Below are 230686 nucleotides of genomic sequence, written 5' to 3'. Positions count from 1 at the left end.
GTGGTCGCCTTCCTGTTCACGCTGTCGATGCTGGCCACGGTCGGCTTCATCGCCTCGTACGTGGCGGTGCCGCACGACAAGTCGATCTTCGTCTTCCCGATCGGTCACATCAACGCGCTGAACTTCGCGCTCGGTCTGACCCTCGGTGTGGCGCTCTTCGCGATCGGCGCGGGCGCGGTCCACTGGGCCCGCACGCTGATGTCCGACGAGGAGATGGTCGACGAGCGGCACGAGATCTCGGCCCCCGCCGAGGTGCGCGAGAAGGTCTTCGAGGACTGGAAGGCGGGCACCAAGGAGTCCGCGATCGGCCGTCGCAAGCTGATCCGCAACACGATGATCGGCGCGCTCACCCTGGTGCCGCTGTCCGGAGTCGTGCTGCTGCGTGACCTCGGCCCGCTGCCCGGGACCAAGCTCCGCCACACCATGTGGCGCAAGGGGCTGCTGCTCGTCAACATGAACACGAACGAGCCGCTGCGTCCCTCGGACGTCGCCGTCGGTTCGCTCACCTTCGCCAAGCCCGAGGGCCTGGAGGAGCACGACCACGAGTTCCAGACGGAGATCGCCAAGGCGGCCCTGATGATCGTCCGGCTCCAGCCCGACGACATCAAGGACAAGCGCGAGCTCGAGTGGTCGCACGAAGGCATCGTCGCGTACTCGAAGATCTGCACCCACGTCGGTTGCCCGATCTCCCTGTACGAGCAGCAGACGCACCACGTGCTCTGCCCCTGCCACCAGTCCACCTTCGACCTCTCCGACGGTGCCCGAGTGATCTTCGGCCCCGCCGGTCACGCCCTGCCGCAGCTGCGCATCGCCGTGAACGACGAGGGCTACCTCGAAGCGCAGGGCGACTTCGAAGAGCCTGTCGGTCCTGCCTTCTGGGAGCGCGGATGAGCACCAACGAGAACAACGAGCCCGCCCGCGACCGCGGGAAGGCACCGGCCGGCGAGAAGCTCGCCGACTGGGCCGACGGGCGGCTGGGGATCTACTCCCTGGCCAAGTCCAACATGCGCAAGATCTTCCCCGACCACTGGTCGTTCATGCTGGGTGAGATCTGCCTGTACAGCTTCATCATCATCATCCTCACGGGTGTGTATCTGACGCTGTTCTTCCACCCGTCGATGAACGAGGTGGAGTACCACGGCAGCTACGTCCCGCTGCAGGGACAGCTGATGTCCGAGGCGTTCAACTCGACCATGCACATCTCCTTCGATGTGCGCGGTGGTCTGCTGATCCGGCAGATCCACCACTGGGCGGCGCTGATCTTCCTCGCCGGCATGTTCGTGCACATGATGCGCGTGTTCTTCACGGGCGCGTTCCGCAAGCCGCGTGAGGTCAACTGGCTGTTCGGCTTCCTGCTGTTCGTCCTGGGCATGTTCACCGGCTTCACCGGTTACTCGCTCCCGGACGACCTGCTCTCCGGCACCGGTGTCCGCTTCATGGAGGGCGCGGTCCTGTCCGTGCCGATCGTCGGCACGTACCTGTCGTTCTTCCTCTTCGGCGGCGAGTTCCCGGGCGGCGACTTCGTGGCCCGCTTCTACTCGGTCCACATCCTGCTGCTGCCGGGCATCATGCTCGGCCTGCTGGTGGCGCACCTGATCCTGGTGTTCGTCCACAAGCACACGCAGTACGCGGGCCCGGGCAAGACCAACAAGAACGTGGTCGGCATGCCGCTGTTCCCGGTCTACACGGCCAAGGCCGGAGGCTTCTTCTTCCTGGTCTTCGGCGTCATCGCGGTCATCTCGGCGATCGCCACGATCAACCCGATCTGGACCATGGGCCCCTACCGCCCGGACCAGGTGTCGACCGGCGCCCAGCCCGACTGGTACATGGGCTTCTCCGAGGGCCTGATCCGTGTCATGCCGGGCTGGGAGATCGACTTCTGGGGTCACACGCTCGTCCTGGGTGTGTTCGTCCCGCTGATGATCTTCCCGCTGGTCCTGGTCGCGATCGCGGTCTACCCGTTCATCGAGGCCTGGGTCACCGGCGACAAGCGCGAGCACCACATCCTGGACCGCCCGCGCAACGCCCCGACGCGTACGGCCTTCGGTGTCGCGTGGATCACCTGGTACATGGTGCTGCTCATCGGTGGTGGAAACGACCTCTGGGCCACGCACTTCCACCTGTCGATCAACTCGATCACCTGGTTCGTCCGGATCGCGTTCTTCGTCGCGCCGGTGCTCGCGTTCATCGTCACCAAGCGGATCTGCCTCGGCCTTCAGCGCCGCGACAAGGACAAGGTGCTGCACGGCCGCGAGTCCGGCATCATCAAGCGCCTGCCGCACGGTGAGTTCATCGAGGTGCACGAGCCGCTCAGCCAGGACGCGCTGCACACGCTCACCGCGCACGAGCAGTACGTGCCGGCCGAGATCGGCCCGACGGTCGACGAGAACGGCGTCGAGCGCAAGGTGAAGGGCTCCGAGAAGCTCCGGGTCAAGCTGAGCAAGGCCTACTTCGGCGAGGAGTCCCAGATCCCCAAGCCGACCGCTGAGGAGTACAAGGAGATCACGAGCGGCCACGGCCACCACTGATCGCTGCGCTCGCCACGCGCACCGAAGGGCCCCGTCCGAACACCGGACGGGGCCCTTTGCCGTGCCCTGCGGCTGGATAGGGTGGGGGCACACTCTTCTACGACATCCTGGAGCGGCCTTATGAGCGCTGTGACCCCCGCTGGAGGCGACATCGCGGCGGGCCGTTCCTGGCCCGAGGTACTGAGCGCCCTGCTCGGCGGGCAGGACCTGAGCTCCGGCGACACGGCGTGGGCCATGGACCGCTTCATGAGCGGCGAGGCCACGGACGCCCAGATCGCGGGGTTCATGGTGGCGCTGCGGGCCAAGGGGGAGACGGTCGAGGAGATCACCGGTCTCGTCGAGGCGATGTACGCGCACGCGCAGCCGCTGGACATCCCCGGACCGGCCGTCGACATCGTCGGCACCGGCGGCGACCGGGCGAAGACGGTCAACATCTCGACGATGTCCGCCATCGTGATCGCGGGCACCGGGGCGAAGGTCGTCAAGCACGGCAACCGGGCCTCGTCCTCGGCGAGCGGCTCCTCCGACGTACTGGAGAAGCTCGGGATCAACCTGGACCTGTCGCCCGCACGGGTGGCCCAGGTGGTGGACGAGGCCGGCATCACCTTCTGTTTCGCGGCCAAGTTCCACCCGTCGATGCGGTTCGTCGGCGGGGTCCGCCGGGACCTCGGGATCCCGACCTCGTTCAATCTGCTCGGCCCGCTGACCAACCCCGCCCGGGTCACCGCCTCGGCGGTCGGCTGCTTCGACACCCGGATGGCGGGGCTCATCGCCGGAGTGCTGGCCGAACGCGGCTCCTCCGCGCTGGTCTTCCGCGGTGACGACGGTCTCGACGAGCTGACGACCACGGCCACCTCACGGGTGTGGATCGTCCGCGACGGCAAGGTGCGCGAGGAGACCTTCGACCCGCGGGACGTCGGTATCGAACTGGTTCCGGTGGAGGCGCTGCGGGGCGCGGACGCCTCGTTCAACGCCGAGGTCGCGCGGCGTCTGCTGGACGGCGAGCGAGGAGCGGTACGGGACGCCGTACTGCTCAACTCGGCTGCCGCGCTGGTGGCGTTGACGCCGACGGAGGCACCGCTCGTGGACCAGATCCGGGCCGGTATGGCGAAGGCGGCCGAGTCGATCGACTCCGCCGCGGCCAAGCGGACGCTGGAGCGCTGGGTGGCGGCCAGCAACGCCTGAGATCCACCGGCTGTCGTCCCGCGATCCGGACACGGGTTGCGGGACGACGATCACATCGCGTACGTTCTTTGACCAGGTCATGAGTGACAGTCATGAGGCCCCGGCCGACTGTCCGGCAACCCTCCGTCCGTGGCGGGGTGCCCCGGGTGAAGACCAGGCCGTAGGCAGCGAGGTCTACGGCAAGCGCGGGCCCCTCTCGAATCCAGGGGTCCTGGTCGTTCGAGGGAGTCTTCCGTGAGCAAGCGAATGCGATAGGGCCGCCGAGCCCCGCCTCCGCGCACCCTTCTTCTCATCTCCGCATGGCCGTCTTCGGCATGCTCTCTCACGGGAGTTCCCCATGTCTGTCTCCACCGCTGCCGCCGTCCAGACCATTTGTGCCCCGCTGCCCGTTCTGGGTCGGGATGTCACCGTCCCGCTCGTCACGGGCGGCGAAGTCACCTACGCGGCCCTCGACTACGCGGCCAGCGCCCCCGCCCTCCAGCGCGTGTGGGACGACGTGGCGGCCTACGCCCCGTACTACGGCAGTGTCCACCGCGGCGCCGGCTACCTCTCCCAGCTGTCGACGGACCTGTTCGAGAACGCCCGGAAGACCGTCCGCGAGTTCCTGGACTGCCGCGCCGACGACCAGCTGATCTTCACCCGCTCGACCACGGACTCCCTGAACCTCCTCGCCGCCGCCCTCCCCGCCGACTGCCAGGTCTTCGTCTTCGAGACCGAGCACCACGCGAGCCTGCTGCCCTGGCAGGACGCCCGGGTCACCTACCTCAACGCCCCGCGCACCCCGGCCCAGGCCGTCGAGACCCTGGAGCGGGCCCTCGCCCAGCGCGACCCCCACGGCCCGGCCCTGGTCTGCGTGACCGGTGCCTCCAACGTCACCGGCGAGCTGTGGCCGGTGCGTGAGCTGGCCGCCGCCGCCCACGCGCACGGCGCCCGGATCGTCCTGGACGCCGCCCAGCTGGCCCCCCACCACCCGGTCTCCGTGCGGGACCTGGACGTCGACTGGATCGCCTTCTCCGGCCACAAGCTCTACGCCCCCTTCGGCTCCGGTGTCCTCGCGGGCCGCGCCGACTGGCTCCGGGCCGCCGACCCCTACCTCGCGGGCGGCGGCGCCAGCCGCAAGGTCACCCGTCGTGAGGACGGCGGCGTGGACGTCGAGTGGCACGAGACCGCGGCCCGCCACGAGGCAGGGTCCCCGAACGTGATCGGCGCCTACTCCATCGCCTCGGCCTGCAAGGCGCTCACCGAGGCCGGCTTCGACACCCTGGTCGCCCGTGAGCAGCACCTGATCGAGAAGGTGAAGGCGGGCCTCGCCGAGGTCCCGGAGGTCCGGATCCTCTCCCTCTTCGGCGACGACGCCCCGCGCGTCGGCGTGATCTCCTTCGTCGTCCAGGGCTGGAACAGCTCCCACTTCGCCGCCGCCCTCTCCGCCGAGTACGGCATCGGGGTGCGCGACGGCCTCTTCTGCGCCCACCCCCTCGTGCGTACCCTCCTCGGCAGCGACCCCCAGACCCAGGGCGAGTGCGGGGCCCCGGAGGCGGCGCCCGGCGAGAAGTCCCTCAACGCGATCCGGGTGAGCTTCGGCGCGGGGACGCCGGACGAGCACGTCGAGCGCTTCGTGACCGCCGTCAAGGAGCTCGTCCAGGACGGTGCGAAGTGGAAGTACCGTACGGAGGACGGCCGTTGCGTCCCGGCTGTCTGACCTGCTGACAGGCCTGCTATACCCTGCCTCCTCGACAGGTTCACGCCGGACGGGGGAGCAGGAAGTGCAGGTGCTGCGCGCGACGGACCCACGCAGGATCGGCCCGTACGAGGTACGGGGCCGGCTCGGCTCGGGCGGCATGGGTGAGGTCTATCTCGCCGAGTCACGGGCGGGGCTGCGCCTCGCGGTGAAGGTCGTGCGCTCCGAGTACGCCCAGGACCGCACCTTCCGCGCCCGGTTCCGGCAGGAGGTGCGGGCCGCGCAGACGGTCGGCGGGACGGGGACGTACACCGCGCGCGTGGTCGACGCCGACCCCGAGGGCGAACGCCCGTGGATGGCGACGGAGTTCGTGGAGGGCCCGAACCTCAGGGACGCGGTGCTGGACGGCGGGGCGCTGCCGGAGCCGGCCGTACGGGTGCTGGCGGCGGCGCTGGGCGAGGCGCTGGGCGCGATCCACGCCAAGGGCATGGTCCACCGGGACCTCAAGCCCTCCAACATCCTGCTCGCCCCTGACGGCCCCCGGGTCATCGACTTCGGGATCGTCCGGGCGCTGGAGGCCACGGCGATGACCCGCACGGGCGCGATCGTCGGCTCGGTCGGCTATGTCTCGCCCGAGCAGATCCGCAACGGCGGCCAGGTCGGCCCGCCCAGCGACGTCTTCGCCCTGGGCGCGGTCCTGGCGTACGCGGCGAGCGGCCGCGAGCCCTTCGGTGAGGGCCAGGACTCGGTGATCCTGCTGCGCGTGCTGACCCGTGACTTCGACCTGATGGGCGTCCCGGACGGGCTGCTGCCGCTGGTGGAGTCCTGTCTGCGGAACGAGCCGGGGGAGCGGCCGACCCCGGAGGCGGTGGTCGCGGCCGTGGGCCATACGGCGGGATCGCTGCGCGAGAGCGTACGACCGGGCTGGTTCCGGTCCGCCTCGCCGGAGTCCGTGGCCGCCCGGGGTGACGAACGGTGGCTTCCGCAGGGGGAGTCGGGGGAGCGGGAGAGCCGGGTCGAGTACGTGGCGCCGGTGACGGTGACGGACACGCCGGTGCCGGGTGTGGTCGTGCCGGAGGTCCCGGCGACGGCCGTGGTCCCCGGTTCCGCGCCCACGCCTTCGCGGCGCCGGCTGTTGCGGGCCGTGGCGGGTGGGGCCGTGGTCGCCGCCGCCGGGGGAGCGGGCGGCTGGTGGTGGCTCGGGAGGCCGGACGCCGATGCCGAGGCCGAGGCGAAGGGCGGGAGCGCGAACAAGCCGGGGGCCGTCGCGCGGAAGGCGGCCGTGAGCTGGACGTACGAGGCCGGTGGCGCGCCGAGCGCGGACGGCGGTCCGTGCGGGGCGCTCTCCGCCGACGGCCGGACGCTGTACGTCGCCCTGGCCGACGGGACCCTGCGGGCTGTGGGCAGCGACGGCTCGGAACGCTGGAAGGTGCCCATCATCGAGGGGGAGGCCTTCGTCACCAGGCCGGTCGTCACCGCCGACGGGATCTTCGTCGCCCTGGTCACCGACACCGTGAGCGCGGACGGGGAACCGGCCGAACCGGGCCGGCTCATCGCGGTGAGCGCCGACGGCGAGCAGATGTGGAAGCGGGATCTGCCCAGTCCGTACTTCCGGCAGCCCGCGGTGCTCGGGGGCGCCGTCGTCGTCGGCTCCGCTGTGCGCGCCTTCGACGGTGAGGGTGTCGTGCAGGCGTACGACAGCCGGGGCGAGGTGCGCTGGGACGCCTCGGTGGGCGGTGCGCCGACCGAGGAGCTCGTCGTGGCCGATGACGTCCTCTACGTGCCCTGCTACGACAACCACCTCTACGGGATCACCGACGAAGGCGCCGCCAAGCCGTTCGACGCCCTGCTGGACGGTGATGCCGGCCGCCCCGCCGTGAGCGGCGACAGAGTGGTCGTGAGCAGCGGGAACCAGGCGAACGAACTGTTCGGGCTGGACCTGGCGGGCCGCCTGAAGTGGAGGGAGCAGGGCATCGCCGGTTCCTACGTCCCGGCGAAGGCGGCCACCTTCGACTTCCTGGGGGTGACCGCCGCGGAGGCGACGCTCCGGGCGATCACGAAGGACGGCGAGGTGGCCTGGACGTACGGCGGAGGCGGGGCCTTCTCGGACCCGGTGCTGGTGGACTCCATCGTCTATGTGCGCACGGACACCGAGATCCACGCCCTCGACATCCGGGGCAAGCGGCTCTGGAAGGCCGAGGTGGGTGCCGATCCGGGCGTCCTGCTGAGCCCCGTCGTCCGCGGCCGCCGTGTCTACGCCGGCACGGCCAAGGGCATCATGGCCCTCGACGTGACCGTCTAGCTGTCCAGCCCGATCGCGAACGCCGCCTCCAGGTCGTGCTGGGAGTACGTGCGGAAGGCGACGTGGGTGTCGGTGCCCTCGACGCCCGGGATCTTGCTGATGCTGCCGGGGATGACCTCGGCGAGGTCCTCGTGCTGCTTGACCCGGACCATGGCGATCAGGTCGTAGGTGCCGGTGACGGAGAAGACCTCGCTCACGGAGTCCAGGGCCGCGATCGACTCGGCGATCTCGGGGATCCGGTCCACGCTGGTCTTGATGAGGACGATCGCGGTGATCACGGCTGGTTCTCTCCCTCGGGGGCCGGAGCTGGGGCGGCCTTCACTCTAGTCGTACGACCGAATCGCACCCATGCGAAGAGGAACCCCAGGCCGAAGCCCACCAGATGTGCCAGATACGCCACCCCCGGCCCGTGCGAGGCCCGTCCCGCCGCCAGCCACTGGAGGGCCGCCCAGAAGGGCAGCACGACCCAGGCCGGGAAGCGCAGGGGGAGGAAGAAGAGGAACGGGAGCAGGCTTGTCACCCGGGCCCCGGGGAACAGGTAGAGAAACGCTCCGAGGACCGCGGAGATCGCCCCGGAGGCGCCGACCAGGGACTGCTCGGAGTCGGCGTTGGCGGCCGCGTAGCCCAGCAGCGCGAGATAGCCGCAGCCCAGGTAGAAGAGGGTGAACTGGACGCGGCCCATCCGTTCCTCGGTCAGCACGCCGAAGACGTAGAGAAAGAGCATGTTGCCGAGGAGATGGACCCAGCTGCCGTGGACGAAGAGCGCCGTCGCCGGGGTGAGCACCGCTCTGGCCGAACCTTCGAACAGTTCTGCGGGGACCACTCCCCAGCGGTGGAAGTAGGCGCGCTGGGCGGCCAGCAGCGCGTCGCCGGAGCCGTACGCCGGATTGAGGCCCGCCGCCGGGCCGATCACGAAGAGCGCGCAGCACAGGGCGATGAGGCCATAGGTCATCGGTGCCGACCGCCACAGCGATCTGCTCGCCCGGCCGGCCACCACGCTCCAGTTGCTGATCATGAACACAGAGCATGACGTAACGGGACGCAAGCCGACAGACCGCCTCGCCGCCGTGGACGGACCAGCGGCGAGTCCCCGCCAGGCCGTAGGGTTACGGCCACACGCGCCGGGAGACCGGCGCGTCACGGACAATAGAGACCTAGAAGGAATGAGCACAGTCACGATGACGGTTCCCCTGCCGACCGCCTCGACGCGGTGGCGCTGCACCCTCTGTGGCAACCTCACGCGCTTCGACGTGACCCGCTCGTCGAAGGTCGTCGAGTACGTCCACCTCGACCTCGCCGGTGAGCCGAAGGTCGAGGAGCGCGAGGTGGTCAGTGAGACCATCGAGTCGGTGCGCTGCCGCTGGTGCAATGCCGTGGATCAGGTGGAACTCGTGGACAGGCCGGGCGCCGGCTCCTGAGGGAGCAGGCCCCGCGGAACGGTTGGGGTGTTGACGGATGGTGGAGAGCGCAGGCGGGGGGCCGGGCGACGGCGCCGCTGAGGTGCTCGACCGTCCGCTGCCCGACGGCGTGCGCCGCCGGGTCGTGCAGATCGTGTCCGACGGCTTCGGCGGGCTGACCGTCGGCGAACTGCCCGCACAGCTCAGACAGTACGCGCGGTTCGCGCCCAACCGGCGGGCCAAGTTCGCCGGCAACGCGATGGCCGCGGCACTGGAGACCGACCCGCTGTTCCGGCAGCGGATCGGGGAGAAGTTCAGAGAGGCGCAGCCGGAGCTCTCCGGCGCCCTCGACTCCGGCTCGCCGCCCCCGGCCGCGGATCCGCTCGACGTGGCGGCCGCGGCCTATGTACTGCGCCCCACCGGCTGGGTGAAGCTCGTGACGGCGGCCGGCGAGGAGGCCCAGCGGGCCGACGCCGAGCGCGCCGACGAGGAGAGCCGCGCCGAGCTGGAGCGGCTGCGCGAGGAGCTCGCGCACGCGCGCGAGCACACCCGCGCGGAGACCGAGCGGCTGCGCAGCGAGCTGGAGTCGGCCAAGAAGGAAGCCGAATCGCTTCACCGCAAGCTGCGCGCCGCCCACAGCGACGTCAAGCGCGGCGAGGCCGCCCTGCGCAAGATCCAGGGCGAGATGGAGACCGTGCGCGCCGAGGGGCAGACGCAGGTGTCCGCCGCCGAGGTCGAGTCCCGGCGGCTCAAGGCCCGCCTGGGCGAGGTGGAGGCCGCGCTGGAGGCCACCCGTCGTGCGGCCCGGGAGGGGCGCAGCGTCGAGGACATGCGGGTACGGCTGCTGCTCGACACCGTGCTCGACGCGGCCCAAGGGCTGCGCCGGGAGCTGGCGTTGCCGCCGGTGTCCGTACGGCCCGCCGAGACCGTCGACGCGGTCGAACCGGGACGAATGACCCCGAAGGACATCGCGGCGCGGGCCCTGTCCGAGAACGACCCGGCGATCCTGGACCAGCTTCTCGCCCTGCCGCAGGCGCACTTGGTGGTCGACGGCTACAACGTCACCAAGACCGGCTATCCCCAGATGCCCCTGGAGAAGCAGCGGCTCAGGCTGCTCGGTCAGCTCTCACAGCTCGCCGCCCAAACCGGGGCAGAAGTGACGTGTGTCTTCGACGGGGCCGAGCTGGCCGCGCCGGTGCTGCTCGCGCCGCCGCGCGGGGTGCGGGTGCTGTTCTCCAAGCCCGGTGTGACCGCTGACGAGTTGATCCGCCAGCTGGTGCGCGCCGAGCCGCCGGGGCGGCCGGTCATCGTCGCCTCCACCGACCGCGAGGTCGCCGACGGGGTGGCCAAGGCGGGGGCGCGGCCTGTCGCTTCGGCGATGCTTTTGAAGCGCCTGTCCTGATCGTTTAACTTCCAGGCCTAATGACCGAATTGGCTGGATCGTCACGCAACGTAGCGTCAATCAAGCATCACCGCATGTGAGTTGTGTGTAAAGAATGCAGCCTGTGACGGGTTTTTTCGCGTGAGGATTTGAACTGATCACAAGAAGGTCACTAGGGTCTGGGCTCGAACCTCCGAACGGGTGATCACTCACAAGAAGGAGCTCACCTCCGTGGCGTCCCACCGTCGACCCAAGCAGCCGAGCCGCACGCGCGTGACCGTGCTGACCACAGCTGCTGCCGCTGCAGTCGCTCTGAGCGCCAACGCCGCCAACGCGGCCCCGAGCGAGAAGCCCAGCAAGGACGAGGTCAAGTCCAAGGTCGACAAGCTCTACGAGGAGGCCGAGCAGGCCACCGAGAAGCTCAACGGCGCCAAGGAGAAGCAGGAGAAGCTCCAGAAGGAGATCTCCACGATCCAGGACAACGTCGCCCGCGGCCAGGAGGAGCTCAACGACCTCCGGGACTCCATGGGCCTGGCGGCCGCCGCCCAGTACCGCACGGGCAGCATCGACTCCTCCCTCCAGCTCTTCCTGTCGTCGAACCCGGACGACTACCTGGACAAGGCGTCCACCGCCGACCAGCTCAGCGCCCAGCAGGTCGAGGCGCTGAAGAAGATCCAGGAGAAGCAGCGCGAGCTCGCCCAGGAGCGCTCCGAGGCCTCCGAGAAGCTCAAGGACCTCTCCAGCACCCGCACCGAGCTGGCCAAGAAGAAGAAGGAAGTCCAGGGCAAGCTCGCCGAGGCCCAGAAGCTCCTCAACACGCTGACGGCCGCCGAGAAGGCCGCCATCGCCGCCGAGGACGCCCGCGCCAGCCGCTCCGCCAGCGAGCGCGTCGACCTCGGCAGCACCGCCCCCGCCTCCGGCCGCGCCCTCGCCGCCTTCCAGGCCGCCCAGAGCAAGATCGGCTCGCCGTACGTCTACGGCGCCTCCGGCCCCTCCTCCTTCGACTGCTCGGGCCTGACCTCCTGGGCCTTCGCCCAGGCCGGCGTCGGCATACCCCGCACCTCGCAGGCGCAGGCCAGCTACGGCACGAGGATCTACAGCCAGTCCGACCTCAAGGTCGGCGACCTGGTCATCTTCTACGGCGACCTGCACCACGTCGGCTTCTACGCCGGCAACGGCCAGGTCCTGCACGCCCCGCGCACCGGCACGGTCGTCCGCTACGAGTCGATCAACAACATGCCGTTCCAGTTCGGCGTCCGGATCTGAGCACCTCAAGATCACGACACCGCACCGCCCGAACGGGCGAATCGTGACACCGTGAACTGACCCCGCACCCCGCCCATGACCTGCGTCAGGGGCGGGGTGTCACGTTCCGTGCCCGCGGAGGTCGTTGGTGGGCGACCGGTCACAGGGTTACTGTCGGCCGCGTTTCCTTGTCCGCCAGCGGAAGGAGTGCGGCTTCCCGTGGGGTCCCATCGCCGCCTTGCACCGTCCGGGTTCGACCGGGGCGCGTCCGCCGCGCTCTGCGTCCTGTCAGCCACCGCCGCGGCCCTCGGAGCCGTACCGGCGTCGGCCGCGCCGCACGACGACACCCGTGCCGAGGTGGACCGTCTCTACGAGGAGGCCGAGAAGGCCACCGAGGCCTACAACAAGGCCGACGAACGCGCCGACACCCTGCGCGGGCAGGTCTCCACCGCCCAGGACCGGATCGCCCGCCAGCAGGAGCGCATCAACTCCATGCGGGAGGCGCTCGGTTCGCTCGCCGGCGCCCAGTACCGCGCCGGCGGCCTCGATCCCTCCCTCGCCCTGCTCTTCTCCGACGACCCGGACGACTACCTCGACAAGGCCGCCGCCCTGGACCGGATCACCGCCCACCAGGCCGGTGAGCTCAAGGACCTCCAGGAGGCGATGCGCGAGCTCACCCAGGAGCGGGTGGAGGCGGCCGGGCAGCTCGCCGAACTGGAGAAGAGCCGCAAGGCGGTGGCGACCCACAAGCGGACCGTCGAGAAGAAGCTCGCCAAAGCCCGTGAGCTCCTCAACTCCCTGCCGTCCGCGGAGCGCGCCGCCTACGACCGGGCCTCGCGGTCGGGCCGCGAGGACATGCCCGACCTCGGCGGCGCGGTCCCGCCCAACGCCCGGGCCGGTGCCGCGGTCGCCGCCGCCCGTGCCGCGCTCGGCAAGCCGTACGTCTGGGGCTCCACCGGCCCCTCCGGATTCGACTGCTCGGGCCTGATGGTGTGGTCGTACCGCCAGGCCGGTGTCTCCCTGCCGCGCACCTCGCAGGCGCAGCGCCACGCGGGCCGGCAGGTCCCGCTCTCCCAGGCCCAGCCCGGTGATCTGGTCACCTACCGGTCGGACGCCAGCCATGTCGGGATGTACGTGGGCAACGGCCAGGTCATCCACGCGCCCTACCCCGGCGCGCCCGTGCGCTACGACCCGGTGGGCATGATGCCGGGGGCGACGGTCACGAGGGTCTGACCAACGCCTCGTCTGCGCCGTACGATCGGGAAATGGCTGGTCGAAGGCGGGCGTCGAAGCACGGTGTCGTGGTGCTGTGCCTGCTGCTCGTCTCCTTGGTGGGATGCGGCGGCGGGCCCGGCGCCGACACCGCCACGGCCGATGTCCAGCGGCTCCTGGACCGGCGGTCGGCCGCCGTCCTGGACCGGGACCGGGCGGCCTTCCAAAAGACGGGCGACCTGGGCTGGTTCGAGAACGCCCGCGGTGTGCCGTTCGCGGCCTGGGCCTACCGGCTGACCGCCCTGCACCGCGACGGTGCCACGGCCACCGCCGACGTCGAACTCAGCTACCGGATACAGGGATACGACAACGCGCCGGTCGACGTCGGCCGCTCCCTCACCCTGAGCCTGGACGCGAGCGGCCGGTGGTACGTGGACGCGGAGAAGCCCGCCGAGAAGGCCGCCGAGCAGCTCTGGGACCAGGGCGAGGTGGCCGTCGTACGCGGCGAGCACAGTCTCGTCCTGGGCGCCGAGCAGTCGACCGAGATCCTGCACTCCTACGCCGACCTGGCGGACCACGCCGTGCCGGCCGTCTCGGCTGCCTGGGGCACCGACTGGTCCCGGCATGTCGTCGTCCTCGTACCGAACTCCCTGGACGGCATGGCGGGACTGCTCGGCTCGCCCGCCTCCTCCTACCGCGGGATCGCGGCCGTCACCACGGGCGAGACCGGCGCCCCGGCGAGCGCGCCCGCGGACCGGATCATCGTCAACCCCGACGCGTACGGCGTCCTCGGCGATGTCGGCAAACAGGTCGTGCTCACCCACGAGACCACCCATGTCGCCACCCGCGCCCACACCAGCGCGGCCACACCCCTGTGGCTGTCCGAGGGGTACGCCGACTTCGTGGGCTACCTCGACTCCGGCCGCTCACCCGTGCAGGCCGCCCCCGAACTCTGGCGGGCGGTGACCGACGGGCGGGCGCCGGCGGAGCTGCCCGAGGACGCGGACTTCGGCTTCAGCGGCAACGCGACCGAGCTCGCGCAGGCCTACGAGAGCGGCTGGATGGCGTGCCGGATGGTCGCGGAGCAGTGGGGCGAGCCGAAGCTGCGGGAGTTCTACCAGGCCGTGGGTGCCCACAAGCAGCGGGCCGGGGCGGTCGAGGACGCGCTGGAGCGGGTGCTCGACACGAACCTGGAGGACTTCACGGCCCGGTGGCGGGACTATCTGCGGGCTCAGCTCGGCTGAGTCGCGCTATGGCCTCTTCGAGCCAGGTGCGTTCGGCTGCCCCGGTCGCCCGCGCGACCCGCAGCATGCCCTCCCGGAACAGGTCGCCGCTCTCCTCCGCGCGGACGGGCTTTCCACCGTCGTAGAAGAAGCTCGTCGGTGTGTCGAGGAACTCCAGGCGGCGGCGCAGGACTTCGGCCTGTTCCCGCGGGTCCGGCAGGTGTCGTAGGAACGTGAGCACCGTGTTGAAGCGGACCTGGTCGGTGATCTCGACCGGCTTGGGACGGCGCAGCCGCTCCAGCAGGTCCTCGCGGCCCTGATCGGTGAGGGAGAGCGTGCGGCGCGGGGCCGCGCTCGCGCCCGGCTCCTCGTGCTGGTCGAGCTTGCCGGCCTTGATCAGGCGGGTGATCGCCGGATAGAGGGCGCCGTCGCTGACCGGGCGGACATGGCCGCTGAGCGCCTTGATGCGCTCCTTCAACTCGTAGCCGTGCAGGGGCTCTTCGGCCAGGAAGCCCAGGATCGACAGCTCCAGCACCGTGATTCCTCCTTGCGGGTGTCGTCCTGCCATGCTACCTCTTATCGAGCTACCTCGTTTCGAGGTAGCTCGATAAGAGGGGGTCCCTGCGTGAACAGTCACCGGAAACAGCTCATCGCCCTCGCCCACCCCGTCTACTTCTCGCTCCTCGCCTCCGTCGCCGCCGGGATCATCAACACCGTCTGGGTCTCCCGGCTCGGCGGCCCGGCCGTGGCCGCCGTCGCGGTGGCGACGAACACCGAGAACGTGCTGCTGGGCGTCGCCCTGGTCTTCGGCTCCGGTACGACCGTGCTGGTCGCGCACGCCCGGGGCGCGCGGGATCCGGGGGCCGTGCGGGCGGCCGTGCGCGGGGGCTGGGCGGTGTTCGCGGTGATCACACCGCTGGTGGTGGCGGGCGGGTTCCTGCTGCGGGAGCCGCTCGCCCGCCTGGTCCTCGGCGGGGGCGAGGCGCTGCCGCTGGCGGTCGGGTACTTCGCGATATCGATGCCGGGCATCGCCGTGTTCTTCGCCCAGCAGCTGGTCGACGGCATCCTCAAGGGCACGGGGGACACGAGGACCCCGATGCGGCTGGCGCTGCTCGCCAACGGGCTGATCCTGGTCTGCGACCCGTTCCTCATCCACCTCTACGGCGTCCAGGGCGCCGCCGCCTCGACGGTGCTGTGCCGGGGCGTGGCCCTCGGCGTGGGGCTGCTGGCGGTGCGCCGGAACCCGTTGCTGCGCACCGCCACCGGACCCGGGACCGCCTTCTGGCGGACGCTGCGCACCGGGCTGCCCATGGCCGCCGACTTCACCGTGCGGCAGGGCGGAGCGCTGGTGCTGGTCGCGATCGTGGCGCGGCTGGGGGTGACGGCGGTGGCCGGGTACGCGATCGCGTACAAGGTCATGTACGTGGCCACGATGGGCTTCTACGCCGTACGGCAGGCCGCCTCCATCCACACCGCGCATCTGCTGGGCGCCGGGCGGGACTCACGGCGGGCGGTCGGGCGGCAGGCCGTGCTGGTCTCGGGAGGGTTCGCGCTGGGGGCCGCCCTTGTGCTGGCCCTGACCGCTCCCTGGATCATGGCCGCCTTCGGTGCCGGACCCGGCGTCGCCCACGACGGAGCGCTCTTCCTGCGCTGTGCCGGGCCCTACCTGCTGCTGATGGGCTGCTTCATCGCGCTCGGCGGGGTCTTCGAGGGCAGCGGAGGGGCGCCGGTGCTGCTGCGGGTGACGCTGCTCGGGACCGCGGTGCAGCTGCCGCTGGCGTACGGGCTGTCGGGGCTGGGGCTGCCCGGTGTGTGTCTGGCGCTCGCGCTGTCCATGGCGATGCAGTGCGCGGCGGCCGTCCTGCTCGCGGCCCTGCGTCAGGAGGTGACCGAGGTCTCTGTCGTCCGGGCGGCCTGAGTGGGCACCGGGGTCTCGGCCTCGGGCGGCACCGTCGAGCGCCACAGCTCCAGGGCCGCGAGGACGGTCGCCGCGACCAGCAGGCCGTTGCGGAGGAACAGCAGGGTCACGCCGAGGCCGTCGCTGGCGACGACATTGCCGAAGTAGATCGGGAACTCCAGGACCGTCACGAAGGACGCCACCAGCACGATCAGGGCGGGCACCCCCATCCGGCTCGCCCGGAAGCACAGGCAGACGGCCGCGAGACCGATCAGCCACACCATGTACTGCGGGCTGATCACCCGGCTGGTCGTGGTGAACAGCAGCACCGCCACGAAGGCCGCGTCGGCCGCGGTGTGCGCCTCGAACCGGGTCGCCCTCAGCCGCCACAGCAGCAGCCAGCCGAAGGCGAGGCCGGTCAGGGCGAGGGCGGCCGTGCTGACGACGTTGACCCAGGGGCCGAGGAACTCCACCGAGCCGTAGTTGAGCAGCACCTGGCCGTCCCAGCCGTACTGCCGGGCCACATGGAAGACGAGCGAGCCCAGCGACTCCACCTCGGTGCCCCGGTCGGCCTGGAAGGTCAGGAAGGCGAACGCGCCGGGCATGGTGACGGAGAACAGGGCGGCGAGGCCGGCCGCGGTGACCGCCGTCGCCATCCAGGTGCTCCGCCTGCGGACGGCGACCAGCAGCAGCGCCGGCCACACCTTGAGCATCGCCCCGAAGCCCACGAGAACGCCCATCACCCGGGGGTGCCGGGCGCCCGCGAGCAGCGCGGCCACCGCGACCGCGGTGACCATCACGTCGTAGCGGGCGTAGACGGTCGGCCCGAGCAGCGGTACGCCCACCACCCACACCCAGGCGCCGCGCAGCGAGCGGCCGGGGCGCAGGCCCGCGTACAGCAGCAGGGAGAAGGCGACCAGGTCGCCGAGGAAGGCGAGGACGAAGAACGCCGTCGCGTACGGCAGGAAGGGCAGCAGGGCGGGGGAGAGGATCGCGAGGGCGGCGGCCGGCGGGTACTGCCAGGTGACGTCGTCCAGCGGGAACGTTCCGGTGCGCAGGACCTCGTACCAGCCCTGGTAGATCACGGAGACATCGCTGGTGACGTCCGGGCCGGGGAAGACGAACACCTTGAGCACGAACAGGAGCAGCAGCAGCCGGGTCAGGCCCCAGACCACCAGCAGTCCGGCCGGAGACCGCCTCGCACCCGCAATGTCCACCGGAGCCCCTGTTCGCCCGTCGCCGTTCCCGAGGTTGCCACTCTTGAGATGGCCATGATGTCCCGGCCACCTGTGTGCTTGCCATAAACGCGGCCGTGCCGAGCTGTGGGCGGGCCTTCGACCAGGGTAGGCGGACGTTTGGATAGGGTCGGCGGCGATGCACAAGACCCTGATCGTGACGAACGACTTCCCGCCCAGGCCGGGCGGTATCCAGGCCTTCCTGCACAACATGGCGCTGCGGCTCGACCCGGAGCGGCTCGTCGTGTACGCGTCCACCTGGAAGCGCGGCCGCGAGGGCGCCGAGGCTACGGCCGCCTTCGACGCCGAGCAGCCCTTCACCGTCGTACGCGACCGTACGACGATGCTCCTGCCGACGCCCGCGGCCACGCGTACGGCCGTCGGACTGCTGCGGGAGCACGGCTGTACGTCGGTGTGGTTCGGGGCGGCCGCGCCGCTCGGGCTGATGGCGCCCGCGCTCAGGAAGGCCGGGGCCGAGCGGCTGGTGGCCACGACCCACGGGCACGAGGCGGGGTGGGCCCAGCTGCCCGCCGCGCGGCAGCTGCTGCGCCGGATCGGGGAGGGCACGGACACGATCACCTACCTCGGCGAGTACACGCGCTCGCGGATCGCCGGTGCGCTGACGCCCCGGGCGGCCTCGCGGATGGTGCAGCTGCCGCCGGGGGTGGACGAGAAGACCTTCCATCCGGGGTCGGGGGGCGATGCCGTGCGGGCCCGGCTGGGGCTGACGGACCGGCCGGTGGTCGTGTGTGTCTCGCGGCTCGTGCCGCGCAAGGGGCAGGACACGCTGATCCTGGCCATGCCGCGGATCCTGGCGGCCCAGCCGGACGCCGTGCTGCTGATCGTCGGCGGCGGGCCGTACGAGAAGGAGCTGCGCAAGCTCGCCGCGGAGACCCGGGTCGCCGACTCCGTCCGCTTCACCGGTGCCGTGCCCTGGTCCGAGCTGCCCGCGCACTTCGGTGCCGGGGACGTCTTCGCCATGCCCTGCCGGACCCGGCGGGGCGGGCTGGACGTCGAGGGGCTCGGGATCGTGTACCTGGAGGCGTCGGCGACGGGGCTGCCGGTGGTGGCGGGGGACTCGGGCGGTGCCCCGGACGCCGTGCTGGACGGTGAGACCGGCTGGGTGGTGCGGGGCGGCTCGGTGGAGGAGGCGGCCGAGCGCATCGTCGTCCTCCTCGGGGACGCGGAACTGCGGAGCCGGATGGGGGAGCGGGGGCGGGAGTGGGTCGAGGAGAGGTGGCGCTGGGATCTGTTGGCGGAAAAGTTGAAGACGTTGCTATAGCCAGAAGCGGATAATCCGCCGATGCTGCGCGCATGACAGCAAAACTGATGCAGCGTCAGCTGACGAGACGTCACATACTGGGCATGGCCGCCCTCCAGACGGCCGCCGCCGCAGGTCTCACCCGCATCGGTCTCCAGTCGGCACAGGCCGTCGAACCGGCCGCCGTCGACAACGCCCCCGCCATCGTGGTCGGTTCGGGCTACGGCGCCGCCGTGGCCGCCCTCCGCCTCGGTCAGGCGGGCATCCGCACGATCATGATCGAGATGGGCCGGCTCTGGAACACCCCCGGCTCCGACGGCAAGGTCTTCTGCTCCACGGCCAACCCGGACCAGCGCTCCATGTGGTTCCGCACCCGCACCGAGGCGCCGCTGGCCACCTTCCTGTGGCTGGACGTCGTCAACAAGGACATCAGCCCCTACCCGGGTGTCCTGGACCGGGTGCGCTTCGCCAACATGTCCGTGTTCGTGGGGCGGGGCGTCGGCGGCGGCTCCCTGGTGAACGGCTGCATGGCGGTGACCCCGCTGAAGTCGTACTTCGCCGAGCAGTTCCCCACCGTCGACGCCGACGAGATGTACGGCACCTACTTCCCGCGCGCCAACTCCATGCTCGGCGTCAACACCGTCGACCCCGCCTGGTTCGAGTCGACGGAGTGGTACCGGTTCTCGCGCATTTCCCGCAAGCACGCCCAGAACACCGGTCTGAGGACCACCTTCGTGCCCAGCACCTACGACTTCGCCTACATGCGGAAGGAGGCCGCCGGCACGGCGACCAAGTCGGCTCTCGCGCAGGAGGTCATCTACGGCAACAACCACGGCAAGAAGAGCCTCGACAAGACGTATCTCGCCGCCGCGCTCGGCACCGGCAACGTCACCATCAACACCATGGAGCGGGTCAGGGCCGTCAGCCGGGCGAGCGACGGGACGTACGTGCTGACCGCCGACCGCGTCAACGACGCCGGCACGGTCGTCGAGACCAAGCAGTACGGCTGCACCTACCTGTTCCTCGGCGGCGGCAGCCTCGGCACCACCGAACTCCTGGTGCGGGCCCGGGAGACGGGCACCCTGCCCGCCCTGGACGCGAGCGTCGGCGCCGGGTGGGGACCCAACGGCAACACGATGCTCGGCCGGGCCAACCACCTGTGGGACACGGTCGGGGCGAACCAGTCGACCATGCCGGTCATGGGCATCGACGACTGGGCGAACACCGCCAACCCCGTCTTCGCGGAGATCGCTCCTTTACCCACGGGCCTGGAGCACTGGGTCAGCCTCTATCTGGCGATCACCAAGAACCCGCAGCGCGCGACGTTCACGTACAACAGCGCCACGGGCGGCGTGAACCTCGGCTGGACCGCCGCGCAGAGCGCCGTGTCCTCGGGCATGGCCAAGAAGCTGTTCGACCGGATCAACTCGGCGAACTCCACCATCTACCGGTACGACCTGTTCGGCTCGTCCAACAAGGTCTTCGCCGACGACTTCACCTACCACCCGCTGGGCGGCTGCGTGTTGGGGAAGGCGACCGACAACTACGGGAGGGTGAAGGGGTATTCGAAGCTGTACGTCACCGACGGCTCGCTCGTGCCCGGATCGATCGGGGTGAACCCGTTCGTGACGATCACGGCGCTCGCCGAACGGACGATGGCGCGGGTCCTCGTGGAGGACACCGCGCCATGACGCTCTCTCAGCGGGCCTGCTACTTCTGGTAGATCGCCTCGACCTCGTCCGCGTAGTCCTTCGCCACCACGTTGCGCTTGAGCTTCAGGGACGGCGTCAGGTGGCCCGAGTCCTCCGTGAACTGGGAGGAGAGAATGCGGAACTTCCGCACCGATTCCGCCTTCGACACCGCGGCGTTGCCGTCGTCGATCGCGGCCTGGATCGCAGCGTTCAGGTCCGGGTCGTCGACCAGCGACGCCGCGGTGACACCCGCCGGCTTGCCGTGCTCGGCCGCCCAGCGGCCCAGGAACTCCTCGTCGATGGTGACCAGCGCGCCCACGAACGGCCGCCCGTCGCCCACCACCATGCACTCCGCGACCAGCGCGTGGGCGCGGATACGGTCCTCGATCACGGCCGGGGCGACGTTCTTGCCGCCCGCGGTGACGATGATCTCCTTCTTGCGGCCGGTGATCCGGAGGTAGCCGTCCTCGTCGAGGGTGCCGATGTCACCGGTGTGGAACCAGCCGTCGGCCAGCGCCTCCTCGGTCGCGCCCGGGTTGTTCCAGTAGCCCGTGAACAGGTGCTCGCCGTGCAGCAGCACCTCGCCGTCGTCCGCGATCCGGACCACCGAGCCGGGCAGCGGCTGCCCGACCGTGCCGATCTTCTGGCGGTCCCAGGGGTTGAAGGCAGTGGCCGCGCAGGACTCGGTCAGGCCGTAGCCCTCCAGGACCGTGAAGCCGATGCCGCGGAAGAAGTGACCGAGGCGCTCGCCGAGCGGGGCGCCGCCGGAGATGGCGTACTCGCCCTTGCCGCCGAGGACCGCGCGCAGCTTGCTGTAGACCAGCTTGTCGAAGGTCTTGTGTTTGATCTTCAGACCGAGGGACGGGCCCGACGGGGTGTCCAGCGCCTTGCTGTAGGCGATCGCGGTGTCGGCGGCCTTGTCGAAGATCTTGCCCTTGCCGTCCGCCTGCGCCTTGGCGCGCGCCGAGTTGTAGACCTTCTCGAAGACGCGCGGGACGCCCAGGATCAGGGTCGGCCGGAAGGCGGCCAGCTCGTTGGTGAGGTCCTTGATGTCCGGGACGGTGCCCAGCTTGATCGGCGCCATCATCGGGGCGATCTGCACGAGCCGGCCGAAGACATGCGCGAGCGGGAGGAAGAGCAGGACGGAGCATTCGCCGGTGCGGAACAGCGGGCGCAGCCGCTCCACGATGTTCCCGCACTCCGCGAAGAAGCTGCGGTGGGTCAGCACACAGCCCTTGGGGCGGCCGGTGGTGCCGGACGTGTAGACGATGGTCGCCGGGTCGTCGGCCTTGGCGAGCGAGCTGCGCTCCTCGACGGTGGCGTCGCTGATGTCCTTGCCGAGCCGGCCCAGCTCCTCCACGCCCCCGGCGTCGATCTGCCAGACGTGCTTGAGGGCGGGCAGCCCGTCGCGCACCGACTCGACGGCGGCCACGTGGTTGTCCAGCTCGACGACGATGGCGGTGGCGCCCGAGTCGGAGAGGATCCACTGGACCTGCTCCGGCGAGCTGGTCTCGTACACCGGCACGGTGATCGCGCCCGCGCACCAGATCGCGAAGTCGAGCAGCGTCCACTCGTAGCGGGTGCGCGACATCAGACCGACACGGTCGCCGGGCCGGACACCGGAGGCGATGAGCCCCTTGGCGGCGGCGTGCACCTCGGCCAGGAAGGTCGTGGCGGTCACGTCCTGCCAGACACCGCCCACCTTGCGGGCGATCACGGCGACGTCGGGATGCTGCGCGGCGTTTCTACGGACGATGTCCGTGAGATTGCCGTCCGCAGGGACCTCGTACAAAGCCGGAAGGCTGAACTCGCGCAAGACTGCTGCTCCTCATAGGGCGCCGGCGCCACGACGTTGTGCGATGCGACGGTGCGGTCCAAGGCTCGGGCAGGTGCTCGGGATCCTGAGTGGTTGCGCCACTTGTTGAAATCCTGAGCACGACTGGACTGCCCGGACGTTACCCGCCGGTATGGCGTCTCCGACAGGGGGGCCCGGCGAGATGTTCGCTGCGTCACACAGATTGGTGCTTCTTTCCGCGCACAGTAGTCGACCCATTTGATGACTAGCCAGTAACCGCAGGTCCCATCGCCACTGTTCACGTATGCCGCACACGCCTACTCTTGATCGCCATGGCACCCACACCGGCCGGTAACCGGAGGACACGCGTACATGTGGTCAGCGACGTGCACGGCAACGCCCGTGACCTGGCCAGAGCCGGCGAGGGCGCGGACGCCCTGATCTGTCTGGGGGACCTGGTCCTCTTCCTCGACTACGCCGACCACTCGCGCGGCATCTTCCCCGACCTGTTCGGAGTGGAGAACGCCGACCGCATCGTCGAACTGCGCACCGCCCGCCGCTTCGAGGAGGCCCGCGAGTTCGGCGCCCGGCTGTGGGCCGGCATCGGCACCGACCGCGCGTCCGCGATCGAGAAGGCGGTACGCAAGCAGTACGCCGAGATGTTCGCGGCCTTCCCGACACCGACGTACGCCACCTACGGCAATGTCGACATGCCACCGCTGTGGCCCGAGTACGCCGGACCCGGCACCACCGTGCTGGACGGCGAGCGGGTGGAGATCGGCGGGCGGGTGTTCGGATTCGTGGGCGGCGGGCTCAGGACGCCGATGCGCACGCCGTACGAGATCAGCGACGAGGAGTACGCGGCGAAGATCGAGGCGGTCGGCGAGGTCGACGTGCTGTGCACCCACATCCCGCCGGAGGTGCCGGAGCTGGTCTACGACACCGTCGCGCGCCGCTTCGAGCGCGGGAGCCGGGCCCTGCTGGACGCGATCCGGCGCACCCGGCCCCGGTACGCCCTGTTCGGGCACGTCCATCAGCCGCTGGTGCGGCGGATGCGGATCGGGGCGACCGAGTGCGTCAACGTGGGGCACTTCGCGGGGAGCGGCAGACCCTGGGCCCTGGAATGGTGACCGGTCGGTGAAGTCGGGCGCTCACGTGCGCGGTAGCCTTCACGCTGCACACACGTGCGCAGCAGGACATGCCCTACCGGCCCGCATCTGGAGGAGCCACAGCGATGGCGGAACACACCAGCTCGAGCATCACGATCGAGGCGGCACCGGCCGATGTCATGGGGGTGATCGCCGACTTCGCCCGCTACCCGGACTGGACCGGCGAGGTGAAGGAGGCGGAGGTCCTCGCGACCGACGCCCAGGGGCGCGCCGAGCAGGTGCGGCTCGTCATGGACGCGGGCGCGATCAAGGACGACCAGGTCCTCGGGTACACCTGGACCGGTGACAACGAGGTCTCCTGGACCCTCGTCAAGTCCCAGATGCTGCGGTCGCTCGACGGGTCGTACATCCTCAAGGCGACGGGCACGGGGTCGACCGAGGTCACCTATCTGCTGACCGTCGACGTCAAGATCCCGATGCTGGGGATGATCAAGCGCAAGGCCGAGAAGGTCATCATCGACCGGGCGCTGGCCGGTCTGAAGAAGCGGGTGGAGTCGGGGGCGAAGTAGGGGGACTACCGTTCAGCCCCATGCGCACCCTTCTGATCACCGGGCCAGGTGGCAGCGGTCGTACGACCGTTGCGGCCGCCACCGCTCTCGCCGCCGCCCGTGAAGGCGTCCGCACGCTCGTGCTGAGCGCCGACCGCACCGACACCCTCGGTTCCGTACTCGGCGTCACCACGGGATCGGCGCCCGTGGAGGTCCGAGAGGGGCTCACCGCCTGGCGGCCCGACGCCACCGCCGGGTTCCGGGACGACCTCGGGGCCTTCCAGGAGCGGGCCGCCAACGTCCTCGATCTGCTCGGCGCCTCGCGGCTGGACGCCGAGGAGGTCACGCCGCTGCCCGGTGCCGAAGAGCTCACGCTGCTGCGCGCCCTGCGCGACGCGGTGCTCTCCGAGCGGCACGAGCTGCTCGTCGTGGACCTTCCGCCCACGCCGCAGGCGCTCGCGCTGCTCGCCCTGCCCGAGGAACTCCGCCGCTATCTGCGCCGCCTCCTGCCGCCCGAGCGGCAGGCGGCCCGTGCCCTGCGGCCCATGCTCGGACGGCTGGCCGGGGTGCCGATGCCCTCGGAGTGGCTGTACGAGACCGCCGCGCGGTGGGACCTGGAGCTGGCCGCGGTCGAGGCGGTCGTCGCGGACCGCAACACCGTCGTACGGCTGGTCGCCGAGCCCGGTCCGGCCGGCGCCGACGCGGTGCGCTCCGCCGGCCTCGCCCTCGCCCTGCGCGGTCTGCGCCCCGACGTCCTGGTGGCCAACCGGGTCCTGCCCGAGCAGGCGCAGGACACCTGGCTCGCCGCTCTCGCCGCCCAGCAGCGCAAGGCACGGGAGGAGTGGCAGGAGACGTACGACGTACGACCGGTCCGCCACCTCGGTCACGACCCGCGCGGCACCGACGACCTCGACGCGCTCACGGTCCCCGGTGTCGACGACGCCACGTCCGCCGTCGAGTGGCCCGTCGCCGACCGGCTCGCCGACGACGGTGTGCTCGTCTGGCACATCCCCCTTCCGGGTGCGATACGCGACGAGCTCGACCTCATCCGGCGCGGCGACGAACTCGTGGTCACCGCCGGGCAGTTCCGCCGTGTCGTGGCCCTTCCCTCCGCCCTGCGGCGCTGCACCGTCGCCGGTGCCGCCCTGCGCGACGGGGAGCTGTGCATCCGGTTCGCGCCGGACCCCGGTCTCTGGCCGGGGACACGGTGAACGTGGTAGGCCCATTCGGGTAACGTCGTAGGGACGAACCGCAGTCAGGAGTCCGTCATGAGCGAAGAGCTCCCCCCGTCAGACGCCGCCGGTCGTGAGGCTGTCGACGAGGTGCGGGCGACCGACGCCGACGCCTGGGCGACGGCGTGCGCCGAGGACCTCGCGGCGGAGAAGGCCCGCCGCCGCGCCGAGTACGGCCAGCCCCCGGGCTCGGCCGCCGAGGAACTGCGCAAGCTCGTCGACGCCGTCACCGACAAGCTGTCCTCGATCCAGTCACCCCTCTTCGGGGCGGTCGCCGGACCCGCCGCCCAGCAGGTGGTGCACCAGGTCGTCCAGCAGGCCAAGGCCGCCGTCGAGCCCGTCATCGAGCGCAACCCGGACGTCTTCGACCACCTGGCGGCAGCGGGCAACGAACTGCTCGCCGCCTACCGCTCCGCCGTCCAGGCCCAGGAGCAGCGCTGGACCCAGCGGACCACCGATCAGAAGGGCCCGGAAAAGCCCGGCCAGGACCGGGGCGACGACTCCGGGCCCGGTGAGCGCATCGACCTGGACTAGAGCGCACCTCGGGCGGACGACGGGAGTCTGGCGGCAGGCCCTCGGGTACGGTGGGCCGTAGCGGGGCTCGACCGAAACTGAGGGATTCATGGGACTCACCATCGGCGTCGACATCGGCGGCACGAAGATCGCGGCCGGCGTGGTCGATGAGGAAGGCAACATCCTCTCGACCCACAAGGTGCCGACCCCGGGCACGCCCGAGGGCATCGTGGACGCCATCGCCTCCGCGGTGGACGGCGCGCGCGCCGGGCACGAGATCGTGGGTGTGGGTATCGGTGCGGCCGGTTACGTCAACCGGCAGCGCTCGGAGGTCTACTTCGCCCCCAACATCGACTGGCGCAACGAGCCGTTGAAGGAGAAGGTCGAGGCCCGCGTGGGCCTCCCCGTCGTCGTCGAGAACGACGCCAACGCGGCCGCGTGGGGCGAGTACAAGTTCGGCGCCGGCAAGGGCCACCGCAACGTCATCTGCATCACGCTCGGCACCGGCCTCGGTGGCGGCATCATCATCGGAAACAAGCTGCGCCGCGGTCACTTCGGGGTCGCCGCCGAGTTCGGCCACATCCGGATGGTCCCGGACGGCCTGCTGTGCGGCTGCGGCTCGCAGGGCTGCTGGGAGCAGTACGCGTCGGGGCGCGCCCTGGTGCGGTACGCCAAGCAGCGCGCCAACGCCACCCCGGAGAACGCCGAGCTCCTCCTCGGCCTCGGTGACGGCAGCCCCGACGGCATCGAGGGCAAGCACATCTCCATGGCCGCCCGTCAGGGTGACCCGGTCGCCGTGGACTCCTACCGTGAGCTCGCCCGCTGGGCCGGCGCCGGCCTCGCCGACCTCGCCTCTCTCTTCGACCCCTCCGCCTTCATCGTCGGCGGCGGCCTCTCCGACGAGGGCGAACTGGTCCTGGACCCGATCCGCAAGTCCTACAAGCGCTGGCTGGTCGGCGGCAACTGGCGCCCGGTGGCCGATGTGATCGCGGCCCAGCTGGGCAACAAGGCGGGCCTGGTAGGCGCGGCGGACCTGGCGAGGGAACCCGACCCGATCATGTGATCGGGGGGGCGGGTGACCCACCTGGGGGCGCGGGGAACTGCGCGACGAGCCACGACGATCCGGCAGTCGCCCATTTACCTCGCGCCCCGAGTCATCGGGCGTAAATTGCTCCGCATGGCGTCCGACGAAACAGCCCTCGTCCGAGTCCTGAGCTACAACATCCGCTCGATGCGAGACGACACAGACGCGCTGGCCAGGATCATCCGCGCCTGCGCCCCGGACCTCGTGCTCGTCCAAGAAGCCCCCCGCTTCTTCCGCTGGCGCAAGAAACTCGCCCGGCTGGCGCGCGCGGCGGACCTCGTCATCCTCACCGGCGGCGCCACCGCCGCCGGACCGGCGATCCTGTGCAACCTCCGCACCACGGTCGAGCGCACGGAGGACGTCCTGCTCCCGCTCACGCCAGGACAGCACCGGCGCGGTTTCGCCACCGCCGTCGTCCGCATCGGCGGCGCCCGCCTCGGCGTCCTCAGCTGCCACCTCTCCCTGCGGAAGGACGAGCGCTACGAGCAGGGCGGCATGCTCCTCGACCGCCTGGCAGGACTGGGTGTGGAGCACGCGATCGCGGGCGGCGACCTCAACGAACGCCCCGGCGGCCGCACGTTCACCCGTCTCTCCGACACCCTCCAGGACTGCTGGGCCACGGCCCCCGACGGCGCCGAACACACCTGGACCCGCACCGAACCCCACCGGCGCATCGACGCGATCTTCGCCACGAAGGGCATCGAGGTGCTCGGCTGCGGGGTCCCGCTCGACCTCCCCGGCATCACCGAGCCAGATCTGAGGGCGGCCACGGATCACTTGCCCGTGCTGGCGGCATTGCGCGTACCGGCAGCCTGAGCCCGGTCAGCCGGACGGAGTCCGGCGCAGCTGTCCGAAGCCTGCGAGGCCCCTCGGGGCCGAGCAGTGCGAGGGCAGCATCGAGAGGTTCTGCCCATCTTCCGGTCCTGGCCGCCCTCAGAGTCCCCGCGAACTAGACGACCGCTCCCCGTCCGGGGTCGTCGTCCTCGTCCTCGTCCGTCCGCATCCGCATCACCAGCGTCGCGAAGCCGCCCAGGAAACCGCCTATGCCGATGGTGGCGAGCCACCAGGTCATGTCCCAGCGGAGCAGTATGGCCAGCAGAAGCAGCAGCGGTCCGCCCAGGACGGCCAGCCACGCGAACTTCGCGGTGGTGTCCGCGGCGGGCAGCGGCGGCGGCTCCGGCGGGACGAAGTGGCCCTCGTCGTCCTCGTCGAAGTCCTCCTCCGCCGGCTCGGGCGCCGTGTAGTCACGCGGGCCGACCCCGGGCGCGAAGGCGACGGAGCTGCCCAGCGGCTTGGCCGAGGCGGGCTTCTCGTCCTCCTTCGGCTCCTCCGAGTTGGTCTCCGGCTCCAGCAGCGCCAGGTCCTCCACCGACTTGAACGGCTTGGCGCCCGGCGGATCCTTCGGCTCCTCGCCGTACCCGGCGACGATCGCCTCCCAGGCGGCCGCCTCGTCGAAGGGCACGCCCTGCTCGTCCGGCTCGCGGTCCTCGCGGTCGGAGTCGTGCTCAGCCACGTGCGGCCGTCCCTTCCTTGCCGATACCGGTCGCGAGCCGGCCGATGAACGCGAAGCTCTCCTCGAAGATCCGCTCCGCGTCATGGTCCAACGTCGCCACGTGGTAGCTCTGTTCCAGCACGATCTCCGATACGTCCCTGGAGGACACCCGGCTCAGCACGCGCGCGGAGTCGGCCGACGGCACCACATGGTCCACGGCACTGCGCAGGACCAGCAGCGGCTGGGTGACCTGCGGGAGCTCACCGTCGACCAGCCGGAAGAACTGCCGCAGGGAGTGCGCGGAGTGCAGCGGCACCCGGGTGTACCCCAGCTCGTGCGCACCCTCCTTCGCGATGTCGTCGGCGATCCCCGGCGTCGACCGCAGCAGATGGCGCACCACCGGAAGGGCGTAAGGGGCGAGGCCGTGCATACGGTTCGCCGGGTTGACGACCACCACGCCGCTGACCGCGTCGCCGTGCTTGGCGGCCAGCCGCAGGGCGAGGGCGCCGCCCATGGACAGACCCGCCACGAACACCTGGGCGCAGCGCTCGCGCAGGGCCCGCAGCTCGCGGTCCACCTCGGCGTACCAGTCCGGCCAGCCGGTGAGTGCCATGTCCTCCCAGCGGGTGCCGTGCCCCGGAAGGAGAGGCAGCGACACGGTCAGACCGCGCTCGGCGAGGTACTCCGCCCAGGGGCGGAGCGACTGCGGGGAACCGGTGAAGCCGTGGCAGAGGAGGACGCCTGTCTCCCCGCCCTCGTGGCGGAACGGCTCGGCTCCAGGGAGGACCGGCACCTTCGGTCTCCTGTTCATGAGAAGGATGTGAACGAGTCCAGGTGTGGTTCACCGTACGCGACCGCACTGACACCGACCAGGGCCGTCGGGCCCTTTGGCAGCGCTCCGGGTTAAGGTCTGACCGACAGACACAGGAGGCACGGGGTTGTTGTACGGAACGATGAAGGTCGCCATCGGCGGGCCGCTGAAGGTCGCCTTCAGGCCCTGGGTGGAAGGCCTCGAGAACATCCCCGCAGAGGGCCCCGCGATCCTGGCGAGCAACCACCTGTCCTTCTCGGACTCCTTCTTCCTGCCCGCGGTCCTCGACCGCAAGGTCACCTTCATCGCCAAGGCGGAGTACTTCACCACGCCAGGGCTGAAGGGCCGGCTCACGGCCGCGTTCTTCAAGGGCGCGGGGCAGCTCCCCGTGGACCGCTCCGGGGCGCGCGGCGCGGGCGAGGCGGCGATCAAGGCCGGCATAGAGGTGCTGGAGCGCGGTGAGCTGTTCGGGATCTACCCGGAGGGCACGCGCTCGCCCGACGGACGCCTGTACCGGGGCAAGCCGGGCGGCCTCGCGCGCGTGGCGCTCGCCACCGGCGCGCCCGTCATTCCGGTCGCCATGATCGACACCGAGAAGATCCAGCCGCCCGGGCAGGTGATGCCCAAGCTGATGCGGCCGGGCATCCGCATCGGCGAGCCGCTGGACTTCTCCCGGTACCAGGGCATGGAGCACGACCGTTTCGTGCTGCGCGCCGTGACCGACGAGGTCATGTACGAAATCATGAAGCTCTCCGGCCAGGAGTACGTCGACATGTACGCGACCGCCGCCAAGCGGCAGATCGCGGACGCGGCGAAGGCCGAGAAGGAAGCGGAGAAGGCGGCCAAGGCCGCCCTCGCGAAGGCCGAGAAGGAACGCTCCGAGTCCTAGACGGGGCTTCGGGGGCAGGGGTGGGGACATGGCCAGGCGTGAGCGTGTGATGAGGATGTCGGTGGAGCTGCCGCTGTGGCGTGCGCTCACCGGCTACCGGGTGCTGACCATGCTGTACGCGGTCGGGCTGTTCGCCACCAACTACGAGAACTACGACCGTCCGGGCATCGCCTACGGCTACTTCGCCGTCCTGGTCGTCTGGACGCTCGCCACCCTGCCCCGGGTCCAGAACGAGGCCGCCTGCACCAAGCGCTTCCTGGCCGTCGACCTGGCCGTCGCGATCACCGGCATCCTCCTGACCCCGCTGGCCGTCAACGACCACCACATCGACACCGGGGGTCCCACCCTGCCGTCGATATGGACCGCCGGCTCGGTCCTCGCGTACGCCATCAAGGGCGGCTGGCGCTGGGCCGCGTTCGCCTCCACACCGGTCGCCGCCGCCAACCTGATCGAGCGCGGCCACCCGGCCCGGGACACCGTCCACAACGTCATCCTCGTCTGGGTCGCCTCCATCGCCATCGGCTACGTCGTCGAGGTCGCCCGCGCCTCCGAGCGCACCCTCGCGCGTGCCCTGGAGATCGAGGCCGCGACCAGGGAGCGGGAGCGGCTCGCGCGGGACATCCACGACAGTGTGCTCCAGGTGCTGGCCATGGTGCAGCGGCGTGGTGCCGTCATCGGCGGCGAGGCGGCCGAGCTGGGCCGGATGGCCGGTGAGCAGGAGGTGGCGCTGCGCACCCTGGTCTCCGGAGGGCTCAGGCCCGTCTCGTGGGCGTCCGAGGACGCGGCCCAGGGGGCGGTCGTACGAGCCGTCGACGAGCCGGATCCCGACGGTCCCGTCGATCTGCGCGCGCTGCTCGCCCCGTTCGCCGCGGCCAAGGTCAGCTTCGCCGAGCCAGGCGCCCCGGTGGAGCTGCCCCCGCCCGCCGCGAAGGAGCTGGCCGCCGCGGTGGGGGCCGCCCTGGACAACGTACGCAGGCATGCGGGGGAGGACGCGCGGGCGTGGATCCTCGTCGAGGACGAGCCCGACGAGGTCGTGGTGACCGTGCGGGACGACGGGCCCGGCATCCCCGAGGGGCGGCTCGCGCAGGCCGAGGGGGAGGGGCGGATGGGGGTCGCCCTGTCGATCCGGGGGCGGCTGCGCGAACTCGGCGGCAGCGCCGAACTGATCTCGGTGCCCGGACAGGGCACGGAGGTCGAGCTGAAGGTACCGAAGGTCTCACGGGGGAAGGCAGGGCAGCGATGAGTGACCAGGGCCCGATCAAGGTGATGGTGGTCGACGACCACCCGATGTGGCGCGACGCGGTCGCCCGTGACCTGGACGCGTCCGGGTTCGACGTGGTGGCCACCGCGGGCGACGGCGACCAGGCCGTACGCCGCGCCAAGGCCGCCGGTCCCGATGTGCTCGTCCTCGACCTGAACCTGCCGCTCAAGCCCGGCGTCCAGGTCTGCAAGGAACTCGTCGGGCACAACCCGGCGCTGCGGGTCCTGGTGCTGTCGGCGAGCGGTGAGCACGCGGACGTCCTGGAGGCCGTGAAGTCGGGCGCGACCGGCTATCTGCTGAAGTCGGCGTCCACCGAGGAACTCCTGGACGCGGTACGCCGTACCGCCGTCGGCGACCCCGTCTTCACGCCCGGCCTCGCCGGACTCGTCCTCGGCGAGTACCGCCGGCTGGCCTCCGAGCCCGCCCCCGCCCCGGACACCGACCAGCCCAAGGCGCCGCAGCTCACCGACCGCGAGACCGAGGTGCTGCGGCTGGTCGCCAAGGGCCTGAGCTACAAGCAGATCGCCGAGCGGCTGGTCATCTCGCACCGCACGGTCCAGAACCACGTCCAGAACACCCTGGGCAAGCTGCAGCTTCACAACCGGGTCGAACTCGTCCGCTACGCCATAGAACGCGGGCTCGACGACGAGTAGCAGCGCGGGCTTGACGCCGCGTAAACCAAAGACCCTTCGATTCACCGGAATTGCCCTTCCCGCCCATCGCTGTGTGACCTGGATCACCATTAGCGTGACCCTCACAGGCAACCGCGGCGAAGGGACATTTCCATGCGGGTCGGAGTACTGACCGGAGGCGGCGACTGCCCCGGGCTCAACGCCGTCATCCGGGGCGTCGTCCGCAAGGGCGTGCAGGAGTACGGCTATGACTTCGTCGGCTTCCGGGACGGCTGGCGAGGACCACTGGAGAACGACACCGTCCGCCTCGACATCCCCGCCGTGCGCGGCATCCTGCCCCGCGGCGGCACCATTCTCGGCTCCTCGCGGACCAACCCGCTGAAGCTGGAGGGCGGGATCCGCCGTATCAAGGAGAACCTCGCCAAGCAGGAGGTCGAGGCGCTCATCGCCATCGGCGGCGAGGACACCCTGGGGGTGGCCGCGCGGCTCACCGACGAGTACGGCGTCCCCGTCGTCGGCGTACCGAAGACCATCGACAACGACCTGTCGGCCACCGACTACACCTTCGGCTTCGACACCGCGGTCGGCATCGCCACGGAGGCCATCGACCGGCTGCACACCACCGCCGAGTCCCACATGCGCGTCCTGGTCTGCGAGGTCATGGGCCGCCACGCCGGCTGGATCGCCCTCCACTCCGGGCTCGCCGGCGGCGCCAACGTCATCCTCATCCCCGAGCAGCGCTTCGACCTTGAACAGGTGTGCGCCTGGATCACCTCCCGCTTCAAGGCCTCGTACGCCCCGATCGTGGTCGTCGCCGAGGGCGCCATGCCGAGGGACGGCGACGTGGTCCTCAAGGACGAGTCGCTCGACTCGTTCGGACACGTCCGGCTGTCCGGCATCGGCGAATGGCTCGCCAAGGAGATCGAGAAGCGCACGGGCAAGGAGGCCCGGACGACCGTCCTCGGGCACATCCAGCGCGGCGGCACCCCCAGTGCCTTCGACCGCTGGCTCGCCACCCGTTTCGGCCTGCACGCCATCGAGGCCGTACGGGACGGCGACTTCGGCAAGATGGTCGCGCTGCGGGGCACGGACATCGTGCGGGTGCCGATCGCGGAGGCGACGGCGAAGCTGAAGACGGTGGACCCGAAGCTGTACGAGGAGGTCGGGGTGTTCTTCGGCTGAGGCCAACTGCCGTGCCGGGGACATGACGTGTGGCAACGTCCGGGCGCCGCCGCGGTTACCGTGGCGGCGTTCGGTGTATGTGGCAGGGGACATGTCGCCGGGAGGGTGAATGGTCGGGTGGTTCAGCGGGCGGGAGCTGCGGGGGCTGCTGGAGCGGCACGAGGAGCAACTCGCCGCGGTCTGGCCCGCCGTACGGGACGGCAAGCCGCCGCCGACGCCCTCGCCACGGCAGGCGGCCGGCCTGGTCGAGCTGTTCCGGGCCGCCGGGCGCTCCGTCGACGCCCGGGGCGGGCGGGGCACCCACCCGCCCGAGAACGCGGCCGTCCTGCTGGCCCTCGCCCTGCTGCACCGCACACAGCCCGCGGCCACCCCCGCCGGGCTGCGACCCCTGGTCGACCCGACCGCGTACCTCGACGCCGAGACGGTGAACGCCGCGGCGAACATGACCGCCGGGTTCTTCGACCACGCCCGGGACGAGGGGACGCCCGCACATCTGCGCCGCTGGTGTCTGGACGGCGCCCTGCTCTGCGGCACCCGCGCGCTGAGCGGCTCCGCGCCCGCCGACCCCCGCCGCGCCACGATGCACGCACTCCTCTCGCACATCGCGGAAGCGCGCTTCAAGGACACGGGCGACTCCGCCGACGAGGAAACCGCGATTGGGCACGTCCGCACGGCCTACGAGCTCCGCCCGCCCGGGACACCGGGCGCTGACGCGGCCACCCGGCTCGCCCGGCTGCTCGGGATCCGCTGCTCCCGACTGCGGGACGCCTCGCCCATGGCGGACACGCCCGCCCTCGTCAGGACCGCCCTCGCCGCGACGGATCCCGCGAGCGTCGAGTGGCTGGGGTACGCCATGACGGCCGCGGGCGCCTACGTCACCGCCACCGCCCACGAACCCAAGAGCGTCCAACTGCTCGACGACGCCCTGGAGTTGCAGCGCGCGATCCGCGGACACCCGCACTACGGCCGGATCAGGGACAGCGCGGAGCCGATCGCCGCGGGTCTGCTCGCCCAGCGCTTCGCCCGGCGGCGCGACATGGACGTCCTCGCGGAGGCGATCGAGGCCTACGAGGAGCTGTACGCCGCCCAGCCGCCGAAGTTCGCCGCCGACCTCGGCCGGCACCTTCAGTACCGCTACCAGCTGCGCGGCGACATCGCCGACCGGCGGCGCGCGCTGGACCTCATGGGCGAGGGCCTGTCGGGGCCGGACACCTCGCACGAGGCGGTGGGCTCGTACGGCGCCGCCGCCATGCACGAGTACCGCGAGACCGGCGACCCCGCGGCGGTCGTCCGCGCGCTGGCCGTCGTGACACCGCTGACCGGTCCGGGCGGCGCCCACGCCGGCGACTCCCCGGCCCTGCGCGCGCTCTGCAATCTGCGCCTCGCCCGCTCGGAGAGCGAGGCCGTGCCCGACCACGGTCCCGCCGAGGAGGCCGCCCGTCGCGCCCTCGCCCATGCCCGCTCCGCCGTCGAGCGGGCCCTGGCGCTGTCCGTGCTCGCCACGGTGCTCGTGCACCGCTACCGGTTCGGCCATGACCTCGCGGTGCTCGACGAGGCGGTGGCCAGCTGCCGCGAGGGCTTCGCCGGACTGCCCGAGGACGAGGACGCGGAGGTGCTCGACTCGCTGCGCGGCAGCCTGATCATGGCCCTCGCCGAACGGCACACCCGCACCGGGCACCTCGCCTCGCTGCGGGAGGCGGTCGCCGTGGGGGAGGAACTGGCCGCCCACATACCGAAGTTCGAGGCCGAGACCCCGGTGATCCTCGGCAACGTGACCACCCTGCTCGTCGAGTACGCCCGCCGGACCGGGGACAGCGCCGAACTCGACCGGGCGCAACGACTGGTCGAGCGCGCCCTGGCCACCACCGCACCCGGCCACCACATGCGGCACCACCTGGTCAGCGCGCTCGGCAGCGTCCTCCTCGCCCGCTTCCGACTGCCCGGAGCCGGCATCGAGGAGGCCGAGACCGCCGTACGCCACTACGAGACGGCCCTTGAGGACCCGCCCGCCGACCCACTGCGCCGCGCCGGTCTCTACGGCAACCTGTCCCACGCCCTGCGCGAGCGGTACCGGGCGGGCGGTGACCGGGAGGACCTCGACATCGCGCTCGCGGCCGCCCGCAAGTGCGTGCGCCTGGTGCCGGGCGGGCATCCGCTGCGCGGCGGCGGTCTGGGTGCCGTGTCCTGGGCCCTGATGGACATCGCCGACGCGGACGGGGGCTACGACGCGATCCGTGACCAGGCGCTCGCCGTCAACGCCGAGCTGGCCGCCGACGCGGCACAGCCCCCGTCGTACCGCGTCGCGGCCTCGGTGCGGCTTGCGGGCGTGGCCCATGCCGTCGGCGACGAGAAGCGGGCGCTGGCGGCGCTGCGGGCGGCGATCGAGAAACTGCCGCTGGTGGTGTGGCGCGGTGTCGACCGATCCGACCAGGAACAGGCGCTCAGCGACGAGGAGTTGGGGTCGCTCGCCGCGAAGGTCGCGGTGGCCGCCGGGAAACCGCGGGACGCGCTGGAGCTGCTGGAGGCGGGGCGCGGCATCCTCGCCGCGCAGGCCCTCGAACTGCGCACGGACGCGGAGGACTTGGCGGTCGCGGCGCCCGAACTGGCCGCCCGCTTCGCGGAGATGCGCCAGGAACTGGAGAGCGCGGCCGACGACCTCTCCGCGTCCGGCGCCGACCGCCGGCACCGGCTGGCCCGCGAATGGCAGGAGACCCTCGACGCGATCCGTGCCCGCGACGGCTTCCGGGACTTCCTGCGGCCGCCCGGGGCGGGGCGGTTGCTGTCGGCGGGTGCCCACGGCCCGGTCGTGGTCGTCAGCGTCGCCAAGGAGGGCACCGGCCACGCCCTGCTGCTCGACGGCACCGGCGTACGGGTCTGTCCGCTGCCCGGCCTCACCCATGCCGAGGCCCGGGAGCGCGGTGAACTGCTCTTCCAGGCGGTCGCCGCGGCGGGGCGCTCGGGGCTGGCCCGGGCCTTCGCCGAGCAGTCCGTCGGTGACCTCCTGGAGTGGCTGTGGAGCACGGTCGCCGAGCCGGTCCTCGACGCCCTCGACATCACCGGCCCGCCCCCGCCCGGCCAGGAGCCGCCCCGCCTGTGGTGGTGCCCGTCCGGACCGCTGACCTTCCTGCCGCTGCACGCCGCCGGCGCGGTGCCCGACCGGGTCGTCTCCTCGTACACCCCGAGCCTCGCGGCCCTGCTGCGAGCCCGGGGCCGTGCCGTGCCCGGGGAGCGGGAGCCGCTCGTCGTCGCCGTACCGCAGACACCGGGCCGGGCCCCGCTGCCGGGCGCCCTGCGCGAGGCCGAGCTCGCGCACCGCAGCGTCGGCGGCACGCTGCTGTCCGGGGCCGCCGCGCACGCCGACACGGTACGGGCCGCGCTCGCCGGGCACTCCTGGGTGCACTTCGCCTGCCACGGCGTCCAGGATCCCGAACGGCCCTCCGAGGGACGGCTGTTGCTGCCCGGCGGCACGCTGTCCGTGCGGGACGTGACCCGACTGCACCTGCCCGCCGCCGAGTTCGCGTATCTCTCGGCGTGCGAGACGGCGGTGGGCGGAACCCGGCTGCCCGATGAGGCGCTGCACCTGGCCGGGTCCCTCCAACTCGCCGGGTTCTCCCAGGTGATCGGCACGTTGTGGCGGGCCGACGACGACACGTCGGCCGAGATCGCGGAGGGTGTCTACGGCGAGCTGGCGGCGGCGGGTCCGGGGGCGCCGCCCGCGGCACGCGCGCTGCATCACGCCGTGCGGCGGCTTCGAGTGCGGTGGCCGGAGCGGCCGTTGAGCTGGGCGGCGCATGTGCATTCGGGGGCGTGAGGGGGTGTGAGGGGGTGTGGGGTCGGGTGTGGCGTCCTACGATCGAGACATGGCCCTTCCGGAGGATCCCGCCGCGCTGAGCACTCTGCACGCCGAGTTCTGCCGGGAGTTGGCGGTGCTGCGGATGCTGAGCGGGCCTCGGCGGGCGGCGTTCGAACAGGCCGTACGACGGTTGCGTGAAGGCGCGGACTTCGCCGAGGTGCTCGCCTCGCTCGACCCCGCGATCACCGACCCGATGTTCGTACGCCACGACCCACCCCCGGTCGCCCGGCCGGGGCCGCCTGTCCCCGGCCGCTACCTCTGCCCGGTCGGCGTCTGCCATCGGACCGAGCAGCGCTTCGCCGGCGAGGGACCGCCCGAGTGCCTGCTCCATGAGCGGGTGCTGACCTTCGTACCGGACGCGTGAGGGCCGGCCGGTGACGGGGCTCCTCGCCGAGCTGGGGCGGAAGCTGGCCGAGCGGTGGTTCACCCTGCTCGTTCTGCCGGGCCTCGTCTATCTGCTGGTCGCGGCGGCCGCGGTACGGCTCGGGCAGGGCGACTGGCACGACTGGCGGGCCCTGTGGGACGGCTTCACCGACCTCACCGAGGGCGACCCCGGCCGACAGGAGGGCGGCCTGGTCGCCCGTGCCGTCCTGCTGATCCTCGCCGCGATCCCCGTCTCGGCTGCCGTCGGCGCCCTCGCCCAGGCCCTCGCCGGCCCGGTCGAACAAGCCCTGTGCGGCCCGTGGCCCCGCCCCTTCGCCAACTTCTCGGCCCACCTGACGACCCGCCGCGAGAGCGCGTGGAACGCCGCGGACGCCGCCTACCGCAGCGAGAGCGCCCTGGCTGAGGAGGCCACCCGCAGACAGCTCATGTCGACCCAGGCGGCCCGCCGCGACGAGCGACAAGCCGCCCAGGCCGGGGCGGCGGGGACCCCGCCCGCAGATCCGGAGGGCACCCACCCCGACACGGCCCACGCCGACATCGCCGCCCACCACACCCGTAACGCCGCCACCCACGCCGCCCGGCGCAACGCCCTCTCCCTGATCCGCCCCGAACACCCCACCCGCCTGGGCGACCGCCTGCACGCCCCCGCCGTGCGCCTCGGTGCCGAGTACGGCATCGACCTCGCCGTGGTCTGGCCCCGCCTCTGGCTCCTGCTCCCCGCCTCCACCCGCGAGACCCTCACCGCGACCCGGACCCGCCTCGACGCCGCGTTCGCGCTGGGTGGCTGGGCGCTGCTGTATCTGCCGCTCGCCCTGCTCTGGTGGCCGGCCGGACTGGTCGCCCTGGGCGCCGCGCTGGTGTCGCGTCGGCGGGCCGCCCTCGCCGCCGAGGCCTACGCGGAGCTCGTCGAGGCCACCGTCGACCTGCACCTCGACCGCCTCCACAGCCGCCTCGCCGAACCCCGCCCGTCCCCGCAGCAGGGTCGCGCGCTGACGGAGCGGCTCCGTAGGGGTCTGTGAGATATTCGCCAGTACCAGACATTTCCGGCGCACCCCCGGAGGGCCGTGTGGAGATCCTCGCCTTCGGCGTCCAGGCGGACGAGAAGCCCCTGATCCAGCGGGCCTTCCGGGGCCACCACGAGGTCCGCTGCCTGCACGTCTTCCTCAACGAGGACACCGCCCCCATCGCGGCCGGCTACGAGGTGATCTCCACCAGCGTCAACGCCGAGCTCGGCGCCCGTGTCCTGGAGATCCTCGCGGCCGGCGGCACCCGGATGATCGCCCAGCGGTCCACCGGGTTCAACAACATCGACCTCAAGGTCGCCGAACGGCTCGGCATGACCGTGGCCAGGGTGTCGTACTACTCGCCGTACTCGGTGGCCGAGTTCGCCTGGACCCTCGCCATGGCCGTCAACCGCCGTATCGTCCGCGCCTCCACCCGCACTCGCGACTTCGACTTCCGTCTCGACGGCCTGATGGGCCGCGACCTGCGCGGCCGCACCGCCGGTGTCCTCGGCACCGGCAAGATCGGCGAGGCCTTCACCCGGATCGCCCACGGCTTCGGCATGCGGCTGCTCGGCTGGGACGTCGCCGAGAACCCCGTCTGCATGGAACTCGGCATGACGTACGTCCCCAAGGAACAGCTCCTCGCCGAGTCCGACCTGGTCACCCTGCACGTCCCGCTGATGCCGGAGACCACGCACCTCATCGACGCCGACGCCCTCAAGACCATGAAGGACGACGCGATCCTGGTGAACTCCAGCCGCGGCGGCCTGATCGACACCGCCGCCCTCGTCACCGAACTGCGCGCCGGCCGCTTCGCGGGCGTCGGCCTCGACGTGTACGAGGCCGAGGCGGGCCTGTTCTTCCTCGACAAGTCCCTGGAGGCCATCGAGGACGACACCCTGGCCCGCCTGGTCACCTTCCCGAACGTCCTGGTCACGTCCCACCAGGCGTACTACACCGAGGACGCCGTCGGCCAGATCGTCGACGCCACGGTGCACAACGTCCTCGACTACAGGGCCGGCCGCCGCTCGGAGAACGTGCTCGTCCCGCGCAGCTGACCCACCAACTCCCGTACGACCGCGGCACCGTTCAGCGTGAGCACCGACTCCGGATGGAACTGCACCCCGGCGAAGCCAGGCCCGCGCAGGGCATGCACCTCACCCGAGGCGCTCCGGCTGACCTCGACCCCGTGCGCGGCCAGCTCCGCCGCCGTCTCGTCGTCGCAGTGCGCCACGAAGCTGTTGTAGAAGCCCACGGTCTCCGGCCGCCCGAACAGGTCGACCGTCGTCTGCGCGCCCTGATAGGGCACTTCCTTCCGTACGATCTCCAGCCCCAGCTCGGCCGCCAGCAGCTCGTGCCCGAGGCAGACGCCGAGCACACCGTGCCGGTTCTCGCGGACGACATGGGCGGTCAGGTCGCGCAGAAAGCTCATCTTCGGGTCGGTCAGGTCCGAGGGGTCACCGGGGCCGGGGCCCAGGACGACCGGACCCTCGTGAGCGAGGACCGCCTCGCGCAGACCGGGTTCGTCGTAGCGCCGAACGGTCACCTCCAGCCCGCTCGACCGCAGCACGTGCGCCAGCATCGCCGTGAACGTGTCCTCACCGTCGACGACCAGGGCATGCCCGCTCAGTTCCTCCGACCGCTCCTGCATCCGCAGCCAGAAGGGCGCGAGTGACGACCGCCGACCGTCGAGAGCGGCCCGCACCCGCGGGTCGTCGGCGAGCCGGGGCCGTACGCCCTCCTCGCGCGGCCGCTGCTCACGCACGCCCAGCGCCGCCAGCACCCCCGCCGCCTTCGCGTGCGTCTCGGCCACCTCGCCCGCCGGGTCCGAGCCCCGGACGAGGGTCGCGCCGACCGGGACGCGGAGCTGTCCGTCGTAGGAGATGTCGGCGGTCCGGATCAGGATGGGTGAGTCGAGGGTCTGGGCCCCGCCGGAATCCTTCCCCAGCAGCGCCAGCGCCCCCGCGTAGTAGCCGCGCCCCCCGACCTCGTGCCGCTCGATGACCCGGCAGGCGTTCTGTACCGGCGAGCCGGTGACGGTCGCCGCGAACATGGTCTCCTTCAGCACCTCCCGCACATCCAGCGAGGACTTCCCGCGCAGCTCGTACTCCGTGTGCGCGAGATGCGCCATCTCCTTCAGCCGCGGCCCGATGACGACCCCGCCCATGTCACCGACGGTGCACATCATCTTGAGCTCCTCGTCGACGACCATCGACAGCTCCTCGATCTCCTTGCCGTCGGCGAGGAAGCCGAGCAAGTGCTCGGGGGTGGGGCCCTCGGCCGGGTAGCGGTACGTCCCGCTGATCGGGTTCATCACGACCGTGCCGCCGGACATGCGCACATGCACCTCGGGGCTGGCGCCGACCAGGGTCCGGTCGCCGGTGTGGACGACGAAGGTCCAGTACGCGCCCCGTTCGCCTTCGAGGAGCCGCCGGAACAGGGCCAGGGCGTCCTTGCGGGAGAACCCCGGGATCTCCCCCTCGTACGTCCGCCGGATCACGAAGTTCGCGCCCTCGCCCTGTCCGATCTCCTCCCGCAGCACGCGTCCGACGATCTCGGCGTACTCCTCGTCACCGACGTCGAAGCCACCGCGCTCGACACGCACGTCGTGCGCCGGGAGCTGGTCCAGGACCTCCTCCAGAGCCAGCGTGTGGGTCTCCTCGGGCGTCAGCACCGCGAGCGGTGTCCCGTCGTCGCGCACGTCGAAGCCGCGCTCACGGATCTGGCGGAAGGGGACCAGGGCGAGGCCCTCGTCGGGGAGGTCGGCGAGGCGGTCGTAGGTGGTGACCGGGCCGAGCAGCAGCTCCACGGACCGCTCGTCATGGCCCGGCGTGCGGCGGCGCAGCAGGGCGAACGGGCGGGGATCGTCGAGCAGGTCGATCAGATGCATGGGTCCGTTGTCCTTCTCGGTGGGAATTCATGGGAATTCACTGGGAGGAACGGACCCCGGAAACGCCGAAGGCCGCCCCTCGGGCGGCCTTCGCGAAGTCTTGCGTACGCGCAGTCAGTGGGCCGCCGGATGAGCGGTCCACCACCAGTTCTGGGTCGAAAGCGCGAACATGCGAGGCACCCTACCCCATGCGCACCTGAGCGCCGGTGCGTCTCACCTGTCGAGCCGTGCGAAAACGACGCGACACGACCCCGTAATGTTGAGGGCGTGACCGTGAACGCTAAGACCGGCCTCGGCGCCGGCAACACCTGGCGAGACCTGCCCGCGGCGCAGCAGCCCGAGTACCCCGACACCGAGGCTCTGCGCGCAGTCGTTGCGGACCTCGAGTCGTATCCGCCGCTCGTCTTCGCGGGCGAGTGCGATCAGCTGCGCGCCCGGTTGGCGGCCGTCGCCAAGGGAGAGGCGTTCCTCCTCCAGGGCGGCGACTGCGCCGAGGCCTTCGACGCGGTGTCGGCCGACCACATCCGCAACAAGCTCAAGACCCTGCTCCAGATGGGCGCCGTGCTGACGTACGCCGCCTCGGTGCCGGTCGTGAAGGTCGGCCGGATCGCCGGCCAGTACTCCAAGCCGCGCTCCAAGGGCACCGAGACCCGCGACGGCGTGACCCTGCCGACGTACCGCGGCGACTCCGTCAACGGCTTCGAGTTCAACGAGAAGGCCCGTGTCCCGGACCCCGAGCGCCTGAAGCGGATGTACAACGCCTCCGCCTCCACGCTCAACCTGGTGCGCGCCTTCACCACCGGCGGCTACGCGGACCTGCGCCAGGTGCACGCCTGGAACCAGGACTTCGTGAAGTCGTCCCCGTCCGGGCAGCGCTACGAGCAGCTCGCGCGGGAGATCGACAACGCGCTGAACTTCATGCGGGCCTGCGGCACGGACCCGGAGGAGTTCAAGACGGTCGAGTTCTACGCCTCCCACGAGGCGCTGCTCCTCGACTACGAGTCGGCGCTGACCAGGGTCGACTCGCGTACGGGCCAGCTGTACGACGTCTCGGGCCACATGGTCTGGATCGGTGAGCGCACCCGTCAGCTGGACGGCGCGCACATCGAGTTCGCCTCGAAGATCAGCAACCCGATCGGGATCAAGCTGGGCCCGACGACCACGGCCGAGGACGCGCTCCAGTACATCGAGCGTCTCGACCCGGACCGCGAGCCGGGCCGCCTCACCTTCATCGTGCGGATGGGCGCGGACAAGGTCCGCGACAAGCTGCCCGAGCTGGTCGAGAAGGTCACCGCCTCCGGCGCGACCGTGGCCTGGGTGACCGACCCGATGCACGGCAACACCTTCGAGGCGGCCTCGGGTCACAAGACCCGTCGCTTCGACGACGTGCTGGACGAGGTCAAGGGATTCTTCGAGGTCCACAAGGGCCTGGGCACCCACCCGGGCGGCATCCACGTGGAGCTCACCGGCGACGACGTCACCGAGTGCGTGGGCGGCGGCGACGAGATCTTCGTCGACGACCTGCACCAGCGCTACGAGACGGCCTGCGACCCGAGGCTCAACCGCAGCCAGTCGCTTGACCTGGCGTTCCTCGTCGCGGAGCTGTACCGGGACTAGTAGTAGATCAGCAGGGGCTGCGCCTGTTACAGGAGCATGAGGTGGGGCGCGGATCACATACGATCCGCGCCCCACTCCACTTTTGCGGTCCCTGTCCGCCGGGTAAGGTTAGGTTAGCCTCACCGATCAATCGGGACGGCACCACCTATCGATCCCGGCGGGAGGTGAACCGCGTGTACGTCTGCAGTTGCTTCGGTGTCACCGAGCAGCAGGTCAAGAAGCACGCGGCGGACGGCGCCTGCACCCCGCGCCAGATAGCCTCCGCCTGCAAGGCGGGCACCGACTGCGGTTCCTGTGTGCGGCGCATCCAGGCGCTGCTGGGCCGGGGCGCCTGCCCCACACGTGAGCTCGCCGAGCAGAGCCAGCCGGTCCTTGCCGAGCTCAACGAGGCCGCTTAGCTCTCCGGCTGCTCGATCAGCTGCGCGATGTAGAGTGCCTCGCCGAGCTTCTCCACCAGCTCCAGCTGGGTGTCGAGGTAGTCGATGTGGTGCTCCTCGTCCTCGAGGATCGACTCGAAGATGTTCGCGGACGTGATGTCGCCCTTGGCGCGCATCACCTCGATACCGCGCTTGAGACGGTCGATCGCCTCCACCTCGACCTGCCGGTCGGCCTCGAACATCTCCTTGACCGTCTGTCCGACCCGGACGTGGAACAGGCGCTGGTAGTTCGGCAGCCCGTCCAGGAAGAGGATCCGGTCGGTGAGCACCTCGGCGTGCTTCATCTCGTCGAACGACTCGTGGCGCGTGTACTTGGCGAGCTTCGTCCAGCCGAAGTTCTCCTGCATCTTCGCGTGCAGGAAGTACTGGTTGATCGCGGTGAGCTCGCCGGTGAGCTGCTCGTTGAGGAATTCGATGACCTCGGGGTCGCCCTGCATCGCAGAGGCTCCTTCCAACCGGGGGGAACTGGCAGGTTGCGCCGCATCCTCGCACCGGTCTCGAAGATCGTCCAGTAAGTCTTCACTTAGTAAGTAAGGGCATGCTTAGTCCGATTTGAGGCGAATCAGGGAAGCCTTGGTCAGGTGCACTGCCCCGGGTCTGTCAGGATGGAGTCATGGGTCAGCCGGTGGAACGCGAGTCAGGAGAAGCGGCACGATCCCAGCTTCCGCCGGGACAGCGAATGCAACGCGGCTGGCCGGTCACGCACTACGGACCCGTCCCCAAGTTCCGCCCCGAACGCTGGGAGTTCCGCGTCTTCGGCGCCACCGCCGACGGTGAGAAGCAGTGCTGGAACCACGAGGAGTTCACGGCTCTGCCGCACACCACCGTCGTGGCCGATCTGCACTGCGTCACGAAGTTCAGCATGCTCGGCGCCGAGTGGGGCGGAGTCCCCGCCCGGACCATCCTGGACATCGCCCCGCCCGCCCCGGCCGTCACCCATGTGATGGTGTGGGCCGAGTACGGCTTCAGCTCCAACCTGCGCCTCGCGGACTTCGCCGCCGACCGCACGATCTTCGCCACCCACAAGGACGGCGAACTGCTCACCGCCGAGCACGGCTTCCCGCTCCGGCTGGTCGTCCCCCATCTGTACGCCTGGAAGGGACCCAAATGGGTCCGCGGCGTCGAGTACATGACCGCCGACCGCCGTGGCTTCTGGGAGGAGCGCGGCTACCACAACATCGGCGACCCCTGGCGGGAGCAGCGCTACTCCTACCAGGAGGTGCCCGGCGACGGGCCCGAGCTCTAGCGGCTCGGATCAGTGGTGGTACTGGTGCACCACCGCGTGGCCCTTGCCGCGGCCGATCATCCACTTGTTGACCGGTGTGGTGAGGACGAAGGCGACGGCCAGCGCGATCGCCAGCGCTCCCCAGAACAGCGGGTCGGCGAGTTCGGCGTCCATGGCCCCCGGCCACAGCACGATCACTCCGTTGTCGACCAGTTCCATCACGGCGATGGACAGGGTGTCCGCGGCCAGCGCCACCTTCAGCGCGGCGCGCAGGCCGAGGCCCGCCTTCATGACGCCGCGCAGGGTGAGCGCGTAGCCGAAGAAGAAGGCGAGGACGATCGCCAGGATCAGGGTCGGGGTGTTGCCCCAGCCGAGCGCGGTGCCGATGACCATGCCGAGCACCTCGCCGATGGCACACCCCGTGAGGCAGTGGAGGGTGGCGCGGACGGCCGTGGCCCAGCTGCCGTCCGGCTGGTGGTGAGCGTGTTCCGCGTGCGCCTGGTGCTGCATGAGTGCCCCCAATGTCAGGTTACGGTTCCTGCACCGAGCAAGAACCGTATACCCCCTAGGGGTATTCCGTAACGGGCTACGCGTCGCGCAGTTTCTTCAGCCGCTCCACGTCCGCCGCGTGCCCCTCCTTGCCACCGGGCGTCTCGATGATCAGCGGTACGCCCTCGGTGGCGGGGTGGGTCATCAGCGCCCGGAACGGGTCCTCGCCGATATGGCCGGCGCCGATGTTCGCGTGCCGGTCCTTGTGGGCGCCGACCACGTCCTTGGAGTCGTTGGCGTGGATCAGCTTCAGACGGCCCTCGCCGACGGTGTCCACCAGCAGGTCCAGGGTCTGGTGCATACCGGAGGGGCCGGTCAGGTCGTGGCCGGCCGCGAAGATGTGGCAGGTGTCGAGGCAGACGCCCAGCTTGGGATGGGCGTCCAGCGCCTCGAAGTACGGACCGAAGTCCCAGGTCCGCGAGCAGAGCGAGGCACCCTGACCGGCGGTCGACTCCAGCAGCAGAAACGGGTCGTCGTCGTGGGTCAGCTCGTCGAGCAGCGGCAGCATGTGCTCCCGGACCTGCTTGAGGGCGACGGACCGGTCCCGTCCGCCGGTCGCGCTGCCCGTGTGCACGACGACGCCGAGCGCCCCGATCTCCCGCCCGCGCCGCAGCGAGTGCCGCAGGCTCTCCACCGACTTCTCCACCGTCGCCTCGGTGTGCGAGCCGAAGTTGATCAGATACGGGGCATGGACGTACGCCGGGATCGACTCCGCCGCGCACGCCGCACGGAACTCCTCGTCCTGGCGCGGGTTGCCGACGGGCGTGGCCCAGCCGCGCGGGTTGGCGACGAAGACCTGCACGGTCTCGGCCGCGAGATCACGGGCGTAGGACAGGCCGACGGAGTTCAGACCGCCGGCCACGGGGACATGGCCGCCGACGGGGTTGCGCTGAGTCATCACCCGTCCAGGGTGTCACGCGGCGCGCGGCACCCGTGATGGAGCCCCTCAGCGGATCTCGATGGTGATCGTCGACCCCTTGGGAGCGGTCTGGCCGCCCTCCACCGACTGGCTCTTGACCGTGTCCCCGAACAGCCCGAGGAGCCCGCGGTCCTCGTCGACCTTGAAGCCGGCCCCCTCCAGCTCGGCCTTCGCGTCGTCGACACTGTCACCGACGACGTCCGGGACCTCGACCATCTCCGGGCCCTTGGAGATCGTCAGCGTCACGGTGTCGCCCTCGGCGGCCTCGCTGCCGTCCCGCGGGGTCTGCGCGGCGACCAGACCCTTGTCGTACTCGGAGTTGACCTGCTCGGAGGCGACCTTCACCTTCAGACCCGCGTCCTCCAGGTCCGCCTTCGCGTCCTCCAGGCTCTCGCCGGTGACGTCCGGGACGTCCACCGGGCTGCCCTTGCTGACGACCAGGGCGACCGCGGCGCCCGAGCGGAGCGTGGTGCCCGCCTCCGGGTCGGTGCTGATCACGAAGCCCTTGATGACGTCGTCGCTGAACTCCCGGGTCACCATGCCCGGTTCGAGGCCGTCGCCCTTGAGCCGGTCCCTCGCCTTGTCGAGCCGGAGGCCCGTGAGGTCGCCCAGCTTCACCGTCTCGGGACCCTTGGAGACGGTCAGCGTCACCGAGTCGTTGTTGCGGATCCGGGTGCCGACGGACGGGTCCGAGCCGATGACCCGGCCGCGCTTGACGGTGTCGCTGTACTCCTGCTTCACCTTGCCGACTTCCAGTCCGGCCTCGCCCAACCGGTCCCGGGCCTGCGCCTCGGTCTTGTCGATCAGCGCCGGGACCTTGGTGAACTGCCCGGAGTTGATGTACCAGACGCCGGCGCCGACACCGAGGATCAGCAGCAGGGCGACCACGATCGCGAGGGGGCCGCGCGGGGGTCCCGAACGGCGCCGGGGCGGTGGAGGCGGCGGGCTCTCGAAACGGCTCGTGCGGTTGACCGCTGTCCGCGGCTCGTCCCCGTCGACCGGCAGCGGCCTCGGCACCGTCAGTGAGCGCGGGATCACGCTCGTACGGTCCTCGGCGCCGCTGTGCGCGACGGACAGGGCCTGCGGCGGGACCAGGTCCAGCTGGTCCTCGCTGAGCGCGCCGCGCGCCGCGCGGGCCTGTGCGAGCAGGGCCACCGCGTCGTACGGGCGGATGTCCGGGGTGCGGGCGGTCGCCGACGCGACCAGCTCGTCCAGCTCGTACGCCAGCCCCGGCACGATGCCCGAGGGCGGCGGGACGTCCTCGTGGAGGTGCTTGTAGAGCACCACCGCGGGGGAGTCCCCGTCGTGCGGCTTCTCGCCGGTCAGCATCTCGTAGAGCACGACACCGCACGCGTACACGTCGACGCGGGGATCGGCGGTGCCGCTCTCGATCTGCTCCGGCGCCAGATAGGAGACCGTGCCGAGCACGGTGCCCGTGGTGTTGGTGACGGTGTCGACGGACCGGACGAGCCCGAAGTCGGCCACCTTGACCCGGCCGTCGTCGCCGATCAGCACGTTCTCGGGCTTCATGTCCCGGTGCACGAACCCCGCGCGGTGCGCGGCGCCGAGCGCGGCGAGGACCGGCTCCAGGATGTCGAGCGCGGCCCGCGGCTGGAGCGCGCCACGGTCGCGCAGCACGTCACGCAGGGTGCAGCCCGCCACGTACTCCATGGCGAGATAGACGTACGACCCGTCGGTGCCCTGGTCGAAGACCTGCACCACATTGGGGTGGGCGAGCCGGGCGACGGACTTGGCCTCGCGGATGAACCGGTCCACGAAGGTGGCGTCGGCGGCGAGGCCCGGGTGCATCACCTTCAGCGCGAGCACGCGGTCGAGGCGGGTGTCCACGGCCCGGTAGACCGTGGCCATCCCGCCGACCGCGATCCGCGCGTCCACGCGATAGCGGCCGTCGAGCACCTGCCCGACCAGAGGGTCCTGAAGGGTCGTATCCACGCAGGTGAGTGTACGAGCCGCGACTGACAGGGCCGCCGGTTCGGGCGAGATCGGGGCGGGACTGAAGCCGTCCTGTGACGGACGTCGCAACGACTTTCGGCCTGCCTCGAACGTACGTTCAGAACGCGGGGCGTTCGGGATCCAGCCGCGCCAACCCCTCCGTGGGGGACGAGGCTTCGGCGAAGTGCCGCTTGGGGATGCGCCCCGCCCGGTACGCCAGCCGGCCCGCCTCCACCGCGTGCCGCATCGCGTGCGCCATCAGCTCCGGCTCCCGGGCCCGGGTCACCGCCGAGGCGAGCATCACACCCGCGCACCCCAACTCCATCGCCAGCGCCGCGTCCGACGCCGTACCGGCCCCCGCGTCCAGGATCACCGGCACGCGCGCGTGCTCGACGATCAGCTGGAAGTTGTGCGGGTTGCGGATCCCGAGCCCGGAGCCGATGGGCGAGCCCAGAGGCATGATCGCCGCGCAGCCCACGTCCTCCAGCTTCCGCGCGAGGACGGGGTCGTCATTGGTGTACGGCAGCACCGTGAAACCGTCGTCGACCAGCGTCTCCGCGGCGTCCAGGAGCTCGATGGGGTCCGGCAGCAGGGTGCGTTCGTCGGCGATGACCTCCAGCTTGACCAGGTCGGTGCCGAGGGCCTCGCGCGCGAGGCGGGCCGTCAGCACGGCCTCGCCCGCGGTGAAACAGCCCGCGGTGTTGGGCAGCACCTCGATGCCGAGCCCGGTCAGCACGGAGAGGACCGAGCCGTGCACCGTCGGATCCACCCGCCGCATCGCGACTGTGGTCAGCTCGGTGCCGGAGGCGTTCAGCGCCCGCTCCAGCACATCCGGGCTGGGCGCGCCGCCGGTGCCCATGATCAGACGGGACGAGAAGGTCCTGCCGCCGAGGACGAAGGGATCGTCGGCCATGGGTCAGCCTCCTTGGACGGCGGTGAGGACCTCGACGCGGTCGCCCTCGCACAGGGACGTCGACGGCCACTGTCCGCGCGGGACGACGGTTTCGTTGAGGGCCGCGGCCACTCCGGCAGGGGCCGGGGCGAGGGCCCGCACGACGGTGTCGAGAGCCGTGCCGGGAGCGATCTCCCGCGGCTCTCCGTTGACGGAGATGTTCATGCGGGCAGCTCCGTGAAGGTGAAACGCCGGGGGGTGAAGGGGCGGACCTCGTCCGGGAGTTCACCCGTGGTCAGCACATGGGCCATCGCGTCGCCGGTGACCGGCGTGAGCAGCACACCGTTGCGGTAGTGACCGGTCGCCAGGAGCAGCCCCGGCAGCTCGGTCGGTCCGAGCAGCGGAGCGTTGTCGGGGGAACCGGGACGCAGCCCCGCGCGGGTCTCCGTCAGCGGCAGTTCCGTGATGCCCGGCACCAGTTCATGGGCGTCGCGCAGCAGCTCGTACACCCCGCCCGCGGTCACCGTGGTGTCCCAGCCCTGCTCCTCGCTGGTCGCCCCGATCACCAGCTCGCCGTTCTCGCGCGGCACCAGATAGACCTGGCTGCCACGGACCACGGCCCGCACGGTCCGGTTCAGGAAGGGCGCGTACCGCTGCGGCACGGTCAGCCGCAGCACCTGCCCCTTCACGGGCCGAACCGGCGGCAGGACGTCGTCGGGGACACCGGCGAGCCGTCCGCTGAGGCTGCCCCCGGCGAGCACCACCTGGGCCGCGCCCAGCCGGGTGCCGTCGGTGGCCGTGATGCCGGCGGCCCGGTCCCCCACGAGGTCCAGACGCTCGGCCCAGAGGCGGTGGAAGACCACGCCCGCGTGCTCGCACGCCGCCAACAGCGCCTTGATCAGCCGCCGGGGGTCGATCTGATGGTCGCCGTCGACCCGCAGCCCGCCGCGCACGCCCGGTGCGAGCATCGGCTCCAGACGCCGGCACTCCCGCCCGGACAGCCACTCCGACTCCAGGCCCGACTCCCGTTGCAGGGCGTGCAGTTCGCGCAGATGGGCGCGGTCGTCGGCGTCCAGCGCGACGGCGAGCGTGCCGCAGCGGCGGTAGCCGAGGTCGTGGCCGGTCAGCTCGGTGAGCTCGGCCGCGAACTGCGGATAACGGCGGGCCGAGGCCAGGTTCAGGCCCAGCAGGGTCTGCTCGCCGTAGTGCAGTTCCGTGACGGCGGCCAGCATCCCGGCGGCCACCTGGGCGGCCCCGCCGCCCGGTTCGGGATCGACGACGGCCGTGGCGAAACCGCGCTGCGCGGCCCGCCAGGCCGTGACGAGGCCGATGATTCCGCCCCCGACGACGAGGACGTCTGACGTACGTGAGGACATGGGCGTCCAGCCCCTCCCTTCGCCGGCATGACCCGGATCAGGTTCGTACGGTCGGAGGCCGGCCAGCCTCCCTCTCAGCCCGGTGCGTCCGGGCTCCCGCGAGTGCTCTACGTTGGCCACCCTAGCTCTTGGTTTTGCGCTTGTGTAAGGGAGCCCGCTGCCATGCCCCGCTCGCTGGACGGCCTCGTCCTCGCCCCCGTCGCCGACCAGGCCCCAGGTCAGGTGGGTACCCGCACCCGGTTCACGTACCACGAGAAGGACGGCGAGATCTGGGCCGAGTACACGGGCGGCGACGTCGTACGCGGGCATCTGGTGGGTACCCGGGAGGGCGACCGGCTCGACTTCCGCTACGTCCAGCTCAAGCACGACGGGACGACCTCCTCGGGGCACTGCGTGTCCACGGTCGTCGAACTGCCGGACGGGCGGGTGCGGCTGGAGGAGAGCTGGGAGTGGGAGTCGCAGTCGGGCAGCGGGACGAGCGTTGTGGAGCAGGTCACGGTGCATGACCGCTGACTGACAAATTGTCAGTTGTCTATGGTGATCCGGTGAGCGAGCAGACGGAGCAGTCTCAGCGGCGCGTGGTCGTGGTCGGCGCGGGCATGGCCGGCGTACAGACCGCGGTGGCCCTGCGCGAACAGGGTTTCACCGGCACCGTGACCCTCATCGGCGCGGAACCGCATCAGCCCTACGACCGGCCGCCGCTGTCGAAGGCCGTCCTGCTCGGCAAGGCCGAGGGCTCCGCCTTCGACGTCGACTTCGAGGCGCTCGGCATCGACCTGGAACTGGGCCGCGAGGTGCTGGGCGTCCGCCCCGCCGAGCACGAACTGGACACCGAGTCCGGGCCCGTGCCGTACGACGTCCTGGTCCTCGCCACCGGAGCCGAACCGATCCGGCTGCCCGGCGCCGAGGGCGTCCCCGGCGTCCATCTGCTGCGCACCCTCGACGACGCCGAGCGGCTGCGGCCCGTGCTCGCCCGCCAGCACGACATCGTGGTGGTCGGCGCGGGCTGGATCGGCGCCGAGTTCGCCACCGCCGCACGCGAGGCGGGCTGCGCGGTGACCGTCGTGGAGGCCGCCGAACGGCCGCTCGCGGGAGCACTGCCCGCGGAGGTGGCCGCGCCGATGTCGTCCTGGTACGCCGACGCCGGTGCCGCGCTGCGCACCCACGCGCGCGTGGAGCGGGTGCGGCCCGGCGAGGTCCTCCTGGACGACGGCACACGGCTGCCCGCGGACGCCGTCGTGGTCGGCATCGGCGCCCGCCCCGCCACGCTCTGGCTGACCGGCTCGGGCATCGAGCTCGGCACGCACGGCGAGGTGGTGGCCGACGACCGGCTGCGCACCTCCGCGCCGGACGTCTACGCGGTCGGCGATTGCGCGTCCTTCCCCTCGGGAAGGTATGGCGAGCGGCTGCTCGTCCACCACTGGGACAACGCCCTCCAGGGCCCGCGCACGGTGGCGGCCAACATCATCGGCGAGACGCCCGCGGTCTACGACCCCGTGCCGTACTTCTGGTCCGAGCAGTTCGGCCGCTTCGTCCAGTACGTCGGCCATCACACGTCCGCCGACACGGTCCTGTGGCGCGGCGAGCCGTCCGGACCGGCCTGGACGGTCTGCTGGCTGCGCGAGAACCGCCTCGTCGCCCTGCTGGCGGTGGGCCGGCCCCGGGACCTGGCGCAGGGGCGGCGGCTGATCGAGGCGGGGACGGAGCTGGACCCGGAGCTGCTGAGGGACCCGGCGCGGCCGTTGAAGGCGGCGACAGTGTAGTCCGAAAGCCCAGGTCGCAGGGGTCTGGCTTCCGACTGTCAGTGCGGGATGGCAGGCTTGATGTCGTGACCGAGATTGACGCAAAGATCGATGCTCTCGTCCCCGACTGGCTCACCCTCCCCGACATCGCGGAAATCCTCGATGTCGAGGTGACGCGTGTGCGCCAGCTGGTCAAGGAGGGCCAGCTCATCGCTGTACGCCGTGGTGAGAACCGCGCGCTGCACGTCCCCGCCGCCTTCATCGACGGGGTCGAGCAGAAGGTCGTCAAGGGCCTCACCGGGACCCTGACGCTCCTGAGGGACGACGGCTTCTCCGACGAGGAGATGCTGGAGTGGCTCTTCACCCCCGACGACAGCCTCCCCGGCACCCCCGCCCAGGCGCTGAGCGAGAACCGGGGCACGGAGGTGAAGCGCAGGGCGCAGGCGTTGGCGGTCTGACCCGAGCACGCTGAACCGCCCCGGCGCCCACCGTCCGGGGCGGCACCGTCCGGGGCGGGTCACCCGGCACCCGCGCCCCACCGCCCGGGTCGCGGCCGGCTGGGATGGGGTGCCACGGCGGTGATTGGCGGATGTTTCCCACGCCTGGCTGCGGTGACCTGCGGGTTTGCCGGCAGCGAGCGGGACAGATCCGCCAATCGCCGCTGGGGGCGCAGCCTCGGCCCGCCGCCCTGCTGTGATTCACTACCGGCCGCCGAGGGTGACCGCACTCGCCCGCGGCCCTACGCCACCGACACCGGGGGACACCGACATGCCCGACACCGCACGCGCCCGCCTCGCCGATGCCCGTGTCTACCTCTGCACCGACGCCCGCAAGCGGCAGGGGGATCTTCCGGAGTTCCTGGACGCCGTGCTGGCCGGCGGTGTCGACATCGTGCAGTTGCGTGACAAGGGCATGGAGGCGGCCGAGGAACTGGAGCACCTGAAGGTCTTCGCCGACGCCTGCGCCCGGCACGGCAAGCTCCTCGCGGTCAACGACCGGGCCGATGTCGCGCACGCGGCCGGCGCCGATGTGCTTCACCTCGGCCAGGGCGACCTCCCGGTCCCCGCCGCCCGCGCGATCCTCGGCGACGACATCCTCGTCGGCCGCTCCACGCACTCCGAGGCGGAGGCCGCCGCGGCCGCCGTCCAGGAGGGTGTGGACTACTTCTGCACCGGCCCGTGCTGGCCGACTCCGACCAAGCCCGGCCGCCACGCACCCGGCCTCGACCTGGTCCGGTACACCGCTTCCCTCGCCACCGACCGCCCCTGGTTCGCCATCGGCGGCATCGATCTCGGCAACCTCGACCAGGTGCTGGAGGCGGGCGCCCGCCGGGTCGTCGTCGTACGGGCCATCACGGACGCGGACGACCCGGGCGCGGCGGCGGCGGAGTTCGCGAAGCGGCTTCGGCACACGGTGTGACCGGTTCGGGTGTCCGAGGGGTGGACAACAAGTCGACAAATCGGGCAAATATCCCTGATCTGGTTGGGTGACCCCCGCCCCCTGGCTAACCTGCGGGTATGGCCCTCGGAACCGCATCCACCAGGACGGACCGCGCACGCACCGTGCGCGACATGCTCGCCACGGGCAAGACGACGTACTCGTTCGAGTTCTCGGCACCGAAGACCCCCAAGGGCGAGCGGAACCTGTGGAGCGCGCTCCGGAGGGTCGAGGCGGTCGCCCCGGACTTCGTCTCCGTGACGTACGGTGCCGGCGGTTCCACCCGCGCGGGCACCGTCAAGGAGACCCAGCAGATCGTCGCGGACACCACGCTCACCCCCGTCGCCCACCTCACCGCGGTCAACCACTCCATCGCCGAACTGCGCAACATCATCGGCCAGTACGCCGACGCCGGGATCCGCAACATCCTGGCCGTGCGCGGCGATCCGCCCGGCGACCCCATGGGCGACTGGGTGGCCCACCCGCAGGGTCTGACCTATGCCGCCGAACTCGTCCGGCTCATCAAGGAATCGGGCGACTTCTGCGTGGGCGTCGCCGCCTTCCCGGAGATGCACCCGCGGTCCGGGGACTGGGACGCGGACGTCGCGCACTTCGTCGACAAGTGCCGGGCCGGCGCCGACTACGCCATCACGCAGATGTTCTTCCAACCGGAGTCCTATCTGCGGCTGCGTGACCGAGTCGTCAAAGCCGCCTGCGAGACCCCCGTCATCCCCGAGATCATGCCGGTGACCAGTGTGCGGATGCTGGAGCGCCTGCCGCAGCTCAGCAACGCGGCCATCCCCTCCGTCCTGAAAGAGCGGATCCTCACAGCAAAAGACGATCCGGCCGCTGTACGCTCCATTGGGATCGAATTCGCCACGGAGTTCTGCGCGCGGCTGCTGGCCGAGGGAGTGCCAGGACTGCACTTCATCACGCTCAACAACTCCACGGCGTCGCTGGAAATCTACGAGAACCTGGGCCTGCACCACCCACCGCAGGCCTAGACCGGCCGCACGGATATACGACACACTGCGTAGCGGTCACTGGGAGAGGGGCGTACATGGGCTGGACGGTCCTCTACATCGCGTTCGGAATCGTCGCGCTGTGGTTGCTCGGCGAGGTGCTGCTTCAGTACAAGGCACGGCTGCGCTGGCGACTGCTCGCCTTCGCCGGCTTCCTGGGCGTCGTACTCGGTGTGCTCATGCCCTCGGTGGTCGTCATCGGACTGGGCGCCATCGCCTTCGCGGTCGGCCAGACCTACGTCACCCTCTCCTTCCGCCGCGGCTTCGAACAGGGCTGGGCGGTCAATCCGCCGGAGGCCCTGGGCGGCCTGGTCGGCGGCAAGCGCGGCGGTCGCCGCGAACGCGGCCGCGAGGAGCCGACGCTGGAGGTCTCCGACCTCGAGGCGACGGACACGGCCTACGGCGACGAGGGCAACTACGCCTCGAACACCGCCGGTTACGGCCACGACGACTACGACCGCGACGACGTCTTCACGCCCGCCCGCCCCACGGCCGCCGAGACCACCGCGGTCTACGAGCCGCAGCCGATGCCCGACGACACCGGCTCCTACGGCATATACAACGACGGCACGTACGCCGGCCAGGGCCAGACCCAGGACCAGTACGCGACGGCCGCCCAGGGCGCCGACCAGACCTACGGCTACGACGGCTACACGGGCTACGACCAGCAGCAGTACGGCTACGACATGGCCGGACAGCAGCAGTACGCCGCCTACTCCGACCCGTACATCGGCACCCAGACGTACGGCGGCTACGACACCTCCTACGGCGGTCAGCAGCAGTACGGCCAGCAGGCCTACGGCCAGGACCAGTACGGCAACCCCACCTACGGCGGCGAGACCCCGGCCGGCGGTGTGTGGGTCCCGCAGCAGCGCACCGACGAGACGTACGGCGGCGAACTCCCGCAGGAGCAGCAGTACCCCTACCAGGGCAACGGCCAGCAGGGGAACGGCTACGACGAGCAGTACCGCTTCTGACCAGCGGTCACTGAGAGCCCCGGAACTCCGGCCCCTCCACGATCAGTCCGGCCACCAGCGCACCCGACATGCCGGCGTGCGGCAGGCCTCCGCCGGGGTGGGACCAGCCGCCGACGGTGAACAGACCAGGCAGCCCGGTGGTGTTCGACGGGTGCAGCAGGCGTCCTTCGGCCGCGGCGAGAGCAGGGGCGGGGACCGCGCCGCCCTCCGCACCGGTCGCTTCCGCGATGTCGGCCGGAACGCGGACCTCGTGCCACAGGAGGCGCTCGCGGATGTCCGGTACGGCACGCTCGGCCGCGGTGATCAGCTTGTCCGCGTGATCGTCGAAGACCTCGGACGCCGGCCGGTCCCGGTCGGCGTGGGCGGGCACCGTGGCGGTGAGAGTGATCGCCTCATGGTCCGGGTCCGGCACCACACCGGGGTCGTCGGGGCGCAGGACGGTGAGCGTGGGGCGTGCGTCGAGCCCCCGGGACGAGCCGAACAGCAGGTCCAGCTCGCGCTCCCGGTCCTCCGCGTGCACCACCGTCCGATGCGCCGCTCCCCGGGGGCGCCCGCCGCGCAGCGCCACCAGCACCGTCATACGGCTCGGCAGCCCGCTCGGCGGAGGAACGTCACCGTCCTCCCGCACGGCGGTGCCCCGCACACAGCGGCTCAGCACGTCGGGTGCGACACCTGCGACGACGAAATCCGCCTCCGCCACCGCGCCGTCGGCCAGTTCGAGCCCCGCCGCCCGGCCGTCCTTCTCCAGCACCCCGGTCACCTCGGCGCCGAAGTGGAACTCCACCCTGCGCGCCACACACCGCTCGTACACCGCGCGCGCCAACTCCCGCATGCCGCCGCGGACGTACCAGGTGCCGAAGGCGTGCTCCATGTACGGAAGCACCGCCGCGCTCGCCGGGGCGACCCTCGGGTCCAGGCCGTGTGCGAGGGCGTGGCTCTCCAGGAGGGCGACGAGTCTCGGGTCGCGCAGCTCCCAGGCGCCGACCTCGGCGAGGGTGCCGGCCCGACGGGTGCGGAGCAGCTTCTTGTGGGGGACCGAGGGATAGGGCTCGCGGTCGGCCAGCACCGACCAGTTCGGCCAGAGGGGTTCCTCCAGGAGTGGCCTGCGCGTGCGGTCCCAGGCCTCGCGGGCCCGGACCAGGAAGTCGCCCCAGCGGGTGCCCGCGTCGGAGCCGAGTGCCGCGTCCAGCGCCGAGACGACACCCGCGCGGGAGGCGTTCGGCAGGCTGACCTCCGTGCCGTCCGCGAAGAGGTGCCGCGTCGACGGGTCGACCTGGACCAGCTCGACGACCGACTCCAGCGGCTCCTTGCCGGTCTTGACGAACAGATCGCGGTAGACCGCGGGCAGCGTGAGCAGCCCCGGTCCGGTGTCGAAGGCGAAGCCGTCACGCTCGTGACGGCGCACCGCACCGCCGTACGTCTCCGTACGCTCGTACACCGCCACCCGGTGGCCCGCGACGGCCAGCCGGGCAGCGGCCGCCATCGCGCCCATCCCGGCGCCGATCACCGCAATCCGTGCCATGCCTGCGACTTTATCGGCCACCACTGACAGCCCCGGCCGCGGGCGTCCTCGCAGGACTGCCGGGGGTCACCAACCCGGTGGATGCCCCGTGCGCCCCGCGAGCCGTCTTTCCTCCCGCCGTTGCGCCCGGCGGCGCAGGAACCGTCGGATCCGGGAGATCAAGAAGACGAGTATCACCAGTCCGCCGACCAGCAGCACGGCCGCGATGATCGCCGCCGCCTGCGGATTGAACATGGCGAAGGTGACGATCCCGGCGACCCCGAGATCCTCGGCCAGACTCACGATCACGTTGCTCAACGGCTCCGGCGAGCTGTTCACCGCCATCCGCGTCCCGGCCTTGACGGCATGGCTGGCCAGCGCCGTCGAACCGCCGACCAGACCCGCGACCGCGTCGTTGAGCGAACCGCTCTGGCCGGCGAGCACCGCCCCGACCCAGGCGCCCGCGGCAGGCCGGATCACCGTGTGGACCGAGTCCCACGCCGAGTCGACGTACGGGATCTTGTCCGCGACCGCCTCGCACAGGAACAGCACGCCGGCCGTGATGAGGACCTCAGGGCGCTGGAGCGTCTCGGGGACGTCGTCGCTCAGTCCGGTCGCGCCGAAGACGCCGAGCAGCAGCACGACGGCGTACGCGTTGATTCCGCTGGCCCAGCCGCTGGTGAAGACGAGAGGGAGTACCGACACGGAGGCGATCGTAACCACTGGGCAACGGGGCGTCCTGGGCCTGAGTGCGCAGGTCTGAGTATCCGTACCTAGTGGGCGAGATGAGTACGCGCGCGGATGGGCGCCGACCTGCGTGAACGAGAGAGTGGAGCCACGGAGAAGGGGAACGGCTCCGGCACCGGCGACACGGGGCGCCGGAGTGGAGCCGCCCCGGATCCGCTCCTTCCGCCGGCGGAAGTCGGCGGGAGCGAGGCACGGGGGGCCCGGGGGAACGACCGAACGGGGGTCCAACGGGGGAAACGGGGGAAAACGGGGGAGCACGAGAAGGCGCCGGTTCGAGGTGGCCCGCGGGGGACGCGGCCACAGCGGACCGGCGCTTTCGTGTGTCTACGCGCGCGTACCGCCGGTTCAGCCCCGGCCGCTCACCCGTCCCTGCAACAGCCGTGACAGCGCCGAGTGCACATCGTCCAGGGAGCGCTCCGCCTGGAACGCCTTCCAGTCCAGGGCCGCCACCAGCACCATGCCGACCAGGGCGGACGCGGTCAGGGAGACATCGATCGCCTCGTGGAACTCGCCGTTCTCGATGCCCTCGCGCAGCACGCCCTCGACGACCGCCACCGCCTGCTGCCGGACCACCAGCAGCGTGGACTGCCAGGCCCGGTTGGTGCGCCAGAGCTCGGCCACGTACAGCTGGGTGAAGGCCGGATAGCGGTCGATGAAGACCAGGCCCGCCCGGATCATCGCGTCCAGGGCGTCTGTCTTGCTGCCGCCCTCCGTCTCGGTCCGCTCCGCCGCTTCCTTCAGTGAGGCGGTCAGGAGTCCCACGCCGTGCCGCAGCAGCTCCTCGAAGAGGACGGACTTGCTCGCGAAGTTGTAGTAGACCGTGCCCTTCGCCACCCCGGCCCGCTCGGCGATCTCGTCGACCGTCGTGGCGGAGAAGCCCTGCTCCGCGATGAGCGTGACGGCCGCCTCGTAGAGCTTCTGCCGGGTGGCCTCGCGGCGCGTGCTGCCGCTGCTGCTTTCCATGGTCCCGATTCTCACAGCAACCGGGGACCCGGCGGTCGTCGAGGTCACAGGCTCAGCTCCGGGTGCAGCCGGTCGAGCGTCCACACCTGGCGGCGGCGGGCCGACAGCGCGGTGAGCGCGAGCGCGCCCGCGGTGAAGGCGACGAGCACCACGCACGCGTGCCAGACCGGACCGAGACCCCCGCCCGTGATGAGCCTGCGGAGCGCCTCGACGACATAGCTCATCGGCAGGAAGGGGTGGAGCGCGTTGAAGAAACCAGGACTGGTCTGCACGGGGTACGTGCCGCCCGCGGACGTCAACTGGAGCATCAGGAAGGCGAGGACGAGGATCCGGCCCGCCGCCCCGAAGCGTGCGTTCAGCCATTGCACGATCGCCGCGAAGCACGCCGTCACCAGGAACAGGAAGCCCACCGTGCCGGCCGCCCGCACCATCTGGAGGCCGATCGCCCAGTGCAGCACCGACATCAGGGCCACCGTCTGGAGCACCCCGACCGCCACCACCGGCAGCCAGCCCGCCAGCGCGATCCGCCAGGCGGGGGCGCCCGCGGCGAGTGCGCGCCGGTTCATCGGGGCGACCAGCATGTACGCCACCATCGCCCCCACCCACAGGGACAGCGGGATGAAGTACGGGGCGAACCCGGTGCCGTAGTTGGGCGCCTTGTGCAGGTCTTTGGAGACCAGCTGGACGGGGTCGGCCATGACCTCGGTCCGCTCGTCACGGTCCTGCTTGTCGTAGTCGGGGATCTGGTCGGCGCCGTCGTGCAGTCCGTCCGAGAGCTTCCCGGAGCCGTCGACGAGCTTGTACATGCCGCCGTTGAGATCGTCGGCGCCGGTCTTGAGCTTGCCGACCCCCTCGTCCAGGTCTCCGGCTCCCGTCTTGGCGGTACCGAGCCCCGTGTGCAGCTTCTCGGCGCCCGCGGCGACCTTTCCCGCGCCCTTGTTCAACTCGTTGACCTTGGAGACGGCGTCGGCGAGGTCCTCGGAGAGGTGCGGTGCCCGGTCGGCGAGTGCCTGGGCCTGCTTCTGGAGGGTCGCCAGGTTCTTGTCGAGCTTCTTCAGGTCGCCGTCCTGGTCGCCCACGAGGGTGTTGAGGTCGTCGGCGATGGTCGCCACGTCGGCGGCCGCGTCCTTGGCCTTCTCCAGGTCGGCGCAGGCCGCGTCGGGCAACAGGGCCTTCTCGCAGCGCGCCCTGTAGACGCTGTCCAGCGTGTCGGAGGCCGTGCGGGCGCCCTCGGCGGCGACGGGGGCCGTCGTCACCAGGGTGTCCAGGTGCTTGCGGATCGCCTTGCTGGAGTCCGCGACGAGCTGGGCGGTGTCACCGATCGTCTTCTCGTTGTCCGCCAGGAACGGACCCGCCTTCTCCGCGACCCCGTTGACCTTGTCGGCGAGCGTCTGGGTGCCCTCCGCGACCTGCTGCGAGCCGTCCTCCAGGTCGCCCGCGCCCTTGGCGAGCTTCTTCAGCCCCTTGGCCAGGTCGCCGCTGCCGCTCTTGGCGTCCTTCAGCCCGTCGGCGAGGTCCTTGGACCCCTTCTCGGCCTTCCCGAGCCCGCCTTCGAGCTTGTCGGCGCCCTTGGCGGCCTTGACCGTCTCACCGTGGATGTCGGAGAACGAGATGAAGATCCGGTCCAGGAAGGACCGCGACGCCTTCGTGGACGCGGCCTGGCGCACCTCGCTGAAGACCGTGCGCGAGATCTGCCCGACGATGTAGTTGTTCGCGTCGTTGGTCCGCACCTGGAGCGCGCCCGTCTCGGGGGAGTCGCCCGCGCTGGACGCGATCCGCGTGCTGAAGTCTCGCGGCACGGTCAGCGACAGGTAGTACGTGCCGTCCTCCACGCCCGCGCGTGCCTCGTCGGCGCTCACCTCGTGCCACTCGAAGACGTCGCTGTCGTGCAGCCCCCGGGTGATGTCGTCGCCCGCCGCGAGCTTCTTCCCGTCGGCGGTCGCCCCCTTGTCGTCGTTCACGAGCGCCACGGGGATGCGGTCCAGGCGGCCGTACGGATCCCAGAACGACCACAGGTACAGGGCGCCGTACAGCAGGGGCAGCACCAGCAGCGCGACCAGTGCGGCCCGCGGCAGCTTCCCCCGTCCGAAGCGCCGGAGCTCAAGCGCGGCCAGTCGCGGCGAGCGCATCGGCGTCCTCCTTCTCCTCGTCGGCGCCCTGCGTGGACACCTTCACGGCGTCCTCGGGGGCCTCGCTGCACACCGCGACGACGGTCGTCCCCGCCTCGGCGATCGACCTCAACAGCGCCCAGATCTCGGCTCGTTCCGCGTCGGACAGCTTCAGATCGGTGTCGTCGACGCCGAGCAGCCGCGGCCGCCCGATCAGGGCGAGCGCGATGGACAGCCGCAGCGCCTCCATGCGCTCCAGATCGCGTACGGCGGTCCGCGAGCCCTTGGGCAGGGCCTCCCGGTCGAGCCCGGCGGCGGTCAGGGCGGTGTCGATCCGCAGCCTCGCCTCGTTCACGCGCTCGGCACGCGGCCGCAGCAGCCCGCGCAGCGAGTCGCCGAACCGGTGCTGCAACAGCGCCCGTTCGCGCAGGTGCTCCCCGACGGTCAGGGCCGGGTCGAGGTCGGTGAGACCGGCGACGTTGGCCACGGCACTGACGCGCCGCACCGCCCCGAGCTGCTTGGGCAGCCGGGCCCGGCCCACGGCCGCCGTCCCCTCGGACGCCTTCATCCGCCCGGTGAGCGCGAGCAGCAGACACGTGCGGCCCGACCCCGACGCCCCCTCGACGGCGATCAGCGCACCGGGCTCCGCGTCGAGTCCGATCCCGCGGAAAGCCCAGCCGCGCGGCCCCTTGAGCCCGAAGCCCTCGGCTGTGACGGCGACTCCGCCCACAGCCCACCCCCTGATGTCCAGAACTGCCGGAGTTTTTGAACTGACTGGTCAGTGCAAAAAGTAACCCGAACCTTCGATCGAAGCAAAAGCGCAGGTCAGAACGGATTGTCAGTGGCATACCTCACGATGGGCACATACGGCATCCCGTATCGGGACGTGCCGTCACACAGACGACAGGAGGTTCGTCATGGCCACCTACCACGCAGCAGCCGCCCGTCGGCGCCGCGCCACCGGCCCTGCCCCCTCACTGACCGGTCCGGCGAGCGACGTCCACCCCGTGCTCCGCAGGACCACGGCCCCGCCCGCCGCCCTCGACCTGCTCGCCCAGGCCCGTGCCGGACTCGACGAGGCCGCCGTCCTGGAGACACCGAACGAGCGCTATGCCACGGCCCACCTCGCCGCCCTGCGCACCGCCGCCGCCGTGCTCGCCGCGCGCGGTCGCCCGGAGCCCTCGCCCCGACGCCGGGCCAAGATCCGGAGCGCCTGGGAAGTGCTCCCCGAGATAGCGCCCGAGCTCGCCGAGTGGAGCGCGCTCTTCGCCGCCGGCGCCCGGCGCCGCGCCCGTGCCGAGGCCGGCATCCAGGGCGCGGCCAGCCGCCGGGACGCCGACGACCTCATACGCGACGTGGCGATGTTCCTGCGCCTCGTCGAACGCATGCTGGTCCTCCAGCCGGTCCTGCCCCAGCCCCGCCAGGACACGGACCAGCCGGAGCCCGACGACCACGACAGGAGCCGGGACATGCCGGACGCGGGCTGACCGCCGAGGCACGGCCCGCGTCGGCTCCGCCCGGGGTCCGCCGTGTGAGACGCGGAGCCGGGCAGCACCCCGTCATGACGGGGTGAGGCATCCGAGGCAATAGGGTGGAGGGCGCCTGAAGCCTTCCTGCTCCGGTACCCCGGGAGGGGAGGGCAGCCCGTTCGCTCCGCCGTGCAAGAGGCGGTGCCGCGTCGAGGAGTCAACTGCCGTGTCGGACCCGCTGCGACCCCGCGCCTCTCTCCGTACCGCCGTGGTCTGGGACGTCCTCCAGGACGCCCTCGAACGGCGGGTCAAGGCCACGGGCCGGGACGCCCTGGACGTCCTCGACACCGGTGGCGGCAGCGGCAACTTCGCCGTGCCCGTCGCCCGTCTCGGCCACCGGGTCACCGTCGTCGACCCCAGCCCCAACGCGCTGTTCGCCCTGGAGCGCCGCGCCGCCGAGGCCGGCGTCGCCGACCGGGTGCGTGGTGTCCAGGGCGACGCCCACGGCCTCTTCGACGTGGTCGAGCGCGGCGCCTACGACGCGGTGCTGTGCCACGGCGTCCTGGAGTACGTGGACGACGCGGCCGAGGGCGTCCGCAACGTGGTGGCCGCCCTGCGCTCCGAGGGCGTCCTCAGCCTGCTCGCCGCGGGCCTCGGCGGCGCCGTGCTCGCCCGTGCGCTCGCCGGCCACTTCAAGGAGGCCAAGCAGGCCCTTGAGGACCCGAACGGACGCTGGGGCGCCGGCGACCCCGTCCCGCGGCGCTTCACCGCCGAGCAGCTCACCGGACTGGTCGAGGGCGCGGGCCTCGCGGTCGGTGCCGTGCACGGTGTGCGGGTCTTCGCGGACCTGGTCCCCGGTGTGCTGGTCGACACCGAGCCCGGAGCCCTGGAAGCCCTGCTCAAGCTGGAGGAGGCGGCGGCCGAACTCCCCGCCTTCCACTCCGTGGCCACACAGCTTCACGTGCTCGGTGAGACGCGAGGGACCGTCGAGGCCTGAGGCAGCTCGCCTGGTGCAGCGCTGATCAGGGACTTGGGTGCAGATGGAGTACGCCACAGGCCCCCCGATCGGGCGCCCAGCGCCGTATGATCGAGGGAGACCGTCCGGCATGACGGGTCGGCCGCTGGGGAATGCAAGATCTAGCGGGCCGGGACGTTCATGGCGGAATCCCGGTTGGCCAATTGGCGTAGAGGGGCGGGTTTCACGGGGGCGATTCCCTGCCTATCCTGAAGGGACCCCCCGGGTCGCCCCGGCGACTGCACGATGAGGAGGACTCCGTGCCGCTCTCGGAGCACGAGCAGCGAATGCTCGAGCAAATGGAGCGAGCGCTGTACGCCGAAGATCCCAAGTTCGCGACAGCGCTTGAGGGAAGCGGGCTGCGCACGTACACCCGGCGACGGGTCTACCAGGCGGTCGCGGGCTTCCTCGTGGGTATCGCGCTCCTCATGGCAGGAATGGTCGCCAAGCAGGTCTGGCTCAGCGTGGTGGGCTTCCTCGTCATGCTGGGCTGTGCGGTACTCGCCGTGACCGGCTGGCGCAAGGCTCCCAAGCCGGGCGAACAGCCTGCGGCCGGTGCCCCGCACGCGCGCCGTCAGGCCAGGCAGAAGCGCTCCATGATGGACCGTATCGAGCAGCGCTGGCAGAAGCGCCGCGACGAGCAGGGCGGTCATTAGCTCGACCCATAGCTGATGCGTGAGGGGGTGACCGCCCGGGAGGCGGTCACCCCCTCACGCACGCCCTTTTGGCGGCGCCGATCTTCCCTTCGATGACCGCCCGACCAATGGCTGAGGCCCCGACCCGCTCGCACGGGTCGGGGCCTCAGCCGTCGGTCCGAGGACTCAGCCCTCCTGGCCCGACGGCTGCTTGCGCAGCGTCGGCCTGGCCGCCGCCGCACGGGCCGTCACACCGGTCCACCACTCCGAGGCCGCCCACACCACTCGTACGGTGGAACGCGGGGCGAACATCGCCCGCAGCTCCGTACGCCGGGTCACCGGCACGGCCAGTCCGGCGATCACCCGTCGGACGTCCTCCGCGAGCCCCGCCGTCGGGCGCGGCCGTGGCGCGTAGAGCACCTGCTCCACCGCGTCCGCCACCCGATGCACCGCGGCCGCGGCCGTCGGGTCGAGATGCCCCAGTCTGACGATCCGCGCCGCCGCCTTGCGCGGGGTCTGCGAGTCGTCCGGCAGGATCCCGAAGTCCCACGCCGTGTCGGTCAGTTCCAGCCAGACCGCCAGGGTGTGCAGCGCCGCGTCCGCCTCGCTGCGGCCGTGCGCCCCCAGCCGTAGCGCCCGGACGCGCCGGCGCCACAGCATCGGAGCCAGCGGGATCGCCACCGCGGCGAGCCCGCCGAGGACCCAGGCGAGCACGACGGTCCACTTCGGACCACCGCCGTCCGTGACCGGCAGGGCCGCGGCGGACTCGCTCGGGCACGCCTCCAGCTTCTTCTGCTCCGCCGAGCAGCTCTCGCTCGCCGAGGGGGCGGTGGAGGGCGCGGCGCTCGCCGACCGGGACGGGATGCCCGGGTCGGGCAGGCTGCTGTCCGGGCTGTCCGTCTGCGTGTACTCGGGCTGGGTGCCCCGGGTCGGAGTCGGCTCGAAGCGGGTCCAGCCCACGCCCTCGAAGTACAGCTCGGGCCAGGCGTGGGCGTCCCGCAGCCCCACCGTCACCGTGCCGTCGGCCTGCGGTGTACCCGGTGCGAAGCCCACCGCCACCCGGGCCGGGATGCCCAGGGTGCGGGCCATCGCCGCCATCGCGAAGGAGAAGTGGACGCAGAAGCCCTGCTTGTCCTTCAGGAACCGGGCGATCGCCTGGGAGCCGGAGCCGACCTGCACCTGGGTGTCGTACTGGAAACCGCCCGTCAGGGAGAAGTACTCCTGGAGCTTGACCGCCTGCTCGTAGTGGTTCGCCGAGCCCTGGGTGACCTCACGAGCCGTCTTGGCGACGACCGCCGGCAGCGAGTCCGGTACCTCGGTGTACTCACGCCTCAGGGCGGCCGGCGGCGCCGGAGCCGCCGCCAGCTGTTCCGCCGTCGGCTGCACGACAAGGCTCTTGACCTCGTACGACGCCCCGCCCGTGGTCTGGTCGTGGTCGCCGACGAGGGTCATGCCCTCGGGTTCGTAGCGCCAGTCCCCGTCGACCCGCACCGCGCTGGGCGGGTACGGCATCGGCAGCCAGTCCTGGCGGTAGTCCTTGGCGGCCGTGACACTGGTCGTGATCTCGGCGCGCCGGATGTCGGGGCCGAGGCCGATCGGGGTGGGCAACTGGTCCGGCACCTTCTCGATGCTGCGCCGGGACGGCTTCCAGGTCCGGCCGTCGAAGTCGTCCAGCGACACGATCCGCAGATAGAGGCTGCCCTGGTCCTCGGGATCGGTGCGCAGGGACAGGACCTGGCGGTCCTCGTCCACGTTGAGATTGTCGCGCAGGGACACCAGCGGGTTCACCGCGGAGATCGTGCCGCCGCTCCCGCTGCCGCCGCCCACACCCGCGCCGGTGCCGTCCAGGAGGCCGCCGTCCATCGCGGGCAGCGCGACCGGCACCACCAGGGCGAGCCCCAGCGCGACCGCACCGATGCGCCGGCCGGTGCGGACCGGCGCCACCACGCCGGGCTCCCCGCCCGGGGTGCGTGGCGCGCCGCCGAAGACCCGGCCCCACTGGGAGAGCCGGTCACGTCCCTCGGCCAGCAGCAGCATCAGATAGCCGGCCGCCGCGACCAGGAACCACAGCCAGTCGGCGCCGCCCTCGGACAGCCCCGCGGCGACGGAGTACAGCGCCAGCAGCGGCAGCCCGGCCGGGGCCGCGCTGCGGAAGGTCACCGCGAGGGTGTCCACCGCGAGACCGATGACCAGCACACCGCCGATGATCATCAGCCGGATGCCGTCGGATTCCAGCGGTGCCGGGATCGCGTACCGCTGGATGTCGTCGCCGCCCTGCTGGAGCAGATCGGCGAACCGCTGGAACGCCTCCGGACCCGGGACCAGCCCGGCGACCGCCTGCTCCCGGGTGAAGACCAGGGTCAGCATCATCAGCGTGACCAGGGCCTGTGCGGCCACGGTCAGCGGCCGGGCCAGCGGCACCCGCCGGGTCGCCGCGCCCACCAGCGCCTGGATGCCGAGCAGCAGGGCCGCCTGGAGGATCCACGAGGCCGGTTCCACCAGGGGCAGCAGGGCGCAGGACGCCATCAGGGTGGCCGCCCAGGCGCACAGCGCCAGTCGTGCCCGCCCGCTCATGCGCGTGCCCCCTCACTGCCCGGTCCGTTCGCCGCACCGATGCCGGTGCGCTCGCGGTCCGCCTGGCGCCACAACTCGGTCAAGGAGGCGCCGCGCGGCACGCTCAGCGCCGTCCAGCCCGCCTCACGCAGCATCCGCAACCGCTCCTCGCTCCTGTCCAACGGCCCGGCCACACCGGTCGGTTCCCGCCCCCAGCCGCCGCTGTCCAGCAGGAAGGCGACCGCGCCGCCACTGCGCTGACGCATCTTGGCGGCGACCGCGGCCTGCTCCTCGTCGAGGTCGCCGAAGAAGGCGATCAGCAGCCCCTCGTTGCCCCCGCGCAGCAGGTCGTACGCCCGGGACAGACCCGTGCCGTCGGAGTGGTCGATCACCGCGAGGGTGTCCATCATCAGCCCGGCCGCGTCCGCCGACTCCTGGTTCGCCCCGGCGAAGCCGTCCGCGCCCTCGCCGGGCACCGAACTTCCGGTGTCCGTCAACAGCCGCACGGAGAAGCCCCGTTCGAGCATGTGCACCAGCGCCGACGCGGTGCCCGACACAGCCCACTCGAAGGCCGAGTCGGGGCCCGCGCCACGGAAGGCGAGACCCCGGGTGTCCAGCAGCACCGTGCAGCGGGAGCGCTGCGGCTGCTCCTCGCGGCGCACCATCAGCTCGCCGTAGCGCGCGGTGGAACGCCAGTGCACCCGGCGCAGGTCGTCGCCGTAGCGGTACCCGCGCGGGATGACGTCGTCCTCGCCGGCCAGGGCGAGCGAACGCTGCCGCCCGTCGCCGTACCCCTTCGCCTCACCGGCGAAGCGCACCGGGGGCAGCGGCTCCACGCGCGGGATCACCGTCAGGGTGTCGTACGAGGAGAAGGACCGGGTCAGCTCGCACATGCCGAACGGGTCGGTCAGGCGCAGCTGGAGCGGACCCAGCGGATAGCGGCCGCGCAGGTCGGAGCGGACGCGGTAGGACACCTCGCGACGGCCGCCCGCCTCCACCCGGTCCAGCACGAAGCGGGGACGCGGGCCGAGCACGTACGGCACCCGGTCCTGGAGCATCAGCAGACCGGTGGGCAGCCGCGAGACGTTGTCCATCCGCAGATGGACCCGGGCCTCGCTGCCCGAGGGCACGCGCGCGGGGGAGAGCCGGCGGCTGCCGGCCACCCGGTAGCGGGTGCGGTAGAGCACGGTCGCGCAGACCAGCGGCAGCAGCGCGAGGAGCAGGCCGACCCGGAGCAGATCGCTCTGCCCCAGGACGTACGCGCAGATGGCGGCGGCGATCCCGGCGGCCAGGAACGAGCGGCCGCGGGTCGTCAGACCGGCCAGCGCGGTGCGCACCCCACCCTTGTCGCCCCGGTCGGCCTCGCTGTGGCCCGGCCCGGCGGCGGTGGTCATCACAGCCTCCGCGGCGGCTGCTGGCCGTACGCCTGCGTGCCGTGCCCGAGCCCGACGCCGCCCTGCTGCTGGGGCACCGGGGTGCGCTGCAGGATCTCCTGCACGACCTGCTCCGCCGTACGCCGGTTGAGCTGGGCCTGGGCGGTGGGCAGCAGCCGGTGGGCCAGGACGGCCACGGCGAGCGCCTGGATGTCGTCCGGCAGCGCGTACTCCCGGCCGCTCAGGGCCGCGGACGCCTTCGCCGCGCGCAGCAGATGCAGCGTCGCGCGCGGGGAGGCGCCGAGTCTGAGGTCGGGGTGGGTGCGCGTGGCGGCGACCAGCTCCACCGCGTACCGCCGGACGGTGTCGGCCACGTGGACGCCGCGGACGGCGTCCACCAGCTTCACGATGTCGTGCGCGTGCGCCACCGGCTGGAGGTCGTCCAGGGGGTTCACCCCGCCGTGGATGTCGAGCATCTGGAGCTCGGCCTCCGCGCTGGGGTAGCCGATGGAGACACGCGCCATGAAGCGGTCGCGCTGGGCCTCCGGCAGCGGGTAGGTGCCCTCCATCTCGACCGGGTTCTGCGTCGCCACCACCATGAAGGGGCTCGGCAGCTCGTACGTCTGCCCGTCGATGGTGACCTGCCGCTCCTCCATGGACTCCAGGAGCGCGGACTGGGTCTTCGGCGAGGCGCGGTTGATCTCGTCGCCGATCACGATCTGCGCGAAGATCGCACCCGGCTTGAACTCGAAGTCCCGGCGCTGCTGATCCCAGATGGACACACCCGTGATGTCCGAGGGCAGCAGGTCGGGCGTGAACTGGATTCGCCGCACCGAGCAGTCGATGGACCGCGCCAGTGCCTTCGCGAGCATGGTCTTGCCGACGCCCGGCACATCCTCGATCAGAAGATGCCCCTCGGCGAGCAGTACGGTCAGCGAAAGCCGTACGACCTCGGGCTTGCCCTCGATCACACCCTCTACCGAACTGCGGACACGCTCCACAGTGGCAGTCAGATCTGTGAGGCTCGCTCGATCGTCATAGGTCGTCACCCGGCCCTCCTCGGCCCGTTCTTTCTCCGGGCCGACGCTCTGCGTTGCGGACCGGCCCACCCCGAATCACGGACACCGCCCGGAAAAGGTTCCGCGCGACGTCCATCCCCGCATTCTTGCTGCCGTTACCGATTCGTGTCACTCGCCTGTGGACAACTGCCTGCGATATGTCAGGGCTTGCGGCCTTTTGGGCACCCCTGAGCCGGAAATCAACAGGAGAACGACAGCTTCGGAGCGGGTCAGGAGGGGTCGATCTCGCGCAGCAGGCCCGTCTTCACGTCGAAGACGAAGCCACGGATGTCGTCGGTGTGCAGCAGGAACGGCGAGGTGCGCACCCGCTGCATGGACTGCCGTACGTCCTGGTCGACGTCCCGGAAGGACTCCACGGCCCAGGCCGGGCGCTGGCCGACCTCCATCTCCAGGTCGGTGCGGAAGTCCTCGGTGATCTGCTCCAGGCCGCAGCCGGTGTGGTGGATGAGGACGACGCTGCGGGTGCCGAGCTTGCGCTGGCTGATGGTGAGCGAGCGGATCACGTCGTCGGTGACCACGCCGCCCGCGTTGCGGATGGTGTGGCAGTCGCCGAGCTCCAGACCGAGCGCCTTGTGCAGGTCGAGGCGGGCGTCCATGCAGGCCACCACGGCCACGTGCAGGACGGGACGGGCGTCCATGCCGGGGTCGGTGAAGGCGGAGGCATACCGTTCGTTCGCCTCGACGAGACGGTCGGTGACGGTGTCGCCCGGTATGGCGCCTTCGGTTGCGGTGGCAGCGGATGCAGAAGTCGTCATAGCCACGACGGTACTGGTCACAGCCGTTCCGGTCCTGTCGTGAGATGGGAAAAAGAGCGCCATCACGTCCTTCGTGTGAGGTAACCCACAGTGCGCGGTATGCGGCCGAGCGGGTGATTTCCGATGGTCCGCCGCTCCGTCCGGAGCCGGGCCGCGACGCGCAGGCCGGTTGATTGACCGCGAGTCACCGTGGACTAAAGTGACGCGAAGCGGGAGGCGAGGTCTCCCTGCTGGACTGAATTCCCCCGGAGAAACCGGCCAGGTCGCCGGATCTCCCCACGTGCGCGGCGCGCACGTACGGCTCGGCCTCCTCCCGCTCCCGGCCGGCTGACGCTTCCGGCGCCGGCAGGCCTCCCCTTCACGAGCGGGCGGGGACCCGGCGGTGCGTACCGCCCCGCCGGATCTGAGAGGGCCCCTTGAGCCAGAGTCGACACGTCCCGGTGATGCTCCAGCGGTGCCTGGACATGTTGGCCCCCGCCCTCCAGGCCCCCGGAGCGGTCGTCGTCGACTGCACACTCGGCCTCGGAGGCCACAGCGAGGCCCTCCTCCAGCAGTTCCCCGAGGCCCGGCTCGTCGCCCTCGACCGCGACAAGGAGGCCCTGCGCCTGTCCGGTGAGCGCCTCGCGCCGTACGGGGAGCGCGCCACCCTCGTCCACGCGGTCTACGACGAACTCCCGGAGGTCCTCCAAAGGCTCGGCACGCCGCGCGTGCAGGGCGTCCTCTTCGACCTCGGCGTCTCCTCCATGCAGCTCGACGAGGCCGACCGCGGCTTCGCCTACGCCCAGGACGCCCCGCTCGACATGCGCATGGACCAGACGACCGGCGTCAGCGCCGCCGAGGTCCTCAACACCTACCCGGCCGGCGAACTCGTCCGGATCCTGCGGGCGTACGGCGAGGAGAAGCAGGCCAAGCGGATCGTGTCCGCGATCGTGCGCGAGCGCGACAAGGAGCCGTTCTCCCACAGCGCGCGCCTCGTCGAGCTGATCCGGGACTCCCTGCCGCAGGCCGCCAAGCGCACCGGCGGCAACCCGGCCAAGCGCACCTTCCAGGCGCTGCGCATCGAGGTCAACGGTGAACTGGCCGTCCTGGAGCGGGCGATCCCGGCCGCCGTGCAGGCCCTCGCGGTCGGCGGGCGGATCGCCGTCCTGTCGTACCACTCGCTCGAGGACCGCCTGGTCAAGCAGGTGTTCGCGGCCGGTGCCGCCACCACCGCGCCCCCCGGGCTGCCGGTCGTGCCCGAGCAGTACCAGCCGCGGCTCAAGCTGCTCACGCGCGGTGCCGAACTTCCCACGGAGGAAGAGGTCGCCGAGAACCGGCGGGCGGCTCCCGCGCGGTTGCGTGGCGCCGAGCGCATCAGGGAGGCGCTGGAATGACGGACACGAGGGGGCTGGGGCGCGTGAGCGAGTGGGAAAACCGGACTCACTGGAGGCGCAGTGAGTAGGAAACCCGAACTCAAGGGCCGGGCCGCCCGTCTGGCGCGGCTCTTCCCGACCACGGGGGGCCGGGGACAGGCCGCCCGCGCCCCGTTCGTACTCCTCGTCGTCCTGCTGCTCGGCGGCGGTCTCATCGGGCTCCTGGTGCTGAACTCCGCGCTCTCCGAAGGGTCGTTCAAACTCGACGACCTTCAGAAGGAGACCAAGAGCCTCACCGACCAGGAGCAGGCCCTCCAGCGGGACATCGACTCCTACTCCGCCCCGGACGCCCTCCAGCGCCGCGCCCGTGAGCTGGGCATGGTCCCCGGCGGCGACCCCGCCTTCCTGGGCCCGGACGGCACCGTCAAGGGCGTCCCGGGCGCCGCGCCCGAGCAGTCCTCGGCCCAGGTCGTACAGCCGCCCGAGGCGATCGTCCCGCCGGCCGTCATGTCGGCGCCCCCTTCGCCGCAGGCCACCCCCGTGCCCACCCCCTCCACCACCCCGTCCTCCCCGACCCCGACCCCCGGCAGGTGACGGAAGTGTCCGACAGGGAACCGCCGCGCCGCCGCGTGCCCGGACCCGCCAGGCCCGCCCCCGACGCCCGACGGCGCCCCGCGGGCCCCGGTGCCCGCCCGGCCCGCCGCCCGACGCCCCGTCCCGCGGCAGCGCGTCCCGCGGGCCCCCGCGTCATCCGGCTCGGCAGCCCCCGGCCCCGGCTCCGCATGGTCAGCCTCGCCCTGACCCTCGTCCTCATCGCCTTCGCCGTACGGCTGCTCCAGGTCCAGGCCGTCGACGCGAGCACCTACGCCGCCAAGGCCGAGCAGAACCGGTACGTCGGCTACACCCTGGCCGCCGAGCGCGGCCAGATCACCGACCGCTCCGGTGTGGCCCTGGCGACCAGCGTGGACGCGTACGACATCACGGCCGACCCCACGCTCTTCAGCCGCAAGCAGCTCAAGATCGACGACGGGCCCGAGCAGGCCGCCGCCCTGCTCGCCCCGATCCTCGGCGAGGACCAGGCCGAGCTGACCGAGAAGCTGCGGACCAAGGGGCAGTACGTCAAGCTCGCCGGCCGGCAGACGCCACAGGTCTGGAAGCAGATCAAGGACCTCAAGAGCGCACTGGCCGTCAAGGCCGAGGACGACCCCGCCACCGTCAACGTCCTCGCCGGTGTCTTCGCGGTCGCCACCAGCAAGCGCGTGTACCCGAACAGCGACCTGGCCGCCGGGATACTGGGCTGGGTCAACGCCGACGGCAAGGGCGGCGGCGGGGTCGAGCAGAAGCTGAACACCCTGCTGTCCGGCAAGGACGGCAAGATCCGCTATGCCCAGTCCGGCGGCCGCCAGGTCCCGACCGCTGGGTCCACGGAGACCCCGGCGGTGCCCGGCAGCGACGTCGAGCTCACCATCGACCGCGACATCCAGTGGGCCGCGCAGGACGCCATCACCCAGCAGGTGAAGAAGTCCAAGGCGGACCGCGGGTACGTGATAGTGCAGGACACCCAGACCGGCGAGATCCTCGCCATGGCCAACTCGCCCGGCTTCGACCCGGGCGACCTGTCCCAGGCCGACCCCGGCACCCTGCACAACTGGGCCCTGGAGGACGCCTACGAGCCCGGCTCCACCGCCAAGGTCCTGTCGATGGCCGCCGTGCTGGAGGAGAACGTCGCGACGCCGCTGACGCATGTCGTCGTGCCCAACCGGCTGCACCGCGGCGACCGGCTCTTCAAGGACGACATCGACCACGAGACCTGGTACCTCACGCTCAACGGCGTGCTCGCCAAGTCCAGCAACATCGGCACCATCCTGGCGACCGGCCAGCTCGGCAAGACGCAGGCGCAGGCCAACAAGGTCCTCTACTCGTATCTGCGCAAGTTCGGTCTCGGCAGCTACAGCGGTCTCGGCTTCCCCGGCGAGACCAAGGGCATCCTCGCGGCGCCGCAGGACTGGTCGACCTCGCAGCAGTACACGATTCCTTTCGGCCAGGGCGTCTCCCTCACCGCGATGCAGGCCGCGTCCGTCTACTCGACGATCGCCAACGGCGGCGTACGTATCGAACCCACGCTCGTCCGCGGCACCCAGGGGCCCGACGGCCGCTTCACGCCCGCCGCCGAGCCCGAGAAGACCCGGGTGGTCAGCGAGAAGACGGCGAAGACCCTCGCCCGGATGCTGGAGTCGGTCGTGGACGACCGGGAGGGCACCGGCACCAAGGCGCGCATCCCCGGCTACCGGGTCGCGGGCAAGACGGGTACGGCCAACCGCGTGGATCCGGCCACCGGCAAGTACCACGGCTACACCTCCTCCTTCGCCGGTTTCGCGCCCGCCGACAAGCCCCGTGTCACCGTCTACTGCGCCATCCAGAACGCCACCAAGGGCAGCTACTTCGGCGGCCAGATCTGCGGACCCGTCTACAAGCAGGTCATGGAGTTCGCCCTGAAGACCCTCCAGGTCCCGCCCACCGGGGCCAAGCCCGCCAGCCTCCCCGTCACCTTCAAACCCTGACCTGCACCGCCCGGCACGGAACCACCCAGGAACCAGCTCGTGACAACGATCACTCCCGATCCCGGGAACCAGGGCGCGCCCCTGCCCTCACTTCGCTCCGAACGGGGTGTGCCCGGTACGCTCACCGCCGTGCCACACGCTGATCAGTCCCAAACCACCCAGAAGGGCCATCCCGTGACATATCCCGGGCCGCCCAGGCCGGTTCAGGTCTCCGCCACACCCCTCGCGGAGCTCGCCGATCAGCTGGGTGCCGAACGGCCGGGGACCTCGAGCACGGCGGAGGTCACGGGCATCACCCATGACTCGCGCGCCGTCCGCCCCGGCGACCTGTACGCCGCCCTCCCGGGCGCCCGTCTGCACGGCGCCGACTTCGTCACCCAGGCCGCCGGCCTCGGCGCGGTCGCCGTGCTGACCGACCCGACCGGGGCCGAGCGTGCCGCGGCAACGGGGCTCGCGGTGCTGGTCGTCGACGACCCGCGCGCGCGGATGGGCGAACTCGCGGCCACCATCTACGGCCGTCCGGGCCGCGATCTGCTCCAGATCGGCATCACCGGCACCTCCGGCAAGACCACCACCGCCTACCTGGTCGAGGGCGGTCTGAAGGCCGTCCGCAGCACCGGACTCATCGGCACCGTCGAGATGCGGATCGGCGACGAGCGCATCAAGTCCGAGCGCACCACCCCCGAAGCCACCGATCTCCAGGCCCTGTTCGCGGTCATGCGCGAGCGCGGAGTCGAGGCGGTCGCGATGGAGGTCTCCAGCCACGCGCTGGTCCTCGGCCGGGTCGACGGCTGTGTCTTCGACATCGGCGTCTTCACCAACCTCAGCCCGGAACACATGGAGTTCCACTCCGACATGGAGGACTACTTCCGGGCCAAGGCACAGCTCTTCACGCCCGAACGCAGCAGGCTCGGCGTGGTCAACGTCGACGACGAGTACGGCCGCAGGCTCGCGAACGAGGCCACGGTCCCGGTCGTCACCTTCTCCGCCGAGGGCCACCCCGACGCCGACTGGCGCGCCGAGGACGTCCAGATCGGCCCGATGGACTCGACGTTCACCGTGGTCGGTCCCAAGGGCGAGCGGATCGCCGCCAGGTCGCCGATCGCCGGGCCCTTCAACGTGGCCAACACCCTCGCCGCGATCACCGCCCTCGCCGCCGCGGGCCTCGACCCGCAGACCGCCGCCGACGGCATCGCCGCGGTGCCGGGCGTGCCGGGGCGCCTGGAGCGCGTGGACGCCGGTCAGCCCTACCTCGCGGTCGTGGACTACGCCCACAAGACGGACGCCGTCGAGTCCGTGCTCAAAGCGCTCCGCAAGGTCACCGAGGGCAAGCTGCACATCGTGCTCGGCTGCGGCGGGGACCGCGACACGACCAAGCGCGCACCGATGGGCGCCGCCGCGGCCCGGCTCGCCGACACCGCCGTACTGACCTCCGACAACCCCCGCTCGGAGGACCCGCTCGCGATCCTTGCAACCATGCTCCAGGGCGCGGCGTCCGTACCGGCACACGAACGCGGCGAGGTCCAGGTCTTCGAGGACCGGGCCGCCGCGATCGCCGCCGCCGTCTCCCGCGCACAGCCGGGTGACACCGTGCTGGTCGCCGGCAAGGGCCACGAGCAGGGCCAGGACATCGCCGGAGTGGTCCGTCCCTTCGACGACCGCCAGGTGCTTCGAGAAGCCATCCAGAAGACCCAGGGATGAACTTGTGATCGCCCTCTCTCTCGCCGAGATCGCCTCAGTCGTCGGCGGGCAGACCCACGACATACCGGATCCGTCCGTCCAGGTCACCGGATCCGTGGTCCGGGACTCCCGCGAGGTGGAGCCCGGCAGTCTCTTCGTCGCCTTCGTCGGCGAACGCGTCGACGGCCACGACTTCGCCGAACAGGTCGTCGCATCGGGCGCGGTCGCCGTACTGGCCTCGCGTCCCGTCGGCGTGCCCGCGATCGTCGTGGACGACGTCCAGACGGCCATCGGTGCCCTCGCCCGTCATGTCGTACGACGTCTCGGCGCGACCCTCGTCGCCCTGACCGGCTCGGCGGGCAAGACCAGCACCAAGGACCTGATCGCCCAGGTGCTCCAGCGCAAGGCGCCGACGGTGTGGACCCCCGGCTCCTTCAACAACGAGATCGGGCTGCCGCTGACCGCCCTCAGCGCCACCGACGAGACGAGGTTCCTCGTCCTGGAGATGGGCGCCCGCGGCATCGGCCACATCCGCTACCTCACGGATCTGACGCCTCCGAAGATCGGGCTCGTCCTCAACGTCGGCACCGCCCACATCGGCGAGTTCGGCGGCCGGGAGCAGATCGCGCAGGCCAAGGGAGAGATCGTCGAGGGTCTGCCGGAGGACGGCACGGCGGTTCTCAACGCCGACGATCCGCTCGTACGGGCCATGGCGTCCCGTACGAAGGCGAAGGTGATCCTTTTCGGAGAGTCCGACGAAGCGGACGTACGCGCCGAGAACGTGAGACTCACGGACACCGGACAGCCTTCCTTCAGGCTTCGCACACCCTCCGGTGCAAGCGACGTGACCATGCGCCTGTACGGTGAGCACCACGTGTCGAACGCGCTCGCAGCGGCCGCCGTCGCCCATGAGCTGGGCATGTCCGCGGAAGAGATCGCCACCGCGCTCTCCGAGGCGGGCTCCCTCTCCCGCTGGCGGATGGAGGTCACCGAGCGCCCGGACGGCGTGACCGTCGTCAACGACGCCTACAACGCCAACCCAGAGTCCATGCGGGCCGCCCTGCGCGCCCTGGCAGCCATGGGCCGGGGGCGGCGGACCTGGGCGGTGCTCGGCAAGATGGCCGAGCTCGGGGACGAGGCGCTCGCCGAGCACGACGCGGTCGGACGGCTCGCCGTCCGGCTCAACGTCAGCAAGCTCGTCGCGGTCGGGGGCAGGGAAGCGTCCTGGCTGCAACTGGGCGCATATAACGAGGGTTCGTGGGGTGAGGAGTCGGTGCACGTGTCCGACGCACAGGCGGCGATCGACCTGTTGCGCAGTCAGCTGCGCCCGGGAGACGTCGTACTCGTGAAGGCGTCCCGTTCGGTCGGCCTGGAGAGCGTCGCCACGGCGCTGCTCGGCGCCGAGGGTGAGGTTGCCGCCCGATGATGAAGCAGATCCTGTTCGCAGGAGTCATTGGTCTGTTCCTGACCCTGGTCGGCACTCCGCTGCTGATCAAGCTGCTCGCGCGCAAGGGGTACGGGCAGTACATCCGCGACGACGGCCCGCGTGAGCACGCCAGCAAGCGCGGGACGCCGACCATGGGCGGTATCGCCTTCATCTTCGCGACGGTGGCCGCCTACTTCCTGTCCAAGGTCATCACCGGCTACCCGCCGACCTATTCGGGTCTGCTGGTGCTCGGTCTGATGGTCGGCATGGGTCTGGTCGGCTTCCTCGACGACTACATCAAGATCGTCAAGCGGCGCTCGCTGGGTCTGCGGGCCAAGGCCAAGATGGCCGGTCAGCTGATCGTCGGCATCAGCTTCGCGGTGCTCGCGCTGATGTTCCCGGACGCCCGCAACAACACCCCGGCCTCCGACAAGCTGTCGTTCATCACGGACTTCGGCTGGAAGATCGGCCCGGTGCTGTTCGTGGTCTGGGCGCTGTTCATGATCCTCGCGATGTCGAACGGCGTGAACCTGACGGACGGTCTGGACGGCCTGGCCACCGGCGCCTCCGTGCTCGTCTTCGGTGCCTACACCTTCATCGGTGTCTGGCAGTTCCAGGAGTCCTGCGCCAACGCGGGCACCCTGACCAACCCGGGGGCCTGCTACGAGGTACGAGACCCCCTCGACCTCGCGGTCATCGCCTCGGCGCTGATGGGCGCCTGCCTCGGCTTCCTGTGGTGGAACACCTCGCCGGCGAAGATCTTCATGGGCGACACCGGTTCGCTCGCCCTCGGCGGTGTCCTCACGGGCCTGGCGATCTGCTCCCGCACCGAGCTCCTCGTGGCCATCATGGGCGGTCTGTTCGTCCTCATCACGATGTCGGTCGTCATCCAGGTCGGCTCGTTCAAGCTCACCGGCAAGCGCGTCTTCCGGATGGCACCGCTCCAGCACCACTTCGAACTCAAAGGCTGGTCCGAAGTCCTCGTCGTGGTCCGTTTCTGGATCATCCAGGGCATCTGTGTGATCGTCGGCCTGGGTCTCTTCTACGCGGGATGGGCAGCAGAAAAGTGACCTCCTCGGAGCCTCTCGACTGGCAGGGAAAGCACGTCACCGTCGCCGGACTCGGCGTCTCCGGCATCCCGGCGGCCAAGGTGCTGCACGCGCGTGGCGCGATCGTCACGGTCGTCAACGACGGCGACGACGCACGCGCGCGTGAGCAGGCCGCCGAACTGGAGGCGCTCGGCGTCACCGTCCGCCTCGGCGACGGCGCGACCCTGCCCGAGGGCACCGAACTCATCGTCACCGCACCCGGCTGGAAGCCCGACAAGCCTTTGTTCACGGCGGCCCGGGAAGCCGGGGTGGAGATCTGGGGCGACGTGGAGCTCGCCTGGCGGCTGCGGGGCCCCGACGCCGCCCCCTGGCTCGCGATCACGGGCACCAACGGCAAGACCACGACCACCCAGATGCTGGCGTCGATCCTGAAGGCGGCCGGTCTGCGCACCGCCGCCGTCGGCAACATCGGCGTCTCCCTGCTGGACGCGGTGCTCGGCGAGGAGCAGTACGACGTCCTCGCCGTGGAGTTGTCGAGCTACCAGCTCCACTGGGCGCCCTCCCTGCGCGCCCACTCCGCCGCCGTCCTGAACCTGGCGCCGGACCACCTCGACTGGCACGGCTCCATGGAGGCGTACGCCGCCGACAAGGGCCGCGTCTACGAGGGCAATCGCATCGCCTGTGTCTACAACGTGGCCGACAAGGCCACCGAGGACCTGGTGCGTGAGGCGGAGGTCGAGGAGGGCTGCCGGGCCATCGGCTTCACCCTCGGCGCCCCCGGTCCCTCCCAACTCGGCGTCGTGGACGGCATCCTGGTCGACCGCGCCTTCGTCGAGAACCGGCAGAAGAACGCCCAGGAGCTCGCCGAGATCTCCGACGTGAACCCGCCGGCCCCGCACAACATCGCCAACGCCCTTGCCGCGGCGGCCCTCGCCCGCGCCTTCGGGGTGCCCCCCAAGGCCGTACGGGACGGTCTGCGGGCCTTCACGCCGGACGCGCACCGCATCGCGCACGTGGCCGACGTGGACGGTGTCGCCTACGTCGACGACTCCAAGGCCACCAACACCCACGCGGCGGAAGCCTCGTTGGCGGCGTACGAGTCCATCGTGTGGATCGCGGGCGGGCTCGCCAAGGGCGCCTCCTTCGACGAGCTGGTCGCCAAGTCGGCAAAGCGACTTCGCGGTGCGGTTCTGATCGGCGCCGACCGGGCCCTGATCCGCGAAGCCCTCGCGCGACACGCGCCGGAAGTACCCGTGGTCGACCTCGACCGGACCGACACTGGGGCGATGCTCCAGGCGGTGACGGAGGCGAAGCGGCTGGCTCAGCCCGGCGACACGGTGCTGCTGGCCCCGGCCTGTGCCTCCATGGACATGTTCACCAACTACAACAAGCGCGGTGACGCGTTCGCGGAGGCGGTTCGCGAACTCGGCTCCTGACCGACGTAGCGGAGGCTCTGATGCCCAGCAGCCGTACCGGCCGACCGCCCGTGCAGCGGGCCGTCAGACGTCCCGCCGCTTCCCGGACAGCGCGCCAGAATCCCGTCCTACGGCTCTACACGCGCGCGCGTAAGGCCTGGGACCGGCCGCTGACGGCGTACTACCTGATCCTCGGCGGCAGTCTGCTGATCACCGTGCTCGGTCTGGTGATGGTCTACTCGGCCTCCCAGATCAAGGCGTTGCAGATGTCGCTGCCGGGTTCGTACTTCTTCCGCAAGCAGCTCCTCGCCGCCGTGATCGGCGCCGTACTGCTGCTCGTCGCCTCGCGGATGCCGGTGAAGCTGCACCGGGCGCTGGCCTACCCGATCCTCGCGGGTGCCGTGTTCCTCATGGCGCTGGTCCAGGTGCCGGGGATAGGGATGGCGGTCAACGGCAACCAGAACTGGATCGCGCTCGGCGGCTCCTTCCAGATCCAGCCCAGCGAGTTCGGCAAGCTCGCCCTGGTGCTGTGGGGCGCCGACCTGCTGGCCCGCAAGCAGGACAAGAAGCTGCTGACCCAGTGGAAGCACATGCTGGTGCCGCTCGTCCCGGTCGCCTTCATGCTGCTCGGGCTGATCATGCTCGGCGGCGACATGGGCACCGCGATCATCCTCACGGCGATCCTTTTCGGCCTTCTGTGGCTCGCGGGGGCACCGACGCGGCTGTTCGTCGGGGTCCTGTCGGTCGCCGCCGCGATCGGCATGATCCTCATCAAGACCAGCCCCAACCGGATGGCCCGGCTCCAGTGCATCGGCGCCACCGACCCGGGCCCGGGCGACGCCTGCTGGCAGGCCGTGCACGGAATCTACGCCCTCGCATCCGGCGGAATCTTCGGCTCCGGGCTCGGCGCCAGTGTGGAAAAATGGGGCCAACTCCCGGAAGCGCACACGGACTTCATCTTCGCCGTCACCGGTGAGGAGCTGGGCCTGGCGGGGACGCTGTCGGTGCTCGCCCTCTTCGCGGCTCTAGGCTATGCGGGTATCCGCGTGGCCGGCCGCACGGAGGACCCCTTCGTCAGGTATGCCGCGGGAGGCGTGACCACCTGGATCACCGCACAGGCGGTGATCAACATCGGTGCGGTGCTCGGCCTGCTGCCGATCGCCGGCGTCCCGCTCCCGCTGTTCTCCTACGGAGGATCCGCCCTGCTGCCGACCATGTTCGCCATCGGGCTGCTGATCGCCTTCGCACGTGACGAGCCCGCTGCACGGGCAGCGCTTTCGCTGCGGCAGCCCCGCTTTGGTAGAAAGCGGGGTGGCGGGGGACCCACGGGGCCTCGGAGATGGAACACGATGCGACGGCGTGCCTCGGCGCGTTCGTCCGGAGAGCGGTGAATTTCGGTGCATGTCGTACTCGCCGGTGGGGGGACCGCCGGCCACATCGAGCCAGCGCTCGCCCTCGCGGACGCCCTGCGCAGGCAGGACCCGACCGTGGGGATCACGGCCCTCGGCACGGAGCGCGGCCTGGAGACCACGCTCGTTCCCCAGCGGGGCTATGAGCTCGCGCTGATCCCGGCCGTGCCGCTGCCACGCAAGCCCACCCCTGAGCTGATCACCGTCCCGGGCCGGCTGCGCGGCACGATCAAGGCCGCCGAGCAGATCCTGGAGCGCACCAAGGCGGACGCGGTCGTCGGCTTCGGCGGATACGTGGCCCTGCCCGGCTATCTCGCCGCCAAGCGCCTCGGTGTGCCGATCATCATCCACGAGGCCAACGCCCGCCCCGGCCTCGCCAACAAGATCGGCTCGCGCTACGCCGCCCAGGTCGCCGTCTCCACCCCGGACAGCAAGCTCCGGGGCGCCCGCTACATCGGCATCCCGCTGCGCCGCACCATCGCCACCCTCGACCGGGCCGCCGCCCGCCCCGAGGCCCGCGCGATGTTCGGCCTGGACCCCAACCTGCCGACCCTCCTGGTCTCCGGCGGCTCCCAGGGCGCCCGCCGCCTCAACGAGGTCGTCCAGCAGGTCGCCCCCTGGCTCCAGCAGGCCGGCATCCAGGTCCTGCACGCGGTCGGCCCGAAGAACGAACTGCCGCAGGTGCACCAGATGCCGGGAATGCCCCCGTACATCCCGGTACCGTACGTGGACCGGATGGATCTCGCGTACGCCGCGGCCGACATGATGCTCTGCCGCGCGGGCGCGATGACCGTCGCCGAACTCTCCGCCGTCGGACTCCCGGCCGCCTATGTCCCGCTGCCCATCGGCAACGGCGAACAGCGGCTCAACGCCCAGCCGGTGGTCAAGGCCGGCGGCGGTCTGCTGGTCGACGACGCGGAGCTGACCCCCGAGTGGGTCCAGCAGAACGTCCTGCCCGTGCTCGCCGACCCGCACCGGCTCTACCAGATGTCCCGCGCCGCCGCCGAGTTCGGCCGCCGGGACGCCGACGACCTGCTCGTCGGCATGGTGTACGAGGCGATCGCCGCCAACCGTGCACACCACTAGGCACATGTGACGAAGGGCAGGCAGCGTGGCCGGAACGACGACCGCCGAGCGCGGTGAACGCCAGCAGGAGTCGTCCGGCCCGCCCCCTGTCCGACGGTTGAGGATGCCTCAGCCTCGTACGATCATCATTCTCGCCGTCGCGCTGGTCCTGTTGACCGCGGGCGGCGTCTGGGCGCTGTACGGCTCGCAGTGGCTGCGCGTGGAGCGGGTGTCGGCCTCCGGCACCGACGTTCTGACGCCCGGCCAGGTGCGCGAGGCGGCCGACGTACCGGTCGGATCGCCGCTGATTTCCGTCGACACCGATGCGATTGAGGCACGGTTGCTCCGGAAATTGCCCCGAATTGACTCGGTTGATGTGGTCCGCTCCTGGCCCCACGGAATCGACCTGAAAGTGGTTGAGCGCACTCCGGTTCTGATTGTCGAAAAGGGCGGAAAGTTTGTCGAAGTGGACGACGGTGGCGTCCGTTTTGCCACGGTTTCCCAGGCTCCGAAAGGCGTTCCCGTACTGGAATTGACGCTCTCCGAGTCGGGTTCCGCGGCCGCGAGCCTGCGCCGCTTCGGCGAGGACCGGCTCGTGCGCGAAGCCGTCCGGGTCGCCGGTGACATTCCGGCCGCCGTCGCGAAGAGCACCCGGACCGTCAAGGTGCGTTCGTACGACGACATCTCGCTGGAGTTGAGCGACGGCCGCACCGTCGCGTGGGGGAGTGGCGAGAAGGGTGCCGCCAAGGCCCGCACGCTCACCGCTCTGCTGAAAGCGGCGCCCGGTGCGCGGTACTTCGACGTCTCGGTTCCCACCGCCCCTGCGTCATCAGGGAGTTGACGTACATCCGCGCAGGCCAGCACCCTGGTTGGCTACCGCTACGGCTGATCACATAGGGTGAAAAGAAAAACGGGAGGTTCGGCGTGTTCGTTGAACGTGCGCCACTTGTCGACTTAGTGTCCTGTTCAGAAGACTCCAGGGAACAGACACACTGGTAACCCTAAACTTCAACGTTAGGGTTCGGGTCGGCGCTATGGACCGTCCCATTCGGCATCCGTCGCGTATCGCAGCACCCGCGAGACGACGACACGTAACTCGAGGCGAGAGGCCTTCGACGTGGCAGCACCGCAGAACTACCTCGCAGTCATCAAAGTCATCGGTGTCGGCGGCGGTGGTGTCAATGCCATCAACCGGATGATCGAGGTCGGTCTCAAGGGCGTCGAGTTCATCGCCATCAACACCGACGCTCAGGCGCTGTTGATGAGCGATGCCGACGTCAAGCTCGACGTCGGCCGTGAACTCACCCGCGGACTCGGCGCCGGAGCCAACCCGGCCGTCGGCCGCAAGGCCGCCGAGGACCACCGCGAGGAGATCGAGGAGGTCCTCAAGGGGGCCGACATGGTCTTCGTGACGGCCGGCGAGGGCGGCGGCACCGGCACCGGCGGCGCACCCGTCGTGGCCAACATCGCCCGCAACCTCGGCGCCCTCACCATCGGCGTGGTCACCCGCCCCTTCACCTTCGAAGGACGGCGCCGCGCCAACCAGGCCGAGGACGGCATCGCGGAACTCCGCGAAGAGGTCGACACCCTCATCGTCATCCCCAACGACCGGCTGCTGTCCATCTCGGACCGCCAGGTCTCGGTCCTCGACGCCTTCAAGTCGGCCGACCAGGTCCTGCTCTCCGGTGTCCAGGGCATCACCGACCTCATCACCACGCCGGGTCTGATCAACCTCGACTTCGCCGACGTCAAGTCGGTCATGTCCGAGGCCGGTTCGGCCCTCATGGGCATCGGCTCGGCCCGCGGCGACGACCGCGCTGTGGCCGCCGCCGAGATGGCGATCTCCTCGCCGCTCCTGGAGGCCTCCATCGACGGCGCCCGCGGCGTCCTGCTCTCCATCTCCGGTGGCTCGGACCTCGGCCTGTTCGAGATCAACGAGGCCGCCCAGCTGGTCTCCGAGGCCGCCCACCCCGAGGCCAACATCATCTTCGGCGCGGTCATCGACGACGCCCTCGGCGACGAGGTCCGGGTCACGGTCATCGCGGCCGGCTTCGACGGCGGCCAGCCGCCGGCCCGCCGGGACAACGTCCTCGGTTCGGCCTCGTCCTCGGCCCGCCGTGAGGAGCCCACTCCGGCACGGCAGACCGAGAGCCGTCCGTCCTTCGGCTCGCTCGGCAGTGTCACGCCGAAGGAGGACCCGGAGCCCGCGCCCGAGCCGGTGGCCGACCTTCCGGTCGCCCCGCCGGTGCCGCCGTCGCGGACCTACTCGGACAGCGCGGCCGAGGAGCTGGACGTGCCGGACTTCCTGAAGTGATAGGACAGCGCGACACCGTGAGCGGCGCGCACTTCGCCTTCACCGACAGGTGGGGCGGGGTGAGCGCCGTTCCGTACGAGGAGCTCAACCTCGGCGGGGCGGTCGGCGACGACGCCGACGCCGTCCGCGCGAATCGTGAACTGGCCGCCAAGTCGCTGGGGATCGACCCCGGCCGGGTGGTCTGGATGAACCAGGTGCACGGGGCGGAGGTGGCCGTGGTCTCCGAGGCGTGGGGCGACCGTCCGGTGCCGGAGGTCGACGCGGTCGTCACCGCCGAGCGCGGCCTCGCCCTCGCCGTCCTCACCGCCGACTGCACGCCCGTTCTGCTCGCCGACCCCGTCGCCGGAGTCGTGGGCGCGGCCCACGCGGGGCGGCCCGGCATGATCGCCGGGGTCGTCCCCGCCGCCGTACGGGCCATGACCGAACTCGGCGCCGAGCCCGCCCGGATCGTCGCCCGCACCGGACCCGCCGTCTGCGGCCGGTGCTACGAGGTGCCGGACGCGATGCGCGCCGACGTGAGCGCCGTCGAGCGGACGGCGTACGCCGAGACGAGCTGGGGCACACCCGCCGTGGACGTGACCGCCGGAGTGCACGCGCAGCTCGAACGGCTCGGGGTGCACGACCGGGAGCAGTCGCCGGTGTGCACGCGGGAATCGGGCGACCACTTCTCGTACCGACGCGATCGCACCACAGGGCGACTCGCGGGATATGTCTGGCTGGACTGAGAGAGCATGACGGACCGTAAGGGCGAACTCGCCGCAAACCTGGCGCGGGTGGAGGACCGTATCGCCGCCGCGTGCGCGGCCGCGGGTCGCAAGCGCGAGGAGGTGACCCTGATCGTGGTCACCAAGACCTACCCCGCGAGCGATGTGCGGATCCTGTCGGAACTCGGTGTCCGCGATGTCGCAGAGAACAAGGACCAGGACGCGGCGCCAAAGGCCGCCGAATGCTCGGATCTGTCCCTTAATTGGCATTTCGTCGGTCAGCTTCAGACCAACAAGGTGCGATCCGTGGTGGGTTACGCGGATCTCGTGCAGTCCGTCGATCGTTCGAAGCTGGTGACGGCCCTGTCCAAGGAAGCCGTGCGAGCCGAGCGTGAGGTGGGGTGTCTGATCCAGGTCGCGCTGGACGCGGGGGCGAGCGAGCGGGGGGAGCGGGGTGGCGTAGCGCCTGGCGGAATCGAAGAGTTGGCCGATCTCGTGGCAGAGGCTCCGGGTCTGCGGCTGGCGGGTCTGATGACCGTCGCACCGCTCACCGGTGTTTACGCGGGACGCGAACTCGCGGCGTTCGAGCGGATGATGGATTTGTCGACCGACCTGCGCCGAGCCCATCCGGCTGCGAACATGGTGTCGGCAGGGATGAGTGCGGATCTCGAGAAGGCCGTGGCGGCCGGAGCGACACATGTGCGCGTCGGTACGGCGGTACTCGGAGTCCGTGCGAGGCTCGGGTAACGTCGCCAGGAAGTCGGACCACAGCAGAAAATATGGTCATTACCGCTGATAGGCGGGTGTAACGACCACGTGGATCGCGGGCACTTGGCAGTTCGTCAGCCGATCCACCACAGAGCGGAGGACTCAGAGCATGGCCGGCGCGATGCGCAAGATGGCGGTCTACCTCGGCCTCGTGGAGGACGATGGTTACGACGGCCGCGGTTTCGACCCCGACGACGACTTCGAACCCGAACTGGACCCGGAGCCCGAGCGTGACCACCGGCGGCATGAGCCGGTGCACCAGGCGCACAGCGCACATCAGTCCCAAAGGGACGAAGAGGTGCGAATCGTACAGCCGTCGGTGTCGCGCGAACCGGTAGCCCGTTCCGCTTCGCTGGCCGCTGAATCCGGACGTCCCGCGCGGATCGCGCCCGTGGCGTCCATCACACAAGAACGTCAAAGCCTGGAGAAGAACGCACCGGTGATCATGCCCAAGGTCGTGTCGGAACGAGAGCCTTACCGGATCACCACGCTTCACCCACGGACCTACAACGAGGCCCGTACCATCGGGGAACACTTCCGTGAGGGCACCCCGGTGATCATGAATCTGACTGAGATGGATGACACAGACGCCAAGCGACTTGTCGACTTTGCGGCCGGTTTGGTGTTTGGTCTTCACGGCAGCATCGAGCGGGTGACGCAGAAGGTGTTCCTGTTGTCGCCTGCTAACGTCGATGTCACGGCGGAGGACAAGGCCCGTATCGCAGAGGGCGGGTTCTTCAATCAGAGCTGAGACAGCCGACCGGTAAGCAGTACGGAACAGGGGAGAGGGAAAGACAGGCCATGGGCGTGTTCGCGCAGGTGATCTACATCGCGCTGATGGTGTTCCTCATCGTGCTCATCTTCCGGTTGGTCATGGACTACGTCTTCCAGTTCGCCCGCTCGTGGCAACCTGGCAAGGCGATGGTGGTCGTTCTGGAGGCCACCTACACTGTCACCGATCCACCGCTGAAGCTTCTGCGGCGGTTCATCCCGCCGCTGCGTCTCGGGGGCGTGGCGCTCGACCTGTCCTTCTTCGTACTGATGATCATCGTCTACATCTTGATCTCTATCGTGGGCAATCTCGCGAGGTGACAGTGGACGATACGGTCTTGCCGACTGCCGATGACTACGTTGAGGTGAAGAGATGCCGTTGACCCCCGAGGACGTGCGGAACAAGCAGTTCACGACCGTCCGCCTCCGAGAAGGCTATGACGAGGACGAGGTCGATGCCTTCCTCGATGAGGTCGAAGCCGAACTGACGCGCCTGCTGCGCGAGAACGAGGACCTGCGCGCCAAACTGGCCGCGGCGACGCGTGCTGCTGCCCAGAACCAGCAGAACATGCGCAAGCCCCCGGAGGGCCCCGGCGGCCCCCAGGACCAGCAGGGTATGCCCCAGCAGGGCGGGATGCCGCAGCAGGGCATGCCGCAGCAGGGTGGAATGCCGCAGCAGGGCATGCGTGGGCCCGGCGGCCCCGTGCCGGCCGGCATATCGGGCCCGCCGCAGCAGCAGATGGGTGGCCCCATGGGCGGTCCGCCCCAGCTGCCGAGCGGTGCGCCGCAGCTGCCCGCCGGCCCCAGCGGCGGCCAGGGTGGCCCGCAGGGCCCCGGTATGGGTCAGGGTCCCGGTCCGATGGGCCAGGGTCCGATGGGTGGCCAGCCCCCCATGCAGCAGCAGATGGGCGGCCCCATGGGCGGTCCGATGGGTGGCCCGATGGGCGGTGGCCCCATGGGCGGCCCCGGTCAGGGTCCCGGTGGCGACAGCGCCGCCCGTGTCCTCTCGCTGGCCCAGCAGACCGCCGACCAGGCGATCGCCGAGGCCCGTTCCGAGGCCAACAAGATCGTCGGCGAGGCGCGTTCGCGTGCCGAGGGTCTCGAGCGTGACGCCCGTGCCAAGGCCGACGCCCTGGAGCGGGACGCGCAGGAGAAGCACCGCGTCGCGATGGGCTCCCTGGAGTCCGCCCGCGCCACGCTGGAGCGCAAGGTCGAGGATCTGCGCGGCTTCGAGCGCGAGTACCGCACGCGGCTGAAGTCCTACCTGGAGTCGCAGCTGCGTCAGCTGGAGACCCAGGCCGACGACTCGCTGGCCCCGCCGCGCACCCCCGCGGCCGCGTCGCTTCCGCCGTCCCCGGCGCCCTCCATGGCCCCGGCCGGCGCGAGCGCCCCGTCGTACGGCGGCAACCCCGGCGGCATGGGCGGTGGCCCGGCTCCGGCGGCGCCGTCCTACGGTGGCCAGCAGCAGATGTCGCCCGCGATGACCCAGCCGATGGCTCCGGTCCGCCCGCAGGGCCCCGGCCCGATGGGTCAGGCTCCGTCGCCGATGCGCGGGTTCCTCATCGACGAGGACGACAACTGACGAGTTGTAGTACGCCTTAGGCGTCGGCAGCGTTCAAAGGGGCGAGCCCTGGACTCCGGTCCGGGGCTCGCCCCTTTTACGCGTGTTGATCGCCGTGGTGACGAGGGAAGCAGAAGGGCCCGGCCCCCCGCGTGGGGAGGCCGGGCCCTCGGTCGGCTCGCGGTTACGCCTTGCGCAGGCGGAACGTCAGCGACAGACCCTCGTCGGTGAAGGCGTCGCCGTATGTGGCGTCCGCCTCACCCTGGTTGAAGTCGGTCGCCAGAACCTCGTCGGCGATCAGGCCCGCGTGCTCGGTCAGGGCCGCGATCACCGCCGGGTCCGTGGAGGTCCAGCGCAGCGCGATGCGGTCGGCCACGTCGAGGCCGCTGTTCTTGCGGGCCTCCTGGATCAGCCGGATCGCGTCACGGGCGAGGCCCGCCTGCCGCAGCTCCTCGGTGATCTCCAGGTCGAGAGCGACCGTCGCACCCGAGTCGGACGCCACCGACCAGCCCTCGCGCGGGGTCTCTGTGATGATCACCTCATCCGGGGCCAGGGTGATCGTCTCGCCGTCGACCTCGACCGACGCCGTGCCCTCGCGCAGGGCGAGGGACAGGGCGGCCGCGTCGGCGTTCGCCACGGCCTTCGCCACGTCCTGGACGCGCTTGCCGAAACGCTTGCCCAGGGCGCGGAAGTTGGCCTTGGCGGTGGTGTCCACCAGACTGCCGCCGACCTCGCTCAGCGACGCCAGGGACTCGACGTTCAGCTCCTCCGTGATCTGCGCGTGCAGTTCACCGTCGAGGGCGTCGAAGCCGGTCGCGGCGATGAGCGCCCGGGACAGCGGCTGACGGGTCTTCACACCCGACTCCGCGCGCGTGGCCCGGCCCAGCTCCACGAGCCGGCGTACCAGGACCATCTGCCGGGACAGCTCCGGGTCGATGGCGCCGAGGTCCGCCTCGGGCCAGGACGCCAGGTGCACCGACTCCGGGGCGCCCGGGGAGACCGGAACCACCAGGTCCTGCCAGACCCGCTCGGTGATGAACGGGGTCAGCGGGGCCATCAGCTTCGTCACCGTCTCGACGACCTCGTGCAGCGTGCGCAGCGCGGCCTTGTCGCCCTGCCAGAAGCGGCGACGGGAGCGGCGGACGTACCAGTTGGACAGGTCGTCGACGAACGCGGACAGGAGCTTTCCGGCGCGCTGGGTGTCGTACGCCTCCAGAGCCTGCGTCACCTGGTCGGTGAGCGCGTGGAGTTCGGACAGCAGCCAGCGGTCCAGGACCGGGCGGTCGGCCGGGGCCGGGTCGGCCGCGGACGGCGCCCAGTTCGACGTACGCGCGTACAGGGCCTGGAAGGCGACCGTGTTCCAGTACGTCAGGAGCGTCTTGCGGACGACCTCCTGGATCGTGCCGTGGCCCACGCGGCGGGCCGCCCACGGGGAGCCGCCGGCCGCCATGAACCAGCGGACCGCGTCGGCGCCGTGCTGGTCCATGAGCGGGATGGGCTGGAGGATGTTGCCGAGGTGCTTGGACATCTTGCGGCCGTCCTCGGCGAGGATGTGGCCGAGGCACACGACGTTCTCGTACGAGGACTTGTCGAAGACCAGGGTGCCGACGGCCATGAGGGTGTAGAACCAGCCGCGCGTCTGGTCGATGGCCTCGGAGATGAACTGCGCCGGGTACCGGCTCTCGAACAGCTCCTTGTTCTTGTACGGGTAGCCCCACTGCGCGAACGGCATCGAACCCGAGTCGTACCAGGCGTCGATGACCTCCGGCACGCGCGTGGCCGTCTTCGCGCACTGCGGGCAGTCGAAGGTGACGTCGTCGATGAACGGGCGGTGCGGGTCCAGGCCCGACTGGTCCGTGCCGGTCAGCTCGGTGAGCTCCGTGCGGGAGCCGACCACGGTCAGGTGGTCGTCCTCGCAGCGCCAGATCGGCAGCGGGGTGCCCCAGTAGCGGTTGCGGGACAGCGCCCAGTCGATGTTGTTGTTCAGCCAGTCGCCGTACCGGCCGTGCTTGACCGTGTCCGGGAACCAGTTGGTGTTCTCGTTCTCCTGGAGGAGGCGGTCCTTGATGGCCGTGGTGCGGATGTACCAGGACGGCTGCGCGTAGTAGAGGAGCGCGGTGTGGCAGCGCCAGCAGTGCGGGTAGCTGTGCTCGTACGGGATGTGCTTGAAGAGGAGGCCGCGCTGCTGGAGGTCCTCGGTGAGCCGTTCGTCCGCCTTCTTGAAGAAGACGCCGCCGACCAGGGGGACGTCCTCCTCGAAGGTGCCGTCGGGGCGGACGGGGTTCACCACGGGCAGGCCGTACGCGCGGCAGACCTTGAGGTCGTCCTCACCGAAGGCGGGGGACTGGTGGACCAGGCCCGTACCGTCCTCGGTCGTGACGTATTCGGCGTTGACGACGAAATGTGCCGGTTCCGGGAACTCCACGAGCTCGAACGGACGTTGATAGGTCCAGCGCTCCATCTCGGCGCCGGTGAAGGACTGGCCGGTGGTCTCCCAGCCCTCGCCGAGCGACTTGGCGACGAGCGGCTCGGCGACGACCAGCTTCTCCCGGCCGTCGGTCGCCACGACGTAGGTGACGTCGGGGTGGGCGGCGACCGCGGTGTTGGAGACCAGCGTCCAGGGCGTGGTCGTCCACACCAGGAGCGCGGCCTCACCGGCGAGCGGACCGGAGGTGAGCGGGAAACGGACGTACACGGACGGGTCGACGACCGTCTCGTAGCCCTGCGCCAGCTCGTGGTCGGACAGGCCGGTGCCGCAGCGGGGGCACCAGGGGGCGACGCGGTGGTCCTGGACCAGCAGGCCCTTGTTGAAGATCTCCTTGAGCGACCACCAGACCGACTCGATGTACTCGGGGTCCATCGTGACGTAGGCGTCGTCGAGGTCGACCCAGTAACCCATGCGGGTCGTCAGCTCGGAGAAGGCGTCGGTGTGGCGCAGCACGGAGTCGCGGCACCTGGCGTTGAACTCCGCGATGCCGTACGCCTCGATGTCCTGCTTGCCGGAGAAGCCGAGCTCCTTCTCCACCGCGAGCTCCACCGGGAGGCCGTGGCAGTCCCAGCCGGCCTTGCGGGCCACGTGGTAGCCGCGCATGGTGCGGAAGCGGGGGAAGACGTCCTTGAAGACGCGCGCCTCGATGTGGTGGGCGCCGGGCATGCCGTTGGCGGTGGGCGGGCCCTCGTAGAACACCCACTCGGGGCGTCCCTCGGACTGCTCCAGGCTCTTGGCGAAGATCTTCTGCTCGCGCCAGAACTCGAGCACGGCGTGCTCAAGGGCGGGCAGGTCGACCTGGGCGGGCACCTGGCGGTACGTAGGCGATGTCATCAGCGAGCTTCCTCCGGCGGACTTGCTGCCTTCCGTCCGGAGGGACGAGAGCTGTCTTGTGTACGCCGGTCTCGGCGCGCTCCCGCGGTACCACCCTCCTTGGCTCCCCGGTGCGCCTTCCACACCGATGAGCCCCCTCATTGGGGTCGCGATGCCGGGTCTACCACCCCCTGCGGGGCTTCTTCCGGCGGCTCCGGGGTGATCTTCACGTCGCGCTCGCCCCCGGGCTTCCACCGTCCCCGGGTCGCTCTGGGCTGCGTACGCCGCTACTCGTCCCCATCCATGCTGTTCGCTCCGCCCAGTGTACGGCGCCGCACGGACAGCGGCCGACCGGTTTTCCGGGCCCGGGGGACGCGGGCGTCGGACGGCGGGGAGTGACCCGAATGGAGCGGTACGCGTGTTCGGATTCTGGGACGCACGGCACGGCGGATTACCCGGCGGGGAGCTGGGCACAACGCATGCAGGTTCGGCGCGCCCCATGCGCGAGCCGGGCGAATCGGGCGGTGCGCCCCGTTGCCGCGGGACTCAAGTCGATTTATCGTCCCAGCACGATTCGCGTGCAAGATCACAATATGTGAAGGGGCCGCGGCCATGGTGGCGAAGAAGACCGCCGTACAGCAGTCGGCGTCGGGCAGTTCGGGGACTGCCAAGGCCTCCGGGGGTGCGGCCAAGGACGTGGGTGGGAAGAAGAGCGCACAGGGAGACGGTGAGGGGCGTGCCGCCAAGGCCGGCAAGGCCGTGAAGACGGTGGGCGGCGCCGCGAGGAAGGCGGCGGCCAAGAGCCCCGCGAAGAAGACCGCGGCCAAGAAGGCCACGGCGTCCAAGGCGGCTCCCGCGCGGAAGGCCGTCGAGGAGGACGGGCCCGAAAGACCGGCGGCCAAGAAGGCCGCCGCGAAGAAGACGGCGGCCAAGAAGGCGGCGGCGAAGAAAACGGCGACGAAGGCGGCGGCGACGAAGACGGCAGCCAAGAAGACCGCTGCCGCGAACAGCACCTCCACGAAGAGCGCGGCCGGCAAGAGCACGGCCAAGAAGGCGGGCGCGGCGCAGGCCGCGAAGCAGACGGGAGCCACGACGGTGGTTGCGAAGAAGACTCCTGGCACGGCCACGGCGGCGAAGACCGCCGTCCCCAAGGCACGCCTCGCCGCGGCGGCGGAGCCGGGCGAGCTCGCGGTCCGCCCCGGCGAGGACCCCTGGACGCCGGAGGAGGTCCAGGAGGCGCGTGCCGAGCTCCAGTCCGAGGCGCTGCGGCTGAGCTCCGAGATCACGTCCTCCGAGGAGTCCCTCCAGGGCCTGATGCGGGACTCCGGGGACGGCGCGGGCGACGACCAGGCCGACACCGGCACCAAGAACATCACGCGCGAGCACGAGATGGCCCTCGCGGCCAACGCGCGCGAGATGCTCATCCAGACCCAGCGCGCCCTGGACCGCCTCGACGCGGGCACCTACGGCCTCTGCGAGAACTGCGGCAACGCCATCGGCAAGGCGCGTATGCAGGCCTTCCCGCGGGCCACGCTCTGTGTGGAGTGCAAGCAGAAGCAGGAACGCCGGTACTGAGGGTGCGGTGGGGCGTGCCGTACCCTCGTCCTCAGTCAGGTACCTAGGTCGAGGGACTCACGTGGCAGAGGCGGAGCGCATCATCGGTACGCCGGACTCCCCAGAGGGGGCGGAGACCGAGCCGGAGCAGTCATCCGGTGCGGACGGACAGGGGAGCGCCGGGGCGCCGTCCAGGGGGAAGCGGCGGATCGCCGTGCTGTTCGCGGTCGCCACGTTCGCCTACGTCCTCGACCTGGTCAGCAAGATGATCGTGGTCGCCAAGCTGGAGCACCACGCACCGATCGAGATCATCGGGGACTGGCTGAAGTTCGAGGCGATCCGCAACGCGGGCGCGGCCTTCGGCTTCGGCGAGGCCTTCACCGTGATCTTCACGGTGATCGCGGCCGCCGTGATCGTGGTGATCGCCCGGCTCGCCCGCAAGCTCTACAGCCTGCCCTGGGCGATCGCGCTGGGCCTGCTCCTTGGCGGTGCGCTCGGCAACCTCACCGACCGGATCTTCCGCTCGCCGGGCGTCTTCGAGGGCGCGGTCGTGGACTTCATCGCGCCCAAGCACTTCGCGGTGTTCAACCTGGCCGACTCGGCGATCGTGTGCGGCGGCATCCTGATCGTGCTGCTGTCCTTCAAGGGCCTCGACCCGGACGGGACCGTCCACAAGGACTGAGCACGCGTTCGGGACTGTCCGACCCGTCCGGCATACTCGACGGGTGAGCACAGTTCCCGAGATCCGTACCCTGCCCGTGCCCGACGGCCTGGAGGGCGAGCGCGTCGACGCCGCCATCTCCCGGATGTTCGGCTTCTCCCGCACCAAGGCGGCCGAGCTGGCCGCGGCAGGCAAGGTCCAGGTCGACGGGAGCGTGGTCGGGAAGTCCGAGCGGGTGCACGGCGGCGCCTGGCTGGAAGTGGAGATGCCACAGGCGCCCGCGCCCGTGCAGATCGTCGCCGAGCCCGTCGAGGGCATGGAGATCGTGCACGACGACGATGACGTGGTCGTGATCGTCAAGCCCGTCGGCGTCGCCGCGCACCCCTCGCCGGGCTGGACCGGGCCGACCGTCATCGGCGGTCTCGCCGCGGCCGGCTACCGGATCTCGACCTCCGGCGCCGCCGAGCGCCAGGGCATCGTGCACCGCCTCGACGTGGGCACCTCCGGCCTCATGGTGGTCGCCAAGTCGGAGCGGGCGTACACCTCGCTCAAGCGCCAGTTCAAGGAGCGCACGGTCGACAAGCGCTACCACACGCTCGTGCAGGGCCACCCGGACCCGACGAGCGGCACCATCGACGCGCCCATCGGCCGCCACCCCCAGCACGACTACAAGTGGGCGGTCACGGCCGAGGGCAAGCCGTCGGTCACCCACTACGACCTCATCGAGGCGTTCCGCGCGGCCTCCCTGCTCGACGTGAAGCTGGAGACCGGCCGCACCCACCAGATCCGCGTCCACATGGCCGCCCACCGCCACCCCTGCGTCGGTGACCTGACCTACGGCGCCGACCCGACCCTCGCCAAGCGGCTGCACCTGACCCGCCAGTGGCTGCACGCCGTCCGCCTCGGCTTCGAGCACCCCGGGGACGGCCAGTGGGTCGAGTTCGGGAGCGACTACCCGGCCGACCTCCAGAAGGCCCTGGACCAGGTCCGCGAGGAGACGTACGGATGAGCCTGCCGTCGTACGCGGTCCGGGTCGCCGATGACCCCGCCGACCGTGAGCTGTGCTTCGCGGTGCGCAAGGAGGTCTTCGTCGCCGAGCAGGGGGTGCCGGAGGACCTGGAGTACGACGCGTACGACGCCGGCGCCCTGCATGTGCTGGCCGTGCGGGAGGACGGGGTGCCGCTGGGCACCGGACGGCTGCTGCACGGCTCCGAGGCCGCGGACAAGACCGGCGGCGACCTGACGCTGGGGTCGCTCGGGCGGCTCGCCGTCACCCAGGACGCGCGCGGACTGGGGGTCGGTGTCGCGCTCGTGCGGGCCATCGAGGACGCGGCACGCGCGCTGGGGCTGGCGGCGGTGGATCTGCACGCGCAGACGCACGCGCTGGGGTTCTACGAGCGGCTGGGGTACGAGGCGTACGGGCCGGAGTACCTGGAGGCGGGGATAGCGCACCGCGGGATGCGACGCGTTCTGTAGCGAGAGGCGCGCCCTGTGACACAGGGTGCCGACAACGCTGGTGGGAACCCTGGCGTGGCACGCTTGAGGTCTGTCGTCCGAACGTCCAGAACTCACCGGAGTACTGACCGTGGATCAGTTGGCCCTGCTGTTCGTGCTGTTGCTCGGGGCCGTGGTGAGCGTCCCGGTCGGGGACCGGGTCGGGCTGCCGGCGCCGGTGCTGATGACCCTGCTGGGGATAGTCCTCGCACTGCTCGACTTCGTGCCCAACGTCGAGATCTCGCCGGAGCTGATCCTGCCGCTCCTGCTGCCGCCGCTGCTCTACGCCGCCGTACGGCGGACGTCCTGGCGGCAGTTCGCGGCCAACATCAGACCGATCTTCCTGCTCGCCGTCGCGCTGGTGTTCGTCACCACCCTGTGTGTGGCCGTCGTCGCCAACGCGATCGTGCCGGGGCTGCCGATCGCCGCCGCCGTGGCCCTGGGGGCGCTGGTCGCACCGCCCGACCCGGTCGCGGCGACCGCCGTCGCCGGGCAGCTCGGGCTGCCGCGCCGGCTGGTGTCGATCCTGGAGGGCGAGGGGCTCTTCAACGACGTGACGGCGATCGTGCTGTACCACGTGGCGATCGCCGCCGCCGTCAGCGGCACGTTCTCGCCCTGGCGGGCCGGCCTCGACCTGGTGCTGTCCGCCGTGGTCGCCGTCGTCGTCGGCCTGGCCCTCGGCTGGGGCGCCAACAAGCTCATGGACCTGCTCGACGACGCGACCCTCCAGATCGGCCTCACCCTCCTCGTGCCGTACGCCTCCTACGTCATGGCCGAGGAGCTGCACGGCTCCGGGGTGCTCGCTGTGCTCACCACCGCGCTCTTCCTCGCCGAGTACGCCACCGACGCCGACGACGTGCTCACGCGGCTCGCCGGGCACACGTTCTGGGACATCGTCGACACGCTGGTCACCGGCGTGGCCTTCGGGCTGATCGGGCTCGAACTGCACAACGCCATCCGGACCGCGTCCGGGCGGTGGGGCGAGATGCTCGGCTGGGCGGCCGCGATCGTGGGGGTCGTCGTCCTCGTACGGCTGCTGTGGCTGCTGCCCGCGACCTGGGTCGCCAAGCGGCTGCACGCGAAGCAGGACTACGACGAGGAGATCCCGATGACCTGGCGGGAGACCGTCGTCATGTGGTGGTCCGGGATGCGCGGGGTGGCGTCCGTGGCGCTGGCCCTGGCGATCCCGCTGAAGACCGACGACGGGTCCGCCTTTCCCGACCGGGACGAGATCGTCTTCATCGCGTTCGGGGTGATCATGGCGACGCTCGTGCTCCAGGGGCTGACCCTGCCCTGGCTCGTGAGGAAGCTCGGTGTGAAGGCCGACACCGAGCGGGAGAAGGAGTTCGAGAAGACGCTGGCGATCCGGGCGGCCAAGGCGGCCAAGCGCAGGCTCAAGGAGATCGAGGAGGTCGAGGAGCTGCCGGAGGAGCTGTCCGAGCAGATGCTGCGGCGGGCCTTCGACATCGGGGTGCGGATCAGCCCGGACATGGGGGACGAGGAGCGCAGGGAGGCGCACGTGCAGCGGGCGCGGCGGCTCAAGCGGATCCGGCGGATCCAGGGCGAGATGATGAGCGCCGCGCGGCACGAGGTGCTGGCCGCGCGCAGTGAACCGGGGGCCGATCCCGAGGTCGTGGACCGGGTGCTGAGACACCTCGACGTGCGCAGCCTGCGGTGATCTGTCCGCCGTATGGCAGTCGTGTGAAGGGCGACGACTGTGCGGGCGGTCCTTCCTAGGGTGGGGGGCATGTCTCGCAACATCGTGATCAGTGGTGGCGGTACGGGGATCGGGCTCGCGGCGGCGCGGGCCTTCGCGGCGGACGGGGACCGGGTGCTGCTGCTCGGCCGGCGGGCCGAGGTGCTGGAGAAGGCTGGGGTGCCGGGGGCGCTGACGTACGCGGCCGATCTCAGCGACACGGCTCAGGTGCGGGGGGTCGCCGAGTTCGTCGCCCGCGAGCTGGGGGCCGTGGATGTGCTGGTCCACAGTGCGGGCGGGACCGGGCAGCTCGAACCGCCCGCCTCCGGTGACGATCCGCTGGACGCCGTCGCCCACAACTGGACCGTCAACTTCCGGCTCAATCTGCTGACCGCCGCGCTGCTCACCGAGGCCCTGAAGGACCGGCTCGCCGAGCCCGGCGGGCGGGTGCTGTTCGTCAGCTCCATCGCCGCCTACCGGGGGTCCGGCAGCGGGGCGTACGCGGCGGCGAAGGCCGGGCTGCATCCGTACGCCCACGACCTGGCCCGGGAGCTCGGGCCGCGCGGGATCACCGTGAACGTCGTCGCACCGGGCTACATCGAGGACACCGAGTTCTTCGGCCCGGCCATCGACCCCGCCCGGCGTGCCCGGCTCATCGCCGACACCGCCGACGGGCGCGCCGGGACGCCCGGGGACGTCGCCGGCACGCTGCACTGGCTGGCCTCCCCGGGCGCCGGGCACGTCACCTCGCAGATCGTTCAGGTCAACGGGGGTGCCGAGCGCGGGCGGTGACCACGGCGGTGAGTGGGGGTCAGCGGTCCGCGCGTGGTGTCTCGTGGGCGCGGCGCGGGCCCTCGCCGTCCGGGGACGGGCGGCTGCCGTTGACGCCGGGGGGCAGGGCCGCGTCCGCGGTGTTGACGCGCGGGAGGGCGTGCGGATGGTGTTCGCCCAGCCACTGGATCATGTGCTCGCGCACCGTGACCCGGACCGTCCAGATGTCGTCCGCGTCCTTGGCGGTCACCAGGGCCCGCACCTGCATGGTGTTCGGGGTGGAGTCCGTGACGGTCAGGTCGCAGGCGCGGCCGTCCCACGCGGGGCAGCCGCGGAGGATGTCGCGGAGTTTCTCGCGCATCGCCTCCATCGGCGCCGAGTGGTCCAGGTGCCAGTAGACGATGCCGGTCATCTGGGCACCGCCGCGCGACCAGTTCTCGAACGGCTTGGACGTGAAGTAGGAGACGGGCATCGTGATCCGGCGCTCGTCCCAGGTCCGCACGGTCAGGAAGGTCAGCGTGATCTCCTCGACGGTGCCCCACTCGCCGTCCACCACGACCGTGTCCCCTATGCGCACCATGTCGCCGAACGCGATCTGCAGCCCCGCGAACATGTTGCTCAGCGTGGACTGCGCCGCGACACCGGCGACGATGCCGAGGATGCCGGCCGAGGCCAGCAGCGAGGCGCCGGCCGCGCGCATCGGCGGGAACGTCAGCAGCATCGCGGCCACCGCCACCACACCGACGACCGCGGCGACCACCCGTGTGATCAGCGTCACCTGGGTGCGCACCCGCCGGACCCGGGCGGGGTCGCGGCTGGCGCGCGCGTAGCGGGTGTACGTCGTCTCGACGACCGCGGCCGCGATCCGGATCACCAGCCAGGCCGTCGCGCCGATCAGCACCAGCGTCAGCGCCTGCCCGATGCCGACCCGGTGCTCCCGCAGCAGCCGCGCCTCGTCGTAGGCACCTCTGAGCAGGGCAGCGCAGATCACGAGTTGGTAGGGGATGCGCCCACGACGCAGCAGACCCCACATCGGGGTCTCGTTGTGCCGCTCGTCGGCCTTGCGCAGCAGCAGGTCCGTGGCCCAGCCGATGACCAGCGTGAGCAGAACCGAGCCACCGATCACGATCAGCGGGCGGAGTACGTTCTCCATGTCCCCGAACCTAACCGGCCCGGGGCGGACATGAACATGTGACTTCGGCGGCGATGTGGGTACGGCCGCGGAACGCCACTGTCGTACCCGGCTGGCACCATGGCCTCATGAACATCATGCTCTTTCACTCGACCTACGGCCTGAGGCCCGCCGTCCGCCAGGCCGCCGACCGGCTGCGCTCCGCCGGACACGAGGTGTGGACGCCGGACCTCTTCGAGGGGCGTACGTTCGAGACGGTCGAGGACGGCATGGAGTTCAAGGAGCGGACCGGCAAGGACGAGCTGCTCAAGCGGGCCGTGCTGGCCGCCGCGCCCTACTCGGAGCGGGGCCTGGTGTACGCCGGGTTCTCGTTCGGCGCCTCCGTCGCGCAGACCCTCGCCCTCGGCGACGACAAGGCGCGCGGGCTGCTGCTTCTGCACGGCACCTCGGACATCGCGGCCAACGCCTCCGTGGACGACCTGCCGGTCCAGCTGCATGTGGCCGAGCCGGACCAGTTCGAGACCGACGACTGGCTGAGCTCCTGGTATCTCCAGATGCGCCGGGCCGGCGCGGACGTCGAGGTGTACAGATACGCCGGGGCCGGCCACCTCTACACCGACCCCGACCTGCCGGACTACGACGAGGAGGCCGCCGAGGCCACCTGGCGGGTGGCGCTCGGCTTCCTGGAAAGCCTCTAGACCGGGTCGTAGGCGCGTTCCACCTTCTGTGTGCCGCTGCGCGTGCGGTACGAACGGGCCCAGGACGAGGTCGCGTTCGCCTTCGTCCGGTCGGACAGCACGTAGTAGTCCATCTGCGCCCGCTCGGCGGTGATGTCCAGCACGCCGTATCCGTGGCGGTCCGTGTCGACCCAGTGGACGTGCCGGTTGGCGGCCCTGATGACCGGCGCGGCGACCGCGGAGACCACGCCCTCGGGGACCTTCAGGATGTCGTCGAGGTTGTCGGAGGTCACCGAGGTCACGACGAACTCCGTGGCGGCCGAGGCGGACAGCGGGTACGTACCGGCGTTCACCGGCACGTCGTTGGCCCACGCCATGTGGATGTCGCCGGTCAGGAACACGGTGTTGCGGATGGCGTTGGAGCGCAGATGGGCGAGGAGCTCACGGCGGTCGTCCGTGTAGCCGTCCCACTGGTCGGTGTTGAGGGCGAGCCCCTCCTTGGGCAGGCCCAGCAGCTCGGCGAGCGGCTTGAGGAGCTCCGCGGAGAGCGAGCCGATCGCGAACGGCGAGATCATCACGGAGTTGCCGACCAGCCGCCAGGTGGTGTCGGAGGACTTCAGCCCCGCCTTCAGCCAGTCGAGCTGGGCGCGCCCGGTGAGCGTACGGTCCGGGTCGTCGACCGAGCCGTTGCCGACGGCCGCCTGCTGCGAGCGGAAGGAGCGCAGGTCGAGCAGCGACAGGTCGACGAGCTTGCCGAAACGCAGCCGCCGGTAGGTGGTGCCGGCGATCGCCGTTCGCACCGGCATCCACTCGAAGTAGGCCTGCTTGGCGGCGGCCTGACGCGCGGCCCAGGCGCCCTCCGCGCCCTCGGTGTGGTTCTCGGCGCCGCCGGACCAGGCGTCGTTGGCGAACTCGTGGTCGTCCCAGATGGCGACGACCGGAGCGGCCGCGTGGAGCGCCTGGAGGTCCGGGTCGGTCTTGTAACGGCCGTGCCGGGTGCGGTAGTCGGCCAGCGACAGGATCTCGTGGGTCGGCGCGTGCGGTCGTACGACGGTGTCGCGCGTCCCGTACTCGCCGGTGCCGTACTCGTAGATGTAGTCGCCCAGGTGCAGCCAGGCGTCCAGGTCGCCGCGGGCCGCGAGATGGCGGTACGAGGAGAAGTAGCCGGCCTCCCAGTTGGCGCAGGAGACCACGCCGAAGCGGAGGTTCGGCACGGCCGCGTCCGCCGCCGGCGCGGTGCGGGTGCGCGCCGCCGGGGAGTCGGTGCCGCCCGCGGAGAAGCGGAACCAGTAGTCGGTGGCCGGTTCCAGGCCGCGGATGTCGGCCTTGACGGTGTGGTCGGTGGCGGCGGTCGCGGTCGTGGTGCCCTTGGCGACGACGTTCGTGAACGCCTTGTCCTTGGCGACGGTCCAGCCGACCTCGGTGTCCGGGCCGAGCCCGGAGCCGGGTATCGCCTCGGGGGTGGGGGTCACCCGGGTCCACAGCAGGACGCCGTTCGGGAGCGGGTCGCCGGAGGCGAGACCGTGCAGGAAGGCGGGGGCCTCGGCGGCGCGGGCCGGGATCGCGGCGGCGAGCGGGCCGGCCAGGACCGCGCCGGCGGCGGCGGCCTTGACGACCGTACGGCGGCGCGGTGACAGGGAGTTGAGATGCTCGGTTGCTCTGAATCTACTGGTCACGACCGATCAGGTTACTGATCGGTATGAACGAGAGCGGGCGAACCGGTGAAAGTTCGCCCGCTCTTCGGATGACGGTCGGTCAGGCCTTGAGGGCCGCCTCGATCGCCGTGTTGAACTCGGCCACCGTCATCGGCGCGTTCTTGCCGTCGGAACCGGTCAGCGCCTTGCCGTCCATCTGGAGCGTCGGGGTGCCGGTCACACCGCTGTCGTCGAACTTCTTGGACATCTCCAGCGCCCACTTGTCGTAGGTGCCGTTGTTCACGGCGTTCTGGAACGTCTTGTTGTTCTTCAGGGCGTCGACCGTGTTCGCGATCTTGATGAGGTAGGCGTCGTCCTTGAACTTGTCGTCGCTCTCCTCGGGGTGCCACTTCGCCGAGTACATCGCGGTCTTGTACTCGAGGAACGCCTCGGGGCTGACGTTCAGCGCCGCGCCGAGTGCGCTGAGGCCGTTCTTGGAGCCCTCGCCGCCGAGGTTGCCGTCGAGGAAGGTGGCGCCGACGTACTGGACCTTGTACTTGCCGTCCTCGACGCCCTTGTCGAGGGTCGAGCCGACGGTCTGCTCGAACTGCGCGCAGATCGGGCAGCGCGGGTCCTCGTACATGACGAGGGTCTTCTTGGCGGTGCTCTTGCCGATCGTGACGGTCGTGCCGTTCGTGCCCGTGGTGTTGGCCGGCTTGACGAGCTTGTCGTCCTTCGCGGCCTCCCAGTAGTCCGGCTTGTTGCCCTGGACGACCGCGTAGCTGATGCCGCCGGCTATCGCGAGGACGCCCACGAGGGAGCAGGCCACGATGACCTGCCGCTTGATCTTGTCCTTCTTGGCCTGGCGCTCGCGCTCCTGGCGCAGCCGCTCACGGGCCGCCGACTTCGACGCCTGGCTGTTCCGCTTGCTCATGGGGATCTCCGTAAGGGGACGCGCACACGTCGTGTGCGGGATGCATGGGGGGACTGGTGGTGCTCGGGTGCTGTTCGGTCAGGCGAAAGCGACCGAGCACGGCGGTCCACGCCGTCCCAGGGAGTGCACGAGGATCCGGTCACGGACGACGGCGGTGCGACGACCGGGGTGCCGCGGGGTGCGAGCCGCCGGGGTCCGTCGTACCGCCACCGCGGCGACGGCCAGCAGGAGCGGCCGGAACGTGGTGGCCGTCGCCGCGCCGAGCAGCTGGGCCAGAGCCCGCTCGCCGCGGCGCAGCCAGGCGGCGGCGAGGAGGCCGACACCGATGTGCGCGCCGAGCAGCAGCCATGCGGCCCGCGGATCGGCATGGGCGAGGACGCCCGCGAGGCGGTCGGTGTCGGTGCCGGTCACCCGGGCCAGCGGGCCGCCGACGTTGCCGCCGTCGCCGCAGAACACGTCCCAGCCGACCGAGCGCAGCGGACCGGTGACCGGTCCGCCCGCCGCGCCGTAACAGACGTGCTGGCCGGCGGTGAAGACGGTGTCGGCGGCCAGCTCCAGCGGGACCAGCAGGGCGGTGATCCGCCCGAAGCTCCGCTCGCGGCCGGCGAGGGCGTAGGCGAGCACGAACACGGCGGCCGTGACGAGCGCCACCGTGTTCAGCGGCAGCGGGACCCGGGACAGCAGCACGTGCGACGCGGTGCTGAGCGTCACGACGAGTGCCGTGAACAGCGCCGCGCGGAGCGCTCGCAGTCGGGTCCCGGATATGTCCATAGCGGAGAGAGTCTGTCACGCGGCCCTGTAAGGGACCCCTAAAAGGTCCCTGTGAGCGGCCCCATCGTTATCGATCCCACAGGAATCCGGTCTACAGGCCCGGAATGCGGCCGTTGCGGAACAGGTCCACGAAGATCTGGTGGTCGGTACGCGCGCGTGCGCCGTAGTCGTGGGCGAAGGAGACCAGCAGGTCCGCGAAGCCGTCCTCGTCGGCCGCGATGGCCGCGTCGATGGCCCGCTCGGTCGAGAAGGGCACCAGGGACTCGCCGGACTGGTCGTCCGCAGCCCCGTGCATGGTGGCCGTCGCCCGGCCGAGGTCGGCGACGACCGCCGCGATCTCCTCCGGGTCGTCGATGTCGCCCCAGTCCAGGTCGACGGCGTACGGCGAGACCTCGGCGACCAGCTGACCCGAGCCGTCCAGCTCGGTCCAGCCCAGCCACGGGTCGGCGTGCTGCTGGAGGGCGCGCTGCGAGAGGACCGTGCGGTGGCCCTCGTGCTGGAAGTAGTCACGGATCGCCGGGTCGGTGATGTGCCGGGAGACGGCCGGGGTCTGGGCCTGCTTGATGTAGATCACGACATCGTTCTCCAGGGCGTCGCTGTGGCCCTCCAGGAGGATGTTGTACGACGGGAGCCCCGCCGAGCCGATGCCGATGCCGCGGCGGCCGACCACGTCCTTCACCCGGTAGGAGTCCGGGCGCGTCAGCGAGGTCTCCGGCAGCGTCTCCAGGTAGCCGTCGAAGGCGGCCAGCACCTTGTAGCGCGTGGCCGCGTCCAGCTCGATGGAGCCGCCGCCCGGCGCGAAACGGCGCTCGAAGTCGCGGATCTCGGTCATCGACTCCAGGAGGCCGAAGCGGGTCAGCGAGCGGGCATCGCGCAGGGCGTCCAGGAGGGGGCCCTCGGCGGTGTCCAGGGTGAAGGGCGGCACCTCGTCGCTCTTGGCGCCGGTGGCCAGGGCGTGGATCCGCTCGCGGTAGGCGGCCGCGTAGACCTTGACGAGCTCGGTGATCTGCTCGTCGCTGAGCGCCTTCGCGTAGCCGATGAGGGCGATCGAGGCGGAGAAGCGCTTGAGGTCCCACGTGAAGGGGCCGACGTACGCCTCGTCGAAGTCGTTGACGTTGAAGATCAGCCGGCCGGTGGAGTCCATGTACGTGCCGAAGTTCTCGGCGTGCAGGTCGCCGTGGATCCACACGCGCGAGGTGCGCTCGTCCAGGTAGGGGCCGCCCCGCTTGTCCGCTTCGAGGTCGTTGTAGAAGAGGCACGCCGTGCCCCGGTAGAACGCGAACGCCGAGGCCGCCATCTTGCGGAACTTCACGCGGAACGCGGCCGGGTCGGCGGCCAGGAGCTCGCCGAAGGCGGTGTCGAAGACGGCGAGGATCTCCTCGCCGCGTGGCTCGTCGTTGAGCTGCGGTACCGACATCGCTGGGTGCCTCCTGGTGCATGTGTACGACAGCGTTTCTGTCGTCTCAACGGGCGGGGCCGGACGAAAGTGCCCGCGAAACCCTCGCTGTGAAGGTACGCGGGGCAGCCCCCGGAGTGTCAGTGCCGAGGCATAGACTTCGACGCTGTCCCCCGAACTGTCCGTCCGCCTGTCGCCGACCGTTTTCCATGGAGGCCCAACCGTGTCAAAGCCGCCGTTCACGCACCTGCACGTCCACACCCAGTACTCGCTGCTGGACGGTGCCGCGCGGCTCAAGGACATGTTCAACGCGTGCAACGAGATGGGCATGACCCATATCGCCATGTCCGACCACGGCAACCTCCACGGGGCGTACGACTTCTTCCACAGCGCGAAGAAGGCCGGGGTCACCCCGATCATCGGCATCGAGGCCTACGTCGCCCCCGAGTCCCGGCGCAACAAGCGCAAGATCCAGTGGGGCCAGCCGCACCAGAAGCGGGACGACGTCTCCGGTTCGGGTGGTTACACCCACAAGACGATCTGGGCGGCCAACTCCACCGGTCTGCACAACCTCTTCCGGCTCTCCTCGGACGCGTACGCCGAGGGCTGGCTCCAGAAGTGGCCCCGGATGGACAAGGAGACCATCTCCCAGTGGTCCGAGGGCCTCATCGCCTCCACCGGCTGCCCCTCCGGCGAGCTCCAGACCCGCCTTCGCCTCGGCCAGTACGACGAGGCGCTCAAGGCCGCCTCCGAGTACCAGGACATCTTCGGCAAGGACCGTTACTTCCTGGAGCTGATGGACCACGGCATCGAGATCGAGCGCCGGGTCCGTGACGGCCTCCTCGACATCGGCAAGAAGCTCGGCATCCCGCCGCTGGTGACGAACGACTCGCACTACACGTACGCGCACGAGGCGACCGCCCACGACGCCCTGCTGTGCATCCAGACCGGCAAGAACCTCTCCGACCCGGACCGCTTCCGCTTCGACGGCACCGGCTACTACCTGAAGTCCACCGACGAGATGTACGCCGTCGACTCCTCGGACGCCTGGCAGGAGGGCTGCCGCAACACCCTCCTGGTCGCCGAGCAGATCGACACCACCGGCATGTTCGAGGCGAAGAACCTCATGCCGAAGTTCGACATCCCCGAGGGCTTCACCGAGGTCACCTGGTTCAAGGAGGAGGTCCGCCGCGGCATGGAGCGCCGCTTCCCGGGCGGCGTCCCCGAGGACCGGCAGAAGCAGGTCGAGTACGAGATGGACGTCATCATCCAGATGGGGTTCCCGGGCTACTTCCTCGTCGTCGCCGACTTCATCATGTGGGCCAAGAAGAACGGCATCGCGGTCGGCCCCGGCCGAGGCTCCGCGGCCGGCTCGATCGTCGCCTACGCCATGGGCATCACCGACCTCGACCCGATCCCGCACGGTCTGATCTTCGAGCGGTTCCTCAACCCCGAGCGCGTCTCCATGCCCGACGTCGACATCGACTTCGACGAGCGTCGGCGCGTCGAAGTGATCAGGTATGTGACAGAGAAGTACGGCGCCGACAAGGTCGCCATGATCGGCACCTACGGCAAGATCAAGGCCAAGAACGCGATCAAGGACTCCGCGCGCGTGCTGGGCTACCCGTACGCCATGGGCGACCGCCTCACCAAGGCCATGCCCGCCGACGTCCTCGGCAAGGGCATCGACCTCAACGGCATCACCGACCCCTCGCACCCGCGCTACAGCGAGGCCGGCGAGATCCGCGCGATGTACGAGAACGAGCCGGACGTGAAGAAGGTCATCGACACCGCCAAGGGCGTCGAGGGCCTGGTCCGGCAGATGGGTGTGCACGCCGCCGGCGTCATCATGTCCAGCGAGCCCATCGTCGACCACGCCCCGATCTGGGTGCGGCACACCGACGGCGTGACCATCACGCAGTGGGACTACCCGCAGTGCGAGTCGCTCGGCCTGCTGAAGATGGACTTCCTCGGCCTGCGCAACCTGACGATCATGGACGACGCCGTCAAGATGGTGAAGTCCAACAAGGGCATCGACCTCGACCTGCTGGCCCTGCCGCTCGACGACCCCAAGACCTTCGAACTCCTCCAGCGCGGTGAGACCCTCGGCGTCTTCCAGTTCGACGGCGGCCCCATGCGCTCGCTGCTGCGCCTGATGAAGCCCGACAACTTCGAAGACATCTCCGCCGTGTCGGCGCTCTACCGTCCGGGCCCGATGGGCATGGACTCGCACACCAACTACGCGCTGCGCAAGAACAAGCTCCAGGAGATCACCCCGATCCACCCGGAGCTGGAGGAGCCCCTCGAAGAGGTCCTCGCGGTCACCTACGGCCTGATCGTCTACCAGGAGCAGGTGCAGAAGGCCGCCCAGATCATCGCCGGATACTCGCTCGGCGAGGCCGACATCCTGCGCCGCGTGATGGGCAAGAAGAAGCCCGACGAACTGGCCAAGAACTTCACCATCTTCCAGGCCGGCGCCAAGAAGAACGGCTACAGCGACGAGGCCATCCAGGCCCTGTGGGACGTCCTGGTCCCCTTCGCCGGATACGCGTTCAACAAGGCGCACTCCGCCGCGTACGGCCTGGTCTCGTACTGGACCGCCTACCTCAAGGCCAACCACCCCGCCGAGTACATGGCCGGACTGCTCACCTCCGTCAAGGACGACAAGGACAAGTCCGCCGTCTACCTCAACGAGTGCCGGCGCATGGGCATCAAGGTGCTCCCGCCGAACGTGAACGAGTCGGTGCACAACTTCGCCGCCCAGGGCGACGACGTGATCCTCTTCGGCCTCGAAGCGGTGCGCAACGTCGGTACGAACGTGGTCGAGTCGATCATCAGGAGCCGCAAGGCCAAGGGAAAGTACGCCTCCTTCCCCGACTACCTCGACAAGGTCGAGGCGGTCGCCTGCAACAAGCGCACCACGGAGTCCCTGATCAAGGCCGGCGCCTTCGACACCATGGGGCACACCCGCAAGGGCCTCACCGCGCACTTCGAGTCGATGATCGACAACGTCGTGCAGGTCAAGCGCAAGGAGGCCGAGGGTCAGTTCGACCTCTTCGGCGGGATGGGCGAGGAGGAGACCAGCGAGCCCGGCTTCGGCCTGGACGTGGAGTTCACCACCGACGAGTGGGACAAGGCCTATCTGCTCGCCCAGGAGCGGGAGATGCTCGGTCTGTACGTCTCCGACCACCCGCTCTTCGGCCTGGAGCACGTGCTGTCCGACAAGGCCGACGCGGGCATCGCCCAGCTCACCGGAGGTGAGCACGCGGACGGCGCGGTCGTCACCATCGGCGGCATCATCTCGGGCCTCCAGCGCAAGATGACCAAGCAGGGCAACGCCTGGGCGATCGCCACCGTCGAGGACCTCGCCGGCTCCATCGAGTGCATGTTCTTCCCGGCGACCTACCAGCTCGTGTCGACCCAACTCGTCGAGGACGCCGTGGTGTTCGTCAAGGGCCGCCTCGACAAGCGCGAGGACGTGCCCCGGCTGGTGGCGATGGAACTCCAGGTCCCCGACCTGTCGAACGCGGGCACCAACGCGCCCGTGATCCTCACCATCCCGGCCACCAGGGTCACCCCGCCGATGATCAGCCGCCTCGGCGAGATCCTCACCCACCACAAGGGCGAGAGCGAGGTCCGCATCAAGCTCCAGGGCCCGACCAAGACCACGGTCCTGCGCCTGGACCGGCACCGGGTGAAGCCGGACCCGGCGCTCTTCGGCGACCTGAAGGTGCTGCTCGGCCCGTCCTGCCTGGCGGGATAGGACACGCCGAGAGGGCGTACCCGTGGACCGGGTACGCCCTCTCTGTGTGTGCCTGGGTCTCAACAACCCGTTATGAAGATGTCAGTTGTGACCGAAGCGCTTCTGCTTGCCCTTACGGGCCATGTCACCCGGAGTCACCTGGGTCATGCGCTGCTCGGCCTGCGCCTCCATCGAGGACTGCTGGGCCTCCTGCTGACCACGCTCGGACTGCGGCTGCTTGCGGTCGCGGTTCTTGTTCTTGGCCATGGTGATCTGCCTCCTGAGGGGGATCTAGGGGCCAGGGCCGGGACCAGATTCACATATGCCGACAATGAACGCATTTCGGATAATTACCGTCTGTGACAGGCCTTGTCGCCCCGCGATGCCCGGAAACGCCACGCCGAAGATCGAGTTCCGGCCGTTAACCTCCGCGCGGTCGGGCAGACTCGAAGGAAGCCCGAAGTAAACCGCCTCGGAAGAGGGTGAGTCGCGTGGACCGCTGCATCGTCCTGGTGGACGCCGGGTATCTGCTGGGGGCCGCCGCCTCTCTCCTCGCGGGTGAACCCTCGCGATCCCGGATCACCGTCGACCACACCGCCCTCATCCAGGGCCTGCGCGAACGCGCCGAGTCGGACACCGAACGGCCGCTGCTGCGCATCTACTGGTTCGACGGCGCCCCCGACCGCGTCCCGCAGCCAGAACACCGCAGGCTGCGCGTGATGCCCCGGGTCACCGTCCGGCTGGGCGCCCTGACCCGCAGCGACGGACGCTGGGCCCAGAAGGGCGTCGACGCGGCCATGCACGCCGAGCTCACCGAGCTGGCCCGCAACCGCGCCTGCTCCGACATCGTCCTGGTCACCGGCGACGGCGATCTGCTGCCGGGCATGATGGCCGCCAAGGAGCACGGCGTCGCCGTACACCTGTGGGCCGTCCAGGCCGCCGACGGGGACTACAACCAGTCCGAGGACCTCGTCGCCGAGGCCGACGAACGGCGCGTCCTGGACCGTACGTGGATCACCAAGGCCGTACGCGCCAAGGAGCTCGGCGGGATCTGCGCGCCGCCGCCCGCGCCGCGGCCCGAGATCGCCGCGATCCTGTCCGCGCCGCTGCCCGAGTCCGCGCTCGCCGCCGCGGCCGAGCGGTCCGGAGACGAGAGCGAGCACACCCCGGCCGCCGCCTCGGAGAACGGCACCCAGGAGCGGGTGCCCGCACCCAAGGGGGTGCCCACCCCCAAGGACCTGGCCGCCCTGCGCGGCCCCGGCACCCAGCCGCAGCACCCCGCGAACGCGACTCTGCGCTGGTCCTCCGACAAGGGCTGGGTCGACCGCCCCGGCGCCGCCGCCGAGCCGCCCGAGGTCGCCTCGATGCCCACCCTCGCCCAGCTCACCACCGCCGAGCAGCGGTGGGCGGACCGCGAGGAGGACATCACCACCGTCGGCGGTGATCCCTACGAGGTGGGGCAGGTCTTCGCGCGGCGCTGGATGGGGCGGCTGGGCGACCAGGGCCATCTCCAGAAGCTCTCGGGCATGTATCCGCGCGTCCCGCACCGGATCGACGGCGAGCTGCTGCGGTACGCCGCCCGGTTCGGACTGCTCGCCCACAAGGACGACCAGATCGACGAGCACGACCGCTACGCCATCCGTGCCGGGTTCTGGCGCGAGATCGACGTACGGACCGCCGCCGAACACGCGCCCGCGGGGGAGTGAAACGGCACATACGCCGCCCCCGAGGGCGAGCGGAGCTTCCCGACCCCGTACTCTCGTCCCTTGTGAGTACGCGCGCGGCACAGGCACTTCGGCACGGTGACGATGTCGTGTGCGCGGTGCGCGGGCTGACCAAGACCTATCCGGCGGTACGCGGCCGGCGCGGGGTTCCCGCGACACCCGAGGTGCGTGCCACCGACGATGTACGGCTCGACATCCGGCGCGGCGAGATCTTCGGACTGCTCGGGCCGAACGGCGCCGGCAAGTCCACCCTCGTACGGCAGCTCACCGGGCTGATGCGGCCCGACCGGGGCAGCGTCGAGATCCTCGGCCACGACATCGTGCGCCACCCGGAGCGGGCCGCGCGGATCCTCGCCTATCTCGGCCAGGAGTCCACTGCCCTGGACGAGCTGACCGTCTCGCTCGCCGCCGAGACCACCGGGCGACTGCGCGGCCTTGAGGCGCGGGATGCGCGGGCCGAGCGGGACGCCGTACTCGACGAACTGGGGCTCACACCGCTCGCCGGACGGGCCATCAACAAGCTCTCCGGCGGGCAGCGGCGGCTGGCGTGCTTCGCGGCCGCGCTGGTCGGGGAGCGGCCGCTGCTGGTCCTCGACGAGCCCACCACCGCGATGGACCCCGTGGCGCGGCGGGCCGTCTGGTCCGCCGTGGACCGGCGGCGGGCCGAGCGCGGGACGACCGTGCTGCTCGTCACCCACAACGTCATCGAGGCCGAGACCGTCCTCGACCGGGTCGCCGTCCTCGACCAGGGCAAGGTGATCGCCTGCGACACCCCCGTCGGGCTCAAGGAGCAGGTCGCCGGGGAGGTCCGGGTCGACCTCGTGTGGCGCGACGCCGCTCCGCTGCACGTCCCCGAGGTCGCCGCGCTCCAGGACCGGGCCGTCGCCTCCGGACGCCGCTGGACGCTGCGGCTCGCGCCCGAGGAGGCGCGGGCGGTTGTTGCGACGGTGACCGGGGGAGCGGCCTTCGCCGCCCTCGACGACTTCACCCTGGCCACGCCGAGCCTGGAGGACGTCTATCTGGCGCTCGGCGGGGCGGCCCAGCAGGGGCTGGTGAAGGCGTGAGCGCGATGCGGGACCTTGAGCCGGGCTTGAGTGCCCGGGCCGTAGCATCCGTACGGAACAGGACGAACGCCGGAGTGACCCCGTTTGTGAAAGGGAGCAGCGCCACGTGAGTGTCGTACCCGCCGAGGTTCTGCCGGGCAGCGCCCTGGCCGTCGAGGAGACGGTCCGCGGCGAGGCCGAGCTCGGACCGCGCGCGCGGCTGTGGCCGTCGCTCGCGGCCGTGTACCGGGCGCAGCTGTCCCGTGCGCGGGTGGCGCGCATTCCGCTGCTGTTCGTGGCGACCTTCCAGTCGGTCGGGATCATGGTCCTGATGCGGGGGGTCGTGGACGGCGGGGCAGAGGCGCAGGCTGTGGTCGCGGGGTCGTCGGTGCTCGTCGTGGCGTTCGTCGCGCTGAACCTGCTCGCGCAGTACTTCGGGCAGCTGCGGGCGAGCGGGGGGCTGGACCACTACGCCACGCTGCCGGTGCCGCCGGCCGCGGTGGTGCTCGGGGCCGCGGGGGCGTACGCCTCCTTCACGGTGCCGGGGACCGTGGTGACCGCGGTGTTCGGGTGTGTGCTGTTCGGGCTGCCGCTGGCGCATCTGTGGGTGCTCGTCGCCGTGATCCCGCTCGCGGGTGCGGCCCTCGCGGGGCTGGGGGCGGCCTTCGGGCTGCTCGCGCCGCGGCCGGAACTGGCCACGGTGCTCGGGCAGTTGGGCATGTCGGCGGCGCTGCTGCTCGGGGTGCTGCCGGCCGACCGGATGCCGGAGGCGGTGCGGTTCCTGCGGGATCTGCTGCCGTCGACGTACGGCGTGGAGGCGTTCGCGCGGACGTTCGGGCCGCATCCCGACTGGGCGTTCGTGCTCGGTGACCTCGCCGTGTGCGGGGTCGTGGGGGTCGTTTCGCTGGCCGTCGCGACCTGGGCGTACCGTCGGGCGGCCGTCCGGTGACGCGCCGCACAGGCGGGCCTGGCACGATGTCAGGGTGACCGCACCGTTGACTCCTCCGCCGCCGCCGCACGAACAGCCCCCGCATGCCGCGTGGCAGTCGCCTGCCGCGGGGCATGTGGCTCCCGCGTCCCATGAGGCCGCGTACGACGGTCCCGGGATGGCGACCGAAGTGCGGGAGGCCGTTGTCGTCGCCCTCGCCGTGGCGCTCGGTGGGGTGCTGCTCGGGGTGTTGTGGTGGTGGCTGGCTCCGCATGTGCCGCTGGTGGGGGACGTCGTCGACAAGAGCTGGGTCGTCTATCTCGGGGACTCCGAGGGTGAGCAGGCGATCGGGGTCGACGGAACGTTCACTCTGCTGGGGTCGGCGTTCGGGCTCGTGAGTGCGCTCGTGGTGTTCCTGGTGCGGCGGCGTGGGGGTGTGCCGCTGGTCGTGGCATTGGGGGTCGGGGGGTTCCTCGGGTCGCTGCTGGCCTGGCGGGTCGGGATCTGGCTCGGGCCCGCGCAGGATGTGATCGCCCATGCGAGGTCCGTGGGCAAGGGGGTCACTTTCTCGGCGCCGATGAAGTTGTCGGCGAAGGGGGCGTGGCTGGCGTGGCCGTTCGCGGGGCTGGTGGTGCATCTGGGGCTCACGGCGCTGTTCGGGCCGCGGGATCCTGAGCCGTATCCGCAGCAGGGGCCGTACGGGCCTCATGGGGCGCCGTCGGTATAGGGCTTCTGTGGGCGGTGGGCGCGGCGAGGGTTTCTTCGCCCCCGCCGCCCTTACCCTCCCCCAGAGGGGGGACCCCCACCATCCCCAGGGGTGCCGCCCCTTCGACCCCGGTCCCTGGGGGCTGCGCCCCCAGACCCCCATCGGCCCGAAGGGCCTCGTCCTCAAACGCCGGACGGGCTGAAAGACACGGGGTATCGGGATGGCGAGCCCTTGTTCTCGGACGCCGGACGGGCTGAGATGCCTGGATCGGCGTTGAGAAGCGCACGCCTTCGGGACGAGTGCTACGCCGGGCGCCTGCCGTGGTTTGCTCGGCCCTTTTTGACGCGCCACTTTCGGTTTCGCGTTTTTTTCGACATGTCCCTCGTACTTAGCCGAGGAACTCGGCCGCGTCGAGAGGTCACGCGCGGCCGATGGGGGCCAGGACGGCTTGGGTCAGCTTGGAGAGGGACTCGGGGGAGAGTTCGACCTCCAGGCCTCTGCGGCCCGCGGATACGCAGATCGTGGGGTGGGCGGAGGCCGAGGCGTCCAGGACGGTCGGGAGTTTTTTGCGCTGGCCCAGGGGGGAGATGCCGCCCCGGACGTAGCCGGTGGTGCGTTCGGCCAGGGCCGGGTCGGCCATGGCGGCGCGCTTGCCGCCCACAGCCGTGGCCAGCGCCTTGAGGTCCAGCTGGCCGGCGACCGGCACGACCGCCACCGTCAGGGTGCCGTCGACGTCCGCCACCAGGGTCTTGAAGACGCGCTCGGGGGAGACACCCATCGCCTCGGCCGCCTCCTCGCCGTAGGAGGGGTGGTTCGGGTCGTGGTCGTAGGAGTGGACCGTGTACTCCACGCCCGCCGCCGTCAGCGCCACCGTCGCGGGCGTGCCCCCGGACTGTTGCTTCTTCGACTTCTTCGCCATTGAGGGCCCCGGCTCAGTTCAGACTCGTCGGACCGCGCGTCAGGTCCGACGCCGGCAACGACGGCAGGTTACGGATGATGGACGTCTCCGAGCGAAGGAGTTTCAGCTCGTCGCGCAGCCGGGACGAGCAGTCCGGGGCCTGGAGCAGACGCTGCTTGGTCGGGGTGTCCAGCATCATCGCGGCGGCGACCAGGTAGGACACCACCGAGGGTTCGTCCGGCAGCTCCGAGCCCGCCGTGAGCGAGCGCTCGCGGGCGCCCGCAAGGCGCTTCTGGTACTGGCGGAAGGCCCTCAGGACACCCTCCGCCAGCGCACCCGCCCCCTCGCCGGGCTCCTCCGGCAGCTCTTCCAGTTCCGCCGTCAGGAACGGACCCGAGGCGTCCACCGACAGCAGCCGCACCCGCCTGGTGCCCGTCGCCAGCACCTCGAACGTGCCGTCCTCCCGCTCCCGGATCGTCGCCGCCTCCGCCACGCACCCGGTGCCGTGGAACGCCTTGAGCGGGTCCGTGCCGAAACCCGCCGCGGGCCCGCGCTCGGGCAACGCCGTCGGGTCGGGCATGCCGGGAGAGCTCGCGGCGACCTCGAGGCCGTCGCGGATCGCCACGACGGCAAAGCGGCGCGATTCGTCCTCGGGGGTTTTGAGCAGTTCGCGCATCATGGCGCGATAGCGCTCCTCGAAGACGTTCAGCGGCAGCACCAACCCCGGGAACAGGACCGAGTTCAGGGGGAAGAGTGGAAGACGGACGGTGGTCACGGCGCAGAAGCCTAATGGTCGCCGGAGTGTGCACGTCCGGTGTGCCCACTCCGTGGATGTCCGGAGGCCGCGCGCAGGCGGACTTCTTCGCGCAGTTCCAGGAACCGGCCCAGCGGATCGTCACAGAGCTGGTCCCAGGGGAAGGACGTGGCGTACGGGCCGATGAGCCTCACCTGTTCGAGCGCGTCCGTCCAGCGGCCCAGCCGGGACAGGACGTAGGCCAGCTTGTTCCGCATCTCCGCCGGCCACGGGTCGGCCGCCGGGAAACGGGCCGACAGGGTGATCGCCCGGTCCGCCGCCGCGTCCAGCCGTTCCTGCGGTACGTCGGGTCCGCAGCCGTCGGTCAGATAGGCGAAGGCGGCACGCGTCGGCAGCGCCTGGACGAGGGAGTCGGCCGGGGCGTCCTGCGCGGCCGTCTCCGCGAAGTCGAAGCACTCGCGGTGGGAGCCGTGCCAGACGTCGGCGAGGTAGCGCAGGGCGGCGGCATGGCAGCCGTAGTGGTGCGGGGCGCGGCGGACCGCCGCCTCCCACAGCTCTTCGAAGTACTTGTGCCCGGCGTTCGAGCCGTGTGCGTGGTCCAGCGCGATCCGCCACGGCACCGGGTCGCGGTCGTCCCCGCGCGCGGCGGCCGTGATCAGCGGGCTCACCTCGCGCAGCAGTTCCGCGCGGGCCGGCGACTGCCAGGCGCGGGCCACCGCGAGCTGGGCGCCGACCAGCAGCATGTCCGGGTCGTGCGGGGCGGCCGTACGCCAGTCCTCGAACCACTCGTCACGTGACTGTGCGAAGGACGCCAGGCGTACGGCGTACCGGTCGCGGTTCTCCCACGCGGCGGCCGTGCGGGTCGCCGCCAGCAGCTGGGACGCGGTCTGCCAGGTGCCCTGTCCGGCGGCCACGAGCGCGGGGCCCAGGCGGTCGTCCGGCGCGTCGAGGAGCACCTCGTCGTCGGCCGGGAGCGCGACGACGGGATGCTGGACGAGGGTCCTGGTCGTCCGCGAGGAGCGGACGAACGGAGGCAGCAGAGCCATGGTGTCGACCATTGAAAAGCCGCTGATCGAGGAAGCGCCAGAGGTTTCGAGCAAAGTGCGGAAAGTTGTACGGCGGAAAGTCAAGAGTCGGTAAAGTGTTTACTGTTCAACAAGCAGTGATCGTGGTGCCCGGCGGCCTAGCTCCGCCGCAGCAGCCTCGTCGCCCCCGCCGCCACCGTCGTCGCCAGGATCCAGCCCAGCAGGATCATCGCCGCGGCCAACCACTGCCAGCCGCCCCTGAGTTGCCAGAATCCCACCTGGCCCAGGTCGATGACCGGCAGGAGCAGGTCGAGGGCGAACAGGGCCGGGTTCCAGTACGGCGCCTCACCGCTCTTGATCGGCGGATGGTTCGCGTGCGCGAAGGCCACCGAGGCCGCCGCCCACAGCACCGCCATCCACACCAGGGCCCGCCCCGGCCGGTACCCGTAGGCGACCGTCCAGTCCTGCGCGTACCCCCACAGCTTGGCGGCCGGCGGCAGCGTCTCGCGGCGTCGGCGCTGCTTGGCGAGCAGCACCTCGCGCGCGTCCTCGTCCTCGCCGCCGGAGCGCAGCACGGTCGCCAGGCGCTCGTACGGCTCCGGGTTGTACTCGGCGGTCGCCGCCGTCACCCACTCCAGCCGCTCCGCCAGCGGGAACGGCCCCCTCGGCACCAGGTTCTCGTAGCTGAAGCCGCCCATGTGCAGCCGCCCCGGACCCGGCCAGCTGTCCGTGCGGTCCATCAGGTTCACCACCCGCGCCCCCGACAGCACGACCTTGCCGCGCGCCGGACGCTCCCCGAGGAAGCGCAGCTCGGGCGTCTGGATGCGGCGCAGCGACACCTCCTGGTCGTCGGTGAGCGTGAACCGCGCCCGCTCGAAGTCGAGGGCGTCGCCGAACCGCCCGTCGTCCAGGCGCAGTCCGCCCTCGCACGTGAACCGCTGGATACGCGTCCCGCGCGCCGGGGTCGCCCCGCTCAGCAGGGGGCTGCCGAGCCCTGCCGGGGTCAGGTACATCGAGCGCTCGACGGTCAGCTGCGGGGCGTTCAGGGCGAGCCGTGTGTACGGGTTGGCCAGCTTCGCGCCGCGCAGGCTCAGCGAGACGCCGATCTTGGCGCTGCGCAGGCTCAGCTCGCCGTGCGACTCCAGGAGCTCGGCCTGGAGGTCCTGCCCGACGGTCATGCCGTCGGCGGCGATCGAGCGGCCGCTGCGGTCCCGGTAGACGATCGCCTGGTTGAGCAGCAGGTCGGTGCCGATGTGCGCGTCGGTCAGCCGTACGCCGTTGTGGAAGCGGCAGCGGGGGAGGTGCAGATCGCCCTCCGTGTGGATGCGGGCGGCCTCCAGGCGCGGCACCGAGCAGTCCACCATCCGCATGGTCGTGAAGCGGGCCTCCGGCAGCAGGACGTCCCGCTCGAAGCGGCAGCCCCGCAGCTCCACGTACGGCACCACGATGCCGCCCGCCAGCTCCAGCGTGCCGCTGATCTGCACCCCGCTGAGCTTCAGGGACGACACCCGGCCCGCGAGGGCGGGCGGTCCGTCCAGGAGCAGCCAGCACACGATGCGGGCCCGCACGGTCCGCTCGGGTCCCCAGGGGTGCCCGCCGTGCGGATCGTCGACGACCGTGTCGCCGCTGCTCAGGTCGTACACGCTGCCGTTGCGGAAGGCCTGCCACATCCCGGCCTCGGCCGCGGTCAGATCGTCCGGCAGGTCCCCGTCCCGGATGCCGGCCCCGTCGGTCACGGCTCTTTCATCCCTCTCGACTGCTCACGTTTCGCACAACTGTTCATGCACGTCATGCCCGCTCAGTGACGCCCTGAACGCTAGACGTGAAGGGGATCTTCCAGGTTGCGTATCAGCCATTGGAATGCCCGAACGACGCCGAACTGCGGTCTGAGAGAATTGACCCCGTGATCTCCCGAATCGATCTGCGCGGCGACGCCCTCCCCGAGGGTCCCGCCCTGCGCGACCTGCTGCCCCGAGCCGACTTCGACGTTCAGGCCGCCCTGGAGAAGGTGCGTCCGATCTGCGAGGCCGTGCATCATCGGGGCGACGCGGCGCTGATCGATTTCGCCGAGAAGTTCGACGGGGTACGGCTGGAATCCGTACGGGTTCCGGCGGAGGCTTTGACCAAGGCTCTCGAAGAGCTCGACCCGGCCGTGCGTGCCGCGCTCGAGGAGTCCATCCGCCGCGCCCGTCTCGTCCACCGCGAGCAGCGCCGCAGCACCCACACGACCCAGGTCGTGCCCGGCGGTTCCGTCACCGAGAAGTGGGTGCCGGTCGACCGGGTCGGGCTGTACGCGCCCGGCGGCCGGTCCGTCTACCCGTCCTCCGTGATCATGAACGTGGTCCCGGCCCAGGAGGCCGGCGTCGAGTCGATCGCCCTCGCCTCCCCGGCGCAGGCCGAGTTCGACGGCCTCCCGCACCCCACGATCCTCGCCGCGTGCGCGCTGCTCGGCGTCGACGAGGTGTACGCCGCCGGTGGCGCGACCGCCGTCGCGATGTTCGCGTACGGCACCGAGTCCTGCCCGCCCGCCAACATGGTCACCGGCCCCGGCAACATCTGGGTCGCCGCCGCCAAGCGCTACTTCACCGGCAAGATCGGCATCGACGCCGAGGCCGGCCCGACCGAGATCGCGATCCTCGCGGACGACACCGCCGACCCGGTGCACGTCGCCTCCGACCTGATCAGCCAGGCCGAGCACGACCCGCTCGCGGCGGCCGTCCTGGTCACCGACTCCGTGGAGCTCGCGGACGCGGTCGAGAAGGAGCTGGAGCCGCAGGTCGCGGCCAGCAAGCACATCGACGACCGGATCCGCCCGGCCCTGGAGGGCCGTCAGTCCGCGATCGTGCTCGTCGACGGCGTCGACGAGGGGCTGCGGGTCGTCAACGCGTACGGCGCCGAGCACCTGGAGATCCAGACGGCTCTCGCGCAGGACGTCGCCGAACGGGTCCGCAACGCCGGTGCGATCTTCATCGGACCCTGGGCGCCGGTCTCGCTCGGCGACTACGCCGCCGGGTCCAACCACGTCCTGCCCACCGGCGGATGCGCCTGCCACTCCTCCGGGCTGTCCGTGCAGTCCTTCCTCCGGGGCATCCACATCGTCGACTACACCAAGGACGCGCTGGCCGACGTAGCGCATCACGTGGTCACGCTGGCGGAGGCGGAGGACCTGCCCGCGCACGGCGCGGCGATCAAGGCTCGGTTCGGTTGGAAGGTACCCGGTCAGTGACTTTCGGCATCGACGATCTCCCCGTACGGGACGAGCTGCGCGGCAAGTCCCCCTATGGCGCGCCCCAGTTGGACGTCCCCGTACGGCTGAACACCAACGAGAACCCCTACCCGCTGCCCGAGCCGCTGGTCGAGCGCATCGCCGAGCGGGTCCGTGAAGCCGCCCGGAACCTCAACCGCTACCCGGACCGGGACGCCGTAGAACTGCGCACCCAGCTCGCCAAGTACCTGACGGACACGTCCGGTCACGAGGTCGGGCTCGCCAACGTGTGGGCCGCGAACGGCTCCAACGAGGTCCTCCAGCAGCTGCTGCAGACCTTCGGCGGACCGGGTCGTACGGCGATCGGCTTCGAGCCCTCGTACTCGATGCACGGGCTCATCTCGCGCGGCACGGGCACCGGCTGGATCTCCGGCCCGCGCAACGAGGACTTCACCATCGACCTGGCGGCGGCGGAGAAGGCGATCGCCGAGAACAAGCCGGACGTCGTCTTCATCACCACGCCCAACAACCCCACCGGCACGGCGGTCCCGGCCGAGACGGTCCTCGCGCTGTACGAGGCCGCGCAGGCCGCCAAACCCTCGCTGGTCGTGGTGGACGAGGCGTACATCGAGTTCAGCCACGGCGCCTCGCTGCTGCCGCTGATCGAAGGCCGGCCGAATCTCGTCGTCTCCCGGACGATGTCGAAGGCCTTCGGCGCGGCGGGCCTGCGCCTCGGCTACCTCGCCGCGCACCCGGCGGTCGTGGACGCCGTACAGCTCGTACGGCTGCCCTACCACCTGTCGGCGATCACCCAGGCGACCGCCCTGGCCGCCCTGGAGCACACCGACACGCTGCTCAAGTACGTCGAGCAGCTGAAGTCGGAGCGGGACCGGCTGGTCACCGAGCTGCTGGCGATCGGGTACGAGGTCACGGCGTCGGACGCCAACTTCGTGCAGTTCGGGCGGTTCGACGACTCCCACACCGTGTGGCAGCAGATCCTCGACCGGGGTGTCCTGGTCCGGGACAACGGGGTGCCGGGCTGGCTGCGGGTCACCGCCGGAACCCCCGAAGAGAACGACGCGTTCCTCGACGCGGTACGTGAACTGAAGAAGGAGCAGAGCGCATGAGCCGCGTAGGACGCGTGGAGCGAGTCACGAAGGAGACCTCCGTGCTCGTCGAGATCGATCTCGACGGCAGCGGCAAGGTCGATGTGTCGACAGGTGTCGGTTTCTACGACCACATGCTCGACCAGCTCGGCCGGCACGGTCTGTTCGACCTGACCGTGAAGACCGAGGGCGATCTGCACATCGACTCGCACCACACCATCGAGGACACCGCCCTCGCCCTCGGCGCCGCCTTCAAGCAGGCGCTCGGCGACAAGGTCGGCATCTACCGCTTCGGCAACTGCACGGTCCCGCTGGACGAGTCCCTCGCCCAGGTCACCGTCGACCTGTCCGGCCGCCCCTACCTCGTGCACACCGAGCCCGAGAAGATGGCGCCGATGATCGGCGAGTACGACACCACGATGACCCGGCACATCCTGGAGTCCTTCGTCGCCCAGGCCCAGATCGCGCTGCACGTGCACGTGCCGTACGGTCGCAACGCGCACCACATCGTGGAATGCCAGTTCAAGGCGCTGGCCCGGGCCCTGCGCTACGCCTCCGAGCGTGACCCGCGCGCGGCCGGCATCCTTCCGTCCACGAAGGGCGCGCTGTGAACGGGCTGTCGACCGTCCTGATCGTCGTCGGTCTCTTCCTGGCCGGCGGGGTCTACTCCTTCGTCAAGCAGGGGATGCCGAAGCAGCTGATCGTGCTGCTCTCCATCGGCGCCGCGATGTGTCTCGTCGCGGGCGTCATGAGGCTGGAGGTGTGGAATTGAGCGCGTCCGCCAAGAAGGTAGTCGTCTTCGACTACGGCTTCGGCAACGTCCGGTCCGCCGAGCGGGCCCTCGCCCGTACCGGGGCCGAGGTCGAGATAACGCGTGACTTCGACAAGGCCATGAACGCCGACGGCCTGCTGGTGCCGGGCGTCGGCGCCTTCGCCAGCTGCATGAAGGGCCTCAAGGAGGCACGCGGCGACTGGATCATCGGCCGCCGGCTCGCCGGCGGGCGCCCGGTCATGGGCATCTGCGTCGGCATGCAGATCCTCTTCGCGCGCGGCATCGAGCACGGCGTGGAGACCGAGGGCGTCGACGAGTGGCCCGGCTCGGTCGAGCCGCTCCAGGCCGACATCGTGCCCCACATGGGCTGGAACACCGTGGACGCACCGGCCGGCTCCCAGCTGTTCGCCGGCCTGGACGCGGACGCCCGCTTCTACTTCGTGCACTCCTACGCCGTCCACGACTGGACCCTGGAGACCTCGAACCCGGCGCTGCGGGCACCGCTCGTGACCTGGTCCACGCACGGCAAGCCCTTCGTGGCCGCCGTGGAGAACGGCGCCCTGTGGGCCACGCAGTTCCACCCCGAGAAGTCCGGCGACGCCGGTGCGCAGCTGCTGAACAACTGGATCGGAACCCTCTGATGCCCTCGAAGCTCTCACGGCTCGAACTCCTGCCCGCCGTCGACGTCCGTGACGGCCAGGCCGTCCGTCTCGTGCACGGCGAGTCCGGCACGGAGACCTCGTACGGCTCCCCGCTGGAGGCCGCCCTCGCCTGGCAGCGGGCCGGCGCCGAGTGGCTGCACCTCGTCGACCTGGACGCCGCGTTCGGCACCGGCGACAACCGGGACCTGGTCCGCCAGGTCACCGAGGCGATGGACATCAAGGTGGAGCTGTCCGGCGGCATCCGCGACGACGCCTCCCTGGCCGCCGCCCTCGCCACCGGCTGCACCCGCGTGAACCTCGGCACCGCCGCCCTGGAGAGCCCCGAGTGGGTCGCCAAGGTCATCGCCGAGCACGGCGACAAGATCGCGGTCGGTCTCGACGTGCGCGGTACGACCCTCAAGGGCCGCGGCTGGACCAGTGAGGGCGGCGACCTCTACGAGGCGCTGGAGCGCCTCGACAAGGAGGGCTGCGCGCGGTACGTCGTCACGGACATCGCCAAGGACGGCACGCTCCAGGGCCCGAACCTGGAGCTGCTGCGCAACGTCTGCGCGGCCACGGACCGGCCGGTCGTGGCCTCCGGTGGCGTGTCGTCGTTGGACGACCTGCGGGCCATCGCCGAGCTGGTACCCCTCGGTGTCGAGGGCTCCATCGTCGGCAAGGCCCTGTACGCGAAGGCGTTCACGCTGGAAGAGGCCCTGGAGGCGGTGGCCGAGTGAGCGATCTGCGACGCGTCTCGACCGGCGCGCCCTGGGAGGAGACCTTCGGGTACTCCCGCGCGGTGGAGCTGCCCAACGGCCTGGTGCTGGTCTCCGGCTGCACCTCGATCGTGGACGGCCAGATCGCCGGGGGCGGCCCGTACGAGCAGACGGTCAACGCCTTCAACGTCGCGTTCGCGGCGCTGGAGCAGCTGGGGCTCGGCCCGGCGGACGTCGTGCGTACGCGCATGTACCTCACCCATGGCCGGGACGTGGACGAGGTCGGACGTGCTCACAAGGAGCTGTTCGACGCCGTCCGGCCCGCCGCATCCATGATCATCGTCTCCGGCTTCGTGGACCCCAGTCTGGTCGTCGAGGTCGAGGTGGAGGCGTTCCGAGGAGAGAGCGCAGCATGAGCCTCGCCGTACGAGTCATCCCCTGCCTGGACGTGGACAACGGCCGGGTCGTCAAGGGCGTCAACTTCCAGAACCTGCGCGACGCGGGCGACCCCGTCGAGATGGCCAAGGTCTACGACGCCGAGGGCGCCGACGAGCTGACGTTCCTGGACATCACCGCGTCCTCGGGCAACCGCGAGACCACGTACGACGTGGTGCGCCGTACCGCCGAGCAGGTGTTCATCCCGCTCACGGTCGGCGGCGGTGTCCGTACGGCCGAGGACGTGGACAAGCTGCTGCGGGCGGGTGCGGACAAGGTGGGCGTGAACACGGCCGCCATCACGCGCCCCGAGCTGATCAAGGAGATCGCGGAGCGGTTCGGGCGCCAGGTGCTGGTGCTGTCGGTGGACGCGCGGCGCACTCCCGAGGGCACCTTCGAGGTCACCACCCACGGCGGCCGCAAGGGCACCGGCATCGACGCCGTCGAGTGGGCGCACCGGGCCGCCGAGCTGGGCGCGGGGGAGATCCTGCTCAACTCGATGGACGCGGACGGCACGAAGGACGGCTACGACCTGGAGATGATCGCCGCCGTCCGCAAGCACGTGACGGTTCCGGTCATCGCCTCCGGCGGCGCCGGCAAGCTCGCCGACTTCGCTCCGGCGATCGAGGCGGGTGCGGACGCGGTGCTCGCGGCGTCGGTCTTCCACTTCGGGGATCTGCGGATCGGCGAGGTGAAGGACGCGTTGAGGGGTGCCGGACACCCCGTGCGGTGACGCGTGTGAGGCGTTGAGGTAAGCCCCGGGCACTTGGTGGTCGGGGCTTACTTGTGGGCGGATGCGAAAGGAATGTTGCGCAAAATTTGTTGTGCAATTTTTCTTTCGCATCTAGGGTCGGGGCATGGCAAGCAAGGAGAACCGCCGGATCACCGACCTGGGCACGCTCAAGGCCCTTGCTCATCCGCTGCGGATGAAGCTCTACCGGCTGCTGTTCGTGGCTGAGGCGGCGACCGCCTCGCAACTCGCCGAGCAGGTGGACGAGGCCGTCTCCCTGGTCAGTTACCACCTGCGCAAGCTCGCCGAGCACGGCCTCGTCGAAGAGGCGCAGTCGCGCAGTACGGACGCCCGGGAGCGCTGGTGGCGGCCGACCTCGGACGGGGTCACCGTCCGCGACAAGGACTTCCAGGACGCCCCGGAGAAGGTCGCGGCGCACCTTGCGGCGTCCCGTCTCTTCCAGGAGCAGCGCTCCGACATGTACCGCACGTACCTGGACGAGCGCGCCCACTGGGGACCGGAGTGGAACGAGGCCGCGTACGACTCGGAGTCGCTCCTGCGGCTGACGGCCGGTGAGCTGGCCGAGCTGAAGAAGGAACTGCACGACGTGCTCAAGAGGTACGACGAGCAGGGGCGCGCCCATGAGGCCGCCGGGGCGACCCAGGGGCGCGAGAACGTCGCGCTGCACCTGTACGGATTCCCGTTCCGCGTCTGAGAGAGGCCACTTCCGTGACCGCCACGCTCATGGCCCCGGACGTCGTCGACAGACCCGCCCACCGTGACGGCAACGTTCTGCGCTGGCTCGCCGCCTACACCTCCTCGATGGTCGGCGACAGCGTCTACTACATCGCCCTGTCCTGGGCCGCCGTACAGGCCGGAAGCCCCACGCAGGCCGGCCTCGTGATGGCGGCGAGCGCGCTGCCGCGGGCGGTCCTGATGCTGGGCGGGGGAGTGATCGCCGACCGGTTCGGGCCGCACAGGGTCGTCATCGGGAGTGACGTGGTGCGCTGCGCGGCGGTGCTGGCGGTGGCGGTGCTGCTGTTCCTCACCAGCCCGGGCCTGTGGCCGCTGGCCGCGCTGGCCCTGGTCTTCGGCGCCGTCGACGCGGTGTTCGTGCCGGCCGTGGGCGCCCTCCCCGCGCGCGTGACGTCACGCGACCAGCTCGCGCGCGTGCAGGGCATGCGGGGTCTGGGCATCCGCTTCGCGAGTGTCGTCGGCGGACCGCTCGGCGGGCTCGGGGTGGCGCTCGGCGGCTCGGCGGCGGCGTTCGGCCTCGCCGGGCTGCTGATCGCCGTGTCCGTACCGCTGCTGGTCTCCGTACGGATACGGGAGGTGCCCGCCGACGACAGGACGGCCGAGGCCCGGGGCACCGCATGGAGCGACCTGACGGCCGGTCTGCGCTACATCCGCGGCCACCGTGTCCTCGCCCCGCTGATGCTGGCCATCGCCCTCGGCGACCTCGGCTTCGTCGGCCCCCTCAACATCGGACTGACCCTCCTCGCGGACGAGCGCGGCTGGGGCGCCGCGGGGATGGGCTGGATGCTCGCCGGGTTCGGCGTCGGCGCGGGTGCCGCGTCCCTGCTGCTGACCGTGCGCGGTCGGCTGCCGCACGCGGGGTGGGTGGCGGCGTGCACGATCATCGCGGGCTCGGTCGCGATCGGCGCCCTCGCCCGGGCGCCCGGCATCGTCGTCGCCGTCGGCACGGCCCTGCTGGTCGGACTGCTCGCCGGGCTCAGCGGCGCGATGTGCGGGGCCCTGCTCCAGACCCAGGCCGACCCCGCCTACCTGGGCCGGGTCACCGCTGTGGCCAGTCTGGTGAGCCTGGGCCTCGCCCCGCTGAGCATGCCGCTGTCCGCCGCGGCCATCGGGGTGTGGGGGACCGGCCCGGTGTTCGTCGTCAGCGCGGTCGTCTGCGGGCTCGGCGGGGTGGTGGCCCTGTGCGTACCGGACCTGCGCCGCGCCGAGCTCCCGAAGCAGCCCTAGATCCCCAGCTCCTTCGCCTCGTGCAGCTTGGCGATCGCGTCCTTGTCGCCGTCCAGCGTCACTTCCGCGGCGTTCTGGCGGCCGTAGAGGAACAGCAGGAGTTCCGAGGGCTCGCCGGTCACCGTCACGACCGGGGTGCCGCGGTGGGCGACCGCCGTCTGGCCGTCCGGGCGGCGCAGGACGAGGCCGGTGGGGGTGTTGCGGCCCATCAGGCGGGCGGTGCGCTCCAGGCGGGTCCACAGGGCGTCCTGGAAGACCGGGTCGAGCTCGCGGGGGGTCCAGTCGGGCTGGGCGCGGCGGACGTCCTCGGTGTGGACGTAGAACTCGATCGTGTTGGACGCCTCGTCGAGCTGCTTGAGGTTGAAGGGCGAGAAGCGCGGCGGGCCGGTACGGATCAGCTGGATCAGTTCCTCGTACGGCTTGGCCGTGAACTCCTCCATGGCCCTGTCCAGTCGGGACGCGAGCTGCTTGATGAGCAGACCCCCGGCGGCGTCGGGGCGGCGCTCACGCACCGCCACGTGCGCGGCGAGGTCCCGGGTCTGCCAGCCCTCGCACAGGGTCGGGGCCTCGGGACCGGCGGTCTCCAGGAGATCGGCGAGCAGAAGTCGTTCACGCTTGGCGAAAGTCGACATGCCGTCAGCCTACGACCGTATGTCGGGTCCGCACAGTGGACACCGCGCCGACTGTGTCAGTGGCGCGCGGCACAATGGCAACCATGACCAGCACGCCCCCGCCCAGCAACCTCGACCCCGAGATCGCCGCCCGCCTCAAGCGCGCCGCCGACGGGCTCGTCCCCGCCATCGCCCAGCAGTACGACACCGGTGAGGTGCTGATGCTCGGCTGGATGGACGACGAGGCTCTGCACCGCACGCTGACCACCGGCCGCTGCACCTACTGGTCGCGCAGCCGCCAGGAGTACTGGGTCAAGGGCGACACCTCCGGGCACTTCCAGTGGGTCAAGTCGGTCGCGCTCGACTGCGACGCCGACACCGTGCTGGTCAAGGTCGACCAGGTCGGCGCCGCCTGCCACACCGGCGCGCGCACCTGCTTCGACGCCGACGTGCTGCTCAAGGACGCCGATTCCGGCGTGTCCGCCTCGGATCAGTAAGGTCAGCCGCCATGGACCTCGAGACCTTCCGCAAGCTCGCCACCGACCGCCGCGTCATCCCGGTCACGCGCAAGCTCCTCGCCGACGGCGACACCCCGGTCGCCCTCTACCGCAAGCTCGCCGCCGAGCGCCCCGGCACCTTCCTGCTGGAGTCCGCGGAGAACGGCCGCTCCTGGTCCCGCTACTCGTTCGTGGGCGTGCGCTCCGCCGCGACCCTCACGTCGAGGGACGGCCAGGCCCACTGGCTCGGCGCCCCGCCCGTCGGCGTCCCCGTCGACGGCGACCCCCTCGCCGCCCTGCGCGCCACCATCGAGGCCCTGCACACCCCCCACCAGGAGGGCATGCCGCCCTTCACCGGCGGCATGGTCGGCTACCTCGGCTACGACATCGTGCGCCGCCTGGAGAAGATCGGCCCCGGCGAGCGCGACGACCTCAAGCTGCCCGAGCTGACCATGCTCCTCACCAGCGACCTCGCGGTCATGGACCACTGGGAGGGCTCGGTCCTGCTGATCGCCAACGCGATCAACCACAACGACCTCGACACCGGCGTCGACGAGGCCTACGCGGACGCGGTGGCCCGCCTGGACGCCATGGAAGCGGACCTGTCCCGCGCGGTGGCCCAGCCGCCCGCCGTCCTGCCGCCCTCCGAACTCCCCGAGTACACCGCGCTGTGGGGCGGCGAGGACTTCCAGGAGGCCGTCGAGGACATCAAGGAGCGCATCCGCGCGGGCGAGGCCTTCCAGGTCGTCCCCTCGCAGCGCTTCGAAACGCCCTGCACGGCCAGCGCGCTGGACGTGTACCGGGTGCTGCGGGCGACGAACCCCTCCCCGTACATGTACCTCTTCCGCTTCGACGGCTTCGACGTCGTCGGATCGTCCCCCGAAGCCCTGGTCAAGGTCGAGGACGGGCGGGCCATGGTCCACCCCATCGCCGGCACCCGGTGGCGCGGCGCCACCCCGCAGGAGGACCAGGCCCTCGCCGACGAACTGCTCGCCGACCCCAAGGAGCGCGCCGAGCACCTGATGCTGGTCGACCTGGGCCGCAACGACCTCGGGCGCGTGTGTCAGCCCGGCTCGGTCGAGGTGGTCGACTTCATGTCCATCGAGCGGTACTCCCACGTCATGCACATCGTCTCGACGGTCACCGGCAAGGTCGCAGAGGGCCGCACCGCCTTCGACGTCCTGACGGCCTGCTTCCCCGCGGGCACCCTCTCCGGCGCCCCCAAGCCGCGCGCGATGCAGATCATCGACGAACTCGAACCGTCCCGGCGCGGCCTGTACGGCGGCTGCGTCGGCTACCTCGACTTCGCCGGCGACTCCGACACCGCCATCGCCATCCGCACCGCCCTCCTCCGCGACGGCACGGCCTACGTCCAGGCCGGCGCCGGAATCGTCGCCGACTCCGACCCGGTCGCCGAGGACCAGGAGTGCCGTAACAAGGCGGCCGCGGTGCTGCGCGCGGTGCACACGGCGAACCGACTCGGGCAATAGGGCGCTTCTCATACGAACCCCGGGTGACGGTTCGCCCGGGGTTCGGGCGATAGTGGAGTACGTGACTGCCGTTCCTCACCCCCGTTCCGAAGCCGCCGGACCCGCCAGGGCCGGCCGGCTCAGCCTCGCCGTAGCCCTACTCTCCGGCGCGCTCGGCGCGGCCGTGGCGCTGCTCGCGACCCGCCAGCAGTGGTCGGAGGGCACCGCGACCGTGGCCGGCGGCGACTTCCCGCTGACCGCCAAGGGCAGCGACGTGACCGGAGTCCCGGCCGCCCTTGCCATAGTGGGCCTCGCCGCTCTCGTCGCCGTCTTCGCCGTCCGCAAGGCGGGCCGTTTCGCTGTCGCCGGGCTCCTCGCGCTCTCCGGTGCGGGGATCGTCGCCGCGGCGCTGCTCGGTGCGAATGACTCGTCCGCGCTGGATGAGCAGGCCGCGAAGGCCTCCGGCGATGCGGGCGCGACGGTTGCCGGGCTGAGCCATACCGCTTGGCCGTACGTAGCTGTTGTCGGCGGGGCGTTGATTCTGCTGGCCGGGTTGCTCGCGCTGCGGTACGGGCGGATGTGGCCTGCGATGTCCGGGCGGTATGAGCGGAACGGTGCGCCGCGGGCTGTCCGTAGGGCGAAGGCTGCGGATCCTGATCGGCCTGAGGAGATGTGGAAGGCGCTGGATCGAGGGGAAGACCCTACGGGGGCGTAGCGGTCGTACGGAGGCTGCGGGCCGGTGGGGGCTGGTCGCGCAGTTCCCCGCGCCCCTAGGCAGGTTGCGCTCGCCCTGCGTCGACTCGCCAGGCCCACCCCCGCTCACCTGTTCCGCACGCGTGCGGAACAATGGGTGCTGAGCGTTCGGCTCAGACACGTTTACAGCAACGAGGAGCAAGTCATGGCGGGCAGCAGCCACGGTCACACCCCGGCCGCCTGGACCGGTGTCACCATCGCCTTCATCGGTTTCTGCGTCGCGGGCGCCTTCATGGTGCTGGCCGAGCCGCTGGGATTCTGGGCGGGCATGGTGATCGTGGTCGCCGGTGGCATCATCGGCTGGATCATGAGCGCGATGGGTCTGGGCATGCCGAAGGATGCTCACAAGGCGCTCGTGACCTCGGCGCAGACCGAGAGCTGAGCGCCGGACGGCAGTCGCGTACGAGTTTCCTGAGGGGCGGCCCCGTGCCGCCCCTCACGCGTGTCCGGGCCGGGCGAGGCACAATGCAAGGCGTGAACGCCGACAGCCACAGGGTGACGCCGTACGCGGCGAGGGCGGGACGGCTGGCCGTGCCCGCGGGGATCCTCGCGGCCGTCGCGGGCGCCTTCGCGTATGTCGGCGCCGTGGACCCCAACGAGCCGGGCCACTACCCGGTCTGTCCGCTGCTGCGCCTCACGGGCCTGTACTGCCCCGGCTGCGGGGGACTGCGCAGCGCGCACGCGTTCGTCCACGGGGACTTCCTGACCGCCCTCCAGGCCAACGCGCCCGCCGTGCTCGGCTATCTGGGCTTCGCCGTGCTGTGGACCGTCTGGGTGGTCCGTACCGCGCGCGGGCGACCGCTGCGGCTCGAGCTGGGACCCGTGCACCTCTGGACCGTCGGCGCATTGCTGCTGGTCTTCACGGTTGTCCGGAACCTGCCGTTCGGTGGCTGGCTGCACCCTTGATCAATTGGCGAACGTCCAGGTAGTGGGACCGGCGTCAACCGGATGCGAGGCCTACGCCTTCCTCCGGATACCATCGCAGTGACCACCTCTTTTCATTGGTCGCTGGAACTGTCAACCGTCTGGAAGGGGGCCGCTCGCGTGAGTGTGCTCGACGAGATCATCGACGGAGTCCGTGCCGACCTCGCGGAGCGGCAGGCGCGCGTCAGCCTCGACGAGCTCAAGGAGCGCGCGGCGAAGGCTCCCGCGGCCAAGGACGGCGTGGCGGCCCTCCGCGGCGACGGCGTCAAGGTCATCTGCGAGGTCAAGCGCTCCAGCCCCTCCAAGGGCGCGCTGGCCGCGATCGCCGACCCGGCCGGGCTCGCCGCGGACTACGAGGCGGGCGGCGCGGCCGTCATCTCCGTCCTCACCGAACAGCGCCGCTTCGGCGGCTCGCTGGCCGACCTGGAGGCCGTCCGCGCGCGCGTGGACATCCCGGTCCTGCGCAAGGACTTCATCGTCACGTCGTACCAGCTGTGGGAGGCCCGCGCGTACGGCGCCGACCTCGCCCTGCTGATCGTGGCGGCCCTCGACCAGCCCGCCCTGGAGTCCCTCATCGAGCGGGCGGTGTCCATCGGACTCACCCCGATCGTCGAGGTCCACGACGAGGACGAGGTCGAGCGCGCGGTCGACGCCGGCGCCAAGGTCATCGGCGTCAACGCCCGCAACCTCAAGACCCTCGAGGTCGACCGCGGCACCTTCGAGCGCGTCGCCCCCGAGATCCCGGACCACATCGTCAAGATCGCCGAGTCCGGCGTCCGCGGCCCCCACGACCTCATCGCCTACGCCAACGCCGGCGCCGACGCGGTTCTGGTCGGTGAGTCCCTGGTCACGGGCAAGGACCCCAAGGCGGCGGTCTCCGACCTGGTCGCGGCGGGCGAACACCCCGCACTGCGGCACGGACGCAGCTGATCTTTCGATAGGCTTGCCCGCGATGACTCCGACAGTGCATGCCGCTTCCGCGGACCGCTACGCCCGCCTCGCGCGCGGCTGCCGTCCGCGGGGCTGCCGCGCACCCGCACGCCGGGTGCACGGCCGCAGGGTGCGGTACGTGATCGGAGACGAGCCGGGGCAGGTCAATGGCATGCGATGGCAGCAGCGGACCTAGGGGCGCGGGGAACTGCGCGACCAGCCACTGACGGCCCGCAGCCAACCAACCATCCCCGCCCCCACGGCGATTAGTGATCCCAACACACACTCACCGTGAGGTTTCCGCATGCCCAGCGAGTTCTTCATCCCCGACCCCGAGGGTCAGGTCCCCAGCGCCGAGGGCTACTTCGGCGCGTTCGGCGGCAAGTTCATCCCGGAGGCCCTCGTCGCCGCCGTGGACGAGGTCGCCGTCGAGTACGACAAGGCCAAGCACGACCCCGAGTTCGCCCGCGAGCTCGACGACCTGCTGCTCAACTACACCGGCCGCCCCAGCTCCCTCACCGAGGTGCCGAGGTTCGCCGAACACGCCGGTGGCGCCCGGGTGTTCCTCAAGCGCGAGGACCTGAACCACACCGGCTCCCACAAGATCAACAACGTCCTCGGCCAGGCCCTGCTCACCAAGCGCATGGGCAAGACGAGGGTCATCGCCGAGACCGGCGCCGGTCAGCACGGCGTCGCCACGGCGACGGCCTGCGCGCTGTTCGGCCTCGAGTGCACGATCTACATGGGTGAGATCGACACCCAGCGCCAGGCCCTCAACGTGGCCCGGATGCGCATGCTCGGCGCCGAGGTCATCGCCGTGAAGTCGGGATCGCGCACCCTCAAGGACGCGATCAACGAGGCGTTCCGCGACTGGGTCGCCAACGTCGACCACACGCACTACCTCTTCGGCACGGTCGCGGGTCCGCACCCCTTCCCGGCCATGGTCCGTGACTTCCACCGGGTCATCGGCGTCGAGGCCCGCCGGCAGATCCTGGAGCGGGCCGGCCGACTCCCCGACGCGGCCATCGCCTGCGTCGGCGGCGGCTCCAACGCCATCGGCCTCTTCCACGCCTTCATCCCGGACGCCGACGTACGCCTCATCGGCTGCGAGCCCGCCGGGCACGGCGTGGAGACCGGCGAGCACGCGGCGACCCTGACCGCGGGCGAGCCCGGCATCCTGCACGGTTCGCGTTCCTACGTCCTCCAGGACGAGGAGGGCCAGATCACCGAGCCGTACTCGATCTCGGCCGGTCTGGACTACCCGGGCATCGGCCCCGAGCACTCCTACCTCAAGGACAGCGGCCGCGGCGAGTACCGCGCGGTCACCGACGACGCGGCCATGCAGGCCCTGCGTCTGCTGTCGCGCACCGAGGGCATCATCCCGGCCATCGAGAGCGCCCACGCGCTGGCCGGTGCGCTGGAGGTCGGCAAGGAGCTCGGCAAGGACGGGCTGATCATCGTCAACCTGTCCGGGCGTGGCGACAAGGACATGGACACCGCCGCGCGCTACTTCGGCCTGTACGACACCGACGCCGAGGTCGCGGCCGACGCCGCCGACCTCGCCGAGATCGAGGGGGACGCCAAGTGAGCGGCAACATCCAGCTGTTGACGGACACCCTCGCCGGCGCCAAGGCCGAGGGCCGCTCCGCGCTCATCGCCTACCTCCCGGCCGGGTTCCCGACCGTGGACGGCGGCATCGAGGCGATCAAGGCCGTCTTCGACGGCGGTGCCGATGTCGTCGAGGTGGGTCTGCCGCACAGCGACCCCGTCCTGGACGGCCCGGTCATCCAGACCGCCGACGACATCGCCCTGCGCGGCGGCGTCAAGATCGCCGACGTCATGCGGACGGTGCGCGAGGCGTTCGAGGCCACCGGGAAGCCGGTGCTCGTGATGACGTACTGGAACCCGATCGACCGCTACGGCGTCGAGCGCTTCACCGCCGAGCTCGCCGAGGCGGGCGGCGCCGGGTGCATCCTGCCCGACCTGCCCGTGCAGGAGTCGGCGCTGTGGAGGGAGCACGCGGACAAGCACGGGCTCGCCACGGTCTTCGTGGTCGCGCCCAGCAGCAAGGACGCACGGCTCGCCGAGATCACCGCGGCGGGCAGCGGGTTCGTCTACGCCGCCTCGCTCATGGGCGTCACCGGCACCCGTGCCTCGGTGGGCGCGCAGGCGCAGGAGCTGGTCGAGCGCACCCGCGCCACCGGCACCGGCCTGCCCGTCTGTGTCGGGCTCGGGGTCTCCGACGCCGCGCAGGCCGCCGAGGTGGCCGGCTTCGCGGACGGCGTGATCGTCGGTTCGGCCTTCGTGAAGCGGATGCTGGACGCGCCGGACGACAAGGCCGGGATCGAGGCCGTCCGCGAGCTGGCGGGCGAGCTCGCCGAGGGCGTGCGCCGGCAGGCCTGACACAGCGGGACATTTCGCACAGGTCACTCGAACGGGTGGACCTGGGACCGGGGAGGCGCGGTGCGCCTCCCCGGTTCGTTCTGCGGGTGTGAGCGAGAAGAACCGTGAGGGAAAGCGCACCGCCCGCGAGCGGCTGGCGGTCGAGCGAGAGAAGCAGAAGGCCTCGGAGAAGCGACGGCGGACGCTGATCGTGGGTGCGAGCGTCGTCTGTGTCCTGGGCCTCGCGGCGGTGATCGGAGTGGTCGCCGCCAACGCGGGCAAGGACGACACCGGTGACTCCGCGGACGGCCCGGTCGTGGCGCCCTCGGGGGCCAATGGCGACGACAACCTCGCCATCCCGGTCGGCAAGGCGAGCGCCACGTCCTCCCTCACGATCTGGGAGGACTTCCGCTGCCCGGCCTGCAAGTCCTTCGAGGACGCCTACCGCTCGACGATCCACGAGCTGACGGACTCCGGCCAGCTGAAGGTGCAGTACCACCTCGCGACGATCATCGACGGCAACATGGGCGGCTCCGGCTCCCGCAACGCGGCCAACGCGGCGGCCTGCGCCCAGAACGCGGGCAAGTTCACCGAGTACCACGACGTGCTGTACGAGAACCAGCCGGCCGAGACCGACGACGCCTTCGCCGAGGACAGCAAGCTCATCGAGCTGGCGAAGAAGGTCGACGGCCTGGACACGACCACGTTCCGCACCTGTGTCGAGGACGGCACCCACGACAGCTGGGTCGCCAAGTCCGCGGCGGCCTTCCGCAACGGCGGATTCTCCGGCACCCCGACCGTCCTCCTCGACGGCAAGAACATCTATCAGGACCAGACCATGACCCCGGCGAAGCTGAGGCAGCAGGTGCAGGAGGCGAACAAGGGGTAGGAGTTTTCCGACCCTCCCGTTATGGACCCGTAGCCGGGCTGCCTGCCGTGGGCGGCGCCCGGCACGGTAGCGTCGGACCTGCCATGGAACTTGCCTACATTCCCAGCCCGTCGCACGGGGTTTACCACCTCGGCCCCATTCCGCTGCGCGGCTATGCGTTCTGCATCATCATCGGTGTCTTCGTCGCAGTCTGGCTCGGCAACAAGCGCTGGATCGCCCGGGGCGGACGGGTCGGCACGGTGGCCGACATCTCCGTCTGGGCCGTGCCGTTCGGTCTGCTCGGCGGCCGGCTCTACCACGTGATCACGGACTACGAGCTGTACTTCAGCGAGGGCCGCGACTGGGTGGACGCCTTCAAGATCTGGGAGGGCGGTCTCGGCATCTGGGGCGCGATCGCGCTCGGTGCGCTGGGCGCGTGGATCGGCTGCCGCCGCCGGGGTATCCCGCTGCCGGCCTACGCCGACGCCATCGCCCCCGGCATCGCCCTCGCCCAGGCGATCGGCCGCTGGGGCAACTGGTTCAACCAGGAGCTGTACGGGCGGGAGACTGACCTCCCGTGGGCCCTGCACATCACGTCCTCGACGGACGGCCGGATGCCGGGCTACTACCACCCGACCTTCCTGTACGAGTCGCTGTGGTGCATCGGCGTCGCCGTGCTCGTCATCTGGGCCGACCGGCGCTTCAAGCTCGGGCACGGACGGGCGTTCGCGCTGTACGTCGCCTCGTACTGTGTGGGCCGGTTCTGGATCGAGTACCTCCGCGTCGACGACGCCCACCACATCCTGGGCCTGCGCCTGAACAACTGGACCGCGCTGATCGTGTTCGTGCTCGCGGTGGTCTACATCGTGCTGTCGGCGAAGAAGCGGCCGGGCCGGGAAGAGGTCGTGGAACCCGGGGCCGATGGCTCCGACGACTCCGACGGAGAGACCGCGGCCGTGGAGAAGGCCGAGGACGCCGACTCCGACGAGGCCGCGGAAGAGGCGAAGGACGAGGTCAAGGACGACGCCAAGGACGAGGCGGAGTCCGCGAAGAAGACCTGAGAATCGGTCGTACGACGATGAGGGGCGCCCTGGACCAGGGCGCCCCTCATCGTCGTACGGGATCAGACGCGGTGGGCCAGGGACAGGGTGCGCCGGGCCGTCGCCACCACCGCCGCGTCGATGAATCGGCCGTCGGGCAGGGCCTGGGCTCCCCGTTCCACCGCTGCCGCCTTCATGATCGTTTCCGCCTGTTCGATCTCCCATGCCGTCGGGAGGTAGGCCCGTTCGATCACGGGGAGCTGGCGGGGGTGGATGGCGGCTCGGCCCAGGAAGCCGAGGGTGCGGCCGTGGGCGCAGGAGGCCGCCAGGCCCTCCAGGTCGCGGATGTCGGGGTGGACCGACTGGGACGGGGGAGGGAGGGCCGCCGCTCTGGCCGCCACGATCACTCGGGAGCGGGACCAGTCGAGGCCCGCGTCCTCCCGTACGCCCAGGTCTGCCCGTAGATCCGTCTCGCCCAGGGCGATGCCGCGCAGCGACGGGTGGGCGGCGGCGATCGCGTAGGCGCGCTCCACGCCGAGGGCGGTTTCGAGGAGTGCGTACAGGGCGAGGGCGCCTCCGGCGGCGGGGGCGGTGTGTTCGGCGATGGTGGTGATCTGCTCGGGGGAGGTCACCTTGGGCAGGCGCAGGCCGGTGAGGCCGGGGAGGGTGGCCAGGGCTTCGAGGTCGGCGGCCGCGAGGGGGGTGTCCAGGGCGTTGATCCGGACGTGGACGGGCTGTGGCTGTGACAGCGGTTCGGCGAGGAGTTCCGCGGTGGCGTCACGGGCGTAGGCCTTGCGGTCGGGGGCCACCGCGTCCTCGAGGTCGATCACCACGACGTCGGCGCCGGCGGTCAGGGCCTTCGCCACCACCTGCGGGCGGTCGCCCGGGACGTACAACCAGGTCAGTGTGGTCATACCGCGCCCTCCTCACGCAGCCTCGCCAACTCCCCCTCGGTCAGGCCCAGTTCCGTCAGGACCTCGCTCGTGTCCGCGCCGTGCGGGCGGCCCGTCCAGCGGATCGCGCCGGGGGTCCCGGAGAGGCGGAAGAGCACGTTCTGCATACGGAGGGGGCCGAGCTCCGGGTCGGTGACCGTGGTGATGGTGTCCAGGGCCGCGTACTGAGGGTCCGTCATCACGTCCCGGACGTCCTGGATCGGGGCCACCGCGGCCTCCGCCTTCTCGAAGGCGGCCAGGACCTCCGTGCGGGTGCGCTCGGCGATCCAGGTGCCGACCGCCTCGTCGAGGATGTCGGAATGCCGGGCCCGGTCGGCGCCCGTGGCGAACCACGGCTCGGCGATCAGGTCCTCGCGGCCCACCAGACGCATGACACGTTCCGCGATCGACTGGGCCGAGGTGGAGACGGCGACCCAACTGCCGTCCGCGGTGCGGTAGGTGTTGCGCGGGGCGTTGTGGGCGGAGCGGTTGCCGGTGCGCTCCTGGACGTAGCCCAGCTGGTCGTACCAGGTCGGCTGGGGGCCGAGGACGCCGAGGATCGGCTCGATGATCGCCATGTCCACGACCTGGCCGTCGCCCGTGCGGTCGCGGGCGGCGAGCGCCGTCATCACCGCGTACGCCGTCGCCAGCCCGGCGATGGAGTCGGCGAGGCCGAAGGGCGGGAGCGTCGGGGGCGCGTCGGGTTCGCCGGTGATCGCGGCGAAACCGCTCATCGCCTCGGCGAGGGTGCCGAAGCCGGGGCGGTGGGCGTAGGGGCCGAACTGCCCGAACGCGGTCACGCGGGTGAGGATCAGCCGGGGGTTGGCGGCGCGGAGTTCGTCCCAGCCGAGGTCCCACTTCTCCAGGGTGCCGGGGCGGAAGTTCTCGATGACGACGTCCGCGGTCGCGGCCAGGCGCAGGAGGGTCGCCCGGCCGCCCGGCGTGGAGAGGTCCAGGGTGATCGTGCGCTTGTTGCGGCCGAGGAGCTTCCACCACAGACCGATGCCGTCCTTGGACGGGCCGTGGCCACGGGAGGGGTCGGGTCTGGACGGGTGCTCCACCTTGATGACCTCCGCGCCGAAGTCGCCGAGCATCGTGGCGGCGAGGGGGCCGGCGAAGAGCGTGGCGAGGTCGAGGACGCGGAGCCCGGTGAGGGGGGCCGTGCCCTGCGGGACCTTCACGCCGGGCCCTGCTTGTCGATCTCGGGGCGGTAGGGCATCGACGCCGAGGCGCCCGGCCGCTGGACCGAGAGGGCCGCCGCCGCTGACGCCCACTTCAGGGACTCGCGCATGGGCCGGCCCTCGCCGAGTGCCACCGCGAGGGCGCCGACGAAGGTGTCGCCCGCGCCGGTCGAGTCCACGGCGGTGACCTGGGGGGCGGGGACGGTGAGGGGCTCGGCGTCGCGCGCCACGTAGAGGCAGCCCGCGGAGCCCAGGGTGACGACCACCTCCGGCACCTCGTCGAGCAGGGCGATGGCCGCGGCGTGCGGGTCGGTGCGGCCGGTGAGGGTGGACGCCTCGTGCTCGTTGGGGATCAACAGGTCGGTGGCGGCGAGGAGTTCGATGGGCAGGGGCTGGGCGGGCGCCGGGGTGAGGATGGTGCGGACACGGTGGGCACGGGCCGCCTCGGCGCCCGCGATGACCGCGGCCAGGGGGATCTCCAGTTGCAGGAGCAGGGCGTCGGCGCTGGCGATGAGGCCGTCGTCGCCGGGGGCGAGGTGGTCGACCGTGCCGTTCGCGGCGGGGATCACGACGATCGCGTTGCCACCCTCGTCGTCGACGACGATGTGGGCGGTGCCGGACGGGCCCTCGACGGTGCGCAGATGGTCGGTGTCGACGCCGGAGTGTTCCAGGGTGGAGCGCAGCTGGGTGCCGTGGGCGTCGTTGCCGACCGCGCCGATCATCGAGACGGTGGCGCCCGCGCGGGCCGCGGCGATCGCCTGGTTGGCGCCCTTGCCGCCGGGGATCGTACGGAACTCCCGTCCCGTCACGGTCTCTCCGCGCTGCGGGGCCTTCGCGACGTAGGCGACGAGGTCCATGTTCGTGCTGCCGAGTACGGCGATGTGCGTCATGGGCGGGAAGCCTCCAGGTGGGTGAGGTGCGCGAGGGCGTCGAAGCCGGTGCCGTCGAAGTCGGCGACGGAGGTGGCGAGGCGGTTCTTGAGGGGGGCGGTCCAGCGGTCGGGGAGCACGTCGGGGGCGCCGGTGAGGAGGCCGGCGATGCTGCCGGCGGTGGCGCCGTTGGAGTCGGTGTCCCACCCTCCGCTCACCGCACGGCAGATGGAGCCGGTGAAGTCGCCGTCGGCGTGGGTGAGGGCGGCGGCGACGAGAGCGGTGTTGGGGATGGCGTGGACCCAGTGGTGGGTGTCGGCGTAGGTGGCGTGGAGTTCGTCCACGACCTCGTCGAAGTCGTCGGTGTGCCGGGCCAGTCGGATCGCGTGCAGGACGGCCCGGGACAGGCGGGAGGTCGCGGGGATCACGGTCAGGCCGGCGCGCAGACAGGAGTGGATGTCATGGGTGCCGGTGGCCGCGGTGGCGATCGTGGCCGCCGTGAACATCGCCGCGTAGACGCCGTTGGCGGTGTGGGTGAGGGAGGCGTCCCGGTAGGCCTGCTCCGCCGCGGCCGCCGGGTCGCCGGGGTTGGTCCAGCCGTGGACGTCGGCGCGGATCAGGGCGCCGATCCATTCGCGGAAGGGGTTGCGGTGGCGGGCCGTGTGCGGGGGGTTCAGGCCGAGGAGGAGGTTGCGGTAGGCGATGCGTTCGGCGGTGAAGGTACGGCCGGCGGGGAGTTCGTCCAGCCAGAGGCCGGCCACGTCCGTGGGGGTGAAGTCCCTGCCGTGGCGGCGGAGCAGGAGGAGGTTGAGGAGGGGGTAGTTGAGGTCGTCGTCCTCGGGCATGCCGTCGATGTTCTCGGCGAGGGAGGTGGCGGCCGAGCGGCGGTTCCAGGGGTGGGCCCGCAGGAGGCCGGACGGGACTCCGCGGGCGGTGAACCAGGTGTTCAGGGGCCAGTTGCCGGTGGATCGGGCCAGGTCGCGGATGGCTTCCAGGGGGAGCTTCTCGACGGGTTTGCCCAGCAGGCAGCCGACGGCCCGGCCCAGCCAGGCCGCTTCGAAGCGGGAGGGGGCAGGGAGGGGTACGGGACGGGTGTCGGACGGCCAGTCGGGGCACAGCCGTCTGATCTTCGCCAGGTCCGTCGGTTCGTGGTCCTCCAACTTGCTCGGCAGGTCGGCCAGTTCGTCGAGCAGGTCCTTGGCCAGTTGCCGCAGATACCGGGACGGGGGTTCCGGGGAGGCGCCCGCGCTGAGGGGGGCCTCCTTGCCGCCCGCCGCCGCCCATCTCGCCGCGATCACCGATGCCTCGCGGCCGTCCAGTGCGGCCTGGCGGAGTTCGTGGCCCAGAAGGTCTTCCGGTTGGACCCAGGTCAGTCGGAGCATCTCGGGCCTTCGATCTCGGCGAACGCGGACTCGTGGGCGCGGCGGCGGCGTACGTCCCGTTCGAAGATCTCCCGGGTCACCTCGGTGAGCGTGGCCGCCGGGTCCCAGAGGTCCAGGCGGCTGGCTTCGGAGACCTGTTTCGCCCAGTCGTCCGGGGGCGGTGAGCCGAGGGCGCCCGCGATCGCGCCCGCCATCGTCGCGATCGAGTCGCAGTCACGGCCGTAGTTCACCGCGCCAAGGACCGTGTGCCGGTAGTCGCCGCCGGCCACCAGCAACATGCCCAGTGCGACGGGGAGTTCCTCGATCGCGTGGAGGCGGGAGGGGCGGCGGGCGCCGAGGGAGGGGGCGCGGTAGTCGGGGCCCACCGTGTCGTACGGGGCGACCGCCTCCCTGAGCGGCTTCAGGGCCGACTCGACGTCCGTGTGGTCCTGGGCCGCTTCGCAGACCTTCAGGATCGCCGTGCGGGTGCCGTCCTTCGCCAGGGACAGACAGGTGGTGACGACCGACTCCGGGGTGGCGTCCGGGGCGCAGGCCGCCGCCACCGCCGCCGCGAAGACGCCGGCCGCCTCACGGCCGTACGACGACTGGTGGGCGCCCGCGATGTCCAGGGCCTCGGCGTAGGCGGCCCGTGGGTCGGCCGCGTTGACCAGGCCGACCGGGGCCATGTACATCGCGGCACCGCAGTTGACGATGTTGCCCACGCCCGCCTCGCGGGGATCGACGTGGCCGTAGTGGAGACGGGTCACCAGCCACTTCTCCGCCAGGAAGACGCGGTGGAGGAGGAGGGCCTCCTGTTCCAGCTCCGGGATCCAGCGGGGTGTCGTCATCAGGTCGGGGACCAGGTGGTCGGCGATCGCGTACGCGTCCAGGTGGTCGCGGACCTTGGCGTAGACCCTGATCAGGGCGTGCGTCATCAAGGTGTCGTCGGTGACGTGGCCGTCGCCCTTGTGGTACGGCGCGATGGGACGGGCGGTGCGCCAGGCATCGCCGTTCCAGGGGCCGACGATGCCGTGGACGCGGCCGGCGTGGCGCTCCAGGATCTGGTCGGGGGAGTAGCCCTCCACCGGGCCGCCCAGGGCGTCGCCGACCGCCGCGCCCACGAGGGCGCCGGTGATCCGGTCCTCAAGGGTCACTCCTGAAGGGCCACTTTCTGAATTTTTGGGCGTCATGCCCGAATCATCCTCCCGGTGTGGCCGGTTGTGTGGCTTCCAGGAGTTCGGCGAGTTCTACGAGGTCGGTGCCGGTGAGCCGGGGGAGGGCGCAGCCGGAGAGGGTGCGGCAGGTGTCCCGCCAGGTGGCGGGGATCGCCCGGCCGCCGCTCAGTGCGCCGGTGAGGGCGCCGGTCAGGGCGGGGGCGGAGTCGGCGACCCGGGAGAGACAGGCCGCCGCCGGTACGGCTTCCGCGATGCGGCCGTTCGCCGCGGTGGCCAGGGCGAGGGCCACCGGGACCGTCTCGGCCGCCGCGATGCCGTAGCTGTAGACGTGGTCGACGATCTGGTGTTCCAGGAGGGGGATCAGGGCGAAGGCGTTCTCGGCGTCGTGGGCCAGCTTGAGGGCGTGGCGGGCGTTGCGGCCGATCTCGGTCTCCTCGGGAAGCTCGGTGAGGGCGGCTGTGGCGCAGGTGTGGATGTCGGCGCCGGTGAGGGCGAGGGAGAGGGCCGCGGCCATGGCTCTCGCGCCGTGCACGCCGTCGCCGTCCTGGGTGTAGCGGGCGTCGAACTCGGCCAGGTCGGCGGCGAGTCGGGGGTCGCCGGGGTGGGCGGCGGCGAGGACGCAGGCGCGGACGCAGGCCGCGTCGTCGAAGTAGTGGGGGTTGTCGTGGCCGGTGGCGGGTGGGCGCAGGCCGGTGGCGAGGTTGCCGAGGCCCGCTCTCACCGAGATGCGGGCGCGGAGGGGGAGTACGGCGGATTCGATCTCGGGGGCGCGGTCCGCTGCCGCGGCGACCTCGCTGGCGAGGGCGTTCCAGGTGAGGTCGATCGCGGCTCTGGTACGGCGTTCTCGGCTGAGGTCGCCCAGGACGGTGTCGTCGCCGGCGCGGAGGAGGGCCTCTGCCGCGAAGGCCGCCCATTCGGCGTCGTCGGAGGGGCCCAGGCGGAGGGGTTCGGGGGGTTGGTTCAGGGCGATGGGGACGGGGAGGGTCGTCGTGGCGTTCTGCTCCGCGAAGGTGTCGAGTTCGCGGGTGAGGCGGCGGGTCCAGTCGGGCATGCGGGCAGCGCGGTGGCGGGCGGCGGGCCAGCCGGCGGCGTCGCCTGCGGCGAGGCCTAGGAGGAGGCCTTCGGTGCGCCGCGATTCTCTCGCCCCCGCCGCCCCTACCCGTTCCCATCCTCCAGGGGCTGCCGCCCCTTCGACCCCGCTCCCAGGGGGCTCCGCCCCCTGGACCCCCGTCGGCCCTGAAGGGGCCTCGTCCTCAAACGCCGGACGGGCTGAGAGGTGCGGGCTCATCCGTTCGCCCCCGAGCCGTCGTCCGCTGCCAGCGTGAACGTCGTCGGGTCCGGGCCCAGTACCGCCTCCGTCAAGCGGTCCGCCACGTCCAGGACGTGATGGCCTGCCATCGCCGGGAGGCAGCTGCCCCTCGCCGGGCCGATCGCCGCTGCCCAGTCGGCCGGGATCGAGGACGCGCCCTGCGTCGCGCCGGCCAGGGCGCCCGCCACCGCCGCTGTCGTGTCCGCGTCTCTGCCCATGTTCACCGCGGTGAGGACCGCGTCCACGAAGTCGCCGTCGGCTGCCGCGTACGCGCCGAAGGCCAGGGCGACGGCCTCGGGGGCGAGGTCGGTCCAGGGGTAGCCGCCGATGACCACGGCTGAGCGGACCGCGCGTTCGCCGCGGTGGGCGACCGCCACCGCGCGGCGCAGGGATCTCGCCGTCCAGGAGTCGTCCGGGACCACGGCGAGTGCTGACGCCACCACCGCGATGGTCGGGGCGCCCGCCATCGCCGCCGCCACGCCCGCCGCGACCGCCTGGCCGCCGTAGATGCCCTCGCCGTCATGGCTCACCGAGCCGTCGATCGCCACCAGCCGCGCCGCCTCCGCCGGGCGCCCCGCCGCGAAGACGCCGAAGGGCGCCGCCCGCATGGCCAGGCCGTCGCTCCAGGCGTGGCGGTGCTGGGCCGAGATGGGCGCCGCCAGCCCCCTGCGGAGGTTCTCCAGCGTGCCGCGTTCGCTGAAGCCGGCGCCCCGGAAGGGGCCCTCGTCCCGGTCCGCGATCCACTCGTGCCATGCCGCCTCCACGTGGGCCGGGGTCAGCGCCGAGCCGTGGCGGGACAGGAGCAGGCCCGAGAAGATCGCGTACTCCGTGTCGTCCGTGCCCGCCGGGGTCTCGGCCACGTATCCCGTGATGCGGCCCCAGCGGGCCCGGATCTCCGACGGCTTCATGTTCTCCGCCGGCGCGCCCAGCGCGTCGCCCACGGCCAGGCCCAGCAGTGCGCCGCGGGCCCGCTCGCGGAGTCCGGCGGCGTCGCCGGGTGCCGGGACCGAGGGAATGCAGGCGATGGATGCCATACGCGGCCTCTCTCCGGAGGCTCCGCACGGGGCGCGGGGCCTTTGCGGATGTGTCCCACCGGCGCGCGTCACCAGAGCATCAGCGGCCTCAGCGTCACCCGGTCGACATTTGAGCGGGCTTCCGATCGTATGCGCATTCGACGGTAAAACCGCAGGTTAGCCCAGCCTTTCCTTGCTGGCGGACGGGAATTTCGGCACGTAGAGTCTGGTTGTCAAGAATTAGAACCAGTCCAAACTTAGCTTTGGCTCAGCTTCCTGGGGGACCCCGTATGGCCATCATCGAGACCGAGGCGCCACTGCACGAGGCGCACCGTGACAACCACACGCACCGGGATGTGAACGGTGGCTGGCTGCGGCCCGCCGTCTTCGGTGCGATGGACGGGCTCGTCTCCAACCTGGCGTTGATGACCGGCGTCGCCGGTGGATCCGTCGGGCAGCAGGTCATCGTGGTGACCGGGCTCGCCGGGCTTGCCGCCGGCGCCTTCTCCATGGCCGCCGGTGAGTGCACCTCCGTCGCCTCGCAGCGTGAGCTCGTCGAGGCCGAGCTGGATGTGGAGCGGCGGGAGCTGCGCAAGCATCCCAAGGACGAGGAGGCCGAGCTCGCGGCCCTGTATGAGGCGAGGGGTGTCGAGCCCTGGCTCTCCCGGGAGGTCGCCAAGCAGCTGTCCCGGGACCCCGAGCAGGCTCTGGAGATACACGCGCGCGAGGAGCTCGGGATCGACCCCGGGGATCTGCCCTCGCCGCTCGTCGCCGCCGTGTCGTCGTTCGGGGCGTTCGCGCTGGGGGCCCTGCTCCCCGTACTGCCTTATCTGCTGGGTGCCACCACGCTGTGGCCCGCCCTGCTCCTCGCGCTGGTCGGGCTCTTCGCCTGCGGTGCCGTTGTGGCCAAGGTGACCGCGCGGAGCTGGTGGTTCAGCGGGCTGCGACAGCTCGCGCTCGGTGGTGCCGCGGCCGGTGTGACGTACGCCCTGGGCACTTTGTTCGGAACGGCCGTAGGATAGGTCGACTGGAACTTATGCGTTGGGCCGCATAAGTAGCCGTTACTCACTGGTTTCGAATGCTTAACCACTGGGCATGAGCCGTAAGCGCTGTGGGCAATGACGCCTGCCGCGCACCCGCGAGGTGGGCGACGACGCTCCCCTCGCCCCCTCGGGCCGATGGACACCGATCTGTCCTGTTCGGTCCCACATACTTCAAGCCACGTCCGCGACACCCGTTTCGCGACCTCGTGGCGTCCGCATGTTGGAACGGGGTATCCGGTTCCCGAGATCCGCTCCATCATGTAACCTGCACGAAATTTTGCGCACACGCAGAGGGCCAACGTCGTCCCTCGGCACGCAGACATGCCACTTGAGACGACGACGGGAGAGCCGATGCGTACGCCGCGCCAGCCGTCCCAGCACTCCGTGAATGGCCAGAAGTGGTCCTTCATGGATGCTCGCCCTGCTGCGCAGGGTATGTACGACCCCCGCAACGAGAAGGACGCCTGTGGCGTCGGTTTCGTGGCCACCCTCACCGGCGAGGCGAGCCATGCGCTGGTCGAGCAGGCGCTGACCGTTCTGCGCAACCTGGAGCACCGCGGTGCCACCGGCTCCGAGCCCGACTCGGGTGACGGCGCGGGCATCCTGACCCAGGTCCCGGACGCGTTCTTCCGCGAGGTGGCCGGGTTCGAGCTCCCCGAGGCCGGTGCGTACGCCGTCGGTATCGCCTTCCTGCCGGAGGACGGCACCGAGGACGCCGTCTCACAGATCGAGACCATCGCCGCCGAAGAGGGCCTCACCGTCCTCGGCTGGCGTGAGGTGCCGACCGCGCCCGAACTCCTCGGCGCCACCGCGCGTTCGACGATGCCCGCCTTCCGCGAGGTGTTCGTCGCCGACGGCTCCAGCGCCGGCATCGACCTCGACCGCAAGGCGTTCGTGCTGCGCAAGCGCGCCGAACGCGAGGTCGACGTCTACTTCCCCTCGCTCTCCGCGCGCACGATCGTCTACAAGGGCATGCTGACCACCGGTCAGCTGGAGCCCTTCTTCCCGGACCTGTCCGACCGCCGCTTCGCCTCGGCCATCGCCCTCGTCCACTCGCGCTTCTCCACGAACACCTTCCCGTCGTGGCCGCTCGCGCACCCCTACCGCTTCGTCGCGCACAACGGGGAGATCAACACCGTCAAGGGCAACCGCAACTGGATGGTCGCCCGCGAGTCGCAGCTCGTCTCCAGCCTGTTCGGCAACGACGACAAGGCCCTCGAGCGCGTCTTCCCGGTGTGTACGCCGGACGCCTCCGACTCGGCGTCCTTCGACGAGGTGCTCGAACTGCTCCACCTCGGTGGGCGTTCGCTGCCGCACTCCGTGCTGATGATGATCCCGGAGGCGTGGGAGAACCACGACTCCATGGACCCGGCCCGGCGCGCCTTCTACCAGTACCACTCCACGCTGATGGAGCCCTGGGACGGCCCGGCCTGTGTCACCTTCACCGACGGCGTCCAGGTCGGCGCGGTGCTCGACCGCAACGGTCTGCGCCCCGGCCGCTACTGGGTCACCGACGACGGCCTCGTCGTGCTCGGCTCCGAGGTCGGCGTCCTCGACATCGACCCCGCCAAGGTCGTCCGCAAGGGCCGCCTCCAGCCCGGCAGGATGTTCCTCGTCGACACCGCCGAGCACCGCATCATCGAGGACGACGAGATCAAGGCGCAGCTCGCCGCCGAGGCCCCCTACGCGGAGTGGCTGGAGGCCGGCGAGATCGAGCTCTCCGACCTGCCCGAGCGCGAGCACATCGTGCACACCCACGCCTCGGTCACCCGCCGCCAGCAGACCTTCGGCTACACCGAGGAAGAACTGCGCATCATCCTCGCGCCGATGGCCAAGACCGCCGGCGAGCCGCTCGGTTCGATGGGCACGGACTCGCCGATCGCCGCGCTGAGCGAGCGCCCGCGTCTCCTCTTCGACTACTTCACCCAGCTGTTCGCGCAGGTCACCAACCCGCCGCTGGACGCGATCCGCGAAGAGCTCGTCACCTCGCTGCGCAGCTCGCTGGGCCCGCAGGGCAACCTGCTCGACCCGACGGCCGCCTCCTGCCGCTCCGTCGTCCTGCCCTTCCCGGTCATCGACAACGACGAGCTGGCCAAGCTCATACACATCAACGCCGACGGCGACATGCCCGGCATGAAGGCCGCGACGCTCTCCGGCCTCTACCGGGTCTCCGGCGGCGGCGACTCCCTGGCCGCGCGCATCGACGAGATCTGCGCCGAGGCCGACGCCGCCATCGACAACGGCGCCCGGCTGATCGTCCTGTCCGACCGGCACTCCGACGCCGAGCACGCGCCGATCCCGTCGCTGCTGCTCACCGCCGCCGTCCACCATCACCTCATCCGCACCAAGCAGCGCACCGAGGTGGGCCTGCTGGTCGAGGCCGGTGACGTCCGCGAGGTCCACCACGTCGCCCTGCTGATCGGCTTCGGCGCCGCGGCCGTGAACCCGTACCTCGCCATGGAGTCGGTGGAGGACCTGCTGCGCGCGGGCACCTTCATCAACGGCCTGGAGCCCGAGCAGGCGATCCGCAACCTGATCTACGCGCTCGGCAAGGGCGTCCTGAAGGTCATGTCCAAGATGGGCATCTCGACCGTCGCCTCCTACCGCGGCGCCCAGGTCTTCGAGGCCGTCGGTCTCGACCAGGCCTTCGTCGAGAAGTACTTCAACGGCACGGCCACCAAGATCGGCGGCGTCGGCATCGACGTCATCGCCAAGGAGGTCGCCGCCCGCCACGCCAAGGCGTACCCGGCGTCCGGCATCGCGCCGGCCCACCGCGCCCTCGACATAGGCGGCGAGTACCAGTGGCGCCGCGAGGGCGAGCCGCACCTGTTCGACCCGGAGACGGTCTTCCGCCTCCAGCACTCGACGCGCACCAACCGCTACGACATCTTCAAGAAGTACACGGACCGCGTGAACGAGCAGTCCGAGCGGCTCATGACGCTCCGCGGCCTGTTCGGCTTCAAGTCGGACCGCCCGTCGATCTCCGTCGACGAGGTCGAGCCGGTCTCCGAGATCGTCAAGCGCTTCTCCACCGGCGCCATGTCGTACGGCTCCATCTCCAAGGAGGCGCACGAGACCCTCGCCATCGCCATGAACCAGTTGGGCGGCAAGTCCAACACCGGTGAGGGCGGCGAGGACGCGGACCGTCTCTACGACCCGGCGCGCCGGTCGTCCATCAAGCAGGTCGCCTCCGGCCGCTTCGGTGTGACCTCCGAGTACCTGGTCAACGCGGACGACATCCAGATCAAGATGGCCCAGGGCGCCAAGCCCGGCGAGGGCGGTCAGCTGCCCGGCCACAAGGTCTACCCGTGGGTCGCCAAGACGCGTCACTCGACGCCGGGCGTGGGCCTCATCTCCCCGCCGCCGCACCACGACATCTACTCCATCGAGGACCTGGCCCAGCTGATCCACGACCTGAAGAACGCGAACCCGCAGGCGCGGATTCACGTGAAGCTGGTCTCCGAGGTCGGTGTCGGCACGGTCGCCGCGGGTGTCTCCAAGGCCCACGCGGACGTCGTCCTCATCTCGGGTCACGACGGTGGTACGGGCGCCTCGCCGCTGACGTCCCTCAAGCACGCCGGTGGACCTTGGGAGCTGGGCCTCGCCGAGACCCAGCAGACGCTGCTCCTCAACGGCCTGCGCGACCGCATCGTCGTGCAGACCGACGGTCAGCTCAAGACCGGTCGTGACGTCGTCATCGCCGCGCTGCTCGGCGCCGAGGAGTTCGGTTTCGCGACCGCGCCGCTCGTCGTCTCCGGCTGCGTCATGATGCGCGTCTGCCACCTGGACACCTGCCCGGTCGGCATCGCCACCCAGAACCCGACCCTCCGGGACCGGTTCACCGGCAAGGCCGAGTACGTCGTGAACTTCTTCCAGTTCATCGCCGAGGAGGTCCGCGAGCTCCTCGCCGAGCTGGGCTTCCGCTCCATCGAGGAGGCCGTCGGCCACGCCGAGACCCTCGACGTGACCCGCGCGGTCGACCACTGGAAGGCGCAGGGCCTGGACCTGACCCCGCTCTTCTACGTGCCGGAGCTGCCCGAGGGCACCCCGCTGCACCAGGTCATCGAGCAGGACCACGGTCTGGAGAAGGCGCTCGACAACGAGCTCATCAAGCTCGCCGCCGACGCCCTGGCCGCGTCCAGCGCCACCGACGCCCAGCCGGTGCGCGCCCAGGTCGCCATCCGCAACATCAACCGCACGGTCGGCACCATGCTCGGCCACGAGGTGACGAAGAAGTTCGGCGGTGCGGGCCTGCCCGAGGACACCATCGACATCACCTTCACCGGCTCCGCGGGCCAGTCCTTCGGCGCCTTCCTGCCGCGCGGTGTCACGCTGCGCCTGGAGGGCGACGCCAACGACTACGTCGGCAAGGGCCTCTCCGGCGGCCGGGTGATCGTCCGTCCCGACCGGGGCGCCGACCACCTCGCCGAGTTCTCGACGATCGCGGGCAACACCATCGCGTACGGCGCGACCGGCGGCGAGCTGTTCCTGCGCGGTCGTACCGGTGAGCGCTTCTGCGTCCGCAACTCCGGTGCGCTGGTGGTCTCGGAGGGCGTGGGCGACCACGGCTGCGAGTACATGACCGGCGGTCACGCGGTGGTCCTGGGCGAGACGGGCCGTAACTTCGCGGCCGGTATGTCCGGTGGTATCGCCTACGTCATCGACCTGGACCGCGACAACGTCAACGTCGGCAACGTGAACGCCGTAGAGGCGCTGGACGAGACCGACAAGCAGTGGCTGCACGACGTGGTGCGCCGCCACGCCGAGGAGACGGGCTCGACCGTCGCCGAGAAGCTGCTCGTCGACTGGGACACGTCCGTGGAGCGCTTCAGCAAGATCATCCCCAGCACGTACAAGGCAGTGCTCGCCGCCAAGGCCGCCGCCGAGCAGGCCGGTCTCTCCGAGACCGAGATCACCGAGAAGATGATGGAGGCGGCGATCAATGGCTGACCCGAAGGGCTTCCTGAACCACGGGCGCGAGGTCGCCAAGTCCCGTCCCGTCGACGTACGCCTGAAGGACTGGAACGAGGTCTACGTCCCCGGCTCCCTGCTGCCGATCATCAGCAAGCAGGCCAGCCGCTGCATGGACTGCGGTATCCCGTTCTGCCACAACGGCTGTCCGCTGGGGAACCTCATCCCCGAGTGGAACGACTACGCCTACCGCGAGGACTGGGCGGCCGCGAGCGAGCGGCTGCACGCGACCAACAACTTCCCGGAGTTCACCGGTCGCCTCTGCCCGGCTCCCTGCGAGTCGGCGTGTGTGCTCGGCATCAACCAGCCCGCCGTGACCATCAAGAACGTCGAGGTCTCGATCATCGACAAGGCGTGGGACAGCGGTGACGTCGAGCCGCAGGCCCCCGAGCGCCTCTCGGGCAAGACCGTCGCGGTCATCGGCTCGGGCCCGGCGGGCCTGGCCGCCGCCCAGCAGCTCACGCGGGCCGGCCACACCGTCGCCGTCTACGAGCGCGCCGACCGCGTCGGCGGTCTGCTGCGCTACGGCATCCCCGAGTTCAAGATGGAGAAGCGGCACATCAACCGCCGTATCGAGCAGATGCGCGCGGAGGGCACCCGCTTCCGTACCGGGATCGAGATCGGCCGCGACCTCAAGGCGACCGACCTGCGCAAGCGGTACGACGCCGTCGTCATCGCCGCCGGTGCGACGACCGCCCGTGACCTCCCGGTCCCCGGCCGCGAGCTCAAGGGCGTCCACCAGGCGATGGAGTACCTGCCGCTGGCCAACAAGGTGCAGGAGGGCGACTTCGTGGCGCCCCCCATCACCGCCGAGGGCAAGCACGTCGTGGTCATCGGCGGTGGCGACACCGGCGCCGACTGCGTGGGCACCGCCCACCGCCAGGGCGCGGCCTCGGTCACGCAGCTGGAGATCATGCCGCAGCCGGGCGCGGACCGTGCCCCGCACCAGCCGTGGCCGACCTTCCCGATGCTCTACAAGGTCACCTCCGCGCACGAAGAGGGCGGCGAGCGGGTCTACTCCGTCTCCACCACCCACTTCGAGGGCGACGAGGACGGCAACGTCCAGAGGCTGCACCTCAGCGAGGTCGAGTTCATCGACGGCAAGCTGACCTCGAAGCCGGGCACGGAGCGCAAGATCCCCGCCCAGCTGGTCACCCTCGCGATGGGCTTCACCGGCACCGACCGGGAGAACGGTCTGGTCGAGCAGTTCGGCCTGGAGCTCGACGAGCGCGGCAACATCGCCCGCGACGCCGACTTCCAGACCAACGTCCCCGGTGTGTACGTCGCCGGTGACGCGGGCCGCGGCCAGTCCCTCATCGTGTGGGCGATCGCGGAGGGCCGCTCGGCCGCCCGCGGCGTCGACCGCTTCCTGACCGGCGCCAGCGAACTGCCGGCCCCGATCCGTCCGACGGACCGCTCCCTGATGGTCTGATCCGCCGGATCGCCAGACGTCCCGTACAAAGGCGTACGGAACACTGACGGCGCCTGCCCTCCTCGTCCCCGACCGGACCGGACGGCAGGCGCCGTCGCATGCTCAGGAGGCCTCCAGCCCCTCGAACCGCACCGCGGCGTCCTCGGTGTAGGCGCCCACCCTGCCCTGGAGATACGGGCGTTCGGCGTCGGTGAAGGTCACGAGCCGCTCGCCGTCCACCTCCACGGTGAGCCGCGGACCTTGCTGCTCCACCCGCACCGACGACCAGTCGCCCACCGGGTACTCCTCGTGCCCCGTGGCCAGGAACCGCTGCCCGCCCGGATATGCCGGGTCCCGCTTGCCGAGTTCCCAGCCGTTGGGCTTGAGGGTGATGTAGTAGAAGTGCTCCGCGTCCGTGTACGCCCACACCAGCCACGGCACCTCCCACGGGTTCGGGTGCGGGGTGCGCAGCTGCTCGACGGTGCGCATCCGTGACGCGAACCGCACATCGTCGTAGGACGCGGTGCTGACGACCAGTCCGGCGTGGGTGGTGCCGGGGTCCTCGGCCGGCATCGGGGACAGGGACAGGGAGTCGTCGTCGCCGGTGTTGGTGCCGTGGCCGTTGAACACGGAGGTCCAGCGGCCATGTGTGGAGCCGTCGGCCCAGGGGGCGGTCTGTCGTGGCTCCGGGTCCGAGCCGCACTGGCTCAAGGCGAGGGACAGGCCGACCGCCAGGGTGAGGGCCAGCGCGACTCCGGCCAGGACGCGGCTCCTGCGCCCCGGCCCCGACGGAAGCTCCGGCGGGGGCCCGGGTGGACGTGCCGACGCGGGCCCCGACCGAATTCCCGACCGAAGTCCCTGCGGAATCAGGGGGATCCGTCGGCGCGAGCGCAGGAGTGACGGCGTCATGCCGTCGAGTATGGCCCGGATGCGGTGAGGCCGACCGGGACATCGGCGGCGAAGTCCTCCGCCAGCTGGTCCAGGATCCGGCGCGCGGCCCTGCCGTCGCCGAACGGATTGCCCGCGCCCGCCATCCGCCGGTACTCCACCGGATCGTCGAGGAGTTTCTCCGCCCAGGTCACGATGGTCTCCGGGTCCGTGCCGACGAGCCGGGCCGATCCGGCCTCGACCGCCTCGGGCCGCTCGGTGGTCGTGCGCAGCACCAGCGAGGGCTTGCTGAGACTGGGGGCCTCCTCCTGGATTCCGCCGGAGTCGGTGAGGACGAGGTCGCATTCGGCCAGGGTCGCCGCGAAGTCCAGATAGCCGAGCGGCTCGACGAGCGAGATGCCCTGGTGACCGTCGAGTTCGGGCAGCAGCACGTCCCGTACGGCCGGGCTCTTGTGCAGCGGCAGCACGATCTCCACGTCCCCGCGCCGCGCGAGCCGGGTCAGCGCCCGCCCCATGCCGCGCATCCGCTCGCCCTGGTTCTCCCGGCGGTGCAGGGTGACCAGGATCCGCTTGGCGGCGGTGCGGAACGCGGAGGTGCCGGTGCCCTCGGCCAGGACCCACAGAAGGTTGTCGATCACCGTGTTGCCGGTGGTGAACACCTGCTCCTCGGGGACGCCCTCGTCGGTCAGATGGCGGGCCGCGGCCGGGGTGGGGGCGAAGTGCCAGCGGGCGATACGGCCGATGAGGCTGCGGTTGAGCTCCTCCGGGAACGGGTTGTCGATGACGCCGGTGCGCAGTCCGGCCTCCACATGGGCGACCGGGATCTTCTCGTAGAAGGCGGCCAGGGCACCGGCCAGCGCGGTCGTGGTGTCCCCCTGCACCACGACCAGGTCGGGGCGTTGCTCCCGCATGGCCCCGCCGAGCTCACCGACCAGCCGGGCGGTGAGGTCGGACAGCTGCTGCCGGCTGCGCATCACCTCCAGGGCGATGCGTACGTCGACGCACAGCATGCCGAGCATCTGGTGAAGCATCTCGCGGTGCTGACCGGTGGTGACGACGACCGGCTCGAACTGTGGACCGGCGGCCATCGCCCGGGCCACGGGCGCCAGTTTGATCGCTTCGGGCCGGGTGCCGAGCACCAGCATGGCGCGTACGGGCGTGGCTGACGGAGGTGTGGACATGTCGGGTGCCCCCCTTGGGCATGCGTGATCGTCGCAGCGACCACGTCGAGGGTGATGAGAGAGGTGATGAGAGAAAGAGACGAGGACCCGCGCGCGGAACGGGCGCGGTCTGAACGTCCTCAGGTGCGCGCGGTCTTCAGCCAGCCCCGCTGGCCGGTGAGCATCCGCCAGAACCCCCACCAGCCGGCGGCGAACCAGATGTAGCCGTAGAAGACGAAGACATGGGCGAGCAGGACCGAGCGCACCAGGCCCAGCTCCCGCTCACGCTTGGCATAGACGAAGCCGTACGCGTAGGCGGCGGTGAACGAGAGCAGATACGGGCCGAGCAGCCACATGGGCGAGACCAGCGCCTGCCCTGCCTGGACGGAGGCCACGGTGGTGGCGCCGAGGGCGACGAGGAAGGACAGCGGCAGCAGCGAGGTGAGCAGGATGAGCACCGGGCTGGAGAGGTGGTAGAGCAGATCGAGTGCGGCACGGGTCGGGACGTCCCTGAGGATGAGCGGGACCAGACCGGCCGACTGGAGGTGGCCCTGGAACCAGCGGGATCGCTGGCGGATCAGGCGCCGCAGGCTGAGCACGGCCTGCTGGGAGACCGCGGCGGTGGTGCAGTGCTGGTTGGTCCAGCCCTTGGCGATCAGCCGGACCCCGAGGTCGAGGTCCTCGGTGAGGCTGTCGCTCCAAGGGCCGTCCCCGTCCAGGGTGTTGAGCGCCGACAGCCGCATGAACTGCCCGTTGCCGCCCATGCCCACGCTGCCGATGGAGCGGCGGGCGCTCTGGAAGACGTCGCCGTAGACGACGAACTCCATGTCCTGCATACGGGCGAGCAGGCCGAGATGCCGGTTGTACATCCGGACGCAGACCTGAACCGCGCCCGTTCTCGGGTCGTCGAAGTACGGGTCGACCGACTGCACGACATGCGGGTCGAGCCGTCCGTCCGCGTCGACCACGCACAGGACCACGTCTTCTGGGTCGTGACCGGCGAGCAGACCGGATTCCCGCAGGTGGCGTACGCCGTCATTGAGTGCGGCGCCTTTGCCTTTACGGGCATTCGGCGGAGTGCGCCGGTGCAGTCGCACCAAGGCCGGGTCGGCGGCCAGCGCGATGTCGGAGGTGCGGTCGTCCGAGCCGTCATCGATCACCAGTGCCATAAAATTCCGGACAGGCAGTGAGGTGATTCGCGCCAGGCTTTCGGAAAGCACCTGCTCCTCGTTGAGACAGGCGAGAAGAAATACATAGAACCGGTCTCTCCGGTCTGTTCGAGAACGGCGAATTCTGCGCCTCGACAGCAGAAAGAGACTGGTGTTGTAGCAGCCGGCCATAATGATCAAAGTGATGCTCGACCACAGGAGCAGCTCAGTGATCATGACTGCTCCCCGCGGTGGCCTGCGCCTTCTGTGTCTGGCGGCGCAGCCGTATCCGGGCCAGCAGGATCAGACAGGCGGTCAGGCAATAGAACAGGAATCCGGCCCCGGCCGTTGCCTGTAAGGTTTTGGCCAAAGGTAGCCCGGGCACGGCTTCGGGCGCGGCCATCGCCCCTGCCAGGGGCAGTAGAGCCCCCAGGGCGGGTCGTCCGTACATTGTCCCCCCACACATTTCACAACGCGTCCCCATCGCGCGAAGGTGAACGTAGCAGACGCCGGGGGCGGCTCAGAAGGTTAATCAGAAAAAGGACATGTCCGATCTTCTTGTGTCGTCTCCTGGCACTCCAGGAATTCACCCTTCAGGTCATTGACACTCTTCGTGGCCGTTCATAAGAATCGGTGACTTCCTATTGTGAAAAACCTTTGCCAAGGATTGGCAAAGTGGGGGGAAAGATCGTGAGACCAATGATTCGCCTTCGGAGACGAGGAATCCCGAAGTTCTCCGTGATCCTGCTGCTCGTTGCCGCCCTGCTCAGCGGCACTTTCCTGGCCACGGGTGCCCAGGCCGCCCCCGGAGGCCACGAGAACGTCGCCGGGAAGTCCGGACTGAGCCGCGTCGACCTCAAGGGCTGGGCGAAGGCCCAGCTCAAGGCCGACCGGGCGCGCCACGCCAAGCCGCGCCAGAAGGCGTCCGCCACCCTGTCGACGGCGACCGCCTTCCCGGTCCAGACCGCGTCGGCCGTGACCCGGCAGGCCGCCCTGCTCCAGGCCGCCGACGTCGCCGCCGCGGCCGACCCGACGACGCTGGTCCTCTACGACACCGCGGGCGCCTACGGGCAGTTGGGCGAGCTGTACGCCATGGCCGCCGCCAACCTCGCGGGCCACTTCGGCACGGTCACCGCCAAGCCCGTCCAGCAGTACACCGCCGGCATGGTCGAGTCGTACACGGCCGTGATCTACATCGGCTCGACCTACTACTGCTGCGACACCCCGGACGCGATCCCGGCCGCCTTCTACCAGGACGCCTCCACCACGACCAAGCCCGTGATCTGGATGGGCGCCAACATCTGGAACATGGCGAACTCCGTGGGCGTAGCCCAGTTCACGCAGAAGTACGGCTGGGACCCGACGACGTCGTACTACGAGGACGGCGGTTCGATCGGCACCGTGACACAGGTGACGTACAAGAACCAGACACTCACCCGGAAGGTCCCGGTGGGCCAGGACGGCGGCGTGCTGCGCCCCAACGTCCTCACCGGACCCGGCTATCCCGCCGTCACCAGGGTCGCGGAGGGCCTGGACACCTCCAACGCGCACACCTTCGGGTGGGCCGTGCGGTCGTCCAACCTGACCTACATCGGTGAGATCCCGTTCGCGTACGTCTCCGAGAGCGACCGGATCATCGTCCTGGAGGACCTCCTCTTCGACGCCCTCGCGCCGGCCACCACCGAACGGCACCGCGCGCTGCTGCGCCTGGAGGACATCAGCCCCAACTCGGAACCCTCCGAACTGCGGGCGATGGCCGACCTGTTGCAGGCGGAGAACATCGCGTACGGCATCAACGTGATCCCCGTCTACACCGACCCCAACGGCACCTACAACAACGGCGTCCCGGAGACGGTGACGCTCGCCCAGCGGCCTCAGGTGGTCAGCGCCCTGAACTACATGCTGGCCCGCGGCGCGGTCCTCATGAACCACGGCTACACCCACCAGTACGGCAATGCCGCCAACCCCTACAACGGTGTCACCGGCGACGACTTCGAGTTCTACCGGGCCCACGTCGACGCCTCCGACAGCGTCGTCTACGACGGGCCGGTCGCCGGGGACTCCACCGCCTGGGCACAGGGCCGGGTGACCAGCGCGCTCGCCGCGTTCACCGCCGCGGGGCTGCCGCGGCCGACGCTGTGGACCACCCCGCACTACGCGGCATCGGCCACCGACTACCAGGTGTTCGGCGCCAACTACGCGGCCCGACTTGAGCGTTCGCTGTACTTCTCCGGCACGCTCAGCGGCAACTCCGCCGGACCCAACGTGTTCATCGGCCAGTTCTTCCCGTACGTGGTGCAGGACGTGTACGGCACCAAGGTGCTGCCGGAGAACATCGGCAACTACGAGCCGGACGCGTACAACAACCATCCGCCACGGCTGCCGGCCGACCTCATCGCCTCGGCCAAGGCCAACCTGGCCGTGCGGGACGGGTTCGCCAGCTTCTTCTACCACCCCTACTTCCCGACCCAGCCGCTCAAGGAGACGATCGACGGCATCGAGGCCCTGGGTTACACCTTCGTCAGCCCGACGAGCCTGTGAGGACATCGGTCATGAAGAGGAGGGCCGTCGCCGCTGCCGCGGTGGCGGCCCTCCTCGCCGCCGGCTGTACGACGACCAAGGCCTCCGGCGACGCCGGCGGTTCCGGCGGTTCCCGCGGCAAGGAAGCGACCTCGACGATGCGCGGCATCACCCTGCCCTCCTGGTACCGCACCGACTACGACAGCCCGGCCGCCGACCGCTATCTGCGCGACATCAGGGCCACCGGGGCCCGCTGGGTCACCTTCACCCCGACCTGGTACCAACAGCGCCGCACCGACACGGTCATGCGCCCCACCGAGGAGACCGCGAGCGACGCGAGCCTGGCGGGGATCGTGCGCCGCGCGCACGCGACCGGCCTCAAGGTGATGATCAAGCCCCATGTGGACCTGCCCGGCGACGGCGACCGCGCCGAGATCCGCCCCCGCGACCGGTCCGCCTGGTTCACCGCGTACGGCCGCTTCATCACCCACTACGCCGACCTCGCGGCCGACACGGGCGCCGAACAGCTCGCCGTGGGCACCGAACTCGCCGGGGTCTCCCGTGACACCGATGCCTGGACCGAGGTCGTCGACACCGTCCGCGACCACTACGACGGCCCCCTGACCTACGCCGCCAACTACGACGAGTACACGAGGATCGGCTTCTGGAAGGAGCTCGACCTCATCGGCATCGACGCCTACTGGCCCCTGTCCGGGAAACCCACCCAGGACACCGCACGCCTGCGCCGCGCCTGGCGGCCGATCAGCGAGGAGCTCGCCGCGTTCGCCCGACGCCACGACCGGCGGATCCTGTTCACCGAGGCCGGCTACGTCAGCCAGCGCGGCGCCACCACCGCGCCGTACGCCTGGGACCTCAGCCGGCGCACCGGGGAGGCCGAACAGGCCGCCGCCTACCGGGCGTTGCTGGAGACCTTCACCGGCCGCGACTGGTGGGCCGGGGTGTGCTGGTGGATGTGGGACGACTGGCCGGACAGCGGCGAGACCCCCGCGAAGCTCGCGTACACCCCGCACGGGAAGCCGGCGGAGCGGGTGCTGCGGGAGACGTGGGGCGCGTCCTAGGGCACGCGGTACGTCTCCCCGTACACCGCCCATGTCAGCGGCGGCTCCAGGTCCAGCTTCCCGTCGTAGAGGAACTGCCGTTGTGCCGTGTCGACGCGGGACGTGTCGATGTTCCCGTGCCGGGTGCGCATGGCCTGCTCGCGGACGTCGAGGAAGATGTCGAGGTAGGCCTTCTCGGAGCCGCCCTCGGAGGGCAGGTCGGCCTCGTGGATCGCGCGTTCGCGCAGGCCGTAGAAGCTGGTGGCGTTGGTGCCGGGGCCGTGGAAGACCATGGCGTCGTAGTAGATGAACTGGCCCAGCGTCCCCAGGCCGTCGAGCTTGGCGAGGCGGACCGCGGGCTCGAAGTAGACGCGGTCGCGTTCCTCGTCCTGGGCCCTGCGGAAGGCCTCGACCTCGGCCTCCGCCTTCCAGGCCTTCGTGAAGCCGGGGTCCAGGCCCTCGTGGGAGTCAGTGCCGTCGACCTCGCGCAGGGCGGGGAGATAGCGGGCCAGACCGTTGTCCGGGTGCGCCTTCGTGTAGCGCTCGACCAGGGTGAGCAGGTCGTGGGTCCCGGTGCAGAAGCCGATGATGCCGGCCGTGTAGCCCTGGCCGTCCCCGATGTCCTCGATGTAGCCGTAGGCGGAACGCCAGTCGAGGGTGGAGTTCTCGGCGCTCGCCACGATCTGCTGGGCCAGCTCCTTCTTGGCGGGCGCGGACAGCCCGGCCGGCAGGGCGGCGATCGCCTTGTCGTCCGCCGCCTGCTCCTCCTCGGCACGGCTCTTGGCCTCCTCGCGCGCCAGCTGCGAGGCGGACACCGGCGGCCGCACCGGGGCATCGGCGGAGTCCGAGGGGACGAGGAAGTAGGCCGCCGCCGTGACGGCGAGGGGCACGGCCGCGAACAGCAGAACGGCTTTCGGTCGTCTCATCGGGTCAGCTCCGAGATCTTCACGACCGCCAGGACCACGAGCAGCCCCAGCAGCGCCACACAGGCGACCGCCTGGATCAGGCCGCGCCGCGGTCCGCGGGGAACGTACGCGTACGCGAGCGTCACCGCGCCGCCCGTGAGCAGGCCGCCGAGGTGGCCCTCCCAGGACGTGAAGGTCGCGGAGGCCACGAGCCACACGAGCAGGAAGACCATGAAGCGGTTGACCGCCCGCATGTCCGCGCCCAGGCGGCGGGCCATGACGTAGTACGCCGCTCCCAGGCCGAAGATCGCCCCCGAGGCACCGACCGAGGTCGTGCCCGGGTCGGTGAGGAGCAGCTCGCCGACCGAGCCGCCGACCGTGGCGAGGAGATAGAGGGACAGGTACCGGAGGCGGCCCAGCATCGGCTCCATCACCCGCCCGAGCTGCCACAGCGACACCATGTTCATCACGATGTGCGCCAGGCCGAACGTTCCCTCAGTGGGCTCCAGATGCAGGAATCCGCTGGTCAGCAGCCGTTCCCACTGGCCCGCGACCACGCCCTCCGCGTGGAAGTCCGACGGGTAGGAGGACTGGTAGACGTACGCGAGACCGTCCGGGCCCACCAGCCTGGCGGTCAGCATCGAGAAACGGTCGACGATCTCCGGGCGCACCACCTCACCGAGGTACGCCAGGACGTTCAGCCCGATCAGGACGTACGTCACCAGCGGCACCGCCGACACCCGCCCGCCGACGACCGTACGGGCCTGGCGGACCGACCGCGCGCCCTCCTTCACGCACTCCACGCACTGGTGGCCGACAGAGGCCTCGCGCATGCAGTCCGGGCAGATGTACCGGTCGCAGCGGGTGCAGCGGACATGGGACTCCACCTTGGGATGTCGGTAGCAGGTGGTGACGGCGGACTCGGGTTCCACGGCCGGCTCCTAGAGGCGAGGGACGATCGGTGAGCCGGTTGGGGCGGCGGCGAACAAAATAGCGAACGCCTGGGGACGGGGCGAGGGGCGGGCCTCCGGTGACGTACGCTCGGCACGTTCACAGGGCGGCAAGGGGGAGCTCGGATGTCCGCGATCAGTCTCACCAAGGTCGAGGAGACCGCGCCCGCGCTGGTCAGCCTCTACAAGAGCGCGGGCGTCTCGCTGCGCAAGCACGGGCTGGACGGGCTGCGGGCCGCCGTCTACCTCGTCGTCGACTACTCCGGGTCCATGAAGCCGTACTACAAGGACGGCAGTGTGCAGGCGCTCGCCGACCGGGTGCTCGGCCTGTCCGCGCACCTCGACGACGACGGCACCGTGCCGGTGGTGTTCTTCTCCACCGAGGTCGACGCCGAGACCGAGATCGCGCTCGCCGACCACCAGGGGCGCGTCGAACGGATCGTGGCCGGGCTCGGGCACATGGGCAAGACCAGCTACCACCTGGCCATGGACGCGGTCATCGACCACTACCTCGACAGCGGCTCGCGGGAACCGGCCCTCGTCGTCTTCCAGACCGACGGCGGCCCGATCAACAAGCTCGCGGCGGAACGCTACCTGTGCAAGGCGGCCCGGCTGCCGCTGTTCTGGCAGTTCATCGGCTTCGGGGACGCGAGGAGCAAGCAGTTCGACTATCTGCGCAAGCTCGACGAGCTGTCCGTCCCGGACAAGCGGGTCGTCGACAACGCCGGTTTCTTCCACGCCGGCGCGGAGCCGCGGAAGGTGTCCGACAGCGAGCTGTACGACCGGATCGTCGGCGAGTTCCCGAAGTGGCTCGTGGCCGCGCGGGCGCAGGGGATCATCCCGCCGGGCGCCTGAACGGGTCCTCCGTCAGGGTGAGTTCGCGGGAGGCTGCGCTCACCGTTGGCTTAGCCCCACCTCCGTGCCACTCTGAAGTCGATCCGACGAAAGCGGCGACGGTCTAAAGAGGCGACGGTCTATGGACGGCGCACGATCGGTGAACGTGACGCGGGGACGGACCCCCGCGAAGGGCGAGAAGATCGCCGACTGGGCGGACGGGCGGCTGGGCCTGTACGGGCTGGCCAAGGCCAATATGCGCAAGGTCTTTCCCGACCACTGGTCCTTCATGCTCGGCGAGGTCTGCCTCTACAGCTTCCTCGTCATCATCCTCACCGGCATCTATCTCACCCTGTTCTTCGAGCCCAGCGGCGTCGAGGTCGTCTACCACGGCTCGTACGAGCCCCTCAACGGCATCGTGATGACCCGGGCGTTCGAGTCCACGCTCGACATCAGCTTCGATGTGCGCGGCGGGCTGCTGATCCGGCAGATCCACCACTGGGCGGCCCTGGTCTTCGTCACCGGGATGCTCGTGCACATGATGCGGGTGTTCTTCACCGGCGCGTTCCGCAAGCCGCGCGAGCTCAACTGGGTGTTCGGCTGGACCCTGTTGATGCTCGGCATCCTCACCGGTCTGACCGGCTACTCCCTCCCCGACGACCTGCTGTCCGGCACCGGCATCCGCTTCGCGCAGGGCGCGATCCTGTCGGTCCCGATCATCGGGACGTATCTGTCCTTCTTCCTGTTCGGAGGGGAGTTCCCGGGCCACGACATCATCCCGAGGCTCTTCCCGATCCATGTCCTGCTGCTGCCCGGGATCATGCTGGGCCTGGTGGTCGCGCATCTGATCCTGGTCTTCTACCACAAGCACACGCAGTACCCGGGGGCCGGCCGTGACGAGAAGACGGTCGTGGGAATGCCGTTCCTGCCGGTGTACACCGCCAAGGCGGGCGGCTTCTTCTTCCTCGTCTTCGGGGTGCTGGCGCTCATGGGCGGCCTCGCCCAGATCAACCCCGTGTGGGCGTTCGGCCCCTACCGTCCGGACCTGGTGACCACCGGCGCCCAGCCCGACTGGTATCTCGGCTTCTCCGAGGGACTGATCCGGGTGATGCCGGGATGGGAGATCAGCGCCTGGGGCCACTCGCTGGTACTGGGTGTCTTCATCCCCTTCTCGCTCTTCCCGCTGATCCTGCTCGCCCTCGGCGTCTACCCCTTCGTCGAGGCGTGGATCACCGGCGACAAACGCGAGCACCACATCCTGGACCGGCCGCGCAACGTCCCCGTGCGCACCGGCCTCGGCGTGGCCTGGCTGAGCCTGTACGTCGTGCTGCTGATCGGCGGCGGCAACGACATCGTGGCCACGCATCTGCATCTGTCCATCAACGCGATCACCTGGTTCGTACGGGTCTCCGTCTTCGTGGTGCCGGTGCTCTCGTTCATCGTGACCAAGCGGATCTGTCTGGGGCTTCAGCGCCGGGACCGGGACAAGGTGCTGCACGGCCGGGAGTCGGGCGTCATCAAACGGCTGCCGCACGGGGAGTACGTCGAGATCCACGAACCCCTCGCGCAGGACCAGTTGCACACCCTCACCCAGCACGAGCAGAACCCGCCCTACGAGATCGGACCGCTCGTCGACGCGAACGGCGTGCGCCGGCCGGTCACGGTCTCCCAGCGGGTGCGGGCGCGGCTGGCGTACGCGATGTTCGGGCCCGAGACGCGGATTCCCAAGCCGACGGCGGAGGAGTACCGGCAGATCAGCAGCGGCGACCACCACTGAGGAGGACGGCGGCCCGGCACTCCTGGGGGCTGCCCCAGGCGGTCCGCAGGGCGCGGGCCTTGGTCAGCCACAGGGACAGGTCGTACTCCGCCGTGTACCCGATCGCGCCGTGCAGCTGGAGCGCGGTACGGGCGGCGGTGTACGCCGCCTCGCACGCGGTGACCTTCGCTGCGGCGATGTCCTCCGGGGCCATGGTCAGGGCGGCGCCCAGGAGCACGGGGCGGGCGAACTCCAGGGCGATCGTGGCGTCGGCGAGTCGGTGCTTCACGGCTTGGAACGAGCCTATGGGGGCGCCGAACTGGGTGCGCTGCTTGACGTAGGCGACGGTCTTGTCGAGGAGCGCGAGGCCGACGCCGAGGGCCTGGGCGGCGGTGGTGAGGCGGGCCAGCAGGAGGGCGGGGGCGAGGTTCGGCGGGTCGGTGGCGAGGAGTTCGCCGCGGTGAGGGGTGGTCTGGAAGAGGCGGCGGGCGGGGTCGAGGGAGGGGTGCGGGGGGCCGGGTGGGGGTGCGAGGCGTAGCTCGGTGGGCGCCGGATGTGTTTCGCCCCCGCCGCCCCTATCCGTCCCGTCCTCCAGGGGCTCCGCCCCTTCGACCCCGCCAGAGGGCTCCGCCCCCTGGACCCCCGTCGGCCCTGAACGGGCCTCGTCCTCAAACGCCGGACGGGCTGAAAGACGCGGGCGGGCTGAGAGGGTCAGCCGTAGGTCGGCCATGTCCGCGTCCAGTGCGTACGGCCCCGTGCTCAGGGTTGCCGCCGATTCGCCCGAGGCCAGCGCGGGCAGCCAGCGTTTCGCCGGTCCCTGGTCGTCCAGGCCCGCCAGCAGTGCCGCCGCCGCGACCGTCTCCACCAGCGGGCCGGGTACCGCGTGCCGGCCCAACTCGACGAAGGCCAGCGTGAGTTCGACGGGTCGCAGACCCAAGCCCTCGTAGGTCTCCGGAACCGCCAGCGCGAAGACCCCCGCCTCCGCGATACGCGACCACAGGGCACGTCCCCGCGCATGGTCACCCCGGCTCCAGTCCCGTATCACCGCAGGGGTGTCGGCGGCGGTCAGCATCGCGTCCAGCGAGGCGCTGAAGGCACGCTGCTCCGCGTCCGGGAGGAACCTCATGACCGGCGTCCCTTCGGCATCGTCGGAGTCCGTCCGGGTGTCCATGCGGCCTGTTCGGCGAGTGCGGTGTTTCCCCCGGCGTCGGCGGAGCCCTTTCGTGTCACCGGCGTCCCTTCGGCAGGCCGAGCAGGCGTTCGGCGATGATGTCGCGCTGGATCTCGTTGGTGCCCGCGTAGACGGGGCCGGCGAGGGCGAAGACGTAGCGCTCGGACCAGTCGGTGTCCGCCGACTCGGCCTCGGGGCCGAGGAGATCGAGGGCCGTCTCGGTCAGCGCGATGTCGTACTCCGACCAGAAGACCTTGTTGAGGCTGGACTCCGGGCCCAGTGCCGTGCCGTCCAGGACGCGGGAGGCCGCCGCGAAGGTGGCGAGCCGGTAGGCGCGGGCCCCGATCAGCGCGTCCGCCACGCGGTCGCTCGCCCACGCCGGGCTGCCCTGCGCCTCCCACAGGCGGTGCAGACGGTCCGCGGCGGCCAGGAAACGGCCGGGGGAGCGGAGCTTGAGCCCCCGTTCGTTGCCCGCCGTCGACATCGCGATCCGCCACCCCTGCCCCGGCTCCCCGATCACGTCCTCGTCCGGTACGAACACCTCGTCGAGGAAGAGCTCCGCGAAGGCCGGTTTGCCGTCCAGGCGGGCGATGGGCCGGACGGTGACGCCGGGGGCGCGCAGGTCGAACATCAGATACGTCAGGCCCTGGTGCGGCTTCGGGGCGTCCGGGTCGCTGCGGAACAGGCCGAACGCACGGTCCGCGAAGGCCGCCCGCGAGGACCACGTCTTCTGCCCGCTCAAGCGCCAGCCGCCCTGCGTACGGACCGCCTTGGAGCGCAGGGACGCCAGGTCCGAACCGGACTCCGGCTCCGACCATGCCTGCGCCCAGACCACCTCACCCCCGGCCATCGACGGAAGTACACGCGCGCGCTGCTCCCGCGTGCCATGGTCGAAGAGGGTCGGCGCGAGCAGGCTGACGCCGTTCTGGTTGACGCGTCCGGGGGCGCCCGCCGCGTAGTACTCCTCCTCGAACAGCAGCCAGCGGACCAGCCCCGCGTCCCGGCCGCCGTACTCCGTCGGCCAGTCGACCACCGACCAGCGGTCCGCGGCCAGTTCGGCCTCCCACGCGCGGTGCGCCGCGAAGCCCTCCGCCGTCTCCAGCGAGGGCAGCGGCACCGGCGGCACATGGGCGGCCAGCCATGCGCGGGCCTCGGCCCGGAAGGCCTCCTCTTCCCGCGTGAAGGCGAGGTCCATCGACGACAGCCCTTCGACGACGCTTCCCTAACAAGTGTTTGGTAGGTTAGCGTGGCCCTATGACAGGCGTCGAGACTCCGGCGTACGAGCCAGGGCACGCACTGCTGAGCGGGCGCACCGCCGTCATCACCGCGGCGGCCGGCGCCGGCATCGGCGGGGCCACCGCGCGGCGGTTCCTGGAGGAGGGCGCGCGGGTGCTGATCAGCGACGCGCACACGCGGCGGCTCAAGGAGTACGAGGCCGAGCTCGGCCGGGAGTTCCCGGGCGCGGTGACGGCCCTGCCGTGCGATGTCACCGACGAGTCCCAGGTGCGGGCCCTGTTCGACACCGCCGTGGCGGCACACGGCCGGCTGGACGTCGTCGTCAACAACGCCGGGCTCGGCGGCACCGCACCTGTCGTCGACATGTCCGACGAGCAGTGGTCCCGGGTCCTGGACGTCACCCTGACCGGCACCTTCCGCTGCACCCGGGCCGCGCTGCGGCTGATGCGGGACTCCGGCACCGGCGTCATCGTCAACAACGCCTCCGTCGTCGGCTGGCGCGCACAGGCGGGACAGGCGCACTACGCCGCCGCGAAGGCGGGCGTCATGGCCCTGACCCGGTGCGCGGCCCTGGAGGCGGCCGAGTTCGGGGTGCGGGTCAACGCGGTGGCGCCGAGCCTCGCCATGCACCCCCACCTCGCGAAGGTGACCACGCCGGAGCTGCTGGCGGAGCTGACCGCGCGGGAGGCGTTCGGGCGGTACGCCGAACCCTGGGAGGTGGCCAACGTGATCGTGTTCCTGGCGTCCGGCTACTCCTCGTACATGACCGGTGAAGTCGTCGCCGTCAGCAGCCAACACCCCTAGGGCCAGAATGATGTCGTGCCGACCAAGAAGAAGCCGCAGGTGACCCCCGCCGCGCCCGCCCGCCGCCGGGAACTCCTCGACACCGCCGCCGAGGTCTTCGCCGAACAGGGCTACAACGCCACCACCGTCCGCAAGATCGCGGACCACGCGGGCATGCTCGCGGGCAGCCTCTACTACCACTTCGACTCCAAGGAGTCGATGCTCGAGGAGATCCTGCGGACCTTCCTCGACGAGCTCTGGGACGGCTACGACACCGTCCTGGCCGCCGGACTCGGGCCCCGCGAGACGCTGGAGGCCCTGGTCACCGAGTCGTTCCGGGAGATCGACCGGCACCGCGCCGCCGTCGCGATCTACCAGAAGGAGAGCCGGCAGCTGGTCGCGCAGGAGCGGTTCGCGTTCCTCGCCGAATCGCAGCGCAAGTTCGAGAAGGCGTGGCTGTCCACGCTGGAGCACGGGGTCGCGGCCGAGGTGTTCCGGGCCGACCTCGACGTGCGGCTCACCTACCGGTTCGTGCGCGACACCGTCTGGGTCGCCGCGTCCTGGTACCGCCCCGGCGGACAGCACAGCCCGGAGGAGATCGCCCGGCAGTACTTGTCGATGGTGCTGGACGGGATCGCCGTACGCGAATAACCCCTATCTGGCAGGGAGTTGCCATGGCCGAGGCCTACATCGTCGAAGCGGTCCGGACGCCCGTCGGGCGGCGCAAGGGAGGGCTCAGCGGGGTCCATCCCGCCGACCTGGGCGCGCATGTGCTGAAGGAACTGGTGGCGCGGGCGGGGATGGATCCGGCCGCCGTCGAGGACGTCGTCTTCGGCTGTCTGGACGCGGTGGGGCCGCAGGCCGGGGACATCGCGCGGACCTGCTGGCTGGCGGCCGGGCTGCCCGAGGAGGTACCGGGCGTGACCGTGGACCGGCAGTGCGGCTCCTCCCAGCAGGTTGTGCACTTCGCGGCGCAGGGCGTGCTGTCGGGGACGCAGGACCTGGTGGTCGCGGGCGGGGTGCAGAACATGTCCCTCATCCCCATCGCCTTCGCCACCCGGCAGGCCGCCGAGCCGCTCGGGCTCACACAAGGGCCCTTCGCGGGCAGTGAGGGCTGGCAGGCGCGGTACGGGGGCAAGCCGGTGAACCAGTTCGTCGGCGCCGAGATGATCGCCGCGAAGTGGGGGATCAGCCGCCAGGACCAGGAGGAGTTCGCGCTGCGCTCGCACCGGCGGGCGGTGCGGGCGATCGACGAGGGGCGCTTCGAGCGGGAGACCGTCGCCTACGGGGACGTCCGCGTCGACGAGGGGCCGCGCCGGGACACCTCGCTGGAGAAGATGGCCGGGCTGAAGCCGGTCGTCGAGGGCGGCACGATCACCGCCGCGTGCTCCTCCCAGGTCTCCGACGGGGCGGCGGCCATGCTGCTCGCCTCGGAGCGGGCGGTACGCGAACACGGCCTGACGCCACGCGCTCGCGTGCACCACCTCTCGGTGCGTGGCGAGGACCCGATCCGCATGCTGACGGCGCCGATACCCGCCACCGCCCATGCCCTGAAGAAGACCGGCCTGTCCATCGACGACATCGACCTCGTCGAGATCAACGAGGCCTTCGCCCCGGTCGTCCTGGCCTGGCTGAAGGAGACCGGCGCGGATCCGGAGAAGGTCAACGTCAACGGGGGCGCGATCGCGCTGGGGCATCCGCTGGGCGCGACCGGCGTCAAGCTGATGACGACGCTGCTGCACGAACTGGAGCGTACGGGTGGGAGGTTCGGGTTGCAGACGATGTGTGAGGGCGGGGGACAGGCGAACGTGACGATCATCGAGAGGCTGTGACGGTACCGAGGGGCTGTGACGGTCATCGAAGGGCTGTGACGGTCACCGAGGGGTGCTGAGGCTCTCCAGCACCTCCTCGGCCTCCTTCATGATCCGCTCCACCAGCTCCGCGCACGACGGCAGGTCGTCGATCACCCCGGCGACCTGCCCGGAGGCCATGACACCGAGGTCCGTACGGCCGTCCACCATCGCCGACTTGAGCAGCATGGGCGTGTTCGCGGCGAGGAGGACCTGGCTCCAGGTGAGGTCCTTGCCGTGCTTCAGGGCGAGGCCGTCGTGGAGCATCCGGCGCCAGGTCAGGCCGGACAGGCGGCGGAAGCCAGTGGCGTGGCGGACCGCTCGCAACAGGGCTTTCGCGCGGCCGGAGTTCTCCAAGCCGGTCACCAGGTCCGTGCGCAGCATGCGGTGCGGCAGGCCGTCCACCGCCCGCGTCACCGTCACGTCCCTCACCGTCGCCGCCAGATAGCGCGCCTTCACCGCGTCCGGCACCGTCGAGTCCGACGTCAGCAGGAACCGCGTCCCCATCGCCACGCCCGCCGCCCCGTACGCCCGCGCCGCGACCAGCCCCCGCCCGTCGAAGAAGCCCCCGGCCGCCACGACCGGGATGTCCACCGCGTCCACCACCTGCGGCAGCAGCACGGTCGACGCGACCTCGCCGGTGTGTCCGCCGCCCTCCCCGCCCTGCACGATCACCGCGTCCGCGCCCCACGCCGCGACCTTCTCGGCATGCCGGCGGGCACCGACGGACGGGACGACGACGACCCCCGCCTCCTTGAGCTCGGCGATCAGCTCGGCGGAGGGCGCCAGCGCGAAGGAGGCGACCCGCACCCCCTCGTCGATCATCAGCCGCACCCGGTCGCCCGCGTCCGCCGCATCCGCGCGGAGGTTGACCCCGAAAGGCGCGTCAGTGCGGGACTTGACCTCGCGGATCGCCGTCTTCAGCTGATCGAGGGTCATCGTCGCCGACGCCAGGATGCCCAGCGCGCCCGCGTTCGCCGTGGCCGACACCAGGCGGGGGCCCGCCACCCAGCCCATCCCGGTCTGCACGATCGGATGGCGGACCCCGACCAGCCGGGTGAGTGCCGTGTCCATCAGCCGGCGACCTCCCGGGCACGGGCGCCGGTGGGGTCGAGCACCTCACGGATCAACTCCAGCTCCTCCGCTGTCGGTTCGCGCGTGTACGGCACCTCCTCCGGGACGCTCAGCGTGAACCCGGTGGCCTCCGCCACCTGTTCGACGCTCACCCCGGGATGCAGCGAGGCCAGCCGCATCGAGTGGTCCGGCGTCGCGAAGTCGAAGACGCCGAGGTCGGAGACGACCCGCGGGATGCGATGGAAGCGGGCGCCGGCGGCGTGGTCGTAGCCCACCCCGCACACCAGGTCGACCTTCTCGACGAAGACCCGCCGTGAGTGCCTGGGCACCCAGTAACTCGTCGGGTTGTTGAGGGTGTTGACCGGCGCCCCCCGCACTCCTAGCAACTGCCGCTTCGGCCGCTCCCAGTCACCGATGCAGGAGATGTTCTGGTTGCCGTACCGGTCGATCTGGCTCGCGCCCATCATCACGTGCCGCCGCCCGCCCGTGACCAGGGCCAGATGCTGCCGGTACGGCAGCCAGCCCTCCACGGTGCCGTCCGGGCGGACCAGCATCGCCTCGCCGTCCGTCAGCAGCAGATCGGGGGCGAAGGTGAGCCGCGCGAGGCGGGCGCCGACGGAGGGGATCAGGCCCATGGGACTCGCCAGGATCTCACCGCCGTCCCGCCAGGCCTCGGCGCAGGCGATCACGCAGTACTCGGCGCGGGAGACTCCGGTCATGCCCCCTCCTTCAGATACTGTGCCGCGAACTCCGGCCAGGGTGTGCTCGCGTAGGCCTTCTGCCAGGCCTCGTCCCGCCCGTAGTCCGGCGCGCAGGACGTGAAGTGCGCCCCGTTCGGGGCCTCGACGACTCCGGTCACCACATGCCGCTTGACCAGCAGCGACTGCGGTGGCGCCTCCTTCGTCAACTCGGCCGTGTCGACCACCCGTTCGCACGAGACGTACGCCGTGTCCGCCGCCTCGCAGAAGAGGTCGTCGAAGTACGGGTCCGGGCCCAGACACTGTCCGTTGCCCAGCCGGTCGGCGCGGTTGACGTGGACCAGGGCCGCGTCCAGCCGCAGGGCGGGCATGGCCACGAACGTCTCGCCGTCGTCGTAAGGCGAAGTCACCGTCCGCAGCCCGGGGTTGACCCGCATGACATCGGATCCGATCCCGGCCCGCACCGGCAGGAAGGGCAGCCGGTTCGCCGCCGCGTGCAGTCCCCACATGAACATCGCCTCGTCGATCTCCGTCAGCTCGAAGGCGCCGCGCTCGCGGGCCGCCCGGTAGTGCGGTTCGAGGGGGATGGAGTCGAGGGTGACGAAGGCCGCCACCAGCTTGCGGATGCGTCCGGCCGCGGCGAGCATGCCGACGTCCGGGCCGCCGTACGAGACGATCGTGAGGTCGGTGACTTCCGACCGGAGCAGCGCCCTGACCAGGGCCATCGGCTTGCGGCGCGAGCCCCAGCCGCCGATGCCGAGGGTCATGCCGCTGCGCAGCCGGGCCACGGCCTCGTCCGCGGTCATCGTCTTGTCGCTCACCTATCGGCTCTCCTTCCCGAACCTGTCACGGACGCGGTCGGCCACCCCGGCGGTGCTCGCCTCGAAGGTGAAGCCCTGCTCGAAGCGGTAGCTGCGGTGCACGTCGACCGGGTCGATACCGTTGATGGCGGCCTTGGCGAGCCGGAGCAGCTCCCCGTCCTTGGCGGCGATCTCACCCGCCAACTCCAGTGCCGCTTCAAGGAGTTCGGCACGCGGCACTACCCGCCACACCGAGCCGTGCGTGTGCAGCTCGGCCGCGGTCGCCGTGCGTGAGGTGAAGTACAGGGCGCGCATGAGGTGTTGGGGGACCAGCCGGGCCAGATGGGTGGCCGCGCCCAGCGCGCCCCGGTCCAGCTCGGGCAGCCCGAAGACGGCGTCCTCGCTCGCCACGATCGCGTCCGCGTTGCCGACGAGACCGATACCGCCGCCCAGGCAGAAGCCCTGCACGGCCGCCACCACCGGGACCTCACAGTCGTACACCGCCGAAAACGCCTCGTAGCAGCCGCGGTTGGCACCGACGAGAGCCGAAGGGCCCTGTGCCTGGATCTCCTTGATGTCCACGCCCGCGTTGAACCCCCGGCCCTCGGCGGCCAGCACCACGCACCGCACCTCCGGATCGCGGCCGGCCCCGCGCACCGCGTCGGCGAGCGCGAACCAGCCGTCCACCGGCAGGGCGTTCACCGGGGGGAAGTCGACCGTGACGACGGCGATGCCGTCCTTTCCGTGCCCCGATTCCGGGGACGAGGTGGAGACACCCATGGCAGTATCAGCTACCTTTCCACCAAACGTTTGTTAGGTGGAGGGTAGCGGCGAATGGAGCTGAAGGGGAGGGTCGCGGTCGTCACCGGCGGCACGCGGGGAGTCGGTGCCGGGATCGCGCGGGCGTTCGTGAGCGCGGGGGCGGACGTCGTGGTGTGCGCGCGACGGCCCCCCGAAGTGCCGGTGGAGGGCGCCGAGTTCGTGCCCCTGGACGTACGGGACCCGGACGCGGTACGCGCCTTCTTCACCGCATTGCCCCGCCTCGACGTCCTCGTCAACAACGCGGGCGGCGGACCGTACCGGCTGCTGGCGGACGCGGACGCCGAGCGCCACACGCGGGTGATCGAGCTCAACCTCCTGGCCCCGCTCACGGCCTCCCTCGCGGCGTACGCGCACCTCAAACGGTCGAAGGGCTCGGTCGTCATGATCGGCAGCGTCAGCGGCAGCCGCCCCTCGCCCGGCTCGGCCGCGTACGGGGCGGCGAAAGCCGCACTGGAGAACCTCGCCCGGTCGATGGCCGTCGAGTGGGCGCCGGACGTACGGGTGAACACGCTGGTCGTCGGCATGGTGCGCACGGAGCTGGCGCACCTCCACTACGGCGACGAGGCCGGCATCGACGCCGTCTCCCGCACCGTCCCGGTCGGCAGGCTGGCCGAGCCCGCGGAGATCGGCGCCGCGGCCGTCTTCCTCGCCTCGGACGCCGCCGCGTACATCACCGGGGCGTCGCTGCTGGTGCACGGGGGCGGGGAACGGCCGGCGTTCCTGGATGCCGCAACTGCCAACAAGGAGACCTGAGATGAGGGAGACGTGAGATGAGCGGAATCTGCGACGGCCGGGTCGTCGTCGTCACCGGGGCCGGCCGCGGACTGGGCCGGGCACACGCGCTCGCCTTCGCAGCCGAGGGGGCCCATGTCGTCGTCAACGACCTCGGCGTCGGGCTCGACGGCTCGCCCGCTGCGGACAGCCCGGCCGCACAGGTGGTCGCGGAGATCCATGCGGCGGGCGGCGAGGCGGTCGCCCACGGCGGCGACATCGCGACGACCGAAGGGGCCAGCTCCCTGATCACCGCCGCGCTGGAGACCTACGGCCGCCTCGACACCCTCGTCAACAACGCCGGGTTCCTGCGCGACCGGATGCTGGTCAACCTCGACGAGGACGACTGGGACGCGGTGATGCGGGTCCATCTGAAGGGCCACTTCCTGCCGCTGAAGCATGCCGCGGCCTACTGGCGGGGCGAGGCGAAGGCGGGCCGTATGCCGGTCGCGCGGGTCGTCAACACCAGTAGCGGGGCCGGTTTGCTGGGCTCGGTGGGTCAGGGGAACTACAGCGCGGCGAAGGCGGGGATCGTGGGGTTGACGCTGGTGGCCTCGGCGGAACTCGCGAGGTACGGGGTGCAGGTCAACGCGATCGCCCCGGCGGCGCGGACGCGGATGACGGAACGGGCCTTCGCCGAGACCATGGCGGCGCCGGACGCGGGCTTCGACGCGATGGCCCCGGAGAACGTCTCGCCGCTGGTGGTGTGGCTGGGCTCGGCGGCGAGTGAGGCGGTGAGCGGCCGGGTCTTCGAGGTGGAGGGGGGCCGGATCACGGTGATGGAGGGGTGGAGGGCGGGTCCGAGCGTGGACAAGGGCGCGAGGTGGACACCGGCGGAAGCGGGGGAGACGGCACTGAAACTGCTGGGGGAGGCGGAGATGCCGGGACCGGTCCATGGGGCGTGATAGGGACCAACCTCGAGGGGCGCGGGGAACTGCTCGACCAGCCACGACGGCGCGGTGGACAACGCACCACCATCAGTTCACGTATCGCACTCCAACACGGTCCGGCACAACCCACACCGCGCCCGAACCCGCCCCCGCACCGGCACCCTGATCTTCTGATGGCAGGTAGGACAGGGAAAGGACACCCGCAACCCCCCGCCACCCCCGTCAGGCGAGAACGCATACGCCGCACCGGCCTGCGGAACATGAGCCCGCCGATCCCGCGCATACCGCCGCCGCCCAGCCCACCCCGCAGCGGTGAGCGGAGGCTGCTGCTCGTCCTGCCGCGCCTTCGCCATCCCCTTCACATACGCCGTGTAGGCCTGCGGACTGGTGAACCACACCGACGGATCCTCACCGAACACCAGCGACCGCTTCGCCAGCACGTACCCGAACTCCTCCGGCGTCAGATACCCCAGCTTCTGCGAGGACGCCGCGTCCTCCCGGTACGCGTCCAGGAGCAGCCACCCCGCCCCCAGATACGTCGTCGCCGTGTCCGTGAGGATCTCGTTCTCCCTGAGCCCCGGGAACGACAGATCGAGCCGGTGCAGATAGACATGCATCACCTCGTGCGCCAGCGCCGCCCCGATGTCCCGGCGATGGGTACGGAAACGGTCGTTCAGCTCCACGAAGTACTCGGGCCCCGCGGTCAGTTCGACATTCGCCGCATGCGTCATCTCCCGGAAGGCCACGATCATCCGGGCGTCGGGGAGCCGGTAGTGCCGCACCAGTTCACGGGCCACCCGCTGCGCGCCCAGATGGAGGTCGTCCGTGTCGCAGAAGGCCACGTCGGCGGGGGCCACGCTGGTCGAGAACGTCTGGACAGTGTCGTACGACAGCCGTTTCCAGAGCGCGGTGATCGAGGCCCGCACCGTCTCCAGGTGCGGGTAGCCGTGCTCGACCGGTCCGTCGTTCGCCACGCCCGTACCCCCAAGACGCCCTGAACCCGATTCCACTCTACGAGGATGCGGGCGGTTTTTCCCCGGCGGGCGGCCGCCCTGGCACACTCCCGGCCGTGACCATGGAACCCGGAACGTCCCTCCAGGTCGGCGGCAAGGACGACGCCCTGGAGCAGCGCCGGACCCGGCTCATGGGCGCCGCCGAGGAGGCCGTGCGGCGGGGCCGCACCGAGGGCGTACCCGGCGGTCACCAGGACGTGCACCCGCACAAGGTCATCGGCGCCTGAGAAGCGGCGCCCGGGACGCCTCCTCGCACTCCAGCACCCAGACGTCGTTCAGGCCCTCCCGCAGCACCGGGCCGGGCACGTACAGCGCCTGCTGCGGGCCCGCGGACCAGTAGCGGCCCAGGTTGAAGCCGTTGACCCACACGAACCCCCGTGTCCAGCCCGGCAGTTCGAGCAGCGCGTCCCCCGCGCCCCGCACGGTGAGCGTGCCCCGGTAGAGACCCGGGGCGCCTTGTTCGGGAAGCGGAAGCGGCCGGAAAGCGACCCCGCCGACGTCCTCCAGCGCGTCCAGCCGCAGCCCACGCGCGCGTACCCCGTGCAGAAACTGCCGCTCGTGCAGCAGCCCCCCGGTGATCCCCTTCGCCTCCCCGGTCCGCGGCCCGTAGTTGACGCGTCCCAGGGACTCCACCCACAGCTCCACGCGCGCGTGCCCGGCCACGGGCTCCTTCAGCCGCTCGACCTCCTCGGTGAGCACCCCGGCCCGCTCCCCGTCGACGTACACCACCGCCAGATCCCGCACCCCGCGCGCGATCAGCGGATAGGGCTGCCGAGGCCCCGGGACGGTCACCTCGTAGCGCACCAGCCCCCGGTCCACGTCGAGTTCCTCGAAGGTCGGCGGGACGGGGGAGAGGGTCTCCGGGCCGCCGAGTGTCTCCAGTACGTCACTCAGGGGCGCCCAGCCGGTGAGCGCCACCTCGGCGGGGGCGCTCAACTGTGGCGGTTGCACCGGTAGTTCGGGAAGCGGGCCGTCCGCGTACTCGGCGAGGACCTCGCGGAAGCGCCAGAACTTGTCCGTGGGGAAGCCGAATTCGTCGATCGGCGCGTCATAGTCGTACGACGTCACATCCGGCTCCAGCACACCGTCGTGCAGATCGCCCCCGCCCCGGTTCGCGCCCGACCAGCCCGCGAAGCTCGTCCCGCCGTGCGCCATGTAGAGGTTCACGGAGGCCCCGCACTCCAGGATCTCCCGCAGGGCCGCCGCCGCGTCCCCCGGATCCCGTACGACATGCTCGGCGCCCCAGTGGTCGAACCAGCCGCACCAGAACTCCATGCACATCAGCGGCCCGTCGGGGCGGTGCCGGCGCAGTGTCTCGAAGGCCGTGCGCGCGTGGGAGCCGAAGTTGACCGTGGCGAGGACACCGGGGAGCGAGCCGCCGGTCAGCATGTGGTCCTCGGGGCCGTCGGAGGTGAACAGCGGGACCGTGACGCCCTCGGCGACGAGGAGTTCCGCGAGCCGGCGCAGATACTCCGCGTCCGAGCCGTAACTGCCGTACTCGTTCTCCACCTGCACCATCAGCACCGGACCGCCGCGGTCGATCTGCCGGGCCACCACCTGGGGCAGCAGCCGCCGGAACCAGCGCTCCACGTGCGCCAGATACTCCGCGTCACTCGTACGCGGCCGCCCCGTCAGCCAGTGCGGCAGCCCGCCGTTCTCCCACTCCGCGCAGATGTACGGCCCCGGCCGCACGATCGCCCACAGCCCCGCCTCCCGCGCCGCGTCCAGGAAACGGCCGAGGGCCTCCACATCGTCGTAGGAACCCGGCCGCCGCTCGTGGAAATTCCACGGGACGTACGTCTCCACGCAGTTCAGGCCCATCGCCCGCAGCATCGCCAGCCGGTGCCCCCACTGCGCCTCGTGCACCCGGAAGTAGTGCAACGCGCCGGACAGCAGCCGCACCGGCCGCCCGTCCAGCAGAAAGTCCTCTTCCCCCACCGTGAACTCGCTCATACGCCCCACCCTCACCTCTGGCGCAGGTCAGGGTCCATGGACAAAGATCGGCGCCACTTGGACCGAAGGGAGGACCCGTTGACGTACCACACCTGGATGCGGTTCCTCACGCCCGGCCCCGCCCACCACCGCCTCGGCCTCGTCTGCCTCGGCGTGGGCCTCCAGTACGGCGCCCTGCCCACCGTCGGCCCCCGCACCCTCGACCACCATGTCGCCGTCGTCATCAGCACCGGCGGCGGGTGGTACGAGGATCCGCGCGGCCGCCGTACGACCGTCACCGCGCCCGCCCTGCTGTGGCTCACCCCCGGCGTCCCCCACCACTACGCACCCGACCCCGACACCGGCTGGGACGAGGGCTTCGTCGACTTCACCGGGCCCGCCACCGCCACCTACACCGAACTCGGCTACATCGAACCCGACCGGCCCGTCGTCCCCCTGACCGACGCCACCGGACCCCGCGCCGTCATCGGCCGCATGGCCCGCGCCGCCCGCCGCGACAACCCCCTCCTGGAGGTCGAGACCGGCGCCGCCGTCCACGAACTCCTCGTCGCCCTGCGCCGCGCCCGCGCCGACCTCACCCCCGACGGCCACCAGGTCCTCAAGGCACTCGCCCGCGACGCCTTCACCCCCATGTCCGTCGCCGACCACGCCGCCCGGCACGGCATGACCCTCGCCGAACTGCGCACCGCCGTGCGCCGCGGCGCCGGATGCAGCCCCAAGGACTACCTCCTCGGCATCCGCCTCGGCCGCGCCAAGGAACTCCTCGCCGCCACCGAACTCCCCGTCGCCGCCGTCGCCCGCCGCGTCGGCTACGACGACCCCGCCTACTTCTCCCGCCTGTTCACCCGCCGCGTCGGCACCCCGCCCGTCCGCTTCCGCGCCCAGCAGGGCCGCACCGTCCCCGGCGGCTGGAGCGACCAGGTCCCCGACCCCGACGATCCACCCAGGATCCCCGGCACCGACACCACGTAGGGGCCGTCCGCACGGACCGGGGCCGATCGCGGACACCTCGACGGCGTCCCCGCAGCCGCCCCGTAGGGTGGTCGCCCATGACCACCAGCAACAACGGAACCGGTGACGTGGACCCCGCCGTGCGCGAGGAGCTCGCCCGGCTGCGCGACAGCATCGACAACATCGACGCCGCCGTCGTCCACATGCTCGCCGAACGCTTCAAGGCCACCCAGCAAGTCGGCCACCTCAAGGCCCAGCACCAGCTGCCGCCCGCCGACCCGGCCCGCGAGGCCCGCCAGATCGAACGGCTGCGCACCCTCGCCGAGAACGCCAAGCTCGACCCGGCCTTTGCTGAGAAGTTCCTCAATTTCATCATCGCCGAAGTGATCCGCCACCACGAGCGCATCGCCGAGGACGCCGTCAACGGCACCACCCCACAAGGGAGCTGACCTCGGCCGACGCCGAAAGGGAGTGACAGCCGGGCCCGCGAGAGGCATGCTGCGCTGTGCACTCCTTGTCAGCTGGCGAGCACGCCCCGTCAGCTTCTCGGACATAAGCTGGTTGTCCCACGCGGGAGGGACGTCGGGCCATGCCGTCGGATGCCAAGATCCTCATCGTCGACGACCACGAGGACACGCTGTACGCCCTGGAGAGCGCCCTCGCCCCGCTGGGGTACCGGCTCAGCCGCGCCACCAGCGGCGACGAGGCACTCAAGCAGGTGCTCCGCGGACAGGTCGGCCTGCTCCTCCTCGACGTCCGCATGCCCGGCGTCAGCGGCCTCGACGTCGTGCGCTACATGCGCCGCCTGGAACAGACCCAGCACATCCCCGTCGTCCTGCTCACCGGCTTCGGACCCGACCACGAACTCACCTCCACCGCCTTCGGGCTCGGCGTCGCCGACCTGATCATGAAACCCATCGACCCCTGGGCCCTGCGCACCAAGGTCCGCTACCTCTACGACACCCACCGCCGCCAGCTCGCCCTGGTGGAGGAGATCCGCGAACTGCGCGCCCTCGTCAAGGGCCACGGCGAAGCCCCCGGCCGCCCCCCACGCCCCGCCCTGCCCCACCCGGACACCCGAGTCCCGCCCCAACGCGCAGAAGGGGCGCACAACCCCAGTCTCGAACAGGACCGGACATAGGCCGCGTACCGATCCGCCCCTGTGCCCGACCGGTCCCATCAGGCAGCATGTCCTGCATGTCCGTACTGACGCGCGACGAAGCGCAGACCCGAGCCAAGCTCCTCGACGTCCACCGGTACACGATCGACCTCGATCTCACCACCGGCGACGACACCTTCGACTCCCGCACCGTCATCCGCTTCACCGCGCGCACGGACGGCGACACCTTCGTCGAGCTCAAGCCCGCACAGCTGCGCTCCGTCACCCTCGACGGACAGCCCCTCGACCCGGAGAACCTGGACGGCGACCGGCTGCCCCTGAAGGACCTCACCGCCGGCGAACACGAACTCCGCATCGACGCAAGCATGCGCTACTCCCGCACCGGCGAGGGCATGCACCGCTTCACCGACCCCACCGACGACGAGACCTACCTCTACACCAACCTCTGCATGGACGACGCCCCGCGCGTCTTCGCCGCCTTCGACCAGCCCGACCTCAAGGCCGTCTTCGAGCTGACCGTCAAGGCCCCGCAGAACTGGACCGTCCTCGCCAACGGCATCGCCGAACACCTCGGCGACGGCCACTGGCAGACCGCACCCACCCCGCTCATCTCCACCTACCTCGTCGCGGTCGCCGCCGGCCCCTACCACTCCGTCACCACCGAACACCGCGGCCTGCCCTTCGGCCTGCACTGCCGCCGCTCCCTGGCCCCCTACCTCGACGCCGACGCCGACGAGCTGTTCGAGGTCACCAAGCAGTGCTACGACCGCTACCACGAGAAGTTCGAGGAGCCCTACCCCTTCGACTCCTACGACCAGGCGTTCGTCCCCGAGTTCAACGCCGGCGCCATGGAGAACCCCGGACTGGTCACCTTCCGCGACGAGTTCGTCTTCCGCTCCGCCGTCACCGACACCGAACGCCAGACCCGCGCCATGGTCATCGCCCACGAGATGGCCCACATGTGGTTCGGCGACCTCGTCACCCTGCGCTGGTGGGACGACATCTGGCTCAACGAGTCCTTCGCCGAGTACATGGGCTACCAGACCTGCGCCGAAGCCACCCGCTTCGCCGACACCTGGACCGACTTCGGCGTCGCCCGCAAGGCCTGGGGCTACGAGGCCGACCAACGCCCCTCCACCCACCCCGTCGCCCCCGACCCCGAGCTGGTGCCCGACACCGCCTCCGCCATGCTCAACTTCGACGGCATCTCCTACGCCAAGGGCGCCTCCGCACTACGACAACTGGTGGCCTGGCTCGGCGAGAAGGACTTCCACGCCGGCATCAACACCCACTTCGCCCGCCACAAGTTCGCCAACGCCACCCTCGCCGACTTCATCGACTCCCTCGCCGGCAGCACCGAACGCGACGTCCACGCCTGGGCGCAGACCTGGCTGGGCACCACCGGCGTCGACATCCTCAGGCCCCAGGTCACCCGCGGCGACGAAGGCACCTACACCCTCCAGGTCGAACAGACCGGCAGCCGCCCGCACCGCATCGCCGTCGGCCTCTACGACCTCGACGTCGCCGACGAGGGCCGCCACCTCGTCCTGCGCGAACGCCTCGACCTCGACATCCCGCAGAGCGCACCCCTGCCCATCGGCAAGCGCCCCGCCCTCCTGCTCCTCAACGACGGCGACCTCAGCTACGCCAAGGTCCGCTTCGACGCCGACTCCTTCGACACCGTCCGCGCGAGCCTGTCCGGCCTGCCCGACCCGCTCACCCGCGCCGTCGTCTGGAACGCCCTGCGCGACGCGGTCCGCGACGGCGAACTGGCGCCCACCGCCTACCTGGAGGCCGCCCGCACCCACCTCCCGCACGAGACCGACCTCGCTCTCGTCCAGGGCGTCCTCGCCTTCGCCTCCGTCCAGGTCGCCGGCCGCTACGTGACGCCCGAGGAGCGCCCCGCCGCCCTCGCCACCCTCACCTCCCTGTGCCGCGACCTCCTGCGCCGCACCGAGGACGGCGACAACCCCGGCCTGCGCCTGACCGCCGTACGCCACTTCATCGACGCCGCCGCCCACCCCGACACCATCGCCGCCTGGCTCGCCGACGGCACCGTCCCCGGCGGCCCCGAACTCGACCCCGAACTGCGCTGGCGCGTCCTCGCCCGCCTCGCCGTCCTCGACGCCACCGACGAGACCGCCATCGCCGCCGAACTGGAACGCGACCCGTCCGCCACCGGCCAGGAGGGCGCCACCCGCTGCCGCGCCGCCCTGCCCGACGCCGACGCCAAACGCACCGCGTGGGAGGCCATGTTCGCCCACGACGACCTGTCCAACTACCTGTTCGTCGCCACCGCCCAGGGCTTCTGGCAGCCCGAACAGGCCGAACTCCTCCACGAGTACGTCCCGCGCTACTTCGAGGACGCCGTCGCCCTCGCCGCCCGCCGCGGACCCGCCATCGCCGACGCCGCCGGCCGCTACGCGTTCCCCGCCCACGCCGTCGACGCCGACACCCTCGGCCACGGCGAACGGTGCCTGCGCAACGCCGAGCCCATCCCGGCCCTGCGCCGCAAGCTCGCCGACCAACTCGACGACCTGGCGCGCGCGTTGCGGGTGAGGGAGGCGTAAGGCGCGAGACCTAGGACCTCAGACGTAGGCCACGGTTGCTCCCGGGAGACGACGCGGGAAGGTGATCGTCCGCAATAGGCTACGGACAGTCAAGGACGATCAACTCTGGGAGACAGAACGTGATCTTAGTAACCGGCGCCACCGGAAACGTCGGCCGAGCCCTCGTCGACCGCCTCCTCGCCGCAGACCGACCCGTACGCGCCCTCACCCGCGACCCGCAGCGGGCCGCACTGCCCGACGGGGTGGAGGTCACCCGCCTCCACCCCGACGAGTCCGCCTTCGCGGGCGCCACCAAACTCTTCCTCTACGTCCAGGCGACCGACCCCGACCTCCTCGCCGCCGCCCGCCGAGCCGGCGTCCGGCACGTCGTGCTCCTGTCCGCCGGATACGTCAAGGAGGACGCCGACGACAACAACCCCCTGCGGATCATGCACGACAACGCCGAACGCGCCATCCGCGACAGCGGCCTGGAATGGACCTTCCTGCGCCCCCACGCCTTCGCCCTCAACGCCCTCCAGTGGGCCGACCAGATCCACACCGGCGACACCGTCCGCGGCGTCTTCGCCGACGCCATGAGCGCCCCCATCCACGAGGACGACATCGCCGCCGTCGCCCAGCACGCCCTCCTCGACGTCGGCCACGAAGGCGCCGCCCACATCCTCACCGGGCCCGCGGCGACCAGCAACGCCGACCAGATCACCGCCATCGGCCGGGCCCTCGGACGCGACCTGACCTACGTCGAGGTCCCGCCGGAGCAGGCCGCCACCGAACTGTTCCCCCACCTGCCGCCGCACCTCCTCCAGTTCCTGCTGAAGAGCTGGGCCGCCACCGTCGGCACCGCCCCGGAGATCACCGACACCGTCGAGAAGATCACCGGAACCCCGGCCCGCACCTTCGAGCAGTGGGCCCAGGACCACGCCGAACACCTCCGGGGCTGACCTCCAACACGTTTTCCCCGCACGGAAGTACCCCCTTTCGGGTCTGAATCGTTGAACCTTTCGGGCGCGCCCACGCAACCGCGTACAAGCTGGAACTCCCTCTGCCGGCGCCCCGGAGGACCACCATGAGCACCCCGCCCCTGGCCTCAGGCCCCGAAGGCCCCCGCGCCCTGCGCCCGTTGCTCACCACCGTCCTCGACGCCCTGAGGGACGGCGCGAGAGAGCGCGGGGGACCCCTGCCGGCAGGAGGCCCCGAGGCGGTCGCGGAACGAGTACGGGCCGCCGTGGGCGACGTACTCCCCGACGAGGGCGACCCGGAGGCCCTACGGCACCTGGTACGGGCCTTGGCGGAAGGCTCAGCCGATCCCGCGGACCCTTTGTGCGCCGCCCACCTGCACTGCCCACCCCTCGCGGTAGCGGCGGCAGCGGACCTGGCGGCATCAGTCCTGAACCCGTCCCTGGACTCCTGGGACCAGGCGCCGGCGGCGTCAGAGCTGGAGTCACTCCTGACACGGGCACTGGCAAACGAGGTCTACGTCGACGCACCCCGGGGCGCGGGGAACTGCGCGACAAGCCCCCACCGGCGCGCACCCGACAACGCACCCGACGCCCTGGTGACAACCGGCGGCACCGAATCGAACCAACTGGCCCTTCTCCTCGCCCGAGAAACCCTGGGCGCCGGCACCCGCCTGATCTGCGGAGCCAACACCCACCACTCCCTGCCCCGAGCCGCCTGGCTCCTGGGCCTGCCGGAACCCGTGATCGTCCCCGCCCCCGCAGGCACCCTCGACCCCGCCGACCTGGACGCCGCACTCACCGACCTCCCCGGCCCCCACCTCGTCACCGCCACCGCAGGAACCACCGACGCAGGCCTCATCGACCCCCTCCCCGAGATCGCCGCGGTCTGCCAAACCCACGGCGCCCGCCTGCACATCGACGCCGCCTACGGCGGGGGACTCCTCTTCAGCACCCGGCACCGAGACAAGCTCACCGGCCTGAGCGCCGCAGCCACCGTCACACTCGACCTGCACAAACTCGGCTGGCAACCGGTCGCCGCAGGCATCCTCGCCGTACGGGACGCCCGCGACCTCACCGCACTCCACCAGCGCGCCGACTACCTCAACGCCGACGACGACACCGAAGCCGGCCTCCCCGACGTCCTCGGCCGCTCCCTGCGCACCAGCCGCCGCCCCGACGCCCTCAAGACCGCCGTCACCCTGAAAACCCTCGGCCGCACCGGACTCGGCCACCTCGTCGACCAAGTCTGCGCACGGGCAACCGAGTTCGCCCGACTCGTCCAGAGCCACCCCGGGTTCGAACTCCACGCCCCGCCCACCATCAGCACGGTCCTGTTCCGGCCGGTCCACGCCACCGACGACGACATCGCCGCCGTACGCCGACAACTCCTCACCGACGGCCGCGCCGTCCTCGGCCGGGCCCGCCTCGACGGCCGGCTCTGGCTCAAGGCCACCCTCCTCAACCCCCACACCCGGCCCGAAGACCTGGCCGCACTCCTGAAAGCCGTGGAAGGAACCACCCGCAGATGACCCCCACACCGCCCCAAGAGCCCGCCGCACCCCGCGACCTCGTCGGCATCGGCATCGGCCCCTTCAACCTCTCCCTCGCCGCCCTCGCCCACCCCCTCGCCGAACTCGACACCGTCTTCTACGAACAACGCCCCGCCTTCGACTGGCACCCCGGCCTCCTCATCGACGGCGCCAGAATCCAAGTCCCCTTCCTCGCCGACCTGGTCACCCTCGCCGACCCCGCCAGCCCCTGGACCTTCCTCAACTACCTCAAGAGCCGCGAGAGGCTCTTCCCCTTCTACTTCGCCGAGCGCTTCCACATCCAGCGCGCCGAATACGACGCCTACTGCCGCTGGGTCGCCGAGAACCTCCCCGGACTCCACTTCGGCCACCAGGTCGACGCCGTCCGCTGGAACCCCGAACGCGACCTCTTCGAAGTCGACTTCACCCAGCTCGACACCGACGGACAAGCCGAAGCCCTCGGCCGGACGTACACGAAGAACATCGTCCTCGGCGTCGGCACCGAGCCCTACATCCCCGAACCCCTCAAACCCCTCGTCGAGGCCACCGGCGTGCCCGTCATCCACGCCGCCGACTACCTCGCCCACCGCGACGCCTTCCAACGCGCCGACCACGTCACCGTCGTCGGCACCGGACAGTCCGGCGCCGAGATCTTCCTCGACCTGCTCCGCACCCGCCCCGCGGGCCGCGAAGGCCTCCACTGGCTCGGCCGCACCGAGGCCTTCGCCCCCATGGAGTACTCCAAGCTCGGCCTGGAACACTTCACCCCCGACTACACCCGCTACTTCCACGCCCTCCCCGAAGCCGAACGCGACCGCCTCGTCACCGCCCAATGGCAGCTCCACAAAGGCATCGACGCCGACACCATCGCCGCCATCCACGACGAGCTCTACCAGCGCACCCTGCACGGCGGCTGGCCCGACACCGTCCTCACCCCCGGCGTCCGCGTCCGCACCGCCGGACGCGTCGCCACCACCAAGGTCGAACTCCACCTCGAACACACCGAGCAGAACACCCGCTCCCGCCTCACCACCGACGCCGTCGTCCTCGCCACCGGCTACCGCGAACGCCCCCTGGACCGCATCCTCGCCGGACTCGACCCCTACCTGCGCCGCGACAGCCGCGAACGCCCCCGCGTCGACGAACAGTTCCGCCTCGTCCTGGACCCCTCCGTCACCGGCACCCTCTACGTCCAGAACGCCGAACGCCACACCCACGGCGTCGGCACCCCCGACCTCGGCCTCGCCGCCTGGCGCAGCGCCACCATCCTCAACTCCCTGACGGGAAAGACCCCTTACCCCCTCCCCGCCCGAACGGCCTTCACCACCTTCGGCCTCGACCAGCAACCCCAGATCCCGGCCGCCCGACAGGCACAGGCACTCACCCCGCTCGTCGAAGGACGCTAGGAGACCGCGCACGACAACGGCGCCGACGTGAAAGCCTCGCCGGCGCCGTGACGTAACTCTGCTGGCCCCTTAGAAGACCGGCGTACCGTTCCGCGTCAGCTTCCAGTCCACCGACGCGAAGTCGGCCGGGTTCAGCACACCCTTCGCCGTCACCCACTCCGCGATCCGCGTACGGATCTCCGTCGACTCCGCCCACAACTCCTGCGCCGACGCCACATGCGGGAACGCACCGCCACCGTTGGCACGGTAGTTGTTCACCGCGAACACGAACCGCTGCGCGTCATCCAGCGCCGCACCGTTGTAGGTCACGTTCTTGATCCGCGAACCCGCCGCCTGCGCGATGTCGATCTCGTACGACAGCCCCGACACATAGTCGTAGTTGTAGTCCGGACGGCCGTTCGCGTTCGTCAGCTTCTCCACGTCCACCGCCGCGTCCGCCGCGGTCTGCACGAAGTACTGCGCCGAGTACTCCAGGTACGCCTTGATCTGCGCACCCGTCAGCAACTTCGCGACCAGCGTGTTGTCGAACACATACAGGCTGGACAGATCCCGGATCGTCACATCGCCCGCCGGGATCTCCGACGTACGGGAGAACGGCGAGGCCTGCGAGATCACCGGCAGCGCGGCGTACTCGGTGCCCGCCAGCGCCGCCCTGACCACGTCCTCCTGGACCCTCGTGATCAGGTCGATGATCGGGGCGTCCTTGTAGCGGGCCTCGACCGTCGTCAGCGTCTCCGTCGCCGTACCGACGACCTGGTTGACGTACTCCACCACGATGTCGTGGTCGTCCTTCAGCAGCTTCGTGATCTTCGGGTCGTCCGCGACCGTCTTCGAGTCACGCACCGTCGCCTTCACCGACTCGACCGTCCAGCGGCCCTTCGAGAAGACCAGCTCGAAGTCGAAGAGGGACAGACGCTGCGCGAAGCACAGCGGCTCCGACAGGACGACCGTCTTACCGGTCTTCTCGTTCGTGACCAGCAGCTCCGCGATCTCGGTGTGCGCGTGGCCGACGAGGATCGCGTCGATGCCCGGCACCTGCTGCGCCACCAGCGCCGCCGAGTTCTCGATGTACGGCAGCTGGTCACCGTACGACGACGTCCCGGACGAACCGGAATGCGCCGACACGACCACGATGTCCGCACCCATCGACCGCAGCTTCGGCACCCACTTCGCCGCCTGCTCCTCAAGCCCCGGGAACACCAGCTTGCCCTCGACGTACGCCTTGTCCCAGATCGCGATACCCGGGTTGGTCAGACCGAGGACGGCCACCTTCACCGGCGGGAGACCGGGCGGGCAGATCTTCTTGATGAAGTAGGGCGGGAAGGCCGGCTTCAGCGTCTTCGCGTCCAGCGCGTTCGCGCCGAGCAGCGGGAAGTGGCACTGGTCCTCGAACTTGCGCAGCGTCTCGATGCCGTAGTTGAACTCGTGGTTGCCGAGCGCCACCGCGTCATAGCCGATCGCGTTCATCGCCGCGGCCATCGGGTGGACCGGACCGCCCTTGGCGGTGATCGGGTCCACCTTCGCGTAGTAGTACGTCAGCGGCGTGCCCTGGATCGTGTCGCCCGCGTCGATGAGCAGCGTGTTGCGGCGGCCCTTCTCCGCACGGACCTGGTTGACCAGGGTCGAGACCCGGGCCAGACCCTTCGCGTTGCCCTTGGCGTCCGAGTACTCCGTGTCCTTGAAGTAGTCCCAGTTGAAGATGTTGCCGTGCAGGTCGGTCGTGCCCATCACCGTGAAGGAGTACCGCTTCGCGGGCTTTGGCCCCTTCTCGGCCTCCGCCGCCTCGGCCGCAGGAGCCCCCACGGCACCGGCCAGCGCGACGCCCGCACCGGTCACGGCGGACTTCTCCAGGAACTTCCTGCGGTTCAACGGCATGTCTCGATCTCCTCGGGGAACGGTCAACAACGCGCGTAGATTCTGACCCGCACATGCCGAGCGGCAACACCCCCTACAGGTTTCGATCTGATGACCCAACCTGTGACTTACCGAGCTGACAACACGCCAAGAAGTGACAGAGTGGGTCGTATGACCACACCAGCTGCGGACGACCCCCAACCCTTCGTGCCCTACGGCACCCCCGACGCCCCCCGCATCGCCGTCCGCGGCGAAGCCCGCCTCGAAGTCGACCCCGAGATCGCCCGCATCGGCGTCACCATCGCCGCCCGCGGCAAAGACCGCCGCACCGCCCTCGACGACCTCACCCGCCGCAACACCACCGTCCTCGACCTCATCAAGACCTACGGCGACGCCGTCGAGAAACTCGAAACCGGCGCCTTCTCCATCACCCCCCAACTCAAGGAGAAGGGCCGCGGCGAACGCGTCCACGCCTACCACGGCCGCGTCCACGTCACCGCCGAGCTCACCGACTTCACCGCACTGGGTGAACTCACCACCCGACTGGCCGACTTGGACCTGACGCGCGTCGACGGCCCGTGGTGGGCCCTACGACCGAACTCCCCGGCCCATCGCAAGGCCCGCCAGCAGGCGGTGAAGGAAGCGGTCCAGAGGGCGCGCGAGTACGCGGAAGCCCTGGGCACCTCTCTGGCCGCCCTGGTCGAGCTCGCCGACGTCGGCGCGGAGAACGCCCAGCCCTTCGCCCCGGCCGCCCCCGGCAGCCGCATGCGCTCCATGTCCTACGCCGCAGCCGAGGACACCGCCGCCGCCCCCCTCGACCTCGAACCCCAACGCCAACACGTCTACGCCCAGGTCAACGCCCGCTTCACCATGGCGCCCCCGAAGCTGTGAAGCCCGCCGGAATTCGCACACGGGAACGCTCATCGGAGCATCCCGTCGCACAATTCAACACTTGTCAATAGCCCGTCACCCAAAGGTTGTTGAGTAGTCATCCCTCACCAAATCTCTACCCGCCGGTAAGCCCTAGGCTCGAAACATGCGCCGAGCAAAGATCGTCTGCACCCTGGGCCCCGCCACCGACTCATACGACCAGATCAAGGCACTGGTCGAAGCCGGAATGGACGTAGCCCGCTTCAACCTCAGCCACGGCGGCTACGCCGAGCACGAGGAGCGCTACCAGCGCGTCCGCAAGGCCTCCGACGAGACCGGCCACAGCGTCGGCGCCCTCGCCGACCTTCAAGGCCCGAAGATCCGCCTCGGCCGCTTCACCGAAGGCCCCGTACTCCTTGAACGCGGCGACACCTTCACCATCACCGTGGAGGAGGGCGCGGAGGGCGGCCGACAGTCCTGCGGAACGACGTACACGGGCCTGGCGGACGATGTGAGCGCGGGCGAGCGCATCCTCGTCGACGACGGCAAGGTCTGCCTGGAAGTCACCGCCGTCGACGGCCCCCGAGTCCACACGACAGTGGTCGAGGGCGGCATGGTGTCCGACAACAAGGGCCTCAACCTGCCGGGTGTGGCCGTGTCGGTGCCGGCCCTCTCCGAGAAGGACGAGGCGGACCTGCGCTGGGCCCTGCGTACGGGCTTCGACGTGATCGCGCTGTCGTTCGTCCGATCCGGCCGGGACATCGAGGACGTCCACCGCATCATGGACGAGGAAGGCCGCCGCCTCCCGGTCATCGCCAAGGTCGAGAAGCCCCAGGCCGTCGACGCCATCGAGGACATCGTCGCCGCCTTCGACGGCATCATGGTCGCCCGCGGCGACCTCGGCGTCGAGATGCCGCTGGAACAGGTCCCGATCGTCCAGAAGCGCGCGATCAAACTGGCGAAGCGCAACGCGAAGCCGGTGATCGTCGCGACGCAGATGCTCGACTCGATGATCGAGAACTCCCGCCCGACCAGGGCCGAGGCGAGCGATGTGGCGAACGCGGTCATCGACGGCACGGACGCGGTGATGCTGTCGGGGGAGACGAGCGTCGGTAAGTACGCCATCGAGACCGTCCGCACCATGGCGAAGATCGTCACCGCCGCCGAGGAGGACATCCTGGCGAAGGGCCTCCCGCCCCTGACCGAACGCAACAAACCCCGCACCCAGGGCGGTGCGGTGGCCCGCGCGGCAGCGGAAATGGGCGACTTCCTCGGAGCCAAGTTCCTGGTGGCGTTCACCCAGTCGGGAGACACGGTCCGCCGACTCTCGCGCTACCGCTCCCCGATCCCGCTGCTGGCCTTCACCCCCGAACAGGCCACCCGCTCCCAGCTGAGCCTGACCTGGGGCGTGGAAACCTTCCTCGGCCCGAGCGTCGACTCCACGGACGCGATGGTCGACCAGGTGGACGAGCTGCTCCTCAAGTACGGCCGCTGCCAGAAGGGCGACATCGTGGTCATCACGGCGGGCTCGCCGCCCGGGGTCCCCGGAGCGACGAACCTCGTCCGCGTCCACCACATCGGAGTGGACGACAAGTAGCGGCGGGTCAGTGTTTGGGGCCTACGTGGGTGTCCATGAGGGCGACTGAGGCTTTGCGGGCGATGGAGATGTTGCGGGGGTTCGCCTGTCGCCAATCGACGCCGACGTGGTCAAGAGCGGCGGTGAAGAGGCGGATGATGTCGCTGGACAGGTTGGTGAAGAAGTACCGGGGATATTCGTAGCGCTTGCGTTCACCGGCTACGAGGCGCGTCGTCCAGTTCGTGATGCGGCAGCCGTCGGAGTGGATGAGGCCGCGGATGAATTCCCAGGGGTGAGTGTCGACGATTTCCTGTTGCCAGGCTTCGAGGGTGATGAGGCGTTCGTGCTTCTTGCCGGGGCCGTGCTGGGGGAAGAGATGGGGCCAGTGTGGGTAGTAGCCAACTACTGATACGTAGCCCTGAGTCTGCACGCGGTATGCGTTGCCTGAAGGGTTGATCGAACGCATCGCGGCTTCGCAGGCGTCGATCAGCCCCGGCCATGAGTCTGCGCACGCGACACGCAGGTAGTGGCCAGAACCCCGAGGGTGGGTACTGATGCAGCCATCGCCGAGATAGAGGCCCAGTAGGTAGGAGTATGAGACCTCGTCAGTTGGTGGCCCGGGCGGCGGAACTGTCATGCGGGGCAGCGGTTCTAGCCGGACCTGCCAAGAGCGAATTGCAGCACGCGAAATGCCGGTCTCTCGGCTTACCGAGTTCAGGCTTCGGCCCTGAGCAATCAGCGTGAGTGCTCGCTTGCGCGTGCTGACGTCGTACATATGGGCACTCTGTGTGACTGATCACCGCGACACGCAGCAAAAAGCGGATGTTCACGAGAACGGGAACATCCGCTTCTTGGTGGCGACCTTCGAATCGAAGGAAAAGTGCCCCGAGTCGGACTCGAACCGACACTGTATGGGTTTTGAATCCATTGCCTGCTGCCAATTGGGCTACCGGGGCTCGCAGAATCAAAGGTTTCCCTTGACCCTCCGCGCACCCACCTTACCGCAGCTAGGTAGGCTCTTGTCAGCAGCACCCCTGCCCTGAACAAGGAGCCCCCGTGACCGCCCCCGAGTCGCCCCAGCCCGTAGACGCGCCCGACGACGACAAGTCGCACGTGCCTCCGCTGACGACCCGTGTCGTCATCGCCGAGGACGAGGCCCTCATCCGGCTCGACCTCAAAGAGATGCTGGAGGAAGAGGGCTACAACGTCGTCGGCGAGGCCGGTGACGGTGAGCAGGCCATCGAGCTCGCCCGCGAGCACAAGCCGGACCTCGTGATCCTCGACGTGAAGATGCCCAAGATGGACGGCATCTCCGCGGCCGAGAAGATCGCCGAGGAGCGCATCGCCCCCGTCCTCATGCTCACCGCCTTCTCCCAGCGCGACCTCGTCGAGCGCGCCCGCGACGCCGGTGCCATGGCGTACCTGGTGAAGCCGTTCAGCAAGAGTGACGTCGTGCCGGCGATCGAGATGGCCGTGTCCCGGTTCACCGAGCTGAAGGAGCTGGAGGCCGAGGTCGCCGACCTCACCCTGCGCCTTGAGACCCGCAAGCTGGTCGACCGGGCGAAGTCGATTCTTCAGACCGAGTACGGGCTGACGGAGCCGGCGGCGTTCCGCTGGATCCAGAAGACGTCGATGGACCGGCGTATGTCGATGCAGCAGGTGGCCGAGGCAGTCATCCAGGACGCCGATGAGAAGAAGGCCGGCAAGGGCTGACCCCCCGACCTGACAAAGCGAGAGGCCCGCGTCCCCAGCTGGGGGCGCGGGCCTCGTCGTAGAGACGAAACAGCAGGGACTCAGTCCTCGCCGAGGTACGCCTTGCGTACCGACTCGTCGTGCAGCAGGTCCTGGCCGGACCCCGACAGCACGATCTTGCCGATCTCCATCACATGGCCGTGGTCGGCCAGCGACAGTGCTGCCTGGGCGTTCTGCTCGACCAGCAGGATGGTCGTGCCCTGGGCCTTGAGCTCGGCGATGGTCGCCATGATCTTCTGCATCATGATCGGCGAGAGGCCCATGGAGGGCTCGTCCAGCATGAGCAGTTTCGGCTGGGACATGAGCGCGCGACCCATGGCGAGCATCTGCTGCTCGCCACCGGACAGGGTGCCCGCGGCCTGCTTGCGGCGTTCTCCGAGGATCGCGAAGAGGTCGTAGGCGCGCTGGATGTCTTTTTCGATGCCGGGCTTGTCGTTGCGCAGGAAGGCGCCCAGGCGGAGGTTGTCCTCGATCGTCATGCGCGGGAAGATGTGCCGCCCCTCGGGGGAGTGGGCGAGGCCGAGCGAGACGATCTGGTGGGCGGGGGTCTTCTTGAGCGACTTGCCGTCGAACTTGATCTGCCCGCCGACCGGCTTGAGCAGACCGGACAGCGTCCGAAGCGTTGTCGTCTTGCCGGCACCGTTCGTGCCGATGAGGGTGACGACCTCGCCGGCCTCGACCTTGAACGAGATGCCCTTGACGGCTTCGATCTTGCCGTAGGCGACCCGGAGGTCTTCGACTTCGAGCAGTGCGGTCATCGGTCGTTCTCCTTGCCGGGCGCGGCGTCGGTCGTGGGGGCGGCCTGTGCCTCGGCTGCCTCGACCTCCGCGACTTCTTCGTCGCCGGGGGCGTCTTCGAAGGGTTCGCCGAGGTAGGCGGCGATGACGCGCTCGTCGCCCTGGACGGTGGCGCTGTCGCCTTCGACGAGCTTTTCGCCTTGGACGAGTACGGCCACGCGGTCGCAGAGGTTGAAGATGAACCGCATGTCGTGCTCGATGACGAGGACGGCGATGCCCTGGTCGCGGATGGCGAAGACGAGTTCTTCGGTGGCTCGCGTTTCCTGGGGGTTCATGCCGGCCGTGGGCTCGTCGAGGAGCAGCAGGCCCGGTTCGCTCGCCAGCGCTCGTGCGATCTCCAGCTTGCGCTGTTCGCCGTAGGGCAGGTTCCGTGCGAGGTGTTCGGCCTTCTTGTCCAGGCCGACGAACTCCAGGAGTTCCATGGCGCGTTCGCGGGAGGCCTTTTCGGCGCGGTGGAAGCCGGGGCCGCGCAGGAGGGCGGACCAGAGGCCTTCCTTGGTGCGGGTGTGGCGCCCGACGAGCACGTTTTCCAGGACCGTCATGTTGGCGAACAGGCGGATGTTCTGGAAGGTGCGGGCGATGCCTGCGGCGGTGACCTTGAAGGACTTGGGCGGCAGGACATTGCCCTGGTAGCGGACTTCGCCCTCGGTGGGGATGTAGAGGCCCGTCAGGCAGTTGAAGAAGGTTGTCTTGCCCGCGCCGTTGGGGCCGATGAGTCCGACGATCTCGCCGCTGTTGACGGTGAGGTCGACGTTGCGTACGGCGGTGAGGCCGCCGAAGCGCATGGTGACGCCGCGGGCGTCCAGGACGGTCGTCCCGGTGACGGTGGTGGTGTCGGTGGTCATGTGTCAGGCCCCTGCCTTGCCGAGGACTGTGGGCGCTTCGGCCTCTTCGTGGAATTCGAGCTGGCGGCGCCGGTTGGGGATGAGGCCCTCGGGGCGGAAGCGCATCAGGAGGATGAGGGCGACACCGAAGGCGAAGAGCTGGTAGTTGGCCATGAACTGGAGCTTGGCCGGGATGAGGTAGAGCAGTGAGGCGCCGACGAGGGGGCCTGCGATGGTGCCCATGCCGCCGAGGACGACGGCGGCGAGGAGGAACGCCGAGTTGGGCGGTACGGGTCCGGCGAACTGGTACTGCTCGGGGGTCACGGTGTAGGTGACGTGGGCCTGGACGGTGCCGGCGAGGCCGGCGAGGGTGGCGCCGAGTGCGAAGGCGATGAGCTTGACGCGGAAGCCGTTGATGCCCATGGCGAGGGCGGCTGTCTCGTCTTCGCGGATGGCGATCCAGGCGCGGCCGATGCGGGAGTCGCTGCTGCGGCGGAAGACCACGACGACGATCAGTGTGATGAGCAGCATCAGCAGGAAGTAGTTGGCGAAGCGCGCGATGCTGAAGCCGGCGATGTCGTGGGTCTGGCCGAAGTCGAAGCCGAGGATGTTGAGGTTCGGGATCGAGGCGATGCCGTTGGAGCCGTTGGTGACGTCGGGTCCTGAGGTGCCGTCCATGTTGAGGACGGTGATGCGGAAGATCTCTCCGAAGCCGAGGGTCACGATGGCGAGGTAGTCGCCGCGCAGTCGCAGGGTGGGGGCGCCGATGAGGACGCCGAAGACCATGGCGACGGCCGCGCCGAGGAGGGCGGAGGCCCAGAAGGGCCACTGGACGCCGAGCGGTGAGGTGGGGGAGCCGGAGACCAGGGCCGCGGTGTAGGCGCCGACGCCGAGGAAGGCGACGTATCCGAGGTCGAGGAGGCCGGCGAGGCCGACGACGATGTTCAGGCCGAGGGCGACGGTGGCGAAGATGAGGATGTAGACGCCGAGGGTCGCGTAGCGGTCGTCGGACTGGGTGAAGGGGAAGGCCGCGGCGGCGACGAACGCACCGATCATGGTGACGTTGCGGTGCTTCGCGGTGATCCCCGAGACCCGGGCCACGAGCCCGGCCTTGGTGACGGCGGCGAAGAGGAAGCCGACGGTGATGAGGAAGCCGATGAAGAGTTCGTCGTACTCGGTGCCGATGCCGTAGGTGAAGACGGTGAGGCCGAGGCCGAGGGCGACGACGATGATCAGGATCTCGGCGTATGCGGGGAGCTGGGGTGCCTTGCCGGGGGTGCCGGAGGCGATGGACGCCTTGAAGACGGACCAGCTGTGGCGTCCGCTGTGCTTGAACTGCTCCCAGCCGGTGTCGTCCGGGTCGATGGGGTCGGGTTCCGGGCGGGTGAAGGGCAGGGAGAACGCGCCGATGACGGCGGCGAGGGTGGCGATGGCGACGATGTAGCCGCCGGGTTCGAGGTTGACGACGCCGCCGAGGTTGACGCTGATCGCGAGGACCGTGTACCAGGCGGTGGCGAAGGTGCCGAGCGCGGCGAGTTTGACGGCGCTGTCGGCGCCGGCGGGTGTGAGCCAGCGCAGGCCCTTGATGCCGTAGGAGGCGAGGGCGAAGAGCGTGGTGAGGGCGCCGCCGATGAGGACGAGGACCTGGAGGCCGCCGGGGTAGCCGTAGACGGTGAGGTCGCCGGGGAATTCGGAGGTCCAGGTCCAGGCCAGGAAGGTGGAGACGATGGTGAGGGCGCCGCCGGCGGTGGCGAGGGCGCGGCCGATGTTCTCGGGGAGGCCGATGAGGCCGGTGGCGTTGCCGTCCTTGCTGACGGGGGCGCTGGGGGTTTCGGTGGTCTGTGTGGTCATCGGTGTCACGCCCTGTCAGCGACGCGCTCGCCGAGCAGGCCCTGGGGCCTGAACAGGAGTACGAGGATGAGGAGTACGAAGGCCCAGACGTTGGCCCAGGACTGGCCGCCGAGCTTGTCGAAGCCGGGGACGTCGGCGATGTAGGCGGTGGCGAGCGTCTCGGCGAGGCCGAGGACGACGCCGCCGATCATGGCGCCGTAGATGTTGCCGATGCCGCCGAGGACGGCCGCGGTGAAGGCCTTGAGGCCGAGGATGAAGCCCATCATGAAGTCGACCTGGCCGTACTTGAGGCCGTAGGCGACGGATCCGACGGCGGCGAAGGCGGCGCCGAGGGCGAAGGCGATCACGATGATGCGGTCGGTGTTGACACCCATGAGCTTGGCGGTGTCGGGGTCCTGGGCGGTGGCCTGCATGCCGCGTCCGGTGCGGGTGCGCATCACGAAGTAGGCGAGGATGCCCATGCTGATGGGGGCGGCGACGAACAGGAAGATGTCACCGGTCTGGATGGTGACGCTGCCGATCTCGAAGGGGCCGCCGCCGATCTCGGGGAACTTGATGGGCGACTTCGCGTCGGGGTACCAGGCCCAGACCGCCTGCTGGAGGGCCAGGGAGAGGCCGATGGCGGTGATGAGGGGGGCGAGGCGTGGTGCGGTGCGCAGGGGGCGGTAGGCGAACCGTTCCGCTCCTACGGCGACGGTGACCGAGACGATGATGGCGCCCATGAGCATCAGGGGCAGGGCGATCGCCATCGAGGTGCCGTCGGGCAGTACGTACAGGTAGACGGTGACGGCACCGAATCCACCGGTCATGAAGATCTCGCCGTGGGCGAAGTTGATGAGCTGGACGATGCCGTAGACCATTGTGTAGCCGATGGCGACGAGCCCGTACATTGCTCCTAGTAGCAGGCCGTTGACCAGCTGCTGCGGCAGTTCGTTCACCGCATGTCCTCCGAGACTTCGGATGTTCGACGAATGTGTGGCCGGGTGTGTGGCCGAGTTGAGGCCGGATGCGAGTCCGCGCGGGGCGCCAGTGGAACAGCGCCCCGCGCGGCTCGATCAAGTGGTGCTGCGGGTCTCTATCAGCCTGTGTAGGTGCCGGACTTGACGGCCTTCCAGGCGCCGTTCTCGACGGCGTAGACGGTGAGCTGCTTGTTGGTGGCGTCACCGTACTCGTCGAAGGAGACCTTGCCGGTCACACCGTCGAAGGAGACGTTCTGGACGGCGGCGGTGATCTTGGCGCGGGCGTCGGACGGGAGCTTGCCGTCGTTCTCCTCGACGACCTTCTTCACGGCCAGGATGATCGCCCAGGCGGCGTCGTAGGAGTAACCGCCGTAGGCCGCGTACTCCTCCTTGTAGCCGCCGGCCTTGTAGTCGGCGACGAACTGCTTGGCGGAGGGGAGCTCCTCGACGGGGGCGCCGACGGAGGTGGCGAGGTCACCGGCGCTGTCGGCACCGGCCAGCTCGATGAAGGTCGGGTCGAAGATGCCGTCACCGCCGACGAGCGGGACCTTGGCGCCTGCGGCCTTGATCTGCTTGCTGAGCGGGCCGGCCTGCGGGTACTCGCCGCCGTAGTAGACGACGTCCGCGCCGGAGGACTTCACCTGGGTGGCGACGGCGGAGAAGTCCTTGGTGGTGGGGTCGATGTGCTGGGTGCCGACGACCTTGCCGCCGAGCTTCTTGAACTCCGCGGTGAAGGTGGCGGCGAGACCGGCGCCGTAGGTCTTCTTGTCGTCGATGACGAAGACCTTGGTCTTCTTGGCGTCGTTGTAGACGTACTGCGCGGCGAACGGGCCCTGGATGGCGTCCGTGGTCGCGGTGCGGAAGTACGACTTGTAGGTGCGGACCTTCTTGTTCTGCCAGTCGGCGCCCTGGGTGAGGCCCGGGCCGGTGTTGGCCGGGGAGATCTCGACGAGGCCGGCGTCGTCGAAGACCTTCTGCATGGATTCGGCGACGGAGGAGTTCAGCGGGCCGACGACGCCCATGACGTCCTTCTCGCCGACCAGGGTGGAGGCGTTGGCCTGGCCCGAGGAGGGCTGGGCCTGGTCGTCGAGGGCCTTGATCTCGAAGGTGACGCCGTCGACGAGCTTCTGCTTGTTGGCGGTCTTCGCGGCGAGGTCGACGGAGTTCTTGATGCCGAGGCCGAGGGCGGACAGGTCACCCGTCAGCGGGGCGTCGACGCCTATGACGACCTTGGTGCCACCGCTTCCGGAGTCCGAGCCGCCGTCGTCGTCGCGCGAGCCGCAGGCGGTGAGGGTGAGTGCTCCCGCCGCCAGCGCGGCGGTGATGGTGATGAGCGAACGTTGACGCACGATTCGTCCTTTCATGGCGCGGCGCTCCCCCCTGGAAGCGGCCGAGTCGTTGCGCGGGGTGCCTGACGTGACAATCCAGTGGCGCGGTGACTGGCCGTGACTCTAAGCGGGTGTGGGGATCGTGGAGGAGGGTCCGGGCCAGGCTGTGACGCTCTTGTTATGACACGTCGTAATGCAGAGCGGTACTGAGTGGGTGGAACAGTGGAATTCAGGCTGATTCGCCCGGTCCGCATAGTGAGAACCCGCAGGACCCGACCTGGGTGGTTCAGGCGTCTCAGGGGTTTTGGTAATTACCCAGAACTGTTGCTGCAGGCGACTTGTAGGGCCTCCGAGAGCTGCTGCGCATAGCGCTGTCCGAGGATGAAACTGTGAACTTCTATTGCGCGCGTATTACGTAGAGTTACGTCAAGGAAAGGGAGCCCGGCGTTCCACGGCACTTTCCTGCATTGCGTCACGTGCATGGTGACGATGATCTTGCGGCTGGAGCCCGCCGTCGTGCGAAATGGGGCCGGCGGGGTCGATTTCACGGACAGACCGGCGTACGGCTGGGAGATCCGGGTCACGGTGACCGGGGGTCCCGCCAGCACGGTCAGCTCCACCCCGAGGCTGAAGCTCCGCCTCGGCGCACCCTCCGGCGTCGGCTCCCAGCTCAGGTAGTGCACATCGGTGACCTGTGAGGGGTACGGCGGTGGGAGGGCCGCCGGCGGCTGCGGGCGGGTGGCGTAGAGATAGCCGCCGCCCGCGATGACAACGGCGCAGGTGAAGACGCCGAGGACGGCACGCCGGTGCCTGCCGTACAGCTCGACGAGCCGCCCTCGCGGACGGCGGGGGAGCGGCGGCGCGTCGAGAACGTCCCACGCGTGCGTGCCTTCACCGGGCTCGACGGGGCCAACGCCGCTCACTGGCGGGGCCTTTCGCCTGCGTCGGGCAGGGGCCTTGCGTCGGCGGTCGGCGTGAGCCTTGCGTCGACGGCTGGTTGGGCCGCCCCGCCCCGGAGCTTCGGGGTTCCTCCCGTTCTCATACCTTGACGCTAGGCCTTGCGGGGTGGGTCGGGCCAGAGTCCGTTGGGCCTGGGGCGAGTTGGGCCTGGGGCTGTCGGGTTGCGGAGCCACGCGCTGCGGGACCTGCTGAGCGGCAGAGCGGCAGGACCACGGGGGCCGGGGTGGCCCCAAGCCGGGGCCCCGCGGGGTCAGTTGGCCGCCACGATGTGGGCCACGTCGCCGGGGTTCACGTCCCGCAGGAGACACGTCAGCCGTGCGCTGCACACGCGCCGGCCCTCCTCGTCGCTGATCACGATCTCGTACGTCGCCGTCGACCGTCCCCGGTGCACGGGGGTGGCGACGCCGGTCACCAGCCCGGAGCGCGCCCCGCGGTGGTGGGTGCAGTTGAGGTCGACGCCCACGGCGATCTTGGAGCTGCCGCCGTGCAGCATCGAGCCGACGGAGCCGAGCGTCTCGGCGAGGACCGCGGAGGCGCCGCCGTGCAGCAGTCCGTACGGCTGGGTGTTGCCCTCCACCGGCATCGTCCCGACGACCCGGTCCGCGGACGCCTCCACGATCTGCACGCCCATGCGCGCGCCGAGGTGCCCCGCGGAGAACAGCGCCGGCAGGTCGACACCGAGCGCGGCGTACTCGTCGATGACCTCTTGCGGGAACTTCACATGCTGCTGCTCGCCCATGGGGCCCGGCTCCGTTTCGTCGGGATCACTCGCTCGGCTGAGCAAACGCTCAGTCGGTCGCCGATTGTTCCAGACGGACGACGACGGACTTGCTGGCCGGGGTGTTGCTGGTGTCGGCGGTGGCGTCCAGCGGCACCAGGACATTGGTCTCGGGGTAGTACGCGGCCGCGCAGCCGCGTGCCGTCGGGTAGTGCACCACCCGGAAGCCGGGCGCCCGCCGCTCCACGCCGTCCTTCCACTCGCTCACGAGGTCGACGTACGAGCCGTCGGCGAGCTTCAGCTTCCGGGCGTCCTCGGGGTTGACCAGGACGACCCGGCGGCCGTTCCTGATGCCCCGGTAGCGGTCGTCGAGACCGTAGATCGTGGTGTTGTACTGGTCGTGCGAGCGCAGCGTCTGGAGCAGCAGCCGCCCCTCGGGCAGCGCGGGGAACTCCACGGGCGCGGCGGTGAAGTTGGCCTTGCCGGTGGCCGTCGGGAAGCGGCGCTCGTCGCGGGGCGCGTGGGGCAGGGCGAAGCCGCCCGGGTGGGCCACGCGCGCGTTGAAGTCGTCGAAGCCGGGGACCACGCGTGCGATGCGGTCGCGGACGGTGGCGTAGTCCTTCTCGAACTCCTCCCACGGGGTGCGGGACCCGGAGCCCAGCACGCGGCGGGCGAGGCGGCAGACGATGGCCGGCTCGGACAGCAGATGCCTGCTCGCGGGCTCCAGTCGGCCGCGGGAGGCGTGCACCATGCCCATGGAGTCCTCGACGGTCACGAACTGCTCGCCGCTGCCTTGGAGGTCGCGCTCGGTGCGGCCCAGGGTGGGCAGGATCAGGGCACGCGTGCCCGTGACCGCGTGCGAGCGGTTGAGCTTGGTCGACACGTGCACGGTCAGCCGCGCGCGCCGCATGGCCGCCTCGGTGACCTCGGTGTCGGGGGAGGCGGAGACGAAGTTGCCGCCCATGGCGAAGAAGACCTTGGCCTTGCCGTCGCGCAGCGCCTGGATGGCCCGTACGACGTCGTAGCCGTGCTCGCGCGGCGGCGCGAAGCCGAACTCCTTCTCCAGGGCGTCCAGGAAGGCGGGCGCGGGCCGCTCGAAGATGCCCATCGTGCGGTCGCCCTGCACGTTGGAGTGACCGCGGACCGGGCAGACGCCCGCGCCGGGGCGGCCGATGTTGCCGCGCAGGAGAAGGAAGTTGACGACCTCGCGGATGGTCGGCACGGAGTGCTTGTGCTGGGTGAGGCCCATGGCCCAGCAGACGATGGTGCGCTCGGAGGCGAGCACCATGGCCAGGGCCCGCTCGATCTCCTCGCGGGTGAGGCCGGTCGCGGTGAGCGTCTCGTCCCAGTCGGCGGCGCGGGCCTGGGCCGCGAACTCCTCGAAGCCGTGGGTGTGTTCGTCGACGAAGGCCTGGTCGACGGCGCCCTCCGTCTCCAGGATCAGCTTGTTGAGGAGGCGGAAGAGGGCCTGGTCGCCGCCGATGCGGATCTGGAGGAACAGATCGGTCAGGGCGGTGCCCTTGAGCATCCCCTGGGCGGTCTGGGGGTCCTTGAAGCGCTCCAGGCCCGCCTCGGGCAGCGGATTGACGCTGATGATCTTCGCGCCGTTGGCCTTGGCCCGGTCCAGGGCGGAGAGCATGCGGGGGTGGTTGGTGCCGGGGTTCTGGCCGGCGACGATGATCAGGTCGGCCTTGTAGAGGTCCTCCAGCAGGACGCTGCCCTTGCCGATGCCGATCGTCTCGTTCAGGGCCGAGCCGGAGGACTCGTGGCACATGTTGGAGCAGTCCGGCAGGTTGTTGGTGCCCAGCTCGCGCGCGAACAGCTGGTAGAGGAAGGCCGCCTCGTTGCTGGTACGGCCCGAGGTGTAGAAGAGGGCCTCGTCGGGGGAGGCGAGGGCGGCGATCTCCTCGGCGACGATGTCGAAGGCGCGCTCCCAGGTCACCGGTTCGTAGTGCGTGCCCCCTTCGGGAAGGTACATGGGGTGGGTGAGCCGCCCCTGCTGCCCCAGCCAGTAGCCGCTGCGCGTCGCGAGGTCGGCGACCGGGTGCGCGGCGAAGAACTCCGGGGTGACCCGGCGCAGGGTGGCCTCCTCGGCGACCGCCTTCGCGCCGTTCTCACAGAACTCCGCCTTGTGCCGGTGGTCCGGCTCCGGCCAGGCACACCCCGGGCAGTCGAAGCCGTCCTTCTGGTTCACGCGCAGGAGGGTCAGCGCGGTGCGCTTGACGCCCATCTGCTGCTGGGCGACCCGCAGCGTGTGCCCGATCGCGGGCAGCCCGGCCGCCGCGTGCTTCGGCTCGGCGACCTGCGGAGCGTCCTGAACCGGATCGCCCTTGGGCGGCTTGGTGGCCATCGCGCTCTCTCCTTCGCACACACCTGTGAGGTACCTCTCCGATCCTCGCACGGGGGAGTGACAACGGCGTTCGCCGGTCGAGCGGGGAGCCGGGCGGCGCCCGCCCGGTATGTGCCGTGGGTTTGCCCGGTCGCCGTGTGTGCTGTCGGCCCGCTCGGTGTGCGGCGTCGGTGGCGGGCGGGTCTGACTGTCAGTGGCTCGTGGCAGGATCGGGGTCGTGGCAGAGACAGCAGCGAAGCAGACCGACAACAGCCCCGGCGACACCCGCCCGCGCCTGATGCTCATGGACGGGCACTCGCTTGCCTACCGTGCGTTCTTCGCGCTGCCCGCGGAGAACTTCACGACCGCGACGGGCCAGCCGACGAACGCGATCTACGGCTTCGCCTCGATGCTGGCCAACACCCTGCGCGACGAGGAGCCCACGCACTTCGCGGTGGCCTTCGACGTGTCCCGCAAGACCTGGCGCTCCGAGGAGTTCACGGAGTACAAGGCGAACCGCTCCAAGACCCCGGACGAGTTCAAGGGCCAGGTCGAGCTGATCGGCGAGGTCCTGGACGCGATGCACGTCTCGCGGTTCGCGGTCGACGGCTTCGAGGCCGACGACGTGATCGCCACCCTCGCCACCCAGGCCGAGGCCGAGGGCTTCGACGTGCTGATCGTCACCGGTGACCGCGACTCCTTCCAGCTCGTCAGCGAGCACACCACCGTGCTCTACCCGACGAAGGGTGTCTCGGAGCTGACCCGGTTCACCCCGGAGAAGGTGTTCGAGAAGTACGGCCTCACCCCGGCCCAGTACCCGGACTTCGCGGCCCTGCGCGGCGACCCGTCCGACAACCTGCCGGGCATCCCCGGCGTCGGCGAGAAGACCGCCGCGAAGTGGATCAATCAGTTCGGTTCCTTCGCGGACCTCGTCGAGCGCGTCGAGGAGGTCAAGGGCAAGGCGGGCCAGAACCTCCGCGACCACCTGGAGGCGGTCAAGCTGAACCGCCGCCTGACGGAGATGGTCCGTACCGTCGAGCTGCCGAAGACGGTCGCCGACCTGGAGCGGGCGCCGTACGACCGCAAGAGTCTCGCGATGATCCTCGACACCCTGGAGATCCGGAACCCGTCGCTGCGCGAGCGGCTGCTCGCCGTCGACCCGGGCGCCGAGGAGGCCGAGCCGGCCCCGGCCGCGACGGCCGGCGTGGAGCTCGACGGCACCGTGCTCGGCACCGGAGAGCTGGCGGGCTGGCTCGCCGGGCACACCGGCGACACGCTCGGCGTCGCCACGGTCGACACCTGGGCGCTGGGCACCGGCTCGGTCGCCGAGATCGCCCTCGCGGCGCCCGGGGGAGTGGCCGCCTGGTTCGACCCCACCCAGCTCGACGAGGCCGACGAGACGGCGCTCGCCGCCTGGCTGGCCGACGCCGGCAAGCCCAAGGTCTTCCACAACGCCAAGGCCGCGATGAGGGTCTTCGCCGAGCACGGCTGGAGCATCGCCGGGGTCTCCATGGACACCGCGCTCGCCGCGTACCTCGTCAAGCCGGGCCGCCGCTCCTTCGACCTGGACGCCCTGTCCCTGGAGTACCTGCACCGGGAGCTGGCGCCCGCCGCCACGGCCGACGGCCAGCTCGCCTTCGGCGCGGACGACGGCGCCGAGGCAGAGGCCCTCATGGTCCAGGCCCAGGCCATCCTCGACCTGGGCGAGGCCTTCACCGAGCGTCTCGCCGAGGTCGGGGCCACGGACCTCCTGCGCGACATGGAGCTGCCCACCTCCACCCTGCTGGCCCGCCTGGAGCGGCATGGCATCGCCGCCGACCGGGCCCACCTGGAGGCCATGGAGCAGATGTTCGCCGGCGCCGTCCAGCAGGCCGTGAAGGAGGCCCACGCCGCCGCCGGACACGAGTTCAACCTGGGCTCGCCCAAGCAGCTCCAGGAAGTCCTCTTCGGCGAGCTGGGCCTGCCCAAGACGAAGAAGACCAAGACCGGCTACACCACCGACGCCGACGCTCTCGCCTGGCTGGCCACCCAGACGGACAACGAATTGCCGGTGATCATGCTCCGCCACCGCGAGCAGGCCAAGCTCCGCGTCACCGTCGAGGGCCTGATCAAGACGATCGCGGCGGACGGCCGCATCCACACCACGTTCAACCAGACCGTGGCGGCGACCGGCCGGCTCTCCTCCACCGACCCGAACCTCCAGAACATCCCGGTGCGCACCGACGAGGGCCGGGCGATCCGTCGCGGTTTCGTGGTCGGCGAGGGCTTCGAGTCCCTGATGACCGCGGACTACAGCCAGATCGAGCTGCGCGTGATGGCCCACCTGTCCGAGGACGAGGGCCTCATCGAGGCGTTCACCTCCGGCGAGGACCTGCACACCACGGTCGCCTCGCAGGTGTTCGCGGTCGAGCGCGCGGACGTCGACGCGGAGATGCGCCGCAAGATCAAGGCGATGTCGTACGGACTGGCGTACGGCCTGTCCGCCTTCGGCCTCTCCCAGCAGCTGAACATCGAGGCGGGCGAGGCACGTGCCCTGATGGACACGTACTTCGAGCGCTTCGGCGGGGTGCAGGACTATCTGCGCCGGGCCGTCGACGAGGCCCGGGCGACCGGCTACACGGCGACCCTCTTCGGCCGCCGCCGCTACCTCCCCGACCTCAACAGCGACAACCGCCAGCGCCGCGAGGCCGCCGAGCGCATGGCCCTCAACGCGCCCATCCAGGGCACGGCGGCCGACATCGTCAAGATCGCCATGCTCCAGGTCGACAAGGCCCTCCAGGAGGCCTCCCTCACCTCCCGCATGCTCCTCCAGGTCCACGACGAAATCGTCCTGGAGATCGCCCCGGGCGAGCGCGCCCAGGTCGAGGAACTGGTCCGCCGAGAAATGGCGAACGCCGTCCACCTGAGGGCCCCACTGGACGTCTCGGTGGGCGTGGGCCCGGACTGGGAGTCGGCAGCGCACTAGGAAGCAGGCGGGGCGGCAGCCCACCCAGGGGCGCGGGGAACTGCGCGACCAGCCCCCACACACCCGCACTCGCCCACGAACCCGCCCACCCCCCACCTGTTCGCGGCGGGGGTTGAAGGGGGCGCAGCCCCCTGGGGACGGGACGGGTAGGGGCGGCGGGGGCGAGAACAAGCCCCCCGCCCCACCCCCCGTCACCCACGTGGTCCCCGACAACACGCTCCCCATCCCCCCGGCCCGTAAAGATGCGGACATGGGTATACGCACGCTCCACCGCCACACGGCTCCGGCGCAGGCGACCACCGATGCGACCGCGTCCACCCCGCCGCCGTCGGTCCCGCCCTACGCGGCAACGGCCAGTACCGCCCGCATCCCGACCGACCTCGCGACAGCCCTGCGCAGAAGGGCCGCGGACCTGCGTCACCGGCTCACCCGCAGGGACTGGCGGCTCGCCGCCGACCAGGCCCGCAGCTATCTCGCACTGCTCCTCACCGCACTGCCCCGCGCCCGCCAGGTCCGGACCGTCACCGTGTTCATCGCGACCGCCGCCGCGGTCACCGACCGCCTCGACGGCTCAGCTCCCGACCGGGACCGGGCACCGGGACAGGACGCCACACCCTGACGCCCACGGCGTACACCAGCACGCCCAGCACGAGCCCGGCACCCACGCCGAAGCACAGCGTCGGGATCAGCTCCCACGGCTTCGCGGTGGACCCCCAGTAGTCCCACCACCGCGAGGCCCGCTGCACGCCCCCGACCAGCGCACAGCCACCGATGACGACAGCGGCCCACCATCGGTCCGCGCCGCTCAGCACCGGCACCCCCGGCGGCTCGGCGACAGCGCCTCGTGCCCGCCGCAGGGCGTACCCCAGGAACACCGCGATCACGACCGCGGCCACCGCCGAACTGCCGTACTGGAGGTACCAGTACAGCGGCGAACCCGCGATCGTCTCGCCGAGGACGGGGAACATCCGCATCCCCCAACGGTCGAAATGGGTGAACGCGTCCCACACGACATGCGTCAACGCACCCAGCGCCGCCGACACATACCAGCGCGCCACCAGCGACGGCCGGACACGCGCGCGTGGCGCCCCGCAGCGCAACAGGGCCGCCGGCCGTGCCTGCCGCCGGCGGGGCAGCAGCGCCACCAGTGGCTCACGGATCAGCAGCCACAACCCCACCAGCGCCCACGCGACGAGCACATCGACGGTGAAGACGCCCGCGAAGGAGTGGGTGAAGGACCCGAACTCCATCGCCTCGGACAGCGCACTCGCCGCGAAATAGGTCATGTCGGGCGCGAAGGAACCCGCCACCAACACCGCCGGCACCAGTGAGCCCCGGCCGGTTCCATCGGTGCGTAAAGCGGGCAGTACAGCGGCCGCGTGGCTCAGCGTGAACGGCAAGAAGGCCCCCCGGTTCGGTGTGGTCGGACCGGCCCAGTATGGCCAACTGGTGAAAACCGGGCACGAACGGGTGCCCGCGCAAAGCAAGTTGTCGTAGGGTCGCCTGGGTCGCCGCGCCGGGGAGCGCGGTCGAACAGAAGAACACGGCACTGAATGGCTCCACGAGGGCAACCCGCACCACGGGTCGATCGTCATCACCATGGCGAGCACGTCGAACGGAGACGGGCGCTCGGGCGTCCACGGGAGGGGTTCACTTTATGTCGGCGCAATTCGGCAGGAGGCTGCGCAAGGGAGCGGTGGCCACCACCGTCGCCGCGGCGGCTGTCGCGGCTCTCTCGGCGTCCCAGGCACCCGGCGTGACGGTCGACGACAGCGGCAGATCGACCGCGGCCGACGCCCAGCCCTCTCCCGACGCGACCGGCGACGACAGCGGCGCCACCGGCAACTCGCCGTACTACACGGACCTGCCGCCGCTCAACAGCCCGAGCCCCGCACCGACCGTCGGCACCCCCGCCGCCACCGGCCCGACCGAGGCCGGCATACCCGCGACCGTCCTGGACGCCTACAAGCAGGCCGCGGCCTCGCTCCAGGAGTCCAAGCCCGGCTGCAACCTGCCCTGGGAACTCCTGGCCGCCATCGGCAAGGTGGAGTCCGGCCAGGCCCGCGGCGGCCGGGTCGACGCGGACGGCAACACCATCGGCAGGATCCTCGGCCCCAAGCTGAACGGCGTCGGCTTCGCGCACATCAGCGACACCGACGGCGGCGCGTACGACGGCGACAGCGTCTACGACCGGGCCGTGGGCCCCATGCAGTTCATCCCCTCCACCTGGGAGTGGGCCGGCCGCGACGGCAACGACGACGGCAAGAAGGACCCCAACAACATCTACGACGCCGCGCTCGCCGCCGGCCACTACCTGTGCCGCTTCGGCTGGGACCTGTCCACCCAGTCCGACCTCAACAGCGCGATCCTCAGCTACAACCACTCGCAGGACTACCTGAACACGGTCCTGTCGTGGCTGGAGTACTACCGCAAGGGCACCCACGAGATCCCCGACGGCACCGGCAGCATCCCCGGCAACCGCAGCGACGACGACAGCGGCGCGAACCCCTCACCGTCGCCCACGGACCCGCCGACGCCGAGCACACCCGGCACGCCGAGCACGCCCGGTACCCCGAGCACCCCGCCGACGCCCGGCACTCCGTCGACACCCGGCACGCCGACCCCGACGCCCACCCCCACCGACACGGTGGACCACCTGGAGGACGCGGGCACCGCCAAGCTCACCGCGCAGGCCGGCGACACCTTCACCAAGCGGATCAGCACCCGCGCCGAGACCTCGGCCGGCAAGGCCGTCGGCAAGGTCCGGGTCCGCTTCACGATCGTCGGCGACACCGACACCACGTTCACGGGCGGCGAGAGCGTGGCCACGGTGGTCACCAACAGCTCCGGCGTGGCCGTCGCACCCATCCTCAAGGCGGGCGAGAAGACGGGCGAGTTCACCGTCCGCGCCACCGTCGTGGGCCGCGCGATCGCCGGTCTCGACTACAAGGCGAGCGTCACCGAGCGCGTCGCCGACACACTGGCCCGCACCAGCGAGACCGCGCTGACCTGCACCCCGGGCGGCGAGTTCGCCGAGCAGGTCGAGGTCAAGGCGACCTACGACGGCGCCGTCGCGGACGGAGTCGCCGCCACCGCCACCCTGATCACCTCGGCGGAGGATGCGACCGAGAACACCAAGGGCCCCTACTTCAAGGACGCGGACGGCAAGACCGTACGCACCCTCACGGGCCTGGAGACGGACGCCGACGGCCTGCTCAAGCTGCCGAAGTTGTACGCGGACGACACCACCGGCACGTTCCTGCTCCGCATCAACACCTCCGGCGGCGCGACCCTGACCGTCGAACTGACGGTGGCCGCGGCACCCGAGCCGACAGAGTCCGCGAGCCCGTCGGCGAGCCCGAGCGCGTAGCAGCACATTCCTTTCGTACGACCATGGCGGCGCCCCTCGTGAGGAGGGGCGCCGTCGTCGTGTGCAACGTGTTCTCATCTCGCCCACCCGTTGCTACGGTGCCGAACCTGACGACCTATCAGTTCCAGTCCGTCGGGAGGCCCGCATGCGTGCTCTGATCGCCGCCGCGATCGGCCTGGGAGTCGCGCTCGCCCTGGTCCTGACGATCACCGCGATGGGGTCGCCGACCGGCAAGACGTCCCCGAAGCCGCTGCTGACGACGGTGCCGTCACACCCGTAACCGCCCGGGAGGGAGGCCGAGATGCGCCGCAAGGCCAGCCTGATCCTGCTCGCCCTCGCCGTGTTCTTCGCGGCACTGTCCCCGCTGCTGCGCTGGTACGCCTTCCCGCGCCTGGCCAAGGTCCCGGCCGGCCAGTACCAGGACATGGTCCTGGAGGCGAAGAACGCCACCCTCATGAACAACTCGATGCAGGTCGAGAAGGTCTCCAAGGTCACCATCGTGCAGACCCTCAAAGGCAACGTCGAGGCCTCCGAGAAGATCGAGAAGACGCTCGGCCGGGACGTCGTCGTCTGGGACGGCCTGTCCTACGCCCAGGGCCCCGACGGCCGGCAGGTCGCCTACATCCCCGAGCGGTACATCTTCGACGCCCACACCCAGGAACCGATCCACGCCACGGGCGAGATGGTCGACGGCGACCCGGTGAAGCGGGAGGGCCTCGAATTCAAGTGGCCCTTCCTGACGGAGAAGCGGGACTACGAGTACTTCGACGCCCAGACCCGCACCTCGTCCCCCATCCACTACAAGGGCACCCAGGACTTCCGCGGCCTGGAGGTCTACTACTTCGAGCAGACCATCCCCTGGACCCAGGTGAAGTGGCCCAAGAAGCTCCCCATCGCGGGCGTCACCCCCGAGCAGCTCGCCAAGACCGGCACGACCCGCTGGTACACCACGGTCCGCAAGTTCTGGGTCGAACCCGTCACCGGCGCCCCCGTCTACGGCGAGGAGATCCACAAGGAGGAACTCCGCGGTGGCACCCTCCTCGGCGACCGCGACAAGGTGACGGCGTTCGCCGGCCACGTGAAGATGCGCGAGGACTACATCGAGCACACCGTCGACCTGGTCAAGTCCAACCGCACCCTGGTGCTCCTGATGACCTCGTACCTCCCCTGGGGCTTCGCCACCCTGGGCGTGCTCCTGCTGGCCCTCTCGCTGTACCTGGAGGCCCGCAGCCGCCGCCCCGACGAACCGGAACCCGCCACCGACGCCGAACCCGAACCGGTCACCGCCTGAGCCGCGCGTTCGTATACCGCGTGGGCTCGGCGGCCGCCGGGTCCTCGGGCCACGGATGCTTCGGATAGCGGCCCCGCAGCTCCGCCCGCACACCCTTGTAGCCGTCCTTCCAGAAGGACGCGAGATCGGCGGTCACGGCGGCCGGGCGCCCGGCGGGGGAGAGCAGATGGACGAGCAGCGGGACGCCGGCGACCGCGGGTGACTCGTGCAGCCCGAACATCTCCTGCAACTTCACCGCGAGGACCGGCTGTTCGGGGTTCGCGTAGTCGATCCGGATTCTGGACCCACTCGGCACGGTGATCCGCTCGGGCGCGAGTTCGTCGAGCCGCCCGGCGTCCCCCGAGGCCCAGGGCAGCAGCCGGTTCAGCGCCGCCCCGGCGTCGATCCGCGCCAGATCGGCCCGCCGCCGGGCACGACCGAGCTCCGGCTCCAACCACTCGTCCACGCGCGCGTGGAGCGCTTCGTCGCAGACGTCCGGCCACGGCTCCCCGAGGTGCAGCCGCAGAAAGGCCAGCCGCTGCCGCAGTACGTCGGCGTCGGGCGACCAGCGCAACAGACGGAACCCTTCCTGCCGTAGCCCCTCAAGAAGCGCGTCGCGTACGAGAACGGGGTCGGGGTTCTTGAGTGCGCGCACCGTCAGCTCGACGGCCCCCAGCCGCTCCACACGCCGGGCCACGACGTCCCCGTCGGACCAGTGGACCTCGTCCCGCTCGTCGAGCAGCGCCCCGGCGGCCCGCCGCGCGGTCTCCTCGTCGACGACCGCACCGAGCTGCACACGCGCGTGCCCCTTCCCCACAGGACGGTCCGCGACGGCGACGGCGATCCAGGGCGCCCCACGCAGCCCGGTGGCGTCACGGACCTCGGCGCGGGTTCCGGACGCCATGAGGTAGGAACCGCCGTCGGCCTTGGCGACCCGTTCGGGGAAGGCCAGGGCGGCGACGAGACCGGCGAGGGCATCCTCCGTGAGAGCGGGCGCGTGAGTCGGCTCGTCGGCGAGGGCTTGCAGTCGCCGTACCTCCGCCCGCCAGCGCCTCGCATAGGCGTCGCCCCCACGCCGGGCCGTCCGCACGGCGGCCGCCAGATCGTCGCCGTACTCCCGCGGCGGCTCCTCGCTGAGCAGCGCGACCACCTCGGCCACCTCCCGTGAGGGGCCCGCGTCCAGCAAGGCCCGCCCGAGCCGGGGGTGCAGCCCGAGCCGGGCCAGCCGTGCTCCCCGCTCGGTGGCCCGCCCGGCGGGGTCCACCGCGCCGATCGCCGTCAGGACGCTCCGCGCGGCAGCCATCGCCCCGCTCGGCGGCGGATCCAGCAAGGCCAGCCCGGAGGCGTCCGGATCGCCCCAGCAGGCCGTCTGGAGGGCGAACGGCGTCAGGTCGGCCACCTTGATCTCCGGCGCCGGGAAAGACGGCAGACGGACGTCCTCCGCCTCCGTCCAGCAGCGGTACGCCACACCCGGCGCCTCCCGCCCGGCCCGCCCCAGCCGCTGATTCCCCACCGCGCGGGAGGCCCGTACCGTCGTCAGCGCGCTCAACCCGCGCGCGTGGTCCACCCGAGGCTCCCGCGTCAGCCCCGAGTCGACGACGATCCGCACTCCGGGCACCGTCAACGACGACTCGGCCACCGAGGTCGCCAGCACCACCCGGCGCCGCTCGCCGGGCGCCAGCACCGCGTCCTGCACCGAGGCGGGCGCCCGCCCGTGCACCTGGAGCACGTCCACGTCGCCGAGACCGCCCAGCTGCCCGGCGACCCGCGCGATCTCGCCCACGCCCGGCAGGAAGCACAGCACGTCCCCCTCCCGCTCGGCCAGCGCCCGTCGCACCACCGACGCCACATGCGTCAGCAGCGCGGGATCGACCCACATGCCGTGCGAGGGCCGCACCGGACGGGCCGGAGGAGCCCAGACCACGCCGACCCCGTACGCCCGCCCCCGCGCCTCGACCACCGGCGCCCCGCCCAGCAGCCGAGCCCAGCCCTCCGCGTCGGTCGTCGCCGACGCGGCCACCAGCCGCAGCTCCGGCCGCAGCGCCTGCCGTACGTCCCACAGGAAGGCCGCCGTCGTGTCCGCGTCCAGATGCCGCTCATGGCACTCGTCCAGGACCACCACGTCCACGCCCGCGAGCTCCTGGTCCCGCTGGAGCCGCTGCAACAGCACGCCGGTCGTCACGACCTCCACACGCGCGTGCCGCCCGACGACCCGCTCCCCGCGCACGGTGTAGCCGACGCTCTCGCCGACCTTCTCGCCCAGCAGCCACGCCATCCGCCGGGCCGCCGCGCGGGCCGCGATCCGCCGCGGCTCGGCCACGACGACCCGCCGCGCGGGAGCGTCACCGCCCAGCAGCCCGGCCAGCGCCAGCGGTACGAGGGTGGTCTTGCCGCTGCCGGTCGGCGCGACCAGGACTGCGGTGCCGTGCGCGTCCAGGGCGTCGGCGAGCGCGGGCAGGGCGGCGCGTACGGGAAGGGCGTCCAGAGCCTCGTAACGGATCACGCGTCCTAGTGTCGTACGACCGCGAGAACGCCCCTACGCGCGCGTGCTCCCGTGTCAGTCCCGCTCGCACACGAAGATCGCCGACCCCGGGATCAGATTCCCGCGCAGCGGCGACCAGCCGCCCCATTCCGAGGTGTTCCAGGCAGGCCACTCCGGCTCGACCAGGTCCACCAGGCGGAAGCCCGCGGCGACGATGTCCCGTACGCGGTCGCCGACGGTCCGGTGGTGCTCGACGTACACCGCGCGGCCCTCCTCGTCCTGCTCGACGTACGGCGTGCGGTCGAAGTACGAGGCGGAGACGGACAGCCCCTCCGGGCCCGGCTCGTCCGGGAACGCCCAGCGGATCGGGTGGGTGACCGAGAAGACGAAACGTCCGCCCGGCCGCAGCACCCGGCGCACCTCCGACAGGACCAGCACCGGGTCCGCCACGAACGGCAGCGCCCCGTACGCCGAACACGCCAGGTCGAAGGAGGCCTCCGCGAACGGCAGCGCACCGGCGTCCGCGCAGATCAGGGGAAACGATCCGCCGATGCGCAGCGCGTGCTGGAGCTGGCGGTGGGAGAGGTCCAGGGCGACCGGGCGGGCCCCCTGCTCGGCCAGCCAGCGCGAGCACTGGGCCGCGCCGGCGCCGATCTCCAGGACGTCCTTGCCCTTGAGCTCCTCCAGCGGGCCGAGCAGCTCGGCCTCCACCTCGTCCAGGCCCTCGGGACCCCACACGAAGCGGTCGTCGCCGAGGAACGTGCCGTGCTCGACCTGGTACTCGTCCGCGTTGCGGTCCCACCAGCCCCGGTTGGCCCGGGAGCTCTCCGTGACATCGGCGTCACGCCGGGTGGCCTCCGGCTCGAAGTCCGATGTCTCGACGTCCGATGTGACGTTCGGCTCGGATGCTGCGGGCTCTTGGATGATCGGCTCCCTCGTCGTACTCTTCCCTCCAATCCGTCCCCTCGGGGGTGTCACGGAGGAGGTGTCTCGGGGCCTGGATGGCCTCCAGAGACAGTTCTTGTGCCGGGTATGCGGCGATCCGCCCCGGGTGTGCGCCTTCGCGCATTGACCCTGTCCGGCTGCCCCCGTATGCTACAAGTTGCGCTGCGGGCCTGCGCACCTCAGACGTAGCAGGCTGCGCTCGCATCTGTCGTATGTCCCTCGGTTTTCGAGGCGCCATCGGGCTTTTCGCCTGGTCCGGCGCTTCCCTGGCTGTCTGGCTTCTTCAGAGCGACACGGGCTCCCGGCGTAGCAGTACCTACGACTTTCTGTCCGTAACCGGAGCCCTTTCCCACATGACGAGCAGCACCGAGACCACCGCCACCACCCCGCAGGTTGCGGTCAACGACATCGGTAACGAGGAAGCCTTCCTCGCCGCGATCGACGAGACGATCAAGTACTTCAACGACGGCGACATCGTCGACGGCGTCATCGTGAAGGTCGACCGGGACGAGGTCCTGCTCGACATCGGTTACAAGACCGAAGGCGTTATCCCGAGCCGCGAGCTCTCCATCAAGCACGACGTCGACCCCAACGAGGTCGTCGCCGTGGGCGATGAGATCGAGGCCCTGGTCCTCCAGAAGGAGGACAAGGAAGGCCGTCTCATCCTGTCCAAGAAGCGCGCTCAGTACGAGCGTGCCTGGGGCACGATCGAGAAGATCAAGGAAGAGGACGGGATCGTCACCGGTACCGTCATCGAGGTCGTCAAGGGTGGTCTCATCCTCGACATCGGCCTCCGTGGCTTCCTCCCGGCCTCCCTGGTCGAGATGCGCCGTGTCCGCGACCTCCAGCCCTACGTGGGCAAGGAGCTCGAGGCGAAGATCATCGAGCTGGACAAGAACCGCAACAACGTGGTCCTGTCCCGCCGTGCCTGGCTGGAGCAGACCCAGTCCGAGGTCCGCCAGACGTTCCTCACGACCCTCCAGAAGGGTCAGGTCCGTTCCGGTGTGGTCTCCTCGATCGTCAACTTCGGTGCCTTCGTGGACCTGGGTGGCGTCGACGGTCTGGTCCACGTCTCCGAGCTGTCCTGGAAGCACATCGACCACCCGTCCGAGGTTGTCGAGGTCGGCCAGGAAGTCACCGTCGAGGTCCTCGACGTCGACATGGACCGCGAGCGTGTCTCCCTGTCGCTGAAGGCGACCCAGGAAGACCCGTGGCAGCAGTTCGCCCGCACCCACCAGATCGGCCAGGTCGTGCCCGGCAAGGTCACGAAGCTGGTTCCGTTCGGTGCGTTCGTCCGCGTGGACGAGGGCATCGAGGGTCTGGTCCACATCTCCGAGCTGGCCGAGCGCCACGTGGAGATCCCGGAGCAGGTCGTCCAGGTCAACGACGAGATCTTCGTCAAGGTCATCGACATCGACCTCGAGCGTCGTCGCATCAGCCTCTCGCTGAAGCAGGCCAACGAGTCCTTCGGTGCCGACCCGGCCTCGGTCGAGTTCGACCCGACCCTGTACGGCATGGCCGCGTCCTACGACGACCAGGGCAACTACATCTACCCCGAGGGCTTCGACCCCGAGACCAACGACTGGCTCGAGGGCTTCGAGTCCCAGCGTGAGGTGTGGGAGAACCAGTACGCCGAGGCGCAGTCCCGCTTCGAGCAGCACCAGCAGCAGGTCATCAAGTCCCGCGAGGCCGACGCCGCTGCCGCGGCCGAGGGCGGCGACGCTGCCGGTGCGGCTCCGGCCGCGGGCGGTGGCGGTTCGTACTCCTCCGAGGGTGCGGACACCTCCGGTGCGCTGGCGTCGGACGAGGCGCTCGCCGCGCTTCGCGAGAAGCTGGCCGGCGGCCAGAGCTGAACGCTCACTGAGCAGTAGCTCGTAACTGAGGGCCCGCACCTTTCGAGGTGCGGGCCCTCAGCTGTGTGTTCGCGCAGAAACGTGTGGGATACACGAGTCACCCCTGAGTCGTAACGGGCCATTGGGACGCTTCCCCGGTCATTCAAGATCGGAAAAGGGGAGCCGAACTCATGGCACAGACTCAGAGCCGACGCGCGTTCCTGCGCAACGTGGGCCTCACCGGCGGCGCGGGCACGATGTTCGCCACCATGGGAGCCCTCGGGCTCGCGCCCACCGCCCAGGCCGCCGAGCAGCCCTTCCGGGCGCTCCGCGCGGGCGACTTCACGCTCACCGGACGTTCCGCCGCCAAGGTCGTCATCGTCGGGGGCGGCATCGCCGGGCTGGCCGCCGCGTACGAACTCGGGAAGGCGGGCTACGACTGTACGGTCCTGGAGGCCAGGGACCGCACCGGCGGACGCAACCTCACCGTGCGCGGCGGGGACACCACGACCGACCTGTACGGCAACACACAGACCGCCCGTTTCGCCGACGGGCACTACATGAACGCGGGGCCCGCCCGGATCCCGCAATGGATGGTCACCCTCGACTACTGCCGTGAACTCGGCGTGCCCATCGAGGTGTTCACCAACGTCAACGCCGACGCGTACCTGTACAACGAGTCGGCCGGGATGACGAAGCCGATGCGGCACCGGACCGCGAAGGCCGATGTCTACGGCTATGTCTCGGAGTTGCTCGCCAAGGCCACCGACAAGGGTGCCCTGGACAAGGAGTTGACGGCCGCGGACCAGGAGCGGCTCGTCGAGTTCCTGAAGGACTGGGGCGAACTCGGCGACAAGCTGACGTACGAGGGCGGGGAGCGGCGCGGCTACACGACCGTACCGGCCGCCGCGGGGACGCCCGGTGTGCTGCTCGGGGATGTGCCGACCGCCTCCGAGGTCTTCGCGAGCGGCGTCGGACGCTACTTCTCCTTCGAGTTCGGCTTCGACCAGGCCATGCTGATGTTCCAGCCCGTAGGCGGCATGGACCGGATACCGAAGGCGCTCACGCGTGCGATCGGCGCCCACCGGGTACGTACTGGGGCAGCGGTCTCGAAAATCACCGACACCGGCAGCGGTGTCTCCGTCACCTACACCCAGGGCGGTCGTACCAAGGCCGTCGACGCCGACTACTGCGTGGCCGCGCTCCCGCCCAACATCCTCGCCAAGATCCCGCACAACCTCGGCTCCGGCGTGCAGTCCGCGCTGGAGGCCATCACCCCGTCCTCCGCGGCCAAGATCGGCCTGGAGTACCGGTCCCGCTGGTGGGAACTGGACCACCACATCTACGGCGGCATCACCGAGACCGACCAGGACATCACCCACATCTGGCATCCCTCGTACGGCTTCCACGGCGAGCGGGGCATTGTCATCGGCTACTACAACTACGGCGACGACGCCGACACGTACGCGAAGCTCAGCCCCAGGCAGCGCGAGGCACGGGCGGTGGCGGCCGGCGTGAAGATCTACGGCGAGAAGTACCGCACCGAGCTCGCCTCCTCCTTCTCCCACCACTGGCGGCAGACGCCGCACCTGGAGGCCGCCTGGCACGACACCCCGGGCGGTCCTGACGACGTCCGCTACCGGCCGCTGAACGATCCGGCCGGGCGCGTCTGGTTCGCCGGTGACTGGCTGAGCTACACCGACGCCTGGCAGCACGGTGCGTTCACGTCCGCCCGGAAGGCCGTGACGGCCCTCCACGCGCGTGTGCTGGCCTCGTGACGCAGTGGAGCAGGACATGAGAACGCAGTAAGACGTGGCTGATCAGGGGCGTGGGCGGGAATGCCCACGTCCCGGGGGGCGTTGTGCAGTACGAACACGAGGAGGAGCGGTCACTGTGCTTGATCCGCAGGGTTTGTACGCATGGGAGCCGAAGGGCCTGGCTGTCGTCGACATGGCGCTCGCCCAGGAGTCGGCCGGCCTTGTCATGCTCTACCACTTCGACGGATACATCGACGCGGGCGAGACCGGCGACCAGATCGTCGACCGGCTGCTGGACTCGCTGCCCCACCAGGTCGTCGCCCGGTTCGACCACGACCGGCTCGTGGACTACCGCGCCCGCCGCCCGCTGCTGACGTTCAAGCGCGACCGGTGGACGGAGTACGAGGAGCCCACCATCGACGTGCGGCTCGTCCAGGACGCCACCGGGGCGCCCTTCCTGCTGCTGTCCGGACCCGAGCCGGACGTGGAGTGGGAGCGCTTCGCCGCGGCCGTCCAGCAGATCGTGGAGCGGCTCGGCGTGCGCCTGTCCGTGAACTTCCACGGCATCCCGATGGGCGTCCCGCACACCCGCCCCGTCGGCCTCACCCCGCACGGCAACCGCAACGACCTCGTCCCGGGCCACCGCAGCCCCTTCGACGAGGCACAGGTCCCCGGCAGCGCCGAGGCGCTCGTCGAGTACCGCCTCATGGAGGCCGGCCATGACGTCCTGGGCGTCGCCGCGCACGTGCCGCACTACATCGCCCGCTCCCCGTACCCGGACGCGGCGCTGACCGTCCTGGAGGCCATCACGGCCGCGACCGGGCTCGTCCTGCCGGGCATCGCACACGCCCTGCGCACGGACGCCCACCGCACCCAGACCGAGATCGACCGCCAGATCCAGGAGGGCGACGAGGATCTCGTCGCGCTCGTCCAGGGCCTTGAGCACCAGTACGACGCGGCGGCGGGCGCCGAGACACGGGGCAACATGCTCGCCGAGCCCATCGACATTCCGTCGGCGGACGAGATCGGGCTGGAGTTCGAGAAGTTCCTGGCGGAGCGGGAAGGCGACGGCTGACCTCCGCCGGACGCGCTGTCAGTGGCAGGCCCTAAGCTTCCGGTCATGCTGAAGGTGGGCCTGACCGGCGGTATCGGCGCCGGCAAGAGCGAGGTGTCGCGGCTGCTCGTCGAGCACGGGGCCGTGCTGATCGACGCGGACCGTATCGCGCGCGAGGTCGTCGCGCCGGGTACGCCGGGACTGGCCGCGGTCGTCGAGGCCTTCGGCCGGGACGTGCTCGCCGAAGACGGCGGGCTGGACCGGCCGAAGCTGGGCTCGATCGTGTTCGCCGACCCCGACCGGCTCGCCGTACTGAACTCGATCGTGCACCCGCTGGTCGGCGCCCGCTCCCGCGAGCTGGAGGCGGCCGCCGCCGCGGACGCGGTCGTGATCCACGACGTCCCGCTCCTCGCCGAGAACGCCCTCGCCCCGCTGTACGACCTCGTGGTCGTCGTCGACGCCGGCCCCGAGACCCAGCTCGACCGGCTCGTGCGGTTGCGCGGCATGACCGAGGAGGACGCACGCGCGCGTATGGCCGCCCAGGCGACGCGCGAGAAGCGCCTGGAGATCGCGGACATCGTCATCGACAACGACGTACCCCTGGACGACCTGCGGCGACGCGTGACGGAGGTATGGGCCGATCTCGTACGAAGAGCCCGCTCCCCGCACGACCCGGCCCAGCCGTCTCAGGAATAGCAGGCCTCTGTCCGGGCGTTGAACCCTTCCAGTAAGGGAAGGACTCTGCCGTGCCCCAGACCAGCGGTTCGACCGGACGTACTCCGGAGACGCATGTCATCGACTTCCGTGCCGCCGAGCAACTGCTCGCCGCACGGGATCCGCAGGGCGCGGTGAAGCTGCTCGACCAGGTCATCGCCGCGCACCCCGAGAACACCGCCGCCCGCCTGCTGCGCGCGCGTGCCTTCTTCGCGGCCGCGCAACTGCGTCCCGCGGAGCTGGAGTTCACGATCGTCCTGGAGCGCGAGCCGGACAACGCGTTCGCGCACTTCGCGCTCGCCCGCACCTACGAGCGGCAGGCGCGCCCCGACCAGGCCAAGCGCCACTTCCGGCTGGCCGCGGCACTGGACCCGAACCCGGAGTATGTGAAGGCGGCCCGGTTCGAGTCGTGAGCGCCGGCCGGCGACAGGCGGTCGGCCAGCGGCAAGCGGTCGGCTAGCGGCTTTCCGGCGGCCGGTACGGCGGGATGTCCGGGCCCGGCTGGTAGTGCGGGCCCTGGCGGATGTGCCGGAGGATCAGCGTCAGGTCCACGGTGATCACCAGCCACAGCACCCCGCAGGCGATGGCCCAGCCGGGGCGTCCCGCGAGGGCGAACGCCGCCGTGCCGAAGACCGCCCACGCCAGCCCCCACACGCTCAGCCACAAGCGCGTGCGCAGCGCACTGCGCGCGGTCGTCGGCTCACTGCCCGTACGCATCGCGATCACCACTCCTTCTTGAAACGTACTCTTCGGTGCGACGTTCACCAAAGGCTCCGACCAGGGGGAGGGCCACGTGCTTCCGGATACCGACGAGCTGGCCGAGGTGCTTCTTGACCTCGCGGTACCCCACGAGGACATCGACGAACTGATCGCACTGCGCCGGACGCTGACGGCGGACGCCGGGGCGATGCGGCTCCTGGAGGAGTGCGCCGAGGAACTGGTGCGCGACATCGGGAAGATCGTCGAATACGGCGACGGGTTGCAGCTGGGCGAACGGGTCGCCGAGGCACCGGCGGCGCTGCGCCGCTTCTTCGCCGCGTACGTGTTCGTCGCGGTGCTGCCGCACACGCGCGCGTACCACCAAGCCCGCGGTATCCCCGCGGACGTCTCCCGGCGCACCCTCACCGACCTCGGGCGGAACCTGGCCGTCCACCGCCGCCGGCACGGCAGGGGAGGGGTGCAGTCCCCGCAGTGGCTGCTGCTCCATTTCCGCGGCGAGCTGTACCAGCTGGGGCGGCTTCAGTTCCAGCGCGCGACCGTCTGGACGGGCGCCGTGTCGGCGCTCGCGACGGCCGGGTACGACGGGGCCCCGGGCACGCCCTGTCTCGACATCCACATCCCCGAGTTCCTCGGTCCGCTGACCCCGGCGGCCTGCGACCGGTCCCTGGCGCTCGCCCGGGAGTTCTTCGCCCTGCACCATCCCGAGGAGCCGTATCGGGCGGCGATGTGCCATTCCTGGCTGCTCGACCCGCAGTTGAAGGGATATCTGAACGCCGACTCCAACATCGTCCGGTTCCAGGAGCGGTTCCGGATCGCCCGCCGGGGCGGTGAGCCGGCCGACACGGAACCGGTCCAGTTCGTGTTCGGTGACCCGGGGCTGGCGGTGGCGGGGCTGCCGCGGCGGACGTCGCTGGAGCGGGCGGTGGGGGACCATCTGCGGGCGGGTGGGCACTGGTACATGGGGCGCGGCTGGTTTCCGTTGTGACGGAGGTCTGCTGTCGCTCGGATGGGTGAATCCGTGCGAGGGGGGAACGGCCGTGCGGAGGTGGGCCGTTGGACGGGCATGGAGCTGAGAATGCGTGAGGGGTACGAGGGGACCGGACCCGGTGCGATCACTCCCGACGGCTGCGCGGTGGAGCTGTACGCACGGCTGCCGGTGGGGGACGAGCCGGACATCATCGCCGCGGCCGTGCCGGCGGGGGCGCACATCCTGGAGCTTGGCTGCGGTGTGGGGCGGATGACCCATCCGCTCCTGGAGCGGGGCTTCACGGTGACCGCGGTGGACGAGTCCCCGCAGATGCTGGAGCGCGTCCGCGGGGCACGCACGATATGCGGCCCGGTCGAAGGGCTCGATCTGGGCGAGACGTTCGACGTGGTGATGCTCGCGTCGTTCCTGGTGCACGCCGGGGACGTCGAGGTGCGGCGGGGGATGCTGCGCGCCTGTGCCCGGCATGTCGGTGAGGGCGGGTGCGTGCTGATCCAGCGGGAGGGCGCGGACTACCACACCAACCTGCCGCGTGAGCGGGTCGACCCCAGTGGCTTCACCGTCCGGACGGTGTCGGCGGAACCGGTCGGGGAGGGGGTGAACTCGGTGCGGGCGGAGTACGAGTTCCCGGACGCGGTGTGGACCCAGACGTTCCTGGCGCGGCCGTTGACGAAGGAGCGGTTCGAGGAGGCGTTGGGGGAGGCGGGTCTCGGGGTGGACAAGTATCTGACGGAGGACGGGACATGGGTGAGGGCGGTTCCTTCGGGTTAGGGCAGGGGGTGGCCACAGGTGCTGGAATCGGGCAGCGGGCGGCGATGAGTTTTCGTGTGGGCGGCGGTCTGTCTCTCTGACAGCAGCACGGACCGCTTCCCACAGGAGACCCTGATGTCCGAGACCACCCTCCCCGTCACCGCCGCCGCGTCCGCCCAGTCCGGCACCGTCGTCGCCGAGTCCGCGACCGCGCGCGGGCGCCGTGCCCGGATCGCGCTGCGCGCCCTCCAGGTGGTGCTCGCCCTGTTCTACGCCGTCGCGAGCGCGCTGCCCAAGCTGATCGCGCACCCCTCGGCCTCCGAGGGCTTCGCCGAGATGGGCTGGGGCGATACCGGGATGTACGCCATCGGCGTGCTCGAACTGGCCGGTGCCGTCGCCCTGTTGCTCCCGCTGTTGCAGTCGGTGGCCGCGGTGGCGCTGAGCGCGCTGATGGTGGGCGCGTTCGTCGTCCAGGTCTCCGTCTTCGACGGGGAGAACGCCGCGACACCTCTCATCCTGATCGTGCCGCTGGCCCTCATCGCGTGGGCCCGGCGGGACCAGAACGCGCGACTGCTGGGGCTGCTGCGCCGAGGCGCCTGACCTCCGCCGCGAGGTCGGGTGGCAACACCGACGCGCAGGGCGGTGGCGTCCGGAGAGCCTGAGGGCTTGCTCCGGACGCCGTCGCCGTGTGCGTCGGTGGGGTGCGGGGCCTTGAGTGGCCTTTGCGGGCGGGCAGGTCGGGACGCGGCGCTCGGGTGCTGGTCGGGGAGGATTACGGGGTCGGTCCGGTGGGCGTTGCCCGGCGCGGTGACCCTCACGTCGGCCTCGGCATCAGGACTCAGCTGACGGTCTCAGCCCTGGCTCCGGAGCAGTCCCGGTCCGGTCCCGTTCTCGCCCCCCGGCTCCGGAGGCAGTCCCGGTCCGGTCCCGTTCTCGCCCCCGGCATTGGTGGCGCGGCATGGCCCGTGCCCTGTCCGTGCTCGCTTCCGGTGTCGGCGGTGCTGGCCCGGCGCGGCTCGGCCCGTCCGATCCGGGTGGTGCGCGGTGTGGGTGGTCAGTGGCCTCCGGGGCGCCCGCCGGATCCTCGCAGGCGTTCCATCTCGCGGCGGTCCCGCTTGGTGGGGCGGCCTGTACCGCGGTCGCGGATACCGGCGGGGGCGACGGCCTCGCGGGGCGGGGGCGGGGGGCTGTTGTCGACGTAGCACTGGACGGCGACCGGGGCGCCGACCCGCTTGCGGATGAGGCGCTTGACGACGACGATCCGCTCGCGGCCCTCGTGCACCAGGCGTACCTCGTCGCCGACGCGGAGGGAGTGGGCGGGCTTGACCCGGTCGCCGTTCACTCGTACGTGGCCGCCCTTGCAGGCGGTGGCGCCGGCGGAGCGGGTCTTGACCAGGCGTACCGACCAGATCCAGCTGTCGATGCGGACGGTCTCGCCGTTCTGCGGACCGGCGGCCTCGGCGGCGGCCACAGCGGCGGCGACCTTCGGGTCGACGTGAGGGGCCACGGCTGCGCCCGCGGTCGCGTCCGCGCCCTCGCCGGAGGAGACCTCGGCGTCGACCGCGCGGCCACCAGGCACCTCGGTCGCCGTCTCCGTCACGGCGGTCCGAGCCCGGCGGTTCGTGTCCGCAGCCTCACCCACACCGTCATCAGCACGTTCAGCAGCCATGCCCCGACGATAGTCGCCGCGCACCCCCGATCCGACGGGATTTCCGCGGGGCTGGACGAACCTGTGGGCGCCGACCACGCTGTTCCCGCTGCGTCTGCGGCCTCGTGGCGCTCGGGACGGCGTGGACATGGTCCTACGGTGGAGGCGTGGACCCTCTCGCTGAGCTGGACCGGCGCGTCGCGGACTGCCGTGCCTGCCCCCGCCTGGTCGACTGGCGCGAGGAGGTGGCCCGTACCAAGCGGGCGGCTTTCGCCGACCAGACGTACTGGGGTCGGCCGGTGCCCGGCTTCGGACCGGCGGACGCCCGTCTGCTGATCGTCGGCCTCGCGCCGGCCGCGCACGGCGGCAACCGCACCGGCCGGATGTTCACGGGCGACCGCTCCGGAGACGTGCTGTACCAGGCGTTGTACGACGTCGGTCTCGCCTCGCAGCCGTCGTCCACCGGCCTGGGCGACGGCCTCGACCTGTACGGCGTCCGCGTCACCTCGCCCGTGCACTGCGCCCCGCCCGCCAACAAGCCCACGCCGGGGGAGCGGGACACCTGTCGCCCCTGGCTGGTCCAGGAGCTGCGGCTGCTGCGGCCGACTCTGCGGTCCGTGGTCGTGCTCGGTGCCTTCGGCTGGCAGGCCACGCTGCCCGCGCTGGCGGAGGCGGGGTGGAGTGTGCCCCGGCCGCGGCCCGTGTTCGGGCACGGGGTGCGGGTGCCGCTCGACGGGATCGAGCTCTTCGGGTGCTTCCATGTCAGCCAGCGCAACACCTTCACCGGCCGGCTGACCCCGGAGATGCTGCGCGAGGTGCTGCGGACGGCTTCCCGGCTCGACTAGGACGACTGGTTCGTCGTACGGGAGTTAGGGTCGCCGGATGCCTCTCTACCCGGACATCGAACCGTACGACCACGGCATGCTCGACGTCGGTGACGGCAACCGCGTCCACTGGGAGACCTGCGGGAACCCGCGGGGCAAGCCCGCGGTGGTGCTGCACGGCGGGCCGGGGTCCGGCAGCGGGCCGTCCTTCCGGCGGCTCTTCGACCCGGCCGTGTATCGGATCGTGCTGCTCGACCAGCGTGGCGCCGGGCGTTCGACGCCGCCAGCGAGCGCTTACGGCACCGACATGAGCGTCAACACGATGGCGCACCTCATCGCCGATCTGGAGCTGCTGCGGCAACACCTCGGGGTCGAGCGGTGGCTGGTGTGGGGTGTGTCGTTCGGGTCGGTGCTGGGGCTGCGGTACGCACAGACGCATCCGGCGGCCGTGAGCGAGCTGGTCCTGACCGGGGTCGCGACCGGGTCGGAGGCCGAAGTCGCCTTGCTGACCAGGGGACTTGGGCAGATCTTTCCGGAGGCGTTCGAGCGGTTCGTCGGCGAGCTGCCAGCCGGTGACCGGTCGGGGAATCTCGCTGCCGCCTACAACCGGCTCCTGGAGTCGCCCGATCCCGAGGTGCGGGCGCGGGCGGCGCGGGCCTGGACCGACTGGGAGACGGCGACCATTCCGGCGCCGCCCAGGTCGGTCGAGCGCTTCGAGGACCCGGAGTTCCGGATGGGTTTCGCCCGCACGGTCACGCACTACTGGGGCAACGGCCACTTCCTGGGCGAGGACGAGGCCGTACTGCGTGACGCGCCCCTGCTGAAGGGCATCCCGGGCACGCTGGTGCAGGGCAGCCTCGACTTCGGGAACCTCGCCGGGATCGTCTGGCGGCTCCATCACGTTTGGCCGGACAGTGAGTTGGTGGTGGTTGACGAGGTCGGGCACAACGCCGGGGCGCCGGGGGTGGCGGAGGCGATGGTGGCGGCGACGGACAAGTACGGGCGTCCGCGGAAGAGTTCGGCCGGGCGAGTCGGCTAGGTGAGCTCGGCGTCCTCGCCGAACAACTGCCGTACCGTCGACTCGTAGTTGGTCCGCACATGCGCGAGCGCGTGCGCGCGGGCCCGCTCCGGGTCGCCGGACGCGATCGCCTCGTACAACTCCCGGTGTTCCACGAGGAGTTGGGGCCACTCCTCGTTCCGCCGGGTCATCCAGCGCAGTCGGCCCGCGACCGGTTCGAGCGCCTCTATCAGCAGGCTGTTCCCGGCCATCGCCACGATCCGGTCGTGCAGCCGGCTGTTGATGTCGGTGATCGTCTCCGCGTCGCCCGCCTCGGTCGCGGTGGCCGCCTGGTCGAGGAGCTGCTCGACCTCGGCCAGCTCCTGCGGGGTCGCACGGGCCGCGGCCAGGGCGGCGGCGTACACCTCCAATGCCTCGCGCAGTTCGAAGAGTTCCTTGACGTCTTTCGGGGTCAGGCGTCGTACGACCGTGCGGCGGGGCGTCTCGAAGTGGACGAAGCCCTCGGTCACCAGGGCCCGGATGGCCTCGCGGACCGGTACCCGGGAGACCCCGAAGCGCTCGGCCAGCTCCCGTTCGACCAGTCTGTCGCCCGGCCGCAGACGGCCCGCGATGATCTCCTGCCGCAGGGTGGCCAGGACCCGCTCTCGGACGGCGCCCAGAGGTTCGATCTTCGTCGTGGAGCTCATGGAGCAATCTTCGCCGACTCCGGAGGTGTTTTACGGAGCGTTAACGAACGCGACATCGGTCGGAACGCTTGACGGGAGGACTATGACCGCAGTTTGGTATACCAAAGTCGGCTACCAAGCGACCGTCACCCTCCTCCGTCCCCGTCCATGGAGGCCCTCCGTGTCCCTCGCCGATCGCACCGCGGCCACCGGTGCCCCAGCGTTCGTCCCCGACCCCCGGCTCACCAACGAAGACCTCGCGCCCGCCGGCAAGCGGAACTGGAAGGTCTTCGACCTCTTCGCCATGTGGATGTCCGACGTCCACAACCTGGGCAACTACACGTTCGCGGCGGGCCTGCTCGTCCTCGGCATGAACGTGTGGCAGGTCTTCACCTCCCTGCTCGTCGGCTTCGTGATCATCTACATCGGCATGAACTGGATGGGGAAGATCGGCCAGCGCCACGGCGTGCCCTTCCCCGTCGTCAGCCGCATCAGCTTCGGCGTGTGGGGCGCGAACATCCCGGCGCTGATCAGGGCCGTCATCGCCATCATGTGGTACGGCATCCAGACCTATCTGGCCTCCGTCGCAGTGAACGTGATGCTGCTGGCCGCCTGGCCGGGCCTGGAGTCCTGGACGCACAGCTCCTTCCTCGGCCTCGACGCGCTGGGCTGGCTGTCGTTCGTGTCGCTGTGGCTGGTCCAGGCGCTGATCATCAGCCAGGGCATGGAGTCGGTGCGCAAGTTCCAGGACTTCTGCGGACCGGCGATCTGGCTGGTGATGATCGCGCTGGCGATCTGGGTCCTGTCCAAGGCCGGCTGGAGCATCTCGCTCACCTCGACCCCGCACCCGGTCTCGGTCGGCGAGCAGTGGCGGCAGTGGTTCGGCGCGATCGGCCTGATCCTCGCTACGTACGGCACGCTGATGCTCAACTTCTGCGACTTCTCCCGCTTCGCGCCGGACTACCGCACGGTGCGGCGCGGCAACTTCTGGGGCCTGCCCATCAACTCCACGGCCTTCGTGGTCGTCTCCGTCATCGTCACCGCCGGTTCGCTGGAGGTGTGGGGCGAGGCCATCACCGACCCGGCGGAACTGGTGGCCAAGGTCGGCAACACCTGGGTCCTGGTCCTCGGCGCGCTGACCTTCGCCATCGCCACCATGGGCGTCAACATCGTCGCCAACTTCGTCTCCCCGGCGTACGACCTCGCCAACGTCTGGCCGCAGAAGATCACCTTCAAGGTCGGCGGCATGATCAGCACGGTGGCGGCGCTGGTCGTGACCCCCTGGAACCTCTTCTCCAACCCGACGGTCGTCAACTACTTCCTCGGCGGCCTCGGCGCCTTCCTCGGCCCGCTGTTCGGCGTGATCATGCTCGACTACTACTGGGTCAAGAAGGGCCGCGTGGACGTGAACGAACTGTTCGACGCCACGCCCGGCTCCCGCTACTACTACCGCAAGGGCGTCAACCCCAAGGCCCTGTGGGCGTTCCTGCCGGCGGCGGGCGTCGCGGCGGTGCTCGCGCTGGTGAAGACGTTCAGCGATGTGGCGCCGTACTCCTGGTTCATCGGCACCGCGCTGGCGGCGGGACTGTACGCGGTCCTGTGCCGGAGCGAGCGAACCTCGCCCGAGGCGGCGGAGGCCTGAGCGGAGTGCGGATCGTCGTCACCAACTGCAACACCACGCAGGAGATGACCGAGGAGATCGTACGAGGTGCCCGGGCCGCGGCAGGCCCGGGCACCGCCGTGACCGGGCTGACGCCGCAGTGGGGGCCCGAGTCGGCCGAGGGCTGGCTCGACAGCTACCTCTCGGCGGCCGCGGTGATCGACCTCCTGCGGACGTACCGCGGTCCCGCGTACGACGCCGTCGTGATGGCCGGCTTCGGCGAGCACGGGCGCGAAGGCGTCCGGGAGCTGCTGGACGTCCCGGTCGTCGACATCACGGAGGCGGCGGCCCATCTCGCCTGCCTCCTCGGCCGTCGCTACGGCGTCGTCACCACGCTGGAGCGCTCCTGCGGGCAGATCGAGGACAGCCTGGAACTGGCGGGCGTGGGCCGCAACTGCGCCGCCGTGGTCGGCACGGGCCTGAACGTCCTCGACCTCGGGGACGCCGCGCGTACGGAGGCCGCGTTCCTCGCCGCCTCCGAACGGGCCCGTCAGGCGGGCGCCGAGGTGCTGGTGCTGGGCTGCGCCGGGATGACGGGGCTGCAACGGGTGGTGGGGGAGAAGCTGGGGCTGCCGGTGGTCGACGGGGTGGGCGCGGCGGTGAAGCTGGCGGAGTCGCTGGTGGGGCTGGGGCTGCGGACCAGCAAGGTGGGCGGTTATGCCGGGCCGCTGCCCAAGGGGCGGATCTGGGGGCGGGGAGCAGGGTGACACGGTGGGCCGGCCTCCGGCCTGGGTGATCCTGACGCCGCCCGTTTCCTACGGCTGCCAGACGTACCGCACGTCCGGCTCCCGCTCCTCGTTCCCACTGCCGTCCGTGCGCTCGACGGCGACGAAGCCGTGCCGTTCGTAGAAGCGGTGGGCGGGCTTGTTGACCTGGAAGGTCCACAGGTGCAGGCCCTGCGGGCTGCGCTCCTTGGCCAGCTCGACGAACCGGTCTCCGATGCCGCGCCCACGCCAGTCGGGAGCGATGTAGAGCTGGGACAGGAGCTCTCCGTTCAGGACCATCACCCCCACGATCCCGTCCGCGTCCGCCACCCACGTCTCCCGCAGCGGCACGACCACCTCCCGGAAGTAGTCCCGCACCTCGTCGTCGGACCGCGGCCGCACGACGGTCGGCAGCGCGGCGGCGAAGGACCGCAGCCAGACGTCGGCGGTGGCGTCGGCGTCGGGGGCGGTCGCCCGGCGCAGGGTGATCGGGGAGTCGTATGAGGTCACGCGACGGGATCCTGCCAGGGGGCCGACGGCCACCGCATCGCATTTCCGCGCGGTCGGCGGCAGTTGACATCGGTGGGGGCGGGGGGCCGCATGCCGGGGAGCACGAAGGGGTTCCCAGGTGCGCGAGGCCACCGTGTTGATGACCAGAGCGCGGGCCGCCCGGTCGTCGACTAAGGCACGACGGCCGTCGCCGTGATCTCCACCAGCTGTCCCGTGTACCCGAGGCAGGCCACCCCGAGCAGTGTCGACGAGTGCGGGCCGTCGCTGAGGCCGGACGCCTCCACGACCTCCCAGACGGCGGAGAGTACCGAGGTCTCGGCGCTCACGACGTACACGTCGGTGTGCAGGACATGCGCCAAGTCGCTTCCGACCGCCCGCAGTTGCTCCTGGAGATTCGCCATCACCTGCTCGGCCTGCCGCACGGGATCCCCCTCGCCGACGATCCTGCCCTCGGCGTCGAGCGGCACGGAACCGGCGAGAAACGCGAGCTTCGTGCCGGCCTCCACGACGGAGGCGTGGGAGTAGGTGGGCGGTGGGAAGAGGGCGGGGGCGGTGACGCGACGGATCACGGGGGGCTCCAGGACGGGGCGGAGGACGGCCGACTTCGCGATCATCCAAGCCGTGTTCCAGGGCCGCATCCGATTTTCCGCCTCAGGAGCCTTCTGACCTCCCCTCGACAGCGCGGCCCGCGAATGCCAGGCTGCCGCCATGCGAGACAAGCACCTGGGACGTTTCACGGCGGCGGACTTCTAGCGCCGCACCGGACACTCCGGTGGGCCGCGGAAGGTCTGCCATGTCACGCACCGTCCACCACGTCCCCAACCGTCACCGCACCCTGCCCGCACGCTGGCCGCTCGGCCTGCACGGCCCCTGGACGGGCCATGCCGTCATCGAACTCCGCTATTCCGGCGAGGAGTTGGCCCGTGCCGCGCGCGAGGGCCGCCGCCCTGTGCCGAGGCTCGCCAGGCGGAGCTTCACCTCGTACACGTACTCCCGCGCCATGAACGAACCCCGGTACAGCCCCTACGAGCGCCGGGCCAGAGCCGCCCTCCAGATCTTCCGCACCTCCGCCCGACGTCACCTGGGTGCGGCTCCCGAGGGTGCGCTGCTGCTGTGGGCCGAGGACCTGGACCATCCGCCGACCCGCCACCGGCATCGCGATCTGTGGGAGGCGTGACACGTGCCCCGCGCGTCAGAGCTGCGGTGGACCGAACTCCCGTTCACGCAGCTGCCGTTCGCACTCCCGCGCGAGGTCCGGATACACGGCGGAGATGGCGGCGTAGACCCTCCGCCGTAGCAACTCCTCCGCTGCCGCACGGCCGGTGCTTCCGTACAGTCCGTCGAGCAGCTCGTCGTAGCGTGTCAGCAGGTGACGCAGATAGTCGACCTTCCACCGGGCGAGCGCTTCGGGTTCGGCGCTCTCGACCGTGGCGGGACCGGGCGCGTGGCCTCCACGCTGGTGCGGCCCTTCCTCGTCACGGCCGTTACGGTGCGCGACGGCCGCTGCCGCAAGTCGGTCGGGTGGCAGGCGCGGGACGTCGACGGGTTCCGCGGCGATGCGCGCCAGCACCTCGCGCCGCCTGCGTTGCGCGGCGGCCTTCGCCGCGACGGATCGACGGACGGACGCCGCCGACACCGCCCGGAACTCCTCGCTCGCCTCCACCGCTTCGACCCGCTCGACGCGGTAGAGGCGAGTCTGCGGAGCCGTTCGGAAATACGGGTTGGCCCGGAGCAGATCAGGTTCGCCGAGCAACTGCCGCACCATCCTGAGGGTCCAGCCGCGGGCGCGCAGACCGGCCAGGGAGAGGTGGGTGTCGCGCGGTGGGGCGGCGATGCCGTCCCGCGGGCTCTGTCGAGCGGGTGCCTGATCGTCCTGGTCGTCCTGTTGGCATGCCTCGTCGTGCGTCATCACCATCTCCCCCGTCGTAACACTGAGTGACGAGTTCATTGATAACGCCTGCCACTGACAACGGGGCGAGACCCGCTTCAGCTCTGGGAGCCCTCCGGGCTCATCCGGCCCGCGGGAGCCGTGCTTCCCGGCGAGCGCGGCGCCGGAAGGTTGATCAGGTCGCTGACGTCCGCCACCTCACGCAGGTTCTCCGCCAGCGAGGCGAGGGTCACGCGTACGTCGGCGATCCGGGCACGGAGCGCGTCCGCGTGTTCCCACTGCCGCTCCCAGGCCACCGGATCCACGCCTTCCGGGCGCTGGGTCTCGTACGCCGTCAGTCGCGGATGCCACGACGAGAGCAGGGGCCGCAGTACGCGATTGAGGACCGTGACGGCGAGGACGCCGAAGCTCACGTGGCCGGGATCCAGGGGAGGGGCGACCTCGGGGCCGTAGCGGCGCAGGATCTCTCGGGTGGTGTCGAAGAACGTGTAGAGGGACGACAGCGCCTCCCGCAGGAACCCTCCCGCGGGGTCGAGGTCCTCGACCGACACGCGTGTGACGAGCTCCAGGTACAACTCCCAGGCCGCACTGCGCTCCGCGTCAGCCGGTTCCCACGTGCCGGTGATGTCGCCGACGAACGGGATCGCCAGCCTGGCCGTGATCTGCGTCGGGCCACTCGGTCGACGCCGCTTGCGCTGCCTGAATGCCATGATCACTCTCCCCGCACCCACAGTAGGGCAAGTCGCCTTCGGGGACGACTGCTTCGGCTGTCGATGCGCAATTGCGTGGAGGTGTCTCACCCGCCGACCTACGCTGCTGCTCATGCCCCTGCCCACCCTCCCCGACCCCGTCTTCCTCGACACCGCCGCCGACCGCCTCGCCGCCCTCCCCACCGTCCACGCCGTGGCCCTCGGCGGCTCGCGAGCCCAGGGCACGAACCGGCCGGACAGCGACTGGGACCTCGCCGTCTACTACCGCGGCCCCTTCGACCCCGCCGACCTGCGCGCCCTCGGCTGGGAGGGCGAGGTGTCGGACGTCGGCGGCTGGGGCGGTGGCGTCTTCAACGGGGGCGCGTGGCTGACGATCGACGGGCGGCGGGTCGATGTGCACTACCGCGATCTCGACGTCGTGGAGCACGAATTGGCGGAAGCGGAGGCCGGGCGCTTCCGGGTGGAGCCGCTGATGTTCCATCTCGCGGGGATCCCCAGCTACCTGGTGGTGGCGGAACTGGCCATCAACCAGGTGCTCCGGGGCGAACTGCCGAAGCCCGCCTCGTATCCCGAAAAGCTGAGGGCCTCCGCCCCGGAACGCTGGCACGGCACCGCCCGAGCCACCCTCGCCTACGCCAAGTCCGCCCACGCCCCGTCCGCCCGCGTCACCGAACTCGCCGGCGCCATCGCCACAGCCGCCATGCAGACGGCACACGGGGTGTTGGCACGGCGGGGAGAGTGGGTGACCAATGAGAAGCGGCTGCTGGAGCGGGCGGGGTTGCGGGGCGTGGACGACGTCATCGCGTCGCTGACCGGGGGAATGGACCCGGCCGACTTGAACAGCGCAGTAGATCGGGCCCGGCACCTCTTCGAGACGACCGGCGGATAAGAGCACCCGGGCGCGCAGACGTTCCCCCGCCCGCGAATAACCCTTCGAAACACGGCCGTTGTCGCTGCTACCGTCCTCGACGTGGCGAAACTCAATCAGATCATCGCAGTCGAGAAAGGCGTCAAGTCAAAGGCGCACCAGGACCTGACAGCGGCTCACCACGGGTTGCAGAAGCCCGCGTTGCTGGCCGGTATCTCGCGTACGTATCAGCCGAAGGACGAGGAGGGTGAGCAGTTGCCGCCCGAGTCGACCCGGGTGCAGGTGAAGGCGGAGGACGTGCTGCGGGAGACCGCGGCGACGCTGACGCGGCTGTTCGATGTGACTGCCACGAAGGACTGGGCCAACTGCGACGCGCGTGCGGATGTGAAGGTGGACGGGCGGGTGCTCGTCGCCGATGTGCCGGTGTCGTATCTGCTGTTCCTGGAGAAGCAGCTCGTCGATCTCAACACGTTCGTACGGAAGTTGCCTGTGCTCGACGCCTCCGAGGGGTGGGTGCAGGACCCGTCGACGGACTCCTGGAAGACCGAGCCGGTGCGGACGCTTCGTACGAAGAAGGTGCCGCGCAACCACGTGAAGGCCGAGGCGACCGAGAAGCACCCCGCTCAGGTCGAGGTCTACTACGAGGACATTCCCATCGGTTACTGGACCACCGTGAAGTTCTCCGGTGCGCTTCCGGCGCGACGGGTCAATGAACTCCTCGACCGGGTCGAGAAGTTGCAGCAGGCGGTGAAGTTCGCCCGGGAAGAGGCGAACGGCGTGGACGTCGTCGATCAGCGGGTCGGGGACGCCGTGTTCGGTTACCTCTTCGGGTAATCTCAAGGAATCCCCGGTCCTTTGCGGCCGGGGTGCGCGAGGAGCGCAAGCTGAAGCTGAAGCTTGTCGTGACTGCGCGGTTCCAGTGGAGGTTCGAGTCCTCCCCGCGGCACCTCACATGCCGCGGTAGCCCAACTGGCAGAGGCAGACCGCGATCAATCTCAGACTATTGCTCCAGACTCAGTATTCGCCGTCGATCGCCGGATCGACCGGGCCCGGACCCAGGGCGTCGAGATGCTGGTTCAAGTCCAGTCCGCACAGCTCGATGTGCGGTGGTCCAAAGGCAGGACGCGACGACATCACGACTGATCTGGGCTCTCAAGTGTGCCGGCGTGCGAAATGGACGGCATTCCCAGGGCCCGGGGGCAGGCTACGCCCTCGGGCCCGCTCCCATTTCCCCCGCCATTCGTCGTCCCGAAGGGCTCGTCGCGAGTTGCGTTCATAAAGAACTCGCCTCTCCGGCCATCCGTCACATCCCCGAAATACGACAGCCCCATCCTCTCCAAGAACGCGATCTACCGTGGACACCGACAGCCCGGCCACCGTCGCCCGAAGGCAGCCCCCGCCCTCGACCAGCCGACAGGAGCCCTGTGTCCCGCGCCACCCCGCGAACCCTTCCGCCCTGGCTCGACCACACCCTGCGCGCCCAGCGCGGCCCCGTGCCCTGGAGCGCCGTCACCCGAGGCGCGCTGTCCGCCGGGCCGCTGCTCCTCGCCGCCGTGCTCGCGGACCGCACCTCGCTCGGTGTCATCGCCGCCATCGCCGCGATGCTCGCCGGCATCAACGACCGCCCCGGCAGCCGACGGACCTCCGTCAAGCGGCTTGGCATGCCGGCGCTGGCCGGAGCGGTCGGACTGTTCGTCGGGACATACGCCGGTGATCATGTCGGGGCCGTGGCGCTCAGCCTGCTCCTCACCGGCGTCGGGCTCGTCGCGGGCGGCGTGAGCGCCATCGGACCCGTCGCCTCCGGAGCCGGTACGCAGTTGCTCGTCGCGTGCGCCATCGGCGCCGGGATGCCGTTGCCGGACGAGGGATGGCAACGCGCCCTCGCCTATCTCGCGGGAGCCGGCTGGCTGCTCGGACTGCGGCTCGCCCTGCCGACGCCCGGTTCGCTCGCCGGGGACTTCCGGTTCGACGGCGAGCGGGAGGCCGTGGCGGCGGTCTACGACGCCGTGGCCGACCTTCTCGACGCCGTCGGCACCCCGCACGCCACCGCCCGGCGCGTCGCGCTCACCGCCGCGCTCGACCATGCCCAGGACGCCTTCGCCGGACCTCGGCTGCGCCGCTACGCCAGCTCCTCCGCCGAGCGGCGGCTGCACGCGCAGTACGCCGCCGCGCTGCCGCTCGCCGAGGCCGCTACCGCGCTCGCCTGGGCGGGGGAGGCCGGCTCCGGGCGGGCGTCCGCGGGACCCCGACGGCTCGCCACCGCCGTACGGGAGAACACGCACACCGGACCGCTGCCCGCGCCCACCCGTTCCGCGCCCGCCCTGCGGGCCCTCGACGACGCCCTGCTGCGTGCCGCCGAGGCCTTCGACCAGGCCGAGGGGAGCGATCTGCACACCCGCCGGCGTACCGCAAAGGACCTGCTGCGGGCCGTCTTCGGGGCTGGTGGGCGTGAGTACGGGCTGCGGGTCGCCCTCTGCTTCGGGGCCAGCGCGGCCGTCGCCCAGGCCCTGCACCACGCCCGCTGGTACGGGCAGCACGAGCACTGGTACTGGCTGCCCGCCACCGCCGTCTTCCTCGTCAAGCCCGACCTCGGACCGCTCGCCTCCCGGGTGCTGTGCCGGGCCGCGGGGACCGTGCTCGGCGCACTCGTCTTCGCCGGGTTCGCCGCGGTGCTGCCCAGGCCTGAGGGGCTCATCGCGCTCGTCGCCGTCAGCGGGGCCCTCATCCCCGTCGCCACCCGGCACTTCGCCGCCCAGACCGCCGTCGTCACCGTCCTCGTCCTCGCCCTGGTCATGGTCGGCGGCGAACCGCAGGCCTCCGCCGGGCGGATCGGCGAGACCCTGCTGGCCTGCGCGATCGTTCTCCTCGTCGGCCACCTCCCGATGCCGGGACAGCGCGGCGGCACCGTGCGCGCCCGGCTCACGGCGGCGAGCGGCGCGGCCCAGGCGTACCTCGACCACGTGCTGCGCGAGGCGTACGGCACCCCGAGCAAGCCCGGCACGCCGAACGCCGGCGACACCTCCGACCCCCGCACCCTGCGCTGGACCCTCCGCCGCGAGGCCTACCGCACGCTCGCCGAGGCCCGTACCGCCATCGCCCTCGCCGCCGCCGAACTCCCCGCGCTCGCCCGGCACTCGGAAGGCGCGGACCACATCGTCGCCACCCTCGAACGCCTCGTCGACACGACCACCGCATGCGCGGTCCACCTGGACGACTCGGGCCGGCTCACACCTCGCCACACGGAACGCCTCACCGAACTGCTCAACGAACTGGCCGAGGACCGCGAACGGATAGGGCTACGACTGCCTGAGCTGCCCCTGGCTGTGTAATGCCGGGTCGGGAAGCGCCCTGAAGGGGCGCGGGTTACCCCACCCGCACCCACACCGGAGCGTGATCCGACCCCGCCACCCCACCCGGCAGCCCCGTCCCCGCGGCCGTCACCCGCCGCACCAGCCGATGACTCAGCAGCAAGTGGTCGATCAACTCCCGCCGCCCGGAGTTGACACGGGAGAAGCGCTGCTCGGCCGGGATCTTCGAAGCCACGTTCCACAGCCGCACCGCATCGCCCCCGTCCGGCCGGTCGAAGCCGGGCGTGCCGAGTTCGGAGCCGGGCGGGCCGAGCAGGATCTGGGTGGTCGCCGCCTGGACCTCGTCGTTGAGATCGCCCAGCACGACCACGTCCCGCTCGCGGCCGTCACCGTCCAGCAGCTCGTCGGCCAGCCCCCGCAGCGACGTCGCCTCCGCCGCCCGCCGGTACAGGGCGTACGCACCGAACCGGGCCCGCTCGCCCTCGTCGCGCGGATGGAACCGGCCGCCCGGATACGACAGCAGCTTCGACTTGAGGTGGCACACCGCCGCCCGCAGCGGCCCGCCCTCCGCGGCCGCCTCCACCGCCAGGAAGCCGCGGCCCGCCTCCGCCACCGTGAGCCCCTTGTCGTCGGCCTGCACCGGGTGCAGCTTCGCCGGGAACCCGTTCGTGTCGTGCAGCACCTCGAACGGTATGCGGCTGAGGAAGCCGACCCGGATGCCCCGGCTGTCCGCGTGCCGGGAGAGCGCGGTGTGCCAGCCGCCGCCCAGCATGCCGACCAGGTCCCGCAGGGCTTCCGGCTCCCCGACCTCCTGTACGCCCAGCAGGGTCGGATCGAGCTCCGTGATCACCTCGGCCAGAGCGGCCAGCTTCGTCTCGTACGCCGCCTTGTCCTTGGGGCCGAACGGG

The 230686-nt window shown here is 70.7% G+C and carries 211 protein-coding genes, 1 tRNA gene and 2 riboswitches (2 of these 214 running past the window's edge); of the genes, 132 read left to right on the top strand and 80 right to left on the bottom strand.

What is annotated here, in order from left to right; translation table 11 throughout:
* The 5 genes from ACFY0U_RS17825 to ACFY0U_RS17805 all read left to right on the top strand — a co-directional run.
* Positions 1-891, top strand: partial view of a Rieske 2Fe-2S domain-containing protein gene (locus ACFY0U_RS17825; protein WP_388636231.1) — the 3' portion only. 171 nt of this gene lie to the left of the window's left edge; 891 of the gene's 1062 nt are visible here — the last part of the coding sequence; its start codon lies off the left edge, out of view; it ends in the stop codon at positions 889-891.
* Complete coding sequence (locus ACFY0U_RS17820) at positions 888-2528, top strand: cytochrome bc complex cytochrome b subunit (protein WP_388636229.1); 1641 nt, start codon at positions 888-890, stop codon at positions 2526-2528. Before ACFY0U_RS17825 ends, ACFY0U_RS17820 begins: the two co-directional genes overlap by 4 nt.
* A 120-nt stretch (positions 2529-2648) precedes the next feature.
* Entirely contained in the window at positions 2649-3713 is a 1065-nt protein-coding gene (gene trpD, locus ACFY0U_RS17815; RefSeq protein ID WP_388636227.1) for an anthranilate phosphoribosyltransferase, read from the top strand.
* Positions 3714-3788: 75 nt separating this feature from the next.
* Positions 3789-3905, top strand: a riboswitch (SAM riboswitch).
* A gap of 145 nt (positions 3906-4050) precedes the next feature.
* The gene (locus ACFY0U_RS17810; RefSeq protein ID WP_388636225.1) at positions 4051-5412 is read left to right on the top strand and encodes an aminotransferase class V-fold PLP-dependent enzyme; all 1362 of its coding nucleotides are present in this window, start codon (positions 4051-4053) and stop codon (positions 5410-5412) included.
* A gap of 64 nt (positions 5413-5476) precedes the next feature.
* Positions 5477-7693: a PQQ-binding-like beta-propeller repeat protein gene (locus ACFY0U_RS17805; RefSeq protein WP_388636223.1), complete on the top strand. Its 2217-nt coding sequence runs from the start codon at positions 5477-5479 to the stop codon at positions 7691-7693.
* Here ACFY0U_RS17805 and ACFY0U_RS17800 read toward each other — a convergent pair.
* Together ACFY0U_RS17800 and ACFY0U_RS17795 are read right to left on the bottom strand one after the other, a co-directional pair.
* Complete coding sequence (locus ACFY0U_RS17800; protein WP_046261229.1) at positions 7690-7971, bottom strand: Lrp/AsnC family transcriptional regulator; 282 nt, start codon at positions 7969-7971, stop codon at positions 7690-7692. The two genes, ACFY0U_RS17805 and ACFY0U_RS17800, sit on opposite strands and share 4 nt — an antisense overlap.
* The gene (locus tag ACFY0U_RS17795; protein ID WP_388636221.1) at positions 7968-8708 is read right to left on the bottom strand and encodes a rhomboid family intramembrane serine protease; all 741 of its coding nucleotides are present in this window, start codon (positions 8706-8708) and stop codon (positions 7968-7970) included. The genes ACFY0U_RS17800 and ACFY0U_RS17795 overlap by 4 nt, the downstream gene beginning before the upstream one ends.
* Before the next feature lie 163 nt (positions 8709-8871).
* On the opposite strand from ACFY0U_RS17795, the gene ACFY0U_RS17790 reads away from it, so the two are divergent.
* The 5 genes from ACFY0U_RS17790 to ACFY0U_RS17770 all read left to right on the top strand — a co-directional run bounded on the left by ACFY0U_RS17790 (position 8872) and on the right by ACFY0U_RS17770 (position 14172).
* Positions 8872-9111 (top strand): hypothetical protein, encoded by a 240-nt coding sequence (locus tag ACFY0U_RS17790; protein WP_037719539.1) that lies wholly within the window; start codon positions 8872-8874, stop codon positions 9109-9111.
* A 37-nt stretch (positions 9112-9148) separates the two neighbouring features.
* On the top strand, positions 9149-10492 hold the full coding sequence (locus ACFY0U_RS17785; protein ID WP_388636219.1) for an NYN domain-containing protein: 1344 nt from the start codon (positions 9149-9151) through the stop codon (positions 10490-10492).
* Between the two features lie 210 nt (positions 10493-10702).
* A complete protein-coding gene (locus ACFY0U_RS17780; protein WP_388636217.1) occupies positions 10703-11737 on the top strand; it encodes an NlpC/P60 family protein in 1035 nt (344 codons plus the stop codon).
* Between the two features lie 198 nt (positions 11738-11935).
* Positions 11936-12949: an NlpC/P60 family protein gene (locus ACFY0U_RS17775; RefSeq protein WP_388636215.1), complete on the top strand. Its 1014-nt coding sequence runs from the start codon at positions 11936-11938 to the stop codon at positions 12947-12949.
* A 32-nt stretch (positions 12950-12981) separates the two neighbouring features.
* A complete protein-coding gene (locus ACFY0U_RS17770) occupies positions 12982-14172 on the top strand; it encodes a hypothetical protein (protein WP_388636213.1) in 1191 nt (396 codons plus the stop codon).
* Here the strand turns inward: ACFY0U_RS17770 and ACFY0U_RS17765 are convergent.
* Positions 14129-14686 carry a PadR family transcriptional regulator gene (locus ACFY0U_RS17765; protein WP_388636279.1) on the bottom strand — a complete coding sequence of 186 codons (558 nt, stop codon included), beginning with the start codon at positions 14684-14686 and terminating at the stop codon, positions 14129-14131. The two genes, ACFY0U_RS17770 and ACFY0U_RS17765, sit on opposite strands and share 44 nt — an antisense overlap.
* Positions 14687-14776: 90 nt before the next feature.
* Here ACFY0U_RS17765 and ACFY0U_RS17760 point away from each other — a divergent pair, with 90 nt between their 5' ends.
* A complete protein-coding gene (locus tag ACFY0U_RS17760) occupies positions 14777-16069 on the top strand; it encodes an MATE family efflux transporter (RefSeq protein WP_388636211.1) in 1293 nt (430 codons plus the stop codon).
* Here ACFY0U_RS17760 and ACFY0U_RS17755 read toward each other — a convergent pair.
* Positions 16030-17265, bottom strand: coding sequence for a glycosyltransferase 87 family protein (locus ACFY0U_RS17755; RefSeq protein ID WP_388636209.1), 1236 nt, complete (start codon positions 17263-17265; stop codon positions 16030-16032). The genes ACFY0U_RS17760 and ACFY0U_RS17755 overlap by 40 nt on opposite strands.
* Positions 17266-17422: 157 nt before the next feature.
* Between ACFY0U_RS17755 and ACFY0U_RS17750 the strand changes: the two genes are divergently transcribed.
* Together ACFY0U_RS17750 and ACFY0U_RS17745 are read left to right on the top strand one after the other, a co-directional pair.
* Positions 17423-18565, top strand: a complete 1143-nt coding sequence (locus tag ACFY0U_RS17750) for a glycosyltransferase family 4 protein (protein WP_388636207.1) — start codon at positions 17423-17425, stop codon at positions 18563-18565.
* A gap of 83 nt (positions 18566-18648) precedes the next feature.
* Positions 18649-20235, top strand: coding sequence for a GMC oxidoreductase (locus ACFY0U_RS17745; RefSeq protein ID WP_388636277.1), 1587 nt, complete (start codon positions 18649-18651; stop codon positions 20233-20235).
* 19 nt (positions 20236-20254) lie between these two features.
* Here ACFY0U_RS17745 and ACFY0U_RS17740 read toward each other — a convergent pair whose 3' ends face one another.
* On the bottom strand, positions 20255-22051 hold the full coding sequence (locus tag ACFY0U_RS17740) for an AMP-dependent synthetase/ligase (RefSeq protein WP_388636205.1): 1797 nt from the start codon (positions 22049-22051) through the stop codon (positions 20255-20257).
* A 311-nt stretch (positions 22052-22362) separates the two neighbouring features.
* Here ACFY0U_RS17740 and ACFY0U_RS17735 point away from each other — a divergent pair, with 311 nt between their 5' ends.
* From ACFY0U_RS17735 to ACFY0U_RS17710, 6 genes are all read left to right on the top strand, one after another.
* The gene (locus ACFY0U_RS17735) at positions 22363-23160 is read left to right on the top strand and encodes a metallophosphoesterase (RefSeq protein ID WP_388636203.1); all 798 of its coding nucleotides are present in this window, start codon (positions 22363-22365) and stop codon (positions 23158-23160) included.
* 104 nt (positions 23161-23264) lie between these two features.
* Positions 23265-23708, top strand: coding sequence for an SRPBCC family protein (locus ACFY0U_RS17730; protein WP_388636201.1), 444 nt, complete (start codon positions 23265-23267; stop codon positions 23706-23708).
* Between the two features lie 20 nt (positions 23709-23728).
* Positions 23729-24898, top strand: a complete 1170-nt coding sequence (locus tag ACFY0U_RS17725) for an ArsA family ATPase (RefSeq protein WP_388636199.1) — start codon at positions 23729-23731, stop codon at positions 24896-24898.
* Positions 24899-24955: 57 nt separating this feature from the next.
* The gene (locus tag ACFY0U_RS17720) at positions 24956-25453 is read left to right on the top strand and encodes a DUF5304 domain-containing protein (protein WP_388636197.1); all 498 of its coding nucleotides are present in this window, start codon (positions 24956-24958) and stop codon (positions 25451-25453) included.
* A gap of 88 nt (positions 25454-25541) precedes the next feature.
* Positions 25542-26495, top strand: a complete 954-nt coding sequence (locus tag ACFY0U_RS17715) for an ROK family glucokinase (RefSeq protein WP_266828183.1) — start codon at positions 25542-25544, stop codon at positions 26493-26495.
* Between the two features lie 114 nt (positions 26496-26609).
* On the top strand, positions 26610-27332 hold the full coding sequence (locus ACFY0U_RS17710; RefSeq protein ID WP_388636194.1) for an endonuclease/exonuclease/phosphatase family protein: 723 nt from the start codon (positions 26610-26612) through the stop codon (positions 27330-27332).
* 133 nt (positions 27333-27465) lie between these two features.
* Here the strand turns inward: ACFY0U_RS17710 and ACFY0U_RS17705 are convergent, their stop codons facing one another.
* Both ACFY0U_RS17705 and ACFY0U_RS17700 read right to left on the bottom strand, forming a co-directional pair.
* Positions 27466-28029: a hypothetical protein gene (locus ACFY0U_RS17705; RefSeq protein WP_388636192.1), complete on the bottom strand. Its 564-nt coding sequence runs from the start codon at positions 28027-28029 to the stop codon at positions 27466-27468.
* Positions 28022-28801 (bottom strand): alpha/beta hydrolase, encoded by a 780-nt coding sequence (locus tag ACFY0U_RS17700; RefSeq protein WP_388636275.1) that lies wholly within the window; start codon positions 28799-28801, stop codon positions 28022-28024. The genes ACFY0U_RS17705 and ACFY0U_RS17700 overlap by 8 nt, the downstream gene beginning before the upstream one ends.
* A 160-nt stretch (positions 28802-28961) precedes the next feature.
* Between ACFY0U_RS17700 and ACFY0U_RS17695 the strand changes: the two genes are divergently transcribed.
* The 8 genes from ACFY0U_RS17695 (at position 28962) to ACFY0U_RS17660 (ending at position 39082) form a co-directional block, all read left to right on the top strand.
* A complete protein-coding gene (locus tag ACFY0U_RS17695) occupies positions 28962-29708 on the top strand; it encodes a lysophospholipid acyltransferase family protein (protein ID WP_388636273.1) in 747 nt (248 codons plus the stop codon).
* 28 nt (positions 29709-29736) lie between these two features.
* Positions 29737-30951: a MacS family sensor histidine kinase gene (gene macS / locus ACFY0U_RS17690; RefSeq protein ID WP_388636190.1), complete on the top strand. Its 1215-nt coding sequence runs from the start codon at positions 29737-29739 to the stop codon at positions 30949-30951.
* The gene (locus ACFY0U_RS17685) at positions 30948-31622 is read left to right on the top strand and encodes a response regulator transcription factor (RefSeq protein WP_046261248.1); all 675 of its coding nucleotides are present in this window, start codon (positions 30948-30950) and stop codon (positions 31620-31622) included. Before macS ends, ACFY0U_RS17685 begins: the two co-directional genes overlap by 4 nt.
* Positions 31623-31754: 132 nt before the next feature.
* Positions 31755-32783, top strand: a complete 1029-nt coding sequence (locus ACFY0U_RS17680) for a 6-phosphofructokinase (protein WP_388636188.1) — start codon at positions 31755-31757, stop codon at positions 32781-32783.
* Positions 32784-32892: 109 nt separating this feature from the next.
* Positions 32893-36594, top strand: coding sequence for a CHAT domain-containing protein (locus ACFY0U_RS17675; RefSeq protein ID WP_388636186.1), 3702 nt, complete (start codon positions 32893-32895; stop codon positions 36592-36594).
* Positions 36595-36643: 49 nt separating this feature from the next.
* Positions 36644-37000, top strand: coding sequence for a hypothetical protein (locus tag ACFY0U_RS17670; RefSeq protein WP_388636184.1), 357 nt, complete (start codon positions 36644-36646; stop codon positions 36998-37000).
* Between the two features lie 10 nt (positions 37001-37010).
* Positions 37011-38039 (top strand): hypothetical protein, encoded by a 1029-nt coding sequence (locus ACFY0U_RS17665; RefSeq protein WP_388636182.1) that lies wholly within the window; start codon positions 37011-37013, stop codon positions 38037-38039.
* 47 nt (positions 38040-38086) lie between these two features.
* Positions 38087-39082 (top strand): 2-hydroxyacid dehydrogenase, encoded by a 996-nt coding sequence (locus ACFY0U_RS17660; protein ID WP_388636180.1) that lies wholly within the window; start codon positions 38087-38089, stop codon positions 39080-39082.
* Here the strand turns inward: ACFY0U_RS17660 and ACFY0U_RS17655 are convergent.
* Positions 39034-40914 carry an anthranilate synthase family protein gene (locus ACFY0U_RS17655; protein WP_388636178.1) on the bottom strand — a complete coding sequence of 627 codons (1881 nt, stop codon included), beginning with the start codon at positions 40912-40914 and terminating at the stop codon, positions 39034-39036. The genes ACFY0U_RS17660 and ACFY0U_RS17655 overlap by 49 nt on opposite strands.
* Before the next feature lie 114 nt (positions 40915-41028).
* A complete protein-coding gene (locus tag ACFY0U_RS17650) occupies positions 41029-41085 on the bottom strand; it encodes a trp operon leader peptide (protein ID WP_078912442.1) in 57 nt (18 codons plus the stop codon).
* Positions 41086-41181: 96 nt separating this feature from the next.
* Here ACFY0U_RS17650 and ACFY0U_RS17645 point away from each other — a divergent pair, with 96 nt between their 5' ends.
* Both ACFY0U_RS17645 and ACFY0U_RS17640 read left to right on the top strand, forming a co-directional pair.
* Positions 41182-42531, top strand: a complete 1350-nt coding sequence (locus ACFY0U_RS17645; protein WP_388636176.1) for a class II 3-deoxy-7-phosphoheptulonate synthase — start codon at positions 41182-41184, stop codon at positions 42529-42531.
* Positions 42532-42704: 173 nt separating this feature from the next.
* On the top strand, positions 42705-42929 hold the full coding sequence (locus ACFY0U_RS17640; protein ID WP_388636174.1) for a bacterioferritin-associated ferredoxin: 225 nt from the start codon (positions 42705-42707) through the stop codon (positions 42927-42929).
* Here ACFY0U_RS17640 and bfr read toward each other — a convergent pair.
* Positions 42926-43405, bottom strand: a complete 480-nt coding sequence (gene bfr, locus ACFY0U_RS17635; RefSeq protein ID WP_030596293.1) for a bacterioferritin — start codon at positions 43403-43405, stop codon at positions 42926-42928. The genes ACFY0U_RS17640 and bfr overlap by 4 nt on opposite strands.
* A 176-nt stretch (positions 43406-43581) precedes the next feature.
* Here bfr and ACFY0U_RS17630 point away from each other — a divergent pair, with 176 nt between their 5' ends.
* Positions 43582-44214 carry a sulfite oxidase-like oxidoreductase gene (locus ACFY0U_RS17630; protein ID WP_388636172.1) on the top strand — a complete coding sequence of 211 codons (633 nt, stop codon included), beginning with the start codon at positions 43582-43584 and terminating at the stop codon, positions 44212-44214.
* Positions 44215-44223: 9 nt separating this feature from the next.
* Here the strand turns inward: ACFY0U_RS17630 and ACFY0U_RS17625 are convergent, their stop codons facing one another.
* From ACFY0U_RS17625 to thiO, 6 genes are all read right to left on the bottom strand, one after another.
* Positions 44224-44703 (bottom strand): DUF4396 domain-containing protein, encoded by a 480-nt coding sequence (locus tag ACFY0U_RS17625; RefSeq protein WP_388636170.1) that lies wholly within the window; start codon positions 44701-44703, stop codon positions 44224-44226.
* A 76-nt stretch (positions 44704-44779) separates the two neighbouring features.
* Positions 44780-45640: a deoxyribonuclease IV gene (locus ACFY0U_RS17620; protein ID WP_388636168.1), complete on the bottom strand. Its 861-nt coding sequence runs from the start codon at positions 45638-45640 to the stop codon at positions 44780-44782.
* Positions 45641-45688: 48 nt separating this feature from the next.
* Positions 45689-47614 (bottom strand): Stk1 family PASTA domain-containing Ser/Thr kinase, encoded by a 1926-nt coding sequence (pknB, locus tag ACFY0U_RS17615; protein ID WP_388636166.1) that lies wholly within the window; start codon positions 47612-47614, stop codon positions 45689-45691.
* A gap of 118 nt (positions 47615-47732) precedes the next feature.
* Positions 47733-48527, bottom strand: a complete 795-nt coding sequence (locus ACFY0U_RS17610) for a thiazole synthase (protein WP_388636164.1) — start codon at positions 48525-48527, stop codon at positions 47733-47735.
* Positions 48528-48530: 3 nt separating this feature from the next.
* Entirely contained in the window at positions 48531-48731 is a 201-nt protein-coding gene (gene thiS, locus ACFY0U_RS17605) for a sulfur carrier protein ThiS (protein WP_266828228.1), read from the bottom strand.
* Complete coding sequence (thiO, locus tag ACFY0U_RS17600; RefSeq protein WP_388636161.1) at positions 48728-49882, bottom strand: glycine oxidase ThiO; 1155 nt, start codon at positions 49880-49882, stop codon at positions 48728-48730. The genes thiS and thiO overlap by 4 nt, the downstream gene beginning before the upstream one ends.
* A riboswitch (TPP riboswitch) is annotated at positions 49880-49992 on the bottom strand. (Overlaps the previous gene by 3 nt.)
* A gap of 52 nt (positions 49993-50044) precedes the next feature.
* Here thiO and ACFY0U_RS17595 point away from each other — a divergent pair.
* From ACFY0U_RS17595 to ACFY0U_RS17570, 6 genes are all read left to right on the top strand, one after another.
* On the top strand, positions 50045-50395 hold the full coding sequence (locus ACFY0U_RS17595; RefSeq protein ID WP_388636159.1) for a hypothetical protein: 351 nt from the start codon (positions 50045-50047) through the stop codon (positions 50393-50395).
* A gap of 32 nt (positions 50396-50427) precedes the next feature.
* On the top strand, positions 50428-51645 hold the full coding sequence (locus tag ACFY0U_RS17590; protein WP_388636157.1) for an NAD(P)/FAD-dependent oxidoreductase: 1218 nt from the start codon (positions 50428-50430) through the stop codon (positions 51643-51645).
* A gap of 65 nt (positions 51646-51710) precedes the next feature.
* The gene (locus ACFY0U_RS17585) at positions 51711-52082 is read left to right on the top strand and encodes an Rv2175c family DNA-binding protein (RefSeq protein WP_388636155.1); all 372 of its coding nucleotides are present in this window, start codon (positions 51711-51713) and stop codon (positions 52080-52082) included.
* A 310-nt stretch (positions 52083-52392) separates the two neighbouring features.
* Positions 52393-53043 (top strand): thiamine phosphate synthase, encoded by a 651-nt coding sequence (thiE, locus tag ACFY0U_RS17580; protein WP_388636153.1) that lies wholly within the window; start codon positions 52393-52395, stop codon positions 53041-53043.
* A gap of 98 nt (positions 53044-53141) precedes the next feature.
* Entirely contained in the window at positions 53142-54065 is a 924-nt protein-coding gene (metF, locus tag ACFY0U_RS17575; RefSeq protein ID WP_388636151.1) for a methylenetetrahydrofolate reductase [NAD(P)H], read from the top strand.
* A 56-nt stretch (positions 54066-54121) separates the two neighbouring features.
* Positions 54122-55060, top strand: coding sequence for a hypothetical protein (locus tag ACFY0U_RS17570; protein ID WP_388636149.1), 939 nt, complete (start codon positions 54122-54124; stop codon positions 55058-55060).
* A gap of 7 nt (positions 55061-55067) precedes the next feature.
* Here the strand turns inward: ACFY0U_RS17570 and ACFY0U_RS17565 are convergent, their stop codons facing one another.
* The 5 genes from ACFY0U_RS17565 to ACFY0U_RS17545 all read right to left on the bottom strand — a co-directional run bounded on the left by ACFY0U_RS17565 (position 55068) and on the right by ACFY0U_RS17545 (position 61109).
* Entirely contained in the window at positions 55068-56582 is a 1515-nt protein-coding gene (locus ACFY0U_RS17565; RefSeq protein WP_388636147.1) for a phytoene desaturase family protein, read from the bottom strand.
* A 66-nt stretch (positions 56583-56648) separates the two neighbouring features.
* Positions 56649-57266 carry a DUF4126 domain-containing protein gene (locus ACFY0U_RS17560; RefSeq protein WP_388636145.1) on the bottom strand — a complete coding sequence of 206 codons (618 nt, stop codon included), beginning with the start codon at positions 57264-57266 and terminating at the stop codon, positions 56649-56651.
* A gap of 387 nt (positions 57267-57653) precedes the next feature.
* Entirely contained in the window at positions 57654-58271 is a 618-nt protein-coding gene (locus tag ACFY0U_RS17555; RefSeq protein WP_388636143.1) for a TetR/AcrR family transcriptional regulator, read from the bottom strand.
* A gap of 44 nt (positions 58272-58315) precedes the next feature.
* Positions 58316-60400, bottom strand: coding sequence for a YhgE/Pip family protein (locus tag ACFY0U_RS17550; protein WP_388636141.1), 2085 nt, complete (start codon positions 60398-60400; stop codon positions 58316-58318).
* Positions 60372-61109: an ATP-binding cassette domain-containing protein gene (locus ACFY0U_RS17545; RefSeq protein WP_388636139.1), complete on the bottom strand. Its 738-nt coding sequence runs from the start codon at positions 61107-61109 to the stop codon at positions 60372-60374. Before ACFY0U_RS17545 ends, ACFY0U_RS17550 begins: the two co-directional genes overlap by 29 nt.
* Positions 61110-61296: 187 nt before the next feature.
* Between ACFY0U_RS17545 and ACFY0U_RS17540 the strand changes: the two genes are divergently transcribed.
* The 3 genes from ACFY0U_RS17540 to ACFY0U_RS17530 all read left to right on the top strand — a co-directional run bounded on the left by ACFY0U_RS17540 (position 61297) and on the right by ACFY0U_RS17530 (position 63519).
* On the top strand, positions 61297-61866 hold the full coding sequence (locus ACFY0U_RS17540; RefSeq protein ID WP_388636137.1) for an SAV_6107 family HEPN domain-containing protein: 570 nt from the start codon (positions 61297-61299) through the stop codon (positions 61864-61866).
* Between the two features lie 208 nt (positions 61867-62074).
* Complete coding sequence (locus tag ACFY0U_RS17535) at positions 62075-62845, top strand: methyltransferase (RefSeq protein ID WP_388636135.1); 771 nt, start codon at positions 62075-62077, stop codon at positions 62843-62845.
* Between the two features lie 278 nt (positions 62846-63123).
* A complete protein-coding gene (locus ACFY0U_RS17530; RefSeq protein WP_171144436.1) occupies positions 63124-63519 on the top strand; it encodes a DUF3040 domain-containing protein in 396 nt (131 codons plus the stop codon).
* A gap of 165 nt (positions 63520-63684) precedes the next feature.
* Here ACFY0U_RS17530 and ACFY0U_RS17525 read toward each other — a convergent pair whose 3' ends face one another.
* From ACFY0U_RS17525 to ACFY0U_RS17510, 4 genes are all read right to left on the bottom strand, one after another.
* Positions 63685-66072, bottom strand: a complete 2388-nt coding sequence (locus ACFY0U_RS17525) for a DUF3488 and DUF4129 domain-containing transglutaminase family protein (protein WP_388636133.1) — start codon at positions 66070-66072, stop codon at positions 63685-63687.
* Positions 66069-67445 (bottom strand): DUF58 domain-containing protein, encoded by a 1377-nt coding sequence (locus tag ACFY0U_RS17520; RefSeq protein ID WP_388636131.1) that lies wholly within the window; start codon positions 67443-67445, stop codon positions 66069-66071. The genes ACFY0U_RS17525 and ACFY0U_RS17520 overlap by 4 nt, the downstream gene beginning before the upstream one ends.
* Positions 67445-68473 carry an AAA family ATPase gene (locus tag ACFY0U_RS17515; protein WP_388636129.1) on the bottom strand — a complete coding sequence of 343 codons (1029 nt, stop codon included), beginning with the start codon at positions 68471-68473 and terminating at the stop codon, positions 67445-67447. Before ACFY0U_RS17515 ends, ACFY0U_RS17520 begins: the two co-directional genes overlap by 1 nt.
* 239 nt (positions 68474-68712) lie before the next feature.
* Positions 68713-69321: a beta-class carbonic anhydrase gene (locus ACFY0U_RS17510; protein ID WP_388636127.1), complete on the bottom strand. Its 609-nt coding sequence runs from the start codon at positions 69319-69321 to the stop codon at positions 68713-68715.
* 353 nt (positions 69322-69674) lie between these two features.
* Between ACFY0U_RS17510 and rsmH the strand changes: the two genes are divergently transcribed.
* The 16 genes from rsmH (at position 69675) to ACFY0U_RS17430 (ending at position 87354) form a co-directional block, all read left to right on the top strand.
* Positions 69675-70631 carry a 16S rRNA (cytosine(1402)-N(4))-methyltransferase RsmH gene (gene rsmH, locus ACFY0U_RS17505; RefSeq protein WP_388636125.1) on the top strand — a complete coding sequence of 319 codons (957 nt, stop codon included), beginning with the start codon at positions 69675-69677 and terminating at the stop codon, positions 70629-70631.
* A 60-nt stretch (positions 70632-70691) separates the two neighbouring features.
* The gene (locus ACFY0U_RS17500) at positions 70692-71204 is read left to right on the top strand and encodes a septum formation initiator family protein (RefSeq protein ID WP_388636123.1); all 513 of its coding nucleotides are present in this window, start codon (positions 70692-70694) and stop codon (positions 71202-71204) included.
* Positions 71205-71209: 5 nt separating this feature from the next.
* Entirely contained in the window at positions 71210-73171 is a 1962-nt protein-coding gene (locus ACFY0U_RS17495) for a peptidoglycan D,D-transpeptidase FtsI family protein (protein WP_388636121.1), read from the top strand.
* Positions 73172-73345: 174 nt separating this feature from the next.
* On the top strand, positions 73346-74872 hold the full coding sequence (locus ACFY0U_RS17490) for a UDP-N-acetylmuramoyl-L-alanyl-D-glutamate--2,6-diaminopimelate ligase (RefSeq protein WP_388636119.1): 1527 nt from the start codon (positions 73346-73348) through the stop codon (positions 74870-74872).
* Between the two features lie 4 nt (positions 74873-74876).
* Positions 74877-76277, top strand: a complete 1401-nt coding sequence (murF, locus tag ACFY0U_RS17485; RefSeq protein ID WP_388636117.1) for a UDP-N-acetylmuramoyl-tripeptide--D-alanyl-D-alanine ligase — start codon at positions 74877-74879, stop codon at positions 76275-76277.
* Complete coding sequence (gene mraY / locus ACFY0U_RS17480; protein WP_266828289.1) at positions 76274-77347, top strand: phospho-N-acetylmuramoyl-pentapeptide-transferase; 1074 nt, start codon at positions 76274-76276, stop codon at positions 77345-77347. The genes murF and mraY overlap by 4 nt, the downstream gene beginning before the upstream one ends.
* Positions 77329-78762, top strand: coding sequence for a UDP-N-acetylmuramoyl-L-alanine--D-glutamate ligase (murD, locus tag ACFY0U_RS17475; RefSeq protein WP_388636114.1), 1434 nt, complete (start codon positions 77329-77331; stop codon positions 78760-78762). Before mraY ends, murD begins: the two co-directional genes overlap by 19 nt.
* A gap of 20 nt (positions 78763-78782) precedes the next feature.
* Positions 78783-80132, top strand: a complete 1350-nt coding sequence (gene ftsW / locus ACFY0U_RS17470; protein ID WP_388636112.1) for a putative lipid II flippase FtsW — start codon at positions 78783-78785, stop codon at positions 80130-80132.
* Positions 80133-80138: 6 nt separating this feature from the next.
* On the top strand, positions 80139-81236 hold the full coding sequence (gene murG, locus ACFY0U_RS17465; protein ID WP_388636110.1) for an undecaprenyldiphospho-muramoylpentapeptide beta-N-acetylglucosaminyltransferase: 1098 nt from the start codon (positions 80139-80141) through the stop codon (positions 81234-81236).
* A gap of 25 nt (positions 81237-81261) precedes the next feature.
* Positions 81262-82056 carry a cell division protein FtsQ/DivIB gene (locus ACFY0U_RS17460; protein WP_388636108.1) on the top strand — a complete coding sequence of 265 codons (795 nt, stop codon included), beginning with the start codon at positions 81262-81264 and terminating at the stop codon, positions 82054-82056.
* Positions 82057-82332: 276 nt separating this feature from the next.
* A complete protein-coding gene (gene ftsZ, locus ACFY0U_RS17455) occupies positions 82333-83529 on the top strand; it encodes a cell division protein FtsZ (RefSeq protein WP_388636106.1) in 1197 nt (398 codons plus the stop codon).
* Complete coding sequence (gene pgeF, locus ACFY0U_RS17450; protein WP_388636104.1) at positions 83526-84254, top strand: peptidoglycan editing factor PgeF; 729 nt, start codon at positions 83526-83528, stop codon at positions 84252-84254. Before ftsZ ends, pgeF begins: the two co-directional genes overlap by 4 nt.
* 6 nt (positions 84255-84260) lie before the next feature.
* Entirely contained in the window at positions 84261-84980 is a 720-nt protein-coding gene (locus ACFY0U_RS17445; RefSeq protein ID WP_388636102.1) for a YggS family pyridoxal phosphate-dependent enzyme, read from the top strand.
* A gap of 130 nt (positions 84981-85110) precedes the next feature.
* Complete coding sequence (locus ACFY0U_RS17440; RefSeq protein ID WP_171145273.1) at positions 85111-85752, top strand: cell division protein SepF; 642 nt, start codon at positions 85111-85113, stop codon at positions 85750-85752.
* Between the two features lie 50 nt (positions 85753-85802).
* Positions 85803-86093, top strand: a complete 291-nt coding sequence (locus ACFY0U_RS17435) for a YggT family protein (protein ID WP_037937545.1) — start codon at positions 85803-85805, stop codon at positions 86091-86093.
* Between the two features lie 52 nt (positions 86094-86145).
* A complete protein-coding gene (locus ACFY0U_RS17430; protein WP_388636100.1) occupies positions 86146-87354 on the top strand; it encodes a DivIVA domain-containing protein in 1209 nt (402 codons plus the stop codon).
* 163 nt (positions 87355-87517) lie between these two features.
* Here the strand turns inward: ACFY0U_RS17430 and ileS are convergent, their stop codons facing one another.
* Positions 87518-90655 (bottom strand): isoleucine--tRNA ligase, encoded by a 3138-nt coding sequence (gene ileS / locus ACFY0U_RS17425; protein WP_388636098.1) that lies wholly within the window; start codon positions 90653-90655, stop codon positions 87518-87520.
* 591 nt (positions 90656-91246) lie between these two features.
* On the opposite strand from ileS, the gene ACFY0U_RS17420 reads away from it, so the two are divergent.
* The 6 genes from ACFY0U_RS17420 to ACFY0U_RS17395 all read left to right on the top strand — a co-directional run bounded on the left by ACFY0U_RS17420 (position 91247) and on the right by ACFY0U_RS17395 (position 96831).
* Positions 91247-92209, top strand: coding sequence for a TraR/DksA family transcriptional regulator (locus ACFY0U_RS17420; protein WP_388636096.1), 963 nt, complete (start codon positions 91247-91249; stop codon positions 92207-92209).
* 61 nt (positions 92210-92270) lie between these two features.
* Positions 92271-92870, top strand: a complete 600-nt coding sequence (gene lspA / locus ACFY0U_RS17415; RefSeq protein ID WP_388636094.1) for a signal peptidase II — start codon at positions 92271-92273, stop codon at positions 92868-92870.
* 43 nt (positions 92871-92913) lie between these two features.
* On the top strand, positions 92914-93858 hold the full coding sequence (locus tag ACFY0U_RS17410; protein ID WP_388636092.1) for an RluA family pseudouridine synthase: 945 nt from the start codon (positions 92914-92916) through the stop codon (positions 93856-93858).
* Positions 93855-94325 (top strand): GNAT family N-acetyltransferase, encoded by a 471-nt coding sequence (locus tag ACFY0U_RS17405; RefSeq protein WP_388636090.1) that lies wholly within the window; start codon positions 93855-93857, stop codon positions 94323-94325. Before ACFY0U_RS17410 ends, ACFY0U_RS17405 begins: the two co-directional genes overlap by 4 nt.
* A 109-nt stretch (positions 94326-94434) precedes the next feature.
* Positions 94435-96021, top strand: a complete 1587-nt coding sequence (locus ACFY0U_RS17400) for a Na+/H+ antiporter (protein WP_388636088.1) — start codon at positions 94435-94437, stop codon at positions 96019-96021.
* A gap of 69 nt (positions 96022-96090) precedes the next feature.
* Positions 96091-96831, top strand: coding sequence for an SDR family NAD(P)-dependent oxidoreductase (locus ACFY0U_RS17395; RefSeq protein WP_388636086.1), 741 nt, complete (start codon positions 96091-96093; stop codon positions 96829-96831).
* A gap of 19 nt (positions 96832-96850) precedes the next feature.
* Here the strand turns inward: ACFY0U_RS17395 and ACFY0U_RS17390 are convergent, their stop codons facing one another.
* Positions 96851-97963, bottom strand: a complete 1113-nt coding sequence (locus tag ACFY0U_RS17390) for a mechanosensitive ion channel family protein (RefSeq protein ID WP_388636084.1) — start codon at positions 97961-97963, stop codon at positions 96851-96853.
* A gap of 107 nt (positions 97964-98070) precedes the next feature.
* On the opposite strand from ACFY0U_RS17390, the gene ACFY0U_RS17385 reads away from it, so the two are divergent.
* Complete coding sequence (locus ACFY0U_RS17385) at positions 98071-98640, top strand: dienelactone hydrolase family protein (RefSeq protein WP_388636082.1); 570 nt, start codon at positions 98071-98073, stop codon at positions 98638-98640.
* On the opposite strand, the gene ACFY0U_RS17380 is transcribed toward ACFY0U_RS17385, so the two are convergent.
* The 4 genes from ACFY0U_RS17380 to ACFY0U_RS17365 all read right to left on the bottom strand — a co-directional run bounded on the left by ACFY0U_RS17380 (position 98637) and on the right by ACFY0U_RS17365 (position 103375).
* On the bottom strand, positions 98637-100295 hold the full coding sequence (locus tag ACFY0U_RS17380) for an alkaline phosphatase D family protein (RefSeq protein ID WP_388636080.1): 1659 nt from the start codon (positions 100293-100295) through the stop codon (positions 98637-98639). The two genes, ACFY0U_RS17385 and ACFY0U_RS17380, sit on opposite strands and share 4 nt — an antisense overlap.
* Positions 100296-100374: 79 nt before the next feature.
* The gene (locus tag ACFY0U_RS17375; RefSeq protein ID WP_388636078.1) at positions 100375-101187 is read right to left on the bottom strand and encodes a thioredoxin domain-containing protein; all 813 of its coding nucleotides are present in this window, start codon (positions 101185-101187) and stop codon (positions 100375-100377) included.
* A gap of 78 nt (positions 101188-101265) precedes the next feature.
* Positions 101266-101958, bottom strand: coding sequence for a hypothetical protein (locus ACFY0U_RS17370; RefSeq protein WP_388636077.1), 693 nt, complete (start codon positions 101956-101958; stop codon positions 101266-101268).
* A 91-nt stretch (positions 101959-102049) separates the two neighbouring features.
* On the bottom strand, positions 102050-103375 hold the full coding sequence (locus ACFY0U_RS17365) for a DUF2252 domain-containing protein (RefSeq protein ID WP_388636075.1): 1326 nt from the start codon (positions 103373-103375) through the stop codon (positions 102050-102052).
* A gap of 202 nt (positions 103376-103577) precedes the next feature.
* On the opposite strand from ACFY0U_RS17365, the gene dnaE reads away from it, so the two are divergent.
* Positions 103578-107117, top strand: a complete 3540-nt coding sequence (gene dnaE, locus ACFY0U_RS17360; protein ID WP_388636073.1) for a DNA polymerase III subunit alpha — start codon at positions 103578-103580, stop codon at positions 107115-107117.
* A gap of 81 nt (positions 107118-107198) precedes the next feature.
* Here the strand turns inward: dnaE and ACFY0U_RS17355 are convergent, their stop codons facing one another.
* Positions 107199-107363: a hypothetical protein gene (locus ACFY0U_RS17355; RefSeq protein WP_266893661.1), complete on the bottom strand. Its 165-nt coding sequence runs from the start codon at positions 107361-107363 to the stop codon at positions 107199-107201.
* 224 nt (positions 107364-107587) lie between these two features.
* Between ACFY0U_RS17355 and ACFY0U_RS17350 the strand changes: the two genes are divergently transcribed.
* The 4 genes from ACFY0U_RS17350 (at position 107588) to ACFY0U_RS17335 (ending at position 111518) form a co-directional block, all read left to right on the top strand.
* Positions 107588-108802, top strand: a complete 1215-nt coding sequence (locus tag ACFY0U_RS17350; RefSeq protein WP_388636070.1) for an NYN domain-containing protein — start codon at positions 107588-107590, stop codon at positions 108800-108802.
* A gap of 107 nt (positions 108803-108909) precedes the next feature.
* Entirely contained in the window at positions 108910-109884 is a 975-nt protein-coding gene (locus ACFY0U_RS17345; protein WP_388636271.1) for an ABC transporter ATP-binding protein, read from the top strand.
* A gap of 106 nt (positions 109885-109990) precedes the next feature.
* Positions 109991-110812, top strand: coding sequence for an ABC transporter permease (locus ACFY0U_RS17340; RefSeq protein WP_388636068.1), 822 nt, complete (start codon positions 109991-109993; stop codon positions 110810-110812).
* A 34-nt stretch (positions 110813-110846) separates the two neighbouring features.
* Positions 110847-111518 (top strand): AAA family ATPase, encoded by a 672-nt coding sequence (locus ACFY0U_RS17335; RefSeq protein WP_388636066.1) that lies wholly within the window; start codon positions 110847-110849, stop codon positions 111516-111518.
* A 397-nt stretch (positions 111519-111915) separates the two neighbouring features.
* On the opposite strand, the gene ybaK is transcribed toward ACFY0U_RS17335, so the two are convergent.
* The 4 genes from ybaK to ACFY0U_RS17315 all read right to left on the bottom strand — a co-directional run bounded on the left by ybaK (position 111916) and on the right by ACFY0U_RS17315 (position 115910).
* Positions 111916-112416, bottom strand: a complete 501-nt coding sequence (gene ybaK / locus ACFY0U_RS17330) for a Cys-tRNA(Pro) deacylase (RefSeq protein ID WP_388636064.1) — start codon at positions 112414-112416, stop codon at positions 111916-111918.
* 13 nt (positions 112417-112429) lie between these two features.
* Complete coding sequence (locus ACFY0U_RS17325; RefSeq protein WP_388636062.1) at positions 112430-113170, bottom strand: LON peptidase substrate-binding domain-containing protein; 741 nt, start codon at positions 113168-113170, stop codon at positions 112430-112432.
* Between the two features lie 11 nt (positions 113171-113181).
* Positions 113182-114207 carry a hypothetical protein gene (locus ACFY0U_RS17320; protein ID WP_388636060.1) on the bottom strand — a complete coding sequence of 342 codons (1026 nt, stop codon included), beginning with the start codon at positions 114205-114207 and terminating at the stop codon, positions 113182-113184.
* 125 nt (positions 114208-114332) lie between these two features.
* Entirely contained in the window at positions 114333-115910 is a 1578-nt protein-coding gene (locus ACFY0U_RS17315; protein WP_388636058.1) for an oxidoreductase, read from the bottom strand.
* Positions 115911-116077: 167 nt separating this feature from the next.
* Between ACFY0U_RS17315 and hisD the strand changes: the two genes are divergently transcribed.
* The 10 genes from hisD (at position 116078) to ACFY0U_RS17265 (ending at position 123762) form a co-directional block, all read left to right on the top strand.
* Positions 116078-117400 (top strand): histidinol dehydrogenase, encoded by a 1323-nt coding sequence (hisD, locus tag ACFY0U_RS17310; RefSeq protein ID WP_388636056.1) that lies wholly within the window; start codon positions 116078-116080, stop codon positions 117398-117400.
* Entirely contained in the window at positions 117397-118506 is a 1110-nt protein-coding gene (locus ACFY0U_RS17305) for a histidinol-phosphate transaminase (RefSeq protein ID WP_388636054.1), read from the top strand. The genes hisD and ACFY0U_RS17305 overlap by 4 nt, the downstream gene beginning before the upstream one ends.
* Entirely contained in the window at positions 118503-119096 is a 594-nt protein-coding gene (hisB, locus tag ACFY0U_RS17300; protein WP_020137489.1) for an imidazoleglycerol-phosphate dehydratase HisB, read from the top strand. Before ACFY0U_RS17305 ends, hisB begins: the two co-directional genes overlap by 4 nt.
* Positions 119093-119257 (top strand): hypothetical protein, encoded by a 165-nt coding sequence (locus ACFY0U_RS17295; RefSeq protein ID WP_388636052.1) that lies wholly within the window; start codon positions 119093-119095, stop codon positions 119255-119257. The genes hisB and ACFY0U_RS17295 overlap by 4 nt, the downstream gene beginning before the upstream one ends.
* A complete protein-coding gene (hisH, locus tag ACFY0U_RS17290; RefSeq protein ID WP_388636050.1) occupies positions 119248-119898 on the top strand; it encodes an imidazole glycerol phosphate synthase subunit HisH in 651 nt (216 codons plus the stop codon). The genes ACFY0U_RS17295 and hisH overlap by 10 nt, the downstream gene beginning before the upstream one ends.
* Positions 119898-120635 carry a bifunctional 1-(5-phosphoribosyl)-5-((5-phosphoribosylamino)methylideneamino)imidazole-4-carboxamide isomerase/phosphoribosylanthranilate isomerase PriA gene (priA, locus tag ACFY0U_RS17285; RefSeq protein ID WP_388636048.1) on the top strand — a complete coding sequence of 246 codons (738 nt, stop codon included), beginning with the start codon at positions 119898-119900 and terminating at the stop codon, positions 120633-120635. Before hisH ends, priA begins: the two co-directional genes overlap by 1 nt.
* Positions 120632-121030, top strand: coding sequence for a RidA family protein (locus tag ACFY0U_RS17280; RefSeq protein ID WP_388636046.1), 399 nt, complete (start codon positions 120632-120634; stop codon positions 121028-121030). Before priA ends, ACFY0U_RS17280 begins: the two co-directional genes overlap by 4 nt.
* Complete coding sequence (gene hisF / locus ACFY0U_RS17275) at positions 121027-121782, top strand: imidazole glycerol phosphate synthase subunit HisF (protein WP_388636044.1); 756 nt, start codon at positions 121027-121029, stop codon at positions 121780-121782. Before ACFY0U_RS17280 ends, hisF begins: the two co-directional genes overlap by 4 nt.
* Positions 121783-121906: 124 nt before the next feature.
* Complete coding sequence (locus ACFY0U_RS17270) at positions 121907-122494, top strand: ArsR/SmtB family transcription factor (protein ID WP_388636042.1); 588 nt, start codon at positions 121907-121909, stop codon at positions 122492-122494.
* 14 nt (positions 122495-122508) lie between these two features.
* The gene (locus ACFY0U_RS17265) at positions 122509-123762 is read left to right on the top strand and encodes an MFS transporter (protein WP_388636040.1); all 1254 of its coding nucleotides are present in this window, start codon (positions 122509-122511) and stop codon (positions 123760-123762) included.
* Here ACFY0U_RS17265 and ACFY0U_RS17260 read toward each other — a convergent pair.
* Positions 123759-124394 carry a TIGR03085 family metal-binding protein gene (locus ACFY0U_RS17260; RefSeq protein ID WP_388636038.1) on the bottom strand — a complete coding sequence of 212 codons (636 nt, stop codon included), beginning with the start codon at positions 124392-124394 and terminating at the stop codon, positions 123759-123761. The two genes, ACFY0U_RS17265 and ACFY0U_RS17260, sit on opposite strands and share 4 nt — an antisense overlap.
* Before the next feature lie 83 nt (positions 124395-124477).
* Here ACFY0U_RS17260 and hisI point away from each other — a divergent pair, with 83 nt between their 5' ends.
* The 11 genes from hisI to lgt all read left to right on the top strand — a co-directional run bounded on the left by hisI (position 124478) and on the right by lgt (position 133257).
* Positions 124478-124870, top strand: coding sequence for a phosphoribosyl-AMP cyclohydrolase (gene hisI / locus ACFY0U_RS17255; RefSeq protein WP_266828410.1), 393 nt, complete (start codon positions 124478-124480; stop codon positions 124868-124870).
* Between the two features lie 11 nt (positions 124871-124881).
* Positions 124882-126360, top strand: coding sequence for an anthranilate synthase component I (locus ACFY0U_RS17250; RefSeq protein ID WP_388636036.1), 1479 nt, complete (start codon positions 124882-124884; stop codon positions 126358-126360).
* Positions 126361-126412: 52 nt separating this feature from the next.
* The gene (locus ACFY0U_RS17245) at positions 126413-127054 is read left to right on the top strand and encodes a TIGR02234 family membrane protein (RefSeq protein ID WP_388636034.1); all 642 of its coding nucleotides are present in this window, start codon (positions 126413-126415) and stop codon (positions 127052-127054) included.
* Between the two features lie 183 nt (positions 127055-127237).
* Positions 127238-127474 carry an HGxxPAAW family protein gene (locus ACFY0U_RS17240; protein ID WP_046261892.1) on the top strand — a complete coding sequence of 79 codons (237 nt, stop codon included), beginning with the start codon at positions 127238-127240 and terminating at the stop codon, positions 127472-127474.
* Between the two features lie 83 nt (positions 127475-127557).
* Positions 127558-127998, top strand: coding sequence for a DUF2752 domain-containing protein (locus tag ACFY0U_RS17235; protein ID WP_388636031.1), 441 nt, complete (start codon positions 127558-127560; stop codon positions 127996-127998).
* A 138-nt stretch (positions 127999-128136) separates the two neighbouring features.
* Complete coding sequence (gene trpC, locus ACFY0U_RS17230; RefSeq protein WP_388636029.1) at positions 128137-128946, top strand: indole-3-glycerol phosphate synthase TrpC; 810 nt, start codon at positions 128137-128139, stop codon at positions 128944-128946.
* A gap of 22 nt (positions 128947-128968) precedes the next feature.
* Entirely contained in the window at positions 128969-129142 is a 174-nt protein-coding gene (gene trpM, locus ACFY0U_RS17225) for a tryptophan biosynthesis modulator TrpM (protein WP_388636027.1), read from the top strand.
* 108 nt (positions 129143-129250) lie between these two features.
* Positions 129251-130534: a tryptophan synthase subunit beta gene (trpB, locus tag ACFY0U_RS17220; RefSeq protein ID WP_388636025.1), complete on the top strand. Its 1284-nt coding sequence runs from the start codon at positions 129251-129253 to the stop codon at positions 130532-130534.
* Positions 130531-131349 carry a tryptophan synthase subunit alpha gene (trpA, locus tag ACFY0U_RS17215; protein WP_388636023.1) on the top strand — a complete coding sequence of 273 codons (819 nt, stop codon included), beginning with the start codon at positions 130531-130533 and terminating at the stop codon, positions 131347-131349. The genes trpB and trpA overlap by 4 nt, the downstream gene beginning before the upstream one ends.
* Positions 131350-131437: 88 nt before the next feature.
* Entirely contained in the window at positions 131438-132217 is a 780-nt protein-coding gene (locus tag ACFY0U_RS17210) for a DsbA family protein (RefSeq protein ID WP_388636021.1), read from the top strand.
* 83 nt (positions 132218-132300) lie between these two features.
* Positions 132301-133257 (top strand): prolipoprotein diacylglyceryl transferase, encoded by a 957-nt coding sequence (lgt, locus tag ACFY0U_RS17205; protein WP_388636019.1) that lies wholly within the window; start codon positions 132301-132303, stop codon positions 133255-133257.
* A gap of 62 nt (positions 133258-133319) precedes the next feature.
* Here lgt and ACFY0U_RS17200 read toward each other — a convergent pair whose 3' ends face one another.
* Genes ACFY0U_RS17200 through ACFY0U_RS17170 form a run of 7 tightly spaced genes read right to left on the bottom strand, consistent with a single transcriptional unit; the run spans position 133320 to position 141097 of the window.
* Positions 133320-134150, bottom strand: a complete 831-nt coding sequence (locus ACFY0U_RS17200) for an HpcH/HpaI aldolase/citrate lyase family protein (protein ID WP_388636017.1) — start codon at positions 134148-134150, stop codon at positions 133320-133322.
* On the bottom strand, positions 134147-135349 hold the full coding sequence (locus ACFY0U_RS17195; RefSeq protein WP_388636015.1) for a CaiB/BaiF CoA transferase family protein: 1203 nt from the start codon (positions 135347-135349) through the stop codon (positions 134147-134149). The genes ACFY0U_RS17200 and ACFY0U_RS17195 overlap by 4 nt, the downstream gene beginning before the upstream one ends.
* Positions 135346-136239 (bottom strand): ribokinase, encoded by an 894-nt coding sequence (gene rbsK, locus ACFY0U_RS17190; RefSeq protein WP_388636013.1) that lies wholly within the window; start codon positions 136237-136239, stop codon positions 135346-135348. The genes ACFY0U_RS17195 and rbsK overlap by 4 nt, the downstream gene beginning before the upstream one ends.
* Positions 136236-137600: an ADP-ribosylglycohydrolase family protein gene (locus ACFY0U_RS17185; protein ID WP_388636011.1), complete on the bottom strand. Its 1365-nt coding sequence runs from the start codon at positions 137598-137600 to the stop codon at positions 136236-136238. The genes rbsK and ACFY0U_RS17185 overlap by 4 nt, the downstream gene beginning before the upstream one ends.
* The gene (locus ACFY0U_RS17180) at positions 137588-138769 is read right to left on the bottom strand and encodes an ADP-ribosylglycohydrolase family protein (protein ID WP_388636009.1); all 1182 of its coding nucleotides are present in this window, start codon (positions 138767-138769) and stop codon (positions 137588-137590) included. The genes ACFY0U_RS17185 and ACFY0U_RS17180 overlap by 13 nt, the downstream gene beginning before the upstream one ends.
* Positions 138770-138776: 7 nt before the next feature.
* On the bottom strand, positions 138777-140042 hold the full coding sequence (locus ACFY0U_RS17175) for an ADP-ribosylglycohydrolase family protein (protein ID WP_388636007.1): 1266 nt from the start codon (positions 140040-140042) through the stop codon (positions 138777-138779).
* Positions 140039-141097 (bottom strand): ADP-ribosylglycohydrolase family protein, encoded by a 1059-nt coding sequence (locus tag ACFY0U_RS17170; protein WP_388636005.1) that lies wholly within the window; start codon positions 141095-141097, stop codon positions 140039-140041. Before ACFY0U_RS17170 ends, ACFY0U_RS17175 begins: the two co-directional genes overlap by 4 nt.
* Before the next feature lie 269 nt (positions 141098-141366).
* Between ACFY0U_RS17170 and ACFY0U_RS17165 the strand changes: the two genes are divergently transcribed.
* The 3 genes from ACFY0U_RS17165 (at position 141367) to ACFY0U_RS17155 (ending at position 148522) form a co-directional block, all read left to right on the top strand.
* Positions 141367-142098, top strand: coding sequence for a VIT1/CCC1 transporter family protein (locus ACFY0U_RS17165; RefSeq protein WP_388636003.1), 732 nt, complete (start codon positions 141367-141369; stop codon positions 142096-142098).
* Between the two features lie 372 nt (positions 142099-142470).
* The gene (gene gltB, locus ACFY0U_RS17160) at positions 142471-147069 is read left to right on the top strand and encodes a glutamate synthase large subunit (protein WP_388636001.1); all 4599 of its coding nucleotides are present in this window, start codon (positions 142471-142473) and stop codon (positions 147067-147069) included.
* On the top strand, positions 147062-148522 hold the full coding sequence (locus ACFY0U_RS17155) for a glutamate synthase subunit beta (protein WP_388635999.1): 1461 nt from the start codon (positions 147062-147064) through the stop codon (positions 148520-148522). Before gltB ends, ACFY0U_RS17155 begins: the two co-directional genes overlap by 8 nt.
* 102 nt (positions 148523-148624) lie before the next feature.
* Here ACFY0U_RS17155 and ACFY0U_RS17150 read toward each other — a convergent pair whose 3' ends face one another.
* The 4 genes from ACFY0U_RS17150 to ACFY0U_RS17135 all read right to left on the bottom strand — a co-directional run bounded on the left by ACFY0U_RS17150 (position 148625) and on the right by ACFY0U_RS17135 (position 152100).
* Entirely contained in the window at positions 148625-149410 is a 786-nt protein-coding gene (locus ACFY0U_RS17150; RefSeq protein ID WP_388635997.1) for a family 16 glycoside hydrolase, read from the bottom strand.
* Positions 149407-150570, bottom strand: a complete 1164-nt coding sequence (gene wecB, locus ACFY0U_RS17145; protein WP_388635995.1) for a non-hydrolyzing UDP-N-acetylglucosamine 2-epimerase — start codon at positions 150568-150570, stop codon at positions 149407-149409. The genes ACFY0U_RS17150 and wecB overlap by 4 nt, the downstream gene beginning before the upstream one ends.
* A gap of 119 nt (positions 150571-150689) precedes the next feature.
* Complete coding sequence (locus tag ACFY0U_RS17140; RefSeq protein ID WP_388636269.1) at positions 150690-151889, bottom strand: glycosyltransferase family 2 protein; 1200 nt, start codon at positions 151887-151889, stop codon at positions 150690-150692.
* Positions 151890-151923: 34 nt separating this feature from the next.
* Positions 151924-152100 (bottom strand): hypothetical protein, encoded by a 177-nt coding sequence (locus ACFY0U_RS17135; protein ID WP_388635993.1) that lies wholly within the window; start codon positions 152098-152100, stop codon positions 151924-151926.
* 296 nt (positions 152101-152396) lie between these two features.
* On the opposite strand from ACFY0U_RS17135, the gene ACFY0U_RS17130 reads away from it, so the two are divergent.
* Together ACFY0U_RS17130 and ACFY0U_RS17125 are read left to right on the top strand one after the other, a co-directional pair.
* Positions 152397-154238: a DUF2334 domain-containing protein gene (locus ACFY0U_RS17130; RefSeq protein WP_388635991.1), complete on the top strand. Its 1842-nt coding sequence runs from the start codon at positions 152397-152399 to the stop codon at positions 154236-154238.
* A gap of 11 nt (positions 154239-154249) precedes the next feature.
* Complete coding sequence (locus ACFY0U_RS17125) at positions 154250-155296, top strand: glycoside hydrolase family 113 (RefSeq protein WP_388635989.1); 1047 nt, start codon at positions 154250-154252, stop codon at positions 155294-155296.
* Here the strand turns inward: ACFY0U_RS17125 and ACFY0U_RS17120 are convergent.
* Both ACFY0U_RS17120 and ACFY0U_RS17115 read right to left on the bottom strand, forming a co-directional pair.
* Positions 155293-156201, bottom strand: a complete 909-nt coding sequence (locus ACFY0U_RS17120; RefSeq protein WP_388635987.1) for a chitosanase — start codon at positions 156199-156201, stop codon at positions 155293-155295. The genes ACFY0U_RS17125 and ACFY0U_RS17120 overlap by 4 nt on opposite strands.
* Positions 156198-157112, bottom strand: coding sequence for a rhomboid family intramembrane serine protease (locus ACFY0U_RS17115; protein ID WP_388635985.1), 915 nt, complete (start codon positions 157110-157112; stop codon positions 156198-156200). The genes ACFY0U_RS17120 and ACFY0U_RS17115 overlap by 4 nt, the downstream gene beginning before the upstream one ends.
* A 144-nt stretch (positions 157113-157256) precedes the next feature.
* Between ACFY0U_RS17115 and ACFY0U_RS17110 the strand changes: the two genes are divergently transcribed.
* Both ACFY0U_RS17110 and ACFY0U_RS17105 read left to right on the top strand, forming a co-directional pair.
* Complete coding sequence (locus tag ACFY0U_RS17110) at positions 157257-157985, top strand: vWA domain-containing protein (RefSeq protein WP_388635983.1); 729 nt, start codon at positions 157257-157259, stop codon at positions 157983-157985.
* A 121-nt stretch (positions 157986-158106) separates the two neighbouring features.
* Entirely contained in the window at positions 158107-159741 is a 1635-nt protein-coding gene (locus tag ACFY0U_RS17105; RefSeq protein ID WP_388635981.1) for a cytochrome bc complex cytochrome b subunit, read from the top strand.
* Here ACFY0U_RS17105 and ACFY0U_RS17100 read toward each other — a convergent pair.
* Complete coding sequence (locus ACFY0U_RS17100) at positions 159719-160846, bottom strand: acyl-CoA dehydrogenase family protein (protein WP_388635979.1); 1128 nt, start codon at positions 160844-160846, stop codon at positions 159719-159721. The genes ACFY0U_RS17105 and ACFY0U_RS17100 overlap by 23 nt on opposite strands.
* Positions 160847-160946: 100 nt before the next feature.
* Positions 160947-162086 (bottom strand): acyl-CoA dehydrogenase family protein, encoded by a 1140-nt coding sequence (locus tag ACFY0U_RS17095; RefSeq protein WP_388635977.1) that lies wholly within the window; start codon positions 162084-162086, stop codon positions 160947-160949.
* Between the two features lie 59 nt (positions 162087-162145).
* Here ACFY0U_RS17095 and ACFY0U_RS17090 point away from each other — a divergent pair, with 59 nt between their 5' ends.
* Genes ACFY0U_RS17090 through ACFY0U_RS17080 form a run of 3 tightly spaced genes read left to right on the top strand, consistent with a single transcriptional unit; the run spans position 162146 to position 164742 of the window.
* Positions 162146-162931 (top strand): SDR family oxidoreductase, encoded by a 786-nt coding sequence (locus tag ACFY0U_RS17090; RefSeq protein WP_388635975.1) that lies wholly within the window; start codon positions 162146-162148, stop codon positions 162929-162931.
* Positions 162932-162946: 15 nt separating this feature from the next.
* On the top strand, positions 162947-163561 hold the full coding sequence (locus ACFY0U_RS17085) for a TetR/AcrR family transcriptional regulator (RefSeq protein WP_388635973.1): 615 nt from the start codon (positions 162947-162949) through the stop codon (positions 163559-163561).
* A gap of 23 nt (positions 163562-163584) precedes the next feature.
* Positions 163585-164742, top strand: coding sequence for an acetyl-CoA C-acetyltransferase (locus ACFY0U_RS17080; RefSeq protein ID WP_388635971.1), 1158 nt, complete (start codon positions 163585-163587; stop codon positions 164740-164742).
* A gap of 42 nt (positions 164743-164784) precedes the next feature.
* On the opposite strand, the gene ACFY0U_RS17075 is transcribed toward ACFY0U_RS17080, so the two are convergent.
* From ACFY0U_RS17075 to ACFY0U_RS17060, 4 genes are read right to left on the bottom strand one after another with little or no spacing between them, the layout of a single operon-like run.
* A complete protein-coding gene (locus tag ACFY0U_RS17075) occupies positions 164785-165834 on the bottom strand; it encodes an NAD(P)H-dependent flavin oxidoreductase (protein WP_388635969.1) in 1050 nt (349 codons plus the stop codon).
* Positions 165834-166553, bottom strand: a complete 720-nt coding sequence (locus ACFY0U_RS17070; protein WP_388635967.1) for a CoA-transferase subunit beta — start codon at positions 166551-166553, stop codon at positions 165834-165836. The genes ACFY0U_RS17075 and ACFY0U_RS17070 overlap by 1 nt, the downstream gene beginning before the upstream one ends.
* The gene (locus ACFY0U_RS17065; protein ID WP_388635965.1) at positions 166550-167353 is read right to left on the bottom strand and encodes a CoA transferase subunit A; all 804 of its coding nucleotides are present in this window, start codon (positions 167351-167353) and stop codon (positions 166550-166552) included. The genes ACFY0U_RS17070 and ACFY0U_RS17065 overlap by 4 nt, the downstream gene beginning before the upstream one ends.
* A complete protein-coding gene (locus tag ACFY0U_RS17060) occupies positions 167354-168112 on the bottom strand; it encodes an enoyl-CoA hydratase family protein (RefSeq protein WP_388635963.1) in 759 nt (252 codons plus the stop codon).
* A gap of 54 nt (positions 168113-168166) precedes the next feature.
* Here ACFY0U_RS17060 and ACFY0U_RS17055 point away from each other — a divergent pair, with 54 nt between their 5' ends.
* Positions 168167-168907, top strand: coding sequence for an SDR family oxidoreductase (locus ACFY0U_RS17055; RefSeq protein WP_388635961.1), 741 nt, complete (start codon positions 168167-168169; stop codon positions 168905-168907).
* A 17-nt stretch (positions 168908-168924) separates the two neighbouring features.
* Positions 168925-169830, top strand: coding sequence for an SDR family oxidoreductase (locus ACFY0U_RS17050; protein WP_388635959.1), 906 nt, complete (start codon positions 168925-168927; stop codon positions 169828-169830).
* Between the two features lie 77 nt (positions 169831-169907).
* Here ACFY0U_RS17050 and ACFY0U_RS17045 read toward each other — a convergent pair whose 3' ends face one another.
* On the bottom strand, positions 169908-170789 hold the full coding sequence (locus ACFY0U_RS17045; protein ID WP_388635957.1) for a hypothetical protein: 882 nt from the start codon (positions 170787-170789) through the stop codon (positions 169908-169910).
* A 95-nt stretch (positions 170790-170884) separates the two neighbouring features.
* Here ACFY0U_RS17045 and ACFY0U_RS17040 point away from each other — a divergent pair, with 95 nt between their 5' ends.
* On the top strand, positions 170885-171055 hold the full coding sequence (locus ACFY0U_RS17040; RefSeq protein ID WP_388635955.1) for a hypothetical protein: 171 nt from the start codon (positions 170885-170887) through the stop codon (positions 171053-171055).
* Here the strand turns inward: ACFY0U_RS17040 and ACFY0U_RS17035 are convergent.
* Positions 171042-172781 (bottom strand): beta-galactosidase family protein, encoded by a 1740-nt coding sequence (locus tag ACFY0U_RS17035; RefSeq protein ID WP_388635953.1) that lies wholly within the window; start codon positions 172779-172781, stop codon positions 171042-171044. The two genes, ACFY0U_RS17040 and ACFY0U_RS17035, sit on opposite strands and share 14 nt — an antisense overlap.
* Before the next feature lie 96 nt (positions 172782-172877).
* Between ACFY0U_RS17035 and ACFY0U_RS17030 the strand changes: the two genes are divergently transcribed.
* The 7 genes from ACFY0U_RS17030 to ACFY0U_RS17000 all read left to right on the top strand — a co-directional run bounded on the left by ACFY0U_RS17030 (position 172878) and on the right by ACFY0U_RS17000 (position 181313).
* Positions 172878-173753: a helix-turn-helix domain-containing protein gene (locus ACFY0U_RS17030; RefSeq protein ID WP_388636267.1), complete on the top strand. Its 876-nt coding sequence runs from the start codon at positions 172878-172880 to the stop codon at positions 173751-173753.
* A 77-nt stretch (positions 173754-173830) separates the two neighbouring features.
* Positions 173831-174181 (top strand): chorismate mutase, encoded by a 351-nt coding sequence (locus ACFY0U_RS17025; RefSeq protein ID WP_388635951.1) that lies wholly within the window; start codon positions 173831-173833, stop codon positions 174179-174181.
* 140 nt (positions 174182-174321) lie between these two features.
* Entirely contained in the window at positions 174322-174873 is a 552-nt protein-coding gene (locus ACFY0U_RS17020) for a two-component system response regulator (RefSeq protein ID WP_388635949.1), read from the top strand.
* A gap of 56 nt (positions 174874-174929) precedes the next feature.
* Positions 174930-177422 (top strand): aminopeptidase N, encoded by a 2493-nt coding sequence (gene pepN / locus ACFY0U_RS17015; protein WP_388635947.1) that lies wholly within the window; start codon positions 174930-174932, stop codon positions 177420-177422.
* Between the two features lie 119 nt (positions 177423-177541).
* Positions 177542-178360, top strand: coding sequence for an NAD(P)H-binding protein (locus tag ACFY0U_RS17010; protein ID WP_388635945.1), 819 nt, complete (start codon positions 177542-177544; stop codon positions 178358-178360).
* 125 nt (positions 178361-178485) lie between these two features.
* A complete protein-coding gene (locus tag ACFY0U_RS17005; protein ID WP_388635943.1) occupies positions 178486-179907 on the top strand; it encodes a pyridoxal phosphate-dependent decarboxylase family protein in 1422 nt (473 codons plus the stop codon).
* Positions 179904-181313 carry a lysine N(6)-hydroxylase/L-ornithine N(5)-oxygenase family protein gene (locus ACFY0U_RS17000; RefSeq protein WP_388635941.1) on the top strand — a complete coding sequence of 470 codons (1410 nt, stop codon included), beginning with the start codon at positions 179904-179906 and terminating at the stop codon, positions 181311-181313. The genes ACFY0U_RS17005 and ACFY0U_RS17000 overlap by 4 nt, the downstream gene beginning before the upstream one ends.
* Positions 181314-181382: 69 nt before the next feature.
* Here the strand turns inward: ACFY0U_RS17000 and ACFY0U_RS16995 are convergent, their stop codons facing one another.
* On the bottom strand, positions 181383-183188 hold the full coding sequence (locus tag ACFY0U_RS16995; RefSeq protein WP_388635939.1) for a bifunctional metallophosphatase/5'-nucleotidase: 1806 nt from the start codon (positions 183186-183188) through the stop codon (positions 181383-181385).
* Positions 183189-183338: 150 nt separating this feature from the next.
* Between ACFY0U_RS16995 and ACFY0U_RS16990 the strand changes: the two genes are divergently transcribed.
* Together ACFY0U_RS16990 and pyk are read left to right on the top strand one after the other, a co-directional pair.
* The gene (locus ACFY0U_RS16990; protein WP_388635937.1) at positions 183339-184058 is read left to right on the top strand and encodes an SIMPL domain-containing protein; all 720 of its coding nucleotides are present in this window, start codon (positions 183339-183341) and stop codon (positions 184056-184058) included.
* A 145-nt stretch (positions 184059-184203) separates the two neighbouring features.
* The gene (gene pyk / locus ACFY0U_RS16985; protein WP_388635935.1) at positions 184204-185634 is read left to right on the top strand and encodes a pyruvate kinase; all 1431 of its coding nucleotides are present in this window, start codon (positions 184204-184206) and stop codon (positions 185632-185634) included.
* Positions 185635-185641: 7 nt separating this feature from the next.
* On the opposite strand, the gene ACFY0U_RS16980 is transcribed toward pyk, so the two are convergent.
* Both ACFY0U_RS16980 and ACFY0U_RS16975 read right to left on the bottom strand, forming a co-directional pair.
* Positions 185642-186388, bottom strand: a complete 747-nt coding sequence (locus ACFY0U_RS16980) for a transcriptional regulator (RefSeq protein WP_388635933.1) — start codon at positions 186386-186388, stop codon at positions 185642-185644.
* A 106-nt stretch (positions 186389-186494) separates the two neighbouring features.
* A tRNA-Leu gene (locus tag ACFY0U_RS16975) sits at positions 186495-186569 on the bottom strand.
* A 100-nt stretch (positions 186570-186669) separates the two neighbouring features.
* On the opposite strand from ACFY0U_RS16975, the gene ACFY0U_RS16970 reads away from it, so the two are divergent.
* A complete protein-coding gene (locus tag ACFY0U_RS16970; RefSeq protein WP_266893796.1) occupies positions 186670-187326 on the top strand; it encodes an ANTAR domain-containing response regulator in 657 nt (218 codons plus the stop codon).
* A gap of 80 nt (positions 187327-187406) precedes the next feature.
* Here ACFY0U_RS16970 and ACFY0U_RS16965 read toward each other — a convergent pair whose 3' ends face one another.
* From ACFY0U_RS16965 to ACFY0U_RS16930, 8 genes are all read right to left on the bottom strand, one after another.
* Positions 187407-188123 (bottom strand): ABC transporter ATP-binding protein, encoded by a 717-nt coding sequence (locus ACFY0U_RS16965; RefSeq protein WP_388635931.1) that lies wholly within the window; start codon positions 188121-188123, stop codon positions 187407-187409.
* Positions 188120-189007, bottom strand: coding sequence for an ABC transporter ATP-binding protein (locus tag ACFY0U_RS16960; RefSeq protein WP_388635929.1), 888 nt, complete (start codon positions 189005-189007; stop codon positions 188120-188122). The genes ACFY0U_RS16965 and ACFY0U_RS16960 overlap by 4 nt, the downstream gene beginning before the upstream one ends.
* Positions 189008-189010: 3 nt before the next feature.
* On the bottom strand, positions 189011-190837 hold the full coding sequence (locus ACFY0U_RS16955) for a branched-chain amino acid ABC transporter permease (protein ID WP_388635927.1): 1827 nt from the start codon (positions 190835-190837) through the stop codon (positions 189011-189013).
* 5 nt (positions 190838-190842) lie between these two features.
* The gene (locus ACFY0U_RS16950) at positions 190843-191775 is read right to left on the bottom strand and encodes a branched-chain amino acid ABC transporter permease (RefSeq protein ID WP_388635925.1); all 933 of its coding nucleotides are present in this window, start codon (positions 191773-191775) and stop codon (positions 190843-190845) included.
* A gap of 140 nt (positions 191776-191915) precedes the next feature.
* Positions 191916-193145, bottom strand: a complete 1230-nt coding sequence (locus ACFY0U_RS16945) for a branched-chain amino acid ABC transporter substrate-binding protein (RefSeq protein WP_388635923.1) — start codon at positions 193143-193145, stop codon at positions 191916-191918.
* Positions 193146-193435: 290 nt separating this feature from the next.
* Entirely contained in the window at positions 193436-194047 is a 612-nt protein-coding gene (locus ACFY0U_RS16940) for a Tat pathway signal sequence domain protein (protein ID WP_388635921.1), read from the bottom strand.
* Positions 194048-194334: 287 nt separating this feature from the next.
* On the bottom strand, positions 194335-194823 hold the full coding sequence (locus ACFY0U_RS16935) for a PaaI family thioesterase (RefSeq protein ID WP_388635919.1): 489 nt from the start codon (positions 194821-194823) through the stop codon (positions 194335-194337).
* Between the two features lie 49 nt (positions 194824-194872).
* Positions 194873-197152, bottom strand: a complete 2280-nt coding sequence (locus ACFY0U_RS16930; protein WP_388635917.1) for an FdhF/YdeP family oxidoreductase — start codon at positions 197150-197152, stop codon at positions 194873-194875.
* A 217-nt stretch (positions 197153-197369) separates the two neighbouring features.
* Between ACFY0U_RS16930 and polA the strand changes: the two genes are divergently transcribed.
* The gene (gene polA / locus ACFY0U_RS16925; RefSeq protein WP_388635915.1) at positions 197370-200096 is read left to right on the top strand and encodes a DNA polymerase I; all 2727 of its coding nucleotides are present in this window, start codon (positions 197370-197372) and stop codon (positions 200094-200096) included.
* Positions 200097-200346: 250 nt separating this feature from the next.
* The gene (locus ACFY0U_RS16920; protein ID WP_388635913.1) at positions 200347-200715 is read left to right on the top strand and encodes a hypothetical protein; all 369 of its coding nucleotides are present in this window, start codon (positions 200347-200349) and stop codon (positions 200713-200715) included.
* Here the strand turns inward: ACFY0U_RS16920 and ACFY0U_RS16915 are convergent.
* Positions 200648-201496, bottom strand: a complete 849-nt coding sequence (locus ACFY0U_RS16915) for a DUF4184 family protein (protein ID WP_388635911.1) — start codon at positions 201494-201496, stop codon at positions 200648-200650. The two genes, ACFY0U_RS16920 and ACFY0U_RS16915, sit on opposite strands and share 68 nt — an antisense overlap.
* Positions 201497-201753: 257 nt before the next feature.
* Between ACFY0U_RS16915 and ACFY0U_RS16910 the strand changes: the two genes are divergently transcribed.
* The 3 genes from ACFY0U_RS16910 to ACFY0U_RS16900 all read left to right on the top strand — a co-directional run bounded on the left by ACFY0U_RS16910 (position 201754) and on the right by ACFY0U_RS16900 (position 204757).
* Positions 201754-203466, top strand: a complete 1713-nt coding sequence (locus ACFY0U_RS16910) for a lytic murein transglycosylase (protein WP_388635909.1) — start codon at positions 201754-201756, stop codon at positions 203464-203466.
* A 145-nt stretch (positions 203467-203611) separates the two neighbouring features.
* Positions 203612-203746 carry an SPW_0924 family protein gene (locus ACFY0U_RS16905; protein ID WP_388635907.1) on the top strand — a complete coding sequence of 45 codons (135 nt, stop codon included), beginning with the start codon at positions 203612-203614 and terminating at the stop codon, positions 203744-203746.
* 21 nt (positions 203747-203767) lie between these two features.
* Positions 203768-204757, top strand: coding sequence for a DUF3068 domain-containing protein (locus ACFY0U_RS16900; RefSeq protein ID WP_388635905.1), 990 nt, complete (start codon positions 203768-203770; stop codon positions 204755-204757).
* Here the strand turns inward: ACFY0U_RS16900 and hrpB are convergent.
* Positions 204747-207239 (bottom strand): ATP-dependent helicase HrpB, encoded by a 2493-nt coding sequence (gene hrpB / locus ACFY0U_RS16895; protein ID WP_388635903.1) that lies wholly within the window; start codon positions 207237-207239, stop codon positions 204747-204749. The genes ACFY0U_RS16900 and hrpB overlap by 11 nt on opposite strands.
* A gap of 54 nt (positions 207240-207293) precedes the next feature.
* Positions 207294-208196, bottom strand: a complete 903-nt coding sequence (locus tag ACFY0U_RS16890; protein WP_388635901.1) for a class I SAM-dependent methyltransferase — start codon at positions 208194-208196, stop codon at positions 207294-207296.
* 320 nt (positions 208197-208516) lie between these two features.
* On the opposite strand from ACFY0U_RS16890, the gene rpsA reads away from it, so the two are divergent.
* The 5 genes from rpsA to ACFY0U_RS16865 all read left to right on the top strand — a co-directional run bounded on the left by rpsA (position 208517) and on the right by ACFY0U_RS16865 (position 213933).
* Positions 208517-210016: a 30S ribosomal protein S1 gene (gene rpsA / locus ACFY0U_RS16885; RefSeq protein ID WP_361527023.1), complete on the top strand. Its 1500-nt coding sequence runs from the start codon at positions 208517-208519 to the stop codon at positions 210014-210016.
* A 170-nt stretch (positions 210017-210186) separates the two neighbouring features.
* Complete coding sequence (locus ACFY0U_RS16880; RefSeq protein WP_388635898.1) at positions 210187-211773, top strand: flavin monoamine oxidase family protein; 1587 nt, start codon at positions 210187-210189, stop codon at positions 211771-211773.
* A gap of 115 nt (positions 211774-211888) precedes the next feature.
* Positions 211889-212827: a PAC2 family protein gene (locus tag ACFY0U_RS16875; protein WP_388635896.1), complete on the top strand. Its 939-nt coding sequence runs from the start codon at positions 211889-211891 to the stop codon at positions 212825-212827.
* Between the two features lie 45 nt (positions 212828-212872).
* Positions 212873-213502, top strand: coding sequence for a dephospho-CoA kinase (gene coaE, locus ACFY0U_RS16870; RefSeq protein ID WP_388635894.1), 630 nt, complete (start codon positions 212873-212875; stop codon positions 213500-213502).
* 50 nt (positions 213503-213552) lie between these two features.
* Positions 213553-213933: a tetratricopeptide repeat protein gene (locus ACFY0U_RS16865; RefSeq protein ID WP_388635892.1), complete on the top strand. Its 381-nt coding sequence runs from the start codon at positions 213553-213555 to the stop codon at positions 213931-213933.
* Positions 213934-213976: 43 nt separating this feature from the next.
* Here ACFY0U_RS16865 and ACFY0U_RS16860 read toward each other — a convergent pair whose 3' ends face one another.
* Positions 213977-214237, bottom strand: coding sequence for a DUF6343 family protein (locus tag ACFY0U_RS16860; RefSeq protein ID WP_388635890.1), 261 nt, complete (start codon positions 214235-214237; stop codon positions 213977-213979).
* Positions 214238-214313: 76 nt separating this feature from the next.
* Between ACFY0U_RS16860 and ACFY0U_RS16855 the strand changes: the two genes are divergently transcribed.
* The 3 genes from ACFY0U_RS16855 (at position 214314) to ACFY0U_RS16845 (ending at position 216575) form a co-directional block, all read left to right on the top strand.
* The gene (locus tag ACFY0U_RS16855) at positions 214314-215225 is read left to right on the top strand and encodes an acyltransferase domain-containing protein (protein ID WP_388635888.1); all 912 of its coding nucleotides are present in this window, start codon (positions 214314-214316) and stop codon (positions 215223-215225) included.
* Positions 215226-215315: 90 nt separating this feature from the next.
* Positions 215316-215996, top strand: coding sequence for a class I SAM-dependent methyltransferase (locus ACFY0U_RS16850; protein ID WP_388635886.1), 681 nt, complete (start codon positions 215316-215318; stop codon positions 215994-215996).
* Between the two features lie 114 nt (positions 215997-216110).
* Positions 216111-216575: a DoxX family protein gene (locus ACFY0U_RS16845; RefSeq protein ID WP_388635884.1), complete on the top strand. Its 465-nt coding sequence runs from the start codon at positions 216111-216113 to the stop codon at positions 216573-216575.
* A 454-nt stretch (positions 216576-217029) separates the two neighbouring features.
* Here the strand turns inward: ACFY0U_RS16845 and ACFY0U_RS16840 are convergent, their stop codons facing one another.
* Positions 217030-217644, bottom strand: coding sequence for an RNA-binding S4 domain-containing protein (locus ACFY0U_RS16840; RefSeq protein ID WP_388635882.1), 615 nt, complete (start codon positions 217642-217644; stop codon positions 217030-217032).
* Positions 217645-217790: 146 nt separating this feature from the next.
* Here ACFY0U_RS16840 and ACFY0U_RS16835 point away from each other — a divergent pair, with 146 nt between their 5' ends.
* Entirely contained in the window at positions 217791-218468 is a 678-nt protein-coding gene (locus tag ACFY0U_RS16835) for a uracil-DNA glycosylase (RefSeq protein WP_388635880.1), read from the top strand.
* A gap of 37 nt (positions 218469-218505) precedes the next feature.
* Positions 218506-219486: a prolyl aminopeptidase gene (gene pip / locus ACFY0U_RS16830; protein ID WP_388635878.1), complete on the top strand. Its 981-nt coding sequence runs from the start codon at positions 218506-218508 to the stop codon at positions 219484-219486.
* Here the strand turns inward: pip and ACFY0U_RS16825 are convergent.
* Positions 219483-220151: a GntR family transcriptional regulator gene (locus ACFY0U_RS16825; RefSeq protein ID WP_388635876.1), complete on the bottom strand. Its 669-nt coding sequence runs from the start codon at positions 220149-220151 to the stop codon at positions 219483-219485. The genes pip and ACFY0U_RS16825 overlap by 4 nt on opposite strands.
* A gap of 160 nt (positions 220152-220311) precedes the next feature.
* Here ACFY0U_RS16825 and ACFY0U_RS16820 point away from each other — a divergent pair, with 160 nt between their 5' ends.
* Together ACFY0U_RS16820 and ACFY0U_RS16815 are read left to right on the top strand one after the other, a co-directional pair.
* Positions 220312-221772, top strand: coding sequence for an NCS1 family nucleobase:cation symporter-1 (locus tag ACFY0U_RS16820; RefSeq protein WP_388635874.1), 1461 nt, complete (start codon positions 220312-220314; stop codon positions 221770-221772).
* A 5-nt stretch (positions 221773-221777) separates the two neighbouring features.
* Positions 221778-222497 carry an aspartate/glutamate racemase family protein gene (locus ACFY0U_RS16815; protein WP_388635872.1) on the top strand — a complete coding sequence of 240 codons (720 nt, stop codon included), beginning with the start codon at positions 221778-221780 and terminating at the stop codon, positions 222495-222497.
* A gap of 48 nt (positions 222498-222545) precedes the next feature.
* Here the strand turns inward: ACFY0U_RS16815 and ACFY0U_RS16810 are convergent, their stop codons facing one another.
* A complete protein-coding gene (locus tag ACFY0U_RS16810) occupies positions 222546-223004 on the bottom strand; it encodes a GNAT family N-acetyltransferase (protein ID WP_388635870.1) in 459 nt (152 codons plus the stop codon).
* Between the two features lie 170 nt (positions 223005-223174).
* Complete coding sequence (locus tag ACFY0U_RS16805; RefSeq protein WP_388636265.1) at positions 223175-223573, bottom strand: RidA family protein; 399 nt, start codon at positions 223571-223573, stop codon at positions 223175-223177.
* A gap of 224 nt (positions 223574-223797) precedes the next feature.
* Here ACFY0U_RS16805 and ACFY0U_RS16800 point away from each other — a divergent pair, with 224 nt between their 5' ends.
* Positions 223798-224181, top strand: a complete 384-nt coding sequence (locus tag ACFY0U_RS16800; protein ID WP_388635868.1) for a hypothetical protein — start codon at positions 223798-223800, stop codon at positions 224179-224181.
* A 15-nt stretch (positions 224182-224196) separates the two neighbouring features.
* Here ACFY0U_RS16800 and ACFY0U_RS16795 read toward each other — a convergent pair whose 3' ends face one another.
* Both ACFY0U_RS16795 and ACFY0U_RS16790 read right to left on the bottom strand, forming a co-directional pair.
* Entirely contained in the window at positions 224197-224913 is a 717-nt protein-coding gene (locus ACFY0U_RS16795; protein WP_388635866.1) for a hypothetical protein, read from the bottom strand.
* Between the two features lie 77 nt (positions 224914-224990).
* Positions 224991-225602 (bottom strand): hypothetical protein, encoded by a 612-nt coding sequence (locus tag ACFY0U_RS16790; protein ID WP_388635864.1) that lies wholly within the window; start codon positions 225600-225602, stop codon positions 224991-224993.
* A 112-nt stretch (positions 225603-225714) separates the two neighbouring features.
* Between ACFY0U_RS16790 and ACFY0U_RS16785 the strand changes: the two genes are divergently transcribed.
* The 3 genes from ACFY0U_RS16785 to ACFY0U_RS16775 all read left to right on the top strand — a co-directional run bounded on the left by ACFY0U_RS16785 (position 225715) and on the right by ACFY0U_RS16775 (position 229799).
* A complete protein-coding gene (locus tag ACFY0U_RS16785) occupies positions 225715-226491 on the top strand; it encodes a nucleotidyltransferase domain-containing protein (protein ID WP_388635862.1) in 777 nt (258 codons plus the stop codon).
* An 81-nt stretch (positions 226492-226572) separates the two neighbouring features.
* The gene (locus ACFY0U_RS16780; protein WP_388635860.1) at positions 226573-227304 is read left to right on the top strand and encodes a hypothetical protein; all 732 of its coding nucleotides are present in this window, start codon (positions 226573-226575) and stop codon (positions 227302-227304) included.
* 590 nt (positions 227305-227894) lie between these two features.
* Complete coding sequence (locus tag ACFY0U_RS16775; RefSeq protein ID WP_388635858.1) at positions 227895-229799, top strand: FUSC family protein; 1905 nt, start codon at positions 227895-227897, stop codon at positions 229797-229799.
* A gap of 34 nt (positions 229800-229833) precedes the next feature.
* On the opposite strand, the gene ACFY0U_RS16770 is transcribed toward ACFY0U_RS16775, so the two are convergent.
* Positions 229834-230686, bottom strand: the 3' portion of a protein-coding gene (locus tag ACFY0U_RS16770) for an endonuclease/exonuclease/phosphatase family protein (RefSeq protein WP_388635856.1). 47 nt of this gene lie beyond the right edge of the window; the window shows 853 of its 900 coding nt (coding positions 48-900); its start codon lies off the right edge, out of view; its stop codon occupies positions 229834-229836.

The sequence above is a fragment of the Streptomyces sp. NPDC001536 genome (assembly GCF_042894505.1).
Classification (GTDB): Bacteria; Actinomycetota; Actinomycetes; order Streptomycetales; family Streptomycetaceae; genus Streptomyces.
Note: the sequence above shows the minus strand (reverse complement) of the source record. Positions and strands in the feature narration are given on the sequence as shown.

Bases quoted from the DNA above. Each gene is read 5' to 3' on its own strand.
- ACFY0U_RS17820 (WP_388636229.1), top strand. From the start codon at position 888: ATGAGCACCAACGAGAACAACGAGCCCGCCCGCGACCGCGGGAAGGCA.
- trpD (WP_388636227.1), top strand. From the start codon at position 2,649: ATGAGCGCTGTGACCCCCGCTGGAGGCGACATCGCGGCGGGCCGTTCC.
- ACFY0U_RS17810 (WP_388636225.1), top strand. From the start codon at position 4,051: ATGTCTGTCTCCACCGCTGCCGCCGTCCAGACCATTTGTGCCCCGCTG.
- ACFY0U_RS17795 (WP_388636221.1), bottom strand. From the start codon at position 8,708: ATGATCAGCAACTGGAGCGTGGTGGCCGGCCGGGCGAGCAGATCGCTG.
- ACFY0U_RS17790 (WP_037719539.1), top strand. From the start codon at position 8,872: ATGACGGTTCCCCTGCCGACCGCCTCGACGCGGTGGCGCTGCACCCTC.
- ACFY0U_RS17785 (WP_388636219.1), top strand. From the start codon at position 9,149: ATGGTGGAGAGCGCAGGCGGGGGGCCGGGCGACGGCGCCGCTGAGGTG.
- ACFY0U_RS17770 (WP_388636213.1), top strand. From the start codon at position 12,982: ATGGCTGGTCGAAGGCGGGCGTCGAAGCACGGTGTCGTGGTGCTGTGC.
- ACFY0U_RS17750 (WP_388636207.1), top strand. From the start codon at position 17,423: ATGCACAAGACCCTGATCGTGACGAACGACTTCCCGCCCAGGCCGGGC.
- ACFY0U_RS17745 (WP_388636277.1), top strand. From the start codon at position 18,649: ATGGCCGCCCTCCAGACGGCCGCCGCCGCAGGTCTCACCCGCATCGGT.
- ACFY0U_RS17735 (WP_388636203.1), top strand. From the start codon at position 22,363: ATGGCACCCACACCGGCCGGTAACCGGAGGACACGCGTACATGTGGTC.
- ACFY0U_RS17730 (WP_388636201.1), top strand. From the start codon at position 23,265: ATGGCGGAACACACCAGCTCGAGCATCACGATCGAGGCGGCACCGGCC.
- ACFY0U_RS17725 (WP_388636199.1), top strand. From the start codon at position 23,729: ATGCGCACCCTTCTGATCACCGGGCCAGGTGGCAGCGGTCGTACGACC.
- ACFY0U_RS17720 (WP_388636197.1), top strand. From the start codon at position 24,956: ATGAGCGAAGAGCTCCCCCCGTCAGACGCCGCCGGTCGTGAGGCTGTC.
- ACFY0U_RS17715 (WP_266828183.1), top strand. From the start codon at position 25,542: ATGGGACTCACCATCGGCGTCGACATCGGCGGCACGAAGATCGCGGCC.
- ACFY0U_RS17710 (WP_388636194.1), top strand. From the start codon at position 26,610: ATGGCGTCCGACGAAACAGCCCTCGTCCGAGTCCTGAGCTACAACATC.
- ACFY0U_RS17695 (WP_388636273.1), top strand. From the start codon at position 28,962: ATGAAGGTCGCCATCGGCGGGCCGCTGAAGGTCGCCTTCAGGCCCTGG.
- macS (WP_388636190.1), top strand. From the start codon at position 29,737: ATGGCCAGGCGTGAGCGTGTGATGAGGATGTCGGTGGAGCTGCCGCTG.
- ACFY0U_RS17685 (WP_046261248.1), top strand. From the start codon at position 30,948: ATGAGTGACCAGGGCCCGATCAAGGTGATGGTGGTCGACGACCACCCG.
- ACFY0U_RS17680 (WP_388636188.1), top strand. From the start codon at position 31,755: ATGCGGGTCGGAGTACTGACCGGAGGCGGCGACTGCCCCGGGCTCAAC.
- ACFY0U_RS17675 (WP_388636186.1), top strand. From the start codon at position 32,893: ATGGTCGGGTGGTTCAGCGGGCGGGAGCTGCGGGGGCTGCTGGAGCGG.
- ACFY0U_RS17670 (WP_388636184.1), top strand. From the start codon at position 36,644: ATGGCCCTTCCGGAGGATCCCGCCGCGCTGAGCACTCTGCACGCCGAG.
- ACFY0U_RS17655 (WP_388636178.1), bottom strand. From the start codon at position 40,914: ATGCATCTGATCGACCTGCTCGACGATCCCCGCCCGTTCGCCCTGCTG.
- bfr (WP_030596293.1), bottom strand. From the start codon at position 43,405: ATGCAGGGCGACCCCGAGGTCATCGAATTCCTCAACGAGCAGCTCACC.
- ACFY0U_RS17630 (WP_388636172.1), top strand. From the start codon at position 43,582: ATGGGTCAGCCGGTGGAACGCGAGTCAGGAGAAGCGGCACGATCCCAG.
- ACFY0U_RS17625 (WP_388636170.1), bottom strand. From the start codon at position 44,703: ATGCAGCACCAGGCGCACGCGGAACACGCTCACCACCAGCCGGACGGC.
- ACFY0U_RS17620 (WP_388636168.1), bottom strand. From the start codon at position 45,640: ATGACTCAGCGCAACCCCGTCGGCGGCCATGTCCCCGTGGCCGGCGGT.
- ACFY0U_RS17610 (WP_388636164.1), bottom strand. From the start codon at position 48,527: ATGGCCGACGATCCCTTCGTCCTCGGCGGCAGGACCTTCTCGTCCCGT.
- thiS (WP_266828228.1), bottom strand. From the start codon at position 48,731: ATGAACATCTCCGTCAACGGAGAGCCGCGGGAGATCGCTCCCGGCACG.
- thiO (WP_388636161.1), bottom strand. From the start codon at position 49,882: ATGTCCTCACGTACGTCAGACGTCCTCGTCGTCGGGGGCGGAATCATC.
- ACFY0U_RS17595 (WP_388636159.1), top strand. From the start codon at position 50,045: ATGCCCCGCTCGCTGGACGGCCTCGTCCTCGCCCCCGTCGCCGACCAG.
- thiE (WP_388636153.1), top strand. From the start codon at position 52,393: ATGCCCGACACCGCACGCGCCCGCCTCGCCGATGCCCGTGTCTACCTC.
- metF (WP_388636151.1), top strand. From the start codon at position 53,142: ATGGCCCTCGGAACCGCATCCACCAGGACGGACCGCGCACGCACCGTG.
- ACFY0U_RS17570 (WP_388636149.1), top strand. From the start codon at position 54,122: ATGGGCTGGACGGTCCTCTACATCGCGTTCGGAATCGTCGCGCTGTGG.
- ACFY0U_RS17565 (WP_388636147.1), bottom strand. From the start codon at position 56,582: ATGGCACGGATTGCGGTGATCGGCGCCGGGATGGGCGCGATGGCGGCC.
- ACFY0U_RS17555 (WP_388636143.1), bottom strand. From the start codon at position 58,271: ATGGAAAGCAGCAGCGGCAGCACGCGCCGCGAGGCCACCCGGCAGAAG.
- ACFY0U_RS17550 (WP_388636141.1), bottom strand. From the start codon at position 60,400: ATGCGCTCGCCGCGACTGGCCGCGCTTGAGCTCCGGCGCTTCGGACGG.
- ACFY0U_RS17540 (WP_388636137.1), top strand. From the start codon at position 61,297: ATGGCCACCTACCACGCAGCAGCCGCCCGTCGGCGCCGCGCCACCGGC.
- ACFY0U_RS17525 (WP_388636133.1), bottom strand. From the start codon at position 66,072: ATGAGCGGGCGGGCACGACTGGCGCTGTGCGCCTGGGCGGCCACCCTG.
- ACFY0U_RS17520 (WP_388636131.1), bottom strand. From the start codon at position 67,445: ATGACCACCGCCGCCGGGCCGGGCCACAGCGAGGCCGACCGGGGCGAC.
- ACFY0U_RS17510 (WP_388636127.1), bottom strand. From the start codon at position 69,321: ATGGCGCTCTTTTTCCCATCTCACGACAGGACCGGAACGGCTGTGACC.
- mraY (WP_266828289.1), top strand. From the start codon at position 76,274: ATGATGAAGCAGATCCTGTTCGCAGGAGTCATTGGTCTGTTCCTGACC.
- murD (WP_388636114.1), top strand. From the start codon at position 77,329: ATGGGCAGCAGAAAAGTGACCTCCTCGGAGCCTCTCGACTGGCAGGGA.
- ftsW (WP_388636112.1), top strand. From the start codon at position 78,783: ATGCCCAGCAGCCGTACCGGCCGACCGCCCGTGCAGCGGGCCGTCAGA.
- ACFY0U_RS17445 (WP_388636102.1), top strand. From the start codon at position 84,261: ATGACGGACCGTAAGGGCGAACTCGCCGCAAACCTGGCGCGGGTGGAG.
- ACFY0U_RS17440 (WP_171145273.1), top strand. From the start codon at position 85,111: ATGGCCGGCGCGATGCGCAAGATGGCGGTCTACCTCGGCCTCGTGGAG.
- ACFY0U_RS17435 (WP_037937545.1), top strand. From the start codon at position 85,803: ATGGGCGTGTTCGCGCAGGTGATCTACATCGCGCTGATGGTGTTCCTC.
- ACFY0U_RS17430 (WP_388636100.1), top strand. From the start codon at position 86,146: ATGCCGTTGACCCCCGAGGACGTGCGGAACAAGCAGTTCACGACCGTC.
- ileS (WP_388636098.1), bottom strand. From the start codon at position 90,655: ATGACATCGCCTACGTACCGCCAGGTGCCCGCCCAGGTCGACCTGCCC.
- ACFY0U_RS17420 (WP_388636096.1), top strand. From the start codon at position 91,247: ATGGTGGCGAAGAAGACCGCCGTACAGCAGTCGGCGTCGGGCAGTTCG.
- ACFY0U_RS17405 (WP_388636090.1), top strand. From the start codon at position 93,855: ATGAGCCTGCCGTCGTACGCGGTCCGGGTCGCCGATGACCCCGCCGAC.
- ACFY0U_RS17395 (WP_388636086.1), top strand. From the start codon at position 96,091: ATGTCTCGCAACATCGTGATCAGTGGTGGCGGTACGGGGATCGGGCTC.
- ACFY0U_RS17390 (WP_388636084.1), bottom strand. From the start codon at position 97,963: ATGGAGAACGTACTCCGCCCGCTGATCGTGATCGGTGGCTCGGTTCTG.
- ACFY0U_RS17385 (WP_388636082.1), top strand. From the start codon at position 98,071: ATGAACATCATGCTCTTTCACTCGACCTACGGCCTGAGGCCCGCCGTC.
- ACFY0U_RS17375 (WP_388636078.1), bottom strand. From the start codon at position 101,187: ATGAGCAAGCGGAACAGCCAGGCGTCGAAGTCGGCGGCCCGTGAGCGG.
- ACFY0U_RS17370 (WP_388636077.1), bottom strand. From the start codon at position 101,958: ATGGACATATCCGGGACCCGACTGCGAGCGCTCCGCGCGGCGCTGTTC.
- ACFY0U_RS17365 (WP_388636075.1), bottom strand. From the start codon at position 103,375: ATGTCGGTACCGCAGCTCAACGACGAGCCACGCGGCGAGGAGATCCTC.
- ACFY0U_RS17355 (WP_266893661.1), bottom strand. From the start codon at position 107,363: ATGGCCAAGAACAAGAACCGCGACCGCAAGCAGCCGCAGTCCGAGCGT.
- ybaK (WP_388636064.1), bottom strand. From the start codon at position 112,416: ATGGCGAAGAAGTCGAAGAAGCAACAGTCCGGGGGCACGCCCGCGACG.
- ACFY0U_RS17320 (WP_388636060.1), bottom strand. From the start codon at position 114,207: ATGGTCGACACCATGGCTCTGCTGCCTCCGTTCGTCCGCTCCTCGCGG.
- hisB (WP_020137489.1), top strand. From the start codon at position 118,503: ATGAGCCGCGTAGGACGCGTGGAGCGAGTCACGAAGGAGACCTCCGTG.
- priA (WP_388636048.1), top strand. From the start codon at position 119,898: ATGCCCTCGAAGCTCTCACGGCTCGAACTCCTGCCCGCCGTCGACGTC.
- hisF (WP_388636044.1), top strand. From the start codon at position 121,027: ATGAGCCTCGCCGTACGAGTCATCCCCTGCCTGGACGTGGACAACGGC.
- ACFY0U_RS17270 (WP_388636042.1), top strand. From the start codon at position 121,907: ATGGCAAGCAAGGAGAACCGCCGGATCACCGACCTGGGCACGCTCAAG.
- ACFY0U_RS17260 (WP_388636038.1), bottom strand. From the start codon at position 124,394: ATGTCGACTTTCGCCAAGCGTGAACGACTTCTGCTCGCCGATCTCCTG.
- hisI (WP_266828410.1), top strand. From the start codon at position 124,478: ATGACCAGCACGCCCCCGCCCAGCAACCTCGACCCCGAGATCGCCGCC.
- ACFY0U_RS17250 (WP_388636036.1), top strand. From the start codon at position 124,882: ATGGACCTCGAGACCTTCCGCAAGCTCGCCACCGACCGCCGCGTCATC.
- ACFY0U_RS17240 (WP_046261892.1), top strand. From the start codon at position 127,238: ATGGCGGGCAGCAGCCACGGTCACACCCCGGCCGCCTGGACCGGTGTC.
- ACFY0U_RS17235 (WP_388636031.1), top strand. From the start codon at position 127,558: ATGCAAGGCGTGAACGCCGACAGCCACAGGGTGACGCCGTACGCGGCG.
- trpM (WP_388636027.1), top strand. From the start codon at position 128,969: ATGACTCCGACAGTGCATGCCGCTTCCGCGGACCGCTACGCCCGCCTC.
- trpB (WP_388636025.1), top strand. From the start codon at position 129,251: ATGCCCAGCGAGTTCTTCATCCCCGACCCCGAGGGTCAGGTCCCCAGC.
- lgt (WP_388636019.1), top strand. From the start codon at position 132,301: ATGGAACTTGCCTACATTCCCAGCCCGTCGCACGGGGTTTACCACCTC.
- ACFY0U_RS17200 (WP_388636017.1), bottom strand. From the start codon at position 134,150: ATGACCACACTGACCTGGTTGTACGTCCCGGGCGACCGCCCGCAGGTG.
- rbsK (WP_388636013.1), bottom strand. From the start codon at position 136,239: ATGACGCACATCGCCGTACTCGGCAGCACGAACATGGACCTCGTCGCC.
- ACFY0U_RS17185 (WP_388636011.1), bottom strand. From the start codon at position 137,600: ATGCTCCGACTGACCTGGGTCCAACCGGAAGACCTTCTGGGCCACGAA.
- ACFY0U_RS17180 (WP_388636009.1), bottom strand. From the start codon at position 138,769: ATGACGCCCAAAAATTCAGAAAGTGGCCCTTCAGGAGTGACCCTTGAG.
- ACFY0U_RS17175 (WP_388636007.1), bottom strand. From the start codon at position 140,042: ATGAGCCCGCACCTCTCAGCCCGTCCGGCGTTTGAGGACGAGGCCCCT.
- ACFY0U_RS17170 (WP_388636005.1), bottom strand. From the start codon at position 141,097: ATGGCATCCATCGCCTGCATTCCCTCGGTCCCGGCACCCGGCGACGCC.
- ACFY0U_RS17165 (WP_388636003.1), top strand. From the start codon at position 141,367: ATGGCCATCATCGAGACCGAGGCGCCACTGCACGAGGCGCACCGTGAC.
- gltB (WP_388636001.1), top strand. From the start codon at position 142,471: ATGCGTACGCCGCGCCAGCCGTCCCAGCACTCCGTGAATGGCCAGAAG.
- ACFY0U_RS17155 (WP_388635999.1), top strand. From the start codon at position 147,062: ATGGCTGACCCGAAGGGCTTCCTGAACCACGGGCGCGAGGTCGCCAAG.
- ACFY0U_RS17150 (WP_388635997.1), bottom strand. From the start codon at position 149,410: ATGACGCCGTCACTCCTGCGCTCGCGCCGACGGATCCCCCTGATTCCG.
- wecB (WP_388635995.1), bottom strand. From the start codon at position 150,570: ATGTCCACACCTCCGTCAGCCACGCCCGTACGCGCCATGCTGGTGCTC.
- ACFY0U_RS17140 (WP_388636269.1), bottom strand. From the start codon at position 151,889: ATGGCCGGCTGCTACAACACCAGTCTCTTTCTGCTGTCGAGGCGCAGA.
- ACFY0U_RS17135 (WP_388635993.1), bottom strand. From the start codon at position 152,100: ATGGCCGCGCCCGAAGCCGTGCCCGGGCTACCTTTGGCCAAAACCTTA.
- ACFY0U_RS17130 (WP_388635991.1), top strand. From the start codon at position 152,397: ATGATTCGCCTTCGGAGACGAGGAATCCCGAAGTTCTCCGTGATCCTG.
- ACFY0U_RS17125 (WP_388635989.1), top strand. From the start codon at position 154,250: ATGAAGAGGAGGGCCGTCGCCGCTGCCGCGGTGGCGGCCCTCCTCGCC.
- ACFY0U_RS17120 (WP_388635987.1), bottom strand. From the start codon at position 156,201: ATGAGACGACCGAAAGCCGTTCTGCTGTTCGCGGCCGTGCCCCTCGCC.
- ACFY0U_RS17110 (WP_388635983.1), top strand. From the start codon at position 157,257: ATGTCCGCGATCAGTCTCACCAAGGTCGAGGAGACCGCGCCCGCGCTG.
- ACFY0U_RS17105 (WP_388635981.1), top strand. From the start codon at position 158,107: ATGGACGGCGCACGATCGGTGAACGTGACGCGGGGACGGACCCCCGCG.
- ACFY0U_RS17100 (WP_388635979.1), bottom strand. From the start codon at position 160,846: ATGAGGTTCCTCCCGGACGCGGAGCAGCGTGCCTTCAGCGCCTCGCTG.
- ACFY0U_RS17095 (WP_388635977.1), bottom strand. From the start codon at position 162,086: ATGGACCTCGCCTTCACGCGGGAAGAGGAGGCCTTCCGGGCCGAGGCC.
- ACFY0U_RS17090 (WP_388635975.1), top strand. From the start codon at position 162,146: ATGACAGGCGTCGAGACTCCGGCGTACGAGCCAGGGCACGCACTGCTG.
- ACFY0U_RS17080 (WP_388635971.1), top strand. From the start codon at position 163,585: ATGGCCGAGGCCTACATCGTCGAAGCGGTCCGGACGCCCGTCGGGCGG.
- ACFY0U_RS17075 (WP_388635969.1), bottom strand. From the start codon at position 165,834: ATGGACACGGCACTCACCCGGCTGGTCGGGGTCCGCCATCCGATCGTG.
- ACFY0U_RS17070 (WP_388635967.1), bottom strand. From the start codon at position 166,553: ATGACCGGAGTCTCCCGCGCCGAGTACTGCGTGATCGCCTGCGCCGAG.
- ACFY0U_RS17060 (WP_388635963.1), bottom strand. From the start codon at position 168,112: ATGGGTGTCTCCACCTCGTCCCCGGAATCGGGGCACGGAAAGGACGGC.
- ACFY0U_RS17055 (WP_388635961.1), top strand. From the start codon at position 168,167: ATGGAGCTGAAGGGGAGGGTCGCGGTCGTCACCGGCGGCACGCGGGGA.
- ACFY0U_RS17050 (WP_388635959.1), top strand. From the start codon at position 168,925: ATGAGCGGAATCTGCGACGGCCGGGTCGTCGTCGTCACCGGGGCCGGC.
- ACFY0U_RS17035 (WP_388635953.1), bottom strand. From the start codon at position 172,781: ATGAGCGAGTTCACGGTGGGGGAAGAGGACTTTCTGCTGGACGGGCGG.
- ACFY0U_RS17030 (WP_388636267.1), top strand. From the start codon at position 172,878: ATGCGGTTCCTCACGCCCGGCCCCGCCCACCACCGCCTCGGCCTCGTC.
- ACFY0U_RS17025 (WP_388635951.1), top strand. From the start codon at position 173,831: ATGACCACCAGCAACAACGGAACCGGTGACGTGGACCCCGCCGTGCGC.
- ACFY0U_RS17020 (WP_388635949.1), top strand. From the start codon at position 174,322: ATGCCGTCGGATGCCAAGATCCTCATCGTCGACGACCACGAGGACACG.
- pepN (WP_388635947.1), top strand. From the start codon at position 174,930: ATGTCCGTACTGACGCGCGACGAAGCGCAGACCCGAGCCAAGCTCCTC.
- ACFY0U_RS17005 (WP_388635943.1), top strand. From the start codon at position 178,486: ATGAGCACCCCGCCCCTGGCCTCAGGCCCCGAAGGCCCCCGCGCCCTG.
- ACFY0U_RS17000 (WP_388635941.1), top strand. From the start codon at position 179,904: ATGACCCCCACACCGCCCCAAGAGCCCGCCGCACCCCGCGACCTCGTC.
- ACFY0U_RS16995 (WP_388635939.1), bottom strand. From the start codon at position 183,188: ATGCCGTTGAACCGCAGGAAGTTCCTGGAGAAGTCCGCCGTGACCGGT.
- ACFY0U_RS16990 (WP_388635937.1), top strand. From the start codon at position 183,339: ATGACCACACCAGCTGCGGACGACCCCCAACCCTTCGTGCCCTACGGC.
- pyk (WP_388635935.1), top strand. From the start codon at position 184,204: ATGCGCCGAGCAAAGATCGTCTGCACCCTGGGCCCCGCCACCGACTCA.
- ACFY0U_RS16980 (WP_388635933.1), bottom strand. From the start codon at position 186,388: ATGTACGACGTCAGCACGCGCAAGCGAGCACTCACGCTGATTGCTCAG.
- ACFY0U_RS16965 (WP_388635931.1), bottom strand. From the start codon at position 188,123: ATGACCGCACTGCTCGAAGTCGAAGACCTCCGGGTCGCCTACGGCAAG.
- ACFY0U_RS16960 (WP_388635929.1), bottom strand. From the start codon at position 189,007: ATGACCACCGACACCACCACCGTCACCGGGACGACCGTCCTGGACGCC.
- ACFY0U_RS16955 (WP_388635927.1), bottom strand. From the start codon at position 190,837: ATGACCACACAGACCACCGAAACCCCCAGCGCCCCCGTCAGCAAGGAC.
- ACFY0U_RS16935 (WP_388635919.1), bottom strand. From the start codon at position 194,823: ATGGGCGAGCAGCAGCATGTGAAGTTCCCGCAAGAGGTCATCGACGAG.
- ACFY0U_RS16930 (WP_388635917.1), bottom strand. From the start codon at position 197,152: ATGGCCACCAAGCCGCCCAAGGGCGATCCGGTTCAGGACGCTCCGCAG.
- ACFY0U_RS16920 (WP_388635913.1), top strand. From the start codon at position 200,347: ATGGGTATACGCACGCTCCACCGCCACACGGCTCCGGCGCAGGCGACC.
- ACFY0U_RS16910 (WP_388635909.1), top strand. From the start codon at position 201,754: ATGTCGGCGCAATTCGGCAGGAGGCTGCGCAAGGGAGCGGTGGCCACC.
- ACFY0U_RS16905 (WP_388635907.1), top strand. From the start codon at position 203,612: ATGCGTGCTCTGATCGCCGCCGCGATCGGCCTGGGAGTCGCGCTCGCC.
- ACFY0U_RS16900 (WP_388635905.1), top strand. From the start codon at position 203,768: ATGCGCCGCAAGGCCAGCCTGATCCTGCTCGCCCTCGCCGTGTTCTTC.
- rpsA (WP_361527023.1), top strand. From the start codon at position 208,517: ATGACGAGCAGCACCGAGACCACCGCCACCACCCCGCAGGTTGCGGTC.
- ACFY0U_RS16880 (WP_388635898.1), top strand. From the start codon at position 210,187: ATGGCACAGACTCAGAGCCGACGCGCGTTCCTGCGCAACGTGGGCCTC.
- coaE (WP_388635894.1), top strand. From the start codon at position 212,873: ATGCTGAAGGTGGGCCTGACCGGCGGTATCGGCGCCGGCAAGAGCGAG.
- ACFY0U_RS16860 (WP_388635890.1), bottom strand. From the start codon at position 214,237: ATGCGTACGGGCAGTGAGCCGACGACCGCGCGCAGTGCGCTGCGCACG.
- ACFY0U_RS16850 (WP_388635886.1), top strand. From the start codon at position 215,316: ATGCGTGAGGGGTACGAGGGGACCGGACCCGGTGCGATCACTCCCGAC.
- ACFY0U_RS16845 (WP_388635884.1), top strand. From the start codon at position 216,111: ATGTCCGAGACCACCCTCCCCGTCACCGCCGCCGCGTCCGCCCAGTCC.
- ACFY0U_RS16840 (WP_388635882.1), bottom strand. From the start codon at position 217,644: ATGGCTGCTGAACGTGCTGATGACGGTGTGGGTGAGGCTGCGGACACG.
- pip (WP_388635878.1), top strand. From the start codon at position 218,506: ATGCCTCTCTACCCGGACATCGAACCGTACGACCACGGCATGCTCGAC.
- ACFY0U_RS16825 (WP_388635876.1), bottom strand. From the start codon at position 220,151: ATGAGCTCCACGACGAAGATCGAACCTCTGGGCGCCGTCCGAGAGCGG.
- ACFY0U_RS16800 (WP_388635868.1), top strand. From the start codon at position 223,798: ATGTCACGCACCGTCCACCACGTCCCCAACCGTCACCGCACCCTGCCC.
- ACFY0U_RS16795 (WP_388635866.1), bottom strand. From the start codon at position 224,913: ATGACGCACGACGAGGCATGCCAACAGGACGACCAGGACGATCAGGCA.
- ACFY0U_RS16790 (WP_388635864.1), bottom strand. From the start codon at position 225,602: ATGGCATTCAGGCAGCGCAAGCGGCGTCGACCGAGTGGCCCGACGCAG.
- ACFY0U_RS16785 (WP_388635862.1), top strand. From the start codon at position 225,715: ATGCCCCTGCCCACCCTCCCCGACCCCGTCTTCCTCGACACCGCCGCC.